General features: G+C 61.3%; 140 protein-coding genes and 1 pseudogene. 84 read left to right on the top strand and 57 right to left on the bottom strand.

From position 1 onward, the window contains the following. The 7 genes from CHB88_RS25870 to CHB88_RS12785 form a co-directional block, all read left to right on the top strand. The coding region (locus CHB88_RS25870; RefSeq protein ID WP_281255018.1) for a beta strand repeat-containing protein at nt 1–2,778 on the top strand (2,778 nt) is incomplete at its 5' end. Between the two features lie 95 nt (nt 2,779–2,873). Continuing rightward, complete coding sequence (locus tag CHB88_RS12810) at nt 2,874–4,103, top strand: TolC family protein (RefSeq protein WP_089399721.1); 1,230 nt, start codon at nt 2,874–2,876, stop codon at nt 4,101–4,103. Nucleotides 4,104–4,119: 16 nt separating this feature from the next. Next, nucleotides 4,120–5,904 (top strand): ATP-binding cassette domain-containing protein, encoded by a 1,785-nt coding sequence (locus tag CHB88_RS12805; RefSeq protein WP_245844950.1) that lies wholly within the window; start codon nt 4,120–4,122, stop codon nt 5,902–5,904. Beyond that, a complete protein-coding gene (locus tag CHB88_RS12800; protein ID WP_089399719.1) occupies nt 5,901–7,055 on the top strand; it encodes an HlyD family type I secretion periplasmic adaptor subunit in 1,155 nt (384 codons plus the stop codon). Before CHB88_RS12805 ends, CHB88_RS12800 begins: the two co-directional genes overlap by 4 nt. 230 nt (nt 7,056–7,285) lie before the next feature. After that, on the top strand, nt 7,286–7,786 hold the full coding sequence (locus tag CHB88_RS12795) for a TspO/MBR family protein (RefSeq protein WP_089399718.1): 501 nt from the start codon (nt 7,286–7,288) through the stop codon (nt 7,784–7,786). A gap of 78 nt (nt 7,787–7,864) precedes the next feature. Next, complete coding sequence (locus tag CHB88_RS12790; protein ID WP_089399717.1) at nt 7,865–8,719, top strand: class I SAM-dependent methyltransferase; 855 nt, start codon at nt 7,865–7,867, stop codon at nt 8,717–8,719. 308 nt (nt 8,720–9,027) lie between these two features. Continuing rightward, nucleotides 9,028–9,336, top strand: a complete 309-nt coding sequence (locus tag CHB88_RS12785; RefSeq protein WP_089399776.1) for a hypothetical protein — start codon at nt 9,028–9,030, stop codon at nt 9,334–9,336. A 225-nt stretch (nt 9,337–9,561) separates the two neighbouring features. Here CHB88_RS12785 and CHB88_RS12780 read toward each other — a convergent pair whose 3' ends face one another. From CHB88_RS12780 to CHB88_RS12770, 3 genes are all read right to left on the bottom strand, one after another. Beyond that, nucleotides 9,562–10,995: a M20/M25/M40 family metallo-hydrolase gene (locus CHB88_RS12780; RefSeq protein ID WP_245844948.1), complete on the bottom strand. Its 1,434-nt coding sequence runs from the start codon at nt 10,993–10,995 to the stop codon at nt 9,562–9,564. 105 nt (nt 10,996–11,100) lie between these two features. Further along, nucleotides 11,101–12,963, bottom strand: a complete 1,863-nt coding sequence (gene ggt / locus CHB88_RS12775; protein ID WP_245844947.1) for a gamma-glutamyltransferase — start codon at nt 12,961–12,963, stop codon at nt 11,101–11,103. Nucleotides 12,964–13,188: 225 nt separating this feature from the next. Further along, a complete protein-coding gene (locus tag CHB88_RS12770) occupies nt 13,189–15,792 on the bottom strand; it encodes an excinuclease ABC subunit UvrA (RefSeq protein ID WP_089399715.1) in 2,604 nt (867 codons plus the stop codon). A 279-nt stretch (nt 15,793–16,071) separates the two neighbouring features. Between CHB88_RS12770 and CHB88_RS12765 the strand changes: the two genes are divergently transcribed. Genes CHB88_RS12765 through CHB88_RS12755 form a run of 3 tightly spaced genes read left to right on the top strand, consistent with a single transcriptional unit; the run spans nt 16,072 to nt 19,506 of the window. Next, nucleotides 16,072–16,524, top strand: coding sequence for a nuclear transport factor 2 family protein (locus CHB88_RS12765; RefSeq protein ID WP_089399714.1), 453 nt, complete (start codon nt 16,072–16,074; stop codon nt 16,522–16,524). After that, a complete protein-coding gene (locus CHB88_RS12760) occupies nt 16,521–17,153 on the top strand; it encodes a methylamine utilization protein (RefSeq protein ID WP_089399713.1) in 633 nt (210 codons plus the stop codon). Before CHB88_RS12765 ends, CHB88_RS12760 begins: the two co-directional genes overlap by 4 nt. A gap of 1 nt (nt 17,154) precedes the next feature. Beyond that, on the top strand, nt 17,155–19,506 hold the full coding sequence (locus CHB88_RS12755) for a bifunctional diguanylate cyclase/phosphodiesterase (RefSeq protein WP_176442450.1): 2,352 nt from the start codon (nt 17,155–17,157) through the stop codon (nt 19,504–19,506). A 175-nt stretch (nt 19,507–19,681) separates the two neighbouring features. On the opposite strand, the gene CHB88_RS24465 is transcribed toward CHB88_RS12755, so the two are convergent. Next, the gene (locus tag CHB88_RS24465; RefSeq protein WP_143131248.1) at nt 19,682–19,870 is read right to left on the bottom strand and encodes a hypothetical protein; all 189 of its coding nucleotides are present in this window, start codon (nt 19,868–19,870) and stop codon (nt 19,682–19,684) included. Nucleotides 19,871–19,998: 128 nt separating this feature from the next. Here CHB88_RS24465 and CHB88_RS12750 point away from each other — a divergent pair, with 128 nt between their 5' ends. The 5 genes from CHB88_RS12750 to CHB88_RS12730 all read left to right on the top strand — a co-directional run bounded on the left by CHB88_RS12750 (nt 19,999) and on the right by CHB88_RS12730 (nt 23,646). Further along, nucleotides 19,999–20,253 (top strand): hypothetical protein, encoded by a 255-nt coding sequence (locus CHB88_RS12750; RefSeq protein ID WP_089399711.1) that lies wholly within the window; start codon nt 19,999–20,001, stop codon nt 20,251–20,253. Between the two features lie 88 nt (nt 20,254–20,341). Beyond that, a complete protein-coding gene (locus CHB88_RS12745; RefSeq protein ID WP_089399710.1) occupies nt 20,342–20,839 on the top strand; it encodes a MarR family winged helix-turn-helix transcriptional regulator in 498 nt (165 codons plus the stop codon). 107 nt (nt 20,840–20,946) lie between these two features. Beyond that, nucleotides 20,947–22,236 (top strand): MFS transporter, encoded by a 1,290-nt coding sequence (locus CHB88_RS12740; protein WP_089399774.1) that lies wholly within the window; start codon nt 20,947–20,949, stop codon nt 22,234–22,236. Between the two features lie 168 nt (nt 22,237–22,404). Then, entirely contained in the window at nt 22,405–22,992 is a 588-nt protein-coding gene (locus CHB88_RS12735; RefSeq protein ID WP_089399709.1) for a hypothetical protein, read from the top strand. Between the two features lie 78 nt (nt 22,993–23,070). Then, entirely contained in the window at nt 23,071–23,646 is a 576-nt protein-coding gene (locus CHB88_RS12730; protein ID WP_143131247.1) for a hypothetical protein, read from the top strand. 42 nt (nt 23,647–23,688) lie between these two features. On the opposite strand, the gene CHB88_RS12725 is transcribed toward CHB88_RS12730, so the two are convergent. Beyond that, nucleotides 23,689–26,400, bottom strand: coding sequence for a sensor domain-containing phosphodiesterase (locus CHB88_RS12725; RefSeq protein WP_176442449.1), 2,712 nt, complete (start codon nt 26,398–26,400; stop codon nt 23,689–23,691). Nucleotides 26,401–26,533: 133 nt separating this feature from the next. On the opposite strand from CHB88_RS12725, the gene CHB88_RS12720 reads away from it, so the two are divergent. From CHB88_RS12720 to CHB88_RS12670, 11 genes are all read left to right on the top strand, one after another. Beyond that, nucleotides 26,534–27,538, top strand: coding sequence for a zinc-dependent alcohol dehydrogenase family protein (locus tag CHB88_RS12720; protein ID WP_089399706.1), 1,005 nt, complete (start codon nt 26,534–26,536; stop codon nt 27,536–27,538). 44 nt (nt 27,539–27,582) lie between these two features. Beyond that, nucleotides 27,583–28,011, top strand: coding sequence for a hypothetical protein (locus CHB88_RS12715; protein WP_089399705.1), 429 nt, complete (start codon nt 27,583–27,585; stop codon nt 28,009–28,011). Between the two features lie 135 nt (nt 28,012–28,146). Further along, complete coding sequence (locus tag CHB88_RS12710; protein WP_089399704.1) at nt 28,147–29,055, top strand: TauD/TfdA dioxygenase family protein; 909 nt, start codon at nt 28,147–28,149, stop codon at nt 29,053–29,055. Between the two features lie 19 nt (nt 29,056–29,074). Further along, a complete protein-coding gene (locus CHB88_RS12705) occupies nt 29,075–30,115 on the top strand; it encodes an ABC transporter substrate-binding protein (RefSeq protein ID WP_089399703.1) in 1,041 nt (346 codons plus the stop codon). Between the two features lie 9 nt (nt 30,116–30,124). After that, on the top strand, nt 30,125–31,021 hold the full coding sequence (locus CHB88_RS12700; RefSeq protein WP_089399702.1) for an ABC transporter ATP-binding protein: 897 nt from the start codon (nt 30,125–30,127) through the stop codon (nt 31,019–31,021). Then, the gene (locus CHB88_RS12695) at nt 31,018–31,899 is read left to right on the top strand and encodes an ABC transporter permease (protein ID WP_089399701.1); all 882 of its coding nucleotides are present in this window, start codon (nt 31,018–31,020) and stop codon (nt 31,897–31,899) included. The genes CHB88_RS12700 and CHB88_RS12695 overlap by 4 nt, the downstream gene beginning before the upstream one ends. A gap of 20 nt (nt 31,900–31,919) precedes the next feature. Continuing rightward, the gene (locus tag CHB88_RS12690; RefSeq protein WP_089399700.1) at nt 31,920–32,804 is read left to right on the top strand and encodes an EAL domain-containing protein; all 885 of its coding nucleotides are present in this window, start codon (nt 31,920–31,922) and stop codon (nt 32,802–32,804) included. 48 nt (nt 32,805–32,852) lie between these two features. Next, entirely contained in the window at nt 32,853–33,176 is a 324-nt protein-coding gene (locus CHB88_RS12685) for a hypothetical protein (protein ID WP_089399699.1), read from the top strand. 319 nt (nt 33,177–33,495) lie between these two features. Further along, nucleotides 33,496–34,671, top strand: coding sequence for an MFS transporter (locus CHB88_RS12680; RefSeq protein ID WP_245844945.1), 1,176 nt, complete (start codon nt 33,496–33,498; stop codon nt 34,669–34,671). A gap of 164 nt (nt 34,672–34,835) precedes the next feature. Next, nucleotides 34,836–35,489, top strand: a complete 654-nt coding sequence (locus CHB88_RS24460) for a YtxH domain-containing protein (protein WP_143131246.1) — start codon at nt 34,836–34,838, stop codon at nt 35,487–35,489. Between the two features lie 57 nt (nt 35,490–35,546). Next, the gene (locus tag CHB88_RS12670) at nt 35,547–35,798 is read left to right on the top strand and encodes a hypothetical protein (RefSeq protein ID WP_143131245.1); all 252 of its coding nucleotides are present in this window, start codon (nt 35,547–35,549) and stop codon (nt 35,796–35,798) included. 37 nt (nt 35,799–35,835) lie between these two features. On the opposite strand, the gene CHB88_RS12665 is transcribed toward CHB88_RS12670, so the two are convergent. From CHB88_RS12665 to CHB88_RS25990, 4 genes are all read right to left on the bottom strand, one after another. Beyond that, nucleotides 35,836–36,588 (bottom strand): SDR family oxidoreductase, encoded by a 753-nt coding sequence (locus CHB88_RS12665; protein ID WP_089399697.1) that lies wholly within the window; start codon nt 36,586–36,588, stop codon nt 35,836–35,838. A gap of 393 nt (nt 36,589–36,981) precedes the next feature. Then, nucleotides 36,982–37,707, bottom strand: a complete 726-nt coding sequence (locus tag CHB88_RS12660) for a polysaccharide deacetylase family protein (protein ID WP_089399696.1) — start codon at nt 37,705–37,707, stop codon at nt 36,982–36,984. A 202-nt stretch (nt 37,708–37,909) separates the two neighbouring features. Then, on the bottom strand, nt 37,910–38,158 hold the full coding sequence (locus tag CHB88_RS12655; RefSeq protein ID WP_143131244.1) for a hypothetical protein: 249 nt from the start codon (nt 38,156–38,158) through the stop codon (nt 37,910–37,912). A 168-nt stretch (nt 38,159–38,326) separates the two neighbouring features. Then, nucleotides 38,327–39,160 carry a CBS domain-containing protein gene (locus CHB88_RS25990; protein WP_176442448.1) on the bottom strand — a complete coding sequence of 278 codons (834 nt, stop codon included), beginning with the start codon at nt 39,158–39,160 and terminating at the stop codon, nt 38,327–38,329. A gap of 479 nt (nt 39,161–39,639) precedes the next feature. Here CHB88_RS25990 and CHB88_RS25160 point away from each other — a divergent pair, with 479 nt between their 5' ends. The 8 genes from CHB88_RS25160 (at nt 39,640) to CHB88_RS12615 (ending at nt 46,824) form a co-directional block, all read left to right on the top strand. After that, complete coding sequence (locus tag CHB88_RS25160) at nt 39,640–39,780, top strand: hypothetical protein (RefSeq protein WP_176442447.1); 141 nt, start codon at nt 39,640–39,642, stop codon at nt 39,778–39,780. An 8-nt stretch (nt 39,781–39,788) separates the two neighbouring features. Further along, nucleotides 39,789–40,799 (top strand): ABC transporter substrate-binding protein, encoded by a 1,011-nt coding sequence (locus tag CHB88_RS12645; RefSeq protein ID WP_089399694.1) that lies wholly within the window; start codon nt 39,789–39,791, stop codon nt 40,797–40,799. Between the two features lie 114 nt (nt 40,800–40,913). Further along, complete coding sequence (locus CHB88_RS12640) at nt 40,914–41,945, top strand: aromatic ring-hydroxylating dioxygenase subunit alpha (protein ID WP_089399693.1); 1,032 nt, start codon at nt 40,914–40,916, stop codon at nt 41,943–41,945. Nucleotides 41,946–41,987: 42 nt separating this feature from the next. Further along, complete coding sequence (locus tag CHB88_RS12635; RefSeq protein ID WP_089399692.1) at nt 41,988–42,815, top strand: ABC transporter ATP-binding protein; 828 nt, start codon at nt 41,988–41,990, stop codon at nt 42,813–42,815. A gap of 97 nt (nt 42,816–42,912) precedes the next feature. Then, a complete protein-coding gene (locus tag CHB88_RS12630; protein ID WP_089399770.1) occupies nt 42,913–43,677 on the top strand; it encodes an ABC transporter permease in 765 nt (254 codons plus the stop codon). Between the two features lie 51 nt (nt 43,678–43,728). Further along, nucleotides 43,729–45,147 carry an amidohydrolase family protein gene (locus tag CHB88_RS12625; RefSeq protein ID WP_089399691.1) on the top strand — a complete coding sequence of 473 codons (1,419 nt, stop codon included), beginning with the start codon at nt 43,729–43,731 and terminating at the stop codon, nt 45,145–45,147. A gap of 61 nt (nt 45,148–45,208) precedes the next feature. Then, nucleotides 45,209–45,838, top strand: a complete 630-nt coding sequence (locus CHB88_RS12620) for a LysE family translocator (RefSeq protein WP_089399690.1) — start codon at nt 45,209–45,211, stop codon at nt 45,836–45,838. A 173-nt stretch (nt 45,839–46,011) separates the two neighbouring features. Continuing rightward, on the top strand, nt 46,012–46,824 hold the full coding sequence (locus CHB88_RS12615) for an IclR family transcriptional regulator (RefSeq protein WP_089399769.1): 813 nt from the start codon (nt 46,012–46,014) through the stop codon (nt 46,822–46,824). Between the two features lie 776 nt (nt 46,825–47,600). Here CHB88_RS12615 and CHB88_RS12610 read toward each other — a convergent pair. Both CHB88_RS12610 and CHB88_RS12605 read right to left on the bottom strand, forming a co-directional pair. Beyond that, nucleotides 47,601–49,910 carry an alpha/beta hydrolase-fold protein gene (locus CHB88_RS12610; protein ID WP_176442446.1) on the bottom strand — a complete coding sequence of 770 codons (2,310 nt, stop codon included), beginning with the start codon at nt 49,908–49,910 and terminating at the stop codon, nt 47,601–47,603. Between the two features lie 659 nt (nt 49,911–50,569). Then, nucleotides 50,570–51,745, bottom strand: coding sequence for a multidrug effflux MFS transporter (locus CHB88_RS12605; protein ID WP_281255017.1), 1,176 nt, complete (start codon nt 51,743–51,745; stop codon nt 50,570–50,572). A 112-nt stretch (nt 51,746–51,857) separates the two neighbouring features. Between CHB88_RS12605 and CHB88_RS25600 the strand changes: the two genes are divergently transcribed. After that, nucleotides 51,858–52,025 carry a hypothetical protein gene (locus CHB88_RS25600; RefSeq protein WP_245844944.1) on the top strand — a complete coding sequence of 56 codons (168 nt, stop codon included), beginning with the start codon at nt 51,858–51,860 and terminating at the stop codon, nt 52,023–52,025. Between the two features lie 267 nt (nt 52,026–52,292). Here the strand turns inward: CHB88_RS25600 and CHB88_RS12600 are convergent, their stop codons facing one another. Continuing rightward, nucleotides 52,293–53,405, bottom strand: coding sequence for a WG repeat-containing protein (locus CHB88_RS12600; RefSeq protein ID WP_176442445.1), 1,113 nt, complete (start codon nt 53,403–53,405; stop codon nt 52,293–52,295). 633 nt (nt 53,406–54,038) lie between these two features. On the opposite strand from CHB88_RS12600, the gene CHB88_RS12595 reads away from it, so the two are divergent. Beyond that, a complete protein-coding gene (locus tag CHB88_RS12595; RefSeq protein WP_089399686.1) occupies nt 54,039–54,575 on the top strand; it encodes a Spy/CpxP family protein refolding chaperone in 537 nt (178 codons plus the stop codon). Between the two features lie 139 nt (nt 54,576–54,714). Here CHB88_RS12595 and CHB88_RS12590 read toward each other — a convergent pair whose 3' ends face one another. Next, nucleotides 54,715–55,395: a hypothetical protein gene (locus tag CHB88_RS12590; RefSeq protein ID WP_089399685.1), complete on the bottom strand. Its 681-nt coding sequence runs from the start codon at nt 55,393–55,395 to the stop codon at nt 54,715–54,717. A 269-nt stretch (nt 55,396–55,664) separates the two neighbouring features. On the opposite strand from CHB88_RS12590, the gene CHB88_RS12585 reads away from it, so the two are divergent. The 3 genes and pseudogenes from CHB88_RS12585 to CHB88_RS12575 form a co-directional block, all read left to right on the top strand. Continuing rightward, the gene (locus tag CHB88_RS12585; protein ID WP_089399684.1) at nt 55,665–56,351 is read left to right on the top strand and encodes a response regulator transcription factor; all 687 of its coding nucleotides are present in this window, start codon (nt 55,665–55,667) and stop codon (nt 56,349–56,351) included. A gap of 2 nt (nt 56,352–56,353) precedes the next feature. Further along, nucleotides 56,354–57,757: an ATP-binding protein gene (locus tag CHB88_RS12580; protein WP_089399683.1), complete on the top strand. Its 1,404-nt coding sequence runs from the start codon at nt 56,354–56,356 to the stop codon at nt 57,755–57,757. 25 nt (nt 57,758–57,782) lie between these two features. Next, nucleotides 57,783–57,941 (top strand): annotated as a pseudogene (locus CHB88_RS12575) (tannase/feruloyl esterase family alpha/beta hydrolase); the annotation flags it as partial. Nucleotides 57,942–58,022: 81 nt separating this feature from the next. Here CHB88_RS12575 and CHB88_RS12570 read toward each other — a convergent pair. The 4 genes from CHB88_RS12570 to CHB88_RS12555 form a co-directional block, all read right to left on the bottom strand. Further along, complete coding sequence (locus tag CHB88_RS12570) at nt 58,023–58,439, bottom strand: hypothetical protein (protein ID WP_089399682.1); 417 nt, start codon at nt 58,437–58,439, stop codon at nt 58,023–58,025. A gap of 42 nt (nt 58,440–58,481) precedes the next feature. Continuing rightward, entirely contained in the window at nt 58,482–58,799 is a 318-nt protein-coding gene (locus tag CHB88_RS12565; protein ID WP_089399681.1) for a DUF2471 family protein, read from the bottom strand. A gap of 339 nt (nt 58,800–59,138) precedes the next feature. Beyond that, a complete protein-coding gene (locus CHB88_RS12560; RefSeq protein WP_089399680.1) occupies nt 59,139–59,729 on the bottom strand; it encodes a hypothetical protein in 591 nt (196 codons plus the stop codon). A gap of 153 nt (nt 59,730–59,882) precedes the next feature. Then, nucleotides 59,883–60,746 carry a universal stress protein gene (locus CHB88_RS12555; protein WP_089399679.1) on the bottom strand — a complete coding sequence of 288 codons (864 nt, stop codon included), beginning with the start codon at nt 60,744–60,746 and terminating at the stop codon, nt 59,883–59,885. 175 nt (nt 60,747–60,921) lie between these two features. On the opposite strand from CHB88_RS12555, the gene CHB88_RS12550 reads away from it, so the two are divergent. Beyond that, nucleotides 60,922–61,431 carry a hypothetical protein gene (locus tag CHB88_RS12550; protein WP_089399678.1) on the top strand — a complete coding sequence of 170 codons (510 nt, stop codon included), beginning with the start codon at nt 60,922–60,924 and terminating at the stop codon, nt 61,429–61,431. Nucleotides 61,432–61,495: 64 nt separating this feature from the next. Here CHB88_RS12550 and CHB88_RS12545 read toward each other — a convergent pair whose 3' ends face one another. Then, a complete protein-coding gene (locus CHB88_RS12545; protein WP_176442444.1) occupies nt 61,496–62,572 on the bottom strand; it encodes an HDOD domain-containing protein in 1,077 nt (358 codons plus the stop codon). Between the two features lie 346 nt (nt 62,573–62,918). Between CHB88_RS12545 and CHB88_RS12540 the strand changes: the two genes are divergently transcribed. Beyond that, complete coding sequence (locus CHB88_RS12540; RefSeq protein WP_089399676.1) at nt 62,919–64,466, top strand: methyl-accepting chemotaxis protein; 1,548 nt, start codon at nt 62,919–62,921, stop codon at nt 64,464–64,466. A 412-nt stretch (nt 64,467–64,878) separates the two neighbouring features. On the opposite strand, the gene CHB88_RS12535 is transcribed toward CHB88_RS12540, so the two are convergent. The 3 genes from CHB88_RS12535 to CHB88_RS12525 all read right to left on the bottom strand — a co-directional run bounded on the left by CHB88_RS12535 (nt 64,879) and on the right by CHB88_RS12525 (nt 67,994). After that, the gene (locus CHB88_RS12535; RefSeq protein ID WP_089399675.1) at nt 64,879–65,358 is read right to left on the bottom strand and encodes a GDP-mannose mannosyl hydrolase; all 480 of its coding nucleotides are present in this window, start codon (nt 65,356–65,358) and stop codon (nt 64,879–64,881) included. A gap of 98 nt (nt 65,359–65,456) precedes the next feature. Continuing rightward, nucleotides 65,457–67,307 (bottom strand): sensor histidine kinase, encoded by a 1,851-nt coding sequence (locus CHB88_RS12530; protein WP_089399674.1) that lies wholly within the window; start codon nt 67,305–67,307, stop codon nt 65,457–65,459. Nucleotides 67,308–67,310: 3 nt separating this feature from the next. Next, nucleotides 67,311–67,994 carry a response regulator gene (locus CHB88_RS12525; protein WP_089399768.1) on the bottom strand — a complete coding sequence of 228 codons (684 nt, stop codon included), beginning with the start codon at nt 67,992–67,994 and terminating at the stop codon, nt 67,311–67,313. Nucleotides 67,995–68,529: 535 nt separating this feature from the next. Between CHB88_RS12525 and CHB88_RS12520 the strand changes: the two genes are divergently transcribed. The 15 genes from CHB88_RS12520 to CHB88_RS12450 all read left to right on the top strand — a co-directional run bounded on the left by CHB88_RS12520 (nt 68,530) and on the right by CHB88_RS12450 (nt 82,692). Next, the gene (locus tag CHB88_RS12520; RefSeq protein WP_143131241.1) at nt 68,530–69,045 is read left to right on the top strand and encodes a hypothetical protein; all 516 of its coding nucleotides are present in this window, start codon (nt 68,530–68,532) and stop codon (nt 69,043–69,045) included. A gap of 626 nt (nt 69,046–69,671) precedes the next feature. Further along, on the top strand, nt 69,672–71,369 hold the full coding sequence (locus CHB88_RS12515; protein ID WP_089399672.1) for a GspE/PulE family protein: 1,698 nt from the start codon (nt 69,672–69,674) through the stop codon (nt 71,367–71,369). 1 nt (nt 71,370) lies between these two features. Then, complete coding sequence (locus CHB88_RS12510) at nt 71,371–72,600, top strand: type II secretion system F family protein (protein ID WP_089399671.1); 1,230 nt, start codon at nt 71,371–71,373, stop codon at nt 72,598–72,600. Nucleotides 72,601–72,666: 66 nt separating this feature from the next. Next, the gene (locus tag CHB88_RS25865; protein WP_089399670.1) at nt 72,667–73,065 is read left to right on the top strand and encodes a type II secretion system protein; all 399 of its coding nucleotides are present in this window, start codon (nt 72,667–72,669) and stop codon (nt 73,063–73,065) included. A 69-nt stretch (nt 73,066–73,134) separates the two neighbouring features. After that, the gene (locus CHB88_RS12500) at nt 73,135–73,710 is read left to right on the top strand and encodes a prepilin-type N-terminal cleavage/methylation domain-containing protein (protein WP_089399669.1); all 576 of its coding nucleotides are present in this window, start codon (nt 73,135–73,137) and stop codon (nt 73,708–73,710) included. Nucleotide 73,711: 1 nt separating this feature from the next. Then, nucleotides 73,712–74,137, top strand: a complete 426-nt coding sequence (locus CHB88_RS12495) for a type IV pilus modification PilV family protein (RefSeq protein WP_176442441.1) — start codon at nt 73,712–73,714, stop codon at nt 74,135–74,137. A 9-nt stretch (nt 74,138–74,146) separates the two neighbouring features. Then, nucleotides 74,147–74,683: a type II secretion system protein gene (locus tag CHB88_RS12490; RefSeq protein ID WP_089399667.1), complete on the top strand. Its 537-nt coding sequence runs from the start codon at nt 74,147–74,149 to the stop codon at nt 74,681–74,683. Between the two features lie 2 nt (nt 74,684–74,685). Then, nucleotides 74,686–75,909, top strand: coding sequence for a hypothetical protein (locus CHB88_RS12485; RefSeq protein ID WP_143131240.1), 1,224 nt, complete (start codon nt 74,686–74,688; stop codon nt 75,907–75,909). Between the two features lie 64 nt (nt 75,910–75,973). After that, the gene (locus tag CHB88_RS12480; RefSeq protein ID WP_089399665.1) at nt 75,974–76,912 is read left to right on the top strand and encodes a type IV pilus biogenesis protein PilM; all 939 of its coding nucleotides are present in this window, start codon (nt 75,974–75,976) and stop codon (nt 76,910–76,912) included. 65 nt (nt 76,913–76,977) lie between these two features. Further along, nucleotides 76,978–77,586, top strand: a complete 609-nt coding sequence (locus CHB88_RS12475; RefSeq protein WP_143131239.1) for a PilN domain-containing protein — start codon at nt 76,978–76,980, stop codon at nt 77,584–77,586. Further along, the gene (locus CHB88_RS12470; protein ID WP_089399663.1) at nt 77,583–78,341 is read left to right on the top strand and encodes a type II secretion system protein M; all 759 of its coding nucleotides are present in this window, start codon (nt 77,583–77,585) and stop codon (nt 78,339–78,341) included. The genes CHB88_RS12475 and CHB88_RS12470 overlap by 4 nt, the downstream gene beginning before the upstream one ends. Then, entirely contained in the window at nt 78,326–78,721 is a 396-nt protein-coding gene (locus tag CHB88_RS12465; RefSeq protein ID WP_143131238.1) for an MSHA biogenesis protein MshK, read from the top strand. Before CHB88_RS12470 ends, CHB88_RS12465 begins: the two co-directional genes overlap by 16 nt. A 4-nt stretch (nt 78,722–78,725) precedes the next feature. Continuing rightward, entirely contained in the window at nt 78,726–80,564 is a 1,839-nt protein-coding gene (gene mshL, locus CHB88_RS12460) for a pilus (MSHA type) biogenesis protein MshL (RefSeq protein WP_089399661.1), read from the top strand. Continuing rightward, nucleotides 80,564–81,457, top strand: coding sequence for an ExeA family protein (locus CHB88_RS12455; protein ID WP_089399660.1), 894 nt, complete (start codon nt 80,564–80,566; stop codon nt 81,455–81,457). The genes mshL and CHB88_RS12455 overlap by 1 nt, the downstream gene beginning before the upstream one ends. Then, a complete protein-coding gene (locus tag CHB88_RS12450; protein ID WP_089399659.1) occupies nt 81,454–82,692 on the top strand; it encodes a tetratricopeptide repeat protein in 1,239 nt (412 codons plus the stop codon). Before CHB88_RS12455 ends, CHB88_RS12450 begins: the two co-directional genes overlap by 4 nt. Nucleotides 82,693–82,747: 55 nt before the next feature. Here CHB88_RS12450 and CHB88_RS12445 read toward each other — a convergent pair whose 3' ends face one another. The 7 genes from CHB88_RS12445 to CHB88_RS24455 are packed head-to-tail and all read right to left on the bottom strand — an operon-like array spanning nt 82,748 to nt 94,146. Then, complete coding sequence (locus CHB88_RS12445) at nt 82,748–83,083, bottom strand: hypothetical protein (RefSeq protein ID WP_089399658.1); 336 nt, start codon at nt 83,081–83,083, stop codon at nt 82,748–82,750. A gap of 17 nt (nt 83,084–83,100) precedes the next feature. After that, nucleotides 83,101–87,048 carry a cellulose synthase subunit BcsC-related outer membrane protein gene (locus CHB88_RS12440; protein WP_089399657.1) on the bottom strand — a complete coding sequence of 1,316 codons (3,948 nt, stop codon included), beginning with the start codon at nt 87,046–87,048 and terminating at the stop codon, nt 83,101–83,103. Further along, complete coding sequence (bcsZ, locus tag CHB88_RS12435; RefSeq protein ID WP_089399656.1) at nt 87,033–88,187, bottom strand: cellulose synthase complex periplasmic endoglucanase BcsZ; 1,155 nt, start codon at nt 88,185–88,187, stop codon at nt 87,033–87,035. Before bcsZ ends, CHB88_RS12440 begins: the two co-directional genes overlap by 16 nt. After that, on the bottom strand, nt 88,184–90,502 hold the full coding sequence (gene bcsB / locus CHB88_RS12430; protein ID WP_089399655.1) for a cellulose biosynthesis cyclic di-GMP-binding regulatory protein BcsB: 2,319 nt from the start codon (nt 90,500–90,502) through the stop codon (nt 88,184–88,186). Before bcsB (CHB88_RS12430) ends, bcsZ begins: the two co-directional genes overlap by 4 nt. After that, nucleotides 90,499–93,096 (bottom strand): UDP-forming cellulose synthase catalytic subunit, encoded by a 2,598-nt coding sequence (bcsA, locus tag CHB88_RS12425; protein WP_089399654.1) that lies wholly within the window; start codon nt 93,094–93,096, stop codon nt 90,499–90,501. Before bcsA ends, bcsB (CHB88_RS12430) begins: the two co-directional genes overlap by 4 nt. Beyond that, nucleotides 93,093–93,857: a cellulose biosynthesis protein BcsQ gene (gene bcsQ, locus CHB88_RS12420; RefSeq protein WP_089399653.1), complete on the bottom strand. Its 765-nt coding sequence runs from the start codon at nt 93,855–93,857 to the stop codon at nt 93,093–93,095. The genes bcsA and bcsQ overlap by 4 nt, the downstream gene beginning before the upstream one ends. Before the next feature lie 13 nt (nt 93,858–93,870). Beyond that, nucleotides 93,871–94,146 carry a hypothetical protein gene (locus CHB88_RS24455; protein WP_176442440.1) on the bottom strand — a complete coding sequence of 92 codons (276 nt, stop codon included), beginning with the start codon at nt 94,144–94,146 and terminating at the stop codon, nt 93,871–93,873. Between the two features lie 196 nt (nt 94,147–94,342). On the opposite strand from CHB88_RS24455, the gene bcsE reads away from it, so the two are divergent. From bcsE to CHB88_RS24445, 10 genes are all read left to right on the top strand, one after another. Further along, entirely contained in the window at nt 94,343–96,052 is a 1,710-nt protein-coding gene (gene bcsE, locus CHB88_RS12415; RefSeq protein WP_176442439.1) for a cellulose biosynthesis protein BcsE, read from the top strand. After that, the gene (locus tag CHB88_RS25155; protein WP_176442438.1) at nt 96,049–96,225 is read left to right on the top strand and encodes a hypothetical protein; all 177 of its coding nucleotides are present in this window, start codon (nt 96,049–96,051) and stop codon (nt 96,223–96,225) included. The genes bcsE and CHB88_RS25155 overlap by 4 nt, the downstream gene beginning before the upstream one ends. Continuing rightward, nucleotides 96,222–97,880, top strand: a complete 1,659-nt coding sequence (bcsG, locus tag CHB88_RS12410; protein ID WP_089399651.1) for a cellulose biosynthesis protein BcsG — start codon at nt 96,222–96,224, stop codon at nt 97,878–97,880. The genes CHB88_RS25155 and bcsG overlap by 4 nt, the downstream gene beginning before the upstream one ends. A gap of 68 nt (nt 97,881–97,948) precedes the next feature. Next, nucleotides 97,949–98,335 (top strand): surface-adhesin E family protein, encoded by a 387-nt coding sequence (locus tag CHB88_RS12405; protein ID WP_143131235.1) that lies wholly within the window; start codon nt 97,949–97,951, stop codon nt 98,333–98,335. A gap of 2 nt (nt 98,336–98,337) precedes the next feature. Then, nucleotides 98,338–100,647: a cellulose biosynthesis cyclic di-GMP-binding regulatory protein BcsB gene (bcsB, locus tag CHB88_RS12400; protein WP_089399649.1), complete on the top strand. Its 2,310-nt coding sequence runs from the start codon at nt 98,338–98,340 to the stop codon at nt 100,645–100,647. 364 nt (nt 100,648–101,011) lie between these two features. After that, nucleotides 101,012–101,701: a PEP-CTERM sorting domain-containing protein gene (locus tag CHB88_RS12395; protein WP_089399648.1), complete on the top strand. Its 690-nt coding sequence runs from the start codon at nt 101,012–101,014 to the stop codon at nt 101,699–101,701. Between the two features lie 220 nt (nt 101,702–101,921). Continuing rightward, the gene (locus CHB88_RS12390; RefSeq protein WP_089399647.1) at nt 101,922–102,659 is read left to right on the top strand and encodes a flagellar brake protein; all 738 of its coding nucleotides are present in this window, start codon (nt 101,922–101,924) and stop codon (nt 102,657–102,659) included. Between the two features lie 292 nt (nt 102,660–102,951). Further along, complete coding sequence (locus CHB88_RS12385; protein ID WP_143131234.1) at nt 102,952–103,224, top strand: hypothetical protein; 273 nt, start codon at nt 102,952–102,954, stop codon at nt 103,222–103,224. 501 nt (nt 103,225–103,725) lie between these two features. Then, entirely contained in the window at nt 103,726–104,625 is a 900-nt protein-coding gene (locus CHB88_RS24450) for a phytanoyl-CoA dioxygenase family protein (protein WP_143131233.1), read from the top strand. 369 nt (nt 104,626–104,994) lie between these two features. Then, the gene (locus CHB88_RS24445; RefSeq protein ID WP_143131232.1) at nt 104,995–105,261 is read left to right on the top strand and encodes a hypothetical protein; all 267 of its coding nucleotides are present in this window, start codon (nt 104,995–104,997) and stop codon (nt 105,259–105,261) included. A gap of 34 nt (nt 105,262–105,295) precedes the next feature. Here the strand turns inward: CHB88_RS24445 and CHB88_RS12370 are convergent, their stop codons facing one another. Beyond that, nucleotides 105,296–105,589 carry a hypothetical protein gene (locus CHB88_RS12370; RefSeq protein ID WP_089399643.1) on the bottom strand — a complete coding sequence of 98 codons (294 nt, stop codon included), beginning with the start codon at nt 105,587–105,589 and terminating at the stop codon, nt 105,296–105,298. Between the two features lie 342 nt (nt 105,590–105,931). On the opposite strand from CHB88_RS12370, the gene CHB88_RS12365 reads away from it, so the two are divergent. From CHB88_RS12365 to CHB88_RS12355, 3 genes are read left to right on the top strand one after another with little or no spacing between them, the layout of a single operon-like run. After that, the gene (locus CHB88_RS12365; protein WP_089399642.1) at nt 105,932–106,708 is read left to right on the top strand and encodes a YdcF family protein; all 777 of its coding nucleotides are present in this window, start codon (nt 105,932–105,934) and stop codon (nt 106,706–106,708) included. Nucleotides 106,709–106,734: 26 nt separating this feature from the next. Then, entirely contained in the window at nt 106,735–108,201 is a 1,467-nt protein-coding gene (locus tag CHB88_RS12360) for a right-handed parallel beta-helix repeat-containing protein (protein ID WP_089399641.1), read from the top strand. Then, nucleotides 108,189–109,283: a GNAT family N-acetyltransferase gene (locus tag CHB88_RS12355; RefSeq protein ID WP_089399640.1), complete on the top strand. Its 1,095-nt coding sequence runs from the start codon at nt 108,189–108,191 to the stop codon at nt 109,281–109,283. The genes CHB88_RS12360 and CHB88_RS12355 overlap by 13 nt, the downstream gene beginning before the upstream one ends. Here CHB88_RS12355 and CHB88_RS12350 read toward each other — a convergent pair. Genes CHB88_RS12350 through CHB88_RS12340 form a run of 3 tightly spaced genes read right to left on the bottom strand, consistent with a single transcriptional unit; the run spans nt 109,269 to nt 111,352 of the window. Then, a complete protein-coding gene (locus CHB88_RS12350; protein ID WP_089399639.1) occupies nt 109,269–110,105 on the bottom strand; it encodes a hydrolase 1, exosortase A system-associated in 837 nt (278 codons plus the stop codon). The genes CHB88_RS12355 and CHB88_RS12350 overlap by 15 nt on opposite strands. Before the next feature lies 1 nt (nt 110,106). After that, on the bottom strand, nt 110,107–110,943 hold the full coding sequence (locus CHB88_RS12345; protein ID WP_089399638.1) for a hydrolase 2, exosortase A system-associated: 837 nt from the start codon (nt 110,941–110,943) through the stop codon (nt 110,107–110,109). Nucleotide 110,944: 1 nt separating this feature from the next. Further along, nucleotides 110,945–111,352, bottom strand: coding sequence for an acyl carrier protein (locus CHB88_RS12340; protein WP_245844942.1), 408 nt, complete (start codon nt 111,350–111,352; stop codon nt 110,945–110,947). A gap of 186 nt (nt 111,353–111,538) precedes the next feature. Here CHB88_RS12340 and prsT point away from each other — a divergent pair, with 186 nt between their 5' ends. The 4 genes from prsT to CHB88_RS12325 all read left to right on the top strand — a co-directional run bounded on the left by prsT (nt 111,539) and on the right by CHB88_RS12325 (nt 119,104). Next, nucleotides 111,539–114,319, top strand: coding sequence for an XrtA/PEP-CTERM system TPR-repeat protein PrsT (gene prsT / locus CHB88_RS12335; RefSeq protein WP_089399637.1), 2,781 nt, complete (start codon nt 111,539–111,541; stop codon nt 114,317–114,319). Nucleotides 114,320–114,671: 352 nt separating this feature from the next. Next, a complete protein-coding gene (locus CHB88_RS12330) occupies nt 114,672–115,355 on the top strand; it encodes a PEP-CTERM sorting domain-containing protein (RefSeq protein WP_089399636.1) in 684 nt (227 codons plus the stop codon). A gap of 207 nt (nt 115,356–115,562) precedes the next feature. Continuing rightward, nucleotides 115,563–117,824 (top strand): hypothetical protein, encoded by a 2,262-nt coding sequence (locus CHB88_RS24440; protein ID WP_143131231.1) that lies wholly within the window; start codon nt 115,563–115,565, stop codon nt 117,822–117,824. Between the two features lie 445 nt (nt 117,825–118,269). Beyond that, nucleotides 118,270–119,104, top strand: a protein-coding gene (locus CHB88_RS12325; protein WP_089399635.1) for an IS5 family transposase whose coding sequence is annotated in 2 segments (ribosomal slippage) — nt 118,270–118,614 and nt 118,616–119,104 — 834 coding nt in all. Because the reading frame shifts where the segments join, the coding sequence is not laid out codon by codon here. A 130-nt stretch (nt 119,105–119,234) separates the two neighbouring features. Here CHB88_RS12325 and CHB88_RS12320 read toward each other — a convergent pair. From CHB88_RS12320 to CHB88_RS12210, 23 genes are all read right to left on the bottom strand, one after another. After that, nucleotides 119,235–121,256 (bottom strand): acyltransferase family protein, encoded by a 2,022-nt coding sequence (locus CHB88_RS12320; RefSeq protein WP_143131230.1) that lies wholly within the window; start codon nt 121,254–121,256, stop codon nt 119,235–119,237. Nucleotides 121,257–121,977: 721 nt separating this feature from the next. Then, nucleotides 121,978–123,147, bottom strand: a complete 1,170-nt coding sequence (locus CHB88_RS12315) for an acyltransferase family protein (RefSeq protein ID WP_176442435.1) — start codon at nt 123,145–123,147, stop codon at nt 121,978–121,980. A gap of 335 nt (nt 123,148–123,482) precedes the next feature. Next, nucleotides 123,483–124,574, bottom strand: a complete 1,092-nt coding sequence (locus CHB88_RS12310; RefSeq protein ID WP_089399632.1) for an acyltransferase family protein — start codon at nt 124,572–124,574, stop codon at nt 123,483–123,485. 351 nt (nt 124,575–124,925) lie between these two features. After that, complete coding sequence (locus tag CHB88_RS12305) at nt 124,926–126,386, bottom strand: oligosaccharide flippase family protein (protein WP_089399631.1); 1,461 nt, start codon at nt 126,384–126,386, stop codon at nt 124,926–124,928. A 158-nt stretch (nt 126,387–126,544) separates the two neighbouring features. Next, nucleotides 126,545–127,486, bottom strand: coding sequence for a glycosyltransferase family 2 protein (locus tag CHB88_RS12300; RefSeq protein ID WP_089399630.1), 942 nt, complete (start codon nt 127,484–127,486; stop codon nt 126,545–126,547). 53 nt (nt 127,487–127,539) lie between these two features. Next, complete coding sequence (locus CHB88_RS12295; RefSeq protein WP_176442434.1) at nt 127,540–128,553, bottom strand: glycosyltransferase; 1,014 nt, start codon at nt 128,551–128,553, stop codon at nt 127,540–127,542. A 101-nt stretch (nt 128,554–128,654) separates the two neighbouring features. Next, on the bottom strand, nt 128,655–130,103 hold the full coding sequence (locus tag CHB88_RS12290) for an oligosaccharide flippase family protein (RefSeq protein ID WP_089399628.1): 1,449 nt from the start codon (nt 130,101–130,103) through the stop codon (nt 128,655–128,657). A 30-nt stretch (nt 130,104–130,133) separates the two neighbouring features. After that, entirely contained in the window at nt 130,134–132,230 is a 2,097-nt protein-coding gene (locus CHB88_RS12285) for a glycosyltransferase (protein ID WP_089399627.1), read from the bottom strand. 189 nt (nt 132,231–132,419) lie between these two features. After that, on the bottom strand, nt 132,420–133,712 hold the full coding sequence (locus tag CHB88_RS12280; RefSeq protein WP_089399626.1) for a putative O-glycosylation ligase, exosortase A system-associated: 1,293 nt from the start codon (nt 133,710–133,712) through the stop codon (nt 132,420–132,422). After that, nucleotides 133,705–134,862, bottom strand: a complete 1,158-nt coding sequence (locus CHB88_RS12275; RefSeq protein WP_089399625.1) for a glycosyltransferase family 4 protein — start codon at nt 134,860–134,862, stop codon at nt 133,705–133,707. The genes CHB88_RS12280 and CHB88_RS12275 overlap by 8 nt, the downstream gene beginning before the upstream one ends. Then, nucleotides 134,859–136,040 (bottom strand): glycosyltransferase family 4 protein, encoded by a 1,182-nt coding sequence (locus CHB88_RS12270; RefSeq protein ID WP_089399624.1) that lies wholly within the window; start codon nt 136,038–136,040, stop codon nt 134,859–134,861. The genes CHB88_RS12275 and CHB88_RS12270 overlap by 4 nt, the downstream gene beginning before the upstream one ends. Nucleotides 136,041–136,382: 342 nt before the next feature. Further along, nucleotides 136,383–137,423 (bottom strand): SDR family oxidoreductase, encoded by a 1,041-nt coding sequence (locus tag CHB88_RS12265; RefSeq protein WP_089399623.1) that lies wholly within the window; start codon nt 137,421–137,423, stop codon nt 136,383–136,385. A gap of 24 nt (nt 137,424–137,447) precedes the next feature. Next, nucleotides 137,448–138,728 carry a nucleotide sugar dehydrogenase gene (locus CHB88_RS12260; protein ID WP_089399622.1) on the bottom strand — a complete coding sequence of 427 codons (1,281 nt, stop codon included), beginning with the start codon at nt 138,726–138,728 and terminating at the stop codon, nt 137,448–137,450. 123 nt (nt 138,729–138,851) lie between these two features. Next, nucleotides 138,852–140,801 (bottom strand): XrtA/PEP-CTERM system amidotransferase, encoded by a 1,950-nt coding sequence (locus tag CHB88_RS12255; RefSeq protein WP_089399621.1) that lies wholly within the window; start codon nt 140,799–140,801, stop codon nt 138,852–138,854. Beyond that, nucleotides 140,789–141,955 carry a TIGR03088 family PEP-CTERM/XrtA system glycosyltransferase gene (locus tag CHB88_RS12250; RefSeq protein ID WP_089399620.1) on the bottom strand — a complete coding sequence of 389 codons (1,167 nt, stop codon included), beginning with the start codon at nt 141,953–141,955 and terminating at the stop codon, nt 140,789–140,791. The genes CHB88_RS12255 and CHB88_RS12250 overlap by 13 nt, the downstream gene beginning before the upstream one ends. Continuing rightward, nucleotides 141,939–143,528 carry an exosortase A gene (gene xrtA, locus CHB88_RS12245; protein ID WP_089399619.1) on the bottom strand — a complete coding sequence of 530 codons (1,590 nt, stop codon included), beginning with the start codon at nt 143,526–143,528 and terminating at the stop codon, nt 141,939–141,941. Before xrtA ends, CHB88_RS12250 begins: the two co-directional genes overlap by 17 nt. Then, the gene (locus CHB88_RS12240) at nt 143,525–144,814 is read right to left on the bottom strand and encodes a TIGR03087 family PEP-CTERM/XrtA system glycosyltransferase (RefSeq protein ID WP_089399618.1); all 1,290 of its coding nucleotides are present in this window, start codon (nt 144,812–144,814) and stop codon (nt 143,525–143,527) included. The genes xrtA and CHB88_RS12240 overlap by 4 nt, the downstream gene beginning before the upstream one ends. A 4-nt stretch (nt 144,815–144,818) precedes the next feature. Beyond that, the gene (locus CHB88_RS12235) at nt 144,819–145,898 is read right to left on the bottom strand and encodes a FemAB family XrtA/PEP-CTERM system-associated protein (RefSeq protein WP_089399617.1); all 1,080 of its coding nucleotides are present in this window, start codon (nt 145,896–145,898) and stop codon (nt 144,819–144,821) included. Nucleotides 145,899–145,903: 5 nt separating this feature from the next. After that, nucleotides 145,904–146,725, bottom strand: a complete 822-nt coding sequence (locus CHB88_RS12230) for an XrtA system polysaccharide deacetylase (RefSeq protein WP_425436101.1) — start codon at nt 146,723–146,725, stop codon at nt 145,904–145,906. A gap of 55 nt (nt 146,726–146,780) precedes the next feature. Then, nucleotides 146,781–147,779 (bottom strand): XrtA/PEP-CTERM system-associated ATPase, encoded by a 999-nt coding sequence (locus CHB88_RS12225; protein ID WP_089399615.1) that lies wholly within the window; start codon nt 147,777–147,779, stop codon nt 146,781–146,783. 12 nt (nt 147,780–147,791) lie between these two features. Continuing rightward, the gene (locus tag CHB88_RS12220) at nt 147,792–149,321 is read right to left on the bottom strand and encodes a TIGR03016 family PEP-CTERM system-associated outer membrane protein (RefSeq protein WP_176442433.1); all 1,530 of its coding nucleotides are present in this window, start codon (nt 149,319–149,321) and stop codon (nt 147,792–147,794) included. 13 nt (nt 149,322–149,334) lie between these two features. Next, nucleotides 149,335–150,231: an XrtA-associated tyrosine autokinase gene (locus CHB88_RS12215; protein WP_089399613.1), complete on the bottom strand. Its 897-nt coding sequence runs from the start codon at nt 150,229–150,231 to the stop codon at nt 149,335–149,337. An 80-nt stretch (nt 150,232–150,311) separates the two neighbouring features. After that, complete coding sequence (locus tag CHB88_RS12210) at nt 150,312–151,844, bottom strand: XrtA system polysaccharide chain length determinant (protein WP_089399612.1); 1,533 nt, start codon at nt 151,842–151,844, stop codon at nt 150,312–150,314. 292 nt (nt 151,845–152,136) lie between these two features. Between CHB88_RS12210 and CHB88_RS12205 the strand changes: the two genes are divergently transcribed. The 10 genes from CHB88_RS12205 to CHB88_RS12160 all read left to right on the top strand — a co-directional run bounded on the left by CHB88_RS12205 (nt 152,137) and on the right by CHB88_RS12160 (nt 163,775). Then, a complete protein-coding gene (locus tag CHB88_RS12205; RefSeq protein WP_089399611.1) occupies nt 152,137–152,766 on the top strand; it encodes an XrtA/PEP-CTERM system exopolysaccharide export protein in 630 nt (209 codons plus the stop codon). A gap of 144 nt (nt 152,767–152,910) precedes the next feature. Further along, nucleotides 152,911–153,525, top strand: a complete 615-nt coding sequence (locus CHB88_RS12200; RefSeq protein WP_089399610.1) for a hypothetical protein — start codon at nt 152,911–152,913, stop codon at nt 153,523–153,525. A 47-nt stretch (nt 153,526–153,572) separates the two neighbouring features. Then, complete coding sequence (locus tag CHB88_RS12195; protein WP_143131229.1) at nt 153,573–153,830, top strand: HPr-rel-A system PqqD family peptide chaperone; 258 nt, start codon at nt 153,573–153,575, stop codon at nt 153,828–153,830. Further along, entirely contained in the window at nt 153,824–154,750 is a 927-nt protein-coding gene (locus CHB88_RS12190) for an HprK-related kinase A (RefSeq protein ID WP_089399608.1), read from the top strand. The genes CHB88_RS12195 and CHB88_RS12190 overlap by 7 nt, the downstream gene beginning before the upstream one ends. Continuing rightward, nucleotides 154,747–155,847, top strand: a complete 1,101-nt coding sequence (locus CHB88_RS12185) for a nucleotidyltransferase domain-containing protein (RefSeq protein WP_089399607.1) — start codon at nt 154,747–154,749, stop codon at nt 155,845–155,847. The genes CHB88_RS12190 and CHB88_RS12185 overlap by 4 nt, the downstream gene beginning before the upstream one ends. 264 nt (nt 155,848–156,111) lie before the next feature. Further along, a complete protein-coding gene (locus CHB88_RS12180) occupies nt 156,112–157,461 on the top strand; it encodes a TIGR03013 family XrtA/PEP-CTERM system glycosyltransferase (protein WP_245844941.1) in 1,350 nt (449 codons plus the stop codon). A gap of 3 nt (nt 157,462–157,464) precedes the next feature. Continuing rightward, nucleotides 157,465–159,570 carry an XrtA/PEP-CTERM system histidine kinase PrsK gene (gene prsK / locus CHB88_RS12175; protein WP_089399605.1) on the top strand — a complete coding sequence of 702 codons (2,106 nt, stop codon included), beginning with the start codon at nt 157,465–157,467 and terminating at the stop codon, nt 159,568–159,570. Beyond that, the gene (gene prsR / locus CHB88_RS12170; protein ID WP_245844940.1) at nt 159,518–160,909 is read left to right on the top strand and encodes a PEP-CTERM-box response regulator transcription factor; all 1,392 of its coding nucleotides are present in this window, start codon (nt 159,518–159,520) and stop codon (nt 160,907–160,909) included. The genes prsK and prsR overlap by 53 nt, the downstream gene beginning before the upstream one ends. Nucleotides 160,910–160,969: 60 nt before the next feature. After that, nucleotides 160,970–162,595 (top strand): acyl-CoA ligase (AMP-forming), exosortase A system-associated, encoded by a 1,626-nt coding sequence (locus tag CHB88_RS12165; protein ID WP_089399603.1) that lies wholly within the window; start codon nt 160,970–160,972, stop codon nt 162,593–162,595. Further along, nucleotides 162,540–163,775 (top strand): pyridoxal-dependent decarboxylase, exosortase A system-associated, encoded by a 1,236-nt coding sequence (locus CHB88_RS12160; RefSeq protein WP_089399602.1) that lies wholly within the window; start codon nt 162,540–162,542, stop codon nt 163,773–163,775. The genes CHB88_RS12165 and CHB88_RS12160 overlap by 56 nt, the downstream gene beginning before the upstream one ends. Nucleotides 163,776–164,084: 309 nt before the next feature. Here the strand turns inward: CHB88_RS12160 and CHB88_RS25150 are convergent, their stop codons facing one another. Next, a complete protein-coding gene (locus CHB88_RS25150; protein WP_176442432.1) occupies nt 164,085–164,363 on the bottom strand; it encodes a hypothetical protein in 279 nt (92 codons plus the stop codon). Nucleotides 164,364–164,449: 86 nt separating this feature from the next. Here CHB88_RS25150 and CHB88_RS12150 point away from each other — a divergent pair, with 86 nt between their 5' ends. Then, nucleotides 164,450–165,484 (top strand): right-handed parallel beta-helix repeat-containing protein, encoded by a 1,035-nt coding sequence (locus CHB88_RS12150; RefSeq protein ID WP_245844939.1) that lies wholly within the window; start codon nt 164,450–164,452, stop codon nt 165,482–165,484. A gap of 167 nt (nt 165,485–165,651) precedes the next feature. On the opposite strand, the gene CHB88_RS12145 is transcribed toward CHB88_RS12150, so the two are convergent. Continuing rightward, nucleotides 165,652–165,759, bottom strand: a 108-nt coding sequence (locus CHB88_RS12145; protein ID WP_217900150.1) for a hypothetical protein, incomplete at its 5' end; no start/stop codon positions are given.

The following is a 165,759-nucleotide window of genomic DNA, read 5'->3' as shown; positions in this document are numbered from 1 at the left end:
ACCGACTTCCTGTACGGCGGCGGCGGTGACGACATCATCAACGGCAGCGGCGGCAACGACGTGCTGATGGGCGATGCCGGCAACGACACCCTCAACGGCGGCGATGGCAGCGACCAGGCCAACTTCTTCGTCGCAGGCAGCGGCAACGGTTCCTGGAGCTATGCCTACGACGCCGATCTGGGCGGCGTGATCGTCAAGCAGGGCGGGGTGGCGGTGGCCAAGGTCAGCCGCGGCAGCAATGGCGCGCTGGTGGTGGAAGACATCGGCAACGCCAGCACCGGCTTTGGCGTGGATACGCTGAGCGGCATCGAGAACCTGACCTTCGACTACAACAACAGCAACGGCAACTATTACAACATCGGCGCCAGCGCGATCCAGGCGCTGTTCCCGTCGACCGTCACCAAGATCGACTGGGTGCGCGAGCTGAGCGATTCGGTACTGGTGGCGGGAAGCGGCGACGACATCACGCTGCAGGTACACTTCACCAACCCTGTGGCCATCAGCGGCGCGCCGACGTTTGCGCTGACCTTCGTCGACGATGCCGGCAACCAGCACACCGTGCAGGCGACCTACCAGTCCTATGGGGACGGCAATCAGTACCAGACCTCGATGCTGTTCAAGTATGTGCTGCAGGATGCGGATGTGGGCAGGTACCACGTCGGCAGCATTGGACTGAATGGCGGCAGCATCACCGAATGGGCCAATGCCGGCGGCCTGCCGGCCGACCTGGCACTGACATCGACGCGTCCGATCACCGCCGGCACCTACGTCTATGGCGGCGTGATCGAAGACACGACCGGCACGGCGGGCAACGACGTGCTGGCCGCCTATGAAGCCGATCCGGCCACCGCGCCCACCAACGGCGTGTATGCAGGCGTCGATGGCGGCGCGGGCGACCGTGACATCCTGGTGGTACCGGTAGTGGTGACGGGCGTGAGCCTCGACACCGCTAGCACCTACAGCCTGCGTTTCAATACCACTACTAGCACGATCGAAGTGCTGAACAGCAGCGGCGCGGTGGTGTCCTCGACGATTGCTACGGCGGTGACGGTTCCATCCGCTGCCAGCTACCCTACCAACGTCGAGACGCTGCTTTATCACCTGGTGCTCGATACCGGCAGCGGCTATGAGCCGGTAGAGGTGGCCGACATCCGCCTGAGCAAGACTGGCCTGATGGTGGCCGATCCGATCAACGGCAACGACATCTACCGCCAGGGCACGCTGGGCGTGGACACCATCGATCTGTCGGGCGACACCAGCACCAGCACCCGTTACCTGGTGCGCGGCGGCGCCGGTAACGACACCATCACCGGCCATGCCGGCTTCGATGCGATCTTCGGCGATGGCGGCAACGACACCATCAATGCCGGCGGCGGCAACGACCGCATCTTCATGGGCAAGGGCACCGACGCGGTCGACGGCGGCACCGGCTTCGACAGCCTGGTGCTGAACATGACCGGCCAGCAGCTTGGATTGCGCGGCAGCTTCACCGGCGTGGTGCTGCAGAACCAGACCGGCACCTGGGACAACACCGGCTTCCATGCCAGCTCCAGCGTCGATACCTACCGTATCATCGCCAACGACAATGGCACGGTGACGGTGCGCGAGAACCCGGGCAGCACAACGAACAAGGCCACGCTCACCGGCGTGGAGAACGTTGAAATTCGGTTCGACAATTCCGACGTGCGGCTGAACCTGGCGCTGCAGTCCGGCACGGCCGGCAACGAAACGCTCACGGCCGGCAACCAGGGCATGTCGGTGGTGATGGGCTTCGGCGGTGATGACGTGCTTAACGCTAGCAATACCGGCTACGACACGCTCATGGGCGGCCTGGGCAACGACACGCTCAACGGCGGTTCGGCTACCGACTTCCTGTACGGCGGCGCAGGCGATGATGTCATCAATGGCAACGGCGGCAACGACGTGCTGATGGGCGATGCCGGCAATGACACCATTATCGGTGGACAGGGCATGGACGTCGCCAATTACTATGTCGGCACGGGCGCGGGCACGCTCGCCTTCGTCGCGGACGGCGGCATCCAGGGAGGATGGATCACCAAGGATGGCGTGAACCAGATCAAGATCACGCAAAACGTCGATGGCAGCTGGCGCATCGAGGATGTGGGCAACACCACGTCCACCGGCGCCGGCGTCGATACCGTCTCCGGCGTGGAAACGCTCGGCTTCGATCTGACCACCGGCGGCGGCTATCTGTCCCTGTCCACCCGCAGCATCGTGACCAACGTCGGCACTGACGGCGATGACATGATGAGCGGCACCGTCGGCAGCGAAACCTTCATCGGCGGCGCCGGCAACGACACCATCGATCTGGGCGGCATGCCGGCCGGAGATCCGGGCCTGGTGAATGGCGACATGGTGAAGATCCTGGCGCTGGCCGACGGCACCGACACCGTACTCGGGTTCAAGTTCAACGATCCAGGCATGGGCGGCGACATCATTGATCTTTCCGGCATCGCGCACCTGGGTGCCGGCACGAAGGTGCAGCAGTTCGGCTCCACGGTTCATGACTTCGGCAACAGCAATGTGTTCATCTTTGACAATGCTTCAACTACTGTCGATGCCGTGAGCGCGGCCATCGCGGCGGACGACGATGTCACCGCTTCTCAGGGCTTCGTGATCTTCAAAGACGCGAACAACGGGGATAAAACCACTATCTACCACTCATCGGATCTTGCCAGCGGCGGTACGATGACGGCACTGGTGGTTCTCTCCGGCGTGGATCCGCTGCAGCTGCATGCCACCAACCTGATCGTTTGACGCCACACGCCGCCGGCGACCCTGTCGCCGGCGGCAGAACCGATGACAAGAAAGCATCAGGCTGCGCCGCTATTTCAGGGCGCAGCCTTTACTCCATGAAGCAGGCAACATTCATTGCGCGTCGGCTCGCGGCGCTGGGGCTGGCCATCGCCGCGCTGGGGTCCGCTGCGCCGGCGCAGGCGCAAACCGCTACCTTCGACGAGGTTCTCGCCGCCGCGCTCGTCAGCCATCCCCTGATGCTGGGCCGTCGCGCCGCCCGGGAAGGCGCGCTCGCCGACCGCGAGGCGGCCGAATGGGCGCGCTATCCGACGCCGTCGGTGGAAGCGACCAGCCGCAACGTCAACGGCTCGCGCGGCGTCGCCCGTCTCGAGCAGCCGCTGTATGCCGGCGGACGCATCGACGCCGGCATCGCCGCTGCCGGCCATCGGCTGGAAGGCGCCGGCGCAGCCGTCGATGAAACCGGCATGGAGCTGCGCCTGCGGGTGATCGCCGCCTGCGTCGAAGTCCTGCGCCACAAGGCACGCCTGAAGCATGCCGGCGCCGCCGTGGCCGAGCATGAGCGGCTGCTGGAGATGATCAAGCGCCGGGTGCAGCAGGAAGTGAGTTCCCAGATCGACCAGCGCCTGGCCGAATCGCGCCTGGCCCAGGCGGTGAACGACCGCTCCGCCATCGAGCAGTCGCTTCGCAATGCCTTGGCCCAGCTGTCGCAGCTGGCCGGCAAGCCGGTGACCGACCTTGGCGCCGCCGGCCTGAGCGACGAGCATGCGCCACCCTCGCAGGACATGGCGCTGCAGCAGGCGCTCGATCATTCTCCGGTGATGAAGCGGCTGGCGGCTGAAGAAGCTGCCGCCGGCGCCGACATCGACGTGCGCCGCGCGGCCATGCTGCCGCAGCTGGCGCTGCGCCTGGAGCAGACCTCCGCGCCGCTTTCCGAGCGGCGCGCCATGCTGGTGCTGCAGGCGCAGCCGGGCGCCGGCCTGGCGGCCCGCTCGGCGGTGCAGTCTGCCATCTCCCGCCGCGATGCCATCCGCATGCAGAGGGAGGCGGCACAGCGCGACATCGCCGAGCGCATCAGCATCGACTGGAGCGAGCTGCTGGCGGCACGCGAGCGCAGCAGCACCGCCGAACAGGCGCGGCTGGCGTCCACCGATGTCTTCGAATCCTATACGCGGCAATACGTGATCGGGCGCAAGAGCTGGCTCGATGTCCTCAATGCGGTGCGCGAGGCGGTCCAGGCGGAGCTGGCTCTGGAAGATGCCCGCGCCCAGGCGGTCAGTGCCAGCCTGCGTCTGCGCGCGCAGACCGGCACGCTGAACCGCCAATGATTTTTCAGGAGCAGAAGTGAATCCAATCGACATGCCGCCAGACACGGCAACATCGCCCAGGGCGCTGCGCCTGGTGGGCAAGGCGCTGGGCCGGCGCCGCGGCACCTTTCTCGACGCCGCCCTGGCGACCACGCTGATCACCTTGCTGGCGCTGGGCGGCTCGCTGTACTCCATGCAGGTGTACGACCGCGTCATTCCGAATGCCGGTTTCCAGACCCTCTGGGTGCTTTCCGTCGGCGTGCTCGCCGCCGCGGTGATGGAGTTCGCGCTGAAGCAGGCCCGCGCCCATGCCAATGACAAGGTCTGCAAGGCGGTGGATGCGGAGTTGTCGGACTGGCTGTTCGGCCGCATGATGGGCATCCGCATGGAAGCGCGGCCGCCTTCGGTGGGAACGCTGGCCTCGCAGATCAAGGGCTTCGAGCAGGTGCGCAACGTGCTGGCGTCCACCTCCCTGTTCGCGCTGGCCGACGTGCCGTTCGCCATCCTGTTCCTGCTGGTGATCGCCGCCATCGGCGGTCCGCTGGTGTTCGTGCCGCTGGTGATGCTGCCGCTGGCGCTGGCCTGCGGCCTCGGCTTCCAGCGCGCCATCGCGCGCCATACGCGCAACACCATCGCCGCCTCGAACCGCAGCGCCGGCCTGCTGGTGGAGGCGGTCGATGGCGCCGAAACCGTCAAGGCCGCCAGCGGCGAGGCGCTGCTGCAGGCGCGCTGGAACCAAATCATCGACGAAGCCGGCGTCGCCGACGCCGGCATCAAGCTGCATTCGTCGCTGTCGCAGAACATCACGGCGCTGCTGCAGCAGATCAGCTACGTGCTGCTGGTGGCGTTCGGGGCGTGGATGGTGGCCGACAACAAGCTCACCATGGGCGCGCTGCTGGCCTGCTCCATCATCGGCAACCGGGCGATGGCGCCGATCATCCAGCTGCCCGGCGTGATGGTGCAGTGGGCCCATGCGCGCGCCGCCATTGACGGCCTGGACAGGATCCTGGCGCTGCCGAACGAGGCCGACGGTCGCGAGGCGCTGCTCACCCCCGGCGCGCTCGGGGCCGACCTGCGACTGGAACGCATCCGCTTCGCCTACGGACAGCAGCAGCCCAAGGCGATCGAGATCGACCGGCTCGACATTCCGGCCGGCGCCCGCATTGCCCTGCTGGGGCAGATCGGCTCCGGCAAGAGCACGCTGCTCAAGCTCGCCTCCGGCCTGTACCGCAGCCGCGAAGGCGCGGTCTATCTCGGCGCCATCGACATGGCCTTGCTGCATCCCGAAACCCTGCGCGCTCATGTCGGCTACCTGCCGCAGGATGCGCGGCTGTTTTCCGGCAGCCTGCGCGACAACCTGATTCTCGGCCTGCCGGACCCCGGCGATGAAGCCATCCTGGCCGCCGCCCGTCGCACCGGCCTGATCGACCTGATCACCGCCCAGCCGCGCGGCCTGGCGCTGGAAATCACCGAAGGCGGGCGCGGCGTGTCCGGCGGTCAGCGGCAGCTGATTGCCTTCACCCGCATGCTGCTGGCCGATCCCAAGGTATGGCTGCTCGATGAGCCCACCGGCAGCATGGACTCCGGCACCGAGGCGCGGGTGGTTCAGGTGCTGGCGGAAGTGGCACGGGCCGGCGCGACGCTGCTGGTCAGCACCCACAAGACGGCGCTGCTGCCGCTGGTGGAACGGGTGGTGGTGCTGAACGGCGGTCGCATCCTGCTCGACGGGCCGACGCAGCAGGTGCTGGCACGGCTTGCCGGCAAATCGGCGCAGGCCGCGGCGCAGGCGACCGGCGCTCGCGAGCAGGAGATCACGACATGAAACAGCAAGACGACGCACGGCCGGGACGGCTGCTGATCTGGTGCAGCGCTCTGGCGATGGGCGGCTTCATCGCCTGGGCCAACTGGGCCGAACTGGACCAGATCACGCGAGCCAATGGCCAGGTGATCGCCAACTCCCGCAACCAGGTGATCCAGGTGCCGGAGGGCGGCGTGCTGGCCGAGTTGCCGGTGCGCGAAGGCACGGCGGTCAAGCGCGGCCAGCTGCTGGCACGCTTCGATCGAACCAAGGCCGAAGCCGGTTTTCTCGAAAGCGAGGCCAAGGTCGCCGCCCTGGAAATGGCGGTGGCGCGGCTGCAGGCGGAGGTGTTCGGCGGCCAGCCGAAATTCCCTGCGGAGATGGCCCGCTATCAGGAATTCCGCCTCAACCAGGCCACGCTGTTCGCCAAGCGCCAGGGCGCCTTGCGGCAGGAAGTGGCGGCGCTGGAGAATGCCAGCCGGCTGGTGCGGGAAGAACTGGAGATGAACCTGCCCTTGCTGAAGACCGGCGACGTCTCGCGGGCCGATGTCATCAAGCTGCAGCGACAGGTAGTGGACCTCGAGGCGCAGATCACGAACCGCCGCAACAAATACCTGCAGGACAGCCAGGCTGAGTTGGTGAAGGCCCAGGAAGACCTGTCCGGCGCGCGCCAGGTGCTGGCGCAGCGCAAGGAACTGCTCGACTTCACGGAGCTGCGCGCGCCCATGGATGGCGTGGTGCGCAATGTAAGGCTGACCACGCTCGGCGGTGTCGCCCGTCCGGGCGAGGAGGTGATGCAGCTCGTGCCGGTGGACGACGATCTCATCATCGAAGCCAAGGTGAAGCCGGCCGACATCGCCTTCGTCAAGCCCGGGCTGGATGCGGTGGTGAAGCTAGATGCCTATGACTACAGCATCTATGGCACGCTGCTCGGCAAGGTCAGCTACCTGAGCGCCGACACCCTGAGCGAGGAGAACCGAAACGGCGAGCAACCCTACTACCGGCTGCAGGTGCGCACCAGCGGCCGCAACCTGCCGCGCCGCGGCGACGAGAAGATCGACATCCAGCCAGGCATGACGGGCAGCATCGAGATCAAGACCGGCAAGCAGACGGTGCTGCGCTACCTGACCAAGCCGATCTCCAAGACCATGTCGGAGTCGCTCGGCGAGCGCTGACGATCGCCCTTTTTTCCGCATCAATGCGCGGCCCGGCGGTTCAGCTCTGCGGCTCTTCGGCGGGCGCCGCGCCGACTCTGCACGTTCCGGTTTGAATCCCTCCATCCTCCGCAGAAACGAGGCATCGATTGTGATCGCATCACCGGCCAAGACCGGCCGTAGCAGGGAGAGGCGGGTGCTATAGTACCCGGCGCCAGGCATTCGCCGGCGTATCGATTCAAGGAGCGAGCATGACGGTGGATTCCATGAGAACCCGGTTCATCGGCCTGCTGGCCTGGCTGGCGGTATGCTTCGCTGCCGCCGGCATCGGCGCCGCCGCGTCGGTGCATGCCGGCGCCTTCTATGCGCAGCTCGTTCGCCCGTCCTGGGCGCCGCCGGCCGCGGTGTTCGGCCCGGTGTGGACCGTGCTCTATGCGCTGATGGCCGTCGCCGCCTGGCTGGCGTGGCGCGAACGCGGCTTCGCTCATGCGCGGACGGCGCTGACCCTGTTCTTGGCGCAGCTGGCGGTCAATGCCCTGTGGAGCTGGCTCTTCTTCGCATGGCATCTCGGCGGGCCGGCCTTCGTCGACATCCTGCTGCTATGGCTGCTGATCGTGCTCACCATTGCCGCTTTCCGGCGATTGCGGCCGCTCGCTGCGCTGCTGTTGATGCCCTATCTTCTATGGGTGAGCTTCGCGGCGGTGCTGAATTTCGCGGTGTGGCGGGCGAATCCCTCGCTTCTGGGCGGCTGAGCGGCAAGACGATTGTCACTTCCAGCCCGAGCGGTTGCAAGTGACGCGAATCCATATCACCAGCGGGAGGAGCGAATCATGAGTACGTCAGGCACAGGCAACGACAGACCGGCGATCGACTGGAAAGGCAGCAGCGCGCAGGCATGGGTCGACACCCAGGCACTGCTCGATGTCATGTTCCAGCCCCTGGAGGAAAGGCTCGTCCAGGCCGTTCCGCGCGGGGCGCAGATGCAGGTTCTCGATGTCGGCTGCGGCACGGGCGGCACGACGGTGGCGGCCGCCCGGCGGCTCGGATCGGCCGGCAGCTGCGTCGGCATTGATATCTCGCGGCCCATGATCGACGCCGCCGAAAAGCGCGGGGCGACCGAGGGCCTGCCGGTGCGTTTCCTCCGCGACGATGCGCAGACCCATGCCTTCACGCCGGCCGGCTTCGACCTGATCATCTCTCGCTTCGGCGTCATGTTCTTCGAGGACTTCACCGCCGCTTTTCGCAACCTGCGGCAGGCGGCGCGCCCCGGAGCGGGGCTGCGCTTCATCGCCTGGCGCGGCGCCGAGGAGAATCCCTTCATGACGATGGCGGAGCAGGCCGCCAGGCCCATGCTGCCGCAGCTTCCCCCGCGCCGCCCGGATGAACCTGGCCAGTTCGCCTTCGCGCGCGGCGAACGGATTCGTGACATCCTGCAATCCAGCGGCTGGACAGCAATCGAGATCGAGCCGATCGATGTGGCATGCACTTTTCCCGAAAGCGAGCTGCTCGCCTACCTGGGCAGCATGGGGCCTGTCGGCCGCGCGCTGCAGCAGGCCGACGAAAATACACGCCAGCACGTTATTGCAATCGTGCGGCCTAGATTCGACCGATTCGTGAACGGCGATACGGTGAATTTCACCGCCGCCTGCTGGGATGTGAGCGCTGAAGCGGATCTGCTCCGGTGACGGCGCGGCAATGACATTGGCTGGCGCTGGATTTCTTCGGCTCGGCTTCCCGATTCAGCCGGGGATGAAAATGCCCCCCATGGCTGCATGGGCATGATCCGTTCAAAGCGCTTGCATCGCGCCAGCCGGAAGCTATGCTCAATAGGCGAACCGGGCCGTCACACGGTTGCCGTTCCGTCACCCCCTTCGCGGTCAGCGGATCAGGCAACTCTCCCGGTTCAGACGCCGCAAGCATGGCGAGGGAAAGGTATGGCCATTTTGCGGTGGCGATGTTCCATGAGGACGATCAGTCCACAAAGGAGATCAACATGCATGCCGTCATTAGAACCTATACGGGTGCTGGCGCGCCCCAGCTTTTCGATATCCTTGAAAGCCGCAAGTCCGACGTTCAATCCACGCTGCAGAAAGTGTCCGGCATCGTCAGCTACACCTTGCTCCGGACCGGCGATGGCGGGGTATCCATCACCGTCTGCACCGACAAGACGGGTGCCGACGAAAGCCTGAGGGTTGCACGAGACTGGATCAAGAACAATGCGTCGGGTATCAATGCAAGCCCTCCCAAAGTCACCGAAGGCACGGTGATCGTTCAGTTTGCCGAGCAAGCGGCAATTCACTGAGAATGCCTGCCCGGCTTGTCCAGGCAAGTTCCTCGCGCTTCCTCCGATATCCGGGGAAGCGCTTCCCCGCAAGGAAATTCCATCAGGAAATCCCCTCACTCCGCTGGAATGAGAGGCTGCGAACGGCAAAGCCTTGAGCGTAAGACGCCGACCTAAGCCGCAAGGGAAACGCCTGCTGCCGCCTCCAGTGCCGCCGTCTTCACCGTGCTTGATCGATCTGCCGCATCAATCTGGCACCGACTGCGACAAGGTTTCAATCATGCGCACTGTCAGATACAGTCGCGGCACGATGCTGTCGAGATCGGCAAACTCGTCGGCGCTGTGAATGCGCTCGCCAACGATCCCCATGGTCTCCAGAACCGCCGGTTTGCCGTTGCCTTGATACGCAAAGCCGGCATCCGTGCCGAAGCGCATCGAAACTGGCGTGAGGGACTGGCCCAGTTCCTGGTAGATCGTCTGGGCGACCGTCGCCAGTTTGTCGCTGGCCGGATTCTTGCTGAATGGCGGCCGGCGATTCTCCACCCGCACCGTCACCTCCGTCTCCGGAATCAGCTTCTTTTGCACGATGGCCGACGCATCGCGCTGCACCCGTTCGATTTCGGTCAGGTCGGACATGCGCATGTCGGCGGTCGCCTTTGCCGAATCCGGGATGATGTTGACCTTCTCTCCGCTCTGTAACACCGTCCAGTTAACCGTCGTGCCCTTGGCGGGATTCCCAAGGTCTTTGAGCTGCACCAGCTGGTTGGCCAGCTCGATGGCCGCATTGCGTCCCTGTTCGGGCGCCGAGCCGGCATGCGAGGCCTTGCCCTTGACGTTCAAATGCACATAGGCGATGCCGTTGGTCGCCACGGCGACATTTTCCTTTTCCGGCGGTTCGTAGGAAAACACATAGTCGTGATCCGGCGCGAGCCGGGTGATCACGGCGCGCGAGCCGAGCGAACTCTTTTCCTCATCCGGATTGAACACAACGGTAATGCGCTTGTACTGGCGGTTGCTGCGTTCTTTCAGCATCTGCAGCCCATGAATGATCATGGCCGCTCCGCCTTTGGCGTCGGCAACGCCCGGGCCGTACGCCTTGTTGCCGTCCATGCGGAACGGTCGCTTTGCCGCATCACCCGGGGAAAACACGGTGTCGTAGTGGATCATCAGCATGAAGCTCTTGGTCCCTGAGCCTTCCAGGGTGCCCACCACCACCTTGCCGGCCGCCGGGGGCGCAGCAAGGATATCCACGTTGGCGCCGAGTTCCTTCAGCCGCGTGGCAAGGAGTTGCTCCACCTGTCCGAGCCCCTTTGCGTCGTCCGTGCCGGAATCGATATTGACCAGCGTTTTGAGTTCTTCGATGAAGGCTGGCTTGTGCGCTTCGGCCAGTGCCAGCAAGTTCTTGTCAGGCGCAGCGAACGCCGCTGCAGAGAGGCTGAGGATACCGCAGGCAAGCAAGCAGGACTTCATGTTTTCTCCAGGACGGGAAGCGCCATTGGGCAGGCACTTGCGGATGACGAAAGCGTTGCTTCTTCCGTTGATTGTATCAGCGCATTGCCTGCTGAAAATACGAGCGTGCCCAATCTGCAGCAAATAACCCGCGAGCACCTCAAGACCGGCGAACCCGCCATCAATCCCAACCGCTCTCCTGGCTACTGGAAGTAGGGCCCAGCGCTGCATCAAAAAAGCCCCTCGTTGCTGAAACGAGGGGCTGTGAACGGCAAAGCGTCGCTCACATCGGGGGCGCCACCTGAGTCGCCGGTGAAACGCCCGTGCCTGCCTCCTTTACTGCACCGGCTCGATCACCCGCGACACACCCTTGCCGCGCGGATCGGATACCGGGAAGGGCGTATCGCCGATCACCTGGATCGCCTCGATGTTGGCGCCGCCCTGCAGGCCCGGCTTCATGATCCAGCCGCGGGCGGTGAGGTTGTCCACCGTCGCCTTCGGAATCTTGTCGGCCTCGTACTCGATCACGTTGTCCGGCAGCAGTTGATGGTGGAAGCGCGCCTGGGCCTGCGCCTCGGCCAGCGGCCAGCCGTAGTCCACCACGTCCACCAGCACCTGGTACACCGAAGTGAAGATGCGCGAGCCGCCCGGCGTGCCGAGCACCAGCGAGACCTTGCCATCCCTGGTGACGATGGTCGGGCTCATCGACGACAGCGGCCGCTTGAACGGCTCGATGGCGTTGACGTCGCCGCCGACCACGCCGAACTGGTTCGGCACGCCGGGCTTGCTGGCGAAGTCGTCCATTTCGTTGTTGAGCAGGAAGCCGGCGCCGGTCACCACCACGCCGCTGCCGTAGGAGCCGTTCAGGGTGTAGGTGTTGCCCACCGCATTGCCCCACCGGTCGACGATGGAGAAATGAGTCGTTTGCGGCTTCTCGCCGGCGCTCGGGTCGCGCGGCGGCGTGATGGTGCCGAGGCCCGGCTGCACCTGGGCCAGCGGCGTCGGCGTGGACGGATTCACCTCGGCCGCGCGGCGGGCAAGGTAGCCGTCATCCAGCAGCTGGTCCATCGGGATCTGGAAGAAGTCCGGGTCGCCCAGATACTGCGCCCGGTCGGCGAATACCCGTTTCTCCATTTCGGCGGTGAGATGGATGTACTGCGCCGAGTTGAGCGGCGCCATGGCGAACTGCGGCGAGAGCGCCTCCTTCATCTTCAGCAGCTGGCCGATGCCGAAACCGCCGGAACTCGGGGGCGGCGCGGTAATGACGTTCACGCCGCGCCACTGAATCTGCACCGGGTCGCGCCATACCGGCGCGTAGCTTTGCAGGTCTTCCTTGGTGATGAGACCGTTCCCGCGCTGCATCTCGGCCACCAGCAGGTCCGCCGTCTGGCCGTTATAGAACTCCGGACCGCCTTGATCGCGGATGCGGGTCAGCGTCTGCGCCAGCTCGGCCTGCACGAAGTTCTGGCCGCTGGTGAGCTTGCCGCCGAAATAGGCGTCGAAATTGGTGCCGGGAATGCTGCCGGCGGTAGCCGAAGTGTTCGGCACGAAACCGTTCTGCGCATAACCGATTGCGGGCGCGAGCACCTGGCTCCAGGTGAGGCGGCCGAAGCGCTTGTGCGCTTCCCACATGCCGGCCACGGTGCCCGGCACGCCGACGGCCTTGTTGCCGATCAGGCTCAGGTTCGGGATCACGTTGCCGTTCGCATCCAGGTACATGGTGGAGGTGGCGGCCTTCGGCGCGCGCTCGCGGTAGTCGAGGAAGTAGGGCGTGCCTTCGTTGACGATGGTCATGAACCCGCCGCCGCCGATGTTGCCGGCGTTCGGGAAAGTGACCGCCAGGGTGAAGGCGACGGCCACCGCCGCATCGATGGCGTTGCCGCCGGCATCGAGGATGGTCTTGGCGGTGTCGGCGCCGTAGACGTCGGGCGAGGCCACCGCGCCGGCGCGCAGCTGGGTCATCGAACCGTTGCTGCTGCTGGCGCTGCTCGAACTGCTGGCGTTGGCGCCGGACGCCGAGGCGGAACCCGTGGCGCTTGAACCGCTGGCGGGCGTGTCGGCGCGTGCCGTGCGCACGCCGCCGGCGTCGCTCAGGACGCTGCTGTTGTCGGAACTGCCGCAGCCCTGCAGGCCGGCGGCGAACAGGCCGGCGAGCAGGCCGATGCGCCAGTGTTGACGACTCCAATCTTGGATATGCATGGTTGAGCTCTCTAGGAAGGATGCGGACCGGGCCGCTGAATAAACTGCACTGCCTCCCCGAGATGCCCTGGCAGATCGCTGTGTTGAAATCGATGTAGTCGAATCAAGTTAGGCGATGATCCGGTTCCCGGCCTGATCTAGCACAAGGCAAGCTCAGGCTGGCGACCAAAAGTCACCGTCCGGATACGAGGAGTGGCTTGCCAGGCGGGCTGGCGAGGACAGAATTCAAGCGGAATTGCTGGCCGGCAGATAACGCGCGAGATAGCCGGCGGTGCGGCTGCTCGAGCTGGCCGCGACATCCGCCGGCTTGCCGGCCGCCACCACCTTTCCGCCTTCCTCGCCCGCGCCCGGACCGATGTCGATCACCCAGTCGCAGGCGGCCAGCACGCGCATGTCGTGCTCCACCACCACCACGGTATTGCCGGCGTCCACCAGCTTCTGCAGCTGCGCGACCAGCCTGTCGACGTCGGCCGGATGCAGGCCGGTGGTCGGCTCGTCCAGCACATACAGGCTGTCGCCGCGGGTGGCGCGCTGGAGCTCCGTGGCGAGCTTGATGCGCTGCGCTTCGCCGCCGGAGAGCTCGGTCGCCGGCTGGCCCAGGCGCAGGTAACCCAGGCCGACTTCGCGCAGCACGCCCAGGGCCCGGCGCACGGCGGGTTCTTCCTCGAAGAAAGCCCAGGCGGCATCGACCGTCATTGCCAGCACCTCGGCGATGTTCCGGTCGCGGTAGGTGACTTCCAGCGTCTTGGCATTGAAGCGGGTGCCGCGGCAGACCGGGCAGGGCGCATAGACGCTGGGCAAGAACAGCAGCTCGACCATGACGAAGCCTTCCCCTTCGCAATTCTCGCAGCGGCCCTTGGCAACATTGAAGGAGAAGCGGCCGGCATCGTATCTGCGCGCCCGGGCCGATTTGGTGGCGGCGAACAGCTTGCGTACATGGTCGAACAGGCCGGTATAGGTGGCGAGGTTGGAGCGCGGCGTGCGGCCGATCGGCTTCTGGTCCACCTGCACCAGCCGTCGGATGCTCTCCATGCCGCCCGCGATGCGGCCGCCGGTGGTGGCCGGCGCCGCCTGCTCCAGCGCTTCGCCTTCCTCCGGTTCGGCGGCCAGTTCGTGCCCGAGCTCGGCCGCCGCCAGTTCCACCAGCACCTGGCTCACCAGCGTGGACTTGCCGGAGCCGGAGACGCCGCTCACGCCGGTGAGCACCCCGAGCGGAAAGGCGGCATCCAGGCGCTGCAGGTTGTTGCGGCTGATACCGGCAAGACGCAGCCAGCCGGCGGGTTCCCGCACCGCGCGCGGCGTCGGCGGGTCGCGCTGGAACAGGTAGCGCCGGGTATGGGAGGCTTCGATTGCCTCTAGGCCGGGCGGCGGTCCGCTGTACAGGATGCGGCCGCCGTGCTCGCCGGCTTCCGGCCCGACATCGACCAGCCAGTCGGCATGGCGGATCACGCCGAGCGCATGCTCGACCACGAACAGGGAATTGCCGGCGGCCTTGAGCCGGTCCAGCGCCCGCAGCAGCGCCTCGGTATCGGCCGGATGCAGGCCGGCGGAGGGTTCGTCCAGCACATAAACCACGCCGAACAGGTTGGAGCGCACCTGGGTCGCCAGGCGCAGGCGCTGCAGCTCGCCGGGCGACAGCGTCGGCGTGCCGCGCTCCAGGGTAAGATAGCCGAGGCCGAGGTCGAGCAGCACCGCCAGCCGCGCCACCAGGTCCTGCGCGATGCGGCGGGTGACGATCGCCTTCTCCGGATGCTGCTTCGCCGCCTTCGACTGGCCGGAGGCGCGGCCCTCTGCGTACGGCTGCAGCAGCCGGTGCAGGTTCTTCAGCGGAATGCGGGAAAACTCGGCGATGTCGCGGCCGGCGAAAGTCACTGACAGCGATTCCCGCCGCAGGCGCTTGCCTTCGCACAGCGGGCACTCGGTGCTGATCATGTAGCGCGAGACCCGCTTCTTCATCGCCGCGCTTTCAGTGTTGGCGAAGGTTTCCAGCACGTAGCGGCGGGCGCTGGTGAAGGTGCCCTGGTAGCTCGGCGTTTCCTTGCGCTTGAGCGCGCGGCGGGTTTCCGCCGGCGTCAAGCCGGCATACACCGGGACGGTCGGCTGCTCGTCGGTGAACAGGATCCAGTCGCGGTCCTTTTTCGGCAGATCGCGCCAGGGCGTGTCGACGTCGTAGCCGAGCGTGACCAGGATGTCGCGCAGGTTCTGGCCGTGCCAGGCTGGCGGCCACGCCGCCACCGCGCGCTCGCGTATGGTCAGGCTGTCGTCCGGCACCATCGACTGCTCGGTGGCCTCGTACACCCGGCCGAGACCGTGGCAGGCAGGGCAGGCGCCTTCCGGCGTGTTCGGCGAGAAGGATTCGGCGTAGAGCAGCTCCTGACCGGATGGATAGTCGCCGGCGCGGGAGTACAGCATGCGGATCGAGTTCGACAGCGTGGTGACGCTGCCGACCGAGGAACGCGCGGTCGCCGCGCCGCGCTGCTGCTGCAGCGCCACCGCCGGCGGCAGGCCGTCGATGTCGTCCACCTCCGGCACCGGCATCTGGTGGAACAGGCGGCGCGCATAGGGCGAGACCGATTCCAGGTAGCGGCGCTGGGCTTCCGCATACAGCGTGCCGAAGGCCAGCGACGACTTGCCCGAGCCGGAAATGCCGGTGAACACCACCAGCGCATTGCGCGGAATGTCGAGGTCGATGTTCTTGAGGTTGTGTTCGCGCGCGCCGCGCAGCCGCACGTAGCCGCTGTCGCTTCCGGGCGGAGGGGCATTCGCCGCACCGTCGCGCGGAGCAGGCCGGCCGTCTTCCCGGTCGTCACTGGCGAAATCGTCGGTCATGGATGCTTTGTGAGCAAAACGTTAACGTCCGACATGCGCGGCAGGGAATTGGTTCATGCCGGGCCGGTTACTGCCGGCCACGCCGCAGGCACGAGCATGAACGCTGGCAAAAGCGGTGCCAAGGTGTCGCATCGACGGGGAAACTGCCTTCCTGCACCAATATTGGCTAGCAATTTAAGCTGGTTTGCCTCATCATTTAGATGATTCAAAGCAACATTAAGCATACTCAATACTGCGGGTCGGCGGCGGTGACGTCGTACCCCTGAAGAACGGCCCATCATGATCAGTCCCATCCTCCGCCGCACGCTGCTGCTTTCCCTGCTGTGCGGCTCCTTCCTGGCCAACCCGGCCAGCGCCGGCCCGCTGGACGAAGCACGCGCCAAGACCCATCTGAAGGCTATCGCCGCCGGCGATCTCGATTCCCTGATGGCCGATTACGAGGATGACGCGTACATGGACTGGGTCGGCGGGCCGCTCGACGGACGCTACCGGGGCAAGGCGGAGATCCGGGCAGTGTGGCAGAAGTTCATCGCCATCAACCAGGGCAATCCGCGTCCGGCAGTGGTCGGCGAACTGGAGAGCTTCACCAATCCGAAGGGTGCATCGATCGCCGCCCGGGCAGAGTATGGCGGCCTCCTGCCGCTCAAGGTATGGCATGTGCTGACCTACCGCGACGGCGCCCTGGCCACCGAGTTATGGCAGATCGCGCCCGCCATGAAGGTCGAGAAATGACCTTGCCGGGCGCGGCGCTCGCGCTGACGCTGGCCTGTTGCGCGGCGGCGCAGGCCGGCACCCTCGAAGCCATGGTGACCGGCGCCGGCGGCGGCGTCGAAGACGCGGCGGTCGTGCTCGAACCGCTGGCCGCGGCTTCCGGCGCCAGGCACGCCGCCGCGCGCGCCGTCAACATCGAGCAGCGCGGCCGCGAGTTCCTGCCCCATGTCAGCGTCGTCCGCACCGGTACGCCGATCGATTTTCCGAACAACGACAGCGTCAAGCACCACGTCTACTCGTTCTCGCCGGCCAAGGTGTTCGAGATCAAGCTGTATGCCGGCAAGCCGAATCAGCCGGTGGTGTTCGACAAACCGGGGGAGATCGTCATCGGCTGCAACATCCACGACTGGATGGAGGCGCATGTGCTGGTGACGGATTCCCCGTATTTCGCCAAGTCGGCCGCCGGCGGGCGGGCGGCGATCGCCAACGTCCCGGCCGGACGCTACCGGCTGCAGCTCTGGCATCCGCGCCAGACCGCACGAATTGCCGCGCGCGAGGTCGTGATCGGCGATGGCGTCACCCGGGTGAGCCTGGCGCTGGACGTGAAGCCGCGCGAGGTCAAGCCCCGGATGGATGGCGACGCCTACTGAGATGGTTTTTTCGTCGCTCAAGCATCGCATCGTCTTCGTTTTCGTCGGCCTGCTGGCGGCGGTGATGACCATGGTGATGCTGCTGGTGGTGACCAGCGGCGAGCGCATCGTCAACGATGAACTGCAGCGCGAGCTCGGGCTGGGCGCGAACGTCTTCCAGCGGCTGCTGCAGCACAACCAGCGCCAGCTCGATACCGCCGCGACCGTGCTGTCGGCCGACTTCGCCTTCCGCGAGGCGATCGCCACCCAGGACCGTGAGACGGTCGGCTCGGTCATCCATAACCACGGCCGGCGCATCGGCGCCCGGGTGATGATGGCGGTCGGCCGCGATGGCCGCCTGATCGCCAGTACCCAGCGCCGCACCGGTCCGGACGAGGCCTTTCCCTTTCCCGACCTCCTGGCCCAGGCGGAAGCGGGCGGCAGGAGCGCCGGCTTCAAGCAGATGAAGAACGGCCGGCTTTATCACGTGGTCATGGTGCCGGTGCTGGCGCCGACGCGCATCGCGTGGGTGGCCATGGGCTTCGAGGTCGACGACGGCTGGACGCAGGAATTGGCCGGAACGACCGGGCTGGTGGTCTCGGTGGCGCATCGCGGCGAAGGCGCGCCGGTGCTGCTCGCAACTTCGCTGACGCCGCCGCAGCGATCCGCGCTGGCTGCCGCGCTGCCCGGCCTGCTGTCGCATCCCGCCAAGGCGGTGGAGATCAGCGGACAGGCTTATCAATCCTTGCTGCTGCCGATCGAGCCGCGCACCAGCGTCGTGCTGCAGCGCGCGGTGCAGCAGGTGGAGGAACCGTTCCAGGCGCTGCTGCGCACGCTGCTGCTGCTGACGGCGGGCGGTGTCGCGGTGTTCATCCTCGGCAGCGTGCTGTTTGCCCGCCGCATCGTACGTCCCCTCAACCACCTCGCCGCCGCCGCGCGCCGCATCGAGGCGGGCGACTACGACCTGGCGGTGCCCAGGCTGCCGGCCGACGAAATCGGACAGCTGGGTCTGTCCTTCGACCGCATGCGTGCCGGCATCGCCCAGCGCGAGGAACGCATCGAGCGCCTCGCCTACGTGGACCCGCTCACCGATCTGCCCAACCGTACCCGCCTGCTGCAGGAAATCGAAGGCATGATGCAAAGCCGCCAGGGCGCAGTGGCGGTGCTGAACCTGGACCGCTTCGCCCTGATCAACACCGCGCTCGGCCATGGCGTCGGCGATCGCCTGCTGCGCGAGATCGCGGCGCGGCTGCCGCGCGCCTCGGGCGAGCATGCGCTCACCGCGCGGCTGTGGGCGGACCAGTTCGCCTTCGTTCTGCCGGATGCAAGCCGCGCACATGCCACCGGCTTCGCGCATGAACTGGTGGCCGCCCTGGCAGACCCGGTGATGCTCGACGGCCAGCAGCTGGACATTTCCTGTTCCGTCGGCGTGGCCCTGTATCCGGAAGACGGCGCGGATGCCGACAGCCTGCTGCGCCGGGCAGAATTGGCGGTGCTCTCCGCCAAGCGCCGCCGCGTGCCGGTCGGATTCACCTCCGATCAGGGCGCCGAGCCGCAGCCGGAACAGCTGTCGCTGATCGGCGAGATGCGCCGCGCCATGAGCGAGCAGGAGTTCGAGATGCATTATCAGCCCAAGCTGGAGCTGCACTCCGGGCGCATCGTGGCGGCGGAAGCGCTGCTGCGCTGGCGCCATCCGCAGCGCGGCATGGTGCCGCCGGGCCGCTTCATTCCCTTCGCCGAGCAGACCGGCTTCATCCGCGAGATCACGCCCTGGATGCTGGACCGGGTGCTGGCCGAGGCGGCGCAGTGGCAGTCCGCCGGACTGGACCTGATCGCGTCGGCCAACCTGTCTGCGGCCGACCTGCTCAATCCGTCGCTGGCTGCCGAGGTGGAGCGGCTGCTCGGAAAGCACGGCGTCAAGCCGCACCGGCTGTGCCTGGAAATCACCGAGAGCGCGCTGATGGACGATCCGGTTGCCGCGCGCGGCCAGCTCGCCGCGCTCTCCGCGCTGGGCGTGGCGCTGTCCATTGATGATTACGGCGTGGGCCAGGCCTCGCTCGCCTACCTCAAGACCCTGCCGGTGGACGAGCTCAAGATCGACCGCAGCTTCATTGCCGGCGTCGCCGCATCCGGCCGCGACGCGGCCATCGTCGATTCCACCATCATGCTGTGCCATGCGCTCTCGCTCAAGGTGGTCGCCGAGGGCGTGGAGGACAGCGCCGATCTGCGCTGGCTGATGGAGCATGGCTGCGACGTCGCGCAAGGCTACGGTATCGCCCGCCCGATGCCGGCTCAGGACCTGCCTGCCTGGCTGGCGCGCTCCGCGGCGGTATCCGCACCGCCCGAATCTGCTGGCGGTGCGATTCTGCGCTGACTCGCCGCGGCATCACTGCGTTTCCCACCTGCCCAACCGCCTGCCTTCTGGCGCAGGCCTGCCTGCCGGAACCCGCGAGGCGCGGTGGAATCAACGGTTGAGGGCGGTCAGGCGAATTCCCGAATCGGGTCGAGGCCGCCCAGGTGGGCGATGCTGATGCGGCCGATCGGCCGGCTCACTGCATGCGCTTGGCGAGTTCGAACAGGGCCTGGAGTTCTTCCATGGTGAGCGCCTCGTCCGGCTGGAAATTGGCGAGCACCGAGACTACCCGGCTTATCGCTATCTGGTCCTCTGGTGCGAGCTGGTTGAACAGCCGCAGGAATTCGAACATGCCGGGTGAAACGTGATTTTCTGGGTTGGGCATTGACGCCTGTTGATGCTGACGGGAACAGCTAAATGGTGTTCGACGCGCCGCATTATCGCAATACCGCCTGTTGGGCATATGCGCTCACAGTCTGTGTCATGCACCTTACATTGCCATCGGGAGCTGATATGCGAAGCGAATCCCTGTTGATGCATTTGGCCGAAAGGGCGGCCAGCGATCCCCTGCTCGAAATCTATCTGCTGACGGCAATCGACGCCTACACCGAGTCGCTCGCCGGACTCGACGATGCCGCGCTGCGCGACAAGGTGCTGGAACGATCGCCGCGCCGCAGCCGGGTCGGCATCGACGCCGCCGCATGGGGGGCAAGGGCGGATCTCGTGCGGCGGCTGCTAGCGGAAGACTTCGGCGGGCTCGTGCCCTGAGTTTCGCCGCGCCATTGCCTCTTGGCGAGCTGTCGGTGGTATGCATATAATACCGTTTGCTTACTATATTCGGATATCGCCCCGGCCCATGAATTCAAGCTCAAGCAGTTCGCGTACGACTTCTTCCCGCTCCGGCGGCAACAATTTCGATATCGGTTTCCTGATCCAGGACGTATCCCGCATGATGCGGCGCGCCTTCGAGCGCCGGCTCGGCCGCAGCTCGCTGACCCTCGCCCAGGCCCGTGCGCTGCTCTACCTGTCGCGCAACGAGGGACTGCGCCAGGTGGAGCTGGCCGCCATGCTGGAAGTGCAGCCGATCACCCTGGCGCGCCTGATCGACCAGCTGGAAGCGGCCGGCATGGTGGAGCGCCTGCCCGATCCGGACGACCGCCGCGCTTACAAGCTGTACCTGACCAAGGCCGCCGCGCCGCATCTGGCCGCCATCAATGACGTCATCCGCTCCATCCATGCGGACGCCCTGCGCAGCCTGGGCCGGCAGCAGGTCGATTCGCTCGGCGCCACGCTCGGCAGCATGCGCGAGAACATGGGTGCGCAGAACCGCGAGCGCGACCGGGAAAGCGCCTAAGCGGCGACGCCTGCCGTCATGGTTCCATCCCCTGATTTCTTCGTTCCGCCGGCGGTCCGTGCGCCGGCCATTTACCTCCCGCAATTTCCATGAATTCCAAAGCAGTCATGTCAGCATCGCCGGCGGCCGCCGGCCCGGTCAATTCGCCGGCCAACGTCCTGTTCGCCAGCCTCATCGGCACCACCATCGAGTTTTTCGACTTCTACATCTACGCCACCGCCGCGGTGCTGGTGTTCCCGAAGCTGTTCTTCCCGTCGTCGGATGCGACCGCCGCCACGCTGCAGTCGCTGGCGACCTTCGCCATCGCCTTCTTCGCCCGGCCGGTAGGCTCGGCAATCTTCGGCCACTACGGCGACCGCATCGGCCGCAAGGCGACCCTGGTGGCGGCGCTGCTCACCATGGGCATTTCCACCGTCGTCATCGGCCTCCTGCCGACCTATGCCGCCATCGGCACGATGGCGCCGCTGTTGCTGGCCATGTGCCGCTTCGGCCAGGGCCTCGGCCTCGGCGGCGAATGGGGTGGGGCGGTGCTGCTGGCGACTGAAAATGCGCCGCCCGGCAAGCGCGCCTGGTACGGCATGTTTCCCCAGCTCGGCGCGCCGATCGGCTTCTTCCTGTCCGGCGGCACCTTCCTGCTGTTGGGTGAAGTCCTGAGCGAGGCGCAGTTCTTCAGCTACGGCTGGCGCATTCCCTTCCTGGCCAGCGCGCTGCTGGTCATCGTCGGCCTGTACGTGCGCCTGAAGATCACCGAAACGCCGGAGTTCCAGAAGGTGCTGGACCGGCACGAGCGGGTGAAGGTGCCGGTGATGGAGGTGTTCGGCGGCCATGCCGGCGCGCTGGTGCTCGGTACGCTGATCGCGCTCGCCACCTTCGTGCTGTTCTACCTGATGACGGTGTTCGCGCTGAGCTGGGGCACGTCCGCGCTCGGGTACTCCCGCCGCGAATTCCTGCTGCTGCAATTGTTCGCGGTGCTGTTCTTCGCCCTCACCATCCCGGTGTCCGCGGTGCTGGCCGACCGCCATGGAAGGCGCCTGGCGCTGATCGTCGCCACCGTCGGCATCGCCGTCTTCGGCCTGTCGATGTCGGCCTTGTTCGTGGCCGGCAACGTTGCGGCGGTGATGCTGTTCCTCGCCGTCGGCCTGGGCCTGATGGGCCTGACCTACGGACCCCTCGGCACCATGCTGTCGGAGATGTTCCCGCCGGCGGTGCGCTATACCGGCGCCTCGCTCACCTTCAACATCGGCGGCATCCTCGGCGCCTCGCTCGCTCCCTATGCCGCCACCTGGCTGGCGACCCATTACGGCCTCGGCCACGTCGGCTATTACCTGGCGGCCTCCGCCGTGCTGACCCTGGCGGCGCTGCTGCTGGCGGGACGCCCGGCGCGGCAGCCGGCCTGACGGCGCCCGGCGCAAAGCGGGATTTGGCGGTTTTTTTGCAGTCCGAATTGAAAATATGGGTAAAAAATCCGCCAAGGCATCGGCAACCGGCCTGAAGCCGATGTATCCTTGGGCACCCATTTTTTTGGCTTGCCAGCAAGCCCACATTGAAAAACCGGAGTCATACAGATGAGCAATGCGTTTTGGCCGTCGCGCCGCGCCGCCGCCCTCCTGGCCGTCGCAGCCAGCGTCGGCCTCGCCGCCTGCGGCGGCAGTTCCAGCGTGACCGGCGCCCTGCTGAGCGGCACCATCAGCGGCCTCACCGCCGACGGCCTGGTCCTCACCAGCGGCGGCAGCAACCTCGCCGTGGCCGCCAACAGCACCGCCTTCACCTTCACCGGCCGCCTCACCCTCGGCGGCACCTATGCCGTGTCGGTGAAGACCCAGCCCACCGGCCTGGTCTGCCGCGTGGCCAATGCTACCGGCACCGCCGTTGGCGATATCACGAATATCGCGGTCACCTGCGCTCCGGCGCACAGCGTGGGCGGCAGTGTCACCGGCCTGGTCGCCAGCGGCCTGGTGCTGGCCAACGGCAGCGACAACGTTTCCGTTCCCGCCAACAGCACCAGCTTCGTATTCCCGGCCAAGGTGGGCGAGGGCTCGTCCTACGGCGTGACCGTGCTGACCCAGCCGGCCGGTCAAACCTGCACCGTGGCCAACGGCGCTTCCTTCGTCGGCCAGAGCGACGTCACCAGCGTCCAGGTCAGCTGCATCTAGCTTGCGCACCGGGTGCCCGCGCCGGCCGGAAGCTCCGCCGGCCGGCGCCGTCAGCCACAATGAATTCAGGGTAAGAACATGAAAACAAGTACCACTTCCTTGCGCCTGGCAGCGGCCGCCGCGCTCATTTCCAGCCTCGCCGCCTGCGGCGGCTATTCCGGCGTCGATCTCGGCGGCACCGTCAGCGGCCTCACCACCAACGGACTGGTGCTGGCCAACGGCGGATCCACCGTCTCCGTGCCGGCCAATGCCACCTCCTACAAGTTCCCGAACCAGATCGGCAACCAGTCCGCCTATTCGGTCACCATTCAGTCTCAGCCAGCGCGCCTCACCTGCGGCCTGGTGAACGCGTCCGGCACCTCGTCGGGCGTCCCCGTCGATTACGTGAACGTCACCTGCACCGCCAATACCTATACCCTGGGCGGCAGCGTCAACGGCCTGACCGGCAGCGGCCTGGTGCTGGCCAACGGCACCGACACCGTCAGCGTCGCCGCCGGCAGCACCAGCTTCGTCTTCCCGACCGCGGTGGCGGATGGCACGTCGTACGGCGTCGCGGTGCTGACCCAGCCCGCCGGCCAGACCTGCAGCGTCACGAACGGCACCGCAGTGATGGGCGCCGGCAACGTCACTAACGTCGTCGTCAACTGCCTGTAGCAACCGCCATGATGGCCCGCCGGCACATGCCGGCGCGGTCCGTCAATGCATGGCCACCGCTCCGGCGCGCAGCAGCGCCGCGAAATCGGCTGCCGGCAGTGGCTTGCTGAAGTAGTATCCCTGCGCCTCGTCGTTGCAATGCTGGCGCAGGAATTCCGCCTGCGCCGCGGTTTCCACCCCCTCCGCCGTCACCCTCAGCCCCAGGCTGCGCGCCAGCGAAGCCACGGCCTCGACGATGGCCGCATCGTCGCGGTCGTCCGGCAGGTCGCGCACGAAGGACTGGTCTATCTTCAGCCTGTCGATGGGGAAGCGCTTCAGGTAGCTCAGGCTGGAGTAGCCGGTGCCGAAGTCGTCCACCGACAGTTTCAAGCCCAGCTCTTTCATCCGCGCCAGGATGGCGATCGCTTCTTCCGGATGCTGCATGATGGTGCCCTCGGTCACCTCGATCTCGAGGCGGCCCGGGTCGATGTCGGTTTCCTCGAGCAGGGCGTGCATGCGCTCGATGAAGTCCGGGTCGAGCAGCTGGCGCGGCGAGCAGTTCACCGCGATGCTGATCGCCGGCAGCCCGTGCGCTTCCCATTCCTTGGATTGGGCGCAGGCCGCCCGCATGACCCAGTCGCCGATCGGCACGATCAGGCCGGTTTCCTCCGCCAGGCCGATGAATTTCGACGGCGGCACCGCTTCCTCGCCGAGCGGATGCCAGCGCAGCAGCGCCTCGGCGCCGCAGATGCGGCCGCTGGGGAGGTCGACCTTGGGCTGGTAATGGACGATGAATTCGCCGCGCTGCAAGGCGCGCTGCAGCCGGCTCTGCAGGCGCAGCCGCTCGTCGATCTTCCGGTTCATGTCCTCGGTGAAGAACTGGAAGCGGTTGCGTCCGGTTTCCTTGGCCCGATACATCGCCATGTCGGCGCGCTTGAGCAGGGTGGTCACATCCTCGCCATCCGCCGGATAGCTGCTGATGCCGATGCTGCAGACCGGATGGATTTCCTTGTCGCCCAGGAGATAGGGCTGGCCGATGGCGGCGATCATCCTCGGCAGCAGGAACTGCGCAATTTCCCGGTCGGTCTTGTCAGCGACCGCCACCACGAATTCATCGCCACCCAGCCGCGCCAGGGTGTCCTCGCGCCGCATGCACTCCTGCATGCGGCTGCCCACCAGCTTCAGCAATTCATCGCCCACATGGTGGCCAAGGCTGTCGTTGATGAGCTTGAAATTGTCGAGGTCGAAGAAGATGACGTGCGCCTGGCTGCCATGCCGCTCGCAGCGCGCCAGCATCGCCTCGAGCCTGTCGATCAGCAGCGCCCGGTTGGGGAGGCCGGTAAGCGCATCGTGGTGCGCCTGGTACTGCAGTTGCGCCTGGTGGCGCTTGCTGTCGGTAATGTCGTGCGCCACCATGATGTGCGCGTCGACGTCGTTGAGCCTGAGCGGGGCCGAGGCCACTTCCACGTCGAGTTCGCTGCCGTCCAGCGCCAGCATGCGGGTTTCCGTGCGCGGGGAGCCATGCCAGTCCCGCTCCGGGAACACCGCATCCACGGGAAAGGCATCGCGGCATTGCGGATGGAGGAAGTCGAGCAGCGCCCGTCCCACCAGCTCGGATGCCGAGCCGGACCGCAGCAGCCTGGCGGCGCCCTGGTTGGCGAACACGCACCGGCCGTCGCGAATGACGAAGATGGCGGTCGGCGAGAGCTGCGCCACCATGCGGTAGCGCTGTTCTGCCTCCGCCGTGCGCTGCTCCGCCCGCTTCTGGCTGGAAATGTCGACGCCCATGCCGCACAGGTAGGTCTTGCCGTCGATCTCGATCCGGTGGCCATTGAAGAGGTAAGGCAGGCTCTCGCCGTTGCGCTTGATGATGTGTGCGACGACTTCCGCCTCGCCTTCCATGAACGCCTTGGCGATCGCGGCCGCTACGGCAGGCTTGTCGCCGGCAAAGAAATCGGGGGGATGGCGGTCCGCCATTTCCTCGTCGCTATAGCCGAGGACGTTGAAGAAATGCCGATTCCAGCGCAGGAAATGCCCATGGTCGTCGAACACATAAAATGCGCCGGGCAGGGAATCGAGAAGTTCATCCAGCAGGTTTTTTTCGCGCTCCCGCTCCGCCGCTTCCCGCCGCAAGTGTTCATTGGCTTCCAGCAGTTCCGTGCTGCGTTCCGTCACCCGCTGTTCCAGGTTTTGCCGTATCTGCCGCAATTCCCATTCGGCCTGATCGCGCTCGGCCACTGCCTGCCGCAGCGCATCGTTGTTCTTCCGCAGTTCGAACAGCACCATCACATGCCGCGCCAGGCGCCTAAGCCCATCGCGCTGCTCCGGCGTCAAGGCGCGGGGCGCATAGTCGAGCACGCATAGGGTGCCGAGCGGCACGCCATCCGACGTGATCAGGGGCGCCCCCGCATAGAAGCGCACATGGGGCGGCCGGGTCACCAGCGGGCTGGTCTTCATCCGCGGATCCTGCTCGGCATCCTCCACCACCATCAACTCCCGCGAGAACAGGGCATGGATGCAGAAGCCGCCGCCCCGCGGCACCTGGCAGATGTCGAGGCCCACCCTGGATTTGAACCAGTAGCGATTTTCGTCAAGCAGGCTGATGAGGGCGATCGGCGTGCCGCACAAGGCGGACGCCAGGCGGGTCAGGTCGTCGAACTCGATTTCCGGATCGGTGTCAAGAATGCGGTACTGGCGCAGCGCGGCCAGCCGTCCTGGCTCGTCGATGGAGGGATGGGTGTCCGTACTGCAATCGACCGCCTCGGTTCGCGCCATGGTACTTCGGGTATCGATGGGAAAGATACCGATGAGACTACGAGAACGATGAAAGGGTTCTATCAGGAATGATGAGAGAAAGTTATTGCAGGTCAGCATTCAAGGCTGCAATGGCATGTCGAAAGGAAATTAAATGAAAGCCATCCGATTGAACGCCCCCGGCGGGCTTGAGCGCCTGGAACGCATCGACCTGCCGGATCCGGGGCAGCCGGGCCACGGCCAGATCCGCGTGCGCTTGCATGCCAGTTCGCTCAACTACCATGACTACGGCGTGGTCGGCGGCTTCCGCCCCATCGCCTACGGGCGCATCCCCATGTCGGACGGCGCCGGCATCGTCGAGGCGGTGGGCGAGGAAGTGAGCGAGTTCCGACCGGGCGATGCGGTGGTTTCCTGCTTCTTCCCAGGCTGGCAGGAGGGGCCGGCGCGGGTGGGCGACTTCTCCACCGTACCGGGCGACGGCATCGATGGCTACGCGCGGGAAACCGTGGTCTGCGCCGCCACCGCCTTCACCCGCGCGCCTGCCGGCTTCAGCCATGAACAGGCGGCCACCCTCACCACCGCCGGACTCACCGCCTGGCGGGCGCTGGTGGGCGACGGCGGATTGAAGGCCGGCGACACCGTGCTGACGCTCGGCACCGGCGGCGTCTCTCTCTTCGCGCTGCAGATCGCCAAGGCCATGGGCGCACGGGTGATCTCGACTTCCTCGTCGGATGCCAAGCTCGAGAGGTTGCGCGCGCTCGGGGCTGACGAGACCATCAACTACCGTACCCACGCCGACTGGGGCCGCCTGGCGCGGGAATGGAGCGGCGGCGGGGTGGATCACGTGATCGAAGTCGGCGGGCCGGGCACGCTGCCGCAATCCATCGATGCGGTGCGGATCGGCGGCCACATCTCGCTGATCGGCGTGCTCACCGGCCGCACCGGCGAGGTGCCGACCGGCGCGCTGATGGCAAAGCAGGCGCGGCTGCAGGGCCTGATCGTCGGCAGCCGGCGGCAGCAGCAGGAATTCGTGCGCGCCATCGAGGCCATCGGCCTGCAGCCGGTGATCGACAGCACTTTCCCGCTGGAACGGATCGCGGACGCGTTCAGGCATGAGGCGTCGGGCGCGCATTTTGGGAAGATCTGCCTCACTATCTAAACGATTGAACGCCGCTGCGGCGCAAATCCGACCGACCCAACTTCATGCTCCGCTTCCACTGGATCAACGGCATCGTTGTCGCCGGCTACGGCGTGGCCAGCGGCAACGGCGCCGATACCCGCTATCCCGGTGGCACCATCCGCCTGCAGCAGCCTTTCTTCCTGGCGCGCGGCATCGACCTCTCGCCGTATTTCCCGGGTACGCTGAACGTGGACGTGGCGCCGCTCGCACCAGTCCCGCAGGCGCCGGTGTTCGACGAGGTGCTGCGCTGGCACGGCGATATCGAAGAGCGCTTCCTGCTGTCGCCGGTGGAGCTGGAGCACCATGGGCGGCGTTATGCCGGGCTATGGTACTACCCGCATCCGGACACCAAGCCGGCGCACTTCCAGAAACCGACCGTGGTGGAGCTGCTGCTGCCGCGCATCGAGCGCATCGAAACCGGAGCCGACGTGAAAGTGGGCCTCGTCATGTGATGAGTCAAGGGGCGGATGCTGGAAGGATGCGTGCGGGCCATATAAAAAAAGCGATGATGCATAGCCGTAAAGCTTCGTTTGCCGCGGCAAGGCGCGCCCCTAGAATGGATTCGTCATCTACTGCCAGCCAATCCCATGTCCGACGCCACCGCCCTCATCGATCCCGTCGCCGCCTCTTCGGAAGCCGAACCGCAACGCTTTGACATCCGTCCCTTCGATGCCGCCCTCGGCGCGGAAGTGGTCGGGCTGGACCTGTCCAGTCCGCTCAACGAGCAGGACTTCCGCCGCATCCATCGTGCCCATCTCGATCACCACGTGCTGGTGTTCCGCGACCAGCGCATCACGCCGCAGCAGCAGATCAGCTTCAGCCGCCGTTTCGGCCCGCTGCAGATCCATGTGCTGAACCAGTTCGGGCTGCAGGGCCATCCGGAGATCCTGGTGGTCTCCAACATCAAGGAGAACGGCCGCCCCATCGGACTGGGCGATGCCGGCCATTACTGGCACTCCGATCTCTCCTACAAGGATCTGCCCAGCCTCGGTTCCATGCTTCATGCGCAGGAGCTGCCTGCCATCGGCGGCGACACGCTGTTCGCCAACATGCATGCGGCCTGGGAGGCGCTGCCCGCCCATCTGCGCAAGGCGGTGGAGGGTCGCAAGGCCGAGCACAGCTATCTGAACAAGTATGCCGAGCTGCAGAAGCGCAGCCCGTGGCGGCCCAATCTGACCCAGGCGCAGATCGACCAGGTGAAGCCGGTGCTGCATCCGGTGGTGCGCACCCATCCCGAGACCGGACGCAAGGCATTGTTCGTCAGCGAGCATTTCACCACCCGCATCGACGGCCTGCCCGAAGCGGAAAGCCGCGACATCCTGGATCAGCTGTTCGCGCACAGCGTGCAGCCGCAGTTCGTCTACCGCCATCAGTGGCAGCCGCGGGACATGGTGTTCTGGGACAACCGCTCCGTCATGCACCTGGCCACCGGCTGTCCGGAGGATGAGCGCCGCAAGCTGTACCGCACCACCATCGAAGGCGACGCGCCTTTCTAGTTTTCATTACGGAGTTCACATGCTGCACACATTGCTGTCGGGCGCACGCGCCCGCCGAATCCTCACGCCCCTGCTGGCCGCCATCACCGGCCTGACCACTCTGGCCGCGCCGTCGCTGTCCCATGCCGAGGGACGCATCCGCATCGCCGAACAGTTCGGCATCGTCTACCTGCTGCTCAACATCGCCCAGGACCAGAAGCTGGTCGAAAAGCATGGCAAGGCGCAGGGGCTGGACATCCAGGTCGAGTGGACCAAGCTCTCCGGCGGCGCCTCCGCCAATGACGCCTTGCTGTCCGGCGCGATCGATGTGGCCGGCGCCGGTGTCGGCCCGCTGCTGACGCTCTGGGACCGCACCCTCGGCCGCCAGAACGTCAGGGGCGTGGCCTCGCTCGGCAACTTTCCCTATTACCTGGTGAGCACCAATCCGAACGTGCGCACCATCGCCGACTTCGGCGACAAGGATCGCATCGCGCTGCCGGCGGTGGGCGTGTCGGTGCAGGCGCGCATCCTGCAGATGGCGGCGGCGAAGCAGTGGGGCGACAAGGAATTCAACCGTCTCGACCGCCTGACCCTGGCGCTGCCGCATCCGGACGCCACCGCCGCCCTCATCGCCGGCAAGACGGAGATCAACGGCCACTTCGGCAATCCGCCTTTCCAGGACCAGGAGCTGGCGCAGAATCCGAATGCCCGCATCGTGCTCAATTCCTACGACGTGCTCGGCGGACCGGCTTCGGCCACGGTGCTGTACGCGACCGAGAAGTTCCGCAAGGAGAATCCGAAGACCTATGGCGCCTTCGTCGCCGCGCTGGCCGAGGCGGCGCGCTTCGCCGCCGGCAATCCGGAAGGCGCGGCCGACATCTACCAGCGCGTCAACAAGAGCAACATCGACCGCGCGCTGCTGCTGAAGGTGATCCGCAATCCGCAGGTGCAGTTCAAGATTCAGCCGGAGAACACGCAGGGCCTCGCGCAGTTCCTGCACCGGGTCGGCGCCATCAAGAATCAGCCCAGGAGCTGGCGCGACTATTTCTTCGACGATGCGGCGCTCGCCGATGGCAGCTGAGGAGGAGCGATGACAGTCAAGAACCTGCAACTGGTCGGCCAGCCCGGCCCCGATCAGCCGCCGCTGCCGGAACCGCTGCTGCGCGTCGACGGCGTAAGCCTGGAGTACCGCAGCGAGAAACAGGTGGTGCGCGCCACCCACCGCGTCAGCTTCGACGTGCATCGCGGCGACCGCTTCGTGCTGCTCGGCCCGTCGGGCTGCGGCAAGTCGACGCTGCTCAAGGCCGCAGGCGGCTTCGTCGCGCCGGTCGAAGGCGGCATCCGCCTCAACGGCGCGCCGGTGACCGGGCCCGGCCCCGACCGCATCGCGGTGTTCCAGGAATTCGACCAGCTGCCGCCCTGGAAGACGGTGCGCGAGAACGTGATGTTCCCGCTGCTGGCCAGTGGACGCGCCAACCGCCGCGAAGCGCGCGAGGCGGCTTCGCACTGGCTGGCGCGCGTCGGGCTGGAGCGTTTCGCCGACGCCTATCCGCATACCCTGTCCGGCGGCATGAAGCAGCGCGTGGCGATCGCCCGCGCGCTGGCCATGCAGCCGCAGATCCTGCTGATGGATGAGCCCTTCGCCGCGCTGGACGCGCTTACCCGGCGCCGCATGCAGGAAGAGCTGCAGTCGCTGTGGGAAGAGATCGGCTTCACCCTGCTGTTCGTCACCCACTCGATCGAGGAAGCGCTGGTGGTGGGCAACCGCATCCTGCTGCTGTCGCCGCATCCCGGCCAAGTGCGGGCGGAGATCAACAGCCACCAGTTCGACCTCGGCGGGGCCGGCAGCGCCGAATTCCAGGCGGCCGCGCAGCGCATCCACCGCCTGCTGTTCGAAGCGCCGGGCGCGCCGCAAGCAGCCGCCCCGGAGCCGCAACGACATCAACCGGCGTCGCGCCACGCCAATCTCATCAGGGCCAGATCATGACTGCTGCATCGACCACGATTGCGCCGCCGCTGCGCGCCGAATATGAACGCCTGCCGCCGCCGTTCGAAGCGGCCGACGTCACCCTGCCGCTCGGGCCGCTGGCCCGGCTGCGCCGGCATGATGCGCCGCGCACCTTATTGATTCTGGCGCTGCTGGCCGGCGTCTGGGAGCTGGCGGCCCGCTGGCATGGCAACGACCTGCTGCTGCCCGGCTTCCTGCAGACTGCCGCCGCCTTCTTTGCCGGTCTTGCCAGCGGCGAGCTGCCGCGCAGCGTGGCGGCTTCGCTAGGCGTGCTGCTGCAGGGCTATGCGCTCGGGGTGCTGTGCGCCTTCCTGCTGACTTCGCTGGCGGTGTCGACCCGAATCGGACGGGACCTGCTGCGCACGCTGACGGCCATGCTCAACCCCTTGCCGGCGATCGCGCTGCTGCCGCTGGCGCTGCTCTGGTTCGGCCTCGGCCAGGGCAGCCTGATTTTCGTGCTGGTGCATTCCGTGCTGTGGCCGCTGGCGCTGGCCACCTTCGCCGGCTTCCAGGCGGTGCCGCCCACGCTGCGCATGGCGGGGCGCAATTACGGCCTGCGCGGACCGCGCTTCGTGCTGGCCATCCTGGTGCCGGCGGCGCTGCCCGCCATCCTGTCCGGCCTGAAGACCGGCTGGGCCTTCGCCTGGCGCACGCTGATCGCGGCGGAGCTGGTGTTCGGCGCGACCTCGGGCAAGGGCGGCCTCGGCTGGTACATCTTCCAGAACCGCAATGAGCTGTACACCGACAAGGTGTTCGCCGGCCTGGCGCTGGTCATCGTGATCGGGCTGCTGGTGGAGGGACTCATTTTCCGCAACCTGGAGCGGCTGACGGTGCGCCGCTGGGGCATGCAGCATTGAACAGGGTGGAAGGAGGAAACATGAGCTACGCCGTGCTCGACGATTACATACGCCGCCTGCCGCGGGCGCCGGGGAAGGGCAGCCGACTGTGGCTGAATGCGAAGGGGCAGGCCGAGGCGAAGTATTTCAACTGCACGCTCACCAGCGTGTTCCAGCCGCTGCGCAGGTTGTCCGACGGCGCGGTGGCCGGGCATGAAGCCTTCGTGCGCAGCGCCGCTGATGGCGAGCCTGCGCTGTCGGTGTGGAAAATACTCGAACTCGCCGCCAACGATGATGAATCGGTCGAGCTGGACCGGCTGTGCCGCATGCTGCACGCGGTCAACTTCTTCCGCCAGCCGGAATCGGGCGAGGGCGACTTGTTCCTGAGCGTGCATGACCGCCTCCTGGCGGCGGTGGGCAGCAATCACGGCATGGCGTTCCGGCGCATCCTTGGCAGCCTCGGCTTGCCGGTGGACCGCATCGTCTTGCAATTGCCGGCGCCCGCGCCGAGCGGGAAATGGCTGCTCAACCACGTGGCCGGCAATTATCTCCTCAACGGTTTTCGCATCGCGGTGAATGTGACCGACATCAACCAGGCCATGGAGGTGCTGGAAGACGCGCGGCCGGCACTGCTGAAACTGGATGTGCGGGCCATCGCCGACGAAAGGCAATTGATGGCGCTGCTGTCGGCCTGCCGGGTTCACGGCGTCCGCCTCGTGCTGCGGCGAATCGACAGCCAGCCGCTGGCCGACTTGGCGCGCTCGCTGCAGGCGGCCGGTCCCGATCTGCTGCTGCAAGGCCTCGCCTGCGATCGGCCGGCAGCCGGCCTCGCCCCGGCATGGAGGGAGAAGCCGGGCGCGGCTGCGCCGCCTCCTTGTCCGGCATCGCATGTTGATTCGGCAAGCGACACCTCCATTTTTTCCTGATGCTTCTATAATGAATGCCGTCATCTCATTAGGCTCACGGAGAAAATCATGGCGGCGATACCGGATCTGAGGGAAAACGCTACGAACCTCGTGCGCCGTCCCGTTGACGGCAAGGTCATCACCGCCAGCGGCAGGGCCATCCCGCAGCCGCCCTGGATCATCGCCGAGCAGCCGGCGACGCTGGTCACGTACAGCCAGTGGCTGATCGACCAGGGCAGGGCGGAAGCCGAGGATCTGGGCGAAGACTGGATGATCGCTCGCCTCGCCGGCATCAGCGCCGGCACGATGGACGACCCCACCCGCGAACTGCTGAGCGATTTCCTGTTCGGCGATCCCCATCCCGAGTTCGAGGCCCGCAGCGGCCCGGCCTGATCGCGGCGCCCGGCCGCCCATCCATACCTGATCCTTCCGAGCGGCCTGCGGGCCGCTTTCGTTTTGTCCGGCGTCCCGTCCTCCACGGCGCGTCGTTGCCATGCCGCGCCGGCAAGGCGTTCTTTGCCCGCCCTTCTTCCGTATCTCCGCCAGGGAAAAACCGCCTTGCCGGCGGGCGGTTCTTGCCATCCCGACCACGTCCGACCTCATACCAGATATCACCAATTGAAATAGGGAAATCAATCTTCTCTCGGGAAACTATTTCTCCGGAGTAGGCATCAGAGGCTATTCCTAAAAGAAATATTGCCTGAGGATACTGATGGATACTGTTTACCGACTCCGTGCCAGCCTCTCTTTGAATGGTTTCGATGCCCGCCTGCGCATGCTGGCGCTGCCCCTGCAATTCGCGCTGTTCGGCCTGCTGATGGGTTCCTGGGCCGGCCGCATTCCGGCGCTGCAGGAAGGCCTGCAGATTTCCCACACCACCCTTTCCTATGTGCTGCTGTCCGGCGGCCTCGGCGGCGTGCTGTCGCATCCCTTCGCCGGCTGGATGATGTCCCGCCTCGGCGGCCGTCGGGCGCTGCTGGCCGCAGGCCTTGCGCTGTGCGTCGTGCTGCCGGCGATCGGTTTGGCGCCGACCGTGCCGGCGCTGATGCTGGCGGTGCTGATGCTCGGCATCTGCGGCGGCTGCTTCGGGGTCGCCGTCAATTCCGTCGCCAGCAGGCACGAGAAGGCGACCGGCAAGTCCGAGATGTCGCTGCTGCATGCCTGCGGCTGCGCGGGCTCTCTGATCGGCGCGCTGATCGGCAGCTACGCCGCCTCGCAGCAGATCGAACCCGCCGCCCACTTCATCCGCATCGTGCTGCCGATCGCGCTGCTGCTCTGGATCGGCTTCCAGCTGCTGCCGGAGGACCGCGGCGCCGAGCAAAGCCCTGCCATCGCGAAGCGCAAATTCGCGCTGCCGGGCGGCCGTCTGGTGCTGCTCGGCCTGCTCGGCTTCTGCGCCGCGATGTCGGAGAACAGCATCGCCGACTGGAGCGGCGTGTACCTGAAGGAGCATTTCGGCGTCAGCGACGGCTTTGCGCCGCTGGCCCTGTCCACCTTCACCGTGATGATGCTGCTGTCGCGGCTCGTGGGCGACCGCCTCAAGGCCCGCCATGGCGCGCGCCGCCTCATCACCCTCGGCGCCGGCCTGTCCGCCATCGGCCTGTTCCTCTCGGTGTTCGCGCCGAATCCGCATGTGGCGCTGGTGGGCTTCGGCCTGTCGGGCATCGGCCTGTCGCTGGTGTTTCCCTTCATCCTGAGCGCGGTGGGCAAGGAAGGCCCGATGGCGCTGGCCGGCGTGGCCACCATGTCCAACGTCGGCGGCCTCGCCGGTCCGCCGGTGGTGGGCGCCATGGCCGACCACCTCGGCATGCAGGCCACCATCGGCTTCATCGGCGTGCTGTCGATCATCATTTCCCTCGTCGCTTCGCGTTCGTCGATGCTCAAGTAAGGCCATTTGGCCGGCGTTGCCTCCACCCCGCCAGCGGTCTTGATGTGAATGGACGGGCGGGTCGTTTGCCGGAACCTTTTGCCTTGCAGCCAATCACTTATTGACGGATTTGCACCGGCACTCCGTCCGAGTGTCTTGACTTCAAGAACCTGAAAAAGGAGCAGATGATGGACCGCAGCAACGAGAACACCATTTCGGCCGCCGCCTGGCTCATCGGCGGCCTCGCCGCCGGCGCCGCGATCATGTTCATGGCCGATCCGGAGCGCGGCCCGCGCCGCCGGGCCATGGTCGCGGACAAGTTCAATGACGCCGTCGCCGGCGCCAGCGATTATCTGGATAGCGCCAAGAGCGACATGAGCAGCCGCGTGCAGGACTGGACCGATACCGCCCAATCGAAGCTCAACGATGCCAAGTCGAGGCTTTCCGATGCCGGTTCCCGGGTTGCCGATGCCGGCTCGCGCTTCGCCGATACCGGATCGAGCTACTCTTCCGAGGCCCGCTCCCGTCTTTCGGACGCCGCCGATTCACTCGATTCCAACTCCCTGCAGCGCGCCCTGAACCGCGAGCTGTGGATGATCGCCGGCGCCGCCGTCGGCGCGCTGACGATGTTCCTCGCCGACCCGGATCAGGGACGCCGCCGCCGCGCCATGGCCAACGACAAGCTGCGCAGCGCCGCCAACAGCGTCTCCAGCACGTCGCGCGACCTCGGCAGCCGTGCCCAGGGCTTGATGGCCAGCGCGCGCAGCAAGGTGTCCGGCGGCGGCAAGTATACGAACGGCCAGTTTCCTGACGGCGAGATCCCCTACGGCCACTCCTGATCCGACCGGCACTGCGCCTGCCTGCCGGCAGGCGCGCTCTTGCATCAAAGGATGATCATGACGTCGCGGGAAGAGATCGATGCCTTCCGAAGCGAGCTGTTGCGGCGCTTCGATGAACTCACGCATTGGGCGGTGGACAATTGGCCGGACCGCCAGCGGCCGCTGACGGCGGTCGATTTTGCACCAATGCGCGAGCACTTCGCCCGGGCCGGCGAGCCGCCGGAGCATCTGCGGCAGGAAGAGCCGCCGCCCGACCCGGCGGCGGGCGGGCCGCAGTTCCGCGACGTCGATCCGGCCCCCTGGCCCTGAGCGCCTGATCCGGTCCCATCCATCCGATGCCGGACGCTCAACTGCCGCTGCGCGCCCGGCGTATGGCTTCATTCATCTGCAGGAAAGCCTCGTCCAGTTCTGCGCGCGACGCCTTCCGCCTTGCGTCGGCGCTGCCGAAGCTCGCTTCCTCCGCGCCGGCTTCGAGCTGGCGCATGATCGCCTCCGCGAACTCATCCAGCTCCACGCCGAAGTCGTGCGCGCCGCCAAGATTGGTCTTCACCGCCGGCGGAATGACTTCCGTCACCCGCACCGAGGTTTCGCGCAATTGCCAGCGCAGCGACTGGGTGAAGGAGTGCAGCGCCGCCTTGGTGGCGCAGTACACCGGCATCGGCGCCAGCGGCGCGAAGGCGAGGCCGGAACTCACATTGACGATATGCGCCTGCGACTGCCGCCTGAGATGCGGCGCCAGCAGCATCGAGAGATGGATGGGCCCGCCGAGATTGACGTCAATCTCGGCGCCGGTGTCCGTCCACGATTCGGGCTGCAGCAGGCTGACCTTGCGCTGGATGCCGGCATTGTTGATCAGCACGTTGAGCTGCGGATGTTCCGCCGTCACCCGCCGCGCCAGCGCTTCTCGCTCGGCTGCCTTGCCGGTATCGCTGACCACATAGCGCAGCCCCGGGTGCCTGTCGCATACCGCCTTGAGCGCGGCTTCCCGGCGGCCGCAAACGATGACCTCGTTGCCGCTGGCGAGAAAGCGGACGGCAAGCGCCAGGCCGATGCCCGAGGAACCGCCGGTGACGAGGATGGTGTTGCCGCTCATTTGCATGCTTTTCTCCAAAATTTTCTGCCGCGGTAGCCGGCGTCGGGAATGGTCTGACCGGCCGGCGGGCCCATGAATTCCATCGCTCGTCCGTCGTTTCCATGCGCCGGACGAGCGGGCCAGCGGCGATATCCGCGAAGGGCTGCGCAGCTGCTTCAATAAAACTCACAGGAATCGGCGCACACCATCCTGTCCGTGTTTTCGGGCGAGTGGAGCGACGAGCGCATCATCAATGGCGTCGCGCATCCGGGTGAGCGGAGCGATCAGGCGACGCTGTCATGCCGAGGCGCCGCCAATGGCGACAAGCAGGTGAAGCAGGCGGTAGAGCCTATGCGTAGCGCGCGCTCGCGTTGAAGCACAGCCTCTACTGAGCGTCCGCCTCGCGGAGGCGAGACGACATCAGCCGAGCTGCGAGAGCTGCAGGTTGGTCAGGCTGGCGCCGTCCTCCAGGCGCGCGCTGACGTAGGCGAAGAAGCCGTCGAGCTGCTTCCACAGACCGAGTTCATCGATTTCCTCCGAATGCATCCATAGATGAAACACGCCGCCGTGTTCACAGGCATGGTCGAACATGGCGAACAGGCGGTCGGTCCAGTCCTGGTGCTGGAGGGCGATGCGCAATCCATCCTGGCGCGCATGCCAGCCGCCGGTCTCGACGTAGCCGCGCAGATAGGCGGACGCCTCGTGCGGAAAGAACTGGACCGTGGTGGGCATCCGGTAGGCGGCCTTGCCCTTGGAGAAGCAGAGATTGGCGGTGGTGCGCGCATAGCCGAAGCCGCACGCCTCCACCAGCTTCTCATCGCGCCGCGAGAACTTCCCGCCGGGATAGCAGAAGCCGCTCACGCCATGGCCCAGCATGTCTTCCAGCGCTTTCTTGCCATCCATTACCTGATCGTAGGCGTCGCGGGCGCTGATGTTCTTAAGATAGCGATGGTCGCGCGTGTGCGAGCCGATCTCGAATCCCTTCCCGAGCTGGCGCAGCTGCTTCGCCCCCATCACCGGCGACCCTTCCCGGTTGTTGATGGGAATGTAGAAGGTGGCCGCCAGGCCGTGCTTGTCGAGCAGGGTCGCGGTTTTCAGATCGGCCGGATGGCCATCATCGACGGAGCAGGTGAAGACGGCATTCATCGAAGTACTCGAGGGTAATAAAGAGTACTTTTTAGAATTGGTTACATTGCAAAAGTTTCAACTTTGATGGATATTTTTTGCATCTTTATTCATACCATTCGTCAATGGTGGCCCATCGGAAAACCGGCGCGGCGCTTGGTTTTTTGGGTAGCGCGAAGCTCCGGCCCAGGCGGTAAGAGCCCAGTATCTTAACCAAAAGTAGTTAGCGACGCCGCGGAAAAGGCAGGCGGATCAGCAGCAGCGGGATGGAGTGGTTCCAGCGGAATTTCAGCAGGAGCAGGGCGGCAGTGGCCGGCAGGCAGTATATCCAGGGGAGTTTGAAATAGCGCATCGCCGCCATCGCCAACGCGGCAAAGCCGGCGATATAGGCGGCCGCAACCAGCTTGAAGAAAGCCAGCATCAGGTAGGTACGCCGCGACGGTCCATGGTCCAAGTGGGTGGCCTGTTCCAAGCTGTTCTCCCCGAAGTGCTTTCTTTTGTGATGCGACTGTGCGCAAAGTGACTGTATCGCGGGGAGCGGCGCCAGGGCTTGAGCGAGGTCGGGCTTTGCGTTTGTGGCAGCGCAAGCGCCGCATCGGCACGGAGCAATCAGTGGCGCCGATGCAGCAGATCGCCGGCGTCAGCGCCCCGCGCCGATGCCGGTGCCCGGCGAGCCGGAAGTGCCGGCGCCACCGCCCGACGCGCCGCTCACGCCGGTGGCATCGGTGCCGGCCGGCGCGCCGCTCTCGCCGCTGGTGGTGTCGCCCGCATTGCCCTGCACATGCCGCACGACCGGCGTGCCATTGGCATCCCCGGCGCGCTTGACGTTGAGCGCCTTGCTGCCGGGCGCGTTGCGGTTCACCAGTTCGTTCGGCGTGACTTCCACCAGGTCGCTCGGGTCGGCGGTGGAGATGTTCTCCACGTCCGGGTCGAGGCGGTCGTCCAGCATGTCCGAACCGGCCAGGCCAGTGGCGGTGCCCACGTCCGACATGCGAACCTCGCCCGGCGCCGGAGGCTGCTGTGGCTGCTGGCCGCTGAGATCCGGCGCCGCTGGGAACGATACCCGTTCCACCACCTGTTCCACCTGGCCCTGGGTGCCGGCCTTGGTGGCGATGTCGCCCAGCGAGACGATGCCGACCAGGCGATGGGCCTCGTCGTGGCTCACCACCGGCACCCGGCGGATCTGGGTGTCCGACATCTGCTGCATCACTTCATCCAGCGGCTGGTCCTCGAAGCACCAGCGCACGTCGGTGCTCATCACGTCGTCCACCGTGGCGTCGTCCGGCGCGATGCCCGCCGAGGTCACCCGCACCGTGATGTCGCGGTCGGTGACCATGCCGACCAGGCGGTCGCCATCGCATACCGGCAGCGCGCCGACATTCAGGTCGTCCATCATCTCCGCCGCGCGGCGCACCGTCTCCTCCGGCGAGACGAACTGGACATTACGGGTCATGACTTCCGAAACCATCTGCATTGCCATCTCCTTTTGTGCGAGGCATTGCCGCGGCGCGAGGGCGGCCGGCGGCAGCGCCATGACTTGACTCTCCGGAGCGCGGCCCGCTGCCGCGCCGATCGTAGATATCCGATGGTGCGATTGACGTTTCGTTCACGCCGCAGGGGGATTTGATTGCATGGCCGGCCGGCCGATAACGGCAGGCATCAACCCGGGGAAATGCGATGTCGCTCCCTGTTTAGGCTCATGGCAGCCGATGCGGGCGCCAGTTTGGTGCCGCCGCTGGTTCATTGTCGTGCACGGCGCAGGCAAAAGAGGCGCGTGACGCTGGCATGCCGCTTGCTGAATGGAAGCCTGAGTATAAGCGGCTAGCATCCGCCGCCGGTGGTCTCCGAACACCGGCCAGGATGTGGGGCATTGCTCTCGCGGACCCGGTGGTCCGCGCGTCCCTCGCAGGACGATTGACCTCTGATCCTTCAGACATCAAGAGAGGAAACGCCATGCCGCACGACATCCGCCTTCAGCTTCCGCCGACGCCGGCGCGCTTTCCGGTTTCATCCTTCCGCAGCCTTCGCATCGACACCGCCTTCACCGGCGGCATGCGCGCGGCCGCCTTCCTTCCCGTTTCCCTCAACCAGTGAGCCCAGCCATGAAAGACAAGACTCTCGCATTCCGCTCCACGCGTCTAACCCGCCTCACCCGCGGCATCGCCTTCTGCGTCGCCGCCGCTGCCAGCGCCGGCGCGTTCGCCGCCGACAAGGTCACCTTCCTCACCTCCTGGTATGCGCAGGCCGAGCACGGCGGCTTCTACCAGGCGGTGGCGAAGGGCATCTATCAGAAGCATGGCCTGGACGTCACCATCAAGATGGGCGGCCCGCAGGTCAATGGCATGCAGCTGCTCACCAGCGGCCAGGCCGATTTCCTGATGGGCTACGACCTGCAGGTATTGAAGAGCGTGGAGCAGGGCCTGCCGGTGACCACCGTCGCCGCCAGCTTCCAGACCGACCTGCAGGGCATGATGACGCATGAGGACGTGAAGGGACTGGCCGACCTGAAGAACGGCAAGACCGTGCTGGTATCCACTTCCGGACGCACCACCTGGTGGCCCTGGCTGAAAGCGAAATACGGCCTGAGCGAAGCCCAGTCCCGGCCCTACACCTTCAACCTGCAGCCTTTCATGGCCGATGCCAGTCTCGCGCAGCAGGCCTATCCCTCGTCGGAGCTGTTCCAGGCGATGAAGGCGGGCGTGAAGGCCAACTTCTACCTGTTCGCCAGCGACGGCTATCCGCCCTACGGCACCACCATCGTCGCGATGGACAAGACGGTGAAGGAGAAGCCCGACATGGTGGCCCGCTTCGTGCGCGCCTCGATGGAAGGCTGGAAAAGCTACCTTGCCGATCCGGCGCCCGCCAACGCGCTGATCAAGCAGGACAACCCGAACATGAAGGATGACCAGATCGCCTATGCCATCGACAAGCTGAGGGAGTTCAACTTCACCGGCGGCGGCGATGCCGCCAAGGCCGGCATCGGCATCATGACCGAAGCGCGCTGGAAGAAGACCTATGACTTCATGGTGGCCCAGGGCCTGCTGAAGCCCGAGACCGACTGGCACAAGGCCTTCACCACCCAGTTCGTGAAAGACCTGAAGGTCATGCCGTAAATCCGATTCAACTTTTTCCCGGGCCGCCCGGCATGGCGGCCGGCCCGGCGGGGCGAAGGCGACCGTGTTGGCGCGCCGGCCCCTGGCGCAAGCCGCAATAGTGGAGTACCCCTCATGCTCGTCACCCAACAAAAAGTCCTGCGCAGGTTCTGGTATGCGCTGATGCCGATGTCGATGCTGGACGACGGCCCCAAGCCCTTCACCCTGCTGGGCGAGAAACTCGTCCTGTGGAAGGGCGGGGACGGCAAGCCGGCCGCGCTGCAGGACCGCTGCTGCCACCGCACCGCCAAGCTGTCCAAGGGCTTCGTCGAGAACGGCAACATCGTCTGCGGCTACCACGGCTGGACCTACGACCTGAATGGCGCCTGCGTGCGCATCCCGCAATCCCGCACCGGCGCCATCCCCGACGGCGCCCGCGTCGCCGCCTACCGCTGCCAGGAACGCTATGGCTATGTCTGGGTGGCGCTGGACGAGCCGCTGCAGCCGATTCCCGACTTCCCGGAGGAAGGCGATCCCGCGTACCGCCGCATCCTGCAGTTCTACGAGAAGTGGAACACCAGCCCGCTGCGGGTGATGGAAAACTCCTTCGACAATTCCCACTTCAGCTTCGTGCACAAGTCGAACTTCGGCATGATCGACAACCCGGTGCCGTCGAAGTATGAGTTCCGGCCGAACGACTGGGGCTTCGAAGCGGAAACCCACGTGCCGATCAGGAACCCGCCGGCCAGCTTCCGGGTCACCGGCACTACCGATCCGGTCACCGAGCGCCATCTCATCAACCGCTGGTACCTGCCGTTCTCGCGCCGCTTCGGCTGCGTTTATCCGGCATCGGGACGGCACCACATCATCTACAACTGCGCCACGCCGATCGACGACAAGACCATCATGCTGGCGCAATGGCTGTACCGCAACGACGACGAGGCGAGCTGCTCGACCCAGGAGCTGATCGATTGGGACAGGCCGATCACCGACGAAGACCGCGACATCCTCGAAGCCACCGATCACGATGCCAGCGTCGACATCCGGCGCAAGGCGGAGGTGCACATGGAGTCGGACAAGCCCGGCCTGCTGATGCGGCGCATGCTGTTCGAGCTGCTCCGCCGCCATGGCGAGGAAGAGGTGTTCAATCCGCCGGCCGCGGCCTGAGCGGACAGCCTCGATGCAACCGGACAGCGCGAAGGAGCCAAGATGAAACATGCAGAAGTCAGTCGGACGCAGCCGCCATCCGATCCCGGCAGCGGGGATGCGGTGCTGCTCGCCAACCAGGTCGAAAAAACCTATCCCAACGGCACGCGGGCGCTGGATCGCGTCAAGCTGGAGATCGGGCGCGGCGAATTCGTGTCGCTGCTCGGTCCGTCGGGCTGCGGCAAGAGCACGCTGCTGAAGATGTTCGCCGGCCTGGAGCAGCCGTCCGCTGGCCAGGTGCGGTGGTGGGGCGGCGGCATGGCCACCGTGAACACGCCTGGGCGCACCCTGGCCATGGTGTTCCAGGAAGCCACCCTGATGCCCTGGGCCAGGGTGGCGGACAACGTGCGCCTGCCGCTGGACCTGGCCGGGGTGCCGCGCGAGGCGAGCGACGCCCGGGTGGAGCAGGCGCTGTCGCTGGTCGGCCTCGGCAGGTTCGGCCACGCCTATCCGCGCGAGCTGTCGGGCGGCATGCAGATGCGCGCCTCCATCGCCCGGGCGCTGGCCACCGAGCCGAACGTGCTGCTGATGGACGAACCCTTCGGCGCGCTGGACGAATTCACCCGCAACAAGCTCGATGCCGACCTGCGCCAGCTGTGGCTGCAACGCGACCTCACCGTGGTGTTCGTCACCCACAGCATCTACGAGGCGGTTTACCTGTCGTCGCGGGTGGTGGTGATGGCGGCCCGGCCCGGACGGGTGATCGCCGACGTGCCGATCGACGGGCCGCTGGAACGGAGCGAGGACTTCCGCGTCTCGCCGCAGTTCATCGGCCATTGCAAGCAGCTGTCCGATCTGCTGGTGGAAGCCAACCAGCATCAGTTCGATTGAAAGGAAAACCATGAGTCGCGCAATGAACATTCCGATGAAAGTCACGCCGGCGCAGAAGGCGGCGGCGCTGCGCAAGCCCCTGCTGGCGTCGCCGCGGATGCAGGCGGTGCTGGCGCCGATGGCGGTGGGCGCGCTGCTGCTGCTGCTGTGGCAGATGCTGTGCACGGTGCTGGATGTGCCGGTCTATCTGGTGCCGTCGCCGGCGGCGATCTTCAGGACCCTGGTGGCCGACTGGGCGCTGCTGTTCGGCGCGCTGCTGACCACGCTGCGCATCACCTTCCTCGCCTTCGCGCTGGCGGTGGTGATCGGCGTGGCGGTCGCCTTCCTGTTCGTGCAGAGCCGCGTGCTGGAGGCGGCGCTGTTTCCGTATGCCATCCTGCTGCAGGTCACGCCCATCGTCGCCATCGCCCCGCTGATCATCATCTGGGTCAAGACGCCGGTGATCGCGCTCACGCTGTGCGCCACCATGATGGCGCTGTTCCCCATCATCTCCAACACCGTGCTCGGCCTGCGCAGCGTGCAGCCCAGCCTGCTGAACCTGTTCAGGCTGAACCGCGCCAGCCGCTGGCAGATCCTGGTGCGGCTGCGCATCCCGAGCGCGCTGCCCAGCTTCTTCGGCGGCCTGCGCATCTCCAGCGGCCTGTCGCTGATCGGCGCGGTGGTGGCGGAGTTCGTCGCCGGCACCGGCGGCACCAGCACCGGCCTGGCCTACCAGATCCTGCAGGCCGGCTTCGAGCTCAATATCCCGCGCCTGTTCGCGGCGCTGCTGATGATCACCGTCACCGGCGTGCTGCTGTTCGCGCTGATGGTGGCGCTGTCGCGCGCCTGCCTCTCCAGCTGGCACGAGAGCGAGCTGGAATAATCCGGCAGCTTCGCGGTCCGCGCCCATGCAACGTCACGACAAGACGAATCCATGAAAGACACTTCCTTCCTGATCCGCAACGCGGCCGCCATCATGACCGGTCTGCCGGGCGCGCAGGCGCGCCATCCCGGCCCCGACCTGCGGGTGGCGAACGGCGTCATCTCCGCCATCGGCAGGCTGCTGCCGGAACCCGGCGAGCGCGTCGTCGACGCCACCGACTGCGTGATCTATCCGTCCTGGGTCAACACCCACCATCACCTGTTCCAGTCGCTGCTCAAGGGCGATCCGGGCGGCATCAATCTTTCGCTCACGCCTTGGCTCGGCGCCACGCCCTACCGCTACCGGCCCAAGTTCGACGAGGACCTGTTCCGGGTCGCGGTGCGCATCGGCCTGGTGGAACTGGTTCGCTCCGGCTGCGGCACCGTCGCCGACCACAATTACCTGTACTACCCCGGCATGCCCTACGACACCTCCGCCATCCTGTTCGAGGAGGCGGAAGCGCTCGGCCTGCGCTTCATCCTGTGCCGCGGCGGCGCCACCCAGACCCGGCAGCTGGAAGCCGACTTGCCGGCCTCGCTGCGCGCCGAGACCCTGGAGGGCTACCTCGCCGACATGGAGCGGCTGGTGCAGCGGTATCACGACCCGGCGCCGGATGCGATGCGCCGGATCGTGATGGCGCCGACCACCGCGCTTTACTCCATGTCGCCGGCGCAGCTGCGGGAAACGGCCGCCGTGGCGCGCAAGCTCGGCATCCGCCTGCACAGCCATCTCTCGGAAACGGTGGAGTACCAGAACGCCGCCCATGCCAGCCATGGCTGCCGGCCGGTGGAATTCGTCGGCGAACATGGCTGGCTCGGGCCGGACGTCTGGTTTGCCCACCTGGTAAAGCTCGATCCGGAGGAAATCAACCTGCTCGGCCGCACCGGCACCGGCATTGCCCACTGCCCGCAGAGCAACGGCCGGCTGGGCAGCGGCATCGCGCCCATCCGCGAGCTGGAGGCGGCCGGCGTGCCGGTGTCGATCGGGGTCGACGGCGCGGCTTCCAATGAAGCGGCCGACATGATCTCGGAAACCCATGCCGCCTGGCTGCTGCAGCGCGCCCGCGTCGGCCAGCAGGCGCAGGCCGCCCATCGCGGCGGAAGCTTCGAGGGCGGGGCGGATGCCGCTTCGGTGGAGGATGTGGTACGGTGGGGAACGACCGGCGGCGCCCGGGTGCTGGGGCTGGAAGCGCTGGACGGTCTGCGTCCCGGCTGCGCCGCCGACCTGGCGATCTGGTCGCTGGACGACCCGCGCTACTTCGGCCTGCACGACCCGGCCATCGGTCCGGTCGCGTCGGGCGGCCGGCCTCGCTTGAGGAACCTGTTCGTCGGCGGCAGGATGATCGTCGAGGATGACTACATTCCCGGCGTGGATATCTGGCGGCTGGCGTCGCAGGCGCGTGCGGCGACGGCGCGCTTGATGGGGAGTTGATGGGCGGTTGATGCGGCACGCCTGCCGTCTGCCGACCGGCCGTTTTCGAGGAGGTGAGTCGATGGATGCCATATTGCCACCCTGGCCGCTGCTGTCCGGCTTCCTGCTGGCCAGCCTGCTGCTTGCCGTCATGCCTGGGCCCGGCGTGCTCTACATCGTGACCCGAAGCCTGGTGCAGGGCAGGGCCTCCGGCCTGGCATCGGCGGCCGGCGTGGCGCTTGCCAATCTCGCCAATGCGCTGGCTGCTTCGTTCGGGCTGGCGGCGCTGTTCGCCGTCTCGAGTGCCGCATTCACCCTGGTCAGGCTCGCCGGCGCGCTCTATCTCGTCTGGCTCGGCCTGCGCATGCTCCTGTCGCGCGTGGATGTCGCCGGCGCATCGCCGCCGGCGCCGGCATCGCCATTGGACGTCTTCCGCGACGGGGTCGTGGTGGCGCTCTTCAATCCCAAGACCACGATTTTCTTCGCCGCCTTCCTGCCGCAGTTCCTGGCGCCGCAGGCGCAGGGCGTCATGCCCATCCTTACGCTCGGCATGGCGTTCGTCGCCATCGCCGCGCTCACCGATGCCTGCTATGCGATCGCTGCCGGGATGATGGCGCCGCGGCTGACGCGCATCGGTCGCCGGCTTGGCGGCGCCATCTTCCTCGGCCTGGGCCTGCTGGCCGCGTTCGCCGGCGATCAACGCAGCCGCTAAGCGGTGCGCGAGCCGCCTTGCCCGCGAGCGCGCACCTCATGGCACCGCTGCCGATTGGCTTCATGCATGGGCTCACAGCGTTTGCCGTCCATTCGCACATCCTGTAGAGTCGGCCAGGAAACCTTGCCGACACACCGGCGCCGCCGTGCGCCGCCATGGAGACCCATCCGACGATGACCCGCCGCCCCATCGCAGACGACCCGGAGCACGCTGACGAAGCAGAATCCGGCGCTGCCGAAGACCGTTACTTCATTACCGCGCTGGCGCGCGGCCTCGATGTGCTGTCCTGCTTCCGCAGCGCCGATCGCTCCCTCTCCAACCTGCAGATTGCCGAACGTTGCGGCCTGCCGAAGTCGACGGTGACCCGCATCGTCCATACCCTCAGCCAGCGCGGCTTCCTGGTGCCGACCGAGACCGGCTTCGCCCTCGGCACGGCGGCGCTCGCCCTGGGCAGCACCATGCTGGCGCGCATGGACATTCGCCAGTTTGCGCGTCCGCTGATGCATCAGCTCAGTGAATTCTCCGGCGCCACGGTGGCGCTGGGCGTGCGCGACCGGCTGTCGATGATTTACACGGAGGTGGCGCGCAGCAGCGCCACCCTGGCACTGACGCTGCAGGTGGGATCGCGCGTCTCCCTCGCCACCAGCGCCATGGGCCGGGCCTGGCTCGCCTGCGCAACGAAGGAAGAACGCGACGCGGTCCTCCGGCTCGCCGCCGAGCAGGATGCGAAGGCGAGCACCGCGATCCGACAAGGGATCACCCGGGGCGGCCAGGACTACAAGGCGTATGGCTGCACGACTTCCTTCGGCGAGTGGCAGAAGGAAGTGAACGCCATCGCCGTGGCCTTCCGCACCAGCGGCACGATTCCATCCATGGCGCTGAACTGCGGGGGGCCGGCGACCAGTCTGTCGAAGAAGTTTTTGCTGGATCAGGTGCGGCCGCGGTTGATCGAGCTGGCACGGCAGCTGGAAGCCACGCCGTTGTAGAGGGGGCGTAGCAGGGGTTTCGCAACGCATGCGTTGCGCCTGCGAAGCCGGTTGCGCTTGCAAGCGCAACCGTGGAAAGGCAGGGGTTTCGCAACGCATGCGTTGCGCCTGCGAAGCCGGTTGCGCTTGCAAGCGCAACCGTGGAAAGGCAGGGGTTTCGCAACGCATGCGTTGCGCCTGCGAAGCCGGTTGCGCTTGCAAGCGCAACCGTGGAAAGGCAGGGGTTTCGCAACGCATGCGTTGCGCCTGCGAAGCCGGTTGCGCTTGCAAGCGCAACCGTGGAAAGGCAGGGGTTTCGCAACGCATGCGTTGCGCCTGCGGAGCCGGTCAGGCTTGCAAGCCTGACCGTGGGTGAGGTTCAAAGCCTGACTACAGAATCCCCTCCCCTTCAAGGGGAGGGTTAGGGTGGGGATGGGTCTCCTTCGCAATTAAAGAATATTCTCCAGTCACGGCAGAAACTCCCCTCATCCACAACAGCGCCTGCAAGCGCAACCGGCTGCGCAGGGGCGGAGCGGTGCATCGCGAAACCCCTGCCTTTCCACGATTGCGCCTGCAGGCGCTGCTGTGGCTGAGGTTGGGTTTCTTCCGCATTTAAAGAACGTTCTTTAAGCGCTACAGAAACCCATCCCCACCCTAACCCTCCCCTTGAAGGGGAGGGGACTGGGTAGTCAGGCTTTGAACCTCACCCACGGTTGCGCTTGCAAGCGCAACCGGCTTCGCAGGCACGACGCATGCGTCGCGAAACCCCTGCTACGCCCTCCCTCACAATCAGCCCCTCAATACCTCACCTGCCGACCGCACCCCTCCAGCTCCACCGTCAGCGGCCCGTCCGTATCCACCACCAGCGCCGCATTGCAGCTCAGCTTGGCGCGCTGCACGTTCACCGTCACGCTCGACACATTGCGGGCGACGATATCCAGCCGGTCCGCAGCTGCGGTCGCCGTCGGCAGGCTCCACGTCTTGTACTGGCTGACGTAAGCCTGCGCGCCGAGCTTGCCGGTGATGACGCCGGCGCCGCTGCCGGTGGGCGAGGCGACCGGATCGCCCTCGCCGAAGGCGCGGGAGATCGCGTCGATGCTGCCGCGCGGGGCGCCGGCGCCGGTATCGCGCACCGCGATCTTCGACAGCCAGTACGCATGGTTGCCCACCAGGCCGCGCGAAGGCACGTCCATCGCCGGGTTGGCCACGTAGGTCACGTGCGCCGGGTTGCGGTTGACGATGGCGTCGCCGAGGAAGTCGGCACTGCCCTGGAACTCGTCATTGAGCGCCAGCGCCAGATGATCGCCGGTGGTGAAGGTGTCGAAGCGATAGCGGTAGCCGAGGTCGTCCAGCCGCTGCGCTTGCGCCTTGGTGCCGACATACGGCACCAGTTCATCGGTGGCCTGTACCCACATCATGATCGGGATGTTGCGCAGGCCCGGCAGCAAATGATAGGTGTTGGTCGCGTCGCCGCCGGTCGGTTCGGCCGGCGGCGCCCAGATGCCGAGGGCCGGCGGCCCCACCACCGCATGGGCCTTGGCGAACAGGTCCGGATAGCGAGTGCCGAATTTGTAGGTGGCATGGCCGCCCATGGAGTAGCCGCTGATCGAGGTCATGTCGGCATTGAGCGGATAGTTGCGCGCGATGTCGGCCCACATCTCGAAGGTATCGGCGGCCGCATCTTCCACATACCAGCCATCCGGCCCGCGCCCGAGGGCGGTGGCGACGAGATGGCCCTGGCCGCGCTCGCCGAGCTGCGACTGATTCTTCGAAGCGAAGTACTGGTTGTGGTTGCCGCCGAGCGAATGCAGGAGCAGCGTCAGGCCATAGCCGCCCGCAGGCTTCGGCTTGGTCGGCAGGTAAAGTGTGTAAGGCTGCAGCTGTCCGCGGTACTCGCCCTTGCAGGTCGGCGCGCTGCCGCAATCGACGCTGAAGTCCACGCCCTGTTTCGTTTCCACGTGGCTGGCGAAGATGCGGTTGATCGGTCCGGACTGCGGCACGCCTTGCGGCTGCCCCGGCATGTCGTCATTGACGTTGGCTGCCAGCTTGCCGAAATCGACGTTGGCGTAGAAGGCGCTGATGTCGCCGCTGGCCAAGGCTTGCGACTGGGCCTGCTCGCGCCAGTAGGCATCCGGCTCGTTGAACCGGAAGGCGACGTTGAAGAAGGCAGGCGGTGCAAGCAATTGGCCGGCGCCGCCGGGCTGGCTGGCCGATGCGGTCGGCGTCGGCAGCAGGTAGCGGTTGTTGGCGGCATCCCAAAGACCGGCGCCGGCGGCGATGCGCACGACGCCCTTGCCGGGGTTCCAGGCGGCGGTCGGCACATTCACCTGGATCTGGCGCCGTTCCAGATCGATGCTGACGGCCGGCGCTGGCGTGATGGCCGCTCCGGTGGCGGCATCGGTGAGCACCGCTTCGCTGCCATGCACGGTGAGGAAGAAGCGCGCCGGCGCCGAGACGTTGGCGCCGAACGGGAAGGGCCGCGGCGCGGCCGAGTCGCCGATGGCAATGGTGAAGGCCAGCCTGGCCGGATCGAGCAGGCTGTTCATCGTCAGCCGGAAGGCGGTATGGGTGGATTGCGGCTTGATGCGCAGCTCGACGATGTCGGCGGCATTGTTGGCAAAGGCTGGATCGCTCGGGTAGGTATAGGTGCCGCTGCCGCCGGAGAAGGTCTCGGCCTTCACGCGCGGATCGGCCGGGTCGGGCAAGGCCTTGGCGCCGCGGTCGTCATACAGGAAATCCTGGTAGAGGAATTCGCCGCGCCGGTAGGCGCTGGCGCCGGAGACGAGGATGGGCCGGGCTTTCCAGATGCCGGCGTTCTCGAGTTGCGGTGCGCGTGGCGGCGCAGCATACAGGAGATCCGGTCCGGGGCGCGGGCCGGGGCCGCTGTACAGCGACTGGCTGCTGTAATCCGGCTGCGGCGTGTCGGCGCCGCCGAGATCGCTGGCAGGCGCCAATGGCGACAGCAGGCTGAACGTGCCGTCGGCCAGCTGGCGCGAAGCGCCTGCACTGGCGCCGTCCTGCGGGCTGCCGCCGCAGCCGGCGAGCACGGCCATGGCGGCGCTGGCGATGAGCATGGGTTTGCTGTGACGATTCTGGCGTTTCTTCACGACGTCTCCTCGTAAATGCTGCATTGAAGTTGTCCCTGCCGACTTGTCCTGCCCTGCTTCGCCGGAAGAGTCTGGCGCACTTGAATCCCAAGTGCCGGAACTGTTGTTTCACTGTGCGAAACATTGTTTTACTTTGGTCCGATGGCTTGATTCTGTCAGCGCGCACGCAAGTGCAGATGATCCGGCGCAAGACTTCTTCGCCGACATGTTTCAAGTTGTAAGGACGAACCGCAAATGCGTGAAAGGATTAACGGCTTGTTGCAAATCGGCGGGTGACGATTGCGGAAAGAGGGAAAGGCAAAGCGAGGCGGGGACCACCGACCGAGGGCCGCTTATCGTCGATGGCAGATGCCACGCAAGGCAAGCGGCAAACAGTCGGAAGACAGGAAGAAAGGAAGCGGGAAAACGCGGGATTCGGCATGCAGGCGAATCCCGCGTCCTGATCTGCCGCAGGCGGGTGCGCGCTAAGAGTTGCCGAGGTGAGTCTTCGAAAGTCTCGCGCCATGAGATCTGATGGCTGAGAGGAGCTCCCTGTTGGCTGCTGCCATCGTTTTTCTCAACGATGGAAGGCGATTGCATTTCCTTCATTGAGGAAAACCAAGCGTCACACGGAAGCGGCGGCGGACGCCGCGCCGGCGTCGTTCGCGGGCGACAAGCACTCAGGCGCGCCGCAGGCGCCGGGCCAGCAGCGCGCAGACGATGCTCAGAACCAGTCCCGCGAGCACGCCGCAGGCAAGCTTGAAGGCGCTTTCGAACAACAGCGGCGCGACGGTGCCGGACACCAGCGCGAACAGCAGCATCTGGATGAAGGACTGCAGCGACGCCGCGAGGCCGCGGTTATCCGGAAACACATCCAGCGCCAGCACGGTCAGCGTGGGCGTGGCGAGCGCCAGTCCGAAGGCATACAGCATCAGCGGCAGCACCGCCCAAGGCACCGCCGCCTTGAAGGCGTAGTTGTAACCGACGTTGGCCAGGGCGGCGACCACCATCACTGCATAGCCGACAGCGATCATCCGGGTCGGCGCCACCTTGCGCGCGATGCGGGCCGCCAATGCCGAGCCTATCGTCATGCCGCTGATGAGCGGAATGAACATCCATCCGAATGCCGTCTCGGACAGGCCGAGGATCTTGATGACGAAGTTGGCCGCCGAGCCGATGTACAAGCCGAAACCGCTGAAGGCAACACCGATCGATACCGCCAGCAGCAGGAAGCGCGCATTGCGCAGCACCTTCCAGTAGTTCGCCGCGATCAGGCCCGGATGAAAGGCATGGCGTGACGACGCAGGCAGGCTTTCCGGCAGCGCGCGGTAGCAGGTGATCAGCATCAGCAAGCCGAAGGCGGCGAGGAACCAGAACACCGAGCGCCAGCCCAGCGTGACATGCAGCCAGCCGCCGAGGATAGGCGCTATAGCCGGCGCCAGGCCGAACACCATCATCATGTAGGCCAGCACCTGCTGTGCTTCGGCGCCGCTGGCCCGGTCGCGCACGACGGCGCGGCTGATGACGGCGCCGCCGCCGGCGGCCAGGCCCTGGACGCAGCGAAAGGCAAGCAGCCAGCCGAAGCTCGGCGCCAGCGCGGCGCCGACGCTGGCGACGGTGTAGATCGCGAGCGAGCCGAGGATGATCGGCCGGCGCCCGAAGGAGTCCGACAGCGTGCCGTAGAACAGCATGAGAAAGGCGAAGGAGAACAGGAACACGCTCAGGGTCTGCTGCACCAGCAGGTCGCTGACGGCGAAATCCTGGCCGATGGCATGGAAGGAAGGGAGGTAGGTGTCGATGGCGAGCGGGCCGACCATGGTCAGGCCGGCCAGGATCACGGTGGTGGATTTCTTCACGGATTGGTTTCGTTGCGAATCGGGCGGAGGGGCGTAATCGTACAACGGTTGCTCACAATGGCGCTTGACGGCCAATCTCGGAGGCGATCGGTACTGTGTTGAAAGGGAATGATTGATTGCTCTTGCGTCTGATGGCGTGCTGGTGATCGATGATACGGGCGACCGCAAGGAGAACTGCTTCACCGACCATGTGGCGCCCCGGTACCTGGATTTGGTTGGCAACATCGACGATGGCTTCCTGGCCGCCACTACACCGCGAGCCAATGAGCAACCTTATTAACCCCCTGCATGTCGTTTCCTGCATGCCTGAATGCGCCTGAATGCCGTCTGCCAGGCGGCAAGCAAGACCCGGCCTCCCGTACCAAGCCGCGACGGCCATCGACCTGATCAAACGGACCCAGGCGAGGTGCATTGCGGTCGAGGCGATTGTGGCTGACATCGCCTATGGCGATAACCGGCCCTACGTCCGGATATTCAATGCAAGCCAGCTATCCTATGTGTTGGCGCGCAGCGGCAGATCGAGGTTTAACACTGTGCCGGTAACGCCTTATTTTTCGAATTCATTGACCCGCTTTTCGGTCGGGCAAACAATGCTGCCGCACCTGTCGATATACATGCGTGCATCACTGAGTTTGCGTGGTTTGACCGGGAATGCAGGAGTAAGCGCAACCAATTCGGAGCACTTGACGCCGAAGCTGCGATTCATGTGTCGTGAGAAATCCTGAATATGGTGGTACCAAGGCCCAAACACGATCTCGCCTTCGATATTGATGAGACCATATTTGCCGTTCAGGCTGAATGTGGATAGACCATGGTTGAAGCTGCCGATGTCATCGAAGATCGGCTTGATTATCCACTTGCCTTGAGTATCGATGACGCCCTTTTTCCAGACGTTTTGTGAGTTGATCTCCCACCTTCTGTCCGCCACACAGACACCTTCATTGAAATCTCCGGCAACGTTGAACACGTTGTCAAAAGCCAGTTCGCCCGACGTATTGATGAAACCAGTCTTGAAGCGCCATTCAGACTCGCCAGTGGCTATCCTCACCTGGCAAAGGCCATTCTGGAATCCCGGGCTCCGATAGGGTATGACGCAGGGTACGGTCATTAATCTCTGGCCGGACTTGTCAATGAAATACCCGTCTTCAGCAGCACTTCCCAAAGGCTGCACCACTGCCAGACCATTATTGAAACGACCGGCATCGTCGAAGCGTTGGCCAAATACTTCCCTGCCTTGGCGATCGATGTAGCCCATGCCGTCGGCAAAAGCGACCGCTGCCAGGCCTTCGGAAAACCCTTTGCAGACTTCCCCTTCGTATTCACACTCAAATTGAGGGGGAATGACAAACCGGCCCCATGAATCGATAAAACCGACCTTGCCACTCTCAGGGTCTTCCAATTGAGCCAAGCCCTCGGAAAAATCGGTGTGAAAGTAGCTGGGCCTCAGAGGAACGACCTCGCGACCGCTCGAATCGATGAAGCCGCGCAACCGGTCGTGCTCTTCGCTGATGTCCAAATACACCTCGACGGCACAGCGGTCCTCGCTGAAGTTGCCAATGTAATCGTATTTGGGAGGCACGACCTGGTTCCCTTGGGCATCGATAAAGCCAACTTTAGTGGCGCGGTCCCGTTTTCGTTCGTAAGTGACTGGGAAGAGCATGGATTGAATGACTCCAGTTACGTTGTTGACCTCTCCTGCTGCGCTTCGCTCCTCATACATCCACGCAAGCCTCGGTGAACATGGTGGCTATAGCGTAATCTGATGTTAAAGGCTGTAAGCGTTGGCAAGTCGGTCGGAAGAAGAGCAAGCTCGCTTCAGTAAAGCCTAGTTCACTGTTCAAGTTCAAAGCTGAAAAGGGGCTTGGGATAAGCCGGCGCTTTGAAAGCGAGTTCGGACACATATCGCCCTCATGACGAAATCATATGCGAGCAGGTTTTCGCCCCGAATCCCATAAAACACTTATATTTTTCATGGGTTGTGCTTGAACCATTGGTGGCCTGACATCAAACAGACGACGGTGAATGGGCAGTCCCATCAAAGAAATAATGCGTATGGCTTCGACGCCTAGGTAATGGGCCGATAGCACGGCGTGGGTCTTGTCTTCCGCCAAGGCTCTTTTTGCCGTTACGAAGAGTGGTGGTTTCGCTATGGAGGAATTCAGCAACCCCCTTGACGCCGCGCAGGCGCCTTTACGCGAATTTACACGGCGCCGACATCTCTTAACGGCAGCGGCGGGCACAATGCTTTCCATGGGCTGCGCTGGTGCAGCCGATACCAAGAAATGAGCCTCTCATGACAACCCCCGGAAAAAACGTGCGCCACCTTCTCGTCACCATTGCCCTGGCAATGCCTGTCCTCGCATCTGCCCAGTCGGCGCCCGGACCGCAGCCTTCACAGGGAGCCGGTCCGTCGCTGCCGCTTCCGCCGCCCGCCATGCACGGCATGGCGCATGGACATGATTCTTTCGGCGGCATGCCGCCTTACCTGCGCGGCTTGAACCTCGACGAAGCCCAGCGCGACAAGGTATTCGCCATCCTGCATGCGCAGGCGCCGCAATTGCGCGAACAGCAGAAGGCGCACGACAAGGCGCGGCAGGCGCTGGCCGACCTGGTGCGCTCGGGCCAGTACAGCGAAGGCCGTGCCAAACAGCTTGCCGATGCGCTGGCGCGTTCCGCCACCGAAATCGAACTCATGCGCGCCCGCAGCGACAGCCAGATACTGGCCCTGCTCACCGCGGAACAGCGCGCCCGCATGGAGCGCATGCCACGCATGTCCCGCCCGCAGGAAGGACACGAGCGACGTGCGCCGCCGGGTGCGCCGGGAGCGTGACCTTAGGCTGCATCCCTTTCTCTCCGACGTCTCCCCGCTACCGCTGACGCAGCGGAGCTTGCCACGCCGCTCAGGCCGCGTGGCTTTTTTCATCGCGCAGCGGCCGGCCGGGATGACGATGCGCGGGCTCGTCCTTCGATCAGGCGGAGGTGTTCACCAGGTTGCCGCTGCGGGAAAAGTCCTGCATGTTGTTCTGCAGCGCCTGCAGGAAATCCTTCAGCGTGGCGCTGCTGCCGGAAGCGTTGGAGGCGCCCAGGGCGCTCGCCAGCGACTGGAAGCTTTGCTCGAGTTCGGTCGTGGCCGCATCACCGTCGGTGCTCGATGTGCCGTCGCTGGAAGAGGTCGATGCACTCGACAGCTTCTGAATCAGGCTTTGCAGGTCGGCTTGCATCTTGTCCGGGCCGCCGTGATGATGGCCATGCCCGCGTACGGCGCCGTCACTGCTTTCACTTTCCTGCGGCTGCGCCGCGGCATCCTGCGATTCGGACGCGCCCTGCGCATGCAGTGCCTGCATCAGCGATTGCATGAAGCTGCCGAGCGAGGTGGAAACGCTCTGGCTGCCGTCGGTGGATGTCGTGCCGGTGGTGCTGTCGCCAGCGGACGAGGCGCTGGTGGCGTCGTCCGCACCGGAGCCGACATTGATCCCGAGGCTGGACAACGCCTGCATGATGGCATTGCCTAAGCCGCCGCCGGGCGGGGGCGGCGGCCGGTTGCCGTCCATCTCCTGCATGCCGGCGCTGCTGCCGGCCTGGCTGGTGCCGCTGGCGCGGCTGGTCTGGTAAAGCGCGGCGATTGAACTGGATAAGCCGTCGACGGTCATTGAACCTCCCTGAAGTGATGGATTGGCGACATTGCTTGCTGCTTGCTTGCATGGCTGGTAACGACCCGCGCTGGAAGAACTTGGCAAGGCGCGGCGTAAAGATCGGTAAAGAAGCGTTAAGCCATTTCCAATGCGCCATCAGTGTGGAAGAGAACCGGGTAAATGCCGGTAAAGGAAGTGCAAATTTCGGTAAAGAAAGCCCCCGCTACGACGGAGGGAAAAGCGGGTGCCGGTATCATGCAGCCGTGAAGACAGCGCTGGAAAGAGACATGAACAGGGTGTTACTGATCGATGATGACGTGGAGCTGGTGGAGATGCTCAGGGAGTACCTTGAGCAGGACGGCTACGCGGTGCATGCCGAGCACGATGGCCGCAGCGGCCTGCGCGAAGCGTTGACCGGCCGCTACGACATCGCCGTGCTGGACGTCATGATGCCGGGCCAGAACGGCGTCGAGACCCTGCGCCAGCTGCGCCGCGACAGTCACCTGCCGGTGCTGATGCTGACCGCCAAAGGGGATGACACCGACCGCATCCTCGGCCTGGAAATGGGCGCCGACGATTATGTGCCCAAGCCCTGCACCCCGCGCGAGCTGAGCGCGCGCATCCGCGCCATCCTGCGCCGCGCCCGTCCTGCACCGGAAGAGCGGCGCGCCGACCAGCTCGCCTTCGGCCTGCTGGAAATGTGGCCCGAGCAGCGCCGCGCCGCCTGGGGCGGCAGGCAGGTGGAGCTGACCAGCACCGAATTCAACCTGCTCGAAGTCCTGCTGCGCAATCCCGGCAGGACGGTGAGCAAGCAGGAGCTGTCGGAAAAAGCCTTGGGCCGTCCGCTGGCGCGCTTCGACCGCAACATCGACGTGCACATGAGCAGCCTGCGGCAGAAGCTCGGCACGCTGCCCGACGGCCGGTCATGCATCCATACCGTGCACCGCCAAGGCTACCTGCTGATCAAGGATTGAGCGTGGGCCGCCTGTTCTGGAAATTCTTCATCCTGATCTGGCTGGCGCAGCTGGTGTCGGTGCTCGGCATCAGCGGCGCCATCTGGCTCAAGGACCGCGACGCCGCCCGGCATGCCGAAGTCATCGAATCCGGCCCGCGCGCCGGCATGGCGCTCGATGCCGCCGAGATCGCCTTGCGCTACGGCGGCAGCGACGCCCTGCGCGACCTGCTGCAGCAGCAGCGGCGGGAGCAGATGTTCGCGCTCGACGCCGACGGGCGCGATCTGCTTGGCCGGCCGGTCGATGCGGCCCTGCTGGCGTCCCTCCGGCAGACGTCCGGCCGCGACGACCGCGGCGGCGTGCGCCAGTTGCACGGCAAGGATGGCAGCAGCTGGCTGGTGTATCTGAAGCGGCACGAGCCGCCGCCGGGCATGCGGCCGGGCGGGCCGCTGCTCGGCGACTTCCGCGGCCCGCGGCCGCCCGGCCCGGGCGGTCCCGGCCCTGGCCCCGGACCGCGCTTTCATTACATGCCGGTGCTGTACGCGATGCTCGCCAGCCTGCTGGCGGCGCTGCTGCTGGCGCGGCATTTCGCCAGGCCCATCCGCAACCTGCGCACCGCCTTCGACGCCGCCGCTTCGGGCAATCTGGAGGCGCGCATCGGCCCCGCCATGGGCAGGCGGCGGGACGAGCTGAACGACCTCGGCCGCGACTTCGACCGCATGGCGGCGCAGCTCCAGGCATCGATGAACAGCCAGAAGCGCCTGCTGCATGACGTGTCGCATGAACTGCGCTCGCCGCTGGCGCGGCTGCAGGTGGCCATCGGCCTGGCGCGGCAGCGGCCGGAAAGGGTGGATGCATCGCTCGACCGCATCGAGCGCGAGAGCGCCCGCATGAATGCGCTGATCGGCGGGCTGCTGACGCTGTCGCGGCTGGAGAGCGGCGCCGGCGTGGAACGGGAAGAAGTCAGCCTGAACGAGCTGGCCGAAGTCATCGCCGAGGATGCCCGCTTCGAGGCGCAGTCCGCCGGCAAGGATATCCGGCTGGAGGAAGCCGGCCAGGCAATGGTGCGCAGCGGCGCCGAGCTGCTGCACAGCGCGCTCGAAAACGTGGTGCGCAATGCGATGCATTACACCGCGCCGGGCACGGCCGTGCGCATCCGGGTTGAGCGGGATGCCGCGGCCGGGCAGGCCTGCGTCACCGTCTGCGACCACGGCCCGGGCGTGCCGGAAGCCGAACTCGAGACCATCTTCCGGCCTTTCGTGCAGAGCAGCGCCTCGTCCAAGTCGGCCGAAGGCTTCGGTCTGGGCCTGGCGATCGCCGAACGCATCGTCAAGGCGCACGGCGGCGCCATCCGTGCCGCCAATGCGGCGGAGGGAGGGTTGTGCATCACCATCTGCCTGCCCCTGAGCGCCGCCGCGCCAGCCTGATCGCACGGGCGTGACGATATGCTGGTGGGTGGAGAAGGGCATCCCGCCGGGCGCCCAGGTGGTGGCGGACACCGCCGGCGTGCCGGGCCGCACCCGGCCGCTGTGCGAGTATCCGAACTGGCCGAAGTACAAGGGCAGCGGTGATGTGAACAAGGCGGAAAGCTATAGCTGCGCGACGCAGTAATTCGCTACTCGTGCGTGAGGCGGAAGGGATGGAAGGCCGGGCGATGTGTCCGGCCTTTTTGTTTGCGCTTCAACCGTCGGGTCAGCTGGCCGGAGTCCAGCGCAGCGTCAGGATGATGCAATCCTCGTCCACGAACCAGCGATGGTGAATGCCCGCGCCCCAGGCGCAGAACTGCCCATGTCGGCTCAATGCATGTTCCACCGTCTCGCCGGGCGGGAACGCTGGATCGGGGGAAAACTGCAGCCGGAAGCGCCCATGCTCGCTCACCAGCATCGATAAAGTGCGGCCCGCGCTCACCGGCTTGCCGGTGCCGAGCGTGTCGCCGCGACGGTGGATGCCCCATTTCATGCACAGGCCGCGGACGGCGGCCTCGGCCGGCATGTGGCGCAGCGCCGCGCCGGGGGAACGCAGCCAGTCGCCGAAACCGACGAACCAGCCGGTGCCGTTGGTATCGACGAGGTTGGCGTCGCCGAATTCGATGTCGAGTGCCGGAGTCATGGGCAGGCGCTCAGCGCGGCCCGGGATGACGAGGCGCCAGGCTCAGTGACAGGAGCGGTACGCTTCATGGATGAGCGTGACCGCGACCGGCAGGTCCTTATGGCCGGCCAGCTGCGCCGGTTCGTCGAGCTTGGGGATGTAGCCCCAGCGCGAGGAGCGCATGCGCCGGATGTAGCTGCGGTAGGTGCTGCCGAGGTCGCCTGCCTGCTCCAGGGCCTGCAATGCTTCCCTTTCGATTTCGTGCAACAGCTTCCATGTGAGGGGAACGCCGGCGGTGCGATGACGCTCGACGATGGTGTTGATCTGGAGCCGCAGGCGCTGCTGCACCGCCTGCAATTTGTAACCTTCGAAGCCTTTCATTTCTGCTGATCCTGCGCCACTGCTGTATGGGTGTACAGTATAAAACATCTCGTTGCCGCTTGGAGAAAATCGACGACGTTGAATGAACGAAGCCGGAAGATTACGTGAAATGTGGCAACACAAAGGCAGGAGCAGACGGCGAAACCTGCCCCTGATGGCGCGCTTGGGCCGGTTCGCGGCAAAAGGCTTGATCGGCCGTCAACGAACGGCGGCCGGAAATATCGAAAGGACAAGCCGGCGCGGGCGCGAACGCAGCCGGCGGGCAGGGCAGACTTGCCGACCCGTCAATGCAGGCGGCCGGGCCCGCATTGCCAGGCCGTCATGCCGGCGACCGCCAGGTCAATGCGTCCTGCCGTTGCGGCCGCGCTTGTCGGCGGCTTTCGCCGCGCCCGCCATGCTGCTGCCGAACGCTGCGTCCGCCGCCTTGCCCATGTCCATCGACGTCATTGCCTGCATGCCTTGGTTCATGGCCTGGTTCATGCCCTGCGCCATGTTGCGGCAGGCGGAAGTCCACATGCTGAACATGTCGGCTGGCGTCGCCGGGGCCGCTTCCTGCGCCCGGCCGACGGCGCCGGCGCTCAGGTCCTGCACCGATCGCGTGCTCTGCGCCAGGTCCTCGCGCATGGTATCCATCATCGCCTGCTGCATGTCGACCAGTGCCGCCACCATGCGCGCCTGGTACTGCAGCGGCGTGCTCATGTCGGCCGCGCCGTTCATGGCATTCAGAGCGGCGCCGGGCTGTTCCGAGGCGGTGCGCGGCGTCATCACCGAGGTCGACAGCTTGAGCTGCCGATGCAGCGCCTCGTCCGCTGCTTCGAGCATGACGCGGTTGATGCGCTCCATGCCGTCGATCCATGCCAGCGCGTAGCGGCGCGAGCGGTTGATCTGGTTCTGGACCAGGGGTTGCATCATTTCCTGCAGGTTAGCCATGTCAAGCCTCCGTAGTGTGTCGGACCAGCATCGCCCGGGGTCGATGGCCGGCGCGGCGAAAGCGTTAGATTGCGAGCCCTGCGTCGTCGCGCCTTGAGTTGCGTCAAGGGGGCGCGAGTGAGACCGAAACACCTTCGGCGCTCGGCACAGCGTTCAATGCGCCATCAGCACCGGAATCCGCATGTCGCGCAGCACGGTACGGGTAGCGCCGCCGAGCAGGATTTCCCGGAAACGGGAATGCCCATAGCAGCCCATCACCATCATGCTGCTGCCACGTTCGGCAGCCAGGCCGATCAGCGCCTCGCCGATGTCGCCGCCCGCCCGCCGCTGCACCACTTCCACGCGGATGCCGTGCCGCGCCAGAAAAAGCGCGATGTCCACGCCCGGATCGACACCACGGGCATCCTCATTCCCTTGCGCATTGAATACCGCCACCTGGATCTGCCGCGCCGCCTTCAGCAGCGGCAGCGCCTGGTGCACCGCACGCGTCGCCTCGATGCTCGCATCCCATGCCACCAGAACGTTGTCGAGGAAACCCTGCGCGCCGGCATTGGCCGCCCGCGCATGCGGAACCACCAGCACCGGGCAGCCGCTGGCCATGGCCACGCTCTCCGGCAGGTCGCCGTAGGGCATGGACGCGGGATCGTCGGAATCGTACTGGCCGAGCACGATCACGTCGCAATAGGGCGCATGCAGCGCCAGCCCGCCGATCACGTCGTCGTTCACCAGCCGCGGCTCGTAACTCACATCGCCGCCGCGCACGATTTCCTCGAAGCGGTCGAGGCTGTCCTGTGCCTGGCGCGCCAGCAGTTCGACCTGTTGATCGACAAAGGGCAGCATCGCATCCCGCCGCGACTGCGGCAGCGCGTCGCCATAGACGAAACGGGACACGCCGGTCATGGCGGCGCCGACAAGGTGCGAGCCTTCGCTCACGCGGGCGATTCGCGCAGCCAGCGCAATGCGCGAGGGCGCATGCGTCGAATCATCGACATGCACCAGTATCGTCCTGTACGACATGCGCGGTCCTCCGGATGAAATTGTTTCGGGCGGGCACTGGGTTCCCGTTCGAAGTGGGAACACGCTCCAAAGTAGGTCAGAAGCGGCTTAAAAACTTGACATATGTCAAACGGACCGGAATCGTATTGGCGAAGCGGCATGGGGCGCAGGATCATGAAAAGACTCGGAGAAAAGCATGCGCCATCGCCTGTTCTATCTCTATCCGGAAGTCGCCGCCGCGCGCCGTGCGCGCGACCTGCTGCTGCTCAACCGCATCGAAGACCGGCGCATTCACTTCCTCAGCCGGCGAGAGAGCCTGCCCGGCTTCTTGCGCCGCGCCTCCGCCTTGCAGACGACCGACGTGGTCCATGGCGCCGAACTCGGCATGCTGGCCGGAGCGATCATCGGCTTCGGCATCGGCGTCTCGCTCGCCGACTTTCCCTTCTTCGGGACCTTCGTCAAGGGATTGATCATGCTGGTATCCACCTTGATCGGACTGGTGATCGGCGGCTGGCTGGCGGGCATGGTGGCGGTGTTCTTGCCGAACTCCCGCATCAAGGCGCTCGAGCCGGATCTGGAGCAGGGCAGGGTGCTGATGATCGCCGACGTGCCGGCACGCCGGGTGCAGGAGATCGAGGAACTGCTCGGGCGGGATAGTGATGCCCGGTTTGCCGGCGAGGAAACCCATTTCCCGGGAATTGGCTGAGATGGCTGCCGTCCGTTTCACGCAGGTTCGGTGAAACGGTCCGTTGCTGGTTGAAGGAACAGCGCTATCGTGCCGAGGAAGACAGCGCCTGCAGTCCCGGCAGGCTGAGCTGCAATTGCCGCAATTCTTCCAGGCAGGCGGCTTCGCCCGGCGGCAGGGCGCCGAAATACGCCGCGTCCTGCGGTTCCAGCAGATTGTCCTGCGACAGCAGGAGCATCTTGCTCAGGCGGTCGCCGCAGGCAAGGATGCGCCCGAGCGGCGACATGCCGCCGCCGTCGCCCTGCTCCCTGATGGCGACGATGACTTCCTCGGGAAATTTCCATTCCTGCCCGATGCGCACCGACAGGCGCCGCGCGTGCGACGCGATCGCCTGGCAGAAGGCTTCCGAGCCAATGTCCTGGTCGCCCTGGGCAAGGTTGTCGACCAGGCGCAGCGACACTGTCAGGCCGACGTTCAGGATCAGGCCGGCCAGGAAGGCGGAGAACTGGTCCTGTTCCGCTTCCGTGGCGAGCAGGCGGCAGGCGAGGGCGCAGCGCTCGGACTGCATCCAAAGGCGCGGAGCGATCATCCTGGTGAAGTAGCCGGAGCGCAAATCGATGATGGGCTGGAAGGCGACGCTGGTGATCAGCTGCCGCAAGCCATCCTGGCCGATCACCAGGATCGCATGCTGGATGCTGGCGATCGGTTCGCGCAGGTGGTAGTAGCTGCTGTTGGCCAGCCGCACCACCGCCGCCACCAGTGTCGGATCGTGGCTGATCTTGCGGGCCAGTTCCGCGCCGGAGAAATCGTCGCTGCGCAGGCTTTGCAGCAACTGCGGTATCACCCCGGGCAGGCGCCGCACCCGGTGCGCCACCGGCTCGCTGCCGTTCGCCAGCGCCGCGACCGCATCGACCAGGCGCTGCTCGAGCGGATTGATGAACAGGCCTTCGTAGGGATGCCCTGTCAGCAGCCAGTTGCCGAAGGCGGCATTGATGCGGTGAATCCTGAGCCAGGCGTCGCTCGGCAATTTCTCGATGCCCGGAGAAGAGGTCTGCGTGGCAGGCGCTTCCTCCTCGGAACCAGCCTCGTCGTCCGGCAAGTCGGTTTCCTCCGCCATGGAAAGCGGATGGCCAGGCAACAGGCGGGACAGCAATCTAATCATGTCGATAAACCGGAAGGGCGCTGCGCCGGAATCGGCGCCGCAAGCCTTTCCTATTCGTTGGTATTGCATGGCTTCTACCGCGCGCCGCCGGACCGGCAACAGGCCTCGCGAAAGGAAAAGCCGTGCCCTTGGTTACGGCAGCACGCTCCGTTTCTTGATGGTCCCGAAAAAACAAAGAATCCATTGGCAAGTTTTGTTGGCAGCGTTCTGATCGTAGATTACTATAAGTTGATGAATGGAAACATGGGTGGGCGACATGTTGACCGCCAGGGAAAACGACCTGCCTCAGCCTGGAATGGCCATTCGAGACAACGATAAAGACATAAAGACACGGAGGATGACGCAAATGAAGTTCGGTAACCTGAGGATCGGCACCCGCCTTGGCATCGGATTCTTTACCGTGCTGCTCCTGCTGACCGCCATGGCTGCGGCCGGCATCTGGCAGCTGCGCACCGTCGGCGCATTGACGCGGCACATGGTTCAGGAAGAACTTGCGAAGGAAAGACTCGTGGCGGAGTGGTACGCGCTCACCCGGGTCAACGGCACCCGTACCCTGGCGGTGGCCCGCAGCAACGACGGCGCGACGGACAAGTATTTCCAGGAGCAGATCAGCGTCACCAGCAAAGCCATCTCCGAGATTCAGAAACAGCTCGAGCAATCCATCCGCGATGATGCGGGACGGTTGCTGCTGGCCGAGATCGCCGACATGCGCAAGGCCTACCTCGCCTCGCGAGACGCCGTGTTCAAGGAAAAGCAGGCCGGCAACCGCGACGCCGCCCTGGCGCTGGTCATGCAGCGGCTGACGCCGGCGGTGGAAAGCTACATCGGCAGCATCGGCAAGCTGGCGCGGCATCAGGCTGCCGGCATCGATGCACTGGCCAAGGGCGTGGATGGCAGCGAGCGCACCGGCAGCGTCATGCTGATGGTCATCGGCGGCCTTGCGGTAATCTTCAGCCTGGTTTTTGCCTGGGGCATCACCCGCTCCATCACCGGTCCGCTCGGCCGCGCCGTCGGCATCGCCGGCAAGGTGGCCGAAGGCGATCTCACCCAGCGCATCGAGGCGGACAGCACCGATGAAGCCGGACAGCTGCTGCGCGCGCTCGATGGAATGAACCAGGGCCTGCGGCGCATCGTCGGCGAAGTCCGTGCCGGTGCCGAGCATATCGTCAGCGCCTCCTCCCAGATCGCCGCGGGCAACACCGACCTGGCGGCGCGCACCGAATCCCAGGCCAGCTCGCTGGAGCAGACCGCCGCCACCATGGAACACCTGACCGGCACCGTGCGGCAAACCGCCAGCAGCGCCAAGCTTGCCGACGAACTCGCCTCCGGCGCCTCGCAAGTGGCGCAGCGCGGCGGCAGCGTGGTGGCGCAGGTGGTCGAGACCATGGGGTCGATCAACGACTCCTCCCGCCGCATCATGGACATCATCGGGGTCATCGACGGGATTGCCTTCCAGACCAACATCCTGGCGCTGAACGCTTCGGTCGAAGCCGCCCGGGCCGGCGAGCAGGGCCGGGGCTTCGCGGTGGTGGCCGCGGAAGTGCGTAGCCTGGCCCAGCGCAGCGCCGCCGCCGCGCGGGAAATCAAGTCGCTCATCACCGACTCGGTCGGCAGGGTCGACGCCGGCAGCCGGCTGGTCGACCAGGCCGGCGCCACGATGCAGGAGATCGTCGACAGCATTCGCAAGGTGACCGACATCATGTCCGAAATCACCCTGGCCACCGACGAGCAGAGCAGCGGCATCGACCAGATCCGCGCCGCCATTTCGCAGATGGATGCCTTCACCCAGCAGAACGCGTCGCTGGTCGAAGAGGCTGCCATGGCAGCACGGGCACTGGAGGATCAGGCAGGGAGGCTGCAGGAAACGGTGAGTGTGTTTGCCGTGGCGGCGTAGCAAGGCGCAGCAGGGCGAAGCAGGGGTTTCGCGAAGCACTGCTTCGCGCCTGCGCAGCCGGTCAGGCTTGCAAGCCTGACCGTGGGTGAGGCCGAGCCATAAAGGAACATCCCTCCCCCTCAGGGGGAGGATTGGGGGCGCAGCAGGGAATTCGGACAGCATGCTGTCCGCCTGCGAAGCCGTCATCGCCTGCAAGCGCTGCTGGCAGCGCAGGCGCGGAGCAATGCTCTGCGAAACCCCTGCTACGCCCCTAGCCCTCCCCTTGAAGGTGAGGGGATATTCTTTATGCTTCAACCTCCCCCACGGTCGGGCCTGCATGCCCGACCGGCTCCGCGAGCGCAGAGCAATGCTCTGCGAAACCCTCGCTCCGCCCGGCTCCGCTCGCGCAGAGCAATGCTCCGCGAAACCCCCGCTACGCTCCCACCCTCAACCCATTCCCCGGACTCTCCCGAAAATACAGCTTGCTGTTCGCATGCACCTCGTCGCTGGCCAGCAGCGCATCCACGTCCCACCATCGCAGTGCTGAATGCTGGTCATCCATCGTCAGCGCGGCGCCGGCCGGAAGCGCGAACTCGTAACCCAGCACCACATAATGCGTCGACACGCCCGGTTCGCCGGCGAAGTTGTCCGGATACAGGTGGTCGAAGGCGCCGATCAGGCGGCCCGGGCCCGGCGCGATGCCGACCTCGTTCCGGGCAATGCGGTGCAACGCTTCCTGCAGCGGTTCATTCTTCCGGATGCGGCCGCCAGGCACGAACCAGGCATGTTGCGCCGGGCGATTGAGCCGGTAGCCGAGCAGCACCTGGCCCTTTTCGTTTCGAATGACGAGGTCGATGGACACCAGCGGGGTGCGGTCGACGACCTCGAGGAACTGCCGTTGTTCGATATTCATGGAGGAAAGGCCCTGGCCTGAGAGAGCAGGCATTCTATCGCCATGCCTGCCGGCGGAATTGATGCAGGTGAAAGGGCGCAGCGAAACGTGCCACCGCGTCAGGCGGCAATCGGCTGGGGCAATGGCAACTCCTGCAGCGGCAGCTTCAGGCTGATGCGGCAGCCGCGCTCGCTGGATTCCACGTCCAGGAACGCGCCGATCTTTTCCGCGCGGCTGCGCATATTCTGCATGCCGAAGCCCTGCGGCTTGTTTTCCTGGACGAAGCCGACGCCGTCATCCTCCACCCGTATCTCCAGAGCGGTGCCCGAATAGATGATGCTGATGCAAAGCGTGTCGGCCCGCGCATGCTTGATGACGTTGGTGGTCGCCTCGTGGATGATGCGCAGCACATGCAGCCCGGTGTAGGGGCTGACGTTGAGCACTTCCGGCAGGTTCTCGGTGCGCCATACCAGCTTGAGGCCGATGCGCGCCAGGCGCGGCATCATGCGGAAGCGGAAGTCCCACAGCGGGCCGAGCAGGTCCGGGTTCTCCGGCGACAGGGAGCCCACCACCAGGCGCATCTCGTCGATGGTTTCCTGCAGCAGCGCGATGATGTCGTCGCGCGAGGCCTGGCCGTCGCGCACCGTGATCAGCGCCGCAAGCAGCTTGGACCCGAGCCCGTCGTGCATGTCCTGCATGATGCGCTGGCGTTCCTCGGTGGCGGCATGCTGCCGCTCCAGTTGCTTCATCTGCTCATACTGGGTCGCCAGCTCGCTCTGGCGCACCGCGACCAGGAAGGACAGGCGCTCGTTGATGTCCTGTTCAAGTTCCAGCGATCCGATGAACCGGTCCAGCATGGCCCACAGCATCGCGATCAGGAAAGCCGGGATGCCGAGGTGCAGCAGGTAGATTTCCGACCAGCGGAACCAGCCGTTTTGCACCGCGAAGTCGTGCAGCGACAAGCCCATGGAAGCCAGGGTGGTGAGCAGCATCGCCATGTTGGCCACGGTGCGGTGGTGCAGCGCCAGCACCACCACCCGGTACAGGGCGAACACTACCAGCGGCAGGAAGCCGAGCTGCCAGGCCATGTCCATGAAGGGCCGGGCCGTCTTCCCGAGCACGATGAAGCACAGCATGCCGAGCAGCCAGTAGCCGGTGATGGACCGGTCCAGCCAGACATTGCGGTAGCCGCTGAAGCGCAGCAGGAACAGGGTGATGTAGGCGATGAAGCCGCCGGTGGTGAAGTAGTAGGCCAGGCGCCACAGCGTCCAGTGCGCCATCGGCACTTCCGGCATGAACAGCACCACGGTGCGCAAGCCCCACAGCAGCGCGCAGATGCCGAAGGAGCGGTAAAGATGCTCCGAGCGGCGGCGCAGCCAGAACACCAGGGCGAAGGCGCCGACGAACAGGCAGAGCACGGCGGCATGCTGCCGGCTGGTGGTTTCCCACGCCATGACGGTGTCGAATTCCGCTTCGAGCGCTTCACGCGGCCCCAGCTTGAATTCGCCGAAGCTCGTCAGCGGGTCGCGGGCGGCGAAGCGGATGGCGATCTGGTTGGGACCTTCCCGCAGCAGGGCGGGGGCGATGTCGATCATGAACGGCCGGAACCAGCGGATCTGGGTTGCGCTGTCGGACGTGCCGAGGCTGGCCAGCCGCTTGCCGTTGAGGAAAATGTCGCCGCCGTTGCGCAGCTTGGGAAAGAAGATCCAGAGCGGCAGGTTCGGATCGCCCCGGTACTCGAATTCGGTCCGGAACCAGTAGGTGATGAGATCCGGGTCGACCGGCTTGATGGAGCGGTAGGGAAGGCTGACCGGTTCCCAGCTGGCATTGTCGGGCGGAGGCGTCACCCGCTCCGATATCAGCATCTGGCCATGCTGCACGCGCACCGGCTCCAGGCTTGCCTCGGCCGCCAGCGCGGCGCGCAAGGGCAGTATCAGCAGGAACAGGAAGGCGAGCAGGCGCAGGGCCACGGATCACATCTCGATGATGCCGGCGCGCGCCGCTTCGTACACGGCTTCGGCGCGGGATTTCACCGACAGCTTGCGGTACGTGTTCTTGACATGCTGCGCCACGGTATGGGCGGAGATGAAGAGCGAGGTGCTGACTTCATCGAAAGTCAGGCCCTTGGCCAGCAGCCGCAGCACTTCCACCTCGCGCGCGGTGAGAGCAGTCGACGTGGCGGACACCTTCGGCGCCGGGGAAGCCGCAGCCTGAACCGATTTGGCCTGGAAGCGAGACAGCAGCTTGCGCGCCACCATCGGGCTCATCGGCGAGCCACCCTGCAGGATGGCGAGCATGGATTCAACGATTTCCTCTCGGCTGCCATCCTTCAGCAGATATCCGGTGGCGCCGGCTTCGACGCTGGCGATGATGTTGTCCTCGTCGCCGAACATGCTGATCACCATCAGATCCGCCTCGGGCTGGGTGTCGCTGATGTGGCGGATCACTTCGATGCCGCTGATGTCGGGCAACCCGAGATCGACCAGGTACAGCCGCGCCCTGCAGTGGTCCGCCAGGCGTTTGGCCTCGGCGCCATTGCCCGCCGTTCCCATCAACTGGAAGCGTGTATCCGACTTCACCGCCTCGGTGAAAAAGGCTTGGTACTTCGGATTGTCTTCAACGATGGCGACGGTAACGGGACTGGGTGACTCGATCATGGCGAAACTGCTGGTTAAAATGTTGCTCGCGACCAATATACCATTTCAACGCTTAGGATACTAATTTAGTGGCTGGATTTAACCGGTTTACCCGATATTTCATCAGCAAAGAAGCAATATTTCAAAGGATTAGGAGAAGGAATAGCTAATTGGTTTCATCGTTGGGAAACCTTTTCTTTACCGAACAACTTCCAGTTTCTGAGATCGACTGAAAAAAAGGCGGCGGCTGGCTAGGATTGCCCCCTGAAACAACACACAGGGGAGGTCCATCCCATCAGTAAAACTTATCCGTATGGCGAAATTCCCAAAAATGGTCTATTAACAAAGAGCCATGCGGACAACTATTGGTAAGGTATGCTTTTTTGTCCGAAAAGCAAAGCAAAACCGTTAATTGGAAATAACTTGCATTTCGGTAATAACGAAGATAAATTGCAAAGCCGCATCGACCGCGGTCGTGTTCAAGATATTTCAAGCCCAGGGCTGGTCTTGTCTTTGAATTCCGCCTGAGTACCGCATAAGCCAAAGGTAGACTCGCATGTCTGATTCCCGCGATACACAAACCTTGCCCGCTGCCGCAGCGCAGGCGCATTTGTCGAGGGCAGGCAAGGTTTCCATGGGGCTGTCCGCTCATGAATTCGTGGAAGGCGAGGATCTCACACGGGCCGTCAACATCTTGAGCATCATGGCCCGGCATCCGGTGACGGGCGCAGAACAACAAGACGTCTACCGCCACCTGGCGGCGCAAAAAAGGCAGGAGATCCTGCACTATGACCTGCAGCCTGCCGCGGCCATTCCTGCAGCCGAGTATGGCGCGGCGTTGAGCGATGGAGTCATTTACATCGAGTCCAAGAACCTCGGCTACGACTTCATGGTCCTGAAGATCGACGCCGGCTCAGGCTGGGGCGGCGCCAAACGGGTCAAGTTCGCGATATACCGTTCGCCGCGCGGACACGATAGTTTCAGTTTCGTTTCGACCGAATCCGGTCTCTTCGCGGCGCTTCGCAAATTGGATTCGATGTACTACGCAGCAGCGCGTGAGCATCTGCCCTAAAGCAGTCGCAATGGCCGCATTCACCGTCTTTTTACTCGGGTGATTTGATTGCAAACGCTCGTTTGCAACCAGCAGAAGCAGAATCCTTTTCCTTCGCCATCTCTCATCAGGGCGCCACATCCTGCTAGCGCCGCCAGGTGCCGGAAAACCGCCATAGTCGCCCGCGCCATCGGGTCGCCTGCCGCATGGTGGGAAATTTCAGGATGTCCTTTCCCCCGGCTCCCATCTGCCTGAAATCCTGATTGTGGCGTCAAAACCACTCGACCGGGACGATCAATCCTCGCCTCGCGCCTTTTTACCCTTTCGTGCTGCTTTAGCGCATTCGGGATCTTCACCGAATGCGGATTCGCGCCTGGAATCCGCTTTTCATAGGGAAAAGTGAGGAAGGTGTACGGAGCAATACCATTTTCCTGGTAAGCCCCCCTGACTACTTTCCTTTTCGATTACACCAGAATTCCCGCGAAGGGAAGGCCGGAGAGTTGAGGTAGCTCAACATAATTCTGATCAGCAATCTCACCTTGGGTAGAATAAGCGAGGGAAACAACCGAAAAGCTTGGTGCGATGAAACTGTTTCTCACAAAATCGGCGAACCATACGGTTCCAATCTATTGAGTCGGGAAGCGAGCATGGCACGGCCTGAAAAGGTAAGACTTGGCGAAATCCTTTTGCAGCAAAAGGTATTGACGGAAGAGCAGCTTCGTCTGGCCCTGGCCGAGCAGAAGGAGTCCGGGCGCAAGCTCGGCCAGGTCCTCATCGCGAATGGCTATGTTTCCGAGGATGACATCTGCCGCGCCATGACGCGGCAGCTGAACATTCCCTACATCAATCTCAAGACCTACAACCTGAATCCCGAGGTCGTCCGCCAGCTGCCGGAAATGCGGGCGCGCCGGTACCGGGCGCTGGTGCTCGAAGATCGCGGCAACAGCGCCCTGGTGGGCATGGCGGATCCCACCGATCTCTTCGTGTACGACGAGATCGCGCGGCTGCTGAAGAAGGATATCGAGCTGGCGGTCGTGGCGGAGGAAGCGCTTTTCCAGGCCATCAGCCGCATCTACCGAAAAACCGAAGAGATCAGCGACGCTGCGCGCGAGCTGAAGCAGGAAGTCGGCGAGACGCAGATCAGCTTCAGCGACGCCGGCGGCGTCGGGCTGGAAGAGGCGCCGGTCGTGAGGCTGCTGCAGACCATCTTCGACGACGCTTCTCAGGTCCAGGCGTCCGACGTGCATATCGAGCCGCAGGAGTCGGCACTGCATATCCGGCTGCGCATCGACGGTGTCATGCACTTGCAGACCGAAACCGATCTGCGCATCGCGGCGCCCCTGGCGCTGCGCCTCAAGATCATGGCCGGCCTCGACATTTCCGAGAAGCGTCTGCCCCAGGATGGCCGCTTCAACATCCGGGTCGGCCAGCAGCAGATCGACGTCCGCATGTCCACCATGCCGACCAAGTACGGCGAATCGGTGGTGATGCGCTTGTTGAACCAGTCGCGCGGCATACTCGGCCTGGATGTGATCGGCATGCCGGAGTCGATGCTCAAGCGCTTTCGCGAGATCATTCACCGCCCCAACGGCCTGGTGCTGGTGACCGGCCCCACCGGCAGCGGCAAGACCACGACGCTGTACGGCGCGCTCTCGGAGCTGAATACATCCGACCGCAAGCTGATCACCATCGAGGATCCGGTCGAGTACAAGCTGCCCGGCATCAATCAGGTCCAGGTCAACGACAAGATCGATCTCACCTTCGCCCGCGTGCTGCGCGCCTCCTTGCGCCAGGATCCGGACGTGGTGCTGATAGGCGAAATGCGCGACGAGGAAACGGCGCAGGTCGGCATGCGGGCGGCGCTCACCGGCCATCTGGTGTTCTCGACGCTGCACACCAACGACGCGATCAGCACGCCCAACCGCCTGCTCGACATGGGCGTTCCCGGGTACATCCTGGCTTCGGCGCTGCAGGTGGTGATGGCGCAGCGGCTGGTGCGACTGATCTGCGATGCCTGCAGCGAGCCCTGCGAACCCAGCGTCGCCGAACGCGAATGGCTCAAGGCTACTCTTGGCGACGGGGCCGCACAGACATACGCTCAGGGACGGGGATGCCCGCACTGCAATGGCAGCGGCTATCGCGGCCGGATCGGCGTCTACGAAATGCTCGAAATGACGGAAGCGCTGGCCGACATCGCCAGCCGCGAAGATCACGCTGGATTCATTCAAGCCGCCGAGCGCCAGATGGCCGGGTTGAACCTGCGCCGCCATGCCGCCGAATTGGCCAGGCAAGGTCGAACCACCATTGCCGAGGCCATGACGGTCAGCAACCAGGCGGTGTTCTGAGATGGCGTCCTACCATTACCGCGCAAGGAATTCCCGCGGCGAGCTGATGCAAGGCGTGGTCGATGGCGCCGACAGCGGCGCAGTTGCCGCCTACCTGGTGAACATCGGCGCCATTCCCATCGACATCAAGCTGGAAAAGGCCAGGAGCGAGAGCGGCAGGCTGTGGGAAAAGCTGACCGATGTCCCGGTGACGACGCTGGACGTGCAACTGTTCTGCCGGCAGATGTACACCCTGCTCAAGGCCGGCGTGCCGATCATGCAGGCGCTCGACGGCCTGCGCGATTCGGCGACCAACAAGTCCTTCGGCCGCGTCATCGGCAACCTGCGCGAGTCGCTCAACGCCGGCCAGGAGCTGTCGGCGGCCATGCGCGCCCATGCCAAGGTGTTTTCGAGCTACTTCATCAGCATGGTGCAAGTGGGAGAAATCACCGGGCGCCTGTCGGAAATCTTCCCGCGGCTGCACGATTATCTGGAGTTCGACCGCAGCATGCGGGAGCAGGTCAAGGCGGCGCTGCAGTATCCGAAGTTCGTCATGCTGGCGATGATCGGCGCCATGAGCGTCGTCAACCTGATGGTCATCCCCCGGTTCGCGACGATTTTTTCCAAGGCCAAGATCGAACTGCCGCTGATGACGCGGGTGCTGCTGAACAGCTCGTCCTTCATGACGAACAACTGGCCTATCCTGCTCGGCCTGGCCCTGCTTGCGGTCATCGGCTGGAACGCATGGGTCAAATCCAAGGATGGCCGCTACACATGGGACAAGGCGAAACTCGGCATTCCGATTGCCGGGCCCATCATCCACAAGGCGGTCATGGCCCGCTTCGCGCGCAGCCTGGCGTTGGCCCAGCAGAGCGGCATACCGGCTAGCCAGGCGCTGAGCATCGTCTCGCGCACGGTCGACAACAGCTATATCGGCAGCGCGGTCGAACAGATGCGCGACGGCGTGGAGCGGGGCGAAACCATCCTCAAGACGGCGAAGACGACCGGCGTGTTCACGCCCATCGTACTGCAGATGATCGCCGTCGGCGAGGAAAGCGGCGATATCGACGGCTTGATGAACGAGATCGCCGACATGTACGAGCGCGAAGTGAAGCACGAGCTGAAGATGCTCTCCACCAAGATCGAACCGCTGATGCTGTCCTTCATGGCGGTGCTGGTGCTGGTGCTCGCGCTCGGTGTCTTCGTGCCGATGTGGGACATGAGCCAGCTGACGAATGTCCAGGGCAGGTAGGAATGAGCACGCCCTTAAGTGGCTCAATTAAACCGCAGTGATCTTTATTTCTCAAAGGAGTTTTACATGTCCAAGCGCTACACCAGCAAGGCCGTTCAAGCCGGTTTCACCCTGATCGAACTGATCGTCGTCATCGTCGTGCTCGGCATCCTGGCCGCGGTCGCGATTCCGAAGTTCAGCAACTCCCAGCAGGCAGCCAATGATGCCGCCCAGAAGTCGACCCTCGCCTCGCTGAAGGCCGCCTGGGCGGTTGCCTATTCGGCAAAGAAGTCGGCGCCGAGCATCGCCGAAATCGTCGCGCAAACCGATCCGACCTGCACCGCCGGCAGTGGCAGCATCACCTGCCCGGGCGTGAAGAAGCTGGACGGCTCCGCCGACCTGGCCTTCACCGTATCCGCGACCGGCACCGGCACCGCTGCAATCGTGGCGGCGCCGTCGGATATTTCCATTCCGTCTCCGAACTGATCGTTGGCGTTCGCCTGAGGGCTTCCGTTCCGGACGCCCGATTCTTTTTTCAAGCGCCTGACCCGGCAGATGACCTTGTCCCTTGACATGAGATCCCGAACGAGCCCGACCTGCGTGCGGCGGAAACGATGCGGCTTCACCCTGGTGGAGCTGATCTTCGTTACCGTCATCGTCAGCGTGCTCGCGGCGGTCACCATGGTGAAAGTCAATGCCAACAGTGCGCAGCGCACGCTGGCGGCGCAGGCGGACCAGTTGCGGCGCGATTTGAGCCAGGTCCAGGCCTTGGCCATCAGCGCAGGCGTGCCGCTTCGTCTCTCGGTGAATGCATCGGGCAATGCCTACCAGGTTGTATGCCTGGCTCAGTCATCGGGCAATCTCTGTTCGGCGGTGAATGCGACGCCAATCAACCCGACTACCGGCAGCAGCTACCAGGTGACGCTGGACCAGGCGCTCATCGCGCCGGCGAACACGACAGTCGATTTCGACACGGCGGGTCGGCCAGGCACCTATTCGGCAAGCGGTTCTTCGTACGTGTGGGCCAGTATGCTGACGGCCAATCCAGCGAAAACCCTGACAATCACCGTATCGGGCCAAAGCCTTTCGGTGTATGTCCGTCCCGTTTCCGGCCTGGCGGAGCGGAGCTGACATGGCGAGCCGCCCGCAACCGGGTTTCACCCTGGTGGAACTCATCTTCGTGATCGCCTTGCTCAGCCTGGGCTTCACCGGCATCACGAATCTCTATGCGAATCTGCAGAGCGGCCTGCTGCGCGCGGAAGCGATGCAGAAGGCGACGCAGATCGCACAGTCCTGCGCCGAACGCATGATGGTGCTGCGCCGGCTCAATGCCTATGGCGACGCCAGCGTCACCAACGCCTGCTCAACCGCGCCGGCGGTTGCCGAGACCGGTTACAACACGCCCGGCGTCACCTCCGCTGCCGCCACCAGCACGGATGGCTGCCCGAGCGGCGGCACCTGCAGCAAGGTCACCATCACGGTGTCCTGCGCCGGAACCACCGCAGCCTGTCCATCGGGGGTGAGTTCCTCGCTGGCGATGCTGCTGGTGAGTTACTAGGAGCGGCCGGTGGACAAGCGCGCATCCGGCATCGGCCTGATCGAACTGATTACCGCCATTGCCATCATCGGCGTGCTCGCCGGCCTGCTTGCGCCGGTTGCGCGGGCCAGTCTCAATGCCTACTTCGGCGCGCGGAATGCGGTCGCATCGATAGACGCGCTGCGCTACGCAATGGACCGCATCGGGTTCGAGCTTCGGGATCTCACGCTTCCCATCACCACCATCAGTCCTGTCGCCAGCCCCACCAACAGCCTCACGTTCGCCCGCAACGATTCGCTGATCGGCAGCACCACAGTGACACTGACGAAATCGGGAAGCACGCTCAATCTCGGCTATCTGGCAGCCGCGGTGTCGACATCGACAGTGACGGCGCCGCTGCTGACCAATGTCAGCAGCTTCGCCGTGACCTGCTATGACAAGACCTTCACGGAACTCACCTGTACCCAGTCCACGGTGCGCTTCCTCTCCATAACGCTCGTCACCTACGATCCGGACGTGACATCGAAGACCTATTCGATGAAGAGCTGGGTCGCCGTGCGGAATTAGCCGTGGAAATCATGAACACGCCAATTACGAGGAAATTTCAACGAGGCGCCGTCAGCCTGGCCGTGACGCTGTTGATCTTGTTCCTCTTAACAGCCGTGGTGCAGGCCGGCCTGTCCCTGAGCAGCGGCGTCAATCGCAACGCTGTCGACACCGACGACAGGGCGCAAGCATTGCTGATCGCCGAGTCGGCCGCGGAGCGGGCGGCGGCGCGCTTCGCCGGCGGAGCCGCGTGCGATGCCGGAACGACGTCCTCCTCCATTGGCGAGACGTCGGTGTCCATGCTGGGGAGCGGCATGGCGTCGATCTCCTACGTTTCATACACGAGCGGCGTGTGCGTGGTCAGTATCACAGGGTCGACCACCAGTGGAAGCGGCAGCCTGGTGCGAGGCGCATCGCGCAGTATTCAAGCGTCGGTCGTCAGCACGGCCAATAGCGTCAATGCGTCACAGTTCGTCAGTCCCACCGCGACCTCCGGCCCCATCTCCGGGTTGACCCATACCGTCGCCGCGGGAACGACCATGGTGCTGGTCAACCTTGCGTGGAAAAGCGGCACCAGCTGCAACCAGACCTGGTCGGTTTCCACGTTGAGCTTCACCGGCTCCGACGGCAATACCTACAGCGCGGTGCCGGCCAGCCTGCTGTATTCGTCTCCCTCGTCGAACTGTAACGGCAACCTCAACCGGATTTGGGCGCAGACCTTCTACATCATGAATCCGCCGTCGGGCGGCTCGCTTAACAATGGCGTGCTCAACCTCTCCATCGGTAGCGGATCGACCTTCGGCAACAAGTTCTACCTGCTGGTCGGCTATATCGACGTGTCCGATGTGTTGATGTCCGGCTCGACACCCGTGCTGACCGGCTTTGGCATCGGCGGCAGCGACACCGGCAACCCCATCGCGCCGTCGGTCACCACCAACAGCACCCGTTATTCGCTCGTCGTCGACAACATCGGCCTGGCATCGAACGGCAATCTGGCGAGCTTCGACGCGTCCGTCTGCACCGGCCGCACGGCGGCCTGGAACGGGAAGGGCAACATGGTGGGGCAGGGAACGTACTGCCCGAGCGTTGCGCCCGGCACGACGGTGACGATGCGCTGGCCTTCGCAGGGATCGGACTATGCGATTTCCGGCGTGGCGGTCCCTGCGAGCAGCGCTGGCCTTCCCTCTGGCGGACGGGTGCGCACCAAGGGCGGGGGCGTGCAGGGATGGCGGGAGATCGTGCAATGACGGAAACAGGCCAAACAATGCAGCGACATCAGGGCAAAGAACGGAAACAACAGGTACCGGATCAATGAATATTTTTGGGAAACGGAAGCGGCTTGAGGGGTGGCGCGCGATCACCCTGGACCAGCAGGGCTGCTGCGTGACGCATGTGCAGCGCAAGGGTGGCCGGCCATTGGTCACCCTGGCGGAGGCGCATGCCTTGGAAGGCTCGGTGCCTGACTTGCTGGCCAGCCTGTCGAAGCGCTGGCAGGGAGAGCAGTACGAGCTGACGACCTGCATCGATGCCGGCACGTATCAGATGCTTCCGGTGGAAGCGCCGAACGTCCCGAAGAACGAACTCAAATCCGCCATCTTTTGGCTGATACGCGACATGATCGACTTCCCGATCGACAACGCGATCGTCGACGTCCTCAACATTCCCAGCACCGGCGAAGGACGCAAGCAGATCATGTACGCCATCGTGGCGCAGTCGAGCCAGGTGCGAACGATGCAGGAGCGCTTCGAAGTCGCGAAGCTCCCGCTCAAGGCGATCGACGTGCCGGAGCTGGCGCAGCGCAATATCGCCGCGCTGGCCGAGCAGCCCGGCCGCGCCCTGGTCATGCTGGCCTTCGACGCTCGCGGCGCGCTGCTGACCTTCACGGCGGGCGGCGAGTTGTATCTCGCCCGGCGTTTCGATGTGTCGTCCGCCGAGCTGACGATCGCCGACGCCGCGACAACAGATCAGCTTTTCGAAAAGATCGCCCTGGAAGTGCAGCGCTCGCTCGACCACTTCCGGCGCCAATTCGCGAGCCTGCCGATCAGCCGGTTCTTCCTTGTGCCGGGCGAAGCCGAGCTCGACGAGCTGTTGCGCTATCTGGCCGAAAACCTGGACCTGAATCCCGAACTCCTGGAGCTGAGCACCGTGTTCGATTTTTCCGCCGTGCCTCACTTGGCGGCACGGAAGCTGCAAGCCAGGTTTTTCACCTCGCTCGGCTTGAGCCTCAGAGTGGAGCAGAAGACGCTATGAGCCAGCAGATCAATCTCTACAATCCGATTTTCCTCAAGCCGAAGAAGCTGTTCTCGGCATTGGCGATGGCGCAGGCGTTGCTTGCCATCGGCGCGGGCATGGCAGCCCTCGGCGGCTACTCCCTTTATCGCAGCAGCCAGATTCAGAAAGAAGCCGGCATCGTCGAGAGCCGGGCGCGCAAACTCCAGGAACAGTTGATCAAGGTGGCGGAAAGCAGCAAGCCGATTGCCGCCGACAAGAACCTGGAAGCCGACGCCGCCGGAATGCAGGCGCTGCTGGAAGCGAAAAGCCGGATCCTCGATTTCATCAAGAATGGCCGGCCGGAGGATTCGCATAGCCACACCGAGTATCTGACGGCCTTGTCGCGCAGTGCCTTGCCGGACGTCTGGCTAACCCATTTCGCGCTCCGCAGCCTGGGCAGGGATATAGAAATCCAGGGCCGGGCGATGCGGCCGGAACTCGTGGCGTCCTATGTGAAGGCATTGAGCCGCGACGAGGTGTTCAATGGCAAATCCTTCGGCAACATGGCGATCCGAAACAGCGTTCAGAATGCCGCCGCGGATGCCGTTCCGGGCGGCAAACCGCCGACGCCCGCGCATTTCATCGAATTTGTGCTCAATACGTCGGAGGCGGCTCAAGCCGGGACCGGAGCGAACGGGGAGGTGACGCGATGAAATCGGTTTGGGAACGGTATGCCAACTGGGTCGATTACCGCAGCCTGCCCGAACGCGGCGCGATCTTCGCCGGCCTGCTGATGCTGCTTGCCGCGCTTTTCTATCTCCTCATGTTCGAGCCGGCCGATATCGGGCAGCGCGCAGCGGAAAGCCAGATGCAGGCCAATTTGACCACCATCCGCAAGCTGGAAAAAGAGATCGCGCGCAGTGCCGGCGAGAGCGGCGTCGATCCGAACGTCGCCAGCCGTGCGCGCCTGGCGCAGTTGTCCGCCAGGACCCGCGACGTGGAACAGGCGATCGAGGCCAACAAGAAGGATCTGGTGGCGCCGGAACAAATGGTCGCCATGCTGGAAGCCGTGATCAGCCGTCAGCAGGACGTGAAGCTGGTATCGCTCGTCAAGCTGCCGGTGCGCGGGCTGGACAGCTTCAATGCCGCGCCCGCCGTGCCAGCAACCGCGAACCCGGCGCCAATGAACCTGGCCGGCGCAGCGGCGGCCTTGGGCGGGCAGCCGCCGGCACCGCAGCCGGGCGCATTGCCGCCCGTGGCGCCGGAGGAGCTGGTATTCATGCACGGGATGCAGATCACCGTGGAAGGCAGTTACCAGAACCTGGTGAACTATGTGCGGCAGCTGGAAGCCTTGCCGGTCCGGATGGTCTGGGGAAACATGATTTTGACCGCCAAGGCCTATCCGACGTCGGTGCTGACACTGGAAGTCTATACATTGAGTTTGGAGAAGAAATGGCTCAATCTCTGAAAGCCGTTGCCGCACTCCTGTCGATGCTGCCGCTGTGCGTGGCGGCATCCGCCGAAGCCCTGGTCGATCCTACCCGGCCGCCCGCCGCCCTCGCCCGCGCCCGCGCTTCGGCTTCCTCCGGGGAGGCCGAAGCGGCCGGCGCCGGATTGCATTCGATCTTTTATTCCGAATCACGCCGCTTCGCCATCATCGACGGTCGCCAGGTAATGACGGGAGACAGGGTGGGCAACGCCCGCATCGTCCGGATCGCGGAAGATGAAGTGGTGTTGCAGGAGGATGGCCGCCTGCGTTCGATGAAGCTTTATCCCGACGTCCAGAAGAACTACGCGCTGACCGGCAGCAATGGCAGCATCCCCGAAGCGAAAAAGAGCAAGAAATAACGACATGAAGAGATCCCTCATTGCGCTGCTGACGGCAAGCATTGCCGCATGCTCCACCGCGCCGTCGAGACAGACCTATGACGCCATCCAGGACGAACTCGCCAAGGCCGCCGCCAGCGCGGCCAGGCCGGCAAAGCCGGCCGCTCCCGTGCCGAGCGCCGTCAGCGAAGCGCTGATCGCCCCGCCGCGCCCGCAGGCCGCGCCGGCGGAGGCGCCGGGGCGCGAGCGCTTCAGCGTGTCATTCAACGAAGTGCCGGCCAAGCAGTTCTTCGCCGCCATCGGCGCAAACACGCGCTACAACATTCTGGTCCATCCCGACGTCTCGGGCACCATCTCGGCCACCCTGAAGAACGTGACCCTGTTCGAGGCGCTCGACGCGATTCGGGAACTGTACGGCTACGATTATTCGGCCGAGGGCAATCGCATCGTCGTCAAGCCGCTCACCATGCAGACCCGCGTGTTCCATGTGAACTACCTCAATGGTTCCCGAGTCGGCTCTTCCGAAACCCGGGTCAATGCCGGCACGTCGACCGCAGGGCAGCAGCCGACCGGCGCCCCGCAGACCGCGTTTCCAAACACTGCGCCGACCGGCCAGGCGCCATTCCCCGGCATCACTTCGCCCTATCCGCCGACATCCCCGACGGGCGGGACCGCAGTCGGGGCTCTGCCCGGCAGCCGGGTCAGCTCCAATCTGACCAGCGATTTCTGGGGTGAGCTGCGCGACGCAATCCGTGCCATCGTCGGTGTTGCCGACGAGCGGACGCCGGGCGGGCAGAACGGCGACGGTCGCAGCGTCGTCATCAGCCGCCAGTCCGGCGTCGTCGTGGTCAGGGCCATGCCGGAAGAACTGCGCGCCGTCGCCCAGTACCTGAAGGCGGCGCAGCTGTCGGTCGAGCGCCAGGTGATCCTGGAAGCCAAGATCCTGGAGGTCCAGCTCAATGACAGCTTCCAGTCGGGCATCAACTGGGCATCCTTTGCCAATATCCTCGGCAATCCTTCGGCCATCGGCTTCGTCGCGCCCGGCACGGGACTGGTGCCGGCCAATGTGTCGCGCAATCTGAGCACGACCCTGAACACGACGAACATCGCCACCGGCGCCATCGGCGCCACGACGGTCACCGCCGCCACCGGCGCGGCGCTCGCTGCTGCGGGCAACGCCGCCGGGTCGGTGTTCGGCCTTGCTTTTCAGACCAACAATTTCGCGGCGATGCTGAGCTTCCTGGAAACCCAGGGCAATGTCCATGTGCTGTCCAGCCCGCGTATCGCCACCCTGAACAATCAGAAAGCCATCCTCAAGGTGGGCACCGACGACTTCTTCGTCACCAAGGTGTCGTCCAATACCCAGACCTCGACCACCGGCACCATCGTCACCCCGGACGTCACCCTGCAGCAGTTCTTCTCCGGCGTGGTGCTCGACGTCACGCCGCAGATCGACGAGCAGGACAACATCACGCTGCACGTCCACCCGTCGGTCACCCAGGTCAGCACGGTGAACAAGCAGCTCGACCTCGGCCAGCTCGGCACGCTGAACCTGCCGCTCGCTTCCAGCAACACGTCGGAGACGGACAGCGTGGTGCGCGGCCAGAACGGCCAGATCATCGCGATCGGCGGCCTGATGCGGCAGGCGACCACCAACGACCGCTCGCAAATCCCAGGCGCCGGCGACGCGCCCGGCATCGGCGGCCTGTTCCGCAGCACCAGCCGCGTCAACCAGAAGCGCGAACTGGTCATCCTGATCAAGCCGACCATCGTCGACAGTAATACCAACTGGGCCGGCGACATCCTGGAGAGCCAGCGCCGCATGCAGACGCTGGACCCGCAAGGCGGCGGAGCGCTGCGCTGATGTACGCCGCCCACTTCGGACTGCGCGAGCTGCCCTTCGGCATCACGCCCGACACCAGCTTCTTCTTTGCCTGCAATACGTATCAGGAAGCGTTGAACACGCTGGTGATCGCGGTGCGCAATGGCGAAGGCTTCATCAAGATCACCGGCGAGGTCGGCACCGGCAAGACCATGCTCTGCCGGAAGTTCCTGGCGTCGCTGGACGAGGGCTTCGTCAGCGCTTATATCCCCAATCCCTACCTGGAGCCGCGCACGCTGATGCTGGCGCTGGCCGACGAGCTGGAAATCGGCATCGAGAAGGATGCGGACCAGCACCAGCTGCTCAAGTCCATCAACCAGCGGCTGCTGCAGCTGGCGGCGGAGGACAAGCGGGTGGTGCTGTGCCTGGACGAGGCGCAGGCCATGCCGCTGGAGACGCTGGAGGCGCTGCGCCTGCTGACCAATCTGGAGACCGAGAAGCGCAAGCTGCTGCAGATCGTGCTGTTCGGCCAGCCCGAGCTGGACGCGCACCTGAGCCAGGAATCGATACGCCAGCTGAAGCAGCGCATCACTTTCCATTACCGCCTCGCGCCCTTGAATCGCGACGACATGGCTTTCTACGTGGCGCACCGGCTCAGCACCGCCGGCTATCAGGGCGGCAGGCTGTTCAAGCCGAACGCGCTGAAGCTGCTGCATGCGGCCAGCGGCGGCACGCCGCGGCTGGTCAACATCCTGGCGCACAAGGCGCTGATGCTGGCGTATGGCGAGGGCATGCACGAGGTGGTGGCGCGGCATGTGCGCGCGGCGGCTGACGACACCGGCGCGGCACGACACGGCATCTGGGGGTGGCTGGCGCTGGCCGGCACGGTTTTCGTGGCCGCGGGATGCGGCATTGCATGGACCTATTTTCGATGAGCCTCATCAATAGCATGTTGCGGGAACTCGATGCGCGCCAGCCCGGCGCGGCGTCGACGGCTTCCATGGATAGCCAGGTTCGATCCGTTCCGCGCAGGCGGGGCCTCTCGCCGGCATGGTGGATTGCGGGAACGGCGGCGGCAGCGCTGGTCGGCGCCGGTGCCTGGTATCTCGGCCGGCCATCGACGCCGGCAGCCGCACCGGTCGCGCCGCGCGTGCAATTGGCACAGCCCGCCGGCGTGCCGGCCGCCGCGGCCACGCCCATGCCCGTGCCGGCGGCGAGCACTGCGGCGCCGGAAGCGAAGCCGGCGGTTACTGCTCCCGCAGCGTCCACTGCAACCAATCCAACGGCGCCAATCGCTCCGCCGGTTGCCACGGTATCCGTCCCGGCAGCGCCGGCGGCGAAGGTGGCCAAGGCTGACGTGGCCCCAGCGCCGGTTCAGAAACCGCAGCCTAAATCGCGCGCCGAGGCGATGATCGCCGATGCCGCCCAGGCGGTGACGACGGCACCGGCGAACGCCCGGCCAATCTCGCCGCCGCCATTGGCGGATACGCCGAAGGGTGCGAAAGAAAAGGCCAATCCGCACCCGGCAAGCGATGAGGCGAAGCCGGCCCAGCCGGCCAGCCAGGCCGTCGCGCCCGAACCGGCACGGGACATGGGCCCCCGCCAGCGCGCCGAAGCCGAATTCGTGAAGGGCGCATCCCTGCTGGAGCAGGGCAAGGCGGTGCAGGCGGTGGAAGCGCTGGAGCGCGCGCTGCAGGCCGACCCGAGGCATGCCCGCGCCCGCGAGGCGCTGATGAGCGCGCTGGCCGACAGCGGCCGGCGCGACGATGCGATGCGCATGGCGCGCGAGTCGATCGCCCAGGACCCGGCCCAGCCGCGCCTGGCGCAAGCCCTGGCGCGCATGCAGGTGGAACGCGGCGAGCTCAAGCCGGCCATCCAGACCCTGGACAAGGCGCTGCCCTACAGCACGGACCGCGCCGATTACCAGGCCTTTCTCGCCGCCCTCCTGCAACGTGACGAGCAGCACCAGCGCGCCATCGAGCACTATCAGCTCGCGCTGCAGAAGTCGCCGCAGACGGCGCTGTGGTGGATGGGCATGGGCTTGTCGCTGCAGGCGCTGCAGCGTACCCAGGAAGCGGTGGAGTCGTTCAGGCGGGCCAAAACCCTCGGCGGCCTGTCGGCCGAACTGCAGGCGTTCGTGGATCAGCGGCTGGCGAACCTGCAGCGATAGATCCTTGTTTGATCACGGCCGGGCCGGCCGCGCGCAGCGAAACCCCTCGTGCTGCTCAACGCGGCCACAGCGGCGGCAGGACCTCTTCCGTCTTTTCCCTCTCCTGCGGTGACGAGGCGGTCGGCGTGGTATCGCGCTGGCCTTTCAATCCTTCCGGCGCTTCCTCGCCGCGCGCGATGCGCAGGTTGCGGGCGATGGCCGCATCCTGGGGCGCCAGCAGATGGGCGCGCTCCAGCAGCAGCCGCGCTGTGGCGCGATCGCCTTCCTGATATTTGCGAACCGCGTAGTCGTTGAGCGATGCCGGATCGAAATGATTCAGCCGCCCTGCGTCCGCGCCGTGCGCGGCGGCACACAGGCCGAGGCCGGCCATGAACAGGGAGAGCGTGCGCATGATCGGTCGATTTCGCATCAATAAGCCTGGGAGGTTGGCCGAACGGCTTCCGGCACCAGCGCCACCGGCCTCGCCGCATTGCGGTCCAGTGCATAGCGCAGATAAAGTCCGAAGCGGTTCGGCGAGTAATCGGTGGAGCGGTCGAGCTCGACCCGGCCGCCGATGAACAGGCGCGGGTCCGCCTGGTACTCCCAGGCGAGGGACAGCGAGCGGCCGAAGCCGAAGCCGCCGCTGTCGCCGGCGCGGTAGCGGGGCGTGACGCCGGTGCTGGCGGCGAGGCTTTCCGCCAGGCTCTGCATGCCGGCGTCCGTCGGGAAGTAGGGCGCCTCGTCGGTGGTCGAGCGCGACACCGAGACTGCCGCCCGCAGCGCATAGGACAGCCGTGCATGGCGCTTGGCAAAAGTGACCGGCAGCGACAGCGACTGGAAGGTGGCCGGGCTGTAGTAGCCGCCATGGCCGAAGGTATATTCGCCGGCGTTCCTGCTGTGGCGCCAGACCATGCCGGTGAGGCCGAACTGCAGCAGGCGGTCGTCTTCGTTGACCGCCCGCAGGATGGCTCCGCCCATGAGCTGCGCCCGGTCGTTGTCCTCGACGTTGCGCCCGGCCAGGCGATGCAGTCCGAGCGAGGACCAGAATCCCCAGCGTTCGCCCTTGTCCAGGCTGAGGCCGAGGCGAATGCCGTTGGCGGTGACGCCGCCCCAGGTCAGGCCGGTGCGCGGATCGCGCGTGCCGGCGTAGGACAGCAGGCTGCCGGTGAGCGGGCGGCGCGAAACATCCACCGAATAGCCGAAGGGACCGAGATCGCCCTTGTGCAGGATGCCGCCGATGAGGGTCTGTACCGGAAAGCCGACCGGCGTCGTGCCGATGTCGTAGCGGGTGGCGCCGCGCTCCAGCATGGCGTTGAGCGCGAGGCCGGAAGCCTGCTGCCGGAAGACGCCGTTGTCGCACACCGGCTGGCACAGCAGGGTGCTGCCGAAGCTTTCCCGGGCGCCGCTGTCGGCGAGATCGATGGCGCCGGCATCCACCTTCACCAGGTCGGCGCGCAGCGTCCATCGGCCACGGGCATCCTGGGCGCGCTTGTATTCGAGCGGGATTTCGATGAGATCGTATTGCGAGCGGCCGGCGCTGCCGCTGCGGCTGTTCTGGTCGACGGTGGTGGCGAACCAAGCGGTGGACTGGTCGATCATTTCCGCCAGGCGGCGGTAGCGTCCGGCGTTTGCCGGGGCGGCGCCGGGCGCCTGTTCCGGCAGGGCTTCCGGCGCCGAACCGCGTTCCCGTCCCGGCGCAGGCGCATCCAGGGTAGACAGCAGCGCCAGCGGCGCGATGCCGGTGCCTTGCGCCGCGAGCGAGCGGCGCAGGTAATCGATCGCATCCGCCATCCGTCCATCGTGCTGCGCCAGTTCCGAGGCATAGGCCAGCACGCGCGGGTGTTCGCGCACGGATGGCGGCGCGTCCGCAGCCAGCGCCGCCGCGCGCGGCCACGCCTGCAGGTCGATCAACGCGCCGATCAGGTCAGCGACCTGATCGGGCGTGGCGTCCTTGAGATCGGTTAGCTGCGCGTCCAGCAGCGGCCGCGCCTCCTCGCGATGTCCTGCCTGCAGCAGCATTTCGATGCGGCCGATGGCGGCATCGCGGCTGGCCGGCTCCAGCGCCTGCCACGCGCCGTAGTGCACGGCCGCCGGCAGCGGCTGGCCGGCGGCGCGGAGCAGGCGGGCGCGGGCGGCGGCAAGGCGCGCCGCCGACGGCCCGGCCTGTGCCGATGCCTGCCGGTCGAGCAAGGCCAGCCCGGCATCGATGCGGCCGGCCTCGCGCAGGCGATCCGCCTCGCGCAGCGCCAGGGTCATGCGGATGTCCTGCCAGGCAGCCTTCTGCTCGGCATCGAGCTGGCTGGCATCGATGCGGCCGAGCAGGGCGGCGGCGCCGGCATCGTCACGGGCGCTGGCGGTCAGGCGCGCATGGCGCAGGGTCCAATCGGTCGAGGGCGGCGTACGCGCGGCGAGGGTCGCGAGCGAGGCGCGCGCCCCCGGCAGATCGCCCAGGTCGATGCGCGCATCGGCGAAGTCCAGCATCAGGTCGGGGTCGCCGTCAGCCATTTGCTCGGCTTTGGCTATCATCCGCCGTGCCGGCGTCGTCTTTCCGGCGGCGGCCAGGGCCAGCGCGCGCTGTACCACCGCACGGCTCCAGAGGCGCCGTTGCAGCCCGGCCATGCCGGCGCTGCGCTCGGGACCGGGAATGCCTTCCAGCGCGGTCAGCGCCCCTGTTTCCTCGCCGCGGCTTCCGAGGAAAAGCGCATACGCGTAGCGGGTTTCAGCATCCTGGGGGCGCGCCTTGAGCAGGTCGGCGAACATGGCTTCGCCCTGTCCGCCTTCGCCGCGAGCCTGGTACAGCCGGGCCAGATCGAGTGTCATCCAGGGATCGAAGCCGCCGTGGCGGCCGGCGTCATCCAGCATCGACCGGCTTTCTTCCACCTTGCCGGCGGCAAGCAGCGCCTGGGCTTGCCCGCGGAAGTAATCGGCCTTGGCCGCCTCCATCCTGGCGGCGGCCTGGGATCGCTGCGCCGCCGGCAGCCGCGCCAGCAGCGCCGTGGCGTCCGCTTCACGGCCATGGCTGAGGTAGAGTGCAAACAGGGCTTGCAGCGCATCGGCATTGCCGCGGTCGGCCGCCAGCACGGCGCGGTACGCCTCTTCGGCGTCGGCGACGCGATTCTGGGCCGAACGCAGCCGTCCCAGCGCCAGCAGCGCCTGCGGATTGCGGCTGTCCAGTTCGCGCGCCTGGGCCAGCTTGGATTCGGCCAGCTGGTACTCGCGGCTGTCTTCGGCATCGCCGGCTTCGCGCATCAATTGCCAGAAGCGGGCGGTACGGCCAAGGCTGCGCCAGCGGTCGCTGCCGGGATCGCGGCGCTGCGCCTGCTCGAAGTAGCCCTGCGCTTCGGCATGGCGTCCCTCGCGCATGCGCAGCAGGCCGAAGCCGCCCAGCAGCTCGGCGTCATCCGGCCGGCGCGCCAGCGCCTGGGCCAGCCGTTCCTCGGCTTCCGGCAGCTTGCCGCGATCGAGCAGGGCGAGGCCTTCCTGGCCGGCGCGCCAGCCGGGATCGGCACGCAGCGCCCGGTCCTTGTCGATTGCCGCCTGCAGGCCGGCGAGATGCTGGCGCACGGTGGGATCGTCCAGCCGCTCGCTCTGCAGATATTCTTCGACGAGCGGAACGCTGGAGGGCGCCGGGCCCAGCTTCAGCACGGCGCGGCGCCAGGCGGCGCGGGCCTGCTTCTCGAGCTGGGTGTCGCGCGTCATGGCCCGGATCACGCCGAGCGCGGCGGGATCGGCCGGGCGACGCTGCAGCACCAGTTCGGCGACCGACAGACGCAGGCGCGCATGTTCGGGATGGGCGGCAGCCAGCCGGGAGAGCGCCGCGAGCGCCGGCTCATAGCCGTTGCGTGTGTCCGCCACCACTTCCCAGTATTCCAGCGCCAGATCGGTGGTCGGCGGGCCGGCGGGAAACAATTCCTTCAGCATCGCCAGCGCGTCTTCGGCACGGCCATTGCGGGCCAGGCCGCGCGCCAGGCGCAGGCGTTCGGCGTCGCGGCCCGAGAGTCGCTGCAGCACCTCCAGCCGGGCCAGTTCGGGATGGCCGGGGTGGGCCATGCGCAGCCGCTCGATGACCTGGCGGGCGCGCTTGGCATCGGTGCGCAGCAGGATCTCGGCCTGGGCGGCCAGGGCTTGCGGATGGTCCGGGCTGGTGCGCAGCAGCTTGCCGAGCGCTTCCAGCGCCAGGTCGTCGCGGCGGCGTGCTTCCCACAGGCGAGCCTGTCCGAGCAGGGCGGCATCGGCGGCGTCCGCCGGGGGAATGGACGCGGCGGCCGGCACCGACGGCGCAGCGACCGTGGCGGCGGCCAGGGCGGGCAGGATGGGCAGGGCGGCGCCCATGCCGAAGCTCAGGCCGAGGGCGGCGGAAATCAGCGTTCTTTGCATGTCCAGCGGGGAATCAGGCTGCCATCCGGGGCAAAGCGGTAAAGGCCGCCATGCCAGCCGAGGGCGAACAGGGTGAGCACCTGTTCGTAGTAGTTGTTGCTGTCGTCGAGCGGCGCGCGGGCCTCGACCCGCAGCAATTGGCGGCGGGCGGCATCAGTCAGGCGCGCGGCGCTCAGGAACGGCAGCATGGCGGCGGAAAATCCTGCCGGGCCGGTGCCGCTGGCTTCGCCGTCGCGGGTGTGCGCCTCCAGCGGCGGCACGCCGGTGCGCTCGACGTGGCGCGCTGCCGGCAGCAGGGCGCGCAGCAGGACCGCGCGGGCCGGGTCTTTCTCGTCCAGCATGCCGGCCCAGAGGTACACCCGGATCGCGTTGTAGCTGCCCACCGCTTCGGTGGCCGCATCCGGCTGGAAGCTGCCCCCCGCCTTGACCAGCACCCAGTCCGGCGCGAAGCCGCGCGGCGCGGAGCGCACGGTGACGTCGATCGCGGTGGCCCCGAGCTGACGCCATGGCGCCTGCCCGGTGACGGCCGCCATGCGCCGCATCAGCTGCACCGGCAGGTAGCTCGGGTTCAGGCGGAACGAATCGGGCTGGGGCCGGAAACCGCGCGGCGCCGGCAGCAATACCCGTCCGAAGCCGGGAATGTCGGCCGTTTCCTCGCGCAGGATGCGTTCGGCGACCAGACGGCCGAGCGCCGCGTACTTCTGGTTCTTCCAGAGCCTGCCCGCCTCGATCAGCGCATAGGCGATCCAGAGGTCCGCATCGGAAGCGGGATTGTCATCCAGCACGCCCCAGCCGCCATCCGGCCGGCGGCCCCAGTGCCAGGCCGGCAGGCTTGCCGACAGGTCGCCGCCCGCCAGGTTGTCCTCGGTCCAGCGCAGCAGGCGGGCGAAGCTGTCGCGGTCGTCGGCGACAAGGGCAAAGAACAGCGCGTAGGACTGGCCTTCCGAGGTGGTGATCGACTGCGGGCTGGAGCGGTCGATCACGCGTCCGTCTTCGCTGAGGAAACGGCGCTTGAAGCCGCTCCAGTGCGGCCAGATGTCGCATGCGGCCGCATCGGCCGCCAGCAGCGGCAGCGGCAGGAGCGACGCGGCAGCGCCGGCCGCCAGCAGGGTGCGCCGCAGCGGAGACGCCGCCATCATGCGTCCTTGTTCCGGCGGCGCAGCAGGCGACGGCCGCGCCACAGCACCGCCAGGGCGAGGACGCCGAGCGCCAGCTTGAGCGCCGCCGACAGCAGCGGCCGCTGGTTGATCTCGTGCAGCAGGATGGACCACCACGGCAGCGCGCCGATGCGGTAAGTATCGCCGGCCAGCACGCTTTCCACCCGGTTGCCGCGCACGAAGGCGGCGCTGCCCTGGATGGCGCGGTTGAGGCTGAAGTCGTCGAGCGCGTCCAAGGCCTGCAGCATGCTGGCGGAGTCGTTGCCGGTCAGCGCCACCACGCTGCGGCCCGACTTGAGCGGGGACTCGAAGCCGAGCACCGCGGCCAGCGGACCGCTGCCGGAAATGCTGGCTTCGGTCGCCACGTTGGTGTCGGGACGGGTGTCGAAGCCGAGCCAGTCGTACAGCATGTTCACCGAGCGCTTCGGCTGGCTGATGCGCCGAACCGGGCCGGCGATGGTGGCCGGCAGTTTCGCATCCCAGTCGAGCAGCAGCGATTGGCGCGGGGCGGCGCCGATGAGCAGCAGGTCCTTGTCCTTCACCTCGGCGATTTGCTTGGGGCCGACCACCGTGACCCGCGTGGCCGGATAGCCGGTGGCCTCGCCCATGCGTCCCATCAGGGCCAGCATGGCCTCGGTTTCCTCGCGGCTGGCCTGCTCGGGCATGACCACCGCCGTCTGCCCCAGGTCGGCATAGGTGGTGAAAGGATAGCCGGCGCTGGCGAAATGGCCGAGGTTGGGCATCTGCGCATAGTGCGGGAAGCCGCTGAAGTCGACGGTGGAGTCCGGGTCGATCATGGCCCGCACGTTCTCGACCTGCGTGTCGCGGCAGGAGCCGTCCTTGTGATAGGTGAAGGAGAAGCCGTACTGCAATTGATTGCGGCTGCCGACCTTGAACGGCGGAATCACGGTTTCACGGCGCTCGGCCAGCGTGCCGCCTTCCAGCAAGGGCAGGGCCACGCGCAGGCCGTCGCCGGCGAACGACGCGGCGCGCAGGTTCACCGCCTGCACCAGCTCGTCGTTGATCGCCATCTGCAGGCGCGATTCGCTGGCGCGCAGCGGCGGCGTGTAGCGGTAGCGCAGGTCCATCGGCACGCCGGCGCTCTTCCACAGGAACAGGTCGGGCGGCATGCGCAGATCCACTCGCACCGGGTCCGGCACATGGCCGAACACCTGCAGCTGCTGCGGGGACTGCACCAGCTCGCCCAGCTTCATCGGCCGGTCCATGCGTACCCAGGCCGGCGCATCGTAGGCCTGGCGCGGCGCTTCCTCGCGCGGCCGCTTGACATCCGCGCGCGGGCCGGTGAGGGCGGCATTGCCGAGCGCCAGGGCGGTGCTTGCCTGGCGCAGGTCTTCCGCATCGCGGCCGGAAATCAACAGCAGCTTGGAAACGCCGTCAGCGGGATTGGTCAGCACCGTCAGCGCCGGTTCCTTGAATTCGCGGTCCTTCGCGTCGCGGAATTCGGGCAGCTGCTCCAGGAATGCCGGCCGGGCCTTGTTGGTGGCGAACACGATCGCATGGCCCTTGGGCGGTTCGTTCTGCGCCACCGGAAAGCGGGCGCCGCGCCAGGCCGCGAGCTTGCCGAACCAGGACGCGGCAATGCCGGCGGCGCGCAGGGTGCCATGATCCGGCGCCTCGGCAAAGACGAAGGGCAGGCTCAGCTTGCGGCTGTCGCGCTGATCGAAGAAGGGTTCCGGCAAAATCGCCAGGTCGCTCTTCACCGGAATGCGCCGCACCGACAACTGCAGCTCGCTGCCGCCGCTGATATCGGCCCACAGGCTGGTATGCAGCGGGTCCTCGCACTCGGTGGCGTAGTGGCCGACGAACACGAAGCCGAGATTGTTCTGCGACGTCACCAGGCGCGGATCGATGTCGACGTCCTGAACGATCTGGCGGTTGGCGTTCTCCTTCGTCAGCGGGAACACCGCCACCACTTCTTCATTGAGCAGGACCTTCATGTGCGACTGGCTGGCGATCAGCGCCGGCGAATAGGCATAGCGCACGCGCAGCGATGCCTTGGTCGCGAGCTCATCGGCGCGCAGGCCGAAGGGCACGGTGGCGCGGCCCTCGGTGGTGCGCAGGCGCAGCACCGGCTGATTGACGATGGCGCCAAGCGACAGGCGGCGCACTTCGACCGGCGATCCCGCATCCTGGGTCGCTGCCGCCGCGGGCGCGCCGGCTGCCTCAGGGGTCGCGCCAGCCGCCGAGGCGGTCTGCGTCAGCAGCGGCGTCAGCGACAGCAGCGCCGCCAGGGCGCCGCGCAGCGGCAAGGAATTCGGAGTGCGGGAAGAAGTCATGGCAGGTAAGGTTGGTCGAGCGGTTTCGGCCGGCGCGGCAGCAGGCTTGCCACGCTGGCCAGCGCGGCAGCGCTCCGGCCGACGAGCGGCGTGGATTTGGGAAACAGGTATTTGGGCAGGCGCAGATAGCCTTCGACGCCGATCGCCAGCACGCGGCGCATGCCTTTCAGCGGCCGGTCGCGACGGCGGCCTTCGGCCCAGTTGACCCAGGCATCGGCGCGAGCGAAGGTGCATTGCACCAGCGCCGCCTGCTGCTCGGCGCCGGCCAGTTCCCAGCGCAGCCGCAGGTGGGTGCCGGACGCGCCGGCAACCCGCGCCTGGAACACGAATTCCTCTTCGCCGCGCCACAGTGAGACCCGCACCATGTCCTCGAGCTGCAGTTCCGGCACCCGGGTCATGCGCAGGGCGATGCCGCCTTCGGAAAAGTCCTCGCTCTCGCAGCGCAGGAGCTGGCCGCCATCCAGGTGCAGCACGGCCGGCAGGCGCATCGCCACCCGGTGCGAGCGGCGCACCTGCCGCGTCTCGGAGGCAACCGAGATGGCGGCGCCCAGCAGCAGCACGTTGTAGAGGGTCCAGAACAGGTTGATCAAGGCCGTGAGGATTTCATCCGGCGGACCCCAGACGATGCGGCCGATGCCGGCCACCAGGCCGATCAGGTTGAGCACCACGATCACCAGGTAGGGCGTGGAGATGGTCCAGTCGAAGTAATCCTTTTCCACCAGGCCGCCCTTGGCGGTGACGTTGAACTTTCCCTTGTGCGGATTGAGCAGCGCCACCGTCGTCGGGCGCACGATGTACCAAGCGAGCACCGTCTCGTAGACCTCGGCCCAGAATGAATGCCGGTGCGCGCCCTGGATGCGCGAGTTGGTGATGTTGGCATGGACGATGTGCGGCAGCACGTACAGCAGCACCGCCACCGCCGGCGTGTAGATCACGTAGGCATGGAACAGCAGGAAGGCGAGCGGCGCGGTGAGGAAGATCAGCCGTGGACCGCCGTTGAGAAAGTGCAGCATGGCGTTGCCGTAGCAAATGCGCTGCGCCCAGTTCAGGCCCTTGCCGAGGAAGGGATTGTCGAGCCGGAAGATCTGCGCCATGCCGCGCGCCCAGCGGATGCGCTGGCCGATGTGCGCCGACAGGCTCTCGGTGGCCAGGCCCGCCGCCTGCGGAATGTTGATGTAGGCCGAGCGGTAGCCGAGGCGCTGCAGCTTCAGCGCGGTGTGCGCATCTTCGGTCACGGTTTCGACGGCGATGCCGCCCACTTCCAGCAGCGGGCCGCGCTTGATGACGGCGCAGGAGCCGCAAAAGAAAGTGGCATTCCACAAGTCGTTGCCGTCCTGGATCACGCCATAGAAGAGCTCGCCCTCGTTGGGCGTCTTGCGGAACAGGCCGAGATTGCGCTCGAAAGGGTCGGGCGAGAAGAAATGGTGCGGCGTCTGCAGCAGCGCCAGCTTCGGGTCCTTCACGCACCAGCCCATGGTGGCCTGCAGGAAGCTGCGGGTCGGAATGTGGTCGCAATCGAAGATGGCGATGTACTCGCCGCCGGTCTTGGTCAGGGCATGGTTGAGGTTGCCGGCCTTGGCGTGGCGGTTGTCGGGCCGGATGATGTAGCCGATGCCGCACTCCTCGGCAAAAGCGCGGAATTCCTCGCGGCGGCCGTCGTCGAGCAGGTAGATGTTGATCTTGTCGCGCGGCCAGTCGATCCCGATCGCCGCATGCACCGTCGGCATGACGACCTTGAGCGGTTCGTTGTAGGTCGGAATGAAGACGTCCACCGTCGGCCAGGTGCTGGTGTCTGGCGGCAGCGGAATGGGCGGGCGGCGCAGCGGCCAGGCGCTCTGGATGTACCCGAGCACCAGGATCAGCCAGGTATAGATTTCCGCCAGGAGCAGCAGCACGCCCCAGAAGAAATCGAAGGTCTCATCGAAATTCAGAGTGTAGGAAACGCGCCACCAGAGATAGCGCGCCGACACCGTCACCGACAGCACCATCAGCAGCAGCGTGCCGATCGGGCCGGGAATCCTGCGCACCACCATGGCCAGCGCCCACAGCAGGGCGACGAAGAGGAATTGGGCCAGCAGGCTGAACGGGGTGGTGATGCAGAGGAGGCCGAGCGCTGCCGCCAGGCCGTAGGCGGCATAGTTCAGCAGCGGATGGCGCCAGACTTCGTTGGCGCCGCGCCGGCGGTTGTCCCGAGTTGCCGCGGGAGGCTGTATCGCGTCGGCGATGCGTTCGAGGCCGCGGCGTGCCATGAAGGCAGACTGTCGAACCCCGACCCGCACGCCGCCCAAGGCGGCACGCAGCAGCCATGCCAGCGCCGCCAGCAGGCTAATGGCGGCGGGATGGGCGCGGCTGGCCCGTTCCGGGTAAATGCGGACCAGGCCCAGCCACACCAGTTGCAGCAGGATGCGTATCGGATCACCCAAGCGGGGCTGCGCCAGGTCGACGTGCGGGAACAGGGCCGCCCATGTCCGCGCATGGGCCAGCGGACCGGGACGAAACAGCAGGCCGAGCAGCAGGTCGGCGCGCGAGCCGGCTGGATCGAGGGCGGCTGCGCGCAGCGTCCATGCCCATGCTTTGCCGAGTCCGTTCTTCATGAGGTCGCCGTGCCGCGGCCGAGGCGGGCAATGGTCCAGGTGGCCAGGGTATCGAAGTCGTAGGCCGCCTGGCTGTCCGGTGCGAACTCGAAGACGGTCTGCTTGCAAGCCAGGGCTTCGCGAATCGATTCGTCGCGGTGTACCGCCACCGGCGAGAGCAATTCCCGGTGCCCGGTGCGCAGCAGGGCGGAAATGTCGCGGTCCAGCCGGCGCGCCGGATCGAAGCCGTTGAGCACGATCATGGTCGGCGGGCCGCCGTTCTGGGCGGCATCGCGTGCGATGCGGGTGGCGGCGGCATAGGCAACCGGATCCGGGCGGCATACCAGCAGCACCAGATCGGCTTCCTCCAGTATCTGGCTGCGAAGCGCGGCCGGCCCGCGCGGGCAATCGCATACCAGTACCGGCGGCGCGGGGAACTCGAGCGCATCGATGTCGGCGCGCAGCCAGCCGGGACGGGTTTCCAGCAGGGCGCCGAGCGCATCGAGGGCGCGGCCATCGGGCAATGCGCCGAAAGGGATGAAGGCGAGGCCGCTGCTGCTGCGGAACGCCGCCTCATGCCATGCGCTGCCTTCCAGCATTCTGGGCGCAAAGCCGCTGCCGTCCTCCCAGGCCATGCCGAAATGCAGGCGCAGGACGTTCTCGGGACAGAAGTCGAAGGCGAAGACCGGGCGGCGCTGCTGGTGCAGCGCCTGGGCCAGATGGGCGGCGACGGTGGTGGCGCCGCATCCGCCGTAGACATCGAGAACCGCGACTATCCGCATGCTGCCGTCCTGGTCAGGCTGCCAGCGCGGCCGTGGACGGTTCCATGGCGGTGGAGGAAAAAGGCGCAGTATCGGTCAAGGGATCGGTCGGCAAGTGAACCCCTTCGATTTCTGCCAACAGCGGCCAGCGGCTGGCGGCCATCCGAGCCGTGTCATGCAGGACGGTTTCCCGATAGCTGGAAGCGGATCCATACCTGCTCGCACTGGAAAACAGGCTGGCAACATCGCTGCCGACGTTGTCGGGCGAAGCAGATGAGACGGGCTCGTTAAGTAAGGGGTTCATATCCATTATGATTGATCAAAATCAACTAAGTTCCTGCCGTCAATTTTCGCTGGCGAACGCGCTGGGTTTGATTTGATGCAACATTTTCCTTCAGAAGCTTGATTTTAAGCGATAATTCTAGTCAGCAATCACAAGTTTCCAGATGAAACTTTTGCGCCGCGGAATCATCCAAGCCTGCTTGCACGAAACGTCTACCACCACCATGAGCAATCCGGAAATCGAAGCGCAGCCAGCCTTGGCCATCGAAGGGCTCCCCTTCGAGCTTCCGCTCGTTGCCGGATGTCTGTACGCCATCCTGGAAGACGACGACCGGCTGGCTGCCGCCACCGTCGCTGCCATATTGGAAGGCTTGCCGACCGCCGCCGCTTTCTGCCTGGTGTCCCCGAAACAGCCCGACCGGTTCTTCAATGGCGCCACCGCGCTGGATGCGGCGGTTCAAAGCGGGCGGCTCATGGTGCTGGCCGACGCCAGCAAGGGTAAAAAGAGGGCGCAGTCAGCCGCCACCAATTCCGCGCTGTCCATCGATGCGCTCATGAGCGAGCTTGATTACTGGAGCAAGAAGTCCGGACGCCGCGACAGCGTCCTGGTGATCGACATGGTTTCCCTGGCTTTCGAACCGACGGCTTCTTCGCTGCGGCGGCTGCGGCAGCGCGCCGAGCGCGATGCCCAAGCCATGGTGCTGCTGTTTCGCCAACCCGCCTTTCTCGACAACCGCCTCCTGGCCGGCCTGAATGCCTGCGCCGCTAGCCTGGCCGGGCTGGTCGGACTGCACTGCCGCCATGAGCAAATTAAGCTCGATCTGCATCACTGGTGTGGCCGCCATGGCATGTTGGCGGCGCGCCGGCTGCCGCTGACGTGGACCGGCGACGGCCGCATCGCGGCGCAGCCCGAGGAGCAGGGCAGGGACGCCCCGCCGGCGCTATCCGCACAGCTTCCCGCCTCCGCCGACGAAGATCAGGTGGTGGCGCTTTCCTCCAGCCTGGCCAAGGGTGAATCCTTGCCTGCCGGATGGCGGCAGGTGGATGATGACTTCGACAAGCTGCCTCGTGCGTTGGCAGGCGCCATTGCCGCCACCGTGGTGTTGCCCTTCGTACCAGGGACCAATTTCGATGCCTTGCTGCGCTGCGTTTTCCAGCTGCGCCGGCGCCATGGCGCCCGCCTCAAGATCGTCGTGCGCGAAGTCGGCGCCCGCCTGCGCTACAGCCAGGAGACCCTGGTGACGCGCCTGGGCGCCAATCTGGTGGTGCCTGGAGAAATCGGACGCGGACGTTTTCTCAGCCTGGTTGGCATGCTGCGCGGCCAGGTGTTCCCGCATGGCCTGCCGTCCAGCTTCGAGCAGGCCCTGCACGAAGCCATGCCGGACCAGGAGCAGGGCTATCTCGCGCCGCAGGACTTCTGCCGCGCGGTGCGCCGTTCGCTGGATCGCAGCCGCCATACCGGGATCGACAGCGTGCTGCTCCGCCTGCCGCCGGCCTTCGGCCTCGGTCCGCTGGATGCGCTGCGCTTCTGTGCCATCAAGCGCGCCGGCGACATGTGCAGCGCCGACCGCGGCAATGTCTATCTGTTTCTCTATGCCTGCCGCGAAGATGACGTCGGCCTGACCCTGGAGCGGCTCTTCGGCCTGCCGATGGGCGAGTTGTTCGCCTCCGAAGAGCGCTTCCTGGCCGCCGATGCAATCCAGACGGCGATCGATCGCCTGGAAGAACGCCTGGCCGATGCGCCTGCGCCCGATCTCGGCCCCGAATTGGCAAAAGTGAAGTCGGCTGCCCCCGCGCCTTATAGCCTTGCGCCAGCCCCTCTCAGTCTCAAGGCCGCCGCGCAGCTGCGCTTCGTGCCGCTGCCGCCGGCACAGCCTAGCCCGTTCAAGCTTCGCGCTGATACCGCTGAGCAGGAAATCGCCGCCCCATCATGAACCTGATCCTTCTTTTCGCCGTTTTCTGCATCGGCTTGCTCGCCGGCTGGCGCCATGCCGATTGGCTGGATGCCTGCCTCGCCGGATGGCGCCGCCGCCTTTCGCGCCCGGCTCCGCTGAAACCCTGGCACCCAGACCGTAACCGGCCTGCGGAAAAGAGTGCCGAGCAATGAAGCGGGACGACTTGCCGACGGCTCCCGGCAATCTCGACGCCTCCGCGCCGGCTGCCCCGGTGGACGCGCCGCGCATGGCCCTGGGCGCCTGGAGCTTCTATTTTCTGGCCAAGCTGATGCTGGTGTGGCGCGATCTGATCGGTTTTCACGCCCTGGAAAACCTTGGATTCGCCGCCTTCCTTCTGTTGCCGCTGCGTTCGCCCCGCCTGCGGCGAGCGCGGAAGTTGGCGGCGGTGCCGCTCGGCATCGCGCTGCTGTACTACGATTCCTGGCTGCCGCCGCTGGCGCGGGTGCTGTCGCAGGCGGCGCTGGTATCGAGTTTCAGTTCGAATTACCTGCTCGACCTCGCCGGCCGTTTCCTGCACTGGCCGACGCTGGCGGCGCTGGGAGTGGCCTTTCTGCTCTACCTGATCGCCGATCGCTACCTGCGCGTCGGCGTGCTGGTCCTTGCCGCGCTGCTGGTTCAGGCGCTCATGCCGGCGCTGCAGCGCAAGGATGGCACAGGCGGGTCGGAGGCGGTGGTCGCGTCGGCCTCCAGCCCGGCGGCACTTGGCAATGCCGGCAATGCCGGCAATCCCGATGAACTGCTGCAAGCCTTCCATGCCGCCGAAAGCCAGCGCCGGGTCAACTTCCCGCGCGCAGCCGACGACAAGCCCTTCGACATCATCATCCTGCAGATATGCTCCCTGTCCTGGGACGATTTGCAGATGGCCGGCCTGGACAAGCATCCGCTGTGGTCGAGCTTCGATTTCCTGTTCACCCATTTCAATTCGGCGGCGTCCTACAGCGGCCCGGCGGCGATCCGCATCAACCGCGCCACCTGCGGCCAGCAGTCGCACCAGGCGCTGTATCAGGCTGCTCCGGAGGGCTGCTATCTGATGCCGGCGCTGAAGCAAGCCGGCTTCGAACCCAACTTCGCCATGAACCACGATGGCCGCTTCGATGAATTCCTCGCGCAGGTAAAAGCTCAGGGACTGAGCGCGCCGCTGATGCCAATCAATGGTTTGCCGGCGCCGCTGCGCGGCTTCGACAACCTGCCGATCTACGACGACTACGGCGTGCTGGCGCGCTGGTTCGATCAGCGGCGTCAGTCCGAGGCGCAGCGCGTGGCGCTGTTCTACAACACCATCAGCCTGCACGACGGGAACAAGGTGGTGAGCGGTCCGGGCGCCAATCAGGGCAGCCGCGACAGCTACAAGCCGCGCCTGGAAAAGCTGCTCAACGACTTGAACGCCTTCATGGACCAGATCCGCGCCAGCGGCCGGCGCGCGGTGGTGGTGGTGGTGCCCGAGCATGGCGCCGCCCTGCGCGGGGACAAGTTCCAGATCGCCGGGCTGCGCGAGATCCCGACGCCGCTGGTGACCCGCGTGCCGGTCGGCATCCGCGTGATCGGTCCCGATGCACAGCGGCGCGACGGCGCGGCGCGCATCGATGAATCGGTCAGCTACCTGGCGATGTCGCACATTCTGGCCGGCTTGGTGAGGAACTCGCCCTACGGCAGCAACGGCTTCGCCGCAACCGATTATCTGGAGTCTCTGCCGAGCACGCCTTTTGTGGCCGAGAATGAGGCGTCGGCCATGATCGAACGCGGCGGCCGGTATCTGATGAAACAGGGCGCCGGCGAGTGGAAAGAGTACGGACGGGTCGAGCCATGACACGGACCGTTGCGACGCCTGGCGGATGGCTTGCCGCAGTCTTCTTCACGCTGGCCGGTTGGTCCAATATGGCGGAAGCCAAGTCCGAATGGATGCAGCTCGGCGAGGATGCGCGCGCAGTCATCTACCTCGACGCCGCGACGATCGCGCGCCAGGCAGGGCATGCGAAATTCTGGAGCCTGCTTTCTTTCAAGGCGCCGCTGCCCGGTGGCCCGGCGTCGGAGAAGCGCCTGTTCATGCTGGATTGCCGCGAAAAGTCATTGACCTGGATGCAGTCGATCTATTTTTCCGAGGCGCGGGCTGAAGGAGAAGTGTTGGACGTCCGGACCGACGGCCGCAATCGCTCCGCCCCGCGGCGGCCCGCGGATCTGGAAGGCTTGGTCCGCGCCGCCGCGCCGCGTGAAGCACAGCATCCGGAACTGGCTTATCTGGCGGTTCTGAAACAGATGTGCTGAGCATGGCGTTCCCTTCCTCTTTTTCCCGCCTTCTGCGGCCGCTTGGCGGCGTGCTCCGGTTGGCGCTCATGCTGCTCCTGTCGCTCGCCTGTCTGTGTTTCAAATCGGGTGCGGCGCAAGCGGCTGAGTCCCGATCGTCCGCTGATGCTGCGGGCCTTCCCGCCTCCTCGGAAATGCAGCGCGCCTATGCCTTTCCGGGACTGGAGCGGGAAAGCGCCTTGCGCTTGGTGACGGCCGAAGGGAGCCCCGCGCTCAAATTTTCGATGCGTGCCGACGAAGTGCCGCGCAAGATGACGCTGCGGCTGCGGCTGCAGTTTTCGCCGGCGCTGATTCCCGGTCAGTCGCATATACGAATCCTGCTCAATGACGAGACGGTGGCCAGCGTGCCGGTCACGGCGCAGAACGTCGGGCGGCAGTTCACTCAGGATGTCGAACTGGATCCGACGCTCCTGAAGGACTTCAATCGCCTCGCCCTCGACTTCATCGGCCACTACACCGCCGAATGTGAAGATCCCTTGCATAGCAGTCTCTGGGCAGATCTGCATCGCGGCAGCGAATTGCGCCTGGTCTTGAACCGGATAACGACGGCCAACGATCTGGCGACGCTGCCGCGCCCCTTCTTTTCGTTGCGTGAATCGGAGCGCTTGACGCTGCCCTTCGTATTCGCACCGCAGCCCGATCTAGCCAGCCTGCGCGCTGCCGGAATCACCGCCTCCTGGTTCGGCAAACTGGCCGCCTGGCGCGGCGCCCGGTTCCCGGTCCGCTTCGGCGACCTGCCCAAGGGGCATGCCGTCGTATTCGCGACCAATTCGAGCCGTCCAGGCTTTCTGGGTGGCGAAGCAGCTTTCGATGGGCCGGCGCTATCCATTCGGTCCAATCCCGCTGACGGCATCTCCAAGCTTCTCCTGATATCCGGACGCGACGGAAATGACCTGGCCGTGGCTGCCGAAGCCCTGACCCTGGGCACGGCGGTGCTCTCCGGCGAGCATGTGCGGGTCACGCCTGGCCACCGTCGGGCGCCGCGCGAAATCTACGATGCGCCCAACTGGGTGCGCCAGGATCGGCCGATGAAATTCGGCGAGCTGATCGATTCGCCGCAGCAGCTTCAGGCTCGCGGTCACATGCCTGAACCGGTGTCCATCAGCTTCCGCGTGCCGCCCGACCTGTTTACCTGGCGCAGCCGCGGCGTGCCGATGAACCTGAAGGTCCGTTACACGCCGCCGGCGCCGCGCACCGATGCCATGCTGGACATGCGCATCAATGGCGAGCAGTTTCAGTCCGTGCTGCTGCGTGCCACCGGGCAGGGCGGCGAATCGGCGCGCGTGGTGCTGCCCATGCTGGATGCGGCCCTGTTCGGCGAGAACACCGAAGTCATGATTCCCGCCTTCAAGCTCGGCACACGCAATCAGCTCGACTATGGTTTTGCGTTCCGCTACTACAAGCCGGGGCCCTGCCGGGACGTGCAGATCGACAATGCGCGCGCCATGATCGATCCCGATTCAACGGTCGATTTCTCCGGCTTCCGCCATTTCGCCGAACTGCCTCACCTGGGCTTCTTTGCCACCGCGGGCTATCCCTTCTCGCGCTACGCCGACCTGTCGAATACCGCGATCGTCCTGCCGGACCAGATCCGCACGGAGGATGTGGAAGTCATGCTGTTCCTGCTCGGGCGCATGGGCGATTCCACCGGCTACCCGGCCACCCATGTAACGGTGGTCAAGGCTGGCGACGAGAAGGAACTGCTGGACCGCGACCTGCTGATCATCGGCCCTAGCGATCATCCTCTGCTGCGCAAATGGCAGAAGTACCTGCCGGCGGTCTTGTCCGGTCCGGGTCAGCGAGTGGCGAAGCCATCTTCCGGTTACACCGTCCTCGACCGGGCGAACGCCTGGTTGGGGAACGATGCGATCGCCCCGGCGGCTGCCGCCGCGCAGAAGCATTTGCGTGGCAACGGTCCGCTGGCGGCGCTGATGCAGTTCGAGTCGCCGCTGGCGCGTGGCCACAGTGTGGTGGCAGTGACGGCGGTGGAGCAGGGAGACCTCGCCGGCATCGTCGATTCCCTCGCCAACGATGGCATCGCCGATACCCTGCATGGCAGCGTCGCCCTTTTTCATGGCGGTCAGACGGAAAGCCTGGTGGCTGGGCCCACCTATACCGTGGGTTCGCTGCCGATCTGGGACTTCATCTGGTTCCATTTCGCCGATCATCCCGTGCTGCTGGCGCTGATGTCAGTGCTGGCGGTGCTGGTGTTCGCCTTTGCGCTGTGGCGGTCGCTGCGGCTTCTCGCCGACAAGCGTCTTCGTGGCGAGTGATAAATGTCATCGACGCTGTGATAGGGAGGCAGCGGATTCGGCCGCGCCGTCGGCCCGAAAGAGCGGTGCCGAAACGGGCAATGCGCTGCACAAAGGCATATGACGGGGCTATCGAAGAGGAGGAGTCACATCCTGAACTCCTGCCCAGTGGGCACAACCCTGCATTCTTGCGCAGTGGAGCAGGCCGGAGCGTCGATGCTCCCCGATCTGCAAAGCCCGAAACCTGTCGAAAAACTTTACGGTTTTTCGGGGCATTCAGAAATAACGCACTTAAGCTATTGAATTGCATCGTAAAACATTATGGGCGCGCAAATTGCTTGATATATCTCAAGACATATAAATAAAACTTCCTGGGGAAAAAGTCATGTTTAAAAAATCCATTCTTTTTTGTGCGCTATTGGCTGCGATGATAGGCAGCGGTACCGCTCAGGCCTCTGTTGTCACTTTCAATCTCGATCAGGGCATCAATGGAACGACCCCGTCGGCGAACGACGTCAAGCCATGGCTCACCGCGTCGTTCACCGATATCGGGAAGGACCTGGTTCAGCTGGTGATGACGAATAACCTCGTCAATGCAACCACGAAGCTGGCAACCGGCGAGTATGTTGATGACTGGCTGTTCAATGTCGATTCAAAAATTGCTAACCTGACCGCGACCTACATCAGTGGTTATCAGGCCGTAAGCTTTACGACCGCATCGCAAACCAACGGCATCCCTGCTATCAAGGCGGGCCTGTTCGACATCAATTTTGTGGATGGTACCGCTGGCAACAACCGTTTTACGGGCGGCATGACCTCCGTCTACAATTTTTCGGCAGTGGGACTGACCGCCGATTCTTTCGTGACACCGAGCGCCAGCGATGGCGCTATTGCCGGCGGCTACTACACTGCCGCCGATGTGCGTGGCATCTATATCAACGGAGCTGGCGGATACTCAGGTTCGATCGGTACCAAGATGCTTCAGTCGTCAGTGCCTGAACCGGCTTCCGTCGCCCTCCTGGGTTTGGGCGTGGCCGCACTGGCACTCGCGAGACGCCGCAAGAAAGCGCAATGAGCTGCTGATGTCTCCATCCAGAAGCCCGCGAAATCGCGGGCTTTTTTGCTATGTTGGCCAGCGAGTACTCCGATTCGCGGGAGTGCAGGTGGGATCTCACCAAACAAGAGATGATTCGAGTTTTGCAAAAGTGTGCGAATGGGAGGTTGGCGCAGCGGGTATAGTGGTGTCTTCAAGCGATTCCATGGATGTCGGAAACGCGAATCCGGCTAGCTGAAAAATGGACCTTACATTAGACGACAAAGAGATTGAGCAGCGTTACCTGTTAGTTGGACCGAAGGTGGTCCGCAGTGAATTGGAATGTTTGATTCGTGCCCGCGTGCCGGTATCGCTGTACTTCGATGAAGGGCGCCAGTTCCTGTTGACCGTGCTGCTGGAAGTGACACCAGAGCATCTGACGTTCGATCTTGGCGGTGAAAAGCGGATAAATCAGCGCCTGGAACAATGTGACAGGGCCAGTATTGAATGCATACAGAATGGCATCAAGACAAAGTTCGTCATCGGCAGGCCGCAAAGGACGGTATGGAAAGGCTTGGAGGCCTTCCAGGTGCCCTTGCCATCCCAATTGCTTCGCTTGCAGCGTCGTGAATGTTTTCGGGTCACTCTCCCGATAAACAAGCCATTGTTCGTCGCAGTAGCAAACGCTTCGAAGCAGTTGGCGGAAAATTGGCTGCTGCACGATGTCAGCGTGGAGGGGTGCGGCTTTTCGTTGCCCGCAGCCCTCGCAGGTGAAATTGCGATTGGCGACGAAATCGAATTTCAATTTTCCCTGGCCAAATCAGGTCTTATACAGGCTTCCGCGCGGATTCGCCATATCACTTCGCTGCCCGATCGGAAAGACGCAACGAAGCTGAGAATAGGCGCTGCGTTCGTGGCGTTTCCTTCCGCTTCGGCCAAAGCCCTTCATCGCTATATCACTGACGTAGAGCGGCAACGAAAGGCCATGCTTCATACCTAAGCCATTGCGCATGTTGAGCTGGTTCCATGGCGTTGCGGTCATCCGCTTGGGCTCGGCCGCGGCCAGCAGTGCGGACTCCACGACCGCGCATGGTCATCAACCATTCGATCCTGCACCTACGGTCAAGCAGTCGCTTTAGCTTGGCACCATCCGCCCGGTAGCAGCGAATTGTTGGTGCTTGATGAAACGCAAAGGAAAACCGGCCGCCTCTAACGCGTTTTTTCCCTTGTGTTATTTTCTTGACAGACAGTAATCAGGAGCGGCAGCCGATTCCAATCACAAGGATTCAATCATGGAAAACAGGGTGGATGATAGGGCTCAATTGATTCGAATGCTGAAGACACTCGCGCGATTTTCCGAGTGTTCAGCGAACCGGCTCGCCTACGAGCAAGCTGCCAACCTGATTGATAGCCTGGATCATGAGATCGCCAGCTGTCGCAAGATTTTAAGGCAGGAATTTGGCCTGACCGATCCGGAGATCGGTTCACGTCTCGCCTCGGTGATGCCTTGTGCGCTTGATTCTTCGAACGCAGAGAGCAGCATGATGGAGCGCTCGACCAGCTAAGGCGTGGCGTACACGAAATCTCCTGGACCACTTTCTTTTTTGGGCTATCCGTCCTGTAAAGGGCGGGGTTCGGCCTCACGATAAAACAACGCCTTGCTCTCTTACTCACGGAGTGGAAGGCTGTTTGTGTCTATCTTGGATGGCTTTTAGCGATTCATGCTGATCGCTTGAGGGCGCTGCGTTCAGCCTGAATCGATGGTCTGGAACCGGGTATGGCAGACCGATACGACGCAGCACGCAGTTACGCCATCGGAAGCCCGCACCTTTTGAATTTTGAAGCAATCGGCTCAACCCCATGAGGTCTCCACTTTGGCGGAGAGCCAGTACTCCGCTCACCGCAAGACGGAAAAGAGCGGTGTCGATTCATCGCATTGAAGCATGCGGCTGAGGGTGGCCAACGATGCTTGGTTCGACTTTCTTATGTTGTGGTAAAGTAATTTTGTAACTTTCAGGCGTATTTTTGCGAGCTGTTCGGTTTTCCGTCGATAGGAACTGCAACACATGGAATATGCACGTCATTCTCCCGGGCGCGGTTTTCGGCCATGGCATAGCCTCCTCTACTATGGCCAACGCATCGTTGTCATGCCTTGGATGAGAGATCGTGTCGTGCAGCTGTTGCAACGTTACGTGCGGCTCCGCACTGGCAAGTCTCCTTCGACGGCATCCGGCCCATGCAGTGCTCATCTGTCCAGGCTGCGTATCGAAGGCTATACCCCATTAGGGCAGCTTCTGACCGCTACCCAATTGCATGATATTCGGGCGTTCCTGCGGGATAAGCCGCTTACGACCAAGCAGGCGCCTGGACAGCGCTTTGTCCGTGCCAGCGTGCCGCCTGATGTTCGAATGGCCGACTATGCCATTGCCGATGTTGTGGATTGTCCCCACATCCTGGCGTTGGCGAACAGCCCTGAATTGGCCAATCTGGCTGCTGCTTACATCGGTTGCAAGCCGACATTGAGCGCACTGGGATTGCGCTGGTCTTTTCCTGGCCAAGCAGCATGCGATGAACTGCAGACCTTCCACCGGGATGTCGACGATTGGCGATTCTTCAAGGTCTTCGTCTATCTGACCGACGTGGATGTCGGGGCCGGACCGCATGTGTATGTCAGCCATACGCATATCACACCAGCCTCGATGCGGTTGGAGCTCTTGTCTGATGGAGACGTAAGTCGCCAGTTTGCGGACCGGAAGGTGCACACGATCACCGGCGAGAGCGGTTTCGGTTTTGCGGTGGATACCTATGGCATCCATAAGGGCATGCCGCCCACCGACACGCCAAGGCTGATGCTGACAATTCAGTACTCGCTCTTGCCAAATTATCTATACAAGTATCGTCCCTTGCGCCGGCCTGAGCTTGTCGGATTCGACAGGTATAGCAACCGGCTATTCCTGCAAAACTGATTTTGCGTACCCGGTCCTTTTGGCACTCTTTCGAGGCGTTAGCGGGGAGCCGTGCCTAATTTCTACTGCAGACACTGTAGACGCCCAACGACTCGGTATGCGTTGCATGCGGTGCTTGAGTGGTGCCTGCATTTGGATGTCATGCCAAACCGGTTTTTGGGCCGTTTTGGCGAAGAATCCTTCCCGTCTTGCTGAGGTAAGTGCGCAACACGGGCTGTGGATAGTTACGCGAAACAGACGACGTGTTCAGGTTTGAAAGCGGCAGGGGATGCGTTGTTTAGGCCTTCGGGATAAGATATTCCTATCTCGCAAAGAGATGTTCCTTTCCGATTTGGCAAAAACCAAACGGAAGCCCCGGAAGCTTTCCGATTGACCGAATACGAAGCGTTTATGGAAAATTCAGAAACGGCGTCACAACGCAGCCAAGAGATATCCGAGAACCCGATTCCGGAAAATTCCATCCATAAGCGAACCGATACCCTGGCATCATCGATTGTGGACTTGGGCATTACGCTTCAACGCGTGGGCAATACGAAACGGGCTGCCTACTTTTTGAAGGAAAACGATATCAGCTTGGCAGTGGCGTTGCGTGTCCTGACCCAGCCGCATCTTCGCCGAAAGTCGAATGGGAGCTGAGTCCGGGAGAACGAACAGGGGGAGGCGGAGGTTGTTACGGCTGATTATTTGAGACTCTGAAGCCGTGGCTATCAAGCAAACTGTCGATGCAAGCTCTTGCGACAGGCGTGACGGCAAGTGCTGTCAACCATGCCAGGGCCGCGCCGGGTATCCAGCCGATGAGGAAAGCCAACAGGATCCCGAACTGGATCGCCACAAGCCAATAAACGAGGGCGAACATCCCTAGACCGGCAATGACTGCTACCCGGCCACTATAAAGTTGGCGGACGTCGGCAAAAGGGGAAAAATCCGGGGTGCGTCGTTCAGGTAGGCCATTAGTCGCTGACATGTCATTTCCTTTCGGGGCGCATATAACTCATTTGGACAGCGCATTTGCCGAGCATTCCCGTTTTTGCGCTGCATCAATCAGGGAAGCGGCTTTCTTCTGCCTGCCTGACAATAGTGCCGAAGCAAAAGTTAGCGCTCAATTCATTTTGCTCTGCGTTACAATTTTCAGTTGCGCTGCGGAACATTCAAGCGCGTCAGAAACGCATGGGTGCATCGTGTCATTGACGTCTCACCGGTCTTCGGTAGCGGGACAAGGGTTTGACACTAAAAGTCTAAAAAATTTGCGGTGCCCAATCGGCGCATGCAAAGGTGAGAATCATTACAACACGGCGAATGGGTGAGCATGGATGATAGTTTTTCAACGTTGTCGCAGCTTGTCCGCATATTGCTTCTGCCTCCCGCCGGTCTTTTTTTAATCATGGTTTTGGCCATCGCGCTGCGAATTCGATGGCCGCGTCCCGCGCGCATGCTCGCCACTGCAGCAGCCATAGGCTTGTATTTTCTGTGTACCGGCCTGGGCGCATATCTGCTGGTGCGGCCGCTGGAACTGCGCGCCAACGCCTTGCGCGAAACGACGAATACCGGGGCGCAGGCAATCGTGGTCCTTGCAGCAGGGCGATATGCTTACGCCCCCGAATTCGGCGGGGAGGAGATCCCCGATTATGTTGCGCTGGCACGCTTGCATTACGCCGCCAAGCTTTACCATGACACCGGCTTGCCCATTCTTGTCTCAGGAGGCAATGGTTCATCGGACGGCCAGCTCAAGCCGAAAGCCGTTGCCATGGCCAAGTCATTGCAACAGCAGTTCACGATCCCGGTGAAGTGGGTGGAACCCGCTTCGGAAACCACGGCCGAAAACGCGATTTATTCAGCGCGAATGTTGAAGCCCGAGGGAATTCGGCGCATTTTGCTGGTGACTGATGCGATGCACATGACGCGTTCGGAACAGCGGTTTCGCGCCGCCGGTTTCGACGTGGTGCCGGCACCGACCATATTCTTCAGCGAAGCCAAACTGAACCTGTTCGATCTCCTGCCAACGGCTGAAAACCTTTGGCAGTCATACTATGCGACTTACGAGTGGATGGCTTTGATCCGTGATGAATTGGCTGATCTCGTTTGAAACTGGCGGCCTCGGCCGATTGAGCAATGACTAAGACACTTTTCAAGCGCAAGGCGCGTCGCCATCGGCAATGGATCAATCCCTACACGGCGGTTGCGCTCGGCGTCGGCATCATGGCAGCCAGTGTCGTCCTTGCGGTTAACAGCATCGACGTCCCGCCACGACAGCTTGCGCGCTACATCGAGCACCGTGCTGCGGGCCACAATACCGTCGTCACGGCGCTTGCCGGTGGCGTGTCGAAATTCTTCACTGCGCAGGACCGCAAGGGCGACGTCCGGGTGACAGCGCAGGCCATGCAGGTCGGAGCAGCAGTCGATGCGATCCCGTTGAAGGAAGACCGGATCGGTGCACGCCAAACCATCTTCGTCAATTCCTCCGCCGAGGCGATTCGGGCTATCGCGGAGGCTCGTCCGGGCGACGCCATCACCTTCATGCCCGGAGAATATCGTTTCAGTGGTACGGCGGTTTCCGCCAGCCGCGTCGGTGAGCCGTCCGCTCCGATCTGGGTGAGGGCGGATCGGCTCGGTACCGTCTTCCTGAAACTGGATATGGTCGAGGGGTTCCGCGTGTCGGCACCGCACTGGCGTTTCGAGAATCTGAATATCGAGGGAACATGCCAGGACCACTCAAGGTGCGAGCATGCTATCCATGTCGTCGGCAAAGCACATCATTTCATCGCGCGGAATAACGTCATCAGCGACTTCAATGCGCATATCAAGATCAACGGAGCAGGCGCCGACTTTCCCGACCATGGGTCGATCGAAGGCAATACGCTGACCAACCTTGCCGTCCGCAATACCGACAATCCCGTCACGCCCATCGATCTCGTTGCCGCCAGCCATTGGACGATTCGCCGGAACCTCATCAGTGACTTCGTGAAGGCACAGGGAAATCAGATCAGCTATGGCGCCTTCGTGAAAGGAGCGGGGTCGCACAACCGAATGGAGCAGAATCTCGTCCTGTGCGAAGACAAGCTCAGGGCGCCAGCAATGCAGCGGGTGGGTTTGTCGCTGGGCGGCGGCGGTACGGGCAGCGCTTTCTGCCGTGACGGCCGTTGCATCACCGAGCAGCAGGAAAGCGTGATCCGCGAAAACCTTATCGCCCATTGTTCCGACGACGGCATTTATCTCAACAAGGCGGCCCAAAGCCAGGTCCGACAGAATGTCCTGATTGATACCGCCGGCATCGCAGTCCGGTTTGCCCAGAGCAGCGCAGAAATCAGCGGCAACCAGGTCGATGGAACGATTCGCCAGCGCGACGGAGCACTCCTCCGGTCCGCCGATAACGACACCACGAGTGGACTGGGCTTGTTCCTCGGCTGGCATCCAGTACGACGTCAGTTTGACGATCGCGGCGTCCTAGCCGGTCTGACGTCACGCGTTCAGCGTGAAGACAGCGATAAGGGGATGGAAAGCGCTGCGCGCTGCCTAGGCCTCCGGACGCAGCAAGTCGTTGATAAGGCATCAACCTCCTCCAAAGCATGTCAACCTTAGCCGACATCCGCGTGTACGACACGCTGCAGCAACTGCCATCGCCGCTGCAAGCGCTGTGCAAGGACGATGAAGCGACAAGCTTCTTTCTCAGCCATGCCTGGTTCGATAATCTGAGCCGAACGGGACTCGACGCCGCTATGCAGACGCGCGTCTATGCGATTGCTGCGCCATCCGGCGATCCGTTGATGCTGCTGCCGATGTGCCATGCGAAGCTATCCGCGCGGTCTGGCACCAGACGGTTGCAGAGTCTGAGCAATTACTACAGCTCGCTGTATGCTCCCCTGGCGACTTCCCAAGCCGCCCTTGACGCATTGCCGCGGCTGGCCGGCTTTATCGCGGCGGAGCGTCCGCGTTGGGACATCGTCGACTTCCGCCCGCTGGCGGGGGACTCCACCCTTACCGCTACGCTGGAGCAGGCCCTTCGCAGCGCCGGCATGGCGGTTCAGCGCTATTTTTGCTTCGGCAACTGGTATTTGCCAGTCGAGGGGCGCACCTTCCAACAGTACTTCGACACACTGCCATCCCGCTTGCGAAATACCGTTCGCCGCCGCTCGAACCAGCTTGCGGCGGCACATGCGCTGGACATCCGCATCCTGCAAACGGTGGAGGATATCGACGAAGGTATCCGCGCCTACAGCAGCGTCTACGCGGCGAGCTGGAAGCAGTCGGAGCCTCACCCCGACTTCATGCCGTCGCTTATCCGGCTGTGTGCGGTGCGTGGATGGCTGCGCCTGGGCGTCGCCTATATCGACGGCGAACCCGCCGCAGCGCAGTTATGGATTGTCCAGAATCGTACCGCCTCGATTTATAAGCTCGCTTACGACGAACGCTTCGCCAAGCTGTCCGTCGGATCGGTGCTGACCTCCCGCCTGATGCAGCATGTGATCGATGTCGACGCAGTGGCGGAAGTCGATTACTTGACCGGCGATGAAGTCTACAAGCGCGACTGGATGTCGCACCGACGGGAGCGGTGGGGCGTCATGGCGTACAACCTGAGAACCTGGCGCGGACGCCTTGCCGCAGCATTGAACCTGGGAAAAAGCGCAATCAAGCGGCTGCGGCGAGCCCTACCGCTGGGCTAACCACTGCTGGCACCAAAGCGCCACCTGGTCGCGCCATGCCTGGCGGGAGAAGGTGTGATCGGCATCGGGCAGTCGCCGCCGCTCGACGCCTTCGCGGTCGAGCAGCTGCTGCCAGGCGCTCGATGCGCTTACCGTATCTTCGAATTCCTGCGCCGTCAGGTCGCTGCCACTGGTAATGATGAGTAGCCGGCCGCCGAACCGCGCCAAACCGTCGTACATCAATTCCGGCAAGGGCTTCGACTTCTGCGGCTGGCGTTCCATCACTTTCGCGAGATTGGCGCCCAAAGATTCCAGCGCCGACCGATAGCCAAATTTGCCGGTCACGACTTTACGCCAGAATGCCCCGGTGACGAACCGGCGCAAGTAGTAGTGCTTCAGGTAAGCGCGGGCCTGGCTGGTTTCCGTGCGTACCCATGGATTGATCAATATCATCCCGGTGATCCGCTTGTCACCAGGGCCATGCAGGCAGGCTGCCGAAGCGGCATCGCACAGTCCCCACAGCACCACTTCCCTGACTGCGGGAACGGCCTGCATGAAGGCATCGACGGCGGCCCGCAAGTCGTCCTGAATGTCATTGAAGCCTTGCGTTTCACCATCGCTATCGCCCATGCCACGATAATCGAAGCGCATCACCGGGATGCCGTTCGTAGCCAGCGCCCTTGCCAGGAGCGTGAATTGCCGATGAGCGCCGACCCGGTATTGCGGACCGCCGACGATGACGAGCACGCCGCGTTCGCTGCATGCAACCGGTCGGCTGACGATGCCATATAAGCTCGCATCGTGACAGCGGAACGTTACGACGTTTTCTTGATAAGTTGACATGTCAAGTCGCCAAGGCCATTTCGGTTGCCTGCATCACGGCGTTGCAATCTCCCGGCTCCAATACCGACCAGAACGGCGCGCAGGCGGCATGGTGCACCTGGACTGGCGTGCCGTTAACCAGGTATCGCTCCACCAAGACTTGGCGGGCCGGGGCCAGCGCGGTAACCGCCGCACCGCCGATCTCGATCCAATGAATGGTAGTGTTGGCAAGCGTGAACGCGGATCCATCCAGCGCATCGATTGCAGCCGCTATTTCCGGCGTAAGCGCGTACCCCACTATTTCAAGAGAGCGGCCGCGGGCCAGCTCCGCCCTCAGTGCCGCCGTATTGAGGCGGTTGCCGGATGGTCCGGCCGTGACCTCCGTGGCGAGTTGCAGGCGCAGGAGCTGGTTGATGAAGCCCTGTCCCTGCAATACCGGCTGCCATAGCAGCAGGGTATCCACTGCGCCGCTCCGTTGCGCAAAATCGAGCGCGAGCAGTGCGCCGAGCCTCACGCCCCAGAGCGTCAGCGGCCCGCCGTGGCGCTGGCGTAACCAGTCCACAGCGATATCGAGATCGCGGAGCCAGTCCGGCCAAGTTGCCTCTGCCAGCACGCCACTGCTGTCGCCGCATCCCAGGAGGTCGATTTGCAGTACGGCGAAGCCGAGGCTGGCCAGTGCGCGTGCCTGCAGCGCCGACACGCGCCGCGCCCGATTGAGCTCCTCGCCAAACGGCGGCACATGCAGCACCGCGCCGCGATAGCGAGAGATGGCGTGCGGCGGATGATAGAGGCAGAAACGATAGCCTGCGCCGACCGGCAGGAAAAAGGGCTCGGGGGAGGGGGCCTGCCGGGGCGACATGTCACGCTTGCCGAGCCGCGGCAACGTAAGCGGTCAGGCTGCCGAGAGTCTCGAACGTGGCGCTACTGATATCGGAATCGTCGACGGCGATGCCGAATTGTTCCTCCAGCGCCGTCAGCAGCTGCATGACGCCCATCGAGTCGAGCTGCGGGAGATGATGCAGCAACGGTGTTTCTGCGCGCAGCGCGCATTCATCCTTCTGCAGCCCGAGCACATGGACAAGGAGGGTTCCAACCTGGGCTAACAAGCCAGGATCGAGATCGGCGGTCGTAGTCATGAAGAAGTCGAGGAAGAATCGGACGGCATGGTAACCGGCTTGGCGAAGCACGACCGATATAGTAACCTCTGGTATGTTGGGAATAGGAAACAGTTTAATGGAAAAGATCTCGCCTGCGTCAATCTGCCACACCGAACCGTCCCGCTGGCGTTCGGCCGTCGCCGAAGAACGGGCGGACCTAATAGCCAAGGCAGGCGATTGCCACCTCACACATAGCGATTCATCCGTCAATCAAGATGGGTCGATACCCGGTCCAGTCGGCCGATAAAGTCAAGACAGCGCCGAAAAGGCGACCTAAACCAGCAGGGGAGTAGCGTCATGCGCAAAAAGAGTGTCAAACAACGATTCGGGGTGGCAGCCATCTCGACCACGATCCTGCTCGGTAGCGTTCTGGCAGGCTGCGATCGCTTCCAATCGGAAGACGGGTTGATGGCAGACGCCCGCAAGTATCACCAAAGTGGCGACGACAAGGCGGCGGTAATCCAGCTGAAGAATGTATTGCAGAAGAATGCAGATCACATGCAAGCGAGGTTATTGCTGGCACAGGTGTACGAGCAGACGGGTGACTTCGCCTCGGCTGAAAAGGAAGCCAGGAAGGCGCTGAGCCTGGGAGCCGATGCGGCTCAGGCCTTGCCGGTTCTGGCTAACGCACTGCTGGCGCAAGGCCAGTATCAGAAAGTCATCGATGAGCTGGCCAATGCGCCCGGTGCTGATCCGTTGTTCCAGACACTGCGCGGCAATGCCTATTTGGCCCTGACTAACAAGGCGGCAGCGCGATCAGCCTTCGAATCGGCATTGGCTGCCAAGCCGGACCATGCCGCGGCCATGATCGGGCTGGCCAAGCTGGCGCTGCTGGAGCGCCAGCCGGAAGTAGCAAGCCGGCTGGCAGGCCAGGCGGCAGAAGCAAACGCGCAGAATGTCGAAGTTTGGCTGTTCAAGGGCGACATCCACCGCCTCCAAGGCCAGGCCACGGAAGCCTTGGCTGCGTACGACCGGGCCATCGCCATCAACCCGAACACGCTTGTCGCCCATTTGCAGAAATCGCTGCTGTTCATCAATCAGAAGAAGTTCAGCGAAGCCCGTGCGTCGCTGGATGCCGCGAAGAAGACGGCGCCTGACAACATCCTTGCCCTGTATGGCGAAGCGCTGCTGAGTTATTCGGAAGACAAGACGGCGGCGGCCAATGAAACGCTGCTGCAGGTTCTACGGCGCGCTCCCGAATACATGCCGGCGGTGCTGCTGTCCGGAGTGGTCAACCTCAAGCTCGGCGCCACTCAGCAGGCCGAGCAGCACCTGAAGAAGGTGCTGGAAAAGGACCCCAATAATCTTTATGCCGCCAAGCTGCTGGCATCGGCGCTGCTGCAGAACGGGCAAGCCAGCCGGGCGGTGTCGGTCATCGACGCAGCGCTCAAAAAATCGCCGGACGATGCGCAGCTGTTGGCGCAGGCAGGCGAAGCGCAAATGCGCCTGCAAAACTTTTCCAGGGCGACCGAATACTACGAGCGAGCCACCGCGCTGGCGCCAAAGACCGCGCCCCTGCACACCGCGTTGGGCATGAGCCGACTGGCCCAAGGCGAGGAGCGCCGCGCCATTGCCGAACTCGAAACCGCAGCCACGCTGGATGCCAAGACGACCAAGGCCGGGGTCATGCTGGCCATGACCCATCTCAGGCTGAAACAATACGATCAGGCGCTGGCGGCGGTGCAGGGGATGGAAAAGGAACATGCCAGCAATCCGGTCGTCGCGAACCTGAAGGGAAACATCTACCTCGCCAAGCGCGACCTGCCGGCCGCACGCGCCAATTTCGAAAAGGCGTTGTCGCTGGAGTCCACCTTCTTCCCGGCAGCGGCCAGCCTCGCCAAGCTGGACCTGGGCGATAACAAGGTCGATGCAGCGAAAAAACGCTTCGAGACGCTGCTGGCCAAGGATAAAAAGAATTTCCAAGCCATGGCGGCACTGGCTGATATCGCCATCGCCGAGAACAAGCCGGAGGCGGCAATCGCCTGGCTTGAAAAGGCGGTCAAGGAAAATCCCGACGACATCAAGCCATCGATGCTGCTGGCTGCGCATCAATTGCGCCTGGGCGACGGCCAGAAGGCGCTGAACACGGCCCGCAACCTGCAATCGCTGCACCCCTCGAACCCGGAATTGCTGGATTTCCTGGCGCGGTCCCAGCTTGCCACCGGCGATCGGGAAGCGGCGCTTTCCACCTATGGCAAGCTGGCGGTGCTGCAGCCGACGTCGGCCATGGTGCAGGTGCAAATCGCCACGCTCAATCTCGCCGGCCGCAACGATGCAGCCGCAGCCGACGCGGCGGCCAAGGCCTTGACCTTGCAGCCAGACCTGATTGAAGCCCAGCTGGTTCAATCCGCACTGGACATGAAGGCCAAGCGATACGACCAGGTTCTGAAGGCCGCACGACAGCTTCAGAAACAGCATGAAAAGTCGCCAGCCGGTTACGCGCTTGAAGGCGATGCCCTGCTGGCCCAAGGCCAGCCGGCGTCCGCGGCAAAGGCATTCGATCAAGCTTTTGCAGTCGGCAAGACCGCGCCGCTTTTGGTCAGGGCAAGCCAGACATGGCAGCAGGCAGGCAACCAGAAGGAAGCCGAGGCCCGCCTCGACCGGTGGTTCAAGGATCATCCAAACGATGTGCAGGTTCGCCTGCATCTGGCCAATATGGATTTGGCGAACAAGCGGAACAAGGAGGCGATTGCCCAGTTTCAGCGCGTCCTGGCTGTCGATCCCAAGAACGTTGTGACGCTCAACAACCTTGCATCCGCCATGCATGAGGAAAAACTGCCTGGTGCGCTCGACTATGCGAAAAAAGCGTATGGACTCGCTCCGAAGAGTGCTGATGTCGCCGACACGCTAGGCTGGATACTGGTCGAGCAGGGGGACGTTGCTCAAGGACTGCCGAAGCTTAAGGAAGCGGTTGCAGCGAACCCCAATTCGGCTGAAATTCGATATCACCTCGCAATGGCGCTGTTGAAATCGGGAGACAAGGCAGCTGCACGTAACGAAATGGAGCAGGTAGTGAAATCCGGTCAACATTTCGCAGGTGCCGCTGACGCACAGCGCTTGTTAAAGGAAAGCCTCTAACAGGAAGGATACACCGCGTAAGAAGGAAGAATCGTGGGGGAAGGTCTTGGCCCATGTGCATCCGGGCCGGCAAATCATGAGTTATCGAGGCGCAGCATGAGGCTAAGTAAAAAGCGATCGCGCAGATACGATTACAAGTGAAGTCTCAAGGTGCTTCCTGATTTTGGCTGAGGCACTGGTTGTGCCAAATTAGAGTGTCAGAAAATTTTACACAAAGCTTGGTAGAATCGCCTAATTGTGCATGTTCAAACATAAAAGGTAATAAATTCAAAGGCTTATATTTCTGGCATGGGTGTTGCTTATAAGGGTGGGTCAAGAAGGAAAGTAATTCCAACAAAATAAGGAATCCAAAATGAAAAAACTTCTCACAGTTCTCCTTGCCGCGGGCGTAATGACTACTGCAGCTGCTCCTTCATTCGCAACGCCGACCCTTCGCTTGACGAGTGGCGCGGTTACGAAAACTGTCGTCGATAATGCTGCAAACGACGCAACCGAAGAGAGCGGCGTGGTCGGTTATATGGGAAGTGTTGGCGACTTCTCGCTGTCGGTGACAACTGGCGTGACGAAGCCTTATCAAGGTGACGAATACAATCCATATCTGGATCTAAATTCCTTGAGCGGCACCTCTGGGAAGGCGGGTACGCTGAAGTTGGAGTTCACCGAAACGGGATTCCTGAGCATCGATAATGTGTTGTATCTGCTGTCGCAGATTGGTGGCACCATCAACAATGCAAATGGTAGCAGCCTCACGTATGACGTGTATGCGGACGCGAGCAACGCCGCCTTCGGCACAGGTACTCAGCTGTTGCACGCGCAGTATGGAACTGGAGCATTTTCAAACACGGATTTTTTAAAGGGCGATTTGACTAATCCCTTCTCGCTGACTATCGTTGCAACGTTAACGCACGGTGCAGGTGGCACGAGCAGTTTCGATGCGTTCGTTGGTGTTCCAGAACCGACGACCCTTGGATTACTTGGTATCGGGGTTCTAGCTCTGGGACGCACTAGAAAAAAACACAAATCCAAATCGCTATAGGAATAAAAAAGCGGTTATAGATCAATAACCTTTAGCAAGTTAAAAGATTTTGAATTACAGGAAAAGCCCGGAGTTAAACCGGGCTTTTTTCATGGATTCTCAAATTCACTAGTTTCAAGGTAATATGACCGATAATAAACGGTTATTTGTCTTAAAGTTGACACGCTCAAGTTTTACAGCGCCGAATATGGGGTACGACGTAGAAAAATGACAATCAATTTTATAATTAGATCAGCAATCATCACCTTGGCGGGTCTTCTAATCTCATGTAGTGGTGGAGGAGAGGCGAGTAATAAAAACGCATTTTCTGCTCCTCCAAGTACACAAATACCCCCTGGAGGCATCGATGGAAATGCAAATATCGGTAATCAGAAAGAGCTTACTTACCTAGCTATACAAAATACTTCAGCGACAGAACAAAGAAATATTCCATTGACACTAGGGCATCCGTTTATAAATGGGAACTTCTATCCTACAGACTCGTTATTTGGGAAATTTGAAGATGGTACGATAGTCCCTATCCAAGCGGATATAAAAGCAACGAACGCAAATGGTTCAGTAAGACATGCAATCCTTTCCGTCATAGTTCCTAGCTTGTCGTCAAATCAATCGACGCGTATGACCATCCTGAGAACAGATAAAACGGTATCCAGTAACGTGGAAATGACGGTAGGTCAGATTGCAAGCAAGGTGCATGCAGAAATTCAAATCACTGTTTCCGGAAAAAAATACACGGCAAGTCTAGATGACGCTATATCCAACGGAAATAGCATCACTTGGCTGAAGGGCCCAATTGCAAACGAATGGATTCTACCGGTACCCCTTAAAGATGCCGATGGGAACGCCCATCCTCATCTGACCGTTCGATATGCGGTGCGAACATATAACAGTGCAGATAACGTGCGGATTGATACAGTGGTGGAAAACAATTGGGCATGGGAACCTGCGCCACAAAATTTCACTTACGATGCGCAAATTTTCCTTAATGGAAAATTAGAATACAAGAAAACAGGACTAACTCATTTTCACCATGCTCGATGGCGACATACAGCGTGGACTCAGGATGAACCCCGAGCGCATATTAGGCACAATCCTAATTACTTGTTCGAAACGAAATCCATTCCGAACTACGATAGATCCTTAAAGATTTCTCAAGATGTCGTTAGTTATTTAGAAAATCAATGGAATAGTACAAATAAAGAGCCCATGGCGCCCGGTGTAGTAACGACATACATGCCGACTACAGGGGGGCGCCCTGACATTGGAGTATTGCCGCAATGGTCTGTTATATATCTTCTTAACATGGATCGCGTTACAAAAGAAATAACGACAAGAACTGGAGACCTTGCTGGGAGCTGGCCAATCCATTATCGAGATAAGTCAACAGGGTACCCGATTTCAATTGATGATTATCCATACATCACCGCGCTTGGCCGGGAAATCGATACAATCGATCCAAAAACTGGTAAGAGCCAAGCATTCCCACCATGCGGTGGTACGTGTGATACAGCACCTTTTAACTATACACCGGACACAAACCATCAACCGTCATTAGCATATGTTCCATATCTAGTGACAGGTGATTATTACTACCTTGAGGAATTGCAATTTTGGGCTGACTGGAATATCTTTATTGGTAACCCGGGATATAGGGACGCTTCGAGAGGGTTGGTGATATGGGATCAAGTCCGCGGACAAGCGTGGACATTAAGAACTTTGTCGCAAGCGGCCTACATAACTCCAGACAGTCACCCGCAAAAAAGTTACTACCTGGACAAGCTGATAAATAATTTAGCTTGGTACACCGCCACATATGTGGATGGGAATCCTAATAATTTAGGGATAATTGACGGTACGGGGAAATATGCTTTCTCACCAATGGTCTATTACACTTCTGCGGGACCAAATACAGGAATTGCTCCCTGGCAGGATGATTTCTTCACTTGGGTTGCGGGCTACATGTCTGAACTGGGGTACGAGCAAGCGACATACCTGCTGAAATGGAAAGCTAGATTTCCGGTAACGAGAATGGTAGGCGCAGGATATTGCTGGATAGACGGAGCAACTTATTCTTTAGTAGTACGGGATAGTGAAGCCTCTCCAATTTACTCGGACATTGGCCAATCTTATAAGACCACCATGAGAGAAATCGATGGTAGCCCTTTAGTAAACAGTAAAGGAATAAAATACCTCGACTTAGTATGTGGAAGTCAAGCACAAGCAGATTGGCGAACGCAGCGGGATACTGATACCGGGACGAAGCGAAATCCATGGTACGCCGGTGAGATGGATGGGTTCTCAGATTCACCTATGGGTTTTCCATCAAATATGCAACCTGCTCTTTCAGTTGCGGTAGACAATGCTGTAACGAATGCAGAAATCGCATGGACGTTATTTACTTCAAGGACGGTAAAGCCGGATTATGCCACCTCGCCGCAGTGGGCGGTGGTACCGCGCACAACGCACTAACTAAGAAGTTTTAACTGAGTCAATTCCTGACGGCGGTTTGTTTCAGTGCTTCTTTATTGAGGAAGCATTGTCCAAGCCGCTCATAGAAGTTGATTTTTAGGAAATACCAGGCCGTAATTGCGCAAGCGCGAGCGCCTCTTCGCTATTCTGGCCTACCTGTCAATCAATAGCCGTCAGGTCTTAACTGCTCTAACACTTGAGCTCAAGGGCGGTATTTTCGGGGAGAAGCTGTCCCAAGAAATGGGTTGCGACTCTGGCATGACTCGTCGGCGTCGTACGCGTGAATGCAACAGGTGGTCGTCCGGGACAGCCTATATCCAGTGCTGTTATCGACATTGCATGGCGCAAACGGATTAACTTTAGCGTGTGACAGTCTAAGAGCGCCTAACAAAATGTGAATTCCGCGGTCTAACGGTCTTTCCGGTGAGTTGCGTGGAGAGACAAGATGCCTCGCGAACTGGTTGATGATGCACTTTGGGAAATCGTTCAGCCGTCGCTACCTCCTGCGTCGCCTCACAAATCGCCAGCAGGGCGAAAGCGCCTGGGCGACAGGCGCGTTTTGACCGGCATCATCTTCATTTTGCAGACCGGTTTGCCCTGCGAGTTGCTACCGCAGGAGAGGGGCTGCGGCTCGGAGATGACGTGTTGGCGCCGAGCGCGCGATTGGCAGCAAGCGGGCGTGTGGGAGAAACTGCATGCCGTCTTGTTAGCCAAGTTGCGTCATGCCGACCGGCTCGACTTCTCTCGCGTCATTGCCGACGGCTCGTCGGTGCGAGCCGTACATGGCGGAAAAAAAAACAGGGCCCAACCCGACTGATCGGCGCAAGACGGGTAGCAAGCACCATCTCCTCGTCGATGCCAACGGCACGCCACTGAACATCATCCTCACCGGCGCCAACTGGCACGACTCCACCCAACTCATGCCGCTGCTGGACACCATGCCGGCTGTTGCCGGCCGCCGTGGCCGGCCTCTACGCAAACCGAAGTGTGTGCAAGCCGATCGCGCCTATGACTGCGAACGCTACCGTTGTCTGCTTCGCGAGCGCCGAATCGTTCCCCAACTGCCCAAGCGAGGTACTGAACACGGTAGCCATCTTGGCGTGACACGCTGGGTCGTCGAACGCACATTCGCTTGGCTACATCAGTTCAGGCGACTGCGGATACAGTATGAGAGGCGAGCCGATATGCATGAAGCATTGATGCGTTTAGGCTCCGCCATTATTTGTTGGCGAACGCTACATCAACCATTCCGAAACCCCTTCTTGTTCCCATTTTGTTAGGCGCTATTAAATATCTTAGCATTCTGTCCACATGGTCATCCATCTTGTGGTATCCACACCTCAAAATGACAGCTTACCTCGCTTTTTGCGTTCTTTCAAACAGGCTCTCAGGAGTATAAGCTTTCTTGATTTATGGTTCCACCGGCGAAAGATGAAGTTTTTGCGCATACGCAGAACGAAATGCCTCCGGTACTCCTTCAGTAGCATAAATCACCTCTCCCAGTCTCCAAGAACCTGGTATTGATATATGACTCCTATCAAAGTAAAGTTGGATGCCATCAGATAGGTGCGTCGAGCACGACGCATTGGGACATATATAACGCACTGGATCAAAGTAATGTACCTTCCTATTCATCTCAGCGAATCGCTTCAAACGCTCATTTATATTCAAAACTTCTTTTGATACCGAACTTTTAACCGCGTTGCAATATAAGAGCGGATAACGTAAAGCTTTTACCTTGCAATATCGGTCAAATCCATCAATTTCGGGAATTTTCCCAATGATTACCACTTCTTTCCCCGCGTCCGTTAGTTGACGAACAGTAGCGAAAAAATCGGTCAAAAAATCAGTCCCGTACTCCTCATAGAAATTCCAAGCTGCTCCAATGATTACCACTTCAGTTGCCTTGAGAGCCTCAATGACTACTGCTTGAGAAGCTAAGCAATGCGGTTCACGAGTTCTACTAACATACTGACGCAGTTTGTCTCCAAGTATTGGTGGACACGTGCCAGCGGCTAGATTTCGCACGGTGAAGTTATTATGGCTGGCGAAGTATCCAACCATTCCCACGTAATGTGCGGCATTTGAATCTCCCCATAGCAACGCCGGTGGTCTCGCCGATCGGAAATCGCCAATTACACAGCGCCCATCACTGGCATCAACTATTGTCAATGTTTTCCGTAGACAAACGTACTCATATTCTGTGGGTGGAATCTCTGTTGCTAACACCTTCGCTGAAATAACTTCAAAATTCGTCGTCCATATTTTATTTATGAGAGTCCCAGGATAAACAAGTAATATAGCAATAGTAAATGTAGAGAAAGACGCGGTGAGATACCACTTGAATACCAACGGATAGGAAATATTCTTTACATTTCTCGCCGGCCGTTCAATATAAAAGTAACATATGTAAGCTAGAAAGATCGTTAGGACAAAAATTATTGTGCCTGCTACGGCACCCGGCTGACCATATCCATATCGATAGAAAGCAAGGATTGGCCAATGCCAGAGATACGCTGAATATGAGATAAGTCCGAGAGTTGCAAGGGGTTTAAAACATAAAATACGCTTAACTGGGTTTTCACCAAGGTGCCCGGCGAAAAGTAACATTCCTGTGCCGAGGGTAGGAACCATGGCACGTAAGCCGGGAAAAACTTGACCTTCGTTTAGCATAAATACTGATATCGTCAATAAACTAGCGCCGCAGATGGCTATTGGAGTAGCCCCTTTGCTTCCAAATCGCGCTTCAACTTTACCGTGAATGGCAAAATAAACTAAGGCACCGACAATCAATTCCCCAGCACGCGTAGGTAAGAGAAAATAAACAAGGGACGGATATACCGGAAAGAGTATCTCTCCGAGAAAGAACGAACCGAGTGCTATAAGACTTAGAAGTAGTAAAAAATAACTTTTCTTTAGATGCGGATAGAGAACCACAAGTAAAAGTGGCCACAGCAGATAAAACTGCTCTTCGACCCCCAGCGACCATAGATGAAGCAACGGTAATTCGGCACTGCTTGGTGCAAAATATCCAGTATCACGGAAAAGGCTGTAGTACACATTAGTTAGCGATGCTACTGACCAAACTGCAGCCTTTGCTGTTTCCCTAGCATCGTCTGGCATCATGAGGAAATGTGCGAGCGTTGCGCATACTAAGATTACAGCCAAGGCTGCCGGGGCAATCCGCTTTATCCTTCGGCAATAGAACTGGACGAACGAAAAGCGTCCGCAATCCAAATCTTTAAGAATTAATCCAGTAATAAGAAAACCAGATAAAACGAAGAAGATATCTACGCCTACAAATCCACCGGGAAGTAGTGATTTATCGATGTGCATGAGGATCACCGAAATGACAGCGAAGGCACGAAGCCCGTCAATGTCAGTCCTATATGGTAGGCGTGAAACACGATTTTCTTCAATTTCAAAAGCCATGATCAATTGCGCTGAAGCGCTCCTTACGATACTGTTTGCAAGAACGAAGCCGTAAAAGTTCTAATGAAACACGCAACAAATAACGCTTTAAAGACATTCAAGCAATGACCGAGCCAGGCTGATAACACTATGATTTTGTGATGATTTAATGCTTAGGTAGATTATTGTGTAAGTTTTTGCGACACTGTGGGTGCATACGATTGCCCTAACCCGTCCACCGTTTGGATTCGTCGTTTCTTCTGCCACTCAGAACCTGCCCCATTTTTTACATCAGAGCCGGTTTAATAGTGTGTTGAGTTGGCATGATTCAAAAGCCCTAACCAAAGGCCATTAGTCGTAATCAATCTGAGCAGATCCAGGCCCTGCGAAAAGTAGAACCAAGCGTACCTAGCCAAGACGTGTGGACTTACAGCTTTTTCCGGTAGGTGTGGAAGATGGCATAGGATGGCTGCAGAGCCTGTCAAAGCCTGTTGCGTTTCAATCCGCAGATGCAGCGATGAAGTTAGCAAATCCAGATCAGGGCTTGCGCACGAATGATGCGATATGGAACCGATCGAGCCGTTATTGACGGTCGGACGATTTGCCATAGATCATCACTACCCAGTTCGCGAGCTCTTTTGTCTCTCCATACGACACACTGGAAAAACCAGTGGACCACCGATTTCAAATTCTGCTAGATTTTTATAGACAGGCATTTGAACTGAATGCCCTTGTTGCTCGATCACTTGGTCCTTGGGAACAAAGTCGAACCCCCAATGAAAAGTGATTTCCCGTATTGGATGAACGGCTTTTCGATAAGTCGGTATGTGTGGCGTGCCACTTGGTAAGATATCAGTACCGCTAAGCCTAGCAGGACGAAGACATATGAAATGGATGCTACGCCCGTAGTCGGGAGGGGCCAGGCTCTGGCAAGCAGCGGACTAACGACTGCTAGTGTGGCAAAATGAATTAAATAGATGCTGAAACTCATCTTTCCAATACTGCCGACTATCTTAGGAGCTGCTATGTTTGACGGCTTAAGAATTAAGAAGAGGGCCCAGCTTGTGAACAGCAGTGATAACAACAGGTGTTTAGGTAACAAAAAGTTGAGCAGCGGCACGACTTTTCCAGGGTGAAACTGGGCCAATAATAAAGCTAACGAGAGAAGAACCGTGACGTTGTTAGCATTAAGTAAAGATCGTTGTACCCACGCCGAGACCGCGCTAGATTTGATCGCACGATAGAGCACAAAGCCAAGTGCAAAAACTACTAACTGGTTCGGCGGCCAGTAAAACAGGAAGTTTTCGCGCGCTTCGAGACTAATTTCTGGATACAGGTGCTGGCCGTAAATTGATGCGCCCAGCATAACGGCATATGATATTGCAAGGAACAGTACAGCGCGTCGCAGCGTCGTGACTGTCTGGGCCAGCAGGGGAAATAATAAATAAAACATAAACTCCACGCTGATGCTCCAACCGCCGGGTACTGTCTTCCATCCTCCTACGGTCGGGATCAAGTATGGGCTCCAAGAGTTATAGAAAAGCAACGTGGCAAGCAATTTCTCGGTACTGAAGTTAACAAGTTGAACATTTTCGAAGAACCAGTAAAAAACGATAGCCGAAAAATAAAGCGGTGCAATGCGAAAGAACCGATTTATCAGAAAGCGTCTAGTCCTGGGGGCTAGTAGGTGGTCCTGCTCTCGACTCCACGACATCAGCAGCGTCACGGCCGAGGCAATGAAGAAGAGCTGTACGCCGTGAGTGCCGAGTAAAAGGAGTCGCTTAGCGGGCCATACCAGCGACGGTACATGATCCAGTACATGCATGCAGATGACAAACAGGATGGCATAGCCTCGTAAGGCGTCGATGGCACGAGAATTGTACTGTTTGTCGAATTTGCTGACTGCGCTCATTGAATTCATTTTTTGCGGATAATACAAATTTTTGGCAGTGCTATGTTATTACATTCAGAATGTTGAGATTCTGCAATTATCTCTTGAAGAAAATAAAGTGGAGTTTGCAAATAGGTACTTTATTAGCCTCAATGTAATTAACACACTAAGTTAAAGAACTCGCGAATAAAAGCCATAAAAAGTGAAATAAAATCGGAAGTAATCTTAAAGCAGATCTACTAAAGTCTGTCACTTCAATTCTGCGAAGTTAGTTAATGTACCGATAAAATTTTCCATTCATTACAACGAAGTGATAGCGCAATGGTATAGAGTGCAAATCTTTAGAAAGCCGGCCTTTAACTGGATTGTGCTGCTTGGGGGATTGGCTCTTTGGTATTCCTAACTGGTGTCAGCGACAAAGGTCGCTCGATTACTAGAAAAAGGACGACCGACGCTCCTATTGTTAGTGCGAACATCACTGGTAATAATCCAAAAAATAGAATTTCTCCTTGAGTAATCTTAAATTTTGACAGTACGAGGAAACCGGCCTTAAGTGCTAGCCCGTGGAGTAAGTAATATGAATAGCTCATATTTCCTAACAACCGCATTGGCGCCCAGCTAAATGCTCGAGCTAGCCAGTCAGTCGGATGGAGAAAGCAATGGAGACAGAATAGATAAAACCCCACAAACATAAAGCCAATCTCAATATATCCGTGCATGAGCGTCGCAAACAATGCACTCGTTAGCGCCAATAGTGCCATTAGTCCACTGGACTGCCTTATCTGACCGCTTTTGATTGACTCATATAACAAGATGCCTACTATAAACATATTCAGCCGGATGGGCCCGCTGAATAAAACACAGTAACTCGTCGTCACAATCGCTACCGTACTAATAAAGCAAATACGCCATATGCGGCCGCGTGACCGAAGACCGATTACCGTCACGGTCACCGGCATTACTAGGTAATAAAACATTTCATAGCTTAGCGACCATGCGACGGTGATCAAGGGCTCAATTGGAAATAGTCCCGGAAGCAACAGGAAATTTTGGACTAAATATAGTATTGCTCCTTCCTTCGGAATTTTGCTCTCCGCCGGAAAAAAAGCAAGCAATGTTAGATAAACAACGAAGATGGCAATGAAGGTAGGATAAATCCGCTGTATTCGGCGTGTTATGAATTCGAAGAAAGTCTGCTTTCTAGCGAGTAGGGAGCCATAAATCAAATAACCGCTTAGTACAAAGAAAAGATCGACCCCGGCATTACCAATCGTATGTAAAGCCTCCAACAAAGAATGGACCGATGTATCTTCGCGAATCCACGGCTTTACCAGCGTGGCGTAATGGACCATAAAAACAAGTAAAACCGCGAAGCCACGCATTCCTTCCATTGGTTGCAAATTGATCTGACCACGTGACAGTTCAAATTTCTCTTTAAGCCAATGCATAGCATCCCCTCATTTTCTTAAGGTTAATACAACTATTAGTATATGTCTATCGTCCTTAAGGTTTTGTCCATTTTTCTCCGTCAAAATGGTTGACGCCTCCAATAGATGTACCTTTATACACTTTAGAGGAGAAGAGAAATGACATCCTGAAGTACAGAAAAGAGAAAAAACGCCGTGTGTCGATGTTAATGAGTCTGCCGCGGAATGCGCCAGTTTCTCAGACGGTAAAATTGATCGGCATCTCGGATGCCAGGAGTTTTGAATTCAGTTGCGTTTTGCCGACGTGGCACCTGGATAGATCGTGCCGCGACTGATCGACAAAGGGTAATGCATTGCCAGCAAATGGTACTGTTACGTCAAGCGCACTAGACGCCCTAGTCGGGTCTTGAAGCCTCTAGCAAGTTGGTTCACCTCGCCGGCCAGTTCATGCCCGGCGATGTGCAAGGCAACGTACCAAACTGCAACCATTGGCGGCCCAATCAACAGCAGTCGAACAATCGCTGGCGTCGTTTGTGGTAATAATAATTGGAAGGTCTTGCCGGTTAGCAGGCAGATGAACGTGACCACGACGCTGGGCGTTATTGCACTACACAAATCGCGCAGACTAAAGTTCAGATAACGGCTCTGCAGATAAATTTGCACCGGACCCGAAGCTGCGGTTGCCAAGCAGACGGCCCAGCCGAACCCGACCAGCGAGCCGTCGTACAGTAGGTAGCCAAAAGCGATCCGGCTAAAAAGGACAGCCGTCAGCGGCAGCGCGCCTAGATAGGGTCGGCCTACCGCGGTCAGGCCGCTTGGTGTGTACTGGAATAGCATAGTGATGGCGGCCGCCATTGCCAGCGGTGCTACCGCTGGCGCGCTGTCGGCCCAATTGGGGCCGTACAATGTTACAACCAAGTCACGCGCTAGCACCGCCGAGAGGGCAAAGGCGGGCCAACCAATGCCGGTTAGAAGCCTTGTGGCGCGGCGCAGCACCGGAACTAGAGAATCGCCACGATGATGGGCTTGGGAGAGGTAAGACACCGCACCATAAGTGATTGTGTTGCCGGCAGCATAATTGAATATAGAGACGGTAGAGTTTGCGCGGCTGAATAGTCCGACGTGATGTGCGCCACCTAGCTTGCCCAGTAGAGTGTCTGGTATCACGCCGTTAATTGCATCGACGCAATTGGTCATCATGGAGCCAATACCGAAATGCACGACTTCGCGCCAATGGCGCAATGAGGGCAGCCACGGCATTTCTTTCGGGCGCAACGGAACGTAAGCCAAGGCGCAGGTGCAGATGTTGATAAGGTTAGCCCACGCCAAGCTCATCGTGCCAAAGCCGAACGCTGCAAGGATTAGACAACTGACGCAATAGCTGATGGTTCCAGCTGCAGTGACGTAGGCTTGCTTATCCGCAGCGAGTTCACGAATCAGCATCGAGTGGGTAAGCGAGCCAAATGGAACAATCACGAAGCCCAGCGCGAGCACGCGCATGACAGGTACCATGCCCGGTTCGTGGAACCAAGTGGCAAGCAGGGGACTGGTCAAGAACATGATTAGCGCCAGCGACCAAGATGTAGTGTACATTACTCCGATTGCTGAACGGATCTTGTCCGATGTCAAGTTTGGTTCGCGTTGGATGTAATTGGCAACGCCAAAATCGCGGAACATGTGCGCCACGGTCACGAACACCGCGGTCATTGAGAACACGCCAATCTCGCGTGGGCTGAGCATGCGTGCGAGTGCCACGCTGACGAAGAACTGCATTAGCGCGGCACCCGACGACGAGAAGAAGTTGATTATTAGGGAGCGACGCAGATTGGTCATGGACGGTTCACGCTTTTCTAGATGCCCGGCTGTACGCCGCGGTGCTGCATAAGGTGTCGATTGGCATTGCTGTTAGCTAGGAAGTTTCGAGGTTTTAAATTTTTACTATCTGCAAAGTGATGTCTCGCACAACCCTATGCCTAAGAACTTTTGTCCACTCAAGGCATGCCCCGTATAATTGAAACAACGTCGCGCAGAGACTCAAACGACGGATTACGCAGTAACAGCGGTGTGACTGCCGCCAATGCCTCGCTTTTGCAGCCCATGCGTAAATACATGTAGGCCAAACTCAACCTCCCATGGCGCACCTTAGCGCGCCAGCCGCGGCGCAGCCCATGGGGTGCAGTGCGCAGTTCTGCCGCAAGCGATTCAAGGGTAGCTACGTAGGCGCGCTGCGCCCCCAGCGGATCTTTGCGGAGTACGCTCTCTGGATAAATGTAATAAATCGCTAACGGAACGTTGATTACGCCACCCTTACGGCTGACTGCGCATAAGCGAATGAAAAAGTATAGGTCCTCGCCAATCCTGTGATCGAACGGGAAGCCTCCAAGTTTGAGAAAAGTCGCACGCGGCACCGACAACGTGCGAATTTCTGCAAAGCCATCGGCGATGAACTGCTCGAAATCGGCTTGTGTTATTGGAATCTCGGTCCGGTCGGGGTGTTGCGCCAGTAAGCTACGCCCGCTGGCCGAAGAATCTATCGCGCGCCGCAGCAACTTGCCGTCCGGCCGCTGGTACTCCTGATCAGCAAACAAGAAATCGACGTCCGGCTCGCGCGCGATCCAGCGCGCATGCGCGGCCAGTCGTTCCGGAAGGTAGACGTCGTCTGCGTCAAGGAATGTCAGCCACTCGGCACTCGCTAGGCGCGCTCCGTAGTTGCGCGCGGCAGAGACACCGGCATTCTGCTGACGCACGTAGCGAATTCTATTGCCAAAGGTCGCCGCCACCACGGCCGAATCGTCACTTGAGCCGTCGTCGATCAAGATGATTTCCTTGGCAGGATAAGTCTGCGCCAGTACTGACTCGATGGCGCGTCCTAAGGTCGCGCCATTGTTGTAGTTCGGAATAATGACCGAGAATGTTGGTTGTTTTTGGCTCATTGTCTACCCGCCATGCTGAGCTTGACGTTAGTGGAAAGGGATGGACAGACGGCTCAGGCGTCCCCAGGCCGGAAGTGGAGGGAATGGTTGCGCCACAATAGGCGGCGTAGCGCTTTGACGATCCACGGCACCTTGCGTTGGAGGTCCCAGGCGCCCGTGCGCCCAATCTGGCCATCGTACACGCCGAGCAGGCAGGCATCGCTTTTAGCGTAGTAGCCACTGTTGCGCAGCCGGTTGGCAACCAGGATCGCTCGGTCGATTAACTTCAGTCGCAGCATGTGGCGAAAGGGCGGCGGCGTGTGATGGTACCAGAACTTAAAAGAGTTCCTTGCCATCAGGTAAAAGTAATAAGCGCCCTTATCACTCATCCGCAGGCGCGGGTGACTATGTAGGACTACGGCATCGTAAGCCATCCTGCAGTACCAACCCTCCGCTGACAGGCGTGCGCAGATGTCGTTATCTTCAAAATAGGCGAAATACGCTTCGTCGAGCAAGCCCACTTTGCGCAGAGCCGCTACACGCAGGAACAGTGCGGCGCCCATCAGCCACATGTCTCGCCGGTAGAGGGCTTCCATCTGACGAGTCGCCTCGATCGAAGTGGAGCTTACCGATGCTTGCGCTTCCCAATCATGACGGGCCCCGCAAAAGTCTATCAAGCTTTCGTCCTCCAGCGCGAGAATCACTGGCGATGCCGCACCGCATTCCGGATCGGTGTCCATCAACGTCACTAGCTGGTCTAGCGAAGCCGGCTTGACGATCGCGTCGCTGTTGACCAGCCACGCGTAGTCGGCACTGGTGTCGATCGCGCGCTTGAGCGATAAGTTATGGCCACCTGCGAAGCCTTGATTGACTTCGTTGCGAAGCAGAGTCAAAGGCAAACCGGCGATGTTGCTGCGCAGGCGCGCCCAATCTGGCGCGTTCGAGCCATTGTCAATTACTACGAGATCGAGTTGATGGTTGCCAGCGTTGTCGAGCGATAATATCGAGCGGACGCAGGCGGCGGTCGCCTCACTGCAATTCCAGTTAAGTACACTGATTAATATTCTTCGGCTACTCAAGTTAAACATATAACTTTGCTCCCAAAGTCTCCAATCCGGCATGCTGAATGTACGTGCTTGTATGGCAACATAGGTAAATTAGATTTTGTTCTTAAACCGCTACTTGACGGTTAGCTTTGCAACTTGAAGGCGTTGATACGTCTGATCGCATTTTGAATCTCGACGGCAAGAGGGTGCTTGATAAGAAAAACGGAAATACACCAAATAACTGTCACAGTAGGAATAACTATAGTCAAACGGGCAAGGGAAGGAACAGACTCCGGGATAATTTGATCTAAGGAATAAGTTATTGCAAGGCAAGGACCAGCGACTACAAAACTTTTGTAACTCGACAAATATAAATCTCGGAAACGATAATGGAGAACGCGACGCTGCAGTAGAAAAAAGAGGGGTAAAGAGAAGATGGTCGCATAACAAATTGACCAGGCAAATGAACCTAAGGTCTGATCAAACAACCAGTATCCGAAAGCTATTCTTAAAATAACTAGCGCAGTTATCGGTAAAACTTGTAGATAGGGATGGCCAACAGCTGTTATTCCGATAGAACTGTAATGAAATACCATTGAAATTGCAGCTGCGATAGACAAAGGGGTAATGGCTGGAATGCAAGATAACCAAGAAGTGCCATACAAGGTGTTCACTAAATCTTTACCAAAGATAGCTGTTACTGCTAATGCAGGCCACCCTAATCCAGTCAACATTGCGGTTGCTTTGCGCAGTACCGGAATAATTGATTCGCCTCGGTGGTTCGCCTGTGAGAGGTAAGATAGTGCGCCATAGTTTGCAGTGGAACCAGCGACGTAAGAAAAAATTGAGACGGTAGAGTTGGCACGACTCATAAGACCGACATCAGTAGAGTTTGCTAAACGACCCAGCATGAGATCAGACAATGCATCATTAACTGAACATACGCAATGGTAAATTAATGAACCTGCGCCAAACCTTAATACACTCCTATCGAATCTAAGCTTGATTGAAACCGGAAAGCGCTTTGGCCTGAATGGAGCATAGGCTAGTCCAGTTGCCAAAATATTTAGGAAATTTGCCCAAGCTAAGCTTTCCGCACCAAAGCCAATTGACGCGAAAATCAAAGCGCTGGATGAAAAAGCAAAAATGCCAACTGCATTGACAATGGCTTGCTTATCAGCAGCGAGTTCACGAGTCAGTAACGCTTCCGTTACGGACCCGAATGGGATGAAAACAAACCCAGCTGCTAGTATTTTTAATACATTAGTAATTTGTGGTTCCTTGAACCAATTTCCAATGACCGAACTACATAGATAAAGCATCAACGCAATAGTCCATGAGGAACAAAGGACGACCGTAGTTGCAGCCTGTACTTTCTCGGGACTTAATTCGGGTTCTCTTTGCAGATAAGTGCTAACACCAAATTCCCGGAAAATGTGGGCAATGTTAACGAAAACCACAGTGATTGAGAAGATTCCTATTTCGCTTGGCGTCAGAAGGCGAGCTAGAAGCAAACTTACCAAAAATTGAATAGCAATTGAGCCGGTGTTCGATAAAAGATGAATCGAGAGTGACTTGCGAATGGATGCCATAACCTATTAGTCTACTTAACTCGTTATAGATTACGAATGAAGCATGCGCTGACAAGTTTTGTAGAATTTTTCGGCTACTGATTTAGTATCATGAGCCAGTGCAAGCTGTAATCCTTTTTGCGCCATACTCTCACGTAAATCAGAATCACTTAGCAGGCGGGCTAAAGCCTCAGCAATATCTTTCGGGCTATTTCCATCGACTAATAGCCCCGTCTCTCCATCTATCACTGCTTCTACAGCGCCACCGGCGCGTCCACCAATAACCGGCTTCTTACATGCGTTTGCTTCTCGAAATACCAGACCAAAACCCTCAGTGTCACCATCGGGCATCGTTCGATTTGGCATGACAAAGATATCACACGTCTGGAAGTACTTGACTAAAGCAGCGTCCGACACATTGCCGACTAAAGTTACATAATTCGCAACCCCTTCTTCCTCGATGATTTTTTTCAGTTCCGATTCGCTTTGACCTTGGCCAACGATCAAATAATGAATGTCTGGATGGCTTTCTTTAACATGCTTGATTGCTCTTACAGCCATATCTATACCTTTTCGAGGCACAAGACGCCCTACAGTTAGAATTATCTTTTTCTCAGCGAGGCCAAATCTTTTAATGATATCAAAGTCTTTATCGGCCGGCGAAAATCGATCCGTATCTACTCCGTTTTGTATTAAACATAGCGACGAAACGGGTAATTTCATCAATCGAGTAAGTGAGTCACACGTAAATGAACTGACTGCAATAACCTTGTCGGCTGCTGACAAATATGTGCGCCGTCTATTTCCGTGCAATCTTCCGGGTGTAGCAGTCGTAATTTCCTCGCCATGAACGTAAATAACTACCTTGCAGCCAAAAATCTTTTTCAATGCTATTGCTAGCCAACCTCCTGTTACCAGCTCGCCAATACAAATGACATTGATGCCGCTGTGGTGAACAATTTTGCAAGCTGCAAATAGTACCTTGGCGTATAGGGGAATATCTTTTAAAACAAGTCGGTACAATGACACAAATACGTTTGCCGGTGGCGGTGCCATTGGAGGTCGCAATAGATCTATTCTGTCAATCGGATAAGACGCTTTAGTATCGTGCTCGTGCCATCCGGAAATTGCCTGTTCGTTTAAATAATTCCTGCGAGCGGATAACACCCTTATACTGCCTGTAGGCATATGCTTACAAATATTTTGATACACTACTGCGGAACCGCCATGGATCGGCGCAAAGGTGCTGGCGATAAGCAGACAACGGACGTCTGTGCTGGGCTTCTTTTTAGTAAAAATTGGGAAAGGCAGGGACTTCTTGACTTCGCTCGCGAGGTTCCTGGTTATTTGATAAGCGATTTGTCTATGCCCACTAGCCCATGGTGAAATGCGAGGCAATTCAAATAAGTCTGTACCCACACATGCGGCTCCGCTACCAGTTGTCACCGCCGCCGTGTAACCACAATCTTTCACAATTCGGATATGGTTAGCGTTATAGTCTCTCAGCGGGCGTCCATTCGGATATGCAAATAATGATATTTTGCCCCTAGTGATTTCTTCCAAAACCTCTTTTGAACCGCCGATCTCGTTTCTGGCTTCTTCTTGGCTACATTCGTTCAGAATTGGATGCTGAATTGTATGAGCGCCGATTTCAAAACCTTTACTGGCTAGCTGCCTTACCATTTCTTTTGTAAACTTTTTGGGCAATTCCAGTGGACCCGCTGCTTGTTTTTCTAGAAGTTCGATTGCCGTAATTCGCTCGCTGATCGAAGCATATTTAAGCCTTTCATGAAGCAGACTAACAAGTTGAATGCGATGTTGAACCGTGTGTAGTGCCTTAAAGCTATCGAATCCATAGGGCAGAATCAGTTCATCACGTGGCAGAGCTTTTACAGCGGCAATGATACGTTCATGCCAGAGGGAGGTACCTGTAAGTTGCTGGGTTGTGACAAAAAAAGTGCCGTGCAAGTTCCTTTTGTGTAATGCTGGGCTAACGTTGTCTAGCCATTCACAATAGCCGTCGTCAAAGGTAAGCGCTACGGCGCGACTTGGTAAGCTTCTATTTTTTAGTCGCCTAATTCCATCAGACAACGGTAGAACAGTGCAGGTGTCTGTTAAAAAATCGAGAATATTTTCGAACTGTTCCATGCAAAGTTCATCGGGTATTAACGGATCCGCGTGTACAGGCACCTTATGGAATAACAAAACCGATAGCTTGCCCCGGCTCCCTGAAGGGGAGAGAAGGGAAATTAGTCCCTTAGAAACGAGGCTATTTATTGTATTCACTTTATAATCTACGTTCGATTGTTGTACGGTAAATCACTCATAAAAACTATTTCACCGGACCGATGTTACGATTCTGGCGTACTCCGTTGGATGCAATTGGGAAGCTATTCGATTCGGCTTCGAGGCATATGCCTTTTCCAATACTATGAGAATGACGATGATGTTGTAATATAAGTCATAGTAAGCCAGAGACAGAAACGCGCCAGAAATTGCATATCCAACGATGGAAACCTGGCACATCTTAGCCAAATCATTTGCCCACTTCAGTTCTTCCTGATCTCGGGTCGCACGGATAACGCGGGTTCCGGTTCGCCAGGAAAAAATCATGAGAAGTACGAATAGGACCAGGCCGATCGCGCCATGGTCACCCAAGACTTGGAAAAAAATGCTATGTGCTACGTGAAAGTCTCTGGGGTCGGGCGCATATTGCATGAACATGTTTGGCGTGAAAACATTGAAGCCTCCGCCCACTAGACGTTCGGTAGCGATATTAATGGCAAAATGCCAGGCGTTGATGCGGCCAAGTGCCGATCCATCCTTCTGATAGTCGTCTATGCTTTGCATGCGCGCAAACCATTGATCCGGCATGATGATACATATTAAAAGTACCGCCAGTACCAATACAATTAATGTTTGAGCTTTCTTATGGCTTTTCATCCATAGGAATGCCATCATGCCTGCGCCACCAAGCAACGCTCCACGAGAGTAAGACCCCATCGCTGAAATGGCAGTGAACACTACAATTGCTGTAAGCGCTCTTTTCATCCATTTATTGGCGGCTTGCAGACGCAAGTACCAAACGAGTGGAAGAATCGTCACGAGTGCAAGTGCCAAGGAATTGTTTTCTGCAATGTAGCTGCCATCCGGGCCGAGAACTCTATAAGATCCGCCAGAAAGTACAGTAAAGATGCCGCCTTTGAGCCCGTAGAAAGCAAGCGACATGGCGACGATCCAAGTGAATTGCTTAATGTCTTTTTCGGAGTGAAATACTGCAATCGCGATCAAGATCATGAACAAAGTCTTCATGACACGTTCCCATTCGACCCAGACGAGGTTCGGTTCGAGAGCGAAGAGACTCGTGAAATTCATCCACCCGATAAAAATTAACAGTATTGTTGTTACTGGCGTCAAGGGGAATTGTTTAGGCTGACGAGAAAACACGACTGACAAAAGTGTTACGGCTGCAATTAATGCTGCAAACGGAAATGCATACGCTGAACCGTAGGTCAACCGATGCGGGTTCATCAAGCTGATCCAGGTAAAGACGATGACGCCAACTGCCGGACGTTTGAAAATGAATGGAATCGAGCCAAAGATGGCAACGAAAATTATTAAATCACGCATGTGTCTCTAGTCGCTGGAAGAGCTGTGCCGCCCGCGACGCATTTGCGGTCCAAGTAAGCTGTTTTTCGTCAATACTTTTTTTCGCGTTGTCGCCGATTTTTTTGCGCAGGTTTATGTCTTCCGAAAGCACGCCAATTGCTTTCGCGAGGCCATGGCTGTCATTCGGATCGAATAGCAGGGCATTGCCGTTATCTTCCAGGATCTCTTTAATATTTTGTTGATCGGGTGCGACGACGGCTTTACCAAGAGCCAAGTATTCAAATAATTTCAGTGGCGATGCGTATGAGACAACGGCAGGTTGCAGCGCTATATCGAATGCTGCGACATAGCGAGCAACTTCGTCGCGGCTGACAATTCCGGTGAAGGTGACGCGGTCTGCGATGGCCAAGCGTCTTGCTTGGTCTTCAAGACTTTGGCGAATAGGCCCATCACCAACGATCAAAAGGTGGCGTGCTGAATCGGCTGGATCGCCAGCAATGAGGTCGATTACTTTGTCCATGCCATGCCACTCGCGGACGAAGCCGGTGAACCCTAGGACCAGTTTGTCCTGAAGGCCTAGATCTTGTTTAGCTTGTGTAAGAGATGGTGCGCGGCTGAACCTGTCCTGATTAATGCCATTCGGAATGACGGCAATACGCTCACGTGCGACGCCATAGGAGGCAACAATGTCCCCGAGAACGCCAGTTACGGGTAGGGTGAAATCGGCGTTTCGCCAAACGTAGCCTTGGGCCCAACGCGCGAATCGTTGCAGCGCTAAACCGTCATATTTTGATCGCTCTTCAAAGATAGGGGCGTTCACCTCGAGGAGCATTGGTAGCCGGAGCCGCTTCTTTATCCAAATGCCTGCCAGCATGAAAAGGTTGTAGCGTTCATATAGGCAGTCCGGCTTATGCTGCTTAACCGCCTTAGCTAGCTGACGGTAAGCCAGAAACGAGTAACTCACTTCTAAAAGCTCATAGGCCCATTTCGGCAGGGCTTGCTTTAGCTTCGTAACGAAACCGGCGTCCGAGCCGAATTCTTGATCGCTTGCACCAGGTGGTGCCACCACGATCACTTCGTGTCCTTGCGAACGCAAAGCATCGATCATTTCTTCGATGTGGACGTATTGCCCGTCCTTGGATTTCGTGCGGTGGTGGTACAAGATCTTCACGATGTGCGGCTTCCCAATATCCGGTTGAACAGCTGGAGTTGGCCCTGCGTGGTTTCATCCCAGCTGAAGCGCTCCGCGAATTGCCTTGTCTTGATCCGGTCCCGTGTCGTAGTGCGTAAGGTTTTAACCGCGCCGACGATGCCTTCCACGCTCCGCTCGTTAATCAAGGAGCCTGCTTCCGGCGCAGTAACGACTTCAGGCGTTCCGGAGACATTTGTGGCGAGCACCGGCGTTCCGCATGCCATGGATTCGAGCAAGACATTGGCCCATCCTTCACGGCTCGAAGCAAGAACGAGTGCGTCCGCGGCGCCGTAATACTGTCGTAATTGGTCATGTGGAATCGAGCCGAGTATCTTGACTCGGTCGTTGACGCCAAGCTTTCTTGCCAAGTTTTCAAGTGCCGTTTTTTCCGGGCCGTTTCCAGCGATAAGCAGAGTAACTTCAGGCAACTGCGCGACGGCCTCGATCACAAGATGGTGGCCCTTGAGTGGAATCAGATTACCGACCGATAACAATGTGAAGTTATTTAGTCCTAGGCGAGCGCGTTCTGTCTCACGGTCTTCCGGCGGATAGAACTTTTTTAGATCTACCCCATTGCGTAAGGTGATGACTCGCGATTCATCCACATCTAACCGCCCGATTTCTTGTTTCAGCGCTTCGCATACGGTGATCATTGCGCTCGCCCTTGAACTCGCCCAATGAATCCATTTCCGCGGCCACCGATACTTGGGCAAGAGATTGATGTCGGAACCCCGCGCCGTGATGGTGACGGGTTTATTGAAGTATTTTCCTAACAGAACCGCGGCCACGCCGTCCGGGTAGAAATAATGCGCATCAATCAGGTCGAAGTCATACCCACTCTCCAGGATTCGCTTGAGAGTCGGTTTGGCAGCCTGCGCCAATAGCAATGGCGCGATGTTCATTCCGATTTTCGGTGGAAGGAAATATCTCGGGTGATGGACCTGCAAATTGATCAGGGTCTCATGCTTTGGTGTGCTTGCAAAAACCGAGTATTTGCCGAAGGCCTGATGTGTAAAGGGAAACCACGGAACCGGGGCAACGACTTGTGCCTGTACTTCCCCTGTACTGATGAGTTGCTTGAGTCTTGTTGCAACAAAAATCCCATGATTCGGGCGGACTGAGCTTGGGAATAGGGTGGTGAATGTAAGTATTTTCACTTTGGACTCTTCATGGATTCCCGTACTTTGCCGCGTAGTTCATCAAGCGATTGCTACATTTGCTTGGTTGGTTCGCACAGATGCATTAGCTTCCACCTGCGATTTTTTTCCCGACTCACGTCATCGCCGGGTTTCGACACGCAAATCTTTGAAAAAAGCTCGATTTTTAATTTCGTGGCTTTCTTCGTGCCGATGGATCATCTTGTCTGCCTGGAAGCCAGGTAGCACGCGGTCCATCCATCCCGTAAAGTGGCGCATCGTTTGCTTCATCAAAACCGTCTCACGCGGCAAAGAACTCAAAGGCTACGCTGGCTTCGGTGGCGTTGATGACCGGATAAATGGTCAGCGGCGCATCATGGATAGGTTTTGCTGGTACCAAGCCATTGCTTCTTTCAATCCATCGGCTATTCGATGCGTTGGCTGATATCCCAATAATGTCTGGGCTTTCGAAATGTCCGCTTGTGAGTGCCGAATGTCTCCCTTTCGAAAATCTTCATACGCCGGTTCATGGTTCTCAACGTGCGGATAGCGCTCCGAGAGAAGCGTTTTCATGGTTCGATACAGCTCATTAAGCGTGGTGCGATCGCTCAGAGCAACGTTGTACACCTGGTTGACTGCGTCCTTAGAGTCAACCGTAGCGGCCAGGATATTGGCCTGGACGATATTGTCGATATAGCAAAAGTCACGCGTCGTTTCGCCATCACCGAAAATGACGATCGGCTGGTTTTTGATCATAGCTGCCGCCCACCGTGGGATGACTGCCGCATACGCGCCTTCGGGATCCTGCCGCCTTCCGAAGACATTGAAATAACGCAAACCAATCTGCTCCAACCCATACGTGCTGGAAAAAATTCCGGCATAGAGTTCATTGACGTACTTGGTAATTGCATAGGGGGACAGCGGCTTACCGATTACGTCTTCGCGTTTTGGCAAGCCAGGGTGGTCGCCGTAGGTAGAACTCGAGGCTGCATATACGAACCGCTTTACGCCAGCATCTCTTGCAGCCACAAGCATGTTGAGATGACCGGCGATGTTGACTGCGTTCGTGGTTATTGGATCCTTGATGGAACGCGGAACCGATCCAAGGGCCGCTTGATGCAACACGAAATCCACGCCGGTGCTTGCTCGATGACAGACAACGGGATCCCGGATATCGCCTTCTATGAGCTCAAAATTTTTCCAAAGCTTTGAGCCAACCGACTCCCGGACCTGATCCAGATTGTGTCGATGGCCTGTGCTGAAGTTATCCAGTCCGACAACAGTTTGCTCAAGCCGCAGCAAGGTTTCGAGAAGATTGGACCCAATAAAGCCGGCGACGCCTGTGATAAGCCAACGACGGGGCTTTTCTCGTAACTTTTGTTGCTGTGCCTGGTAGGTTTGCATTTTTGTGATTTTCTTAGCTATGTTTTACAAGCGCCATACACTTAGACCCGCCTCGCGTAAACCGGCCGCGTCGAATTGCGACTTCAAATCGATAAAGCACCCGTTGGGTTGAATTTTTTCCATCAGATCGCCAAGCGGACGTCCCAGAATCTCTTGGTGGGAGACAGCTGCGACCAGCGCGTGAGCTTGAGGCAGGTCGCTCCATTCATGCAGTTGCAAGCCGTATTCATGTTCCGCGTCGGCCGGGTCGGCCAAGGGATCGTGAACGTAGACGTCCACGCCATACGATTGCAATTCAGCGATCAGGTCAGCCACCTTAGAATTTCTCAGGTCTGGGCAATTTTCCTTGAACGTAAGGCCCAACACGTTCACCTTGCACCCTTTGACAGGAAAGCCTGCTTTGATGATTTCCTTGATGGTTTTTTCGGCAACGAACTTTGACATGCCATCATTGATTCGTCGGCCCGCAAGAATCACCTGGGGGTGGTAGCCGATCATTGTCGCTTTATGCGTCAGATAATAGGGGTCGACACCGATACAGTGTCCGCCAACCAGTCCAGGCCGAAAAGGCAGGAAATTCCACTTCGTGCCTGCGGCCTTCAACACTTCAGATGTGTCGAGCTCTAGCATGTCGAAAATAATGGAGAGCTCGTTGATCAGCGCGATATTCAAGTCCCGCTGAGTATTCTCGATGACTTTCGCTGCTTCCGCGACTTTGATGCTGGGTGCTTTGTACACGCCGGCGGTGATGACGCTTTCATACAGGGATGCAACCCGCTCCAGCGTGCTGTCATTATCTCCGGACACGACTTTACGGATGTTGGTGAGAGTGCGCTCCTTGTCTCCAGGGTTGATTCGTTCTGGAGAATAGCCGACATTGAAATCCGCTTGCCATTTCATGCCGGAGAACTGCTCTAACACGGGAACACAGACTTCTTCGGTCGCACCGGGATAGACCGTTGACTCGAACACGACAATTGCGCCGCGCTTCATGTGCTTTCCGACGGTCTCGCTGGCGCTCGTCAGCGGTAAGAAGTCAGGGACATGTGCTATGTCGACTGGCGTGGGAACTGCGACAACAATATAGTCGGCTTCGGCAAGCGCTGAAGGATCTGAAGTAACGGTCAGCTTGGTCGCTGCGCGTAACGATGAAGAATCAACTTCACCCGTTGGGTCGATGTACTTGCGGTAGCTATCGATCTTTTTTTGCGAGAGGTCGAATCCAATCGTTTTATGTTTTTTACCAAACTCTACTGCTAGAGGTAACCCTACATACCCTAGTCCGACGACTGCTATTGTTTCCATATGCCATTGCCTTCTTGAAGGTAACTTTTTGTAATGTAACAGATGTGTTGCGCTGCTTCAATGCGAGGGCGGTCGAAAAAAGCTGGCTTGTGGCATTCCACAATTAGCGCTGTTAAATGTTTGCTATGTGATGTCGACAAGCTGTGATTGCTTGACTGCGCGGGCCACTTGGTCAGGACGTGCAGGCGTCGTATTGGCAAGGAAAGCGTCAAACATGAGTAACGACCAGAGCGCAGTACTATGGTCATTCTGGCCTGACTGATGTTGGTCGATCAGCATCCGGATATAGCCCATGTCGAAGATAGCGGAGTCTGCCATTCGCTCGCTGAGCAAGGCCTTGCGTACACGGTCCCGCAAAGGACCTCTCAGCCAGGAAGCCAAAGGGATCGAAAACCCCATTTTCTTGCGATACAAGATGTCGCGCGACAGCAAGGGCTCCAAGGTCTTCTTGAAGATGTGTTTTCCTTCTGCGCCTTTGAGTTTCATTTCTGATGGCAGGCCGGATATCCACTCAACAAGTTCGTGGTCAAGCAGGGGAACACGCACTTCCAACGCATGCGCCATGCTGGCCCGGTCGACCTTGGTCAGAATGTCGCCCGGCAGCCAGGTTTTCATGTCCAGGTACTGGATCAAGGCAAGAGGATCGTCCGTCGGCGCCCTTGATGCATGCTCCCGCATGACTTCGATGGCGCGGTAGCCTTGCAACTGATGTTTGAACTTCTGGCTGAACAGCTGCGCTCTCACGCGGTCTGGCATCGTTGAAACGCCATGGAAATAACCGTCTACCAAATCGCGCGAGAGGGCTTCAAAAGTCGTCTTGGCACGGAAGACCTGGGGCGCCCAGTCAGCTTTGGGGTAAAGCTTGCCCAAGGTGCCGAACAACGGTTTGCGCAGCGCGGAAGGCATCAGTGAACGCACCCGGTTCTCCGCCATGGCGAGACGGTAGCGCCGGTAGCCGGCGAAGTTTTCATCTCCGCCATCTCCGGACAGCGCTACGGTCACCCGCTTGCGTGCCAGCTGGCAAACTCGGTAGGTGGGAATGGCTGAGCTGTCCGCGTACGGCTCGTCATAGAGGCGGGCCAAGGTGTCAATCAGATCGTAGTCGTCCTTGTCCACCACTTCGCTATAGTGCCGGGTACGATATTGCTTCGCCACTTGTTGTGCGTACTCGGATTCGTCGTAGTTGGGATCGTCGAAGGCAATCGAACAGGTATTCACCGGTTCGCTATTCGCTTGAGCCATCAGGGCGACGACTGCGCTTGAGTCGACGCCACCGGAAAGGAACGCGCCCAACGGGACATCGGCCACCATATGGCTTTGAACTGCGTCACGCAAGCGGATGTCGAGTTCGTGCGCAACGTCTTTTTCTGCGGCTGGTGCGTGAGGGCGGAACGGCACATCCCAGTATGGCTTCTGCACAGGACGCTGTTCGCCTACCCGCATGCAGAGCGTATGTCCCGGGGAAAGCTTGCAGGCATCGCGATAGATCGTACGAGGCTCCGGCACGTAGCCATAGGCAAAGTACTCTTCAACCGCGCACGGATCGATGACCCGTTGCATGCCTGGGTGAGCCAGAAGCGTCTTCAATTCGGACCCGAAAAGAAACTGGCCGTCCGGCAAAAAGGCATAGTAGAGCGGCTTGATCCCCATCCTGTCACGGGCAACGAAAAAGGTTTTCCGGTTGCGATCCCAGATACCAAAGGCGAACATCCCGCGCAGACGCTTCACGCAGTCTTCGCCCCATTGTTCCCAGGCATGCACGATGACTTCGGTGTCGCAATTCGTGCGGAACTGGTGACCCAAGTTCCGCAATTCCTGCATCAGTGACCGGAAATTGTAGATTTCGCCATTGAAGACGATGACCACGCTGCCATCTTCGTTGAACAGCGGTTGCTGTCCTGAGGACAAATCGATGACGGAGAGCCGCCGGTGACCCAGGCCGACACCGCGCTCGATATGCAAGCCGCCTTCGTCGGGGCCACGATGGTGCTGGGACTCGTTCATGCCTGCCAGGACCTGGCGGTCAATGTCCCGCTTGCCCCGCATATCAAAAATGCCGACTATTCCGCACATGCTCTAACGGGCTCCCTGAAAACAGACTTTTTCTGACAAAGCGAATCGTAAAGCGCTGTATAGGCGCTGACGGTTGCGGAAACGCTCCCATGTTTCTCCACCTGATTGCGGCCTGCCTGTCCGTGATCGACGATGAGCGCCGGGTCGAGGCAATAGGCGGCGAGCGCATTGGCCAGCGCCTTCGTGTCGCCTGGATTCACCAAGGTGCCGGTGACATCGTCGTTCACGATCTCGGGAATGCCGCCGACGTGGGTGGCCACGACGGGAAGGCCGCTTGCCATCGCTTCAAGAATCGTGATGGGGGTGCCCTCGGCGATCGAAGGAAGTGCAAAAATGGTGAAGCGCCGCATCCAGTCCTCGATGTCGGTACGGGCGCCGGGCAGCGTCACGACGTCTTCAATCCCGAGGTCCGCGACCTTCTGGCGGATTTGGGGAAGCAGCGGCCCGTCGCCAACGATCACCAGACGAAGTCGGGTGCGGTAATCAGGCAACTTCTTCCGGAGTTCAACGAATGCGTCGATCAGCGCTGCATGGTTTTTTACATCCTGAATGCGTCCGACAGTGCCAATGACGATTTCCGCTGGAGGAGCAGACATGTCTTTCACTGCAGGAGAAAAGCGCTCGGTATCGACGCCGTTGTCAATCATGGCGTTCTTGCCATCGGGGATGCGCACGACCTCCTTGAGCCAACGTTGCAGGTCGCGTGACACGGGCACGTAGCAGTCGACGAAGGGTACCAACAGCCGCCGCAGCAAATTGTGCTTGCGATTCAAGCCATGCGGATCGGCCGCATCCCGGCCGTGTTCTGCGTGGATGCGCACCGGCACGCCAGCCAGCGTAGCGGTGAATGCATATTCAATTGCCGAGAGGTTGTAGGTATGCAGGATGGCCGGACGCAGGCGACGCAGCAGCCGCCAAAGCGAGAGGTGCACGCCGAGCGCGAGCCCGGGTGGCTTCTGCAAATCGTAGATGGCCACGTCCGGTCGGGCAATCTTGTCCGCAAAATGGGTGTGTCCGGTCAGGCACACGATCGCGTGCTGGTAGCGATTGCTCGGCATCCGGTTGATGCATTCCACGAGCAAGGTCTCGAGCCCACCGAAATCGAGGCGATATACCAGGTGGACAACCAAAGGACGTTCATCGGATCTGCTCATTGGCCACCTCCTGTCGCGCAGTGGCCACCGGTGACGATCCGGCTGATTTGTTGCTGGCAAGGGCAGCGTCGACGCTTGCCAGGTTATCGTTCAGGAAAGCGCGCAATGCCGTACGGGCCTGCTCGGGGTTCTCCTGGTAAGGGGCGAAGACCATGATGGCTGCGCCATCGTCTCCCTGCATCAACAGCTTGGACCTGGCCTGCAAGAGCTTGCCGACATAATCGCTGATGACGAACCGATCGGCGACTCGGTACCAGCTCCAGACGACAATCCGCGGTCCCGGGCCTTCTATCCTTGCCTCCCGCACCGCCAGTTGCGTGCCAGCGATTTGTTCCTGGCGCCGCTCTGATCCGATCACGCGCCAGACAGGATCTTCTTCGGCCACCATGCGGTTTGCGGAAGTGATGAGCATGGAGCGTCGATCCTGGTTTCGGTAATAGAGCAGGTCGATGCCGACGGGATGCGCATCATGCTCATACACCTGCCGGAAACCGGCTCGGGCCTGGGTGAAAGCAGGTTGCCAGGTGGTGAATGCAGAACCGGTTTGCCAGGTAGTGCGGAAGGCGCCGATCGCCACCGGCTTATCGCTTTGTCCGGCTGTAGCAAGGTAACGGGAATAGCCTGGCCATAACGCCAGGCACAGCACGATGGTTGCTGCGGTCACGGCGGCGTGGCGCCCGGATGACACGGAGTTCGGATGGATCGCTGCGCGATCCGTCATCGCTGCCGCCGCCGTTTCCGCAGGCGCTTCCCGCCACAGGGAGCCGAGCCAGAACATCAGCAGCATGACCAATCCGAAGAACAGCCATCCATAGATCAGGTGGTCCACTCCTGTGGCCAGTTCATTCCCGCTGAGATGGCCGATCATCACGATCATGTAGGCGCGTATCCAGTTGGCGATGATGGGCACGACGATGGCCAGCACAATGAACAGGAATTGGCGTAGACGGGACCGGTAGGTGAGATGGGCATACAGGCAGCCAAGCGTGAATGACGCGATCAGGTAGCGCACGCCGCTGCAGGCGGTAACGACCGACCAGCTGCCGGTCGGGATGATGAAATTCGTCCCTTCGCGCAGGACCGGTATCCCGGTTGCGCGTAGCGCCGTTACCGTGAAATCGGCGGTCCAGCCGATCAGCGGGTCGATGAAAATTTCCCCGAACGGAACGGCGAGGAGCAGAAACAGCAATGGGAAGGCGAGGGCGAGCGCAATTTCCTTACCGAGAAGCGCCAAGACCGTGATCGGAATCATCGCCACGACGGCGTATTGCTGGACGACTTGGACGCCGCCCAGGTCGGCGAGCAGCCAGGCCAAACCGGTGCCTAAGAGCAGCAGCAACGCCGGCCAATAAGGCGTTACGGGCGTCGACGCCAATGTCGAGCGCCGCTGCCACACCAGCCATAAGCTGATGGGCAGAATCACATAGCCGTGCGCGAACGTCTCGGAACTGTTCCAGATACCGACGATCGACTTCAGCGTATCGAAAAACAGGACGAAGATGACAGCCAGCGCCACGGCCAGTGCGCTGCCGTAGATAAGGGCCGGGCTGTTACGGTGGGCAAGAGTGTTCATGGCATTATTTCGTCGATGGTCCTGGAGTCTTGCGGAACAGATGCACCCGCCGATGCCGCCTGATTCGCACCGGGGCGGGTTTTCCGCGCTGCGACGGGAGTCCCGAGCGCCGCATCCACTCTTGCCAGGTTGGGTTCCCATCCGTATCGCATTTGCACACATTCGCGCGCTGCCGCACCGATTGCGTCATGTGCAGTGCCAAGCACCCGTGATGCGGCTTCCACAAAATCCTTTTCGTTCGCTGCCAGCAGCAAATCGCGGTCCGGCATGGCGTCTATACCCTCGAGGGCCTGGGGAGAGACGATCACCGGCTTGGCCATGGCCATGGCTTCCAGGACCTTGTTTTGCACGCCCCGCGCGATGCGCAAAGGGGCGACAGCCATCTGGGCATGGGCGAGGTAAGGGCGGATATCCGGAACTGCGCCGGTGACGCGGACATTGGGCAACTGCGCCAGTAGCTGCACATCGCTGGAAGGACGCGTGCCTACGATATAGAACACCGCATTGGGGTGGCGCTTGAGGATGGCAGGGAAAACATCCCGCGCAAACCATCGCACGGCGTCGATGTTCGGCCAATAATCCATGGCGCCGGTGAAGACGATCGGCAACTCGCGCGCTTCATAGGGATTGACATAATCCCGGTTGGGGCTGAAATAGTCACAATCCACGCCGTTGTTGAAGAAGCCGATGCGGCTGGCGCTCTCCGGGGCGAGTTCCCGGAACAGTCCAGCCTCGGCTTGCGAGACGAACAATGCGGCATCGCATTCAGTCGCAAGCCGCCGCTCATACCGCAGCAGTTCCCTTCCTTCGCGTGCATACAGCCAACGCATCGGCCAGCGCTTGTTGGCAGCGTATTGGGTCCACTTGTCGGAATCGACATCGACGTAATCAACGATGAGCCGTCCGTTCGCTTGCCGGTTCACGAACTGTGCCATCACCGACGAAAAGACGACTACCCGCGATACCTTGTGTGCAGCCGTTACCCGGTTCACCCAGTCCTGCATCGCGTTGCTGCGGTAGTAGTCGAGGCTGAGTGGGCGGCCGGCTGCCAGGCCTGTCAGGCTGCGCAAGCGGCCAATGCGCGGATCGAGGTTGAGCAGACAAGTGTCCGCACACAGCGCCTTGACGGCGTCGGCATACTGCCAATCATTCGGATCATCCACGAAGCTGCCAAGATAGACGCGATATTGCCGGGCCAAATGTTTGAGCAGATGGTAGGACCGGATCTTGTCGCCCTTGTTTGGCGGGTAGGGGATGCGGTGTACGAGGAACAGCAGCGGATCCATTGGCTCAGCCCAGGTTCTTGACGATATGCGGGCCAATTGCATTGGCCATCCAGAGCGGCATGCGCTGCCACATCTTGATGAATAGTTGGTACTTGGGGTTGAGCGGATTAGTCTCGGGAACGGCTGTCGCCTGGTGCAGCTGGTATTCGTACGGCAGGGGCTGCGGCTCGAATCCCCAGTTCTTCTTGAAATCGTACGCGCCCGTGCCTCGCTTGCTGCGCCCAAAGTCGAAGACGCCAAGCCCCCGTGCGCATGCGCGCCGCATCAATTCCCAATACATGAAGTCGTTGCCGGCAACTTCACGCGCTTCGGAAGTGCCTCCGCCGTAGTAGGGAATGACTTCGTCACGGAAGTAAAAGCTCAGCACGCTGCTGATGGTCCGGCCATCCTTGACGATGGTAAGCACGTCGCAGTCGGGCGCAAAGGTTTCAAGCAGCAGTTCGAAGAAGCGCTTGGAGAATACCGGTGTGCCGAGTCGATGCACGCTGGCGGAGTAGGCGGCGAAGAACCGGTCTGCATGACCATCGATTTCGCTCGTCAAACCCGCCTTGATGCCCTTGCGTACCATCGCGCGCTGCTTCTTGGGGATGGCGAGCATATTGGCTTCTTCATCGGGCAGGATGGCCTTGCGGAAGGTCACATACAAGTCCTTCGTGTGCCAGTCGGCATGGTGCGGCTTCAGATTGCGGTATTCCAGGTGGCCGACCGCGAGGTCGGCGGCCAGCTTCTGTGCCGCCTGGTCGAGCGCCCGCCGGGCAGGCTCGGTTGACGCCGCTACGCCGCCATAGACACAGAATGGCAAGGAGACGAGTGCATTGCCGAACAATCGGCTCTTGATCTGGGCCAGTGGAAGAACGCCCTGAATCTCGCCGCCGGACTCGGCGAGAAAGAAAAACGTACGATGCCCGAACGCTTGTTCGATGACGGTTTTCCACCCGGCCCGGTGAAAGAAAGTCGCCTCGGGGCACTGCATGACGAAGGCGTCCCATCGCCGGACGTCTTCCGGTCGCATCAGGCGAACCGTCGTGGGAAGGATATCGGCGGCATCGGACACGGTTGCCGTATCGTCTGCGAATTCGAGCATCGTCGTCATTTGGATGTCAGAAAAATATGGTCCATGCGACCCCAGGAAAAGTCACGGGTCAATGCCTGCAGGCGGGTTTCGGTGCGGTGGAGGTTGACGTAATGGCGGAAGCGGGTCTTGAACGGAATTCCTGTCTGACGCGGCTGCTGCGGATCGATTTCCCAAGGATGCAGGTAGAAGATGCCGGGCATGCGGTCATGCTGATTCACATGACGCAACAGCCAGCGGGAAACTGCATAGGGAAAGAAGCGGAAGTAGCCGCCGCCGCCCGCAGGCAGATTGCGGTTGAACACGCGGGCGGTCGTCACGGGCAATTCCAGGATGCCGTCTTCACCGCGCGGACGGAACGCGAATCTCGGCGCGTCCGGCATGCCATAGTGATCATGGACAACCGGATAAATGCTGGAGCTGTAGCGATATCCGGCTTGGCCGAGGACGTCCAGCGCCCAAAGATTCTCCGAACCAATCGAGAAACTCGGCGCCCGATACCCGAGCACCGGTTTGCCCGATATGTCTTCGAGCAGCGCCTTGCTGCTGCTGATATCGTTGAAAAACTCCGATTTCGTTTGCTCGCTCGCGCGCAGGTGACCGTAGCCATGGCTGGCTACCTCGTGTCCCTCATCGGCTATCTGCCTGACCATCTTCGGATAACGCTCGGCAATCCAGCCCAGGGTAAAGAACGTGGCCTTGATCTGGCGGCCGTTCAGCAGCGACAGGATGCGTTCGATGTTCGCCTCGACGCGACAAGCCAAGTGGCTCCAGCTCTCGCGTGGAATATGGTTGGCGAAGGCGGAGACCTGGAAGTAGTCTTCCACGTCAATGGTCATCGCATTCCGGATTGGGGACGCATTCATAGGGTCAGTCGAATCCTGTCTTGGGAGTTCACGGATTTTCCGCGGTGGTCTTTGTCGTCGAAAAAAGAACGTTCTTGATGGTTCCCAGCAGGGAAGTCATGGTGCGTTCCATGCGCTCCAGCCGGGTATTGATCTCATCGAGATGAGGACCGTTGTCCGGCGCGGCGACTGCAATTGCCGCAGCAGGCAGCTCCTCGCTTGCAAGCGCTGTCGGCATCAATTCTTCATTGATGTCGGCGATCACCTTCTCGACTTCTTTCGCGCCGAAGCGATGCAAATCTTCCAGATAACCGAGCAGGAAAAGCCGATCACACAGGGTATTGATCTTTCGCGGGATGCCGCCGGTGTAGGCATAAATGGCGCCGTAGGACGGTTGTTCGATGACGGGATCCTCCGCCCATCCCACGGTCCGGAGCCGGTGCTGGATGTATGCGGTGGTTTCCTCGAGATCGAGCGGGCCCAGGTGATAGGTGGCGATCACCCGCTGCAGCAATTGCTTCATTCCCAGGCCCAGCAGAAGACTCCGGAATTCGGGTTGGCCGACCAGGAAGGTTTGCAGCAACGCTCTCTCATCGCTCTGGAAATTGGAGAGCATGCGCAATTCCTCGATCGCGCCGGGCGTCAGATTCTGCGCCTCGTCAACGACGAGCAGCGCGCGCTTGCCCTGTCGTTCGCATTGCCTCAGGAATTGCTCCAGGGAGCTCAGCAATCCGGCCTTGCTGACGCCTTGAAATGGCAACCCAAAAGCTGCGGCCACCTGCCTGACGATGTCATCTGCCGTTACCTGCGTGTTGACGATCTGCGCCGCCACGATTTCATTCGCGGGCAACTTGCGGAACAGGCTGCGCACAAGGGTGGTCTTTCCCGCGCCTACGTCGCCGGTGATGACAATGAAGCCTTCGCCCTGCGCGACGCCATACTCAAGGTAGCCCATTGCCCGTTTGTGGCCCTTGCTTCCATAGAAGAATAGGGGGTCTGGCTTGAGCTGAAACGGCTTTGCGCTGAATCCGTAGAACGACTCGTACATGATGAACGTCTTTCAAAAGCGAGTGGCGATAGAAGCGGTAATGGCGTTTTCTTCTACCGTGCCAGCATTCAATGCCAGGGTCTGATTACGCCTGCGGTACTCGATGACTGCCTGCGTCTTGAGATCCAGCTGCCGAGTCAGCGAGAAGCTGGCGGTCTTTAAGCTGCTGGTGTTATCAACCGTCAGCGAACGCACGCGGGAATAAGCCAGGCTCGCCGTCGCGCTCAAGCGGGGGGTCAATTGGTGGGCAACGATCAGGTTGGCACTCGCCTGCCGGGTATGGTCTTCCAGGCCCAGCAGTGCCGCGCCTGGCAAGCCGATATCGGCCGACGCCCCGGTTTGGGCCCTACGATCGATATGGGAAAACGAAAGCAGCGCGGTATCCCGCGTAGTCCGGTATGCGAGCGAAGCCTGCAAGCCTTTTTGCAGGTAGACCCGGTTCGACAGCGACAATACATTCTGGGCGAGTGAACCAGGCAGGTTGTTGGCGCGAATGAATGCGTCGACGAAGGCCTGTCGTGCCTGGGGATCGGGAATGCTGGAGCGCCACAAATCATTCAGGAACGTCGAGGTATCGACGTTGAGCTGCTGAACGGATGGAGAAAGCACCGTGGTCAGCTCCTCGTTGTATCCGAGGCTGAATACGCCGGTGCGGGTGCGCTGGCTGGCTGTCAGGCTATAGGTGTTGCCGTAGAAGCGCTTGCCGAGGCGCGCATCGAGATTCGTTCGAGGGCTGGGCGTCCACTTGACACCCGCCAGCCAGATCAGGCCCTCGGGTTTGGGACCAAGCGTGGCATAGTCGTTCGTTTCGTAACCCAGCGTGGACACCAGTCCGAGTTGCGAAGACAGCCGATAGGTGAAATTCGAAGTGGCCGAGCTCAGATTGACCGTGCGGCCGCCGTCATAATAGGCTCGCTGCTGCGTGTAGTTGGCGCCCCAGCCGAGTGTCGCAAAGGCAGGCCCGCTGTTCACCGACAGGCTCAATCGATCCTGGTGGTCGGCATTCAGCGCCTGCGTGTTCGAGCGCAGCCAGTCGCGCCCGTAGCGCAATTCTCCCGTTGCGGTTTGCCCCCATCGATGTCGCAGGTAAGGACTGATGCTGAGCGACCTGACCTCCGAACGGTTGTTCGTCACGTTCAGATTGTTGTCAGTTTGCGGCCCGAAGGCCGACAGATTTTGCTGCGTGATGCCGGCCCGGCTGTCGAGGTAGAGCAATTCGTCAACCACCTCGGTGTTGGCGAAGGCGTTGAGCCGATGATAACTTGAAAAGTGATCGGCGCTCCGCGCGTAACCCAGGTTCTGAAGGGTATAGTCGAGGCGCGCCTTGACCGAGCTGCCGTTGATTGTCGCCAGCAAATGCGGCGAGATGTCGGTGATGAAATCGCTGCGCCTGGATCCCGCTGAGTTGAGCGTAACGTTGTCAGTGTATGTTTCACGCAGGGCGGCACCCGGCTCGAAGCGCCAGTCCGCCGCCACGGCGAGCGGCGACAATAAGCAGGCGACGGCAAGCAGCCACCGCGGCTGCCCGATGGAGGATGCCACCGCGGCTTCCATCCTAGTAATAGCCGCCATAATACCGAGTGCCCGGGAAGGCTTGCGCTTTGTTATAGATCAGATTCACGTTGTCATTCGATCCGATCTGCCGCAGCGCCTCCTTCAGTCCGCGCTGGGTCGTGCCTTCCGCTTCCACAACCATGACGATCTGACCCATTTGGCTGGCGAGTGCGCGCGCCTCGCTGGTCAGGAGAACCGGCGGCGAATCAAAGATGATGATGCGGTCTGGATAGCGGCTGGCGAGCTCTTCCAGCAGCCGGCTCATTGCCTGGCTGGCCAGCAGCTCGGTCGCCCGCCTGTTGCTGCGGCCCGCGGGAAGAACGCGCAGGCGCTCGACATTGGTGCTGTACATGACATCGCGGACATCCAGGTCGGGGTTGTGCAGCAGGTCGAGCAGACCCTGCTCGGCTTCCAGTCCAAGGTAGCGTGGAACCGACGGCCTGGCCACGTCCGCGTCAACCAGCAGCACGGTATGGTCCAGCTCCATGGCGATGCTCATGGCCAGGTTGACCGAGCAGAATGTTTTTCCTTCTCCCGGCATGGCGCTGGTGACCATGATGAGGTTGCCACGCTTCTTGGATCCGGGTTCTGCCGAAAACGCCTTTTCGATGATCGGGCGCTTGATCAACCTGAACTCCTCCGCGATCGCCGTTCGTCCGGTTTCGGGAGTGACCAGGCCCATCTGCTGCAGCCGGAGCAGATCGATGTCGAATCGGTTCGGCGAGGGGATATTCTCGCGGGCGTAGTCCGCCGCCTGCGAAGGCTCAACTTCGTCGGCCGGCGTTGAAGGAAGTGCCTGTGCCTGCACGAGCACGGGCGGCGATACGGGTACGGAGCGTGCCGGCGGGATCTTGGCCTGCTGATTGAGCCGGCTCGCTGCTTTTTCGATGATACTCATATCTTTCTCGATATCGTCATTCGGGTCTGATTCCCCAGGAGCGTCTGCTGCCGCCCATGGAACGGTAAGGGGGTTGCCAATCAGAACTTGAGCTGAATCTTGGCCATCGCCGCGCCATAGATAAGAATCAGAACCACGAGCGACGCCGCAAACGCGTAAGCCTTCTTTTTCCGGTCGATTGCCTGCTGATCACTCCAAGTCATGGAAACGGCGCCGAGAACGGGCAGGCCGGTCGACTGCTGCAGCGCATGCTCGCTCATGAAAGTCGGCCGCAATACATTCAGAAGCAAAGCCAGCCCGATTCCGGCAGCAAGTCCCCCGGCGAGAACGCCGGACAGCAGCAGCAATCGATTGGGGCCGGCCGGCTTCAGCGGTGTGGTGGGCGGGTCGATGACGCGGAAGGTCATCATCTCGGTCGATGCGGTCACGTCCCCGGAAAGCTTGGCGGCCTCGCGGCTGGCCACCAGCTTGTCGTAGTTTTCCCGATTGACCTGGTAGTCGCGATTGAGCTGAGCCAGCTGCGTCTCGATTTCCGGCGCCGCGATGCTCATTGCCTTCAGCTGCGCAGCACGGTTCGCATACTCCTGTACCCGCACACGCATCGACGCCACCTGCGCTTCGGCCGCAGACAGGGATACCTTCAACTGCTGCAGCATGGGACTGGCATTGGCTCCGGGGTCGGCGCTGGGTTTCCAGTGCTTCGATGCTTCTTCCCTGCGTGCCTGCAGCTGGCTCAGCAGACGCTTGGTGGCAATCACATCCGGATGGCTGTCCGTATATTGCAATTGGAAGTTATCCAGGTTCTTCTGCGCCGCATGGATGCGTTCATCCAGTTCGGGATCGCTGAATGCAGCCACCGCAGGATTGCCCTTCGGATCCGCAGTGCTGGTGCCATAGATTTGCCGCTTGATCGCTTCGCGGGCCTGCTCGGCTTCGGCCAGTTCCAGTCTTGCGCGGCTCAGGTTGTCGGTCACTTCCATCAGCTTGGAGCCATAATCGCTGCCCTGGGAAGGCAGCATGCCCAGGTGCTTCAGCTTGAACTCCTTGAGCGCGTTTTCCGCAGTGGCGAGCTTTTGATCATATGCCTTGATCTGCTCGTCGATGAACTGGATTGCCTTCGACGAGTCCTGCTTCTTGTCGCCGAATCCGCCTTCAACGAAGATGGTCAGCAGCGCTTGCACCACGTCCTTGGTTACGCGTGGATTGTCGCCGGTGTATGAGATGGTATAGATGTCATTCTGCAGCGTCCCGGCGATCTTGATTTTCTTCGACAGATCATCGATAAGCGCCTCCCGGTCCTTCGCGGAGTTGGCTTTCAGGTCAAGATCGACCATCCGAATCACGCGTTCGACGTTCGGCCTGCTCAGGAGCGTACGACTCATGATCGACACCTGCTGCTCGACATTGGGCAGCGACGTCATGCTGGCCAGGAGCGGCTTGAGGATGCTTTGTGTATCCACGAAGACGCGCGCCGAGGATTGATAGGTGTCGGGAAGGGTGAAAACGGTGACCCAGCCGGCGATCGCGACGATCCACGCAACGGCGGCCGCAGGCCAGCGGTATTTCCAGACGCCTTTTAACAGCGACGCGATCTGCGAAACGACATCATCCATGACGGCCTACGCTCCTTCTACGGGCTTGACTTCTGGTTAGCTTGCTGATAAGAACTGTCCTAAATGTACTTGCCGTACCACAATCAGCGCTTGCCAGAAGGAAATTTTTGTTGATTGGAGTCAATTATGCCTGATCAAAACGGGTATTTTCGTGGCACAATAAAAAAAATCCGGATTTTATTGATTTTAAACAACTTGAGTGTCAGCAACAGCACCATCATGGCATTGTGATTTCTGGTGATACAAAGCTGGCAGTATTTCTTTTGTCGAGGGCAACGTGAAATTGGCAAGTATGAAAGTAGGTAAAGCCAAGCTAGTCATAGCTGGAACGCTGCTGGTATTGCTTCAGGCATGCGCAAGCCATCGTGGTCTGCCACCTGCGCCCGTTTCGGCAGGCGTGCCAGTTGAAGATGCGCTCGCGGATTACCGCATCGGGCCGGGCGACACCCTCAATGTCATGGTCTGGCGCACGCCGGAGGCATCCATGACCGTGTCAGTACGGCCGGATGGGAAGATCACGACACCCTTGGTACAGGATCTGCCCGCAACCGGGAAGACGGCACGGGAATTGGCGCGCGACCTTGAAAAGGCGCTGTCCCAGTATGTTCAGCAACCGATCGTGACGGTCATCGTGACCGGCTTCGTTGGTCCATATACCGAACAGATTCGGGTCATCGGTCAGGCCGCCAAGCCGCAGGCTCTCGCGTATCGCCGCGGCATGTCGTTGATGGATGTGTTGATTGCCGTCGGGGGAATCACCGAGTTCGCAGCCGGGAACAGAGCCAACCTTATTCGGACAGTGGACGGCAAGCAGCAAAAATACGCTGTGCGTTTGAATGATCTGATCAAAGAGGGCGATATTTCGGCAAATGTGGAAGTGCGGCCAGGCGATGTGCTGATCATCCCGGAAAGCTATTTCTGATTTCCGATCAGGCGAAGACAGGCGGCGGCATGGACGGCGGTAATGTGGTGCCCGCTGGCTTCGGACGCTGATTGTCTCGCAAACTTTGCAGCTGCAACCCTGCTTGTCGTCCGCCCTCGAATAGATGGATAAATAGGAAAAAATATGGTGATGCCCGACGCTCCCCGCAACCAAGCGTCCGCCGATGCTGAACCGGTGGCGGTGCCGCCGCATACGCTGGCGGGCGAAGCGGTCGACCACTCCCGGCGTCGCTTTACTTCGGCGGGCGTGGCAGCATCCGGTGTCGTGCTGACACTGGCCAGCCGTTCCGCATTGGCCGCCGCAGACTGCAAGATGGTGACGACGCCGTCCGCATTCGCATCCTGCAATACCAGCGCTTATGGCCCGGGTCAGCAACAGACTCAGGGCCGCTCGCCGGGCTTCTGGAAGAACGATGTCAGTTCCAAGGCCTGGCCTGTGCCGCAGGAATCGCTTTTCAAAAATTACTTCAGCTGCTGGCGCGGTTCTCCCTATGCCGGCCAAGGCGTGACCTTGTATTACCTGCTTGACCACCGGGATTTCGACGTTGACAACCTTGGCATGCACCTGGTCGCGGCCTTGCTCAATGCGCGCATGGGGTGGACGCCGTTCTTGAGTGAATCAATCATCCGCTCCATGTTCACCGAGTGGCAGTCCACTGGTGGATACAAGCCCAGCGCCACTGCAAATCCCTGGAATTCCGCTGAAATCGTCATGTACCTGAAAGCCACCATGCTGTGAGTCGATTGCGAAAGCAGGAAGGCAGGGCGGTCGTAAGTGAACTTGAGATGAAGTGGCGTTTGGCAGCCGACCGGTCAGTCCACATGCGGGTATGGGGCGACGAGGCGGTGGTCTACCACGAGGCAACCGGCGATACCCATATGCTGGGGCCCGCGGCAACCCAGCTGCTGCTGGCGTTGCAGCAGTTGGATCCCATGGCGCTGGATGATTTGGTTGAGTGTGTGTCATTGCCTTACCGTGAAAGCGTCGAGGTGATTCTCGCGCAGTTGTGTTCGCTGGAGTTGGTCGAGGCGCTGCCATGTTGAAGCTTTCAACGTTGACGAAGAACCAACTGGTGACAAGGTTGAGCGGGCCCGGATTGGACATCAGGACCGGAATGTTCACCTGCCGGATTCATTCCGCGCTCGAGAATGTGGCGGACGGACTGCATCTGCTTTATGGCGATTATCCAATCAATGATCAGGAAACGTTCATCGACTTTCACGTCACTGTCGAATCGCCAGGCGGATTGCGGCATTGGATCAAGCCTCAAGTCGTGTTTCGTTCCGATGGCTATGCCGCGTTCAAGCCCCTCCCGCGTGGTCAAGCCTTTCCGATGCTCGAATGGGGGCTCAACTGGTGCATATCGAACTACGCGCACCGCTATCTCATGATCCATGCCGCCGTGGTGGAAAGAGGAGGGCATGCAGCCATTCTGCCGGCGCCGCCAGGCTCCGGGAAAAGCACATTGTGCGCCGCGCTGGTGAATCGAGGCTGGCGACTGCTCTCTGACGAGATTGCCTTGTTGTCGATGGAGGATGGCAGCGTGATCCCGGTGCCCCGGCCCATCAGCTTGAAGAACCGGTCGATCGATGTCATCAGGGAGTTTGTGCCGGATTCGATCCTGAGTCCGGGGGTGAACGATACCGCAAAGGGCACCGTAGCTCACATGAAGCCGCCGCAGGACAGCGTTGATCGGGCCCATGTCACTGCCCGGCCGGCCTGGATAATCTTTCCCCGCTATGTTGCAGGGGCGCGCTCGAAGTGGTCTGAATTGTCACCCGCGACGGCCTTCATGCAGGTTGCAGGCAATTCTTTCAATTACAGTCTGCTCGGACAGCCGGCATTTGCCGCGTTGGTGAATCTGATTGAGCAGACTGCATGCTTCGACTATGAATACGGCCTGCTGGAGGAAGCGATCGAAGACTTCGCCGGCCTTTCGGTTGGGGCAGGATGGAAGGCATGAGGCAGCCTCTGCTTTTGGCGCTCTGGCGAGAGCCTCAAGTCGGCCTCGAATTCAGCCTGGCCGAGTGGGACTTGGCAATTCGGCAGGCGCGGAGTGCGAATGTCCTGGCCAGCCTGGATCGCCGTCTCGCCGCCCATGGATTGCTTGACCTCGTTCCAGCCCGGGTCAAGGAACACCTCTTGTGGATAAGAGGCGTCGCCCATCAGCACCGGCAAACCATTTATCGCGAGGCAGCGCAGATCTGCCGTGCGTTGGCGGACCTGGGTGACTCGGTCATCTTTCTCAAGGGAGCTGCCTATACGCTGGCAGAGCTCCCTGTCTCCCAAGGGCGCCTGTTTTCCGATATCGATGTTCTCGTGCCCGAAGAGAGCTTGCCGGCGGTTGAATCGGCATTGCTGCGGCATGGATGGGCATTTTCCCATCTTCATCCCTATGACCAGCACTATTACCGCATGTGGATGCATGAGTTGCCGCCGATGCGCCATGTCAGGCGCGGAACGCATCTTGATGTCCATCATGCGATTGTGCCCAAAACGGCAAGGATTCGTCCCGACGCCAGCAAATTGTGCCAAGCCGCGCAGCCGGTCGCCGGACATGAGCGGGCGAAAGTCCTCGCTCCGGAAGACATGGTCCTGCATAGCGCCGTTCACCTTTTCTATGAAGGGGAAATAGATCAAGGGCTGCGCGGCCTCATGGATCTCGACGCCATGCTGATCCATTTTGGAGATCGGCCAAATTTCTGGGAGCGGCTTCTGGCGCGCGCCATGGAGATGGATTTGATGCGCCCGCTTTTCTACGGGATTCGTTATGCGCAGCGTATCCTAGGAACGCCGATACCCGCGCACATCGTCATCAGTGTTGAAAGCGGTGCGCCGCCCGCGGTACTGCAGCCGTTGATGGACGCCATTTTCCATCGCGTGTTCTTGCCGAATCATGCGAGCTGCTGCGACAGGAAGACCCGTCTGGCTGCACAAGCGCTCTACCTGAGAGGGAACTGGCTACGCATGCCGATGCCACTGCTTGCGCGGCATTTGAGCCGCAAGGCATGGATGAGTTGGAAAGAGCAATTCATTCCGTCTACAAAACCGGCGGTTTAAATTGATCTTGGTTTGATAAATGGTCAACAAGCGTAAGACACAGTGTTGGGGCATTTTTTCGAACATGAATATTTGAACAACTACATTTGATTTGTATCAATCATTAAATCACTAAGTTTTGATCGATTGCATTCGGGAATTAATGTAATTTAGAAATTGCTTCGTGTTATAGTGACTTACGGTCGATCTCGACTAAGTAAAAGAAGAAGGCCAACGATGTTAAGAATTGGAAACCATCACATCTCGAAGCGGATTTCACTCCTCTTGCTGATCGAAATTGTAATTTTGGTAACGTCGGTCTATCTGGGGCTGAATGTGCGCTTCATCGATAGCCTGCGTTCTCCAATTAACGAGTTTCCGGATCTGTGGCTTTCCTCCATCGTTTTCGCGGGCGTCATTGTGTTCAGTATGAGCGCGCTCGGCATGTATCAGCTGCAGTTCAACAGCCGGTTCCGTACGATCTTGATTCGATTGATGCCTTCCCTGGCGCTTGGCTTTGGTTTGATCACGGTGGCTTTCTATGTCCTGCCGGCCCTGTATTTTGGACGCGGCGTGCTGGGTCTGGTGTTCCTGTTTTCCGCCTTGGGCATCCTGTGCGTCCGTATCGCTTTCCTCAAAACTTCCCAATTCAACCTGTTCGAGTCTCGCGTCCTGTTTTTTGGTGCCGGAGAATTGGCCAAGGAATGTGCCGACCTGGTGGGAAGCGGGCGTACCAATCACAAATACCAGATCGTCGGTTTCGTTGAAGCACCCAATGATCAAACCTGTCTGCCCGCCAAATCGGTGCTCCCTTCGACCGAAGCATTACTGGCCACGGCGCGACGGCACAAGGCGACCGAGATCGTCGTCTCGGTCAAGAATCGGCGCGGCGGCGGCATTCCGATCAAGGAACTGCTCGACTGCAAACTCCATGGGGTTCACGTTACCGACTCGGCAACTTTCTTTGAACGCGAAGCGTGCCAGATCCGGGTGGATTCACTCCAGCCAAGCTGGCTGGTGTTCGGCAATGGCTTCGATCAGAGCTTCATGCGGGCATTTTGCAAGCGCACGTTCGACCTGGTCGTCAGCCTGCTGATTGCCTTCATCAGCCTGCCGGTAATGGTCCTGACGGCCGTGCTGATTTACGTGGAGGACAAAGGCCCCATCTTCTACAAGCAGGAGCGTGTCGGCAAAGGCGGCAAGACCTACTTTGTCCTGAAGTTCCGAAGCATGCGAAACAACGCCGAAGCTGCCGGATCGCCCCAATGGGCAAGCAAGAAGGATCCGCGCACCACGCGAATCGGCGCGATCATTCGCGTGCTGCGCATCGATGAGCTGCCGCAGATCCTGAACGTGGTGAAGGGAGAGATGAGCTTCGTCGGTCCACGCCCTGAGCGTCCCTATTTCGTGGAACAGCTATGCCAGCAGATTCCCTTCTACGACGTCCGGCACAGCATCAAGCCTGGCATTACCGGCATGGCTCAAGTGCGCTACCCCTATGGCGCTTCGGTGCAGGACGCCATCCAGAAGCTCCAATATGACCTGTATTACGTCAAGAACAATAGCCTGTTTCTCGACATGCTGATCTTGATCGACACGGTCCAGGTCGTCCTGCTCGGCAAAGGCGCCCGATAGTCAATGGTCATCGACGTAGCGCTGGTTTCCTATGGCATTGCCGCACTCGCATTTGCATTGTTGAGCATCGGCTTGCTCGCTACGCGTCAACAGACGTCCAGATTCCTCTTACTGATTGCGTGCCTCACGGCCGCGCTTTGGGCCGGCATGCTGGCATGGCCCAAAGCTGATGCATCGACTGCCGCCCGGTTGGTTCCGACGGCTGAATTGGCGCGTGACGTTGCGTGGCTGATGTTTCTGCTTTCACTGCAGGGTAGCCTTGCTAAGGCGGGCGAAACACGGCGCATGGCCGCAGGCATATCCGGCTTCGCGCTGCTGGCCGCCGCGATTTCGCTTTGGCAAGCAAACTCGGATGCGTGGCCATTGCTGCAATTGCTCTCGGGCGCCGGCGCCTACGTCTGCTTGTCCATTATTGGAATGCTGCTCGTCGAGCAGGTCCTTCGTTCGGCGTCTCTTCAACAGCGCTGGGGCATCAAATTCGCATGCTTGGGGATAGGGGGGATATTCGTATTCGACTTCTATTTATATAGCGAAGCCATGCTCTTTAGGCAGATCAATCCGGGCGTCTGGTCAGCGCGCGGCATCATCAATGCCTTGATCGTTCCCATGATCGCAGTTTCCGCTCATCGCAGCGCAAAGTGGGCGACGACGATTTCGGTTTCTCGCCGATTTCTTTTCCATTCCGTGGCGCTCTTCGGCGCAGGCTTGTACCTTCTGGCCATGGCGGCAGCGGGTTATTACTTGCGCTACGTGGGTGGCAATTGGGGCAGCTTCATGCAGCTTGCGTTTCTGTTTGGCGCATTGCTGCTCTTGGGCACGGTCATGTTTTCCGGCGCGTTCCGTGCCCGAATCCGGGTCTTTTTGAGCAAGCACTTCTTTGCTTACAGCTACGACTACCGGGAAGAGTGGATGCAGTTCACGCGCACTCTGGCCAAAGCGGATGACAGTCCTTATCAACGTACGATTGAAGCTATTGCGAATCTGGTGGAGAGCCCCGGAGGAGCGCTGTGGATAAGGCGCGAGACCGGACAATGCGAACCTGCTGGCCACTGGAATACCTTCTCTTCCACGGCACAAGAGCCGGCGCAGGGAGCGTTGTGCTGCTTTCTCGAGCAGCACAAATGGATAATCGATCTTCAGGAATGGCAAGAAGACCCTGTCAAATACCAGAATCTCGCGCTGCCGGGCTGGCTGTTGACTTTGCCTGATGCCTGGCTGGTCGTGCCGTTGATCGTCAATGCCAAGCTGCTCGGCTTCATCGTGCTGGCGCGCCCGCGTAGTCCGATAGCGCTGAATTGGGAGGTGCTGGATCTGCTCAAGATCGCGGGCAGCCAGGCGGGAAGCTACCTGGCGCAGTACGAAGCGGCGCAGGCGCTTCTCGTTGCCAGGCAATTCGATTCGTATCACCGGATGTCCACCTTCGTTGTGCACGATCTGAAGAATCTCGTCGCGCAGTTGTCGCTGCTGGTCGCAAATTCTGCGCGTCACAAGGATAGTCCTGAATTTCAGCAGGACATGCTCGAGACGGTCACCTACTCGGTGGAGAAAATGAAAACGCTGCTGCAGCGTTTCAATCGCAGCAAATCCGCCGAAGCGCCGCAGCCGGTGGCGCTGGATGCCATGCTGAAGCAGATCGTGAACTTCCGCGCCGCCCTGCATCCGGGCCTGACGATGCAGATCTCGGCGAGCGGGATGTCAACTTTCGGCAACGCTTCCCGACTGGAGCGGGTGATCGCGCATTTCGTGACCAATGCCATCGAAGCGACTCCAAAGGATGGGCGCATCACCTTGTCGATCGAGCGCGATGGAATGGATGCGGTCATCGTTTGCGCCGATACCGGTCAGGGCATGAGTGAAGAATTTATCCGTGAACGACTGTTCAAACCATTCGTGTCCACCAAGTCGACGGGAATGGGGATTGGCATTTTCGAGGCGCGGGAATACATCCATGAGTTGGGCGGCAGCATTGCCGTTGCCAGCGCGGTCTCGCATGGAACCACTTTCAGAATCCGGCTGCCAATCTATGTGCCACAGAGCGTGGCGGCGGATGTGACAAATGACGAAGGAGTTGCTGGTGAGTCAGCAGAAACTGAAATTACTGTGCATTGAAGATGACCTCGGGCTGCAAAAGCAGCTGCGGTGGAGTTTCGATGCTTATGACGTCGTGCTTGCCAGCGACCGCGAGAGTGCGATCAACCAAATGCGGCGTCACGAGCCTGCCGTCGTGACCATGGATTTAGGGCTGCCGCCGGATGCTGAAGGCGCTAGCGAGGGATTGGCGACGCTGGAACAGATCCTGGCGATTGCGCCGGATACCAAGGTCATCGTATTGACCGGCAATCAGGACCATGCCAATGCAGTCAAGGCAATCGGCCTGGGAGCGTACGACTTTCATCAGAAGCCCTTCAATCAGGAGATTCTGGCGCTTGTCATCGAGCGCGCCTTTTACCTGCATTCACTGCAGCAGGAAAACCGGCGCCTGTCCCAGGCACAGTTTTCAGCGGCACCGGGCGGCATCGTCACCCGCGATCCCGCCATGCTGAAAGTTTGCCGCAGTATTGAAAAAGTCGCGCCATCGTCGGCGTCTGTGATGCTGCTCGGTGACAGCGGCACGGGCAAAGAGTTGCTGGCCCGGGCCCTGCATCAGAAAGGTCCTCGTCACAGCAAGCGGTTCATGGCAATCAATTGCGCTGCCATTCCGGAAAACCTGCTGGAAAGTGAACTCTTCGGTTACGAGAAGGGCGCGTTCACCGGGGCGGCGAAGCAGACTCAGGGCAAGATCGAACTTGCCCATGAAGGCACTTTTTTCCTGGACGAGGTTGGCGACTTGCCGATGCCATTGCAAGCCAAGCTGCTGCGTTTTTTGCAGGAGAGGGTGATCGAGCGTATCGGCGGGCATCGGGAAATTCCCGTTGACGTGCGCATCGTTTGCGCCACGCACCGGAACCTTCAAGATCAGATCGTCGCCGGCCAGTTCCGGGAAGACTTGTACTATCGGCTGAGCGAGATCGTGGTGATGATTCCTCCCTTGCGCGAGAGGGTGGCGGATGCCGTGCTGCTTGCCCATCACTTCAAGGAAAAATTCAGTGAAAGGGAAGGCCGCTCCGGCTTGTCGTTCAGCCCCGCCGCGCTGGGAATGATAGAGAACCACGCCTGGCCCGGGAACGTCAGGGAACTGGAGAACTGCATCAAGCGCGCGGTCATCATGAGTGACGGTCCACAGATCCAGCCCGAGGACCTCGGGCTGCGCGGTGCTTCGGCGGGCATGCCGACGGAGGAAGAGCCGATCAACCTTCGGCAGATTCGGGATGAAGCGGATTATCAAGCGGTCGTGCGTGCATTGGCGCGGACCAATGGCAACATCGCCCGGGCATCCGAGCTGTTGGGCATCAGCCGGCCCACGCTGTATGACCTGATGGGACACCATGGCATCAAATCGAGCGCATGACGCTGCGCTTTGCGCGACGGCACGCAGGGTGGCTGAAAACCGACGCTGGCTGGGGTTGCCGTGCGCGCGCACCTGATTCATGAACTCGTCGAGCGCAAGGCCCGGCATGCTCCGGAGGCCACGGCGCTTGCTTATCGGCGGCAGCGACTGAGCTATGCCGAGCTGCACCATGAAATAAGGGCCGCAGCGGCAGGATTGATCGCTCATGGCCTGAGCGCCGGTGAGCGGGCCGCAGTGTACCTCGAGAAGAGAATAGAAACCGTCATTGCGCTTTTTGGCATTGCGGCCGCGGGGGGCGTCATGGTACCCGTCAATCCACTCCTCAAGGCGCCGCAAGTCGCTCATGTTTGTCGTGATTCTTCAGTTCGCATATTGGTCACGAGCAGCGACAGAATGGTGCAGTTGCAGGAGGTTCTGGCGGAATGCCCCGAACTGCATACCATCATCCTCGTCGATCAAGGCGTGCCTTCGTCGCTGCCGCCGCGAATCCGTGTCCTACTGTGGAAGGAGCTAGTCACCGAGGTGACGAACCGGGACGTGCATCGGCGGATTGATAGTGACATGGCGGCCATTCTTTACACGTCCGGAAGCACTGGAAAGCCCAAGGGCGTGGTCCTGTCTCATCGCAATCTGATGGCCGGGGCAGCGAGCGTCGCAAGCTATCTGGAAAATGGCCCCGATGACCGCATTCTCTGTACGTTGCCCTTGAGCTTCGACTATGGCTTGAGCCAGTTGACCACGGCATTTCATAGTGGGGCTTCGGCAGTGTTGATCAATTACCTATTGCCGCAAGACGTCGTCAATGCGGTTCGAGACGAACGGATCACCGGTCTCGCCGGCGTACCCCCGCTTTGGGGACAGCTGGCGAACTTGTCCTGGCCGGAAACGACCAGCCTGCGCTACATCACCAATTCCGGTGGCGCGATGCCACGTCCAGTGCTGGAGTCGCTGCGCGCGAAGTTGCCGGAGGCCCGCATCTATCTCATGTACGGTTTGACCGAGGCATTCCGTTCAACCTACCTGCCGCCGGATCAAGTGATGGAAAGGCCGGATTCGATAGGCAAGGCGATCCCCAATGCCGATATCCTGGTTGTCCGTCCAGATGGCACGCCTTGCGATGTCGATGAGCCGGGAGAACTCGTTCATCGTGGCCCTTTGGTGGCGTTGGGCTATTGGAACGATCCCGAGAAAACGGCGGAACGATTTCGCCCGTTGCCACAGCAACCGACGGGATTGCCGTTTCCCGAAATTGCCGTCTGGTCGGGCGATACCGTGCGCCGCGATGCGCAGGGCTATCTTTACTTTGTGGGCCGCCGCGACGACATGATCAAGGTTTCCGGTTACCGGATAAGCCCAACGGAAATCGAAGAAGTGCTGCTCACCATCGCTGGCGTGCGAGAAGCGATTGCTTTCGGCGTCCCGCATGCTTCCTGGGGCCAGTCTGTAATGGCTGTCATCTCTTCAGTCAGCGAGACGCTTGACCCTGCGACGGTCATCGCGGCGTGCAAGAAGCATCTCCCAGCCTACATGGTGCCTGCTCAGGTCGTGATTGTTGAACACCCATTGCCACGCAATCCGAACGGCAAACTCGATCGGAAGCTGGTGCAGTCCCAATTTGCGAATTCTTCAGATGAATCAATCCAGCCGAGAAGCCAGGGTGCCGCCCCAGTTCGACATCATCGATGACTGCCTGCATGTCGGGGGCCTTTCCATTTTGCGCGTGGCCGGTCGGACAGGCTCAACGCCATTCTTTGCCTATGACCGTCAACTTGTGAGCGAGCGGGTGCAGCAGGTCAGGGAGGTGATGGCTCCCTCGATGAAGCTGCATTACTCGATCAAGGCGAATCCGATGCCGGCATTGGTGCAGCATTTGTCAGGCTTGGTGGACGGATTCGACGTTGCATCCGGAGGCGAGTTGAGCATCGCGCTGGATACGCCTGTTCCTCCAGCCTGCATCAATTTCACCGGGCCCGGGAAACGGGTCGAGGAACTGCGGCGCGCACTTTATGCCGATGTGATCGTCCACGTCGAATCCGAGCGGGAACTGGACACGGTGGCGAAATTGGCGCGTGAGCTGGGCTTGTCGCCACGGGTCATGTTGCGAGTGAATCCCGATTTTTCGCTGCGTGCCTCCGGGATGCGCATGGGAGGCGGGCCCAAGCCGTTTGGTATTGACGCTGAATCCATCCCTGAAGTGATGAAGAAAATGGAAACCATGCAGATCGAATGCCTCGGTTTTCATATCTATAGCGGATCGCAAAACCTGGCCGCTTCCGCCTTGATCGAGGAAAAGAAGCAAGTCTTCGATTTGGCGATGGAACTGGCACGGCACGGAAGCCAGCCATTGAAGTACCTGAACATCGGCGGCGGATTCGGCATCCCATACTTCCCGGGTGAACTGCCATTGGACCTTATCCCGATGAGAGATTTTTTCCGGGAAAAGTGCGGAAGCTTGGCCCAGAAACATCCGGGCGTGGAAGTCATCTTGGAACTGGGGCGATACCTGGTTGGCGAAGCCGGTGTCTATGTCGCCCGTGTCATCGACCGAAAAGTATCGCGTGGCAAAGTGTTCTTGATCACCGACGGTGGCATGCACCATCATTTGGCTGCGTCAGGCAATCTTGGCCAGGTGATCCGGAAAAACTATCCGGTTGCCATTGCAAACAGGATGCGGGGGAAGGTGCATGAGAATGTAACCGTCACAGGCCCGTTGTGCACTCCGCTGGATATCTTGGCGGACAACGTTCCACTGCCCGAAGCAGAGGTTGGTGACCTTGTGGTCGTTTTTCAATCAGGCGCTTACGGACGGTCGGCAAGCCCCCAGGATTTTTTGAGCCATCCTTCAGCCGTGGAAGTTTTGCTCTGAACACTTATCAATATTTGAATTCCATTGCCATGTTGATCAAGCCTCCTGGGCTGCTCTAGACAGATATAAAAATCTGCGAGGGCAATTTAACAACTGGTAAAGTTCCTTTGGAACAAAATGTAAAACCAAGGAAATCTTTATCCGAAGAAAGGTCTAATCGACTCCATTGTGTTTCCGGGGAGTCGATCATGACAAGCATTAAAAAACCCATCTTCAGAGTAACTGCTTTAAGCTGCGTTTCGGTATTGATGCTCGCTGCCTGTGGCGGTGGCGGTTCAACCGATGTAGAGGGCGCTGCGACTAGTGCCGCTACCGCAAATGATGCCGCTTCAACGGCCGCGTCGACTGACAACACGACATCCACCTTTGCTGCCAAGCGCACGGACAAGAGCAACAAGCCGAGTTCGCCGGCACCAGCACCAGCACCTGCGCCAGCACCAGCACCAGCACCAGCACCAGCACCAGCACCTGCGCCCGCGCCTGCGCCTGCGCCAGCACCAGCACCAGCACCAGCACCAGCACCTGCACCTGCACCTGCGCCTGCGCCTGCACCGGCACCAGCACCAGCACCAGCACCAGCACCAGCACCTGCGAGCAACGTCCTATCCGTAGGCCCCGGTAAGCAATATGCAACGCCCTGTCAGGCACTGAGAGTGGCGCCAAGCGGCGCAGTGGTGGAGATCGACGGTTCTGTCACCTACAGCGGCGACGTCTGTGCATTTTATGCAGATAATCTGACCGTTCGTGGCGTCAACGGCCGTCCACGCATCGATGCAGCTGGACAGAACGCCCTCGGCAAGGGTACCTGGGTCGTTGGAGGGGTAGGGACCGTCATCGAAAACGTCGAGCTGTACGGGGCCAGGGTGGCAGACCGGAATGGCGCAGGGATTCGATTGGATGGCAAGCATCTCACTCTGCGAAACAGCTTCTTGCACGACAACGAAAACGGCATTCTGACGAATAACGATGGTGTGAGCGACATCCTCGTCGAGAACACGGAGTTCGGCCACAATGGCTATGGAGATGGCTATTCCCACAATCTTTACATCGGCTCGGTCAACAGCTTGACGTTCAGGTACAACTTTTCACACGACGCTAACGTCGGGCACAACCTGAAGTCCCGTGCCAAGCTGAATACCATTCTCTATAACCGGTTTTCGAGTACTGCAGCCGGCCAAGCCGGCACGACAGCGAGCGGACAACCCAGTTACGAAGTCGACCTGCCAAACGGCGGTACGGCTTACGTGATTGGAAATATCATCGAACAGCCGGCGGCAAACCAGAATCCGAATCTGCTTGCGTATGCGGAAGAGGGCGCAGTAAATCCGGGGACGGATCTTTATGTCGTCAATAACACCTTTTTGAACGACGCTTCTCAAGGCACATTCATATTGATCGGCGGCGCGGTCACGACACCGGCACTCATTCAAAACAATGTTTTCGCGGGCGGCGGTACGATTACCAATCAGGCTGGCGCGGCTCAAAAGACGAACTACCAAGCGGTCAGTCCCGCTTTTGTCGACCGTGCGAACTACGACCTGCGTCCGGCTTCAGGGGCACCGTTCATTAATGCGGGTTTCACACCGGGCATTGCGGCCTCCGGTATCTCTTTGGTGCCGTCCATGCAGTATGTGCACGTGGCGAAGACACAATCACGGCCTAGCAATGGCACGATCGACATTGGTGCCTATGAAGCCACTTCGCCCTGATTCAATAGAGCCTGACCAACGGGACCGGGAGCCAGACAGCGAATCAACGCAGCGCTAAGCCAATGCGCTGGTTCCTAAAAAGCGGCCGCCAGAATCGGGCGGCCGCCAGCATTGGCTAATAAAAGTCAATCGATCAGTACGCGGGCGATGAAGGTATCACCACTTCATTACGCCCGCCCGTACTTATCCTCGAAGCGGACGATGTCATCCTCGCCCAGGTAGGCGCCCGACTGCACCTCGATCAACTCCAGCGGCAGCTTGCCCGGGTTCTCCAG

Source organism: Noviherbaspirillum humi (assembly GCF_900188095.1).
Taxonomy (GTDB): Bacteria; Pseudomonadota; Gammaproteobacteria; order Burkholderiales; family Burkholderiaceae_D; genus Noviherbaspirillum; species Noviherbaspirillum humi.
Note: the sequence above shows the minus strand (reverse complement) of the source record. Positions and strands in the feature narration are given on the sequence as shown.

What these genes read in the sequence shown, in the direction of transcription:
- CHB88_RS12810 (WP_089399721.1), top strand. Translation starts at nt 2,874, where the DNA reads ATGAAGCAGGCAACATTCATTGCGCGTCGGCTCGCGGCGCTGGGGCTG.
- CHB88_RS12800 (WP_089399719.1), top strand. Translation starts at nt 5,901, where the DNA reads ATGAAACAGCAAGACGACGCACGGCCGGGACGGCTGCTGATCTGGTGC.
- CHB88_RS12795 (WP_089399718.1), top strand. Translation starts at nt 7,286, where the DNA reads ATGACGGTGGATTCCATGAGAACCCGGTTCATCGGCCTGCTGGCCTGG.
- CHB88_RS12790 (WP_089399717.1), top strand. Translation starts at nt 7,865, where the DNA reads ATGAGTACGTCAGGCACAGGCAACGACAGACCGGCGATCGACTGGAAA.
- CHB88_RS12785 (WP_089399776.1), top strand. Translation starts at nt 9,028, where the DNA reads ATGCATGCCGTCATTAGAACCTATACGGGTGCTGGCGCGCCCCAGCTT.
- CHB88_RS12780 (WP_245844948.1), bottom strand. Translation starts at nt 10,995, where the DNA reads ATGCAGCGCTGGGCCCTACTTCCAGTAGCCAGGAGAGCGGTTGGGATT.
- ggt (WP_245844947.1), bottom strand. Translation starts at nt 12,963, where the DNA reads ATGCATATCCAAGATTGGAGTCGTCAACACTGGCGCATCGGCCTGCTC.
- CHB88_RS12770 (WP_089399715.1), bottom strand. Translation starts at nt 15,792, where the DNA reads ATGACCGACGATTTCGCCAGTGACGACCGGGAAGACGGCCGGCCTGCT.
- CHB88_RS12765 (WP_089399714.1), top strand. Translation starts at nt 16,072, where the DNA reads ATGATCAGTCCCATCCTCCGCCGCACGCTGCTGCTTTCCCTGCTGTGC.
- CHB88_RS12760 (WP_089399713.1), top strand. Translation starts at nt 16,521, where the DNA reads ATGACCTTGCCGGGCGCGGCGCTCGCGCTGACGCTGGCCTGTTGCGCG.
- CHB88_RS12755 (WP_176442450.1), top strand. Translation starts at nt 17,155, where the DNA reads ATGGTTTTTTCGTCGCTCAAGCATCGCATCGTCTTCGTTTTCGTCGGC.
- CHB88_RS24465 (WP_143131248.1), bottom strand. Translation starts at nt 19,870, where the DNA reads ATGCCCAACCCAGAAAATCACGTTTCACCCGGCATGTTCGAATTCCTG.
- CHB88_RS12750 (WP_089399711.1), top strand. Translation starts at nt 19,999, where the DNA reads ATGCGAAGCGAATCCCTGTTGATGCATTTGGCCGAAAGGGCGGCCAGC.
- CHB88_RS12745 (WP_089399710.1), top strand. Translation starts at nt 20,342, where the DNA reads ATGAATTCAAGCTCAAGCAGTTCGCGTACGACTTCTTCCCGCTCCGGC.
- CHB88_RS12740 (WP_089399774.1), top strand. Translation starts at nt 20,947, where the DNA reads ATGTCAGCATCGCCGGCGGCCGCCGGCCCGGTCAATTCGCCGGCCAAC.
- CHB88_RS12735 (WP_089399709.1), top strand. Translation starts at nt 22,405, where the DNA reads ATGAGCAATGCGTTTTGGCCGTCGCGCCGCGCCGCCGCCCTCCTGGCC.
- CHB88_RS12730 (WP_143131247.1), top strand. Translation starts at nt 23,071, where the DNA reads ATGAAAACAAGTACCACTTCCTTGCGCCTGGCAGCGGCCGCCGCGCTC.
- CHB88_RS12725 (WP_176442449.1), bottom strand. Translation starts at nt 26,400, where the DNA reads ATGGCGCGAACCGAGGCGGTCGATTGCAGTACGGACACCCATCCCTCC.
- CHB88_RS12720 (WP_089399706.1), top strand. Translation starts at nt 26,534, where the DNA reads ATGAAAGCCATCCGATTGAACGCCCCCGGCGGGCTTGAGCGCCTGGAA.
- CHB88_RS12715 (WP_089399705.1), top strand. Translation starts at nt 27,583, where the DNA reads ATGCTCCGCTTCCACTGGATCAACGGCATCGTTGTCGCCGGCTACGGC.
- CHB88_RS12710 (WP_089399704.1), top strand. Translation starts at nt 28,147, where the DNA reads ATGTCCGACGCCACCGCCCTCATCGATCCCGTCGCCGCCTCTTCGGAA.
- CHB88_RS12705 (WP_089399703.1), top strand. Translation starts at nt 29,075, where the DNA reads ATGCTGCACACATTGCTGTCGGGCGCACGCGCCCGCCGAATCCTCACG.
- CHB88_RS12700 (WP_089399702.1), top strand. Translation starts at nt 30,125, where the DNA reads ATGACAGTCAAGAACCTGCAACTGGTCGGCCAGCCCGGCCCCGATCAG.
- CHB88_RS12695 (WP_089399701.1), top strand. Translation starts at nt 31,018, where the DNA reads ATGACTGCTGCATCGACCACGATTGCGCCGCCGCTGCGCGCCGAATAT.
- CHB88_RS12690 (WP_089399700.1), top strand. Translation starts at nt 31,920, where the DNA reads ATGAGCTACGCCGTGCTCGACGATTACATACGCCGCCTGCCGCGGGCG.
- CHB88_RS12685 (WP_089399699.1), top strand. Translation starts at nt 32,853, where the DNA reads ATGGCGGCGATACCGGATCTGAGGGAAAACGCTACGAACCTCGTGCGC.
- CHB88_RS12680 (WP_245844945.1), top strand. Translation starts at nt 33,496, where the DNA reads ATGGATACTGTTTACCGACTCCGTGCCAGCCTCTCTTTGAATGGTTTC.
- CHB88_RS24460 (WP_143131246.1), top strand. Translation starts at nt 34,836, where the DNA reads ATGATGGACCGCAGCAACGAGAACACCATTTCGGCCGCCGCCTGGCTC.
- CHB88_RS12670 (WP_143131245.1), top strand. Translation starts at nt 35,547, where the DNA reads ATGACGTCGCGGGAAGAGATCGATGCCTTCCGAAGCGAGCTGTTGCGG.
- CHB88_RS12665 (WP_089399697.1), bottom strand. Translation starts at nt 36,588, where the DNA reads ATGCAAATGAGCGGCAACACCATCCTCGTCACCGGCGGTTCCTCGGGC.
- CHB88_RS12660 (WP_089399696.1), bottom strand. Translation starts at nt 37,707, where the DNA reads ATGAATGCCGTCTTCACCTGCTCCGTCGATGATGGCCATCCGGCCGAT.
- CHB88_RS25990 (WP_176442448.1), bottom strand. Translation starts at nt 39,160, where the DNA reads ATGCAGATGGTTTCGGAAGTCATGACCCGTAATGTCCAGTTCGTCTCG.
- CHB88_RS25160 (WP_176442447.1), top strand. Translation starts at nt 39,640, where the DNA reads ATGCCGCACGACATCCGCCTTCAGCTTCCGCCGACGCCGGCGCGCTTT.
- CHB88_RS12645 (WP_089399694.1), top strand. Translation starts at nt 39,789, where the DNA reads ATGAAAGACAAGACTCTCGCATTCCGCTCCACGCGTCTAACCCGCCTC.
- CHB88_RS12640 (WP_089399693.1), top strand. Translation starts at nt 40,914, where the DNA reads ATGCTCGTCACCCAACAAAAAGTCCTGCGCAGGTTCTGGTATGCGCTG.
- CHB88_RS12635 (WP_089399692.1), top strand. Translation starts at nt 41,988, where the DNA reads ATGAAACATGCAGAAGTCAGTCGGACGCAGCCGCCATCCGATCCCGGC.
- CHB88_RS12630 (WP_089399770.1), top strand. Translation starts at nt 42,913, where the DNA reads ATGCAGGCGGTGCTGGCGCCGATGGCGGTGGGCGCGCTGCTGCTGCTG.
- CHB88_RS12625 (WP_089399691.1), top strand. Translation starts at nt 43,729, where the DNA reads ATGAAAGACACTTCCTTCCTGATCCGCAACGCGGCCGCCATCATGACC.
- CHB88_RS12620 (WP_089399690.1), top strand. Translation starts at nt 45,209, where the DNA reads ATGGATGCCATATTGCCACCCTGGCCGCTGCTGTCCGGCTTCCTGCTG.
- CHB88_RS12615 (WP_089399769.1), top strand. Translation starts at nt 46,012, where the DNA reads ATGACCCGCCGCCCCATCGCAGACGACCCGGAGCACGCTGACGAAGCA.
- CHB88_RS12600 (WP_176442445.1), bottom strand. Translation starts at nt 53,405, where the DNA reads ATGCTCTTCCCAGTCACTTACGAACGAAAACGGGACCGCGCCACTAAA.
- CHB88_RS12595 (WP_089399686.1), top strand. Translation starts at nt 54,039, where the DNA reads ATGACAACCCCCGGAAAAAACGTGCGCCACCTTCTCGTCACCATTGCC.
- CHB88_RS12590 (WP_089399685.1), bottom strand. Translation starts at nt 55,395, where the DNA reads ATGACCGTCGACGGCTTATCCAGTTCAATCGCCGCGCTTTACCAGACC.
- CHB88_RS12585 (WP_089399684.1), top strand. Translation starts at nt 55,665, where the DNA reads ATGAACAGGGTGTTACTGATCGATGATGACGTGGAGCTGGTGGAGATG.
- CHB88_RS12570 (WP_089399682.1), bottom strand. Translation starts at nt 58,439, where the DNA reads ATGACTCCGGCACTCGACATCGAATTCGGCGACGCCAACCTCGTCGAT.
- CHB88_RS12565 (WP_089399681.1), bottom strand. Translation starts at nt 58,799, where the DNA reads ATGAAAGGCTTCGAAGGTTACAAATTGCAGGCGGTGCAGCAGCGCCTG.
- CHB88_RS12560 (WP_089399680.1), bottom strand. Translation starts at nt 59,729, where the DNA reads ATGGCTAACCTGCAGGAAATGATGCAACCCCTGGTCCAGAACCAGATC.
- CHB88_RS12555 (WP_089399679.1), bottom strand. Translation starts at nt 60,746, where the DNA reads ATGTCGTACAGGACGATACTGGTGCATGTCGATGATTCGACGCATGCG.
- CHB88_RS12550 (WP_089399678.1), top strand. Translation starts at nt 60,922, where the DNA reads ATGCGCCATCGCCTGTTCTATCTCTATCCGGAAGTCGCCGCCGCGCGC.
- CHB88_RS12545 (WP_176442444.1), bottom strand. Translation starts at nt 62,572, where the DNA reads ATGATTAGATTGCTGTCCCGCCTGTTGCCTGGCCATCCGCTTTCCATG.
- CHB88_RS12540 (WP_089399676.1), top strand. Translation starts at nt 62,919, where the DNA reads ATGAAGTTCGGTAACCTGAGGATCGGCACCCGCCTTGGCATCGGATTC.
- CHB88_RS12535 (WP_089399675.1), bottom strand. Translation starts at nt 65,358, where the DNA reads ATGAATATCGAACAACGGCAGTTCCTCGAGGTCGTCGACCGCACCCCG.
- CHB88_RS12525 (WP_089399768.1), bottom strand. Translation starts at nt 67,994, where the DNA reads ATGATCGAGTCACCCAGTCCCGTTACCGTCGCCATCGTTGAAGACAAT.
- CHB88_RS12520 (WP_143131241.1), top strand. Translation starts at nt 68,530, where the DNA reads ATGTCTGATTCCCGCGATACACAAACCTTGCCCGCTGCCGCAGCGCAG.
- CHB88_RS12515 (WP_089399672.1), top strand. Translation starts at nt 69,672, where the DNA reads ATGGCACGGCCTGAAAAGGTAAGACTTGGCGAAATCCTTTTGCAGCAA.
- CHB88_RS12510 (WP_089399671.1), top strand. Translation starts at nt 71,371, where the DNA reads ATGGCGTCCTACCATTACCGCGCAAGGAATTCCCGCGGCGAGCTGATG.
- CHB88_RS25865 (WP_089399670.1), top strand. Translation starts at nt 72,667, where the DNA reads ATGTCCAAGCGCTACACCAGCAAGGCCGTTCAAGCCGGTTTCACCCTG.
- CHB88_RS12500 (WP_089399669.1), top strand. Translation starts at nt 73,135, where the DNA reads ATGACCTTGTCCCTTGACATGAGATCCCGAACGAGCCCGACCTGCGTG.
- CHB88_RS12495 (WP_176442441.1), top strand. Translation starts at nt 73,712, where the DNA reads ATGGCGAGCCGCCCGCAACCGGGTTTCACCCTGGTGGAACTCATCTTC.
- CHB88_RS12480 (WP_089399665.1), top strand. Translation starts at nt 75,974, where the DNA reads ATGAATATTTTTGGGAAACGGAAGCGGCTTGAGGGGTGGCGCGCGATC.
- CHB88_RS12475 (WP_143131239.1), top strand. Translation starts at nt 76,978, where the DNA reads ATGGCGCAGGCGTTGCTTGCCATCGGCGCGGGCATGGCAGCCCTCGGC.
- CHB88_RS12470 (WP_089399663.1), top strand. Translation starts at nt 77,583, where the DNA reads ATGAAATCGGTTTGGGAACGGTATGCCAACTGGGTCGATTACCGCAGC.
- CHB88_RS12465 (WP_143131238.1), top strand. Translation starts at nt 78,326, where the DNA reads ATGGCTCAATCTCTGAAAGCCGTTGCCGCACTCCTGTCGATGCTGCCG.
- mshL (WP_089399661.1), top strand. Translation starts at nt 78,726, where the DNA reads ATGAAGAGATCCCTCATTGCGCTGCTGACGGCAAGCATTGCCGCATGC.
- CHB88_RS12455 (WP_089399660.1), top strand. Translation starts at nt 80,564, where the DNA reads ATGTACGCCGCCCACTTCGGACTGCGCGAGCTGCCCTTCGGCATCACG.
- CHB88_RS12450 (WP_089399659.1), top strand. Translation starts at nt 81,454, where the DNA reads ATGAGCCTCATCAATAGCATGTTGCGGGAACTCGATGCGCGCCAGCCC.
- CHB88_RS12445 (WP_089399658.1), bottom strand. Translation starts at nt 83,083, where the DNA reads ATGCGCACGCTCTCCCTGTTCATGGCCGGCCTCGGCCTGTGTGCCGCC.
- CHB88_RS12440 (WP_089399657.1), bottom strand. Translation starts at nt 87,048, where the DNA reads ATGCAAAGAACGCTGATTTCCGCCGCCCTCGGCCTGAGCTTCGGCATG.
- bcsZ (WP_089399656.1), bottom strand. Translation starts at nt 88,187, where the DNA reads ATGATGGCGGCGTCTCCGCTGCGGCGCACCCTGCTGGCGGCCGGCGCT.
- bcsB (WP_089399655.1), bottom strand. Translation starts at nt 90,502, where the DNA reads ATGACTTCTTCCCGCACTCCGAATTCCTTGCCGCTGCGCGGCGCCCTG.
- bcsA (WP_089399654.1), bottom strand. Translation starts at nt 93,096, where the DNA reads ATGAAGAACGGACTCGGCAAAGCATGGGCATGGACGCTGCGCGCAGCC.
- bcsQ (WP_089399653.1), bottom strand. Translation starts at nt 93,857, where the DNA reads ATGCGGATAGTCGCGGTTCTCGATGTCTACGGCGGATGCGGCGCCACC.
- CHB88_RS24455 (WP_176442440.1), bottom strand. Translation starts at nt 94,146, where the DNA reads ATGGATATGAACCCCTTACTTAACGAGCCCGTCTCATCTGCTTCGCCC.
- bcsE (WP_176442439.1), top strand. Translation starts at nt 94,343, where the DNA reads ATGAGCAATCCGGAAATCGAAGCGCAGCCAGCCTTGGCCATCGAAGGG.
- CHB88_RS25155 (WP_176442438.1), top strand. Translation starts at nt 96,049, where the DNA reads ATGAACCTGATCCTTCTTTTCGCCGTTTTCTGCATCGGCTTGCTCGCC.
- bcsG (WP_089399651.1), top strand. Translation starts at nt 96,222, where the DNA reads ATGAAGCGGGACGACTTGCCGACGGCTCCCGGCAATCTCGACGCCTCC.
- CHB88_RS12405 (WP_143131235.1), top strand. Translation starts at nt 97,949, where the DNA reads ATGGCGGAAGCCAAGTCCGAATGGATGCAGCTCGGCGAGGATGCGCGC.
- bcsB (WP_089399649.1), top strand. Translation starts at nt 98,338, where the DNA reads ATGGCGTTCCCTTCCTCTTTTTCCCGCCTTCTGCGGCCGCTTGGCGGC.
- CHB88_RS12395 (WP_089399648.1), top strand. Translation starts at nt 101,012, where the DNA reads ATGTTTAAAAAATCCATTCTTTTTTGTGCGCTATTGGCTGCGATGATA.
- CHB88_RS12390 (WP_089399647.1), top strand. Translation starts at nt 101,922, where the DNA reads ATGGACCTTACATTAGACGACAAAGAGATTGAGCAGCGTTACCTGTTA.
- CHB88_RS12385 (WP_143131234.1), top strand. Translation starts at nt 102,952, where the DNA reads ATGGAAAACAGGGTGGATGATAGGGCTCAATTGATTCGAATGCTGAAG.
- CHB88_RS24450 (WP_143131233.1), top strand. Translation starts at nt 103,726, where the DNA reads ATGGAATATGCACGTCATTCTCCCGGGCGCGGTTTTCGGCCATGGCAT.
- CHB88_RS12370 (WP_089399643.1), bottom strand. Translation starts at nt 105,589, where the DNA reads ATGTCAGCGACTAATGGCCTACCTGAACGACGCACCCCGGATTTTTCC.
- CHB88_RS12365 (WP_089399642.1), top strand. Translation starts at nt 105,932, where the DNA reads ATGGATGATAGTTTTTCAACGTTGTCGCAGCTTGTCCGCATATTGCTT.
- CHB88_RS12360 (WP_089399641.1), top strand. Translation starts at nt 106,735, where the DNA reads ATGACTAAGACACTTTTCAAGCGCAAGGCGCGTCGCCATCGGCAATGG.
- CHB88_RS12355 (WP_089399640.1), top strand. Translation starts at nt 108,189, where the DNA reads ATGTCAACCTTAGCCGACATCCGCGTGTACGACACGCTGCAGCAACTG.
- CHB88_RS12350 (WP_089399639.1), bottom strand. Translation starts at nt 110,105, where the DNA reads ATGTCAACTTATCAAGAAAACGTCGTAACGTTCCGCTGTCACGATGCG.
- CHB88_RS12345 (WP_089399638.1), bottom strand. Translation starts at nt 110,943, where the DNA reads ATGTCGCCCCGGCAGGCCCCCTCCCCCGAGCCCTTTTTCCTGCCGGTC.
- prsT (WP_089399637.1), top strand. Translation starts at nt 111,539, where the DNA reads ATGCGCAAAAAGAGTGTCAAACAACGATTCGGGGTGGCAGCCATCTCG.
- CHB88_RS12330 (WP_089399636.1), top strand. Translation starts at nt 114,672, where the DNA reads ATGAAAAAACTTCTCACAGTTCTCCTTGCCGCGGGCGTAATGACTACT.
- CHB88_RS24440 (WP_143131231.1), top strand. Translation starts at nt 115,563, where the DNA reads ATGACAATCAATTTTATAATTAGATCAGCAATCATCACCTTGGCGGGT.
- CHB88_RS12320 (WP_143131230.1), bottom strand. Translation starts at nt 121,256, where the DNA reads ATGGCTTTTGAAATTGAAGAAAATCGTGTTTCACGCCTACCATATAGG.
- CHB88_RS12315 (WP_176442435.1), bottom strand. Translation starts at nt 123,147, where the DNA reads ATGAGCGCAGTCAGCAAATTCGACAAACAGTACAATTCTCGTGCCATC.
- CHB88_RS12310 (WP_089399632.1), bottom strand. Translation starts at nt 124,574, where the DNA reads ATGCATTGGCTTAAAGAGAAATTTGAACTGTCACGTGGTCAGATCAAT.
- CHB88_RS12305 (WP_089399631.1), bottom strand. Translation starts at nt 126,386, where the DNA reads ATGACCAATCTGCGTCGCTCCCTAATAATCAACTTCTTCTCGTCGTCG.
- CHB88_RS12300 (WP_089399630.1), bottom strand. Translation starts at nt 127,486, where the DNA reads ATGAGCCAAAAACAACCAACATTCTCGGTCATTATTCCGAACTACAAC.
- CHB88_RS12295 (WP_176442434.1), bottom strand. Translation starts at nt 128,553, where the DNA reads ATGTTTAACTTGAGTAGCCGAAGAATATTAATCAGTGTACTTAACTGG.
- CHB88_RS12290 (WP_089399628.1), bottom strand. Translation starts at nt 130,103, where the DNA reads ATGGCATCCATTCGCAAGTCACTCTCGATTCATCTTTTATCGAACACC.
- CHB88_RS12285 (WP_089399627.1), bottom strand. Translation starts at nt 132,230, where the DNA reads ATGGAACAGTTCGAAAATATTCTCGATTTTTTAACAGACACCTGCACT.
- CHB88_RS12280 (WP_089399626.1), bottom strand. Translation starts at nt 133,712, where the DNA reads ATGCGTGATTTAATAATTTTCGTTGCCATCTTTGGCTCGATTCCATTC.
- CHB88_RS12265 (WP_089399623.1), bottom strand. Translation starts at nt 137,423, where the DNA reads ATGCAAACCTACCAGGCACAGCAACAAAAGTTACGAGAAAAGCCCCGT.
- CHB88_RS12260 (WP_089399622.1), bottom strand. Translation starts at nt 138,728, where the DNA reads ATGGAAACAATAGCAGTCGTCGGACTAGGGTATGTAGGGTTACCTCTA.
- CHB88_RS12255 (WP_089399621.1), bottom strand. Translation starts at nt 140,801, where the DNA reads ATGTGCGGAATAGTCGGCATTTTTGATATGCGGGGCAAGCGGGACATT.
- CHB88_RS12250 (WP_089399620.1), bottom strand. Translation starts at nt 141,955, where the DNA reads ATGAGCAGATCCGATGAACGTCCTTTGGTTGTCCACCTGGTATATCGC.
- xrtA (WP_089399619.1), bottom strand. Translation starts at nt 143,528, where the DNA reads ATGAACACTCTTGCCCACCGTAACAGCCCGGCCCTTATCTACGGCAGC.
- CHB88_RS12240 (WP_089399618.1), bottom strand. Translation starts at nt 144,814, where the DNA reads ATGGATCCGCTGCTGTTCCTCGTACACCGCATCCCCTACCCGCCAAAC.
- CHB88_RS12235 (WP_089399617.1), bottom strand. Translation starts at nt 145,898, where the DNA reads ATGCTCGAATTCGCAGACGATACGGCAACCGTGTCCGATGCCGCCGAT.
- CHB88_RS12230 (WP_425436101.1), bottom strand. Translation starts at nt 146,725, where the DNA reads ATGACCATTGACGTGGAAGACTACTTCCAGGTCTCCGCCTTCGCCAAC.
- CHB88_RS12225 (WP_089399615.1), bottom strand. Translation starts at nt 147,779, where the DNA reads ATGTACGAGTCGTTCTACGGATTCAGCGCAAAGCCGTTTCAGCTCAAG.
- CHB88_RS12215 (WP_089399613.1), bottom strand. Translation starts at nt 150,231, where the DNA reads ATGAGTATCATCGAAAAAGCAGCGAGCCGGCTCAATCAGCAGGCCAAG.
- CHB88_RS12210 (WP_089399612.1), bottom strand. Translation starts at nt 151,844, where the DNA reads ATGGATGATGTCGTTTCGCAGATCGCGTCGCTGTTAAAAGGCGTCTGG.
- CHB88_RS12205 (WP_089399611.1), top strand. Translation starts at nt 152,137, where the DNA reads ATGAAAGTAGGTAAAGCCAAGCTAGTCATAGCTGGAACGCTGCTGGTA.
- CHB88_RS12200 (WP_089399610.1), top strand. Translation starts at nt 152,911, where the DNA reads ATGGTGATGCCCGACGCTCCCCGCAACCAAGCGTCCGCCGATGCTGAA.
- CHB88_RS12195 (WP_143131229.1), top strand. Translation starts at nt 153,573, where the DNA reads ATGAAGTGGCGTTTGGCAGCCGACCGGTCAGTCCACATGCGGGTATGG.
- CHB88_RS12190 (WP_089399608.1), top strand. Translation starts at nt 153,824, where the DNA reads ATGTTGAAGCTTTCAACGTTGACGAAGAACCAACTGGTGACAAGGTTG.
- CHB88_RS12185 (WP_089399607.1), top strand. Translation starts at nt 154,747, where the DNA reads ATGAGGCAGCCTCTGCTTTTGGCGCTCTGGCGAGAGCCTCAAGTCGGC.
- prsK (WP_089399605.1), top strand. Translation starts at nt 157,465, where the DNA reads ATGGTCATCGACGTAGCGCTGGTTTCCTATGGCATTGCCGCACTCGCA.
- prsR (WP_245844940.1), top strand. Translation starts at nt 159,518, where the DNA reads ATGACGAAGGAGTTGCTGGTGAGTCAGCAGAAACTGAAATTACTGTGC.
- CHB88_RS12160 (WP_089399602.1), top strand. Translation starts at nt 162,540, where the DNA reads ATGAATCAATCCAGCCGAGAAGCCAGGGTGCCGCCCCAGTTCGACATC.